Annotated in this window: 229 protein-coding genes, 6 tRNA genes, 1 other RNA gene, 3 pseudogenes, 2 riboswitches and 1 other annotated feature (1 of these 242 cut by a window edge); of the genes and pseudogenes, 55 read left to right on the plus strand and 184 right to left on the minus strand. The window is 55.4% G+C overall.

Annotation, left to right across the window (positions count from 1 at the left end; all coding sequences use genetic code 11):
• Window positions 1-160 precede the first annotated feature (160 nt).
• The 5 genes from C7445_RS06205 to C7445_RS06225 form a co-directional block, all read right to left on the minus strand.
• Window positions 161-1,147 (minus strand): 3D domain-containing protein, encoded by a 987-nt coding sequence (locus C7445_RS06205; protein ID WP_134159229.1) that lies wholly within the window; start codon window positions 1,145-1,147, stop codon window positions 161-163.
• 265 nt (window positions 1,148-1,412) lie between these two features.
• Window positions 1,413-2,804 (minus strand): UDP-N-acetylmuramate--L-alanine ligase, encoded by a 1,392-nt coding sequence (gene murC, locus C7445_RS06210; RefSeq protein ID WP_134159230.1) that lies wholly within the window; start codon window positions 2,802-2,804, stop codon window positions 1,413-1,415.
• A 14-nt stretch (window positions 2,805-2,818) separates the two neighbouring features.
• A complete protein-coding gene (locus tag C7445_RS06215; protein ID WP_243835004.1) occupies window positions 2,819-4,135 on the minus strand; it encodes a bifunctional folylpolyglutamate synthase/dihydrofolate synthase in 1,317 nt (438 codons plus the stop codon).
• A 19-nt stretch (window positions 4,136-4,154) separates the two neighbouring features.
• On the minus strand, window positions 4,155-6,809 hold the full coding sequence (locus C7445_RS06220; RefSeq protein WP_134159234.1) for a valine--tRNA ligase: 2,655 nt from the start codon (window positions 6,807-6,809) through the stop codon (window positions 4,155-4,157).
• A gap of 287 nt (window positions 6,810-7,096) precedes the next feature.
• Complete coding sequence (locus C7445_RS06225; protein ID WP_208320853.1) at window positions 7,097-7,630, minus strand: hypothetical protein; 534 nt, start codon at window positions 7,628-7,630, stop codon at window positions 7,097-7,099.
• Between the two features lie 141 nt (window positions 7,631-7,771).
• Here C7445_RS06225 and C7445_RS14550 point away from each other — a divergent pair, with 141 nt between their 5' ends.
• Entirely contained in the window at window positions 7,772-7,933 is a 162-nt protein-coding gene (locus C7445_RS14550) for a hypothetical protein (RefSeq protein ID WP_166669028.1), read from the plus strand.
• 90 nt (window positions 7,934-8,023) lie between these two features.
• Here the strand turns inward: C7445_RS14550 and C7445_RS06230 are convergent, their stop codons facing one another.
• The 20 genes from C7445_RS06230 to C7445_RS06325 form a co-directional block, all read right to left on the minus strand.
• Complete coding sequence (locus C7445_RS06230) at window positions 8,024-9,541, minus strand: LysM peptidoglycan-binding domain-containing protein (RefSeq protein WP_134159236.1); 1,518 nt, start codon at window positions 9,539-9,541, stop codon at window positions 8,024-8,026.
• Between the two features lie 133 nt (window positions 9,542-9,674).
• Complete coding sequence (gene hemL, locus C7445_RS06235) at window positions 9,675-10,976, minus strand: glutamate-1-semialdehyde 2,1-aminomutase (protein WP_134159237.1); 1,302 nt, start codon at window positions 10,974-10,976, stop codon at window positions 9,675-9,677.
• A gap of 13 nt (window positions 10,977-10,989) precedes the next feature.
• On the minus strand, window positions 10,990-11,970 hold the full coding sequence (gene hemB / locus C7445_RS06240) for a porphobilinogen synthase (protein WP_134159238.1): 981 nt from the start codon (window positions 11,968-11,970) through the stop codon (window positions 10,990-10,992).
• Between the two features lie 11 nt (window positions 11,971-11,981).
• Complete coding sequence (locus C7445_RS06245) at window positions 11,982-12,719, minus strand: uroporphyrinogen-III synthase (RefSeq protein WP_134159239.1); 738 nt, start codon at window positions 12,717-12,719, stop codon at window positions 11,982-11,984.
• The gene (gene hemC, locus C7445_RS06250) at window positions 12,709-13,656 is read right to left on the minus strand and encodes a hydroxymethylbilane synthase (protein WP_134159240.1); all 948 of its coding nucleotides are present in this window, start codon (window positions 13,654-13,656) and stop codon (window positions 12,709-12,711) included. The genes C7445_RS06245 and hemC overlap by 11 nt, the downstream gene beginning before the upstream one ends.
• A 22-nt stretch (window positions 13,657-13,678) precedes the next feature.
• Window positions 13,679-14,491, minus strand: a complete 813-nt coding sequence (gene ccsA, locus C7445_RS06255; RefSeq protein ID WP_243835005.1) for a cytochrome c biogenesis protein CcsA — start codon at window positions 14,489-14,491, stop codon at window positions 13,679-13,681.
• A 6-nt stretch (window positions 14,492-14,497) separates the two neighbouring features.
• A complete protein-coding gene (hemA, locus tag C7445_RS06260) occupies window positions 14,498-15,871 on the minus strand; it encodes a glutamyl-tRNA reductase (RefSeq protein WP_134159432.1) in 1,374 nt (457 codons plus the stop codon).
• Window positions 15,872-16,006: 135 nt separating this feature from the next.
• Entirely contained in the window at window positions 16,007-16,600 is a 594-nt protein-coding gene (gene yihA, locus C7445_RS06265) for a ribosome biogenesis GTP-binding protein YihA/YsxC (protein WP_134159241.1), read from the minus strand.
• The gene (lon, locus tag C7445_RS06270) at window positions 16,597-19,032 is read right to left on the minus strand and encodes an endopeptidase La (protein ID WP_134159242.1); all 2,436 of its coding nucleotides are present in this window, start codon (window positions 19,030-19,032) and stop codon (window positions 16,597-16,599) included. Before lon ends, yihA begins: the two co-directional genes overlap by 4 nt.
• 84 nt (window positions 19,033-19,116) lie before the next feature.
• Window positions 19,117-20,805 (minus strand): ATP-dependent protease LonB, encoded by a 1,689-nt coding sequence (gene lonB / locus C7445_RS06275; RefSeq protein ID WP_134159243.1) that lies wholly within the window; start codon window positions 20,803-20,805, stop codon window positions 19,117-19,119.
• A gap of 120 nt (window positions 20,806-20,925) precedes the next feature.
• Window positions 20,926-22,200, minus strand: a complete 1,275-nt coding sequence (gene clpX, locus C7445_RS06280; RefSeq protein WP_134159244.1) for an ATP-dependent protease ATP-binding subunit ClpX — start codon at window positions 22,198-22,200, stop codon at window positions 20,926-20,928.
• Window positions 22,201-22,275: 75 nt separating this feature from the next.
• Window positions 22,276-22,857 carry an ATP-dependent Clp endopeptidase proteolytic subunit ClpP gene (gene clpP / locus C7445_RS06285; RefSeq protein ID WP_134159245.1) on the minus strand — a complete coding sequence of 194 codons (582 nt, stop codon included), beginning with the start codon at window positions 22,855-22,857 and terminating at the stop codon, window positions 22,276-22,278.
• Window positions 22,858-22,962: 105 nt separating this feature from the next.
• Window positions 22,963-24,255 (minus strand): trigger factor, encoded by a 1,293-nt coding sequence (gene tig / locus C7445_RS06290; RefSeq protein WP_134159246.1) that lies wholly within the window; start codon window positions 24,253-24,255, stop codon window positions 22,963-22,965.
• Window positions 24,256-24,429: 174 nt separating this feature from the next.
• A tRNA-Arg gene (locus tag C7445_RS06295) sits at window positions 24,430-24,506 on the minus strand.
• Between the two features lies 1 nt (window position 24,507).
• Window positions 24,508-24,581 (minus strand) — tRNA-Gly (locus C7445_RS06300).
• 14 nt (window positions 24,582-24,595) lie between these two features.
• Window positions 24,596-25,198 (minus strand): non-canonical purine NTP pyrophosphatase, encoded by a 603-nt coding sequence (locus tag C7445_RS06305; RefSeq protein ID WP_243835006.1) that lies wholly within the window; start codon window positions 25,196-25,198, stop codon window positions 24,596-24,598.
• Window positions 25,199-25,214: 16 nt separating this feature from the next.
• Entirely contained in the window at window positions 25,215-26,060 is an 846-nt protein-coding gene (gene murI / locus C7445_RS06310) for a glutamate racemase (RefSeq protein WP_166669030.1), read from the minus strand.
• 80 nt (window positions 26,061-26,140) lie between these two features.
• A complete protein-coding gene (locus C7445_RS06315) occupies window positions 26,141-26,575 on the minus strand; it encodes a MarR family winged helix-turn-helix transcriptional regulator (protein WP_243835007.1) in 435 nt (144 codons plus the stop codon).
• 143 nt (window positions 26,576-26,718) lie between these two features.
• Window positions 26,719-26,946, minus strand: coding sequence for a helix-turn-helix domain-containing protein (locus C7445_RS06320; RefSeq protein WP_006446718.1), 228 nt, complete (start codon window positions 26,944-26,946; stop codon window positions 26,719-26,721).
• Between the two features lie 136 nt (window positions 26,947-27,082).
• A complete protein-coding gene (locus C7445_RS06325; protein ID WP_166669031.1) occupies window positions 27,083-28,261 on the minus strand; it encodes a MalY/PatB family protein in 1,179 nt (392 codons plus the stop codon).
• A gap of 247 nt (window positions 28,262-28,508) precedes the next feature.
• Between C7445_RS06325 and C7445_RS06330 the strand changes: the two genes are divergently transcribed.
• The 4 genes from C7445_RS06330 (at window position 28,509) to C7445_RS06345 (ending at window position 32,148) form a co-directional block, all read left to right on the plus strand.
• Entirely contained in the window at window positions 28,509-29,342 is an 834-nt protein-coding gene (locus C7445_RS06330) for a sulfurtransferase (protein ID WP_134159250.1), read from the plus strand.
• A complete protein-coding gene (locus C7445_RS06335) occupies window positions 29,332-29,727 on the plus strand; it encodes a hypothetical protein (protein ID WP_134159251.1) in 396 nt (131 codons plus the stop codon). The genes C7445_RS06330 and C7445_RS06335 overlap by 11 nt, the downstream gene beginning before the upstream one ends.
• Window positions 29,728-29,839: 112 nt before the next feature.
• A complete protein-coding gene (locus tag C7445_RS06340; RefSeq protein ID WP_134159252.1) occupies window positions 29,840-30,571 on the plus strand; it encodes a GntR family transcriptional regulator in 732 nt (243 codons plus the stop codon).
• Window positions 30,572-30,720: 149 nt separating this feature from the next.
• Window positions 30,721-32,148, plus strand: a complete 1,428-nt coding sequence (locus C7445_RS06345; protein ID WP_134159253.1) for an MFS transporter — start codon at window positions 30,721-30,723, stop codon at window positions 32,146-32,148.
• Here the strand turns inward: C7445_RS06345 and trhO are convergent.
• From trhO to gltX, 11 genes are all read right to left on the minus strand, one after another.
• The gene (gene trhO, locus C7445_RS06350; protein ID WP_134159254.1) at window positions 32,111-33,046 is read right to left on the minus strand and encodes an oxygen-dependent tRNA uridine(34) hydroxylase TrhO; all 936 of its coding nucleotides are present in this window, start codon (window positions 33,044-33,046) and stop codon (window positions 32,111-32,113) included. The genes C7445_RS06345 and trhO overlap by 38 nt on opposite strands.
• Window positions 33,047-33,135: 89 nt before the next feature.
• The gene (locus C7445_RS06355; RefSeq protein WP_134159255.1) at window positions 33,136-33,600 is read right to left on the minus strand and encodes a hypothetical protein; all 465 of its coding nucleotides are present in this window, start codon (window positions 33,598-33,600) and stop codon (window positions 33,136-33,138) included.
• Window positions 33,601-33,677: 77 nt separating this feature from the next.
• Entirely contained in the window at window positions 33,678-34,451 is a 774-nt protein-coding gene (sdhB, locus tag C7445_RS06360; RefSeq protein WP_134159256.1) for a succinate dehydrogenase iron-sulfur subunit, read from the minus strand.
• On the minus strand, window positions 34,448-36,208 hold the full coding sequence (gene sdhA / locus C7445_RS06365) for a succinate dehydrogenase flavoprotein subunit (protein ID WP_134159257.1): 1,761 nt from the start codon (window positions 36,206-36,208) through the stop codon (window positions 34,448-34,450). Before sdhA ends, sdhB begins: the two co-directional genes overlap by 4 nt.
• A gap of 53 nt (window positions 36,209-36,261) precedes the next feature.
• Window positions 36,262-36,888, minus strand: a complete 627-nt coding sequence (locus C7445_RS06370) for a succinate dehydrogenase cytochrome b558 subunit (protein ID WP_134159258.1) — start codon at window positions 36,886-36,888, stop codon at window positions 36,262-36,264.
• A gap of 176 nt (window positions 36,889-37,064) precedes the next feature.
• Entirely contained in the window at window positions 37,065-38,897 is a 1,833-nt protein-coding gene (gene uvrC / locus C7445_RS06375; RefSeq protein ID WP_134159259.1) for an excinuclease ABC subunit UvrC, read from the minus strand.
• Window positions 38,898-38,910: 13 nt separating this feature from the next.
• The gene (locus tag C7445_RS06380) at window positions 38,911-40,443 is read right to left on the minus strand and encodes a hypothetical protein (RefSeq protein WP_134159260.1); all 1,533 of its coding nucleotides are present in this window, start codon (window positions 40,441-40,443) and stop codon (window positions 38,911-38,913) included.
• A gap of 152 nt (window positions 40,444-40,595) precedes the next feature.
• Window positions 40,596-40,671, minus strand: a tRNA-Lys gene (locus C7445_RS06385).
• 9 nt (window positions 40,672-40,680) lie between these two features.
• A tRNA-Glu gene (locus tag C7445_RS06390) sits at window positions 40,681-40,753 on the minus strand.
• A gap of 1 nt (window position 40,754) precedes the next feature.
• Window positions 40,755-40,828 (minus strand) — tRNA-Gln (locus C7445_RS06395).
• 137 nt (window positions 40,829-40,965) lie between these two features.
• Window positions 40,966-42,453, minus strand: a complete 1,488-nt coding sequence (gene gltX, locus C7445_RS06400) for a glutamate--tRNA ligase (protein WP_134159261.1) — start codon at window positions 42,451-42,453, stop codon at window positions 40,966-40,968.
• A gap of 61 nt (window positions 42,454-42,514) precedes the next feature.
• Here gltX and C7445_RS06405 point away from each other — a divergent pair, with 61 nt between their 5' ends.
• Complete coding sequence (locus C7445_RS06405; protein ID WP_134159262.1) at window positions 42,515-42,844, plus strand: hypothetical protein; 330 nt, start codon at window positions 42,515-42,517, stop codon at window positions 42,842-42,844.
• Window positions 42,845-43,057: 213 nt separating this feature from the next.
• Here the strand turns inward: C7445_RS06405 and hisC are convergent, their stop codons facing one another.
• The 3 genes from hisC to cax all read right to left on the minus strand — a co-directional run bounded on the left by hisC (window position 43,058) and on the right by cax (window position 45,956).
• Complete coding sequence (gene hisC / locus C7445_RS06410) at window positions 43,058-44,155, minus strand: histidinol-phosphate transaminase (protein ID WP_134159263.1); 1,098 nt, start codon at window positions 44,153-44,155, stop codon at window positions 43,058-43,060.
• A 70-nt stretch (window positions 44,156-44,225) separates the two neighbouring features.
• Entirely contained in the window at window positions 44,226-44,882 is a 657-nt protein-coding gene (locus C7445_RS06415) for a DUF502 domain-containing protein (protein WP_134159264.1), read from the minus strand.
• A gap of 12 nt (window positions 44,883-44,894) precedes the next feature.
• Entirely contained in the window at window positions 44,895-45,956 is a 1,062-nt protein-coding gene (cax, locus tag C7445_RS06420) for a calcium/proton exchanger (protein WP_134159265.1), read from the minus strand.
• 130 nt (window positions 45,957-46,086) lie between these two features.
• Here cax and C7445_RS06425 point away from each other — a divergent pair, with 130 nt between their 5' ends.
• Window positions 46,087-46,455: a hypothetical protein gene (locus tag C7445_RS06425; protein ID WP_134159266.1), complete on the plus strand. Its 369-nt coding sequence runs from the start codon at window positions 46,087-46,089 to the stop codon at window positions 46,453-46,455.
• A 5-nt stretch (window positions 46,456-46,460) separates the two neighbouring features.
• On the opposite strand, the gene C7445_RS06430 is transcribed toward C7445_RS06425, so the two are convergent.
• On the minus strand, window positions 46,461-46,685 hold the full coding sequence (locus C7445_RS06430) for a hypothetical protein (RefSeq protein WP_134159267.1): 225 nt from the start codon (window positions 46,683-46,685) through the stop codon (window positions 46,461-46,463).
• On the minus strand, window positions 46,682-47,581 hold the full coding sequence (locus tag C7445_RS06435; RefSeq protein WP_243835008.1) for a DUF72 domain-containing protein: 900 nt from the start codon (window positions 47,579-47,581) through the stop codon (window positions 46,682-46,684). The genes C7445_RS06430 and C7445_RS06435 overlap by 4 nt, the downstream gene beginning before the upstream one ends.
• 96 nt (window positions 47,582-47,677) lie before the next feature.
• Here C7445_RS06435 and C7445_RS06440 point away from each other — a divergent pair, with 96 nt between their 5' ends.
• Together C7445_RS06440 and C7445_RS06445 are read left to right on the plus strand one after the other, a co-directional pair.
• Window positions 47,678-47,872: a hypothetical protein gene (locus tag C7445_RS06440; protein ID WP_243835009.1), complete on the plus strand. Its 195-nt coding sequence runs from the start codon at window positions 47,678-47,680 to the stop codon at window positions 47,870-47,872.
• Between the two features lie 72 nt (window positions 47,873-47,944).
• Window positions 47,945-49,006 (plus strand): LCP family protein, encoded by a 1,062-nt coding sequence (locus C7445_RS06445; RefSeq protein ID WP_243835010.1) that lies wholly within the window; start codon window positions 47,945-47,947, stop codon window positions 49,004-49,006.
• 26 nt (window positions 49,007-49,032) lie between these two features.
• On the opposite strand, the gene C7445_RS06450 is transcribed toward C7445_RS06445, so the two are convergent.
• The 9 genes from C7445_RS06450 to cls all read right to left on the minus strand — a co-directional run bounded on the left by C7445_RS06450 (window position 49,033) and on the right by cls (window position 55,728).
• The gene (locus C7445_RS06450; RefSeq protein ID WP_134159271.1) at window positions 49,033-50,184 is read right to left on the minus strand and encodes a glycosyltransferase; all 1,152 of its coding nucleotides are present in this window, start codon (window positions 50,182-50,184) and stop codon (window positions 49,033-49,035) included.
• Window positions 50,185-50,238: 54 nt separating this feature from the next.
• Entirely contained in the window at window positions 50,239-50,478 is a 240-nt protein-coding gene (locus tag C7445_RS06455; RefSeq protein WP_134159272.1) for a hypothetical protein, read from the minus strand.
• Window positions 50,479-50,511: 33 nt separating this feature from the next.
• Entirely contained in the window at window positions 50,512-51,393 is an 882-nt protein-coding gene (locus C7445_RS06460; protein WP_134159273.1) for an NAD(P)-dependent oxidoreductase, read from the minus strand.
• Window positions 51,390-51,869 (minus strand): MarR family winged helix-turn-helix transcriptional regulator, encoded by a 480-nt coding sequence (locus tag C7445_RS06465; protein WP_243835011.1) that lies wholly within the window; start codon window positions 51,867-51,869, stop codon window positions 51,390-51,392. Before C7445_RS06465 ends, C7445_RS06460 begins: the two co-directional genes overlap by 4 nt.
• Window positions 51,870-51,940: 71 nt before the next feature.
• Window positions 51,941-52,624: a TVP38/TMEM64 family protein gene (locus tag C7445_RS06470; RefSeq protein ID WP_134159275.1), complete on the minus strand. Its 684-nt coding sequence runs from the start codon at window positions 52,622-52,624 to the stop codon at window positions 51,941-51,943.
• 124 nt (window positions 52,625-52,748) lie between these two features.
• Window positions 52,749-52,949 carry a hypothetical protein gene (locus C7445_RS06475; RefSeq protein WP_208320854.1) on the minus strand — a complete coding sequence of 67 codons (201 nt, stop codon included), beginning with the start codon at window positions 52,947-52,949 and terminating at the stop codon, window positions 52,749-52,751.
• Between the two features lie 84 nt (window positions 52,950-53,033).
• Entirely contained in the window at window positions 53,034-53,555 is a 522-nt protein-coding gene (locus tag C7445_RS06480; RefSeq protein ID WP_134159277.1) for a GNAT family N-acetyltransferase, read from the minus strand.
• Window positions 53,555-54,235 carry a ribose-5-phosphate isomerase RpiA gene (rpiA, locus tag C7445_RS06485; protein ID WP_134159278.1) on the minus strand — a complete coding sequence of 227 codons (681 nt, stop codon included), beginning with the start codon at window positions 54,233-54,235 and terminating at the stop codon, window positions 53,555-53,557. Before rpiA ends, C7445_RS06480 begins: the two co-directional genes overlap by 1 nt.
• Window positions 54,236-54,276: 41 nt before the next feature.
• Window positions 54,277-55,728, minus strand: a complete 1,452-nt coding sequence (cls, locus tag C7445_RS06490) for a cardiolipin synthase (protein ID WP_134159279.1) — start codon at window positions 55,726-55,728, stop codon at window positions 54,277-54,279.
• A 274-nt stretch (window positions 55,729-56,002) separates the two neighbouring features.
• On the opposite strand from cls, the gene C7445_RS06495 reads away from it, so the two are divergent.
• Entirely contained in the window at window positions 56,003-56,329 is a 327-nt protein-coding gene (locus C7445_RS06495) for a DMT family transporter (protein WP_134159280.1), read from the plus strand.
• Here C7445_RS06495 and C7445_RS06500 read toward each other — a convergent pair whose 3' ends face one another.
• The 6 genes from C7445_RS06500 to C7445_RS06525 form a co-directional block, all read right to left on the minus strand.
• On the minus strand, window positions 56,330-57,301 hold the full coding sequence (locus C7445_RS06500; RefSeq protein WP_134159281.1) for a cation diffusion facilitator family transporter: 972 nt from the start codon (window positions 57,299-57,301) through the stop codon (window positions 56,330-56,332).
• Window positions 57,302-57,607: 306 nt separating this feature from the next.
• Window positions 57,608-58,447 (minus strand): SPL family radical SAM protein, encoded by an 840-nt coding sequence (locus C7445_RS06505; RefSeq protein ID WP_134159282.1) that lies wholly within the window; start codon window positions 58,445-58,447, stop codon window positions 57,608-57,610.
• Between the two features lie 182 nt (window positions 58,448-58,629).
• On the minus strand, window positions 58,630-61,833 hold the full coding sequence (locus tag C7445_RS06510) for an adenosylcobalamin-dependent ribonucleoside-diphosphate reductase (protein ID WP_134159283.1): 3,204 nt from the start codon (window positions 61,831-61,833) through the stop codon (window positions 58,630-58,632).
• A gap of 25 nt (window positions 61,834-61,858) precedes the next feature.
• A complete protein-coding gene (gene nrdR / locus C7445_RS06515; RefSeq protein WP_134159284.1) occupies window positions 61,859-62,332 on the minus strand; it encodes a transcriptional regulator NrdR in 474 nt (157 codons plus the stop codon).
• 150 nt (window positions 62,333-62,482) lie between these two features.
• Window positions 62,483-63,346, minus strand: coding sequence for an HAD-IIA family hydrolase (locus C7445_RS06520; RefSeq protein ID WP_134159285.1), 864 nt, complete (start codon window positions 63,344-63,346; stop codon window positions 62,483-62,485).
• 61 nt (window positions 63,347-63,407) lie between these two features.
• Window positions 63,408-63,872, minus strand: a complete 465-nt coding sequence (locus C7445_RS06525; RefSeq protein ID WP_134159286.1) for a hypothetical protein — start codon at window positions 63,870-63,872, stop codon at window positions 63,408-63,410.
• A 323-nt stretch (window positions 63,873-64,195) separates the two neighbouring features.
• Here C7445_RS06525 and C7445_RS06530 point away from each other — a divergent pair, with 323 nt between their 5' ends.
• The 3 genes from C7445_RS06530 to C7445_RS06540 are packed head-to-tail and all read left to right on the plus strand — an operon-like array spanning window position 64,196 to window position 66,775.
• Window positions 64,196-65,449 (plus strand): glycosyltransferase family 39 protein, encoded by a 1,254-nt coding sequence (locus tag C7445_RS06530; RefSeq protein WP_243835012.1) that lies wholly within the window; start codon window positions 64,196-64,198, stop codon window positions 65,447-65,449.
• A gap of 23 nt (window positions 65,450-65,472) precedes the next feature.
• Complete coding sequence (locus tag C7445_RS06535; RefSeq protein WP_134159287.1) at window positions 65,473-66,390, plus strand: glycosyltransferase family 2 protein; 918 nt, start codon at window positions 65,473-65,475, stop codon at window positions 66,388-66,390.
• Complete coding sequence (locus C7445_RS06540; RefSeq protein ID WP_134159288.1) at window positions 66,374-66,775, plus strand: DMT family transporter; 402 nt, start codon at window positions 66,374-66,376, stop codon at window positions 66,773-66,775. The genes C7445_RS06535 and C7445_RS06540 overlap by 17 nt, the downstream gene beginning before the upstream one ends.
• Window positions 66,776-66,801: 26 nt before the next feature.
• On the opposite strand, the gene dapF is transcribed toward C7445_RS06540, so the two are convergent.
• A complete protein-coding gene (dapF, locus tag C7445_RS06545) occupies window positions 66,802-67,638 on the minus strand; it encodes a diaminopimelate epimerase (protein ID WP_134159289.1) in 837 nt (278 codons plus the stop codon).
• 111 nt (window positions 67,639-67,749) lie between these two features.
• Here dapF and C7445_RS06550 point away from each other — a divergent pair.
• Window positions 67,750-67,836: transfer RNA gene (locus C7445_RS06550), tRNA-Leu, on the plus strand.
• 64 nt (window positions 67,837-67,900) lie between these two features.
• Here the strand turns inward: C7445_RS06550 and C7445_RS06555 are convergent.
• A complete protein-coding gene (locus C7445_RS06555) occupies window positions 67,901-68,299 on the minus strand; it encodes a DoxX family protein (RefSeq protein ID WP_134159435.1) in 399 nt (132 codons plus the stop codon).
• 255 nt (window positions 68,300-68,554) lie between these two features.
• Here C7445_RS06555 and C7445_RS06560 point away from each other — a divergent pair, with 255 nt between their 5' ends.
• Entirely contained in the window at window positions 68,555-68,962 is a 408-nt protein-coding gene (locus C7445_RS06560; RefSeq protein ID WP_243835013.1) for a hypothetical protein, read from the plus strand.
• Between the two features lie 52 nt (window positions 68,963-69,014).
• Here the strand turns inward: C7445_RS06560 and C7445_RS06565 are convergent, their stop codons facing one another.
• From C7445_RS06565 to C7445_RS06590, 6 genes are all read right to left on the minus strand, one after another.
• On the minus strand, window positions 69,015-70,382 hold the full coding sequence (locus C7445_RS06565) for a GH1 family beta-glucosidase (RefSeq protein ID WP_134159291.1): 1,368 nt from the start codon (window positions 70,380-70,382) through the stop codon (window positions 69,015-69,017).
• Between the two features lie 17 nt (window positions 70,383-70,399).
• Window positions 70,400-71,377 carry an ABC transporter ATP-binding protein gene (locus C7445_RS06570; RefSeq protein ID WP_134159292.1) on the minus strand — a complete coding sequence of 326 codons (978 nt, stop codon included), beginning with the start codon at window positions 71,375-71,377 and terminating at the stop codon, window positions 70,400-70,402.
• Window positions 71,370-72,362 (minus strand): ABC transporter ATP-binding protein, encoded by a 993-nt coding sequence (locus tag C7445_RS06575; RefSeq protein WP_134159293.1) that lies wholly within the window; start codon window positions 72,360-72,362, stop codon window positions 71,370-71,372. The genes C7445_RS06570 and C7445_RS06575 overlap by 8 nt, the downstream gene beginning before the upstream one ends.
• Window positions 72,331-73,332: an ABC transporter permease gene (locus tag C7445_RS06580; protein WP_134159294.1), complete on the minus strand. Its 1,002-nt coding sequence runs from the start codon at window positions 73,330-73,332 to the stop codon at window positions 72,331-72,333. Before C7445_RS06580 ends, C7445_RS06575 begins: the two co-directional genes overlap by 32 nt.
• Window positions 73,329-74,318 (minus strand): ABC transporter permease, encoded by a 990-nt coding sequence (locus C7445_RS06585; protein WP_134159295.1) that lies wholly within the window; start codon window positions 74,316-74,318, stop codon window positions 73,329-73,331. Before C7445_RS06585 ends, C7445_RS06580 begins: the two co-directional genes overlap by 4 nt.
• A 108-nt stretch (window positions 74,319-74,426) precedes the next feature.
• Window positions 74,427-76,154 carry an ABC transporter substrate-binding protein gene (locus tag C7445_RS06590; RefSeq protein ID WP_134159296.1) on the minus strand — a complete coding sequence of 576 codons (1,728 nt, stop codon included), beginning with the start codon at window positions 76,152-76,154 and terminating at the stop codon, window positions 74,427-74,429.
• 509 nt (window positions 76,155-76,663) lie between these two features.
• Here C7445_RS06590 and C7445_RS06595 point away from each other — a divergent pair.
• Window positions 76,664-79,207, plus strand: a complete 2,544-nt coding sequence (locus tag C7445_RS06595) for a beta-mannosidase (protein ID WP_134159297.1) — start codon at window positions 76,664-76,666, stop codon at window positions 79,205-79,207.
• Between the two features lie 53 nt (window positions 79,208-79,260).
• On the opposite strand, the gene C7445_RS06600 is transcribed toward C7445_RS06595, so the two are convergent.
• The 8 genes from C7445_RS06600 to C7445_RS06635 all read right to left on the minus strand — a co-directional run bounded on the left by C7445_RS06600 (window position 79,261) and on the right by C7445_RS06635 (window position 86,467).
• Complete coding sequence (locus tag C7445_RS06600) at window positions 79,261-79,710, minus strand: hypothetical protein (protein WP_134159298.1); 450 nt, start codon at window positions 79,708-79,710, stop codon at window positions 79,261-79,263.
• An 80-nt stretch (window positions 79,711-79,790) separates the two neighbouring features.
• Complete coding sequence (locus tag C7445_RS06605; protein ID WP_006446774.1) at window positions 79,791-80,027, minus strand: indolepyruvate ferredoxin oxidoreductase subunit alpha; 237 nt, start codon at window positions 80,025-80,027, stop codon at window positions 79,791-79,793.
• A gap of 213 nt (window positions 80,028-80,240) precedes the next feature.
• A complete protein-coding gene (locus C7445_RS06610) occupies window positions 80,241-81,296 on the minus strand; it encodes an ABC transporter ATP-binding protein (RefSeq protein WP_134159299.1) in 1,056 nt (351 codons plus the stop codon).
• Window positions 81,286-82,098: an ABC transporter permease subunit gene (locus tag C7445_RS06615; protein ID WP_134159300.1), complete on the minus strand. Its 813-nt coding sequence runs from the start codon at window positions 82,096-82,098 to the stop codon at window positions 81,286-81,288. The genes C7445_RS06610 and C7445_RS06615 overlap by 11 nt, the downstream gene beginning before the upstream one ends.
• Window positions 82,091-82,933 (minus strand): ABC transporter permease, encoded by an 843-nt coding sequence (locus C7445_RS06620; RefSeq protein ID WP_134159301.1) that lies wholly within the window; start codon window positions 82,931-82,933, stop codon window positions 82,091-82,093. Before C7445_RS06620 ends, C7445_RS06615 begins: the two co-directional genes overlap by 8 nt.
• Window positions 82,933-84,003: a sulfate ABC transporter substrate-binding protein gene (locus tag C7445_RS06625; protein WP_134159302.1), complete on the minus strand. Its 1,071-nt coding sequence runs from the start codon at window positions 84,001-84,003 to the stop codon at window positions 82,933-82,935. Before C7445_RS06625 ends, C7445_RS06620 begins: the two co-directional genes overlap by 1 nt.
• Window positions 84,004-84,443: 440 nt before the next feature.
• Window positions 84,444-85,499: an LLM class flavin-dependent oxidoreductase gene (locus C7445_RS06630; protein ID WP_134159303.1), complete on the minus strand. Its 1,056-nt coding sequence runs from the start codon at window positions 85,497-85,499 to the stop codon at window positions 84,444-84,446.
• Window positions 85,496-86,467, minus strand: coding sequence for an ATP-grasp domain-containing protein (locus C7445_RS06635; RefSeq protein WP_134159304.1), 972 nt, complete (start codon window positions 86,465-86,467; stop codon window positions 85,496-85,498). The genes C7445_RS06630 and C7445_RS06635 overlap by 4 nt, the downstream gene beginning before the upstream one ends.
• A gap of 419 nt (window positions 86,468-86,886) precedes the next feature.
• On the opposite strand from C7445_RS06635, the gene pstB reads away from it, so the two are divergent.
• The 3 genes from pstB to C7445_RS14555 all read left to right on the plus strand — a co-directional run bounded on the left by pstB (window position 86,887) and on the right by C7445_RS14555 (window position 88,624).
• Window positions 86,887-87,639, plus strand: coding sequence for a phosphate ABC transporter ATP-binding protein PstB (pstB, locus tag C7445_RS06640; RefSeq protein WP_134159305.1), 753 nt, complete (start codon window positions 86,887-86,889; stop codon window positions 87,637-87,639).
• A 19-nt stretch (window positions 87,640-87,658) separates the two neighbouring features.
• Entirely contained in the window at window positions 87,659-88,321 is a 663-nt protein-coding gene (phoU, locus tag C7445_RS06645; RefSeq protein ID WP_134159306.1) for a phosphate signaling complex protein PhoU, read from the plus strand.
• 162 nt (window positions 88,322-88,483) lie between these two features.
• Entirely contained in the window at window positions 88,484-88,624 is a 141-nt protein-coding gene (locus C7445_RS14555) for a hypothetical protein (protein WP_166669026.1), read from the plus strand.
• A 112-nt stretch (window positions 88,625-88,736) separates the two neighbouring features.
• Here C7445_RS14555 and C7445_RS06650 read toward each other — a convergent pair whose 3' ends face one another.
• Complete coding sequence (locus C7445_RS06650; protein ID WP_243835014.1) at window positions 88,737-89,597, minus strand: C40 family peptidase; 861 nt, start codon at window positions 89,595-89,597, stop codon at window positions 88,737-88,739.
• Between the two features lie 220 nt (window positions 89,598-89,817).
• Between C7445_RS06650 and C7445_RS06655 the strand changes: the two genes are divergently transcribed.
• A complete protein-coding gene (locus C7445_RS06655; RefSeq protein ID WP_134159307.1) occupies window positions 89,818-90,303 on the plus strand; it encodes a flavin reductase family protein in 486 nt (161 codons plus the stop codon).
• Window positions 90,304-90,332: 29 nt separating this feature from the next.
• Here the strand turns inward: C7445_RS06655 and C7445_RS06660 are convergent, their stop codons facing one another.
• From C7445_RS06660 to pstS, 7 genes are all read right to left on the minus strand, one after another.
• A complete protein-coding gene (locus C7445_RS06660; protein WP_134159308.1) occupies window positions 90,333-91,436 on the minus strand; it encodes an MGDG synthase family glycosyltransferase in 1,104 nt (367 codons plus the stop codon).
• The gene (locus C7445_RS06665; RefSeq protein WP_134159309.1) at window positions 91,433-92,062 is read right to left on the minus strand and encodes a YkoP family protein; all 630 of its coding nucleotides are present in this window, start codon (window positions 92,060-92,062) and stop codon (window positions 91,433-91,435) included. The genes C7445_RS06660 and C7445_RS06665 overlap by 4 nt, the downstream gene beginning before the upstream one ends.
• Before the next feature lie 12 nt (window positions 92,063-92,074).
• Window positions 92,075-92,776 (minus strand): polysaccharide deacetylase family protein, encoded by a 702-nt coding sequence (locus tag C7445_RS06670; protein ID WP_134159310.1) that lies wholly within the window; start codon window positions 92,774-92,776, stop codon window positions 92,075-92,077.
• 13 nt (window positions 92,777-92,789) lie between these two features.
• A complete protein-coding gene (locus tag C7445_RS06675) occupies window positions 92,790-93,962 on the minus strand; it encodes an MGDG synthase family glycosyltransferase (protein WP_134159311.1) in 1,173 nt (390 codons plus the stop codon).
• 186 nt (window positions 93,963-94,148) lie between these two features.
• Window positions 94,149-95,003: a phosphate ABC transporter permease PstA gene (gene pstA / locus C7445_RS06680; RefSeq protein ID WP_134159312.1), complete on the minus strand. Its 855-nt coding sequence runs from the start codon at window positions 95,001-95,003 to the stop codon at window positions 94,149-94,151.
• Complete coding sequence (gene pstC, locus C7445_RS06685) at window positions 95,000-96,004, minus strand: phosphate ABC transporter permease subunit PstC (protein ID WP_134159313.1); 1,005 nt, start codon at window positions 96,002-96,004, stop codon at window positions 95,000-95,002. Before pstC ends, pstA begins: the two co-directional genes overlap by 4 nt.
• A gap of 24 nt (window positions 96,005-96,028) precedes the next feature.
• Window positions 96,029-97,171, minus strand: a complete 1,143-nt coding sequence (gene pstS, locus C7445_RS06690; RefSeq protein ID WP_134159314.1) for a phosphate ABC transporter substrate-binding protein PstS — start codon at window positions 97,169-97,171, stop codon at window positions 96,029-96,031.
• A 264-nt stretch (window positions 97,172-97,435) separates the two neighbouring features.
• Here pstS and C7445_RS14775 point away from each other — a divergent pair.
• The 4 genes and pseudogenes from C7445_RS14775 (at window position 97,436) to C7445_RS14825 (ending at window position 101,064) form a co-directional block, all read left to right on the plus strand.
• Window positions 97,436-98,634 (plus strand): annotated as a pseudogene (locus C7445_RS14775) (transposase).
• Window positions 98,635-99,485: 851 nt separating this feature from the next.
• Window positions 99,486-99,983 carry a hypothetical protein gene (locus C7445_RS06700; protein ID WP_134159315.1) on the plus strand — a complete coding sequence of 166 codons (498 nt, stop codon included), beginning with the start codon at window positions 99,486-99,488 and terminating at the stop codon, window positions 99,981-99,983.
• Between the two features lie 139 nt (window positions 99,984-100,122).
• Window positions 100,123-100,827, plus strand: coding sequence for a UvrD-helicase domain-containing protein (locus C7445_RS06705; protein WP_243835015.1), 705 nt, complete (start codon window positions 100,123-100,125; stop codon window positions 100,825-100,827).
• A gap of 33 nt (window positions 100,828-100,860) precedes the next feature.
• On the plus strand, window positions 100,861-101,064 hold the full coding sequence (locus tag C7445_RS14825; protein WP_243835016.1) for a hypothetical protein: 204 nt from the start codon (window positions 100,861-100,863) through the stop codon (window positions 101,062-101,064).
• Here the strand turns inward: C7445_RS14825 and C7445_RS06710 are convergent, their stop codons facing one another.
• From C7445_RS06710 to menB, 6 genes are read right to left on the minus strand one after another with little or no spacing between them, the layout of a single operon-like run.
• Window positions 101,065-102,312 (minus strand): cation:proton antiporter, encoded by a 1,248-nt coding sequence (locus tag C7445_RS06710; RefSeq protein ID WP_166669032.1) that lies wholly within the window; start codon window positions 102,310-102,312, stop codon window positions 101,065-101,067. It lies immediately after the preceding gene.
• Between the two features lie 29 nt (window positions 102,313-102,341).
• Window positions 102,342-103,151, minus strand: coding sequence for a 2-succinyl-6-hydroxy-2,4-cyclohexadiene-1-carboxylate synthase (menH, locus tag C7445_RS06715; RefSeq protein WP_134159317.1), 810 nt, complete (start codon window positions 103,149-103,151; stop codon window positions 102,342-102,344).
• Window positions 103,148-104,845, minus strand: a complete 1,698-nt coding sequence (gene menD / locus C7445_RS06720; RefSeq protein WP_243835035.1) for a 2-succinyl-5-enolpyruvyl-6-hydroxy-3-cyclohexene-1-carboxylic-acid synthase — start codon at window positions 104,843-104,845, stop codon at window positions 103,148-103,150. The genes menH and menD overlap by 4 nt, the downstream gene beginning before the upstream one ends.
• A 2-nt stretch (window positions 104,846-104,847) precedes the next feature.
• The gene (locus C7445_RS06725; RefSeq protein ID WP_134159319.1) at window positions 104,848-106,239 is read right to left on the minus strand and encodes an isochorismate synthase; all 1,392 of its coding nucleotides are present in this window, start codon (window positions 106,237-106,239) and stop codon (window positions 104,848-104,850) included.
• Window positions 106,218-107,744 carry an o-succinylbenzoate--CoA ligase gene (gene menE, locus C7445_RS06730; RefSeq protein ID WP_243835017.1) on the minus strand — a complete coding sequence of 509 codons (1,527 nt, stop codon included), beginning with the start codon at window positions 107,742-107,744 and terminating at the stop codon, window positions 106,218-106,220. The genes C7445_RS06725 and menE overlap by 22 nt, the downstream gene beginning before the upstream one ends.
• Before the next feature lie 40 nt (window positions 107,745-107,784).
• The gene (gene menB, locus C7445_RS06735) at window positions 107,785-108,603 is read right to left on the minus strand and encodes a 1,4-dihydroxy-2-naphthoyl-CoA synthase (protein WP_134159321.1); all 819 of its coding nucleotides are present in this window, start codon (window positions 108,601-108,603) and stop codon (window positions 107,785-107,787) included.
• 235 nt (window positions 108,604-108,838) lie between these two features.
• Here menB and C7445_RS06740 point away from each other — a divergent pair, with 235 nt between their 5' ends.
• On the plus strand, window positions 108,839-109,741 hold the full coding sequence (locus C7445_RS06740) for a 1,4-dihydroxy-2-naphthoate polyprenyltransferase (protein WP_134159322.1): 903 nt from the start codon (window positions 108,839-108,841) through the stop codon (window positions 109,739-109,741).
• An 81-nt stretch (window positions 109,742-109,822) separates the two neighbouring features.
• Here C7445_RS06740 and fdhD read toward each other — a convergent pair whose 3' ends face one another.
• The 8 genes and pseudogenes from fdhD to C7445_RS14570 all read right to left on the minus strand — a co-directional run bounded on the left by fdhD (window position 109,823) and on the right by C7445_RS14570 (window position 119,383).
• Window positions 109,823-110,644, minus strand: coding sequence for a formate dehydrogenase accessory sulfurtransferase FdhD (fdhD, locus tag C7445_RS06745; protein ID WP_424922990.1), 822 nt, complete (start codon window positions 110,642-110,644; stop codon window positions 109,823-109,825).
• Window positions 110,641-111,156, minus strand: coding sequence for a helical membrane plugin domain-containing protein (locus C7445_RS06750; protein WP_134159323.1), 516 nt, complete (start codon window positions 111,154-111,156; stop codon window positions 110,641-110,643). The genes fdhD and C7445_RS06750 overlap by 4 nt, the downstream gene beginning before the upstream one ends.
• Window positions 111,157-111,162: 6 nt before the next feature.
• Window positions 111,163-114,141, minus strand: coding sequence for a formate dehydrogenase subunit alpha (gene fdhF / locus C7445_RS06755; protein ID WP_208320856.1), 2,979 nt, complete (start codon window positions 114,139-114,141; stop codon window positions 111,163-111,165).
• Between the two features lie 58 nt (window positions 114,142-114,199).
• Window positions 114,200-116,086, minus strand: a complete 1,887-nt coding sequence (locus C7445_RS06760; RefSeq protein WP_243835018.1) for a thioredoxin domain-containing protein — start codon at window positions 116,084-116,086, stop codon at window positions 114,200-114,202.
• A gap of 59 nt (window positions 116,087-116,145) precedes the next feature.
• Window positions 116,146-116,310 (minus strand): annotated as a pseudogene (locus C7445_RS06765) (DUF255 domain-containing protein); the annotation flags it as partial.
• Window positions 116,311-116,564: 254 nt separating this feature from the next.
• The gene (gene nagA, locus C7445_RS06770; protein ID WP_243835019.1) at window positions 116,565-117,749 is read right to left on the minus strand and encodes an N-acetylglucosamine-6-phosphate deacetylase; all 1,185 of its coding nucleotides are present in this window, start codon (window positions 117,747-117,749) and stop codon (window positions 116,565-116,567) included.
• Window positions 117,750-117,922: 173 nt separating this feature from the next.
• Window positions 117,923-118,264 carry a hypothetical protein gene (locus C7445_RS06775; RefSeq protein ID WP_134159327.1) on the minus strand — a complete coding sequence of 114 codons (342 nt, stop codon included), beginning with the start codon at window positions 118,262-118,264 and terminating at the stop codon, window positions 117,923-117,925.
• Window positions 118,265-119,236: 972 nt separating this feature from the next.
• Window positions 119,237-119,383: a hypothetical protein gene (locus C7445_RS14570; RefSeq protein ID WP_166669033.1), complete on the minus strand. Its 147-nt coding sequence runs from the start codon at window positions 119,381-119,383 to the stop codon at window positions 119,237-119,239.
• A gap of 31 nt (window positions 119,384-119,414) precedes the next feature.
• Here C7445_RS14570 and C7445_RS06780 point away from each other — a divergent pair, with 31 nt between their 5' ends.
• On the plus strand, window positions 119,415-120,098 hold the full coding sequence (locus tag C7445_RS06780; protein WP_134159328.1) for an SGNH/GDSL hydrolase family protein: 684 nt from the start codon (window positions 119,415-119,417) through the stop codon (window positions 120,096-120,098).
• Window positions 120,099-120,146: 48 nt separating this feature from the next.
• On the plus strand, window positions 120,147-120,884 hold the full coding sequence (locus tag C7445_RS06785; protein WP_166669034.1) for an SGNH/GDSL hydrolase family protein: 738 nt from the start codon (window positions 120,147-120,149) through the stop codon (window positions 120,882-120,884).
• Window positions 120,885-121,238: 354 nt separating this feature from the next.
• On the opposite strand, the gene C7445_RS06790 is transcribed toward C7445_RS06785, so the two are convergent.
• From C7445_RS06790 to C7445_RS06800, 3 genes are all read right to left on the minus strand, one after another.
• A complete protein-coding gene (locus C7445_RS06790; RefSeq protein WP_134159330.1) occupies window positions 121,239-121,577 on the minus strand; it encodes a hypothetical protein in 339 nt (112 codons plus the stop codon).
• A gap of 715 nt (window positions 121,578-122,292) precedes the next feature.
• Window positions 122,293-123,786 carry a malate dehydrogenase (quinone) gene (gene mqo / locus C7445_RS06795; RefSeq protein WP_424922991.1) on the minus strand — a complete coding sequence of 498 codons (1,494 nt, stop codon included), beginning with the start codon at window positions 123,784-123,786 and terminating at the stop codon, window positions 122,293-122,295.
• Window positions 123,787-123,986: 200 nt separating this feature from the next.
• The gene (locus tag C7445_RS06800) at window positions 123,987-124,934 is read right to left on the minus strand and encodes a DMT family transporter (RefSeq protein WP_243835020.1); all 948 of its coding nucleotides are present in this window, start codon (window positions 124,932-124,934) and stop codon (window positions 123,987-123,989) included.
• Between the two features lie 131 nt (window positions 124,935-125,065).
• Between C7445_RS06800 and C7445_RS06805 the strand changes: the two genes are divergently transcribed.
• On the plus strand, window positions 125,066-125,500 hold the full coding sequence (locus C7445_RS06805) for a hemerythrin domain-containing protein (protein ID WP_134159332.1): 435 nt from the start codon (window positions 125,066-125,068) through the stop codon (window positions 125,498-125,500).
• A gap of 11 nt (window positions 125,501-125,511) precedes the next feature.
• Here C7445_RS06805 and C7445_RS06810 read toward each other — a convergent pair whose 3' ends face one another.
• Together C7445_RS06810 and map are read right to left on the minus strand one after the other, a co-directional pair.
• Entirely contained in the window at window positions 125,512-126,321 is an 810-nt protein-coding gene (locus C7445_RS06810; RefSeq protein ID WP_166669035.1) for a Nif3-like dinuclear metal center hexameric protein, read from the minus strand.
• Window positions 126,322-126,595: 274 nt separating this feature from the next.
• Entirely contained in the window at window positions 126,596-127,801 is a 1,206-nt protein-coding gene (map, locus tag C7445_RS06815) for a type I methionyl aminopeptidase (RefSeq protein WP_166669036.1), read from the minus strand.
• A 141-nt stretch (window positions 127,802-127,942) separates the two neighbouring features.
• Between map and def the strand changes: the two genes are divergently transcribed.
• The 5 genes from def to thiE all read left to right on the plus strand — a co-directional run bounded on the left by def (window position 127,943) and on the right by thiE (window position 132,084).
• Window positions 127,943-128,704 carry a peptide deformylase gene (def, locus tag C7445_RS06820; RefSeq protein WP_134159335.1) on the plus strand — a complete coding sequence of 254 codons (762 nt, stop codon included), beginning with the start codon at window positions 127,943-127,945 and terminating at the stop codon, window positions 128,702-128,704.
• Between the two features lie 66 nt (window positions 128,705-128,770).
• A riboswitch (TPP riboswitch) is annotated at window positions 128,771-128,870 on the plus strand.
• A gap of 65 nt (window positions 128,871-128,935) precedes the next feature.
• Window positions 128,936-129,655: a thiaminase II gene (gene tenA, locus C7445_RS06825; protein ID WP_134159336.1), complete on the plus strand. Its 720-nt coding sequence runs from the start codon at window positions 128,936-128,938 to the stop codon at window positions 129,653-129,655.
• A complete protein-coding gene (thiD, locus tag C7445_RS06830) occupies window positions 129,648-130,553 on the plus strand; it encodes a bifunctional hydroxymethylpyrimidine kinase/phosphomethylpyrimidine kinase (RefSeq protein ID WP_134159440.1) in 906 nt (301 codons plus the stop codon). The genes tenA and thiD overlap by 8 nt, the downstream gene beginning before the upstream one ends.
• Window positions 130,554-130,606: 53 nt before the next feature.
• On the plus strand, window positions 130,607-131,413 hold the full coding sequence (thiM, locus tag C7445_RS06835) for a hydroxyethylthiazole kinase (RefSeq protein ID WP_134159337.1): 807 nt from the start codon (window positions 130,607-130,609) through the stop codon (window positions 131,411-131,413).
• Between the two features lie 11 nt (window positions 131,414-131,424).
• Window positions 131,425-132,084, plus strand: a complete 660-nt coding sequence (thiE, locus tag C7445_RS06840) for a thiamine phosphate synthase (protein ID WP_134159338.1) — start codon at window positions 131,425-131,427, stop codon at window positions 132,082-132,084.
• A 165-nt stretch (window positions 132,085-132,249) separates the two neighbouring features.
• On the opposite strand, the gene C7445_RS06845 is transcribed toward thiE, so the two are convergent.
• Both C7445_RS06845 and C7445_RS06850 read right to left on the minus strand, forming a co-directional pair.
• On the minus strand, window positions 132,250-133,869 hold the full coding sequence (locus C7445_RS06845; RefSeq protein ID WP_134159339.1) for an MDR family MFS transporter: 1,620 nt from the start codon (window positions 133,867-133,869) through the stop codon (window positions 132,250-132,252).
• Between the two features lie 3 nt (window positions 133,870-133,872).
• Window positions 133,873-134,349: a MarR family winged helix-turn-helix transcriptional regulator gene (locus tag C7445_RS06850; protein ID WP_134159340.1), complete on the minus strand. Its 477-nt coding sequence runs from the start codon at window positions 134,347-134,349 to the stop codon at window positions 133,873-133,875.
• A gap of 211 nt (window positions 134,350-134,560) precedes the next feature.
• Here C7445_RS06850 and C7445_RS06855 point away from each other — a divergent pair, with 211 nt between their 5' ends.
• Complete coding sequence (locus C7445_RS06855) at window positions 134,561-135,241, plus strand: TIGR00266 family protein (protein WP_134159341.1); 681 nt, start codon at window positions 134,561-134,563, stop codon at window positions 135,239-135,241.
• A complete protein-coding gene (locus C7445_RS06860) occupies window positions 135,241-135,885 on the plus strand; it encodes a histidine phosphatase family protein (RefSeq protein WP_134159342.1) in 645 nt (214 codons plus the stop codon). Before C7445_RS06855 ends, C7445_RS06860 begins: the two co-directional genes overlap by 1 nt.
• Before the next feature lie 14 nt (window positions 135,886-135,899).
• Here C7445_RS06860 and cobS read toward each other — a convergent pair whose 3' ends face one another.
• From cobS to cobT, 8 genes and pseudogenes are all read right to left on the minus strand, one after another.
• Window positions 135,900-136,685: an adenosylcobinamide-GDP ribazoletransferase gene (gene cobS, locus C7445_RS06865; RefSeq protein WP_166669037.1), complete on the minus strand. Its 786-nt coding sequence runs from the start codon at window positions 136,683-136,685 to the stop codon at window positions 135,900-135,902.
• 14 nt (window positions 136,686-136,699) lie between these two features.
• Window positions 136,700-137,248, minus strand: coding sequence for a bifunctional adenosylcobinamide kinase/adenosylcobinamide-phosphate guanylyltransferase (cobU, locus tag C7445_RS06870; protein ID WP_134159344.1), 549 nt, complete (start codon window positions 137,246-137,248; stop codon window positions 136,700-136,702).
• Window positions 137,245-138,039, minus strand: a complete 795-nt coding sequence (locus C7445_RS06875; protein WP_243835021.1) for an ABC transporter ATP-binding protein — start codon at window positions 138,037-138,039, stop codon at window positions 137,245-137,247. The genes cobU and C7445_RS06875 overlap by 4 nt, the downstream gene beginning before the upstream one ends.
• A gap of 5 nt (window positions 138,040-138,044) precedes the next feature.
• On the minus strand, window positions 138,045-139,058 hold the full coding sequence (locus C7445_RS06880) for a FecCD family ABC transporter permease (protein WP_134159345.1): 1,014 nt from the start codon (window positions 139,056-139,058) through the stop codon (window positions 138,045-138,047).
• Window positions 139,055-140,038 carry an ABC transporter substrate-binding protein gene (locus C7445_RS06885; RefSeq protein WP_134159346.1) on the minus strand — a complete coding sequence of 328 codons (984 nt, stop codon included), beginning with the start codon at window positions 140,036-140,038 and terminating at the stop codon, window positions 139,055-139,057. The genes C7445_RS06880 and C7445_RS06885 overlap by 4 nt, the downstream gene beginning before the upstream one ends.
• 127 nt (window positions 140,039-140,165) lie before the next feature.
• Window positions 140,166-140,360, minus strand: a riboswitch (cobalamin riboswitch).
• A 32-nt stretch (window positions 140,361-140,392) separates the two neighbouring features.
• Window positions 140,393-140,995 (minus strand): cob(I)yrinic acid a,c-diamide adenosyltransferase, encoded by a 603-nt coding sequence (locus C7445_RS06890; protein WP_134159347.1) that lies wholly within the window; start codon window positions 140,993-140,995, stop codon window positions 140,393-140,395.
• On the minus strand, window positions 140,992-141,660 hold the full coding sequence (gene bluB, locus C7445_RS14970; RefSeq protein WP_243835036.1) for a 5,6-dimethylbenzimidazole synthase: 669 nt from the start codon (window positions 141,658-141,660) through the stop codon (window positions 140,992-140,994). The genes C7445_RS06890 and bluB overlap by 4 nt, the downstream gene beginning before the upstream one ends.
• Window positions 141,661-141,750: 90 nt before the next feature.
• A pseudogene (gene cobT, locus C7445_RS14975) lies at window positions 141,751-142,836 on the minus strand (nicotinate-nucleotide--dimethylbenzimidazole phosphoribosyltransferase); the annotation flags it as partial.
• A gap of 161 nt (window positions 142,837-142,997) precedes the next feature.
• Between cobT and C7445_RS06900 the strand changes: the two are divergent.
• The 4 genes from C7445_RS06900 to C7445_RS06915 all read left to right on the plus strand — a co-directional run bounded on the left by C7445_RS06900 (window position 142,998) and on the right by C7445_RS06915 (window position 145,427).
• Window positions 142,998-143,351, plus strand: a complete 354-nt coding sequence (locus tag C7445_RS06900) for a winged helix-turn-helix transcriptional regulator (protein WP_134159348.1) — start codon at window positions 142,998-143,000, stop codon at window positions 143,349-143,351.
• Window positions 143,352-143,482: 131 nt separating this feature from the next.
• Window positions 143,483-143,950 (plus strand): 6-carboxytetrahydropterin synthase QueD, encoded by a 468-nt coding sequence (gene queD, locus C7445_RS06905; protein ID WP_134159349.1) that lies wholly within the window; start codon window positions 143,483-143,485, stop codon window positions 143,948-143,950.
• Window positions 143,947-144,723, plus strand: a complete 777-nt coding sequence (locus C7445_RS06910; RefSeq protein WP_134159350.1) for a 7-carboxy-7-deazaguanine synthase QueE — start codon at window positions 143,947-143,949, stop codon at window positions 144,721-144,723. The genes queD and C7445_RS06910 overlap by 4 nt, the downstream gene beginning before the upstream one ends.
• A gap of 23 nt (window positions 144,724-144,746) precedes the next feature.
• Window positions 144,747-145,427 carry a haloacid dehalogenase type II gene (locus C7445_RS06915; RefSeq protein WP_166669038.1) on the plus strand — a complete coding sequence of 227 codons (681 nt, stop codon included), beginning with the start codon at window positions 144,747-144,749 and terminating at the stop codon, window positions 145,425-145,427.
• 53 nt (window positions 145,428-145,480) lie between these two features.
• Here C7445_RS06915 and C7445_RS06920 read toward each other — a convergent pair whose 3' ends face one another.
• Window positions 145,481-145,678 (minus strand): alpha/beta-type small acid-soluble spore protein, encoded by a 198-nt coding sequence (locus tag C7445_RS06920; RefSeq protein WP_040288328.1) that lies wholly within the window; start codon window positions 145,676-145,678, stop codon window positions 145,481-145,483.
• Window positions 145,679-145,872: 194 nt separating this feature from the next.
• Between C7445_RS06920 and C7445_RS06925 the strand changes: the two genes are divergently transcribed.
• On the plus strand, window positions 145,873-147,342 hold the full coding sequence (locus C7445_RS06925; protein ID WP_134159352.1) for a Ppx/GppA phosphatase family protein: 1,470 nt from the start codon (window positions 145,873-145,875) through the stop codon (window positions 147,340-147,342).
• Window positions 147,343-147,420: 78 nt separating this feature from the next.
• Here C7445_RS06925 and lgt read toward each other — a convergent pair whose 3' ends face one another.
• The 4 genes from lgt to metA all read right to left on the minus strand — a co-directional run bounded on the left by lgt (window position 147,421) and on the right by metA (window position 150,000).
• Window positions 147,421-148,230: a prolipoprotein diacylglyceryl transferase gene (lgt, locus tag C7445_RS06930; protein ID WP_134159353.1), complete on the minus strand. Its 810-nt coding sequence runs from the start codon at window positions 148,228-148,230 to the stop codon at window positions 147,421-147,423.
• A gap of 77 nt (window positions 148,231-148,307) precedes the next feature.
• Complete coding sequence (locus C7445_RS06935) at window positions 148,308-148,607, minus strand: aspartyl-phosphate phosphatase Spo0E family protein (RefSeq protein WP_134159354.1); 300 nt, start codon at window positions 148,605-148,607, stop codon at window positions 148,308-148,310.
• 155 nt (window positions 148,608-148,762) lie between these two features.
• Window positions 148,763-149,017: a hypothetical protein gene (locus tag C7445_RS06940; RefSeq protein ID WP_134159355.1), complete on the minus strand. Its 255-nt coding sequence runs from the start codon at window positions 149,015-149,017 to the stop codon at window positions 148,763-148,765.
• A 47-nt stretch (window positions 149,018-149,064) separates the two neighbouring features.
• The gene (metA, locus tag C7445_RS06945) at window positions 149,065-150,000 is read right to left on the minus strand and encodes a homoserine O-acetyltransferase MetA (protein WP_134159356.1); all 936 of its coding nucleotides are present in this window, start codon (window positions 149,998-150,000) and stop codon (window positions 149,065-149,067) included.
• 197 nt (window positions 150,001-150,197) lie between these two features.
• Here metA and C7445_RS06950 point away from each other — a divergent pair, with 197 nt between their 5' ends.
• Together C7445_RS06950 and C7445_RS06955 are read left to right on the plus strand one after the other, a co-directional pair.
• Window positions 150,198-150,851, plus strand: a complete 654-nt coding sequence (locus tag C7445_RS06950; protein WP_134159357.1) for a four-helix bundle copper-binding protein — start codon at window positions 150,198-150,200, stop codon at window positions 150,849-150,851.
• A 112-nt stretch (window positions 150,852-150,963) separates the two neighbouring features.
• Complete coding sequence (locus C7445_RS06955; protein ID WP_134159358.1) at window positions 150,964-151,377, plus strand: hypothetical protein; 414 nt, start codon at window positions 150,964-150,966, stop codon at window positions 151,375-151,377.
• Here C7445_RS06955 and C7445_RS06960 read toward each other — a convergent pair.
• The 6 genes from C7445_RS06960 to C7445_RS06985 all read right to left on the minus strand — a co-directional run bounded on the left by C7445_RS06960 (window position 151,352) and on the right by C7445_RS06985 (window position 156,156).
• Window positions 151,352-152,146 carry an ABC transporter permease gene (locus C7445_RS06960; protein ID WP_134159359.1) on the minus strand — a complete coding sequence of 265 codons (795 nt, stop codon included), beginning with the start codon at window positions 152,144-152,146 and terminating at the stop codon, window positions 151,352-151,354. The genes C7445_RS06955 and C7445_RS06960 overlap by 26 nt on opposite strands.
• Window positions 152,143-153,072, minus strand: coding sequence for an ABC transporter ATP-binding protein (locus tag C7445_RS06965; protein ID WP_134159360.1), 930 nt, complete (start codon window positions 153,070-153,072; stop codon window positions 152,143-152,145). Before C7445_RS06965 ends, C7445_RS06960 begins: the two co-directional genes overlap by 4 nt.
• A 138-nt stretch (window positions 153,073-153,210) precedes the next feature.
• Window positions 153,211-154,263: an inorganic phosphate transporter gene (locus C7445_RS06970; RefSeq protein ID WP_134159361.1), complete on the minus strand. Its 1,053-nt coding sequence runs from the start codon at window positions 154,261-154,263 to the stop codon at window positions 153,211-153,213.
• A gap of 174 nt (window positions 154,264-154,437) precedes the next feature.
• A complete protein-coding gene (gene panD, locus C7445_RS06975) occupies window positions 154,438-154,830 on the minus strand; it encodes an aspartate 1-decarboxylase (protein WP_134159362.1) in 393 nt (130 codons plus the stop codon).
• 81 nt (window positions 154,831-154,911) lie between these two features.
• Entirely contained in the window at window positions 154,912-155,805 is an 894-nt protein-coding gene (locus C7445_RS06980; RefSeq protein ID WP_134159363.1) for an SGNH/GDSL hydrolase family protein, read from the minus strand.
• A gap of 132 nt (window positions 155,806-155,937) precedes the next feature.
• Complete coding sequence (locus tag C7445_RS06985; protein WP_134159364.1) at window positions 155,938-156,156, minus strand: heavy-metal-associated domain-containing protein; 219 nt, start codon at window positions 156,154-156,156, stop codon at window positions 155,938-155,940.
• Window positions 156,157-156,310: 154 nt separating this feature from the next.
• Here C7445_RS06985 and C7445_RS06990 point away from each other — a divergent pair, with 154 nt between their 5' ends.
• From C7445_RS06990 to C7445_RS07000, 3 genes are read left to right on the plus strand one after another with little or no spacing between them, the layout of a single operon-like run.
• Complete coding sequence (locus C7445_RS06990) at window positions 156,311-157,954, plus strand: spore germination protein (protein ID WP_134159365.1); 1,644 nt, start codon at window positions 156,311-156,313, stop codon at window positions 157,952-157,954.
• Window positions 157,951-159,084 (plus strand): Ger(x)C family spore germination protein, encoded by a 1,134-nt coding sequence (locus tag C7445_RS06995; protein WP_134159366.1) that lies wholly within the window; start codon window positions 157,951-157,953, stop codon window positions 159,082-159,084. The genes C7445_RS06990 and C7445_RS06995 overlap by 4 nt, the downstream gene beginning before the upstream one ends.
• Window positions 159,085-159,099: 15 nt before the next feature.
• Complete coding sequence (locus C7445_RS07000; protein ID WP_134159367.1) at window positions 159,100-160,272, plus strand: GerAB/ArcD/ProY family transporter; 1,173 nt, start codon at window positions 159,100-159,102, stop codon at window positions 160,270-160,272.
• A gap of 6 nt (window positions 160,273-160,278) precedes the next feature.
• Here C7445_RS07000 and C7445_RS07005 read toward each other — a convergent pair whose 3' ends face one another.
• The 3 genes from C7445_RS07005 to glpX form a co-directional block, all read right to left on the minus strand.
• A complete protein-coding gene (locus tag C7445_RS07005; RefSeq protein WP_208320857.1) occupies window positions 160,279-161,148 on the minus strand; it encodes an aldo/keto reductase in 870 nt (289 codons plus the stop codon).
• Window positions 161,149-161,569: 421 nt separating this feature from the next.
• Window positions 161,570-161,743: a hypothetical protein gene (locus C7445_RS14575; protein ID WP_166669040.1), complete on the minus strand. Its 174-nt coding sequence runs from the start codon at window positions 161,741-161,743 to the stop codon at window positions 161,570-161,572.
• A gap of 154 nt (window positions 161,744-161,897) precedes the next feature.
• Window positions 161,898-162,863, minus strand: coding sequence for a class II fructose-bisphosphatase (gene glpX, locus C7445_RS07010; protein WP_134159368.1), 966 nt, complete (start codon window positions 162,861-162,863; stop codon window positions 161,898-161,900).
• A 186-nt stretch (window positions 162,864-163,049) separates the two neighbouring features.
• On the opposite strand from glpX, the gene C7445_RS07015 reads away from it, so the two are divergent.
• Window positions 163,050-163,364 (plus strand): cytochrome C oxidase subunit IV family protein, encoded by a 315-nt coding sequence (locus C7445_RS07015; RefSeq protein WP_134159369.1) that lies wholly within the window; start codon window positions 163,050-163,052, stop codon window positions 163,362-163,364.
• A gap of 17 nt (window positions 163,365-163,381) precedes the next feature.
• Entirely contained in the window at window positions 163,382-163,807 is a 426-nt protein-coding gene (locus C7445_RS07020) for a DUF1284 domain-containing protein (RefSeq protein WP_134159370.1), read from the plus strand.
• Window positions 163,808-163,829: 22 nt separating this feature from the next.
• On the opposite strand, the gene C7445_RS07025 is transcribed toward C7445_RS07020, so the two are convergent.
• The 4 genes from C7445_RS07025 to C7445_RS07040 all read right to left on the minus strand — a co-directional run bounded on the left by C7445_RS07025 (window position 163,830) and on the right by C7445_RS07040 (window position 169,120).
• Complete coding sequence (locus tag C7445_RS07025; protein ID WP_134159371.1) at window positions 163,830-165,728, minus strand: PAS domain S-box protein; 1,899 nt, start codon at window positions 165,726-165,728, stop codon at window positions 163,830-163,832.
• Between the two features lie 173 nt (window positions 165,729-165,901).
• Window positions 165,902-166,924: an NADH:flavin oxidoreductase/NADH oxidase gene (locus tag C7445_RS07030; RefSeq protein ID WP_134159372.1), complete on the minus strand. Its 1,023-nt coding sequence runs from the start codon at window positions 166,922-166,924 to the stop codon at window positions 165,902-165,904.
• Between the two features lie 160 nt (window positions 166,925-167,084).
• Window positions 167,085-168,449, minus strand: a complete 1,365-nt coding sequence (locus C7445_RS07035) for a sensor histidine kinase (protein WP_134159373.1) — start codon at window positions 168,447-168,449, stop codon at window positions 167,085-167,087.
• Window positions 168,446-169,120, minus strand: coding sequence for a response regulator transcription factor (locus C7445_RS07040; RefSeq protein ID WP_134159374.1), 675 nt, complete (start codon window positions 169,118-169,120; stop codon window positions 168,446-168,448). Before C7445_RS07040 ends, C7445_RS07035 begins: the two co-directional genes overlap by 4 nt.
• Before the next feature lie 246 nt (window positions 169,121-169,366).
• Between C7445_RS07040 and C7445_RS07045 the strand changes: the two genes are divergently transcribed.
• Window positions 169,367-169,816, plus strand: a complete 450-nt coding sequence (locus C7445_RS07045) for a DUF2231 domain-containing protein (RefSeq protein WP_243835023.1) — start codon at window positions 169,367-169,369, stop codon at window positions 169,814-169,816.
• Window positions 169,817-170,024: 208 nt separating this feature from the next.
• Here the strand turns inward: C7445_RS07045 and rnpB are convergent.
• From rnpB to rpsU, 17 genes are all read right to left on the minus strand, one after another.
• An RNA gene (gene rnpB, locus C7445_RS07050) (RNase P RNA component class A) lies at window positions 170,025-170,430 on the minus strand.
• 70 nt (window positions 170,431-170,500) lie between these two features.
• Window positions 170,501-171,610, minus strand: coding sequence for a Nif3-like dinuclear metal center hexameric protein (locus tag C7445_RS07055; protein ID WP_134159375.1), 1,110 nt, complete (start codon window positions 171,608-171,610; stop codon window positions 170,501-170,503).
• Complete coding sequence (locus tag C7445_RS07060) at window positions 171,610-172,374, minus strand: tRNA (adenine(22)-N(1))-methyltransferase (RefSeq protein WP_134159376.1); 765 nt, start codon at window positions 172,372-172,374, stop codon at window positions 171,610-171,612. Before C7445_RS07060 ends, C7445_RS07055 begins: the two co-directional genes overlap by 1 nt.
• A 31-nt stretch (window positions 172,375-172,405) precedes the next feature.
• Window positions 172,406-173,008: a YdcF family protein gene (locus tag C7445_RS07065; protein ID WP_243835024.1), complete on the minus strand. Its 603-nt coding sequence runs from the start codon at window positions 173,006-173,008 to the stop codon at window positions 172,406-172,408.
• A 160-nt stretch (window positions 173,009-173,168) separates the two neighbouring features.
• Window positions 173,169-174,284, minus strand: a complete 1,116-nt coding sequence (gene rpoD / locus C7445_RS07070) for an RNA polymerase sigma factor RpoD (RefSeq protein ID WP_134159378.1) — start codon at window positions 174,282-174,284, stop codon at window positions 173,169-173,171.
• A 26-nt stretch (window positions 174,285-174,310) separates the two neighbouring features.
• Window positions 174,311-176,119, minus strand: a complete 1,809-nt coding sequence (gene dnaG, locus C7445_RS07075; protein WP_243835025.1) for a DNA primase — start codon at window positions 176,117-176,119, stop codon at window positions 174,311-174,313.
• A gap of 306 nt (window positions 176,120-176,425) precedes the next feature.
• Window positions 176,426-177,193: a DNA repair protein RecO gene (recO, locus tag C7445_RS07080; RefSeq protein ID WP_243835026.1), complete on the minus strand. Its 768-nt coding sequence runs from the start codon at window positions 177,191-177,193 to the stop codon at window positions 176,426-176,428.
• Window positions 177,194-177,219: 26 nt separating this feature from the next.
• Window positions 177,220-177,375, minus strand: coding sequence for a YqzL family protein (locus C7445_RS07085; RefSeq protein ID WP_134159380.1), 156 nt, complete (start codon window positions 177,373-177,375; stop codon window positions 177,220-177,222).
• A 92-nt stretch (window positions 177,376-177,467) separates the two neighbouring features.
• Window positions 177,468-178,361, minus strand: a complete 894-nt coding sequence (era, locus tag C7445_RS07090; RefSeq protein WP_134159381.1) for a GTPase Era — start codon at window positions 178,359-178,361, stop codon at window positions 177,468-177,470.
• A complete protein-coding gene (locus C7445_RS07095) occupies window positions 178,351-178,893 on the minus strand; it encodes a diacylglycerol kinase (RefSeq protein WP_166669046.1) in 543 nt (180 codons plus the stop codon). The genes era and C7445_RS07095 overlap by 11 nt, the downstream gene beginning before the upstream one ends.
• Window positions 178,894-178,913: 20 nt before the next feature.
• Window positions 178,914-179,396, minus strand: coding sequence for an rRNA maturation RNase YbeY (gene ybeY, locus C7445_RS07100; protein ID WP_134159383.1), 483 nt, complete (start codon window positions 179,394-179,396; stop codon window positions 178,914-178,916).
• Window positions 179,393-181,516 carry an HD family phosphohydrolase gene (locus tag C7445_RS07105; RefSeq protein ID WP_134159384.1) on the minus strand — a complete coding sequence of 708 codons (2,124 nt, stop codon included), beginning with the start codon at window positions 181,514-181,516 and terminating at the stop codon, window positions 179,393-179,395. Before C7445_RS07105 ends, ybeY begins: the two co-directional genes overlap by 4 nt.
• Window positions 181,517-181,577: 61 nt before the next feature.
• Window positions 181,578-182,549: a PhoH family protein gene (locus C7445_RS07110; RefSeq protein ID WP_134159385.1), complete on the minus strand. Its 972-nt coding sequence runs from the start codon at window positions 182,547-182,549 to the stop codon at window positions 181,578-181,580.
• Between the two features lie 20 nt (window positions 182,550-182,569).
• The gene (locus C7445_RS07115; RefSeq protein WP_134159386.1) at window positions 182,570-183,790 is read right to left on the minus strand and encodes a sporulation protein YqfD; all 1,221 of its coding nucleotides are present in this window, start codon (window positions 183,788-183,790) and stop codon (window positions 182,570-182,572) included.
• Entirely contained in the window at window positions 183,787-184,083 is a 297-nt protein-coding gene (locus tag C7445_RS07120; protein WP_208320858.1) for a YabP/YqfC family sporulation protein, read from the minus strand. Before C7445_RS07120 ends, C7445_RS07115 begins: the two co-directional genes overlap by 4 nt.
• A gap of 182 nt (window positions 184,084-184,265) precedes the next feature.
• On the minus strand, window positions 184,266-184,709 hold the full coding sequence (locus tag C7445_RS07125) for a GatB/YqeY domain-containing protein (RefSeq protein WP_134159388.1): 444 nt from the start codon (window positions 184,707-184,709) through the stop codon (window positions 184,266-184,268).
• A 27-nt stretch (window positions 184,710-184,736) separates the two neighbouring features.
• Window positions 184,737-184,916, minus strand: coding sequence for a 30S ribosomal protein S21 (rpsU, locus tag C7445_RS07130; protein WP_134159389.1), 180 nt, complete (start codon window positions 184,914-184,916; stop codon window positions 184,737-184,739).
• Between the two features lie 127 nt (window positions 184,917-185,043).
• Between rpsU and C7445_RS07135 the strand changes: the two genes are divergently transcribed.
• Window positions 185,044-185,970, plus strand: coding sequence for a Na/Pi cotransporter family protein (locus C7445_RS07135; RefSeq protein ID WP_134159390.1), 927 nt, complete (start codon window positions 185,044-185,046; stop codon window positions 185,968-185,970).
• Window positions 185,971-185,972: 2 nt separating this feature from the next.
• Here C7445_RS07135 and deoC read toward each other — a convergent pair whose 3' ends face one another.
• From deoC to C7445_RS07195, 12 genes are all read right to left on the minus strand, one after another.
• Complete coding sequence (gene deoC, locus C7445_RS07140; protein WP_134159391.1) at window positions 185,973-187,250, minus strand: deoxyribose-phosphate aldolase; 1,278 nt, start codon at window positions 187,248-187,250, stop codon at window positions 185,973-185,975.
• Window positions 187,247-188,674, minus strand: a complete 1,428-nt coding sequence (gene mtaB / locus C7445_RS07145) for a tRNA (N(6)-L-threonylcarbamoyladenosine(37)-C(2))-methylthiotransferase MtaB (RefSeq protein WP_134159392.1) — start codon at window positions 188,672-188,674, stop codon at window positions 187,247-187,249. The genes deoC and mtaB overlap by 4 nt, the downstream gene beginning before the upstream one ends.
• Window positions 188,675-188,678: 4 nt before the next feature.
• Window positions 188,679-189,425 (minus strand): RsmE family RNA methyltransferase, encoded by a 747-nt coding sequence (locus tag C7445_RS07150; RefSeq protein WP_134159393.1) that lies wholly within the window; start codon window positions 189,423-189,425, stop codon window positions 188,679-188,681.
• Window positions 189,425-190,375, minus strand: coding sequence for a 50S ribosomal protein L11 methyltransferase (gene prmA / locus C7445_RS07155; RefSeq protein ID WP_134159394.1), 951 nt, complete (start codon window positions 190,373-190,375; stop codon window positions 189,425-189,427). The genes C7445_RS07150 and prmA overlap by 1 nt, the downstream gene beginning before the upstream one ends.
• Window positions 190,376-190,386: 11 nt before the next feature.
• Window positions 190,387-191,526, minus strand: a complete 1,140-nt coding sequence (dnaJ, locus tag C7445_RS07160) for a molecular chaperone DnaJ (protein ID WP_134159395.1) — start codon at window positions 191,524-191,526, stop codon at window positions 190,387-190,389.
• Window positions 191,527-191,647: 121 nt separating this feature from the next.
• Window positions 191,648-193,495 carry a molecular chaperone DnaK gene (dnaK, locus tag C7445_RS07165; protein WP_134159396.1) on the minus strand — a complete coding sequence of 616 codons (1,848 nt, stop codon included), beginning with the start codon at window positions 193,493-193,495 and terminating at the stop codon, window positions 191,648-191,650.
• Between the two features lie 55 nt (window positions 193,496-193,550).
• Entirely contained in the window at window positions 193,551-194,168 is a 618-nt protein-coding gene (gene grpE, locus C7445_RS07170) for a nucleotide exchange factor GrpE (RefSeq protein ID WP_134159397.1), read from the minus strand.
• 30 nt (window positions 194,169-194,198) lie between these two features.
• The gene (gene hrcA, locus C7445_RS07175) at window positions 194,199-195,233 is read right to left on the minus strand and encodes a heat-inducible transcriptional repressor HrcA (protein WP_134159446.1); all 1,035 of its coding nucleotides are present in this window, start codon (window positions 195,231-195,233) and stop codon (window positions 194,199-194,201) included.
• 81 nt (window positions 195,234-195,314) lie between these two features.
• On the minus strand, window positions 195,315-196,493 hold the full coding sequence (gene hemW / locus C7445_RS07180; protein WP_134159398.1) for a radical SAM family heme chaperone HemW: 1,179 nt from the start codon (window positions 196,491-196,493) through the stop codon (window positions 195,315-195,317).
• 5 nt (window positions 196,494-196,498) lie between these two features.
• The gene (lepA, locus tag C7445_RS07185) at window positions 196,499-198,307 is read right to left on the minus strand and encodes a translation elongation factor 4 (protein ID WP_134159399.1); all 1,809 of its coding nucleotides are present in this window, start codon (window positions 198,305-198,307) and stop codon (window positions 196,499-196,501) included.
• 181 nt (window positions 198,308-198,488) lie between these two features.
• Window positions 198,489-199,139, minus strand: coding sequence for a cation diffusion facilitator family transporter (locus C7445_RS07190; protein ID WP_134159400.1), 651 nt, complete (start codon window positions 199,137-199,139; stop codon window positions 198,489-198,491).
• Window positions 199,140-199,158: 19 nt separating this feature from the next.
• Entirely contained in the window at window positions 199,159-199,581 is a 423-nt protein-coding gene (locus C7445_RS07195) for a hypothetical protein (RefSeq protein WP_134159401.1), read from the minus strand.
• Between the two features lie 184 nt (window positions 199,582-199,765).
• On the opposite strand from C7445_RS07195, the gene C7445_RS07200 reads away from it, so the two are divergent.
• A complete protein-coding gene (locus C7445_RS07200; protein ID WP_166669041.1) occupies window positions 199,766-200,500 on the plus strand; it encodes a lytic transglycosylase domain-containing protein in 735 nt (244 codons plus the stop codon).
• Between the two features lie 38 nt (window positions 200,501-200,538).
• Here the strand turns inward: C7445_RS07200 and gpr are convergent, their stop codons facing one another.
• Window positions 200,539-201,579, minus strand: a complete 1,041-nt coding sequence (gene gpr, locus C7445_RS07205) for a GPR endopeptidase (protein WP_134159402.1) — start codon at window positions 201,577-201,579, stop codon at window positions 200,539-200,541.
• 96 nt (window positions 201,580-201,675) lie between these two features.
• On the opposite strand from gpr, the gene rpsT reads away from it, so the two are divergent.
• Window positions 201,676-201,948 carry a 30S ribosomal protein S20 gene (gene rpsT, locus C7445_RS07210; protein WP_134159403.1) on the plus strand — a complete coding sequence of 91 codons (273 nt, stop codon included), beginning with the start codon at window positions 201,676-201,678 and terminating at the stop codon, window positions 201,946-201,948.
• Between the two features lie 30 nt (window positions 201,949-201,978).
• On the opposite strand, the gene C7445_RS07215 is transcribed toward rpsT, so the two are convergent.
• The 5 genes from C7445_RS07215 to C7445_RS07235 form a co-directional block, all read right to left on the minus strand.
• Window positions 201,979-202,284: a small, acid-soluble spore protein, alpha/beta type gene (locus C7445_RS07215; RefSeq protein WP_134159404.1), complete on the minus strand. Its 306-nt coding sequence runs from the start codon at window positions 202,282-202,284 to the stop codon at window positions 201,979-201,981.
• Between the two features lie 18 nt (window positions 202,285-202,302).
• Complete coding sequence (holA, locus tag C7445_RS07220; RefSeq protein ID WP_134159405.1) at window positions 202,303-203,322, minus strand: DNA polymerase III subunit delta; 1,020 nt, start codon at window positions 203,320-203,322, stop codon at window positions 202,303-202,305.
• Between the two features lie 95 nt (window positions 203,323-203,417).
• Window positions 203,418-204,599 carry an NAD(P)/FAD-dependent oxidoreductase gene (locus C7445_RS07225; protein ID WP_243835027.1) on the minus strand — a complete coding sequence of 394 codons (1,182 nt, stop codon included), beginning with the start codon at window positions 204,597-204,599 and terminating at the stop codon, window positions 203,418-203,420.
• A gap of 96 nt (window positions 204,600-204,695) precedes the next feature.
• Window positions 204,696-206,153: a ComEC/Rec2 family competence protein gene (locus C7445_RS07230; RefSeq protein ID WP_166669042.1), complete on the minus strand. Its 1,458-nt coding sequence runs from the start codon at window positions 206,151-206,153 to the stop codon at window positions 204,696-204,698.
• A gap of 131 nt (window positions 206,154-206,284) precedes the next feature.
• Window positions 206,285-206,986, minus strand: coding sequence for a ComEA family DNA-binding protein (locus tag C7445_RS07235; protein WP_243835028.1), 702 nt, complete (start codon window positions 206,984-206,986; stop codon window positions 206,285-206,287).
• Between the two features lie 295 nt (window positions 206,987-207,281).
• On the opposite strand from C7445_RS07235, the gene mntR reads away from it, so the two are divergent.
• A complete protein-coding gene (mntR, locus tag C7445_RS07240; protein WP_208320861.1) occupies window positions 207,282-207,689 on the plus strand; it encodes a transcriptional regulator MntR in 408 nt (135 codons plus the stop codon).
• A 13-nt stretch (window positions 207,690-207,702) separates the two neighbouring features.
• Here the strand turns inward: mntR and C7445_RS07245 are convergent, their stop codons facing one another.
• The 15 genes from C7445_RS07245 to C7445_RS07315 form a co-directional block, all read right to left on the minus strand.
• Complete coding sequence (locus C7445_RS07245) at window positions 207,703-208,437, minus strand: class I SAM-dependent DNA methyltransferase (protein ID WP_134159409.1); 735 nt, start codon at window positions 208,435-208,437, stop codon at window positions 207,703-207,705.
• Between the two features lie 5 nt (window positions 208,438-208,442).
• A complete protein-coding gene (gene rsfS / locus C7445_RS07250; RefSeq protein ID WP_134159410.1) occupies window positions 208,443-208,802 on the minus strand; it encodes a ribosome silencing factor in 360 nt (119 codons plus the stop codon).
• A 32-nt stretch (window positions 208,803-208,834) separates the two neighbouring features.
• Window positions 208,835-209,410 carry a bis(5'-nucleosyl)-tetraphosphatase (symmetrical) YqeK gene (gene yqeK / locus C7445_RS07255; protein WP_243835029.1) on the minus strand — a complete coding sequence of 192 codons (576 nt, stop codon included), beginning with the start codon at window positions 209,408-209,410 and terminating at the stop codon, window positions 208,835-208,837.
• Window positions 209,391-210,089 (minus strand): nicotinate (nicotinamide) nucleotide adenylyltransferase, encoded by a 699-nt coding sequence (gene nadD / locus C7445_RS07260; protein ID WP_134159411.1) that lies wholly within the window; start codon window positions 210,087-210,089, stop codon window positions 209,391-209,393. The genes yqeK and nadD overlap by 20 nt, the downstream gene beginning before the upstream one ends.
• A complete protein-coding gene (locus tag C7445_RS07265; protein ID WP_134159412.1) occupies window positions 210,086-210,931 on the minus strand; it encodes a shikimate dehydrogenase family protein in 846 nt (281 codons plus the stop codon). The genes nadD and C7445_RS07265 overlap by 4 nt, the downstream gene beginning before the upstream one ends.
• Complete coding sequence (gene yqeH / locus C7445_RS07270) at window positions 210,928-212,130, minus strand: ribosome biogenesis GTPase YqeH (protein WP_134159413.1); 1,203 nt, start codon at window positions 212,128-212,130, stop codon at window positions 210,928-210,930. The genes C7445_RS07265 and yqeH overlap by 4 nt, the downstream gene beginning before the upstream one ends.
• Entirely contained in the window at window positions 212,120-212,650 is a 531-nt protein-coding gene (locus tag C7445_RS07275; RefSeq protein ID WP_243835030.1) for a YqeG family HAD IIIA-type phosphatase, read from the minus strand. Before C7445_RS07275 ends, yqeH begins: the two co-directional genes overlap by 11 nt.
• A gap of 168 nt (window positions 212,651-212,818) precedes the next feature.
• Entirely contained in the window at window positions 212,819-213,538 is a 720-nt protein-coding gene (sigK, locus tag C7445_RS07280; protein WP_134159450.1) for an RNA polymerase sporulation sigma factor SigK, read from the minus strand.
• 99 nt (window positions 213,539-213,637) lie between these two features.
• Window positions 213,638-214,837, minus strand: coding sequence for a sensor histidine kinase (locus C7445_RS07285; protein ID WP_166669043.1), 1,200 nt, complete (start codon window positions 214,835-214,837; stop codon window positions 213,638-213,640).
• Window positions 214,834-216,318, minus strand: coding sequence for a penicillin-binding transpeptidase domain-containing protein (locus C7445_RS07290; protein ID WP_134159415.1), 1,485 nt, complete (start codon window positions 216,316-216,318; stop codon window positions 214,834-214,836). The genes C7445_RS07285 and C7445_RS07290 overlap by 4 nt, the downstream gene beginning before the upstream one ends.
• Before the next feature lie 101 nt (window positions 216,319-216,419).
• Window positions 216,420-217,502 carry an endolytic transglycosylase MltG gene (gene mltG / locus C7445_RS07295; RefSeq protein WP_134159416.1) on the minus strand — a complete coding sequence of 361 codons (1,083 nt, stop codon included), beginning with the start codon at window positions 217,500-217,502 and terminating at the stop codon, window positions 216,420-216,422.
• 34 nt (window positions 217,503-217,536) lie between these two features.
• The gene (gene ruvX, locus C7445_RS07300) at window positions 217,537-217,965 is read right to left on the minus strand and encodes a Holliday junction resolvase RuvX (RefSeq protein ID WP_243835031.1); all 429 of its coding nucleotides are present in this window, start codon (window positions 217,963-217,965) and stop codon (window positions 217,537-217,539) included.
• The gene (locus tag C7445_RS07305; protein WP_424922992.1) at window positions 217,928-218,206 is read right to left on the minus strand and encodes an IreB family regulatory phosphoprotein; all 279 of its coding nucleotides are present in this window, start codon (window positions 218,204-218,206) and stop codon (window positions 217,928-217,930) included. Before C7445_RS07305 ends, ruvX begins: the two co-directional genes overlap by 38 nt.
• Window positions 218,207-218,265: 59 nt before the next feature.
• Window positions 218,266-220,905, minus strand: a complete 2,640-nt coding sequence (gene alaS, locus C7445_RS07310; RefSeq protein ID WP_134159417.1) for an alanine--tRNA ligase — start codon at window positions 220,903-220,905, stop codon at window positions 218,266-218,268.
• Between the two features lie 72 nt (window positions 220,906-220,977).
• Window positions 220,978-221,190 (minus strand) — a binding site (T-box leader).
• Between the two features lie 38 nt (window positions 221,191-221,228).
• The gene (locus C7445_RS07315) at window positions 221,229-222,296 is read right to left on the minus strand and encodes an AI-2E family transporter (protein ID WP_243835032.1); all 1,068 of its coding nucleotides are present in this window, start codon (window positions 222,294-222,296) and stop codon (window positions 221,229-221,231) included.
• A 168-nt stretch (window positions 222,297-222,464) separates the two neighbouring features.
• On the opposite strand from C7445_RS07315, the gene crcB (C7445_RS07320) reads away from it, so the two are divergent.
• Together crcB (C7445_RS07320) and crcB (C7445_RS07325) are read left to right on the plus strand one after the other, a co-directional pair.
• Complete coding sequence (crcB, locus tag C7445_RS07320; protein WP_424922993.1) at window positions 222,465-222,848, plus strand: fluoride efflux transporter CrcB; 384 nt, start codon at window positions 222,465-222,467, stop codon at window positions 222,846-222,848.
• Between the two features lie 21 nt (window positions 222,849-222,869).
• Window positions 222,870-223,253 carry a fluoride efflux transporter CrcB gene (gene crcB, locus C7445_RS07325; RefSeq protein WP_243835038.1) on the plus strand — a complete coding sequence of 128 codons (384 nt, stop codon included), beginning with the start codon at window positions 222,870-222,872 and terminating at the stop codon, window positions 223,251-223,253.
• 52 nt (window positions 223,254-223,305) lie between these two features.
• On the opposite strand, the gene C7445_RS07330 is transcribed toward crcB (C7445_RS07325), so the two are convergent.
• From C7445_RS07330 to C7445_RS07360, 7 genes are all read right to left on the minus strand, one after another.
• Entirely contained in the window at window positions 223,306-223,494 is a 189-nt protein-coding gene (locus tag C7445_RS07330; RefSeq protein WP_134159420.1) for a hypothetical protein, read from the minus strand.
• Between the two features lie 229 nt (window positions 223,495-223,723).
• On the minus strand, window positions 223,724-224,869 hold the full coding sequence (locus C7445_RS07335; RefSeq protein ID WP_134159421.1) for a cysteine desulfurase family protein: 1,146 nt from the start codon (window positions 224,867-224,869) through the stop codon (window positions 223,724-223,726).
• 34 nt (window positions 224,870-224,903) lie between these two features.
• Window positions 224,904-225,314 carry a cysteine metabolism transcriptional regulator CymR gene (cymR, locus tag C7445_RS07340; protein WP_134159422.1) on the minus strand — a complete coding sequence of 137 codons (411 nt, stop codon included), beginning with the start codon at window positions 225,312-225,314 and terminating at the stop codon, window positions 224,904-224,906.
• Complete coding sequence (locus C7445_RS07345) at window positions 225,311-226,591, minus strand: replication-associated recombination protein A (RefSeq protein WP_134159423.1); 1,281 nt, start codon at window positions 226,589-226,591, stop codon at window positions 225,311-225,313. Before C7445_RS07345 ends, cymR begins: the two co-directional genes overlap by 4 nt.
• Before the next feature lie 131 nt (window positions 226,592-226,722).
• Window positions 226,723-228,528: an aspartate--tRNA ligase gene (gene aspS, locus C7445_RS07350; RefSeq protein ID WP_424922994.1), complete on the minus strand. Its 1,806-nt coding sequence runs from the start codon at window positions 228,526-228,528 to the stop codon at window positions 226,723-226,725.
• Window positions 228,522-229,787 (minus strand): histidine--tRNA ligase, encoded by a 1,266-nt coding sequence (gene hisS, locus C7445_RS07355; RefSeq protein WP_134159424.1) that lies wholly within the window; start codon window positions 229,785-229,787, stop codon window positions 228,522-228,524. The genes aspS and hisS overlap by 7 nt, the downstream gene beginning before the upstream one ends.
• A 337-nt stretch (window positions 229,788-230,124) precedes the next feature.
• Window positions 230,125-230,304, minus strand: coding sequence for a hypothetical protein (locus C7445_RS07360; protein WP_134159425.1), 180 nt, complete (start codon window positions 230,302-230,304; stop codon window positions 230,125-230,127).
• A 122-nt stretch (window positions 230,305-230,426) separates the two neighbouring features.
• Here C7445_RS07360 and C7445_RS07365 point away from each other — a divergent pair, with 122 nt between their 5' ends.
• Window positions 230,427-230,686, plus strand: the 5' end (the start) of a protein-coding gene (locus C7445_RS07365; protein ID WP_134159426.1) for a glutamate-1-semialdehyde 2,1-aminomutase. 1,051 nt of this gene lie beyond the right edge of the window; only the first 260 of its 1,311 coding nucleotides appear in the window; its start codon is at window positions 230,427-230,429; its stop codon lies beyond the right edge, outside the window.

The raw sequence follows: 230,686 nt of genomic DNA on the forward strand, positions 1-230,686 counted from the left end.
TCGCGGTGGACACCCTTGCTCTTGGCTAACGGTAGGTATGTCGCCAACCCCCGTTCGGGACTTGCACCCTGGAGAGACCGCCCATGCCGGGCGTATTAAAACAAATGAGGGCGCAACGCGCCCTCATTTCACCTAACCCTTTACCCTATCGCCTCTGTGGTCACTGTTCGAGGTAGATGGTGATGGTGCGAGCACCCCACGCATCTGCCTGCGCATTGCTTGCCATGCAAATGTCGATGTGGTCACCGACGATTGCGCTGCCCGTGTCTGCTGCGACCACTGTGCCAATACCCGGGATATAGACGCGACTGCCAAGTGGAATGACACTTGGATCGACCGCGATGACCCCTGGCTCAGCTGGCACGCCCGTGGCCGTCAAACCACCTGCCGCATAAGCGGTGGCAAGCACGGTCAAACTTCCCCGGATAAGTCCCGGATCCGGATTGGCAGAACGCGTGGCCAAAACGGGATGATGCACAAGTTGCATCGTCCCCACTTCGACCACTTCGTCCACGGGATTTCGGACGACGCGCTTCACGACGTGCTGTGAAATCTTGTGCCCGTCGCGATAGACGCTTGTTGTCTGTATTTCCAGCAACCCTTTCACACCGTGCGTCACGTATTCCTTGTGCCCCACTTCCAAATCGGATGCATTGCGACGTATGGTCTGAAATGGTATTTCCTGCGTCTGCGTCGTCGTCTTACTGACAATATTGTGAATCTCAACCGTTTCTCCGCTCGTCACACGCTCGCTCGTCGCCAGATTCATATGATCCGACGGCTTGAGTGTGATGCCCTCAGTTTTGAGAAGCTCACCAACCGTATGGGCGAACGTCCATGTGTGTTCAACCTTGCCTTCGTAATCAATCGTGACTGGCTTCGGACTGACGATCTCGACGATTTCCCCGTTTACAACGGAACTGTCGAGCGCCGGGCGAACGCGATCGCGATCGCTTACGTGGACATCGTGCTTTTGCAAAAATTCGGCAATGGTTCCTATGCCAAATCCACGCAATGTCCTGCGCTGCCCGTTGTCTTTCACCGTGATGGTTTTGTAAGTGCTTGCGACCGCAGTCCCGGCACCGCCAAGGACGACGACAGCCGCAGCGACCGCTGCCAACACGGCCTTCGACTTAGGTAGACGCACTCCCTCACCTCTTTCCGTGTCTTACGAGAGAAAAAAGGCGAATAGGGGATCAGGCTGGGCTCAGTATAGCCATACCACCAATCAATTGCAAACCACCTTTTGTCAACCTTCATTCCCTCGTAGATGCTGGAGCTATTTTATAAAGAATCCTATGACACTTACTGGCGAACGATGTCGGGCAAATGCGGAGCTGCTAAAAAGATTCCGACAAAAAACGAGACAGCCGCTCCACCTTCTGCAGAGCGACTGTCTCGCAAGATCTCGTTTATACCAAAGCGCGTTGCTGAGCAAAGGGTGCATCTTCCGCCAAGCGCTTCGCAACTTTCCATATATCCCCTGCACCCATCGTCAAAACCAAATCTCCCGGCTGAATTCGCTGTTGCAGGTAGCTGACGATGTCGTCCTGGGAACCGATGTAGCTTGTGTTAGGATTACTTTGAAGCGCAATTTCCCGAGCGAGAGCGGCCGCAGTCACACCCTCGATTTGCCTTTCACCTGCAGGCGAATAAATTTCCGAGATGATGACTTCGTCGGCCTCCGCAAACGACTTGGCGAATGCGTCAAATAAAAAGTAGGTTCGTGTATAGCGCTGCGGCTGAAACACCGCAATAATGCGTCGTCCCGTCGCTTTTGCGGCTGCGATGGTCGCTCGAATTTCCGTGGGATGGTGGGCATAATCGTCGATGATGAGAACGTCGTTTTTCTCCGAAATCACTTGAAAACGGCGCTTTGCACCATGGAACTCGACGAGTGCAACAGCAATTTGCTCAAATGTCAACGACGCCTCCAGTCCCACGACAATCGCAGCCAACGCATTTGCCACGTTATGACGCCCTGGCAGCGAAAGTAGAAGGCGCCCTACGAACTCGCCGCGAACGTAGACATCAGACGCCGACGAGCGGTCAAAGAGCTGGATGTTGCGAGCTTGCACGTCGGCATCGTCCGCGAAACCATACGTAATCACTCGCGACTTGGCAAACTTACGCAATTCGCGCAAATGTTCGTCGTCGGCTGATAACACAGCAAGACCGGTTTCAGGAATTTGGCTGATAAATGTCTGATAAGCCCGTTTTAGGTTCTCAAAATCGCCACCATAGTGCTCCAAGTGATCCGCTTCGACGTTCGTCACCACCGCAATAGCTGGTCGATAGTGTAAAAACGAACCGTCCGACTCGTCAGCTTCAGCCACGACGAAGCGTCCACCGCCAGCCTTGGCGTTGTCACCCATATTCGACACCACGCCACCCACAACAAAGGTAGGATCTAAATGATTCCGTTCCATGACATACGCGATCATCGATGTCGTAGTCGTCTTGCCGTGCGCCCCCGTGACAGCCACACCCACGCGATCCGCCATCAAACGAGCCAGCATCTCGCTGCGGTGAATCACGGGTATGTTGCGCGCCTTGGCTTCCTGTATCTCAACGTTATCCGCCTGAACGGCCGTGCTGTGAACGACAATGTCGGCACCTGCCACCTGCTCTCGAGCATGGCCATAATAGACCTGCGCACCGCGAGCAACCAGCTTATCCGTCAATTCTTGCCGCGACACGTCAGAGCCGGACACCTCGTACCCCAAATCAAGCATGACGCGGGCAATCGCACTCATTCCATAGCCGCCAATACCAACAAAATGCACGTGTTCCGAACCGCGCACGCGCCTCACCGTCCTCACATCCAATAGTCCAACCCGAGCGTGGTTATAGTCTTCCTCGCCGCTTCCGCCATATGCAAATTTCCCCAAATTGCAATCGGCAAGGAATCAGTTTGAAGCGCCTTTCGCACAGCCGCATCGATTTCCGGTTCGACAGTCAACCTCAGTTCAGGGCGCAGCTTTCGCATTTCTTCGGCAATCACGTGCGGCTCTGCACCGCGTGGGTGATCTGGCTTGCAGACAATGACCTGTGCAGCGAGCGGAAGCACGTGCGGCAACATCTGCCGAACATCTTTGTCCGCAAAAACGCCCACAACCATGTTCCACCCACAGGGTGCAAGTGACCGACCGAACTTGGTTAAGCTTTTCGAAAGCTGCAAAGCTGCGTCAGGGTTGTGTGCGCCGTCGATGACGATTGGCCGATGTCCGTCGCGAAACACCTCAAAGCGCAAAGGCCAGCGAACCGAAGCAAGGGAATCCAACGCTTTGTGCCACTTGTTTTCCGCGATCCTACCTTCGCCCAGCTCGTACATCGCCAAGGCCACGCCGGCATTTTGAGCCTGATGTTCGCCAAAAAGGCCCAGCTTGACGCCGGCTGCATCCCGAAACAGACCTCGATAAGTTCCCAACTGCCCTGAACCTTGTGTCCCCGTGGTCGCGAACACAGCATCGCAGCCGATCCGAATGAGAGGCGCTCTTTGGCTTTTGGCCACCCGCTCTATGACACGGTACGCGTCATCGACCGCCGCGGTCACCACCGGTATGCCCGGCTTGATAATACCCGCCTTATCACTCGCAATATCGACGATGGTTGGGCCAAGGATCTCCACGTGATCATATGTCACATTGGTGATGGCCGTGACCACCGGTTGGACAACATTTGTTGCGTCGTAGCGACCACCAAGCCCTGTTTCCCAGACAACCGCCTCGACGCCAGCGTCGCGAAAATAAAGCAGCGAAATGATGGTCAATATCTCAAACTCAGTTAACGGATCCTGCATCTGAGATTCCGTGGCAGATCGGACCCGTGTCGCATATTCAGCAAGTGCGCCTTCGGAAATGGGCTCGCCATCGATTGACATACGCCCATTGAAGCCACCAAGGCCAGGCGACGTATACAGGCCCGTCCGCCGTCCGGACGCCGTCAACAGAGTGGCCAACATTTGGCACACGGAACCTTTGCCGTTTGTGCCCGCAACGTGATAAAAACGCAGATTTCGCTCCGGATTTCCCAAATTCGACAACGCATGTCGGACCCGCTCCAGTCCCGGCTTGATGCCGAAACGGCGGAGCGAGCCAATCCACGCGCAGGCTTCTGCAATATTCAACAGCACAAACCTCTTTTCAATCCGTTCATTCGGCCAACGATTCTATCCGCTCGCGCACAGCCGCTAACTTCGCAGCATAATCCGCCAGCTTCTCACGCTCGGCTGCAACGACATCAGCAGGAGCTTTTGCAACAAACCCAGCGTTGGCCAACTTTTTCTCAAGCCGCTCGACTTCCCCAACCAGCCGTTTCTCCTCTTTCCCCAGCCGTTCGCGCTCCGCATCCATATCAATTAGACCGACGAGCGGAATATGGATGCGCGCTCCGGTGACCACCTGTGTGGCAGACTGCCGAGGAGCCGTGCCTCCCACCATAATGTCCAGGTGATCTGCATGGCAAAAACGTTGAATCATGTCACGAACTTGTTCAAATAGCTTCTTATCGCCGTCTGTATCGCATTGAATTTGCATGGATACCGACTGGCTTGGCGCCAATTGCAATTCGGCGCGAACATTGCGCACCGCGCGAATCGCATCCATCACCAGATTCATCTTGCGCACCGCGTCCGCATTCTGCCAATCCGAAATCGCTTCTGGCCACTGCGCTGCGACAAGTGCACTAGAGGTGTTCGGCAGTGCTTGCCAAATCTCCTCTGTCACAAATGGGATATACGGGTGCAAGAGCGTTAAAAGCCGTGTCAAAACGGTATACAAAACGCTTTGCACGCTTTGCTTGCGCTCCTCATCCTCACCATACAGCCCGATTTTGGCAAACTCGATGTACCAATCGCAAAAATCATCCCATGCGAAATCGTACATGGCACGTGCAGCCTCACCAAAATCGTACGCACTCAGGTGGTCGCTGACCGCCGCGATCGTCGCCTGTAGACGATCCAGAATCCATTGATCCGCCAAATCCAAATCGTCTGCATGCAGCGGCTGCGGTACAAAATCTTCGCCGAGGTTCATGAGGACGAAACGCGACGCATTCCAAATCTTATTGATAAAGTTGCGCGCACCCTCGACCTTCTCCCACACAAACCGCTGGTCATTGCCTGGCGACGTGTTGGTCGCGAGGGTGAAGCGAAGAGCATCCGCGCCATATTTTTCGATCACGTCCATTGGATCGACACCATTGCCTTTGCTTTTGGACATCTTCTGTCCCTTGGCATCGCGCACCAAACCATGCAACACGACAGTTTGAAACGGCATTTTACCTGTAAAGTGCACACCCATAAACACCATGCGGGCGACCCAGAAGAACAGGATGTCATAGCCTGTCACGAGGGTGCTGGTAGGATAGAACCGCTCCAGATCGGGCGTCCCTGCTGGCCAGCCCATCGTCGAAAACGGCCAGAGTGCCGACGAAAACCACGTATCGAGCACGTCCTCGTCCTGACGGACATTCGCCGATCCGCATGTCGCACAGTGCGTCACATCGTCACGTGACACCGTGATGGCCTCACACTCGTCACAGTACCAGGCCGGAATGCGATGCCCCCACCAAAGTTGACGAGAAATACACCAATCCCGGACATTTTCCAGCCACTGCTCAAAGACACGCCCGAAACGGCTTGGCACAAACGACAACTCGCCAGCACGCGCTCGCTCCAACGCGGGTTGCGCAAGGGCCTCCATTTTCACAAACCATTGGTCGGACAAAAACGGTTCGACAACCGTTCCGCAGCGTTCACAATGGCCAACCGCGTGATCGTGCTCTTCGCGCTGAACAAGGAATCCTTGTTCAGCCAAGGCATCCGCAACCGCGACCCGTGCGTCTTCACGCGACATTCCTTGAAATGCGCCTGCCAGTTCAGTCAAGTTACCATCGCTGTCGATACATTGCAACATGGGTAAACCGTGCCGCGATCCGACTTCAAAGTCGTTCGGATCGTGTGCCGGTGTAATTTTCAGGCATCCCGTTCCGAACTCGGGATCGACATATTCGTCGGCGATCACGGGGATCGTCCGATCCGAGAGCGGCAACCGCAACTCTTTGCCGATGTATGCCCGATACCGTTCGTCCGCGGGATGAACGGCGACCGCAACGTCGGCAAACATCGTCTCCGGACGCGTTGTCGCAATGATCAGTGCACCGCTGCCATCCGCAAGTGGATAACGCACGTGAAACAGCGTGCCCTTCTCGTCCTCATGTTCGACCTCGATGTCTGACAGTGCTGTCGAACAGCGTGGGCACCAGTTAATGATGCGCTTGCCGCGGTAAATCAGACCTTCCTCGTAGAGCGTGACGAACACCTCACGCACCGCTTTTGACAGGCCGGGATCCATCGTGAACCGCTCACGTGACCAGTCGCAGGAGGCTCCCAAGGCTCGGATTTGCTGTGTGATGGTCCCACCATACTGTTGTTTCCACGCCCAAACGCGCCTCACAAAATCCTCACGGCCGAGATCGTGACGGGTCTTTCCTTCCTCCTGCTTAAGCGACTGTTCAACACGAGCCTGGGTGGCAATGCCGGCGTGATCGGTGCCAGGTACCCAGAGAGCGGAATATCCAGCGAGGCGCCTATAGCGAATCGCGATATCCTGCAAGGTCGAATCGAGCGCGTGCCCCAGATGCAGCACACCGGTCACATTCGGCGGCGGCATGACGATGGAATACGCGCCTTTGCCGATATCTGCCCGGGGTTGAAAGTATCCGCCGTTCTCCCACATCTCATAGATGCGCTTCTCGACCGACTGCGGATCGTAAACGGTCGATAGCGATTTCGCAGATGCACCCATATACAGACTCCTCCTCTAGCGAAAAAGCCCTCCGTCCTTCAGGACGGAGGGCTCCGCGATACCACCTGAATTCCCTGCAGGCAAACACCAGCCAGAGGGCTCTCAAACATCGCTAACGGGATGAACCGGAATCGGCTCCAGGACGACCTTCAGACGACCGGAAGGGGCGCGGTTTCAGCTCGTTCCCGCCCTCTCTGGACAACCGGTGGCGCCTTACTCCTTCCCTTCACTGCCGCTCATCATATCGAAAGTTTCGTATGTATCGTACGAAAATCCGGTCAAAGTTGTCAAGATTTTGGCCGTTTGCCACGACCTCGACGCTTTTTTACGCGGTGTACGCGCACGCGTGGAAGCTCGTCCACTTCGCGTTCTTGGGAGCGCTTGGCAGCCCTCTCCGCCTCGGCCTTGGCGCGGCGGCGATCAGACATTTCCGTGCTCCAGGCATATACGAACGCGAACAAAACGCCAATGGCCAGAATGACCACGTTTTGAACGATTAGACTCGTCGTCTCATGGTGTTTGACGATGTACATCGTATCAGAGCGTCCCAACGTCAACTGAAACACGACGTCGATGAGATAACTCACGATGGCAACCGCCACTGCATTCCAACGGCGCATGACCTTGGCTCGCTGGACGACGACAAGCACAGCCACAAACATACCCAGTTCGCCGCTTGCAACGAACGAGTAGCGACCTTTTGAAACGTAGAATGCAATGCATTCCAAGACGGCGATGGCGACGACCAGCAAGGCGTCAAATCGCCAATACCATCCGCGCCAAATGCCTTTTTGCATCCCAACTGCATGCGTCGTATCCAATGAAGAACCTCCAAACTGCTGACGGCAAATCTTCGATTCCTTATATCTTATCAAATCAGACAACCGCTTGACAGGACAAATACATCCTTCACCTGTGCGCATATACATGTAGAGGACTGTCGAGTAAGGAGGGTTGGCAACATGGGCTTTTTTAATGGTCTGCTTCGGTTCGTCAAACTGATCTTGGCGCTCGCCATCTTCCTCCTATTTTTGCGTGCCATTCTCTGGCCGAGTGCACTCGATCTGCTCATCCTCATGATGCTGTTCATCGTCTTCGTCGCGATGTTCATTGGCGGGCCGTAGCATTTCATTTTCGCGATGCACAAACGGGAACCGCGTCTGTGTGGCACGATTCCCGCATGTGTGTTGTGGTGATGGTTATCACTAATCAGCTTAAAACGAAACGATTTTCGGCAGCGTAAACGGCTGACTTGGCACCGCGAGTGCCATGCCCGGCAGCACAGGGCCATTCAGCCAGGGGTTTGCCCGCTGCAACTCGCTTGGCAAGCAGCCAGAGCGATCCGCCACCGCCTCTAATGTCTCATCCTCCATGACAATGACATAGCGCAGCGTATAGCGGCTCTCAGGCCCGTTGAAATCGACGAACGACCACAGGCCGTGATCGCCAATGGAAACGAGCGTCTTTTCACTGCGCTCTAGGGAAGTGTCTTCCACCCCATCGCCATCGCTGTCAGCGCCCACTGCATCCGATGGAACAGCCGCAGAAATCGTCACCTTGAGTGCCGTGCTTTCCTCCGCCACTTCTGACCGCGCGGCTTCCACAGGCAATGAAACCGAGGGCGCGGTATCGTGGACGACAGTCTGGTCAAGGTCGACTTGGTGTTCAAACTCGAACGAGGCAACCGGTTCCGCACGATCCCGCCCAGTCTCTTGGGGCCCCGGCGACTCGGCAACGGACGGCTCGTTCACGGTCTCGACGGGTTGCACAAAGAACCTGTCGAACTCACTCAGTTGCTTGCGGGCGGTCTCATCCCCGCGCGAGGTAGTCTCATCCTCTTCCTGGGATCTGTCCGCCCAGCCATGGCCAGCTCGTGCAGCAGAGACGTCTTCGACAGCCTGTTCCCGCACAAAGCGTTCCTCATTCGCATCGTCATCGGCGGGTGCTTGTCGAAAGTCACCTGCTCCGACCAACGCCAACGGATTGACTGCGTCATCGCTCACGTTCGTCTGTGCGGTTGATGGTGACTCGTGCCATGCAGCCGGTTGAGAACCAGCTGGATCCGCAAGCGCCGCAAACGTTTCCTGTGCGCGCTCTGTTTCGCCATCGATGGCTGCCGATGCCACCCCCGTATCCGCATCGCTGGCCCCTTGCCCGTCAACCTCCTGCAAGACGTCTTCCACCACATTGACTGCCTGCACGGAATCCGCATCGCCCGCGTTGCCATCGCCATATTCCGTCGCCGCCTCCACTGCCTCGACGGTCACGTCCAGCTCTTCGTCTTGGCGATCTCGCTGCCCCAGTTCGCCCTCTTCCTGTCCTCCGCAACGAAAATGATAGCCTTGTTCGCCAGACAGTCCGTGTATCTCCAAGTGACCCATCGCATGGAGCCAATGATCCGCCGCCACGGTTAGCGCAAATCCGCTCAAGCGGCTTTTGACGTTGACGAGGCCAGGCGTCTGGGCAGCGATCGGCACTCGCAAAACAAACGGAAGGCGCTGGTGCACGTGTACGACCTCGGCGTCTGCGTTCACAGTAGCCGCCTCCTTGCGTACATAGCCAGCGAAGACAATGGCACCTTCGAGTTGATACATATCCTGATCCCGATCAAACGCCACCACTTCCGTGGCGACCGTGGCATCTTCGACCGTATCCCCGGCGGCGACCGCCTCCACATATACTTCCTGGTCGACCGGGAGGCGAATGAGCGGTTCACGCCCTCCTTCAGACATTCAAGCCCCTCCTCAAACGGCAAGATTCCACAACCAATGTATGTACTCGTCTAGCGACATATGTCGAACTCAGAGAGACATACCTTGGTTTGCTCTACCGTTTGCTGAGGGGCTTCCCATACTTGTTGTCTGCTTATCCGCGCCCGAGCCCAGCCATCACGCGCTCCATCGCCAAAAGCGTCTGTTCGATCTCGCTTTCACTGTGTACGCAGGACATAAATCCCGACTCCAACTGCGCTGGAGCAAATGCCACACCTTCCGCGAGCATGCCGTGAAAAAAGCGGGCGTATAACGGTTGATCAGATTCGCTGGCTGTCGCGAAATCGACGACCGGCCCGTCGTGGAAAAACAGACCGAACATGCCGCCAATCGCGTCGCCCGTCGTGGGAATGCCATACTTTCTGCCGAGATCGCAGAATGTATCCACGAGGCGCCTGCCGTACGTCTCCATCTGCTCATATATACCGCGCTTGGCAGCCTCTTCGAGCATGCGCAACGAGGTAAGACCAGCCGCCATCGCGAGCGGGTTGCCGGAGAGCGTACCGCCTTGATACACGGGCCCTTCGGGCGCAATCATCTGCATCAAATCGCGGCGACCGCCATAGGCGCCAACAGGCAGCCCCGCACCAATGACTTTGCCGAACGTCGTGAGGTCGGCTTTGACGCCAAACCGTTCCTGCGCACCACCGAGGCCGAGTCGAAAACCCGTGATGACCTCGTCAAAAATGAGCAACGCGCCTTGCTCCTTGGTGATGCTCCGAACCGCTTCCAGGTAGCCTGGAAGCGGGCGCACACACCCCATGTTGCCCGCCACCGGTTCAACGATGACGGCTGCGATTTCCGCTCCCCGCTCTGCAAACAGCCCACGCATGGCCGCCTCGTCATTATACGGCACCGTCAGCGTCCGCTCGGCTGTCGACTGCGGCACCCCGGGCGAGTCCGGCAAGCCGAGAGCGGCCACACCAGACCCAGCCTTCACGAGAAACGAGTCTGCGTGCCCATGGTAACAACCGACGCACTTAACAATATATTGGCGACCCGTAGCAGCGCGGGCAAGCCGGATGGCACTCATCGTCGCCTCCGTACCGCTGTTGACCATGCGCACTTTTTCGACAGATGGCACGAGGCGGCAAATCGTCTCCGCCATCTCCGTCTCCAACTCGGTCGGAACGCCGAAGCTTGTCCCCTTTGCCGCCGTTTCCGCGACAGCCCGTACGATTTCAGGGTGGGCATGCCCCCAGATGAGCGGACCCCAGGACATCAGATAATCGATATAGCGGTTGCCGTCGATGTCGAACAAATATGGTCCTTCACCGTACGCAGCAAAGTACGGCGTTCCGCCAACAGCGCGAAAAGCCCGCACCGGTGAATTGACGCCCCCCACAAGCACCTGCTGCGCTCGTGCGTACGCCGTTTTTGACGCTTCACCTGCCATCGTTCTGCCTCCCTCAACCCCGCTCCTCGCGCAGCCATTGCAACACGTCAGGCGCGTGGTAGGTCAAAATGATATCTGCTCCGGCCCGTTTAAACGACGTCATCATCTCCAAGACGATTTCCCGCTCGTCGATCCAGCCGTTTGCCGCGGCAGACTTGACCATGCTGTACTCCGCACTCACATTGTAAGTCGCGATGGGCAGCGCAAAGGCTTCTCGCAGTCGGGCCGTGACATCGAGATACGACAAGGCCGGTTTCACCATCAACATGTCCGCGCCTTCCGCGATATCCGCCTGCGCCTCGCGCAACGCCTCGCGCGCGTTGGCCGGGTCCATTTGATACGTCTTGCGATCCCCGAATGCAGGCGCTGAATCAGCCGCTTCGCGAAACGGGCCGTAGAAGGCAGATGCGTATTTGACCGCATAGGACAGGATTGGCACGTCCTCATAACCCGCCTCGTCGAGGGTCTCACGAATGCGAGCGACTCGCCCGTCCATCATGTCGGACGGAGCGACGACATCCGCGCCTGCCTGCGCGTGCGATAGCGCGGTTTTGGCGATCAATTCGAGCGACGGATCGTTGACAATTTTCCCATCGTGCACGACCCCGCAATGGCCAAGTGGATTATATTCGCAAAGACAGACGTCCGTCATGACAATCAAATCCGGATTTTCGGCTTTCGCAGCGCGGATAGCCTCTTGCACGACACCCTCCTTTGCGTACGCGGAGGACGACAGTTCGTCTTTGGCAAGCGGAATGCCAAACAAGATGATCGACTTTAGCCCAAGCTCGGATAAGCGAACGATCTCGCGACGAAATGCATCCAAACCGAATCGGTCGACACCAGGCATCGACGAAATCGGGGATCGGTCAGCAAGACCTTCCTCGACGAACATCGGATATACGAGATCGTCGGCATATACGCGGTGCTCCCGCACCAAATCGCGCAGCCAAGTCGTGCGCCGCAGTCTGCGATGCCGTTGAAACGTTGCCACAACCACCACTCCTATTCCTGTGTTGACAGTGCACTTTCGATCGCCACCAACATGTCCGTGCGCGTCGGCCGTCTGGGTATCGCGAATGCGTCTATACCTTGTGCCACGAGCCTGTCTAAGGTCGTCTGACCAAAAGGAACAACGCGGATGCCCGGCTGCTTCACCCACCAACGCAAAGACTCGAACGAGCAAAACACATCGACCGCTGAAGGAGAAAAGACAGCCAGTACCGCGCGCCGATGCTGCAAAAACGCCTCAGGCTGGACGACTGCCGGGACCGTGTCGTAGACGATCCACTCGATCACTTCATGGCCGCGTTGGCGCAACTGTTTGGGTAATTCCCGCCGCGCCTGCCGACCGCGGACAAAGACGAAACGCCCCGGTCTGTGCGCATACTCCTGTGCGACGCGGACAGCGAGCGAGCGCCCGTCGCGCACGTCGGGAAACGTCTTGACCGAAAAACCGAATCTGCGAAACGCCTCTGCCGTCGCTTCGCCAACGCAATAACAGATGGGCGGGCGGATTGCAGACAAGTCCTTCCCCGCTGCAGCAATGGCCCGCGCCGCCGCAGCCGACGTGCACAGCCACGCGTCAACCGGCGCCCATGTCGCGTCCTCCATACGTAGCAACGGAACTGTCTCAATGAGAGGGATATGCAGGCAGCGGTGCCCGCGCATTGCGAGTTCACGAACGAACGCTTGGCCATTTGCACCTGACTGCGTCACGATGATCACCTGTTCAGGGAGCATCTGTTCGGCCTTCTTCAAGTGCCATTTGGATCCAACGATCCGCCCCTTGCGCCAAAAGATCGTCTGCCAACTTCGTGCCTAACGCGTCAGGATCGACGCCGTCCGCCTCAAGTCTCAATAACTCGCTGCCATCCGGGTGCGCGACGACGCCCGTCAAGTGAATCATCTGGCGGGTTCCTTCCCCGGTCACGGTGGCGTAACCGGCTATGGGTACTTGACAACCGCCTTGCAATCGCCGTAAAAATGCTCGCTCTGCCGCAACTGCCATAGAGGTCGGCGGGTGCGACCAGCGATTGAGTACCGCCACCATCGCTTCGTCGTCTTCCCGGCACTCGACCGCAAGGACCCCTTGTCCAACCGCTGGTACACAAACATCGACAGCCAAGTACTCGTGAATTCGCCTTCGCCATCCCATGCGATGGAGCCCTGCGGCCGCCAGTACCACTGCATCGAAATCTCCTTGTTCGGCGCGTCGCAAACGCGTGTCGATATTGCCGCGCAAAGGTTCAATGCGCAAGTCGGGCCGCATACGTCGCAATTGGGCCAGGCGGCGCAGACTCGACGTTCCTACACGTGCCCCCATTGGCAATTCGGATAGCCCACGTCCACTCGCTGAGACCATCACATCGCGCGCATCTTCACGCACCGGTATACCGGCAATGACCAATCCAGGGCCAAGCTCGTACGGGACATCCTTCATGCTATGTACAGCGAGATCGGCCTGGCCAATGCTAAGCGCTTCCTCAATTTCCGAAACGAACAAGCCTTTGCCGCCGATTTTCGAGAGCGTGACATCGAGAATGCGATCGCCCTTGGTGCGAATCGGTACCAACTCAAATGTCCAGTCGTCGCGCAATGAACGGAGCTCATTGACCACCCACTGCGTTTGCGTCATCGCCAATTGGCTTGTCCTTGTTGCCACGCGCACTGTTCGCATGGCTATCCGCCTCCCCGTTTTCTTACGCGACGCCAGCAGGCGTCCGGCCGCTTACCAAGAGTAAATTGAATAAGAGCGCCGCGAAACAGGCTACGTGATAAACCATCAGCCGACGATCCGCCGCCCGCCGCACCACGCGGACACACAAGTAGACCACGTACATCGCCCAACAGATCGCCGTCGCAATAAACTTCGGCCACAATAAGAGCCATCTGTGCAACACCAAGTCGCCCCAGACGCTTCCTGTCGCCATCGCCAGAAGGAGTAATCCACAACCAACAGCGCTCGCAAACAGAGCCCATGTGTCGAGGATAGCGAGCGATGGTAGTTGCAAAAACCAGCGATTGAACCGATGCTGCCGCAAGTGCCTGTCCTGAACCAAGTGCATTAAAGCGAACGCGAAGCCAAAGGCGAACGCAGCTTCACCCAAAGCAGCAAGCACGATGTGCACAATCAGCAGATTGACGGCTGGCAACCAGTGCTCTCTGGCATCCACCTGCAGTCCCCCAGCAAACAGGGCCAATCCTAAACTGACCACATTCGCAAAAAAGACGACCACGCCGATGCGGAACCGGGCATCTACCACCAGCGTCACCGTAAGCATCAGCCATGATACGAGCAGGGCCAAATCGGACTTGGAATAGTCGATCACGCTGGGCAATCTCGACAAGCGCAAAAATAGCAGCGTCGTCATGGCGACAAACGCCACAAACAGCAAGGCTACCGCGGCTCGATTGCGCATTCGATTTGGATGCACGACATCCGAGAACAGCAACGAAAGGCTTACCGCGTACGCGACGATGGCGGAATCAAAGCAAAAGCCGGGCCACCCCACGGCGGATCACCGCAATACGGGATGCAGTTGAGGCTGTCCTTGCCGCGACGCCTCGCCCAACACCCGAGATAGCACATCCATCAAGCGCACCGCGCCAGACTCCGTCGCCTCATCGTCGTTTGGTACCGCATCCAGTCCAAATAACTGTGCAAACATCGAAGCATAGGCGAGATCGCCTGAAGAAATCGACAACTCTTTCACATGTTGAATCGGTTCACGCAGCAGTTGATTGACGATGCTCATGGTGTGCTTGTGAATGATCTTGCGATCCCGCTCGGACAAATGGGGGAGTTTATGCACCAAGCTTGCCATGACCTCTCGCTCGATCGCCTCACCCTTTTGCCGCAGGGCGACAATCAGAGGAACGACCTCTTGTTCGGTCAACCAATCCGAAAAGGCACGTACGCCCGATGCCACCATCTCTTCGACGAGTGCGGCCTGTCGCTCGCGTTCCTTCACGTTCGCGTCGATCACGCCGTTCAAGTCGTCCACGTCGTACAGGTAGACGTTGGGCAACTCGGCACAGGCCGGATCGATGTCGCGGGGCACCGCGATGTCGAGCAACACAAGCGGTCGGCCGCGCCGCCCAGTCACCGTCTGACGGGCGAGATTGGCCGCGATGGTATAGCCGGGGCGCGCGGTTGCCGACACCACGATATCCACGTCCTGAAGCGCAGCTTCCATATCTTCGAGTGACAACGCCTGTGCGCCAATCTCAGACGCGAGCACAGCGGCTTTCTCAAGCGTGCGATTGGCAAGCAGCAGACGGTTTACTCCCTGGGCCGCCAAGTGCTTCGCCGCAAGTGCCCCCATCTGACCTGCGCCAATGACTAGAGCAACCTTGCCCTGCAAACCACCGACGACTTTCGATGCCAATTGCACGGCCGCATAGCTGACCGAGACCGGGTGTTGCCCAACCGTCGTCTCGCTTTGTGCCCGTTTGCCTACGTGCAAGACTTCGCGAAACATGCGATTGAACATGGCTCCGGTGTTGCCAGCCTCAAACGCAGTCTGAAACGCCTCGCGCATTTGCCCGAGAATCTGCGTTTCGCCAACGACAATTGAATCCAATCCACAGGCGACACGCATGGCATGCGCCACCGCTGCTTCGCCCTGCAGCAAGTATGTGTGCTGCGCCAATTCCTGCTTGGGTACCCCGGACGTGTTGGCCAGCAACGTGAGGATGAAATCGTGAGCCGCATGCGTGCTATTGGCCAGTGCATAAACCTCCGTTCGATTGCAGGTCGAAAGCACGACACTCTCCAGCACAGTTCGCGATCCGCCGAGCTGCGTCAATACGTGACTGTGAGCATCGCCACTTAAACTCACGCGCTCACGCAGATCGACGGGCGCAGAATGATGACTCATACCAACCACCATGATATGCACGCGTAACACCTCCCACCGTTCGACATTATAGCACGTCCCCACGCGAGCGATGGCGGCGCTTGGCGCCGCCATGTGACACGTGTATGAATTTCGCGGTGAACCAACAGCACAGGCCTAGGCACGTGCTCACTCACTGTGAATGTGGTCCATATCTGATTCCAGCAGCGCCCACAATTCGTCGAGACCCAAGCGCTTTTCCGCAGAGATCGGATAGATTTCAACCTGCGTTTGCAAGGCCTCGCGGATTTGACGAACTTGTTTTGCGACTTGCGACTTCGGAATCTTGTCCAACTTGGTTGCAACCACGGTAATGGGCACATCGAGTTCCAGTAGCCCCGCATGGACCGCGACATCGTCCCTGCTCGGCAAATGACGTATATCGACAAGTTGAAAAATCCGGACAAGCGGCTCCCGCTCAATTAAGTAGCGGTCGATCATCTTCGCAAACAATTCGCGTTCGCGCTTGCTGACCGCAGCATAACCGTATCCAGGCAAGTCGACAAACCGAAACCCATCATTGATCCGAAAGAAGTTTATTTGCCTCGTTTTACCAGGATGCGCTGACACCCTCGCCAGCGACTTACGGTTGAGCAGGCGGTTGAGCAACGTCGACTTGCCAACGTTGCTCCGCCCCAAAAACGCAAACTCCGGCAGACCATCGTCCGGCCACTGTTGCGGACGAACGGCGCTGATCTCAAATTCTGCACTGCGCACAATCACTGGTGTGCCTCGCCTCCGCCATAGCTGCCGCTCTCGCTCAGATCGGCTAGCCAAGCGTTGTGATCCAAGCCGTTTGCAGGAGCTTCAAGTGGGTTGTCGACGAGCGCGATCGCCAAAACCTCATCCATGTGCGAAACGGGTCTGAACTCCACCTGTTCTCGCACCACCGACGGTACATCCTCCAGATCCTTGACGTTCCCCTTCGGAATGACGATGGTACGAATCCCTGCCCGATGCGCAGCAAGGCTCTTCTCTTTCAGACCGCCGATGGGAAGCACACGACCGCGCAGGGTGATTTCTCCCGTCATCGCGACGTCGCGTCGCACCTTGCAGTTCGTCAGCGCGGACGCGATCGCGGTCGCCATCGTGATGCCGGCAGAAGGCCCGTCTTTGGGAATGGCCCCTTCCGGAACGTGGATATGCAAATCCACCTTCTCATGGAAATCTACCGGAATATGCAGGGCCTTGGCGCGCGATCTCACGTAGGATAGCGCCGTCTGTGCGCTTTCCTTCATCACATCGCCCAAATGACCCGTCAGGACGACTTTCCCGGAACCGGGTATCACGGAGACCTCGACCGTCAGCATATCGCCGCCCAATTCCGTCCAAGCCAGACCTGCGACGACGCCCACCTGGTCCGTTTCTTCAATCTCGCCATACTCATATCGATGCGGCCCTAAAAAGGACTGCAAAATCGCCGACGTGACCACGACCCGCTTGCTCTCGCCCGCCGCAATCATGCGCGCGACCTTGCGACAAACGGTGGCAATCGTGCGATCGAGCTGACGAACGCCGGCTTCCCTCGTGTAGTGCCGGATAAGTTCCATGAGAACGTCGTCGCCCAGTCGCATCTTATCGCCTTTGAGCGCATGACGCTCACGTTGGCGTGGCAGTAGATGGTCCCGCGCAATGTGCAATTTCTCCAACTCCGTGTAACCGGACAGCTGTATGACTTCCATTCGATCACGCAATGGAGCCGGTATTTGGTACACGTTGTTTGCCGTCGTGACAAACAGAACGTTGGACAAGTCATACGGAATTTCAATGTAGTGGTCGGAAAACGTTCCATTCTGCTCCGGATCGAGTATTTCAAGCATGGCCGCAGCGGGATCGCCGCGAAAATCGCTCGCCATTTTGTCGATCTCGTCGAGCAAAAAGACAGGGTTAACCACTTCCGCCTGGCGCATGCCTTGGATGATACGGCCTGGCATCGCGCCGATGTAGGTGCGCCGATGGCCCCGAATTTCTGCATCGTCGCGCACACCGCCAAGGGAGACGCGGACGAACGGCCGTTTGAGCGATTTCGCAATCGAACGTGCCAGCGATGTCTTACCGACACCTGGCGGACCCGCCAGACAAATGATAGGACCCGATTGCTTTTCCGTCAGGGCCTGGACGGCAATAAACTCAAGAATACGCTCTTTGACCTTCTCGAGACCAAAGTGCTCTTCGTTGAGTATTCGCTCCGCCCGCGCGATGTCCGCTTGCGTTCTGGCCTTTTCTGTCCAGGGCAAAGCCAATACCCAGTCTATGTATGTCCGAGCCACGGTCCCTTCGGCCGACGCGGTCGGTATCCGTTCGAGCCGCGAGATCTCCTTATCCACCTTGTCGTAGACGGCCGCGGGGAGCTTTTTCTTGGCAAGCTTCTCGCGCAGTTCTTCAATCTCGGCCGTCCGGCCTTCCTTATCCCCCAACTCGCGTTGGATAGCCTTCATCTGTTCGCGTAGGTAGTACTCCTTCTGCGTCTTTTCCATCTGTTTTCGCACGCGCTGATGGATCTTGCGCTCCAGCTCAAGAACTTCGCGCTCGTCGGACAAGATTTGCAACAATCGCTCCAACCGCTCGTGTATGGAAAATGACTCCAAAATGTCCTGCTTCTCCCGGACCTTAAGCGGCAGGTGCGACGCCACAGCATCGGCAAAGCGACCGGGATGATCAATATCGACCACCGACGCGTATGTCTCTTGGTCCAGTTTGCGCGACAACTTGACGTACTGTTCAAACTGCTGGGATACCGATCGCATCATCGCTTGTAATTCAGGTGTCACCTGAACCTCATCCAGTTCGTGATGAATATGGACACGAACAGAGAAGAATTCATCCTCCGTAACAAACGCAAGGATTTCTGCACGCGACAGTCCTTCGACAAGAACGCGGATCGTGCCGTTGGGCAACTTTAGCATCTGCTTGACACGAGCGAGTGTACCGACTCTGTACAAGTCGCTGGTCCTCGGCTCGTCGATTTGACCATCCTCTTGCGAAGCGAGGACGATTACGTTGTCTTCCACCATCGCTTCTTCGAGTGCGCGCACCGAACGCGGACGCCCGACATCAAAGTGCAGCACCATCGAAGGATAAACGAGCAACCCGCGGAGCGGCAACAACGGGTATACATCTCTGGACTGCCCGATGTCGGTATGATCTGTTGCCATGCCCCCACCTCCGATTTTCACGCTCTCCCCGCTGGAATGGCCTTATTGTACAGAAACGGATCGGGCAAGTCTAATTGGCAAGAGTCACTGTGCAGAAGGCAGCGGCTTGTTGATGGGGTTTGCCACAATATCGCCCAAAAACCGCTCCGTATCTTCTTCCAACGCACCAACCAAAGAGAGCTTTAGCACGTCTTCCAACCGCTCGACAGGAACCACTTGCACGTCCGCGATCTGGCGGAACGTCTCCTGCCAATTCGCCTTTGGAACCAGTACGACCTTCGCGCCCGCTTCGACCGCCGCCATGACTTTCGCAGGCACTCCGCCAACAGGGCGGACAGACCCCAGAATCGAGAGTTCCCCGGTCATAGCAATCGTATTCAGCACAGGCTGCTTGCGTACAGCCGAGTAAATCGCAACCGCCATCGCCACTCCGGCGCTGGGGCCGTCAACCGGCATTCCACCCGGAAAATTGACGTGAATGTGATAGTCCTCCACGCGTATGCCATACAGCCGATGCAGCGTCGTCAGCACATTTTCCAGGGAGGACTTCGCCATGCTCTTTCGCTTCATGCTCCGCTCGCGGCCGCCGATGGTCTCTTCTTCGACCAGCCCTGTGATGGTCAAACGACCGTCACCGTTGGCGGCCGGTGCTGCGGTGACTTCGATCTCCAACAAAATGCCCGACTGTGGACCGTACACCGCCAAACCATTGACCACACCAATTTGCGGTTTGTCGGCGATCTTCTTCTCAGGCCGCGGGCTCAGATGGCTGAACTGGACGACCCATTCAATGTCCTCAATCGAAATTTCGGCGCGACCTTCCATCATCGCCACACTCCCAGCCACTTGCACGAGGTTCACCGCGTCCCGCCCATTTGTCGCGTACTCTGTGATGGCCTCGGCGACGCCTTCGCCGAGCGGCATCCCAAGTTTGATGGCTGCTCCCGTGGCGACTTCGTGAATTTCTTCGCGCGACAGGCTGCGGAAGAACACCTCGACACAGCGAGATCGCAAAGCGGCTGGAAGCTCCTCCGGCGAGCGTGTCGTTGCCCCAATCAAGCGAAAATCGGCCGGCAACCCATTTTGGAAAATGTCGTGGACGTGAACCGGAATGTTGTTGTCCTCACTGCTATAGTACGCACTTTCCAAAAACACTTTCCGATCTTCCAACACCTTGAGCAGCTTGTTCATCTGAATCGGATGCAATTCCCCAATCTCGTCAATGAACAACACACCGCCATGCGCCTTCGTCACGGCGCCTTGTTTTGGCTGCGGAATGCCCGCAATACCCATGGCGCCCGCACCTTGGTAAATCGGATCGTGAACCGAACCTATCAGTGGGTCCGCAATTCCGCGCTCGTCAAAGCGCGCCGTTGTGGCATCCAATTCAATGAATTTGGCATCGGACTGAAACGGTGAACTTGGCATCCGTTTGGCTTCTTCCAGAATCACGCGCGCTGCAGCCGTTTTGCCAACCCCCGGCGGTCCGTAGATAATCACATGCTGAGGATTCGGCCCGCAGAGTGCTGCCCGCAATGCGCGTATACCATCCTTTTGTCCAATGATGTCGTCGATCGCGGCCGGTCTCGTCCGCTCGGCGAGCGGTTCAGAGAGCGAGATCGAACGCAAACGGCGAAGCTTCTCCAGTTCCTTTCGAGATTCCCGTTCAATTGCATGCTTATTGTGATTCTGCGTTTTCAATAGGTTCCAAAAGTAAATGCCGATCACGAGCGCAAAAAACACTTGAATGGCGGCAAGTATACTCGCTGTCATGACAATACCCTCCCATGCCTTGCTGCTCTTTGCAGTATTGCCCGGGAGAATTTGTGGTAAACGAAAAAACCGGAACCGCCGTCAAAACGGCTGGCTCCGGTTTGAAGATGTTGGCTGACGTTACGCAGTTTCCTCGGACTTGCGTTTGAACGGGATCGAACTTCCGTCCTTCTTGAGAACGATAGGCGCATCCTCACGCAAGGCGGCAGCCTTCGTGATGATGCACTTTTGAATATCGTCACGCGAAGGAAGCTCATACATCACATCGAGCATAATGGCTTCGATGATGGCACGAAGGCCTCGCGCACCCGTACCGCGACGAATTGCCTCTTTCGCGATGGTCTCAAGCGCGTCCTCATGGAACTCCAAGACCACGTTGTCCATATCAAGCAATTTTTGGAACTGCTTGACCAATGCGTTCTTGGGCTCGGTGAGAATTCGTTTGAGCGCCTCTTCGTCGAGCGCGTCGAGCGTCGTCACGACCGGCAGACGACCGATGAATTCAGGAATCAGCCCAAACTTGAGAAGGTCCTCAGGCAGAACGTGATGCATAATGGCCGTGTCTTTCGTCTCTTGCGCCAAATTGACACTGCCAAAACCGATCACCTTGCTACCCAAACGACGTTTGATAATGGGCTCGATACCATCGAACGCGCCACCGCAAATGAACAGAATGTTCGTCGTATCGATCTGAATGAATTCCTGATGAGGGTGCTTACGCCCACCCTGCGGCGGAACGCTGGCCACAGTGCCCTCAAGGATTTTCAATAGCGCCTGCTGTACACCTTCGCCCGATACGTCGCGCGTGATCGACGGATTTTCCGATTTGCGCGCAATCTTATCGATCTCGTCGATATAAATAATGCCGCGCTCCGCCTTCTCGATGTCGTAATCAGCCGCTTGAATCAGCTTCAACAGAATATTTTCGACGTCCTCACCGACATAGCCGGCTTCCGTCAGCGACGTCGCATCCGCAATGGCAAACGGCACGTTGAGAATGCGAGCCAGTGTCTGTGCCAAAAGGGTCTTACCACTGCCCGTAGGCCCAATCAACAGGATGTTGCTCTTTGCCAACTCGACATCATCATTCTTTTGCGATCCGGCATTAATGCGCTTGTAGTGGTTATATACCGCAACGGACAGCGAACGTTTCGCCTGCTCCTGCCCAATGACATACTGATCCAAAATCGTTTTGATTTCAGTGGGCTTCGGAACGTCCTTCAACTCAAAATCGTCTTCTTCACCCAGCTGCTCTTCGACGATTTCGTTGCACAATTCGATACATTCGTCGCAGATATAGACACCGGGTCCAGCGACCAACTTACGTACTTGCTCCTGCGTCTTGCCACAGAAGGAACACTTCAGTTGGCCCTTTTCCTCGTTAAACTTGAACATTCCTCGTTCCCTCCCCAACTCGAGGTTACCACACCCACCGTCCGAGGCAAAGCACCATCCGACGTACGCAGTCGCTTACGAGGCACCAAGCACGTCGTCAATCAGCCCGTACGCCTTTGCTTCAGCTGCCGACATGAAGTTGTCGCGATCCGTATCCCGCTCAATGACCTCAAGTGGCTGACCCGTCCGTTCGGCCAGAAGCCGATTCAGTTTGTCTTTCGTCTTGAGCATCCATTCAGCATGAATTTTAATATCGGACGCTTGACCCTGGACTCCTCCGAGTGGCTGGTGAATCATGATTTCAGCATTCGGCAATGCATAGCGTTTTCCCTTCTCGCCTGCAGCCAACAGGAAAGCGCCCATACTCGCCGCCATGCCAACGCACATCGTCGAAACTGCCGGACGAATATGCTGTATTGTATCATATATGGCCAGTCCCGCGGTGACAGAACCGCCGGGGCTGTTGATGTATAGTTGGATATCCTTTTCCGGATCATCAGCAGCCAAAAACAGCAGTTGGGCAACAATCGCGTTCGCAACGTTGTCGTCGATTGCCGTTCCAAGGAGCACGATGCGATCTTTCAACAGCCGCGAATAAATATCGTACGACCGCTCCCCACGGCTGGTTTGTTCAATGACGTACGGAATCAGACTCATACCCCGGCCTCCTTTTGCAATTCACGCCATGTGCGGGACAAGACAAGGCATCACACCTTGTCTTGTTGTCGGATCATCTTTCAGTTTTCTTCAGGCCGCCGCAAATCACACGACCTTACAATGATCAACCAACAGTTGAATGGTCTTGCGGGTCTTCAACTCACCTTGGAACGACGACAACCCTGGGTCTCGCATTTGCATCAACTGACGCACGCGGTCAAGTTCAAGCTGCGTATTGTCCGCAATCTTTTGCAACTCTGCCTCGATATCCTCGGGTGTAACCGTAACGTTCTCCGCATTTGCGATGGCCTCAAGCACCAAACCAATACGAACTGATTGATCTGCGGCCTCACGATACTGGTCCTTCAACTCATCCAAGGTCAACCCTGTAAATTCGAGATATGCGTCAAACGGGATCTGTTGCATTTGCAACTGCTGGGCAAAGTGACCGAGTTGATGTTCAATCTCGTGCTCTACCATGACGGTCGGAAGATCAATCGTCGCGTTGGCCGTAGCCTTCTTCACGACCTCATCCTCAATATATCGCTCATGCTGAACTTTTGCGCGTTCTTCGAGCGATTTGCGCAAGTCGGCCTTAAACTCGTCCACCGTCTGAAACTCGCTGATTTCCTGCACAAACTCATCGTTGAGTTCACGCAATACCCGACGCTTGATATCATGCAGCGCCACATGGAACTTTGCGAGTTTCCCTCGCAGCGATTTGACGTGATAATCCTCAGGGAAGGTGACCTCGATGTCGCGTTCCTCGCCCGGCTTCATGCCGATAAGTTGCTCTTCAAAGCCTTTAATCAAGGCGTTGCTGCCAATTTCCAACTGGAAATTCTCCGCCTCGCCACCTTCAAACTCTTCTCCATCGATGGTGCCCTTGAAGTCAATACTCACCGTATCGCCGTTCTCCACTGCGCCATCCTCGATCACTTCGATTTGGGCGTGGCTGCGTAGAATGTTCTGCAACTCTTCCTCAACAGTCTCATCCGTCACGTCGAACGACTTGTCCTCAACTTCAAGCCCTTTATACTCTCCCAATTGGACTTCCGGCTTGACCGTGACCGTAGCTTTAAAAATGAACGGCTTGCCTGTCTCCACCTGCACCACATCGACAGCAGGCTGATCCACTGGCTCGATCCCCGTCTCAACCACGGCCTCCTGATACGCTTGCGGCAACAGGATATCGACCGCATCTTGATACAGAGATTCTACGCCAAAACGAGCTTCAAACAGCTTGCGCGGCACCTTTCCCTTGCGGAAGCCAGGCACATTCACGCGCTTCACCACGCGTTTAAACGCTTCATCCAGCGCCTTCGCAAACCGCTCGCTGGCGACTTCGACCTCCAGCACACCCACATTCGCCTCGGTCTTTTCCCACTTAGCCGTCATCCATCATTTCCTCCTAACAGTCCTTGCAACCGTCGGACCGGCAGCTTTCAATGTCAATTCACAAGATCCAGGCGGAATCGTCCACCTTGCCAAATCACGGTTATCCAGACAACGCACAAATATCGTATTTGCGAATCGAGCACCCCTATCGGGATGCTCAAGCATTGGCCACCGTGGCGTCCCAGGAGGGATTCGAACCCCCGACCCACAGCTTAGAAGGCTGTTGCTCTATCCAGCTGAGCTACTGAGACATGGAGCGGGTGATGGGAATCGAACCCACGCTACCAGCTTGGAAGGCTGGAGTTCTACCATTGAACTACACCCGCACGCGTGACTCCACCTATGATAGTTTAGTCGATCCCGCTATCGATATCAAGATAGGCCGCGCGAGTTCCACCGCTTTCGCGCGATGGGAGTAGGCAGCTTTTTCTTCCATGGACATTTCTGCGAAGCGACGCACTTCGCCAACGGGTGCAAACAGCGGATCGTAGCCAAAACCACGAGCGCCGCGTGCAAAGTCGTACACCGTGCCAGTCACTCGCCCCTCGACAGCGCCAATGATACCGTCGACGTTCGCGATCGCAACCGCACATGTGAAGTACGCCTCTGCGCACGACAGGCCATTTTCATGGAGGCGCGCAATCAACTTTTCGTTGTTCGCCTCATCGTCGCCGTGCTTCCCGCTGTACCGTGCCGAGTAGATGCCCGGCTCACCATGGAGTTTTGGAACCACCAAGCCGGAATCGTCCGCGAGCACTACCGCATCCAGTTCCCGCGCGTAAAACAAAGCCTTTTCCCGTGCAATGTCGAGAAACGTCGTCGACGTCTCAGGCGCTTCTGGCAATTGAACCGGCAAAGGTAGCAGGTCAACCGGGACACCCGCCAGCAGCAGGCGAAATTCCTCGACCTTATGCGCATTCTTTGTTGCGATGAACAACTTCATGATAACCAAGCCTTCCTCATGGATTCGCCATATGCTGGATCGAGAGGACGATCGGCGCGTCGACGTGCTCCACCACCGTGGCTGCGACAGGTTCGGCAAACCAGTTGGCCAATGCCAGTTTCAAACTGGCTGGATCGCCCGACGTGAGGTATCGATATTCGGGCCTACCGGCGTCGACATGGAGAAGATGCAGTTGCGCAAGCAACCGAGCCACGTGGTCGGCCGTCGCATCCGCCGACGAGATAACCTGCACCGCGGCTCCCATCACGCGCCGAATGGCCGGCGCAAGGAGAGGGTAATGTGTACAACCGAGCACCAGACTGTCAATGCCACTGCCCGCCAAGGGTTTGAGCGACTGCTTGACGACGGCTTCTACGTGATCTCCCTCCAACTGCCCCCGTTCCACGAGCGGCACAAACAGCGGACAGGCCAACTCATGCACGGCGATGTCGGGTGCAATCGCACAGATGGCCTCTTGATAGGCATGGCTGGCAACGGTCACAGAAGTGCCAATCACGCCGATACGGCGATTGCGCGTCGTCTCAACTGCCGCAGCAGCTCCTGGTGCGATCACGCCGACGACAGGAATCGGTAGGCGTTCCTGCAGATGGCGCAGGGCGACTGCTGTGGCCGTATTGCACGCGACGACCAACAGCTTGACTCCGATCGCGAACAGGTAATCTGCAATCTCTTCCGAAAAACGAACGACTTCCTTGGGCGGACGGTCTCCATACGGACAGCGAGCGCGATCTCCAAAATAAATGACCGATTCATGCGGTAAGCGCTGCTGTATTGCTCGCATCACCGTTAAACCGCCAATCCCCGAATCGAACACACCTATGGGCAGCCGCGATGTTTCCAAAGTATGTGCACTCCTCACGCTGATCTCCGGTGTCGATATGCGCCAAGCGATACGGCCGATGATGAACCGTAGGCTGGGGCCTACTGATTAGCCATATTCGTTAGAAGCAATTCGAGTGCGTCTAAAATGGTCTTACGTGTCGAAACATCGACATGGATCAAAATGGTATGTAAATAGGCGCGACGGGCGCGTAACACGTCCTCAATAATCTGTGCACCCGGCGGCTTCAGTTGAACCCGTACAACACGTCGATCCACCAAGTCCCGCTGCCGGCACACGTAGCCCGCTCTTTCCAACCTATCGACCAAGTCGGTCGTCGTGCTATATGCCAGATACAACTTGGACGACAACTCGCCAATGGTCAGTTCACCCTCGTTGTTGAGCGCAATGAGGGCGTCAAACTGCGGCGATGTGATATCGTGTTCCCTTAACAGAACACGTCCCTTGCGACGGACAGCGGCTGCCACTAAGCGAAGCGACTTTTCAATTTCTTCAACATACTCGTTAAACTCCACCAAGCCTTGTCCACATCCCGTCCATGCTTGCGTCCTGTAAATAGTACCACTTGCCAATTTCGACGGTCAACGGACAAATCTCGACATGTGTGAGGCTGGCAAATAAGACGCTGAACACCCCTACACACGTAGGGGTGTTCGGATCAAATCACAAGCTCACCCAATCGAACCAATTCGACAACCGCTTGCGACCGGCCTTTGACGTTCAGCTTTTTCATCACATTGGAGATGTGGTTGCGAACCGTCTTCTCACTGACGAACAGCTGCCCGGCGATCTCTTTGGTCGTCTTATCTTGAACGAGAAGTTCAAACACCTCCCGTTCCCGATTTGTAAGCAGCGATTTTACGCGCGCGTCCTTGGCAGGTGCCATCCCCTTATCCCTCCTTGTCGAGTGATACAAGAGCGGGATACAGTCAAGGTATAGTATGACACCCGGCAAGCGAGCGTTCCGGGGAGTATCCGGGATGGGCATTGGCAATCGATCACGCCAAGCCGCAACCCTTACCTTAGCCCTTTCTGCGAGCGTCTACGGCCTTCGCCAGTCGATGTAGTCCTTGTTCCAGCAACGCGCGCGGACAAGCAATGTTCATGCGTTGGAAACCCTCGCCTTCCCTGCCGAACAGGTGGCCCTCATTCAACCCAAGGTGCGCCTCCTCGATGAGGAACTGATCGAGTTCCTTTGGACTTAACCCTAGCGCACGGAAATCGAGCCACACCAAATAGGTTCCTTCTGGTCTGAACATCCGCACCTCGGGGACGTTTTGTTGCAAAAACGACTCCATGACATCGAGATTTCCCGCCAGGTAACGAAGCAGTTCGTCCAACCAATTCTCGCCGTCGTTATAAGCCGCAATCATGGCTTCAACGCCAAACACATTGAGTTCCGCCATCGCAGCGCGAGCCGACGCAGATTGGTACTTGCGCCGCAAATCGTCGTCTTCCGCAATGATGTATGCCGTGTTCAGTCCTGCCAGGTTGAACGTTTTGCTCGGAGCCGCGCACGTAATGGAGCGAGCCGCAAAGACAGGATCAAGGGACGCAAACGGAATGTGCCGATGTGGCGCAAAGACGAGATCGGAATGAATTTCATCTGCCACAACCAGCACATCATGACGCATGCAGATCTCGCCGATCCGCTTCAGTTCCTCCTCTGTCCAGACGCGGCCTACCGGATTGTGCGGAGAGCACAAAAACATGACCTTGGCCTGGCGCGCCTTCTCCTCAAGGTCTGCAAAGTCGATTTCGTAGCGGCCGTTTCGTTCCACAAGCGGATTTTCGATCACGGTTCGATGCCAACTGGCGATCGTTCGCTTGAACGGATGATACACAGGCGGCTGTATCAACACGCCTTCCCCGGGCTCCGTGAAGGCCTGGACGATCACGGACAAGGCCGGTACCACGCCCGGCGCGGGGACGATCGAGGCTGGGTCAATGACCCATTGGTGCCGGCGCTTCATCCAAGACACAATGCTGTCTACATAGGATTTCGACTTCATTGTATAGCCATAAACGCCATGCTGAACGCGGTGCATCAACGCCTCTTGCACGGACGGGGGCGACGGAAAGTCCATATCGGCAACCCACATGGGCAGCACGTCCGTACGGCCAAATCTAGAATCCAACGAATCCCACTTCGAAGCTGCGGTATTCCACCGATCAATGACCTGATCAAAATTGTATGACACGCCAAATCCTCCGTTCACCCGCCTACATGGTGCGATCCATCTGCAACCGGCGGTTCATGCAACAACACATCTACTCTATCACAAGCCAGCACAGGATAAGAGCTTGCTGTCGGAAGGAATAAGTAGAAAAATGGAGAATTTCCTCTTGCGTATTGACGCGACATTCTCTAATTTTAATTTAAGGGGTCGGAAAACAAGGTTTTCGGGTTTACCACCTCTACGTTCCAACTTTCGAGGAGGTCGTACCATGGCAAAGGATGTTCTTGTCACGACAGAGTGGGTAGCTGCCCACAAAGATGATCCCAACGTGCTTCTGGTCGAAGTCGATGTCGACACGAGCGCATACGAGAGCGGCCACATTCAAGGCGCCATCGCGTGGAACTGGACGACCCAGTTGAATGACCAAGTTCGCCGCGACATTCTGAACCCACAACAGTGGGCGGAGTTGTTGAGCGACAGCGGGGCGACGCCAGACACCCTCATCGTCCTGTACGGTGACAACAACAACTGGTTTGCTGCATTCGCTTATTGGCAATTAAAACTCTTCGGTCACGAAAACGTCAAACTGATGGACGGAGGCCGCAAAAAGTGGGAGCTTGAGGGCCGCGAATTGGTAAAGGAAGTTCCATCTCGTGCGAAAACCCAATACCCAATTCCGAACCGCGACCTCGATACATCGATTCGCGCACGTCAAATCGACGTCCTGAATTCGCTGAACAAGGGCAATGTTGCCTTGGTCGACGTCCGCAGCCCACAGGAGTTTACGGGTGAAGTCATCGCACCTCCTGGCATGACGGAAACGGCTCAGCGCGGCGGTCACATCCCGGGCGCTGTAAACGTGCCGTGGGGCAAGGCTGTCAACGAAGACGGCACCTTTAAGTCTGAAGCTGAACTCAAGCAACTGTACGAATCAGTCGGGGTTACCCCAGATAAAGAGGTCATCGCATACTGCCGCATTGGCGAACGGTCTTCGCACACCTGGTTCGTCCTTCGCGAGTTACTTGGCTTCCAAAACGTCAAGAATTACGACGGTTCGTGGACAGAATGGGGCAGCATGGTAGGGGTGCCCATTGAACGATAAACACACTCTCTATCGCGCTGCTGCACTTTCGGCGGCGAAGCGCTTGCTCGAAGCGATGACATCCAAACAGAAACCAGATGTAGCGCAATTGTTTTTTGACGCCAACGTGTTAGATGCGTATCGCGGACGCGACGGCTTCCGCATCATTCGTACTGACACGTCTGGCAGGTTGAGCAAGCAAGGCGGCTGGAGCGTCGACTTTGGCATTAGCGGCGAAGACGACCGGTATATACATATCCCTGCGCAAGCTTGGGTGCACCGAATTCCGGTCGAGGAGCAAACACACTGGCTACAATATAGTCTGACATTGCCGCTCAGTGAAAATTTTGTCCGCGGCGTCATTCGCCCTGGCTGTATTGATGACGGTCCAATCCGAAATTGGTAGAGTACTCGGGGAAGCCTCTGGCTCAGGCCGCGGCTTCCTCGTTACGTATATCCGGCCGCACAAGGATCGCGGCAGTGATATCATACTCGCCCCAGAAAGGATCGAGTTTCTCATGCGCGAAAGCGTACCGCTTTATAAACAATTGAAGGCCGAGTTACTGTCGAAAATTCGCACCGGAGAATGGGAGCCTGGTCAACAACTGCCGTCGGAAGCGGAACTGGCCTCCTTGTTTGCGGTCAGCCGCACGACGGTTCGTCAAGCCGTCGGCGATTTGGTCAGTTCGGGGTTTGTCATTCGCCGCCAGGGGAAAGGTACGTATGTGGCAGAACAGGCATTTCATTCGACGGCCACCACTCTGTACGGTTTTGCGGAAGAACTGAGAGCGGCGGGATACGAGGTACATATCGTTCTCAATCGCTTAGAAGAACGAGAGTGTCCCGAGGACGTCGCCCACATCCTGCGCCAAAGTGCAGGCCGACGCATCCTCTACGTCGAACGAACGGCACACGTCGACGACCTCTGCTACTTTCGCGAAACGTCCTATATCGTACCACCTTTCCATATCGATCTCGCCAAGGTAATCAGTCAACGCTTAGCATACAATTACATTTACGGATTTTTTGAACAAAACGGCGTGCGCATCAATTCAGGCAATCAAACCATTTCAGCAGAACTTGCAGATGAAACGGACTGCACCGTCTTTCAGCTTGAACCGCCCGCTGCTGTCCTCGCCATCGAACGCATTACGCGCGACGAATCCGGCGCTGCCGTCGAGTATTCACAGGTGCGCTACCCTGCCTCTCGATATCGCCTTCACCTCAATCTCCTTCGCCACACGGACTGATTTGCCTATACAAAATACACGACCTTCGCTACAATGGTCGTGTTGAATGAAACTTGTTATGATGTCATAACAAGTTTGTATACAGCGAACATAGAATTGGCGGGCTGACCTACTCCCTTGGACCACCCGCACATGGCAGGTGACGTTGCGTGCAGTCATATGTCAAGCGTCATACCATCTGGCATCGGTTTCCCCTCAAGCTCATCGCCTCCAGCCCTCATGGCGTCTGGTTTGTGGTAGGTACCGTTTGCCTAGGCGCATTCATGGCGGCCCTTGATGCGAGCATCATCAGTATCGCCTTACCCAAGCTTGAGCAATCGTTTCGAACGACGATGGCTCAGATCGAATGGGTTAGCCTGATTTATCTACTCGCGCTGGCAGCGTGTATTGTAACTTTCGGAAAACTGTCCGATATCTTGGGCAGAAGGCCCATGTACACCTTCGGCTTTTGCGTGTTCTTGATTGGCTCTGCACTATGTGGTGCGGCGTGGAGCCTGTCGTCTCTGCTCGCTTTTCGTGTACTGCAAGGAATCGGAGCGGCCATGCTACAAGCCAACAGCGTTTCCATCATCACTGCCGCGACCGACACAAGCCGCCGCGGTCAAGCCATCGGCTTTCAAGCACTCGCGCAAGGGCTAGGCTTAAGCCTAGGTCCCCTATTGGGTGGAATTTTGACGCACTTGGGTTCTTGGCGCCTCATTTTCTATATGAACGTTCCCGTTGGGATTGTCGGCATCGTGTCGGCCATTCTTTGTCTGCCGCGCGATCGCGACGGTGAGAAACAGATCACCTTTGATTGGGCCGGCGCTATCACACTGGCTGTGATGCTGGTCGCAACCATGTACGTATTGAAGGAAGGTTTTCGGCCACATAGCTCCATGGTCGTAACGGCATGTATCGTACTGGGGATTGTCCTCTTCGGGGCTCTTTTTGTGGCGCTGGAAAGAAAACATCGCTCGCCGCTCATTTCACTTGCATACATCGAGCGTCGGCTCATTTGGCTCGGCAATCTGAGTTCCATTCTAGCCTTTAGCGTCATGTACGCGATCACGCTGTTGGTACCATACTGGTTCGTCCATATCGAACATCGCTCCTCCGCCACCGCGGGTCTTTTGCTTACCACGCTCCCCATCGGCATGGCACTCTGCACGCCATTTGCCGGACGGCTGGCGGACAGATGGTCACAACAACGTGTCGCCGCAGTCGGTATGGCGGCGGCAGGTGTCGGGTGTGTATTGCTCACGGTCTACGCGTATCGTACACCCATCTTTCTTTGTGGCCTGTTTTGCATCGGATGTGGCGTGGGGGCGTTCACACCTGCCAACAATGCCCGTGTCATGAATGCCACGCCGAAACACGACCTCGGCGTGGCTGGCGGAATCCTGAATATGTCACGCACACTCGGCATGGGGGTTGGTGTCACGATAGGCGGATTAAGCGTTGAATTGCTGACAGCGGCATTGGGTCGGCATGCCGTGGCAACGGCATACCGCGGCAGTTTCACAGTCGCCGCCGCCTTCGCTTTGGTGGCACTCATTCTCAGCCTTGTGCCAGCTCCGTCGTCAACAGATGCTTAAACAGCGGATCGACTCTGTCTTTAGCAACAGCTTTGGATTCGCACTCAGGTGTGCAGAAACCATGCCGCTCCACTTCACATCCGGAACAACACAAATGCTGACGATGGCAGTCGAGATATGCGCAGTTGATATAGCGATCGCACGGCGCGCCACAGTGACTGCAGCGCGAAATCACGCGATCCTCGTCAGTTTGATTAATCCGAACAGCTATCCGGTTATCAAACACATAGCACTTTCCATCGAACAGATGACCCTTGACTTCTGGGTCTTTGGCATATGTGACAATGCCGCCATCAAGTTGGTACACCTCATCAATGCCTTCCCGAAGGAGATAGCCCGACAGCTTTTCACAGCGAATGCCGCCCGTGCAGTAGGTCAGGACCTTCTTGCCCTTCCATTCGTCCTTGTGCTCTGCAATCCATTCGGGAAATTCGCGAAATGTACGAATGTCTGGGCGAATGGCATTGCGAAAATGCCCGATGTCATACTCGTAGTCGTTTCGCCCGTCGATCACGACCACATCTTCCTGTTGCAACATATCATGCCATTCTTTCGGCGAGAGCCGCTTCCCCGTCAATTCCCAGGGATGAATCTGATCTTCGACGCCAAAGTGAACGATCTCGCTCTTGTGTCGAACAGACAACCTCGGAAACGCGTGGCCTGGGGCTTCATCGACCTTAAATACCATGTCGGCAAAGCGCTCGTCACGGTGCATGAACTGCCGATAAGCCTGTGTTGCCCGCTTCGGCCCCGACAGCGTACCATTGATACCTTCGTGGGCGACGATCACGCGTCCACGCAGGCCCAACATTTCACACAAGTGCAATTGGTCTGCAACCAAAGCCTCTGGATCGTCGATCGGGATGAACTTGTAGAACAGCAAAATCTCGTATGACATGCAAATCCCTCCTCCACGTCATATACACGGCAAAAGCCGAGGCCCACCTCGGAACCCCGGCCAATCTTTTGAAAAACAGATCACTCGGTTTATTGCGCAGAAGATGAAGCACTTGGAGACGCACCACTGCCGAGCGATTGGTCAACTTCATTTGGGCTCATGATCAACCAGCGGCCATTGATCTTTTTCAGATACAAGACGCCACCTTGTTCACTGGAGAACTGAACTTGTGCAATGTCACCTTGCTGACCTGTGAGTGCATACGATGTCTCCGCCGGATCGAGCGAAACGTACAAATTGTACAACGAAGCGTGCCAGCCGGGCGTGTTTTGGAATGTTGGCGTCATCAGATTGCGAGCCTGTGTAAACTCCTTCAACTCGACAAAACCGATAAACCGACGCACAGTATTGACCGGCGTATTACTCGTCTGGTTATCGATGGTCGGACGCAGCAAGAAGTAGCTCCCAAAACCGAGGATCAACAGCGCCACAACCAAAGTGATAAATCCCCGTGTCTTCGCCTGTTGCCGACGCCTTTGCGCCTGAGTATTCATCGGCGAACCCCCCGCTTGAAAATCAAGGCACTGCCCTGGCCACCGACAGCAAGCCGAGGCCAGGGCAATGCTTCACATCATTTACGCAGCCAGGCGCCAAGTGCATGATACGTAACCTGTCGGTTCATGGCCGCGATCGACGTCGTGAGTGGAATACCTTTCGGACACACTTGCACACAGTTCTGGGCATTGCCACATTCGTGAATGCCGCCTTCGCCCATCAGCGCTTCGAGTCGGTCTTCTTTGTGCATCGCCCCAGTCGGGTGCATGTTGAAAAGACGCGCTTGAGAAATGGCAAACGGCCCGATGAAGGAATTTTTGTCATTCACATTGGGACACGCCTCAACACAAGCACCGCACGTGAAGCAGCGGGACAGTTCGTACGCAATCTGCTGATCCCGTTCGGACATCCGCGGTCCGGCGCCGAGATCGTACGTGCCATCGATAGGAACCCATGCTTTTATCTTCTTCAATGCATCGAACATGCGGCTTCGATCAACCACAAGATCGCGAACGACGGGAAATGTGCGCATCGGGCGGATGCGGATGGGCTGTTCGAGTTTGTCGACGAGCGCCGAACACGCTTGCCGTGGCCTGTTGTTGATGACCATGGTACACGCGCCGCAGATCTCCTCGAGACAGTTCATTTCCCAGGTGACAGGTGCCACGGGATCGCCTTGTTTATTGCGAGGATTGCGCTGAATCTCCATGAGACAGGCGATGACGTTCATACCGGGACGATATGGGACGACAAATTCTTGGGTGTACGGCTCGGATTCCGGGCTGTCCTGACGTTCAATGATCAAATGCACCGTGCGCGTGGTTTCCATCGTTTCGGCTGCCGTGCTCATTCTTTGGTCGCCTCCTTGCTGACCGCATAATTGCGTAAGCGTGGCTTAATCAGGGAGACATCGACGGCTTCATACGAAAGCTTTGGTCCATCGGGTGTAAATTCCGCAATGGTGGTCTTCAAGAAATTCTCGTCATCGCGATCCGGAAATTCCGGTTTGTAATGTGCACCCCGGCTTTCGTTTCGGTTGAGAGCACCCAGGGTAATCGCCCGCGCCATAATCAGCATGTTCTTCAGATGACGTGTAAACTGAGCCACTTGGTTCTCCCAGCGCGATCGGTCGGACATGTTGATCCGCTTGAACCGTTCCTGCAGTTCTTGAATCTTTTCATCAGTCTTTTGCAGACGCTCATTGACACGCACGACCGTCACGTTGTCATTCATCCACTTGCCCAGTTCGCGGTGAATCTGATATGGATTTTCGTCACCTTCCATACGCAGGATCCCCTCGAACTCGTCCTCATATTTCTTGCGATACGACTCAAACAACGACTCCGGCAAGCTATCTGTAGCCTTGCGAAGATTCTTCGCATAGCGAACAGCGTTCGGCCCGGCAATCATGCCGCCGTAGATGCACGACAACAAGGAGTTCGCACCCAAACGGTTGGCTCCGTGGTACTGAAAGTCCGCTTCGCCCGCCGCGAACAATCCTGGAATGTTTGTCATCTGATCGATGTCGACCCAAAGCCCACCCATCGAGTAATGTACCGCCGGGAAGATGCGCATGGGAACTTTGCGCGGATCGTCCCCTACGAACTTCTCGTAGATATCCAAAATGTTACCCAATTTCACGTTCAAGACGTCGGCAGGGATGTGCGACAAATCGAGATAGACCTGATTCTGCCCATCTACGCCAAGCCCCATCTCGACGCAGACTTTATGGATGGCTCGCGTTGCAATGTCACGAGGCACGAGATTACCGTATTCAGGGTACATCTCCTCGAGGAAATACCATGGTTTTCCGTCTTTATATGTCCAGATGCGGCCGCCCTCACCACGAGCCGATTCCGACATCAAACGGAGTTTGTCGTCTCCCGGAATGGCCGTCGGGTGAACCTGAATCATTTCCGGATTCGCGTACTTCACGCCCTGTTGATACAGTTCCGATGCCGCCGACCCGGTGTTGATCATAGAATTCGTGCTCTTGCCAAAGATGAGCCCATTACCACCGGTGCACATGACAACTGCATCGGCTTTGAAATAATGAATTTCCATGGAACGCAGATCTTGGGCACATATGCCGCGGCAAACTTGTTCGTCATCCAGTACGGCCCCGAGGAAATCCCATCCCTCGTATTTTTCGACCAAGCCAGCCACTTCGTAACGACGAACCTGCTCGTCCAGCGCGTACAGCAACTGTTGACCTGTCGAGGCGCCGGCAAACGCTGTGCGGTGGTGTTTGGTACCGCCAAAGCGGCGGAAGTCGAGCAATCCTTCCGGCGTGCGATTGAACATAACGCCCATGCGATCCATCAGGTGAATGATGGCTGGGGCCGCCTCGCACATGCCTAAGACCTGTTGTTGGTTGGCCAAAAAGTCGCCACCATAAATCGTGTCGTCAAAGTGTTCCCACGGCGAATCGCCTTCACCCTTGGTATTCACCGCGCCGTTGATACCGCCTTGTGCACACACTGAGTGCGAGCGCTTGACAGGCACCAGGGAGAACAGTTTAACCGGTACGCCGGCCTCGGCGATCTTGATGGTTGTCATCAACCCGGCCAAACCGCCGCCGACGACAATGATTGTCTGATTAGCCACGCAGAATCCCTCCCATGCTCCGTGGTTCCTGCTCGTTTCAAATCCTTACAAGCTCATGCGGAATGCGTGAACGCAATGATGGACGCCACGCCCATGCCCGCGAGCACGACAAACACAATCAACGTGACCCATGCGGTGATCCGCTGTGCCCGAGCGCCCACGGTAATGCCCCAGTGGATGCAGAACGACCAGAGACCGTTGGCAAAGTGGAACGTCGCGGCGACCACGCCAATGATCATGAACCAGAAGTAGGCCGGGTTGCTAACGAGATTGTGCACCATGTCAAAGTTTGGTGCATTCCCGGAAAACCGCGTCGTCCAAAGGTGGAAAATGATAAACACGAACGTAATGACGCCCGTCACCCGCTGAAACACGAACAGGATATTGCGGCCAAATGAAAACCGATTCGCATTGTACCCCGACACAAATGCGACGTACAGGCCGAATACCCCATGATAGGTGATTGGCAGGAAGATGAAGAAAAACTCGATGAAATGCAGTAGCGGCAGCGTCTGAATCGCGTCGACTGCGTCATTAAACGCCGCCGGACCGCGCAGTGCTGTCGCGTTTGTGAACAGGTGCTCCAACAGGAAAAGCCCAACCGGAATCACGCCGGACAACGTATGCAAACGCCGCCACAGAAATTCCCGATTTTTGTGCGCTGCTTGGGCCACCGCCACAAAGGTTCCTCCCTTCGACTCCTAGCCAGTTCTTATGTACCGGCAGCCTGATGCGGCTGCCCCTCCGGATAGGGTATAGAATTCAGATTCGCCGAGCCGATGTGATTCCAGGGAACGCATTCGGTTCTCGAACCTGCTTTGCACTTTTTAAATTGTAATGATTGGCCATCGCAGAATCAAGAAAGCGGTGCCTTAGAAGAAGAAGCTTGTCGAATGTTCTTCTGACTTCGCTCATCCAGTACCGCGCGCAACCGCATGACGATCTCGCCAGCCAATTTGTCACCAATACCCAGTCCCCGAAAATCGTCCAAATCCGCCTCGGCCATGGCTTTGAGGCTCCCAAATTTGCGCAGCAGCGCCTTTTTTCGCTCCGGACCGACGCCTGGAATGTCGTCGAGAACGGATGCAAATCCTGTCTTTCTGCGTTGCTGTCTGTGAAACTCGATGGCGAACCGATGCACCTCGTCCTGAATGCGCTCCAACAAATAAAACGCCTGACTGTGGCGATCCAATGCGACGGGACTCTCTTCATCCATAAAGAAAAGCTGGCTGGTGCGATGTCTGTCGTCTTTCGCCAAGCCACAAACTGGTACATCCAGGCCCAATTCCCCTTCGATGACAGACAGAGCGGCCGCCAGTTGCCCACGCCCACCGTCGATTACGATGAGATCCGGCAAAGGCTTGGCTTCACGCTGCAGCCGCGTGTACCGCCTGCGAATCACTTCCCGCATGGACTCGTAGTCATCGGGTCCGGAAACGGTCTTGATCTTGTACTTACGATACTCTGACTTCGCCGGCTTGCCGTCGATAAACACGACCATGGCCGCGACCGCGTCCGCACCTTGGATATTTGAGTTATCAAACGCCTCAATCCTGCGCGGCGTCGCGATCGCCAACCCGTTGCCCAACTCGATCACAGCCCCCAAGGTGCGATCCATATTCTTCTCCATCAACTGAATCTTATCTGAGAGTGCTTGGCGGGCGTTTTCACAAGCGAGATCGACAAGATCTCGTTTCGGTCCACGCTTGGGTTGAACGACTTTGGCATCGAGCACCATCTCCAGCGCTTCTGATGGTACACCGTCCGGCAGCAACACTTCCTGAGGCAAATCGGCCCGTTCATGATAGAATTGTTCGACATACGACATGAAGTCGGTCAATGGTTCGTCATAGTGCGGCATGATCGCGACGGAGCGTTCGATGACCTTGCCGCTGCGAACATAAAACACCTGAATGCTCAACAGACCTTTATCTTCCGCATAGCCGAACACATCGCGATCGACGCGATCCGTCGTCGTCATCTTTTGTTCTTCCATGACCTGTTCGATGTGCCGGATCAGATCGCGCAGTTCGGAGGCGCGTTCAAATTGCAACGCTTCCGCCGCAGCCTCCATTTTCGCGATCAAATCCCGCACAACGTCTCGATGACCACCATTCAAAAAATGCGTAATTTGTTTGGTCATCTCCTGGTACTGCGCAGCGTCGACCGGATATTCGCACGGTGCAAGACATTGCTGAATGTGATAGTACAAACACACCTGCTTCTTCAGTGTTTTACATTTGCGCAACGGATAGAGGCGATCCAACAACCTCTTCGTCGCTTGCGCGGATGTGGCGCTCGGGTAAGGGCCAAAATACTTGGCTCCATCGCGCTTGACGCGCCGTACGATTTGCAGCCTGGGATGCGGTTCGTTGGTCAACTTGATGTACGGATACGTCTTGTCGTCCCGCAGCATGATGTTGTATGGCGGGGTATGCTGTTTAATCAAGTTGCACTCGAGGACCAAGGCCTCTGCAACCGTATCTGTGACGATGTACTCAAAATCACAGATGTTCGACACCAGAGCCTGTGTCTTGCGATCATGCGACCCCGTGAAGTATGAGCGAACGCGATTGCGCAGCACCTTCGCCTTCCCGACATACAGGATTTCGCCTTTACCGCCCTTCATCAGGTACACTCCTGGGCGCTGTGGCAGCAATTCCAGTTTATCGCGGATCATTTGGTTCATGCCATCACCCCTCTCACTTGATTGCCGCAACGACCAGCTCAGGATTCGTCCTGCCTGGTTGCACCCATAATAGGTAAGACCCGCTTGTAGCAAATTGTTGCAAAGGCGTGTGCAGCTGCATAGGTTGTGCGGTGCCCGCTGTCTTGACCAACGGTGCCATCGTCAACTGCAGGCCACCGCTGGCATTCGGGGTCGTCTCGAGCCACCACAAAGAACCGGAGACACCCTGCGCCACATAGTGCGGTTGCCCGTCGATCGGCGGTCCCTGATAGCGCGTTACGCGCCCCTGGCGGTCGATACCGTACCACGTCGAACCGCTGGTTCCCGCAGCACGTTCAGGCTTACCGACGATGCCCTGAAAGACAAGCCCATCGCTCACGACACTGGGCCCCTGCATGAAACCAAATGCCGCCGGGATCTGCCGTACCTCTGTCCACGCTTGCGTCGAAGTTCGGCCCACCAGCGTGTATTCACCGATTGGCGTGCCAATCCACGCACCATCCTGATAGACGCCCGATTGTACGGCAATCTGCCCGTGTCCCACGGCGACGACAGCCGACGTCGACGGCTGTTGCGGGATCGATTTCACCAGTGCCGCGTGACCGTTCGCCAGCGAAAGCGCGTAGATCTGCTCGTCGCTCACGCCGCCAGGCGCGCGCCAGTTCGCCAGCACCACGAGCCAACCCGGAATCGCCGCAAGCGACCAGGTACTCAACTGCCATGCCGTTTCGTCGATTCCCGAGACCACTGGCGTCACAAAAGCTAAGGCATAACGGCGCCTTGCCGTCGCAAGCGAGCCCGGCGCCTTCAAGGGATAACTGCGTACGTTCATGACATCAGCCTGATTTCCATACTGTTGCATGCTGGCGAGGAACAGTGAACCGGATTCCACAGCCGCGTGCGTTAAGTCAACCTGGCCACCTTGCGGCAACGTGTACAATCCTGCCAGTTTGAGCGGGAGTGAACCAAACTTGATACCTGAAACCTCCCTTTCGTTCTGAACGGGCGTTGCCAGTTTCGCGCCGTACACCGACTGCCATTCTCCCAATCCACCGTACACGGCAAGCCCTAAGCCGACGCACGCCAATCCCGCGGCTCCGATCCGCACAAAACCAGGACCCCGATGGTGCCGCAGCGCTTCATCAAACGCGATATTCGCACGCATGACTTGCACAGCACGAACGAGCAGCGGCCGCGGAACGCCAACGGCAGCTTCCGCCACCTCAGGCAACGCGGCCGTTTCGCCCGACTCAGGCCAGTCGTCGAGATCGTGTGAATCGTCCAGCGCCTCACCGACGTCCACATGTGGCACCGCCGCCGTTTCCACTTCTTGCAAACAGCGTTCGATCACGCTGTCAGGCAACGTTTTGGCTTCCGTACGGCGAAGCGTGCGGATGGCCACGACAAAAACCTGCAAAAATGCGTCCTCCGCCTTGACGCGATCATTGTATCGGTTCCAAACCGTTTCCCAAACCCTCGCGGCAAAGCGCTCGAGCAAGCGCTCGACCAACTGCCTGCGTTCACTGCCACTTAACTGCCTTTGCACGCCGCAGCTCCTTCTTCCCGTTCCGTTGTTCCTCCTCCATGATACCGAACCCTTGCCGGAAAGGACAGGACCAGCAATCTCCAAAAAGATGTGCCACCAGCATCCACAATAAGCGCAAAAACGCGATCCCCTAACGGGGACCGCGTCATCTATGGTGGGTCATGAAGGACTCGAACCTTCAACCTGCCGATTAAGAGTCGGATGCTCTACCAATTGAGCTAATGACCCTCGACCTAATGACCCTAAGGGGATTCGAACCCCTATTACCGCCGTGAGAGGGCGGCGTCCTGAACCATTAGACGATAGGGCCATGGCTGCCGAACTAGGACTCGAACCTAGACTAACTGATCCAGAGTCAGTCGTGCTACCATTACACCATTCGGCAACAGAGCGAGCGTCAACGGTATTAACTATACTCACTGACGCCCATTCTGTCAATCGTTCCACAAAAATTTTTTGATACGGCGGCTCATGTTCCGCGTGCTCCTATGAGGCGCACATGGCGGCACTCACACCAGCGTGTTACTGGGCAGCTATCGTTCCCGCATCGATTCGGTTTGCCGCAGTCGCAAGCCGCTCACAAGTTTCCTCGCGCCCAAGCATCGCGATCACGTCAAATAGTCCCGGCCCCACGGTGACACCAGTCAACGCCAGGCGGACAGGGTGAATCAACTGCCCCGCTTTCAACCCCAGTTCATCGATGAGGGCCCGAAACGACGATTCAATCACTGGAGCGGTAAATGGAGCAACGCCTGCAAGCCGCTGGGCGACCGCCCGTAGCCTTTCTGGGGTGGCTTTATCGCTGAACTGTTTACGCACACCTTTTTCGTCATATGTCGTCACCGGCTCAAAATACGGGCGCATGCCCTCGATGAGGTCCGCGGTGCCGCGACTGCGCGTCTGCACAAACTCCACCACGGTTCGAAGCCAAGCCAACACATGCCGATCCACTTCGTCAGGTGCGACATAGCCCAGATGAACAATCTGCTTCCAGATCTGATCGATCACCACGTCTGGCGATTGTGCGCGGAAATAGTGCGCGTTTAGCCATTCGAGCTTTTTCACATCGTAGACAGCCGCGTGTTTCGCGACGCGATCAAGGCTAAACAATTCAATAGCCGTCTCTCTGTCGACGATTTCGCGGTCGTCGCCGGGCGAAAAACCGAGCAACAACAGATAGTTGACCAGAGCCTCCGGCAAGATTCCCATATCGCGATACTCGGAAACGCTCGTCGCGCCGTGGCGCTTGCTCAATTTACTGCGATCCGGCGCCAGAATCATCGGCACATGCGCAAACACCGGCGGCTCGGCCGCAAACGCTTCAAACAAGGCGACGTGCCGCGGCGTGTTGGACAGATGTTCTTCAGCCCGAATCACGTGCGTAATTTGCATGGCGAGATCGTCGACACAGGACGCGAAGTGGTACGTCGGCGAGTCGTCCGCTTTCCAGACAATAAAGTCGTCGATCTCGCTATTCTGGAAGACGACGTCGCCGCGGATGAGATCGTGCACCACCGTCTCACCCCCACCGTCGGTTCGCAGACGATACACGTGCGGATCGCCCACAGAGAGCCGTCGTGCCCGTTCTTCGGGCGACAAATTCCGGCACCGTCCACTGTATCGCGGCGGCCTCCCCTCGCGCGCGGCCTCATCGCGATCCGCCTGCAGCTGTTCAGCACTGCAGAAACACGGGTACACTTTGTCTTCGGCGATCAACTTCTGTAAATGGCTGCGATATATCTCGGTGCGCTCCGATTGGCGATACGGGGCGTACGGACCGCCACAGTCGGGGCCCTCATCCCAGTCAATGCCGAGCCACTGGAAACTGTCCAGAATCTGCCGATAGGATTCTTCCGTCGAACGCGCCCGGTCCGTATCATCGATACGAAGGACAAAAACACCCTGATTCTTCCGGGCAAACAACCAGTTAAAATACGCCGTGCGGGCACCGCCAATGTGCAACGCACCCGTGGGACTCGGCGCAAAGCGAACCCGAACCTGCTTGTCCATAGTTACCTCCTAGCGGATATACAACCCATCAAAGCGCACAATACGGCTGAGGTGACTGCGCATGGAACGACGAATCGATCGGAATGTTCGGGACGTCGACGTCAGCTCCAACTCGGGTGCCTACGATCCCGGACCACTCGACGAAGGTGCAAGCGACTACCCAACAGCCGAACTGTGGCAAGCCCAAGCAACAACATACGATCTCGCTGTGGAAGAATTCCCGGAAGGCCCATACGGTGCCGCTACCAACGAGAAACGCCTTGGCAAAACCTCGCCCTGGCTGGATGGCCAAATGGTGAGCGGCCGCTTTCGCGACAGCAATCCCATTCGTTCGGATAGGCACACCGCCCCGCATGAAAGCGATGCGGATGAAACCGTGGATCCAACGTAAAAGCCGCAACGAGGCCATTTCAATTTCATGACCCTTTTTGTGGAACTCCATCCATCAGGACCCGATTGCCAGTTCGTGCTTGGTACGGGTAACATCATGTTTGAAATCAGTGCTCTGATTGAAGACACGGCCCCCTAATCTGGTTGGTTTACCACAGGGGGCCGTTGTGATTTTACGGCTTTTTTCTCCTGCCAACAAGCGCGATGAACAGATTCAAACCTGGGCGACGACCTTCCGCAAGGCCGCGATACACACCTCATTCTCGGACTCCGTGCCGAACGATATTCGTACATACGATTCCAAACCCGCAAATCCCGCCCGTACAAGAATGGCTTGCTTGCGCAACGCTTCGAATACGCGCATGCCATCCCCGACTTGAACGAGTACAAAATTCGCCTCGCTTGGCACCACATACATACCCATCTCGCGCAAGGCCTGATACTGGCGACGACTGGCCAAAGCCAGCGCCTGGGAGCGTTTGACGTGCTCGAAGTCGGACAGTGCCGCAATGGCGCCGACTTGGGCGATACGATTGACGTTAAACGGTTCCCGAACGCGGTGCACATAGGCGAACACCTCTGGATTGCCAATCGCATAACCGACGCGAAGTCCGGCAAGACCGTACAACTTCGAGAACGTATGCAAGAAGCACACGTTTGGACGTTTCAACGCCTGCGCGTTGAACTGAAACCGCTCCGGGTCAGTTGCATAGTTGTCATAGGCCATATCGACGATGACGAAGACGTGCTCCGGCAACCGCTCCATCAACTCATCGAACTCAACCTGCTTGAGAACCGTCCCGGTTGGGTTGTTCGGTGTGCACAGATACAACAGCTTGGTTCGCTCGGTGACCGCGGCAAGCAAAGCCTCGATGTCATATGTAAAATCTGCGCGAAGCGGTGCGAGGTTGACCTTGGCCTTCATGACTTGCGCTCCAAACGTGTATTGCGAAAACGTCGGAAACGGCGTCACAATCTCGTCGCCTGCATCGAGAAACGTCTCTGACAAGAGCTTGATGATGTCGTCGGACCCATTCCCAACAAAAACTTGGTCAGGCTGCACATCATGGTGTTCAGCGATTGCAGCTTTAACCAAATCACTACCACCGTCTGGATAAAGGTGTAATTTTGGCAATTCGTGCTCCATCGCGCGAAGGGCCATTGGGGACGGTCCAAGCGTATTCTCGTTGGAATTCAGTTTGACAAGCGGACGGTCCCCCAGTTCCTTTCGCAACTGTTCATTACTGAGCCCTGGTTTGTATGGCTCAATGTCCTTCACATTCGGACGAACCTGTACATTCGGATTAAACATGGTTGGCACCTCCGGCGCTTCTACATTACGTCCATTGTAGCCCAGGGCACAGTGCTCGTCACGCGCCTTGTCACATGGGCATGGGAGGGGATTTCGGCAAGTGATCCGGCACCTGAGTGCTTTCGCCACCTTCGTGGCGCTTCGATCCGCGCGACTGTCCCAACCCGGCCGACAACGCGAATTTCCAGGCCTGCTCCGCCGTCATTCCTGCGTCGCGCACGCGAGATCGCAAAACCATCACCGTCGCCCCAGCAAACTGGAAGGCGTTAGGCAAATATACCGCAACCAAGTCCCCCGTCGGGTCAATGCTTTCTGGCAATTCCTCGGACGTAATGAATCCAAGCACCAGTGCGCGCTCATCCGGCCATTCGACCAAAACGGGAGTTTGGAACGCCTGGCGCCTGCGAAATAAATTCTCAATCAACTCCTTGGCCGTTGTATACAAGGACTTGATGACTGGGATGTGCATAAACAGCGTATCGGCCCAGGACAACAGCACGCGGCTGACATAGATGCGCGACAGCAGGCCGAGGATGAAGATCGCGACGATCACGATGGCAAAACCAAGACCCGGAATGTGCAAGTAGGCCCAAGGCACATACCAACTGACCAGGCCGTCTACCTGATTGACCACAAACACGACGACCCAAATGGCAAACACAAACGGCAAAACCGTGGCAAGTCCGATACCAAAGTGCTTTGCTGCTGCACGCAGCAGCCCCTTCATCGCAATCCCCCCTTAGACAGCTGCCGGGAGGCTGTAGAAACCGGCAGCGAGGACCAGATACGCGCCAACAGCCATGGCGCCCTCCAGCCAGTTGGATTCACCATCGAGCATCAAGACAACCACGAGCAACACGGCGGCAATCATGCTGACCAGCTCAGGCCAGCTGAACAAAAAGTTAAACGGCACACCGATGCACGCCCCGACGAAAAAGAGAACGGGTGCGATGAACATTGCCACTTGCAGCGTGCTGCCAACCGCGATTTCCACCGACAAATCCATGCGGTTTTTCCACGCCATCCAAACGGCCGAGGCGTGTTCGGCAGCATTGCCAATGATGGCGACGACGACTACACCGATGAACAACTCGCTCCAGCCTAACTGCGCCGCGATGGATCGTACCGTACCCACAAGCCAGTCGCTCTCTAGGCTGACGAGCACGGTGGTCACGGCCAACGTCAAGACGGCTGGCCAAAGCCGCTGTGGAACGCCTTCTGTTTGTTCTTGTTCGTGGCCGATATATGCGAACACTTCGCGATGCGTAAACAGACTGAAATACAAGCCAAGCAGATACACAATCAGCGATACAAGGGCGACGCCAAAGGATAACACAGACGGGACGGGATGGGCCGTGCGAGCGAACACTGTGGGCACAACAAAAGCAACCCCCACGCCCAGCATTAACATCGAGGCATTGCTGCGAGCAACTCGGACATTGAACTCTTGAATCGGATGCCGAATGCCGCCTACGAAAAAGCTTAGGCCCAGCACAAATAGAAGGTTACCGACGACAGAGCCGGTGATCGAAGCCTTCACCAAAGATGTTAATCCTTCGTGCAACGAGAAAATTCCGATAATCAGTTCAACAGCGTTGCCAAACGTCGCGGATAAGAGTCCGCCCAAACGCGCACCGGCGTGTGCGGCGATGGTTTCCGTTGCCTTCCCCATCAGTGCCGCAAGTGGGATCATGGCAACTGCCGCCGCAAAAAACTTCGGCATGTCGCCGAAACCACCCACCTGCACGACCACGCTGACCGCCACGACAATCGCAGTGACAATGGACAATACTCGGTTCAAAATCCGACACCTCATTCCAAACGACAGACGTTGTCATCAACGTAACAGATTTCCCACAGAACTGCACATGCTTCGACGGGGAAGTCTGAAAGCTGTGTTACAATACGATGGAAGAACGGGGGGATGACGGATGTATCAATTTCCGAAGATCAAAATGTTGCGCGGCGAACTCAAGCGCACAGAGATTCGCAACCAAGTGAAATATCAATTAACCACCAAAGAGTTTATTCAACAACGCGGTCGAACAACCTATCGAATCGCCCTCGAGCATATTTTGGGATTCGTCGAGTGCTCTGATTCGGAGTATGTGCGCCACGCCAAACCGGTGTACGGGACGATACCGGATCGATTCGGAAAGCCATACAAAATCGTCACCAACTTGATGTATCTGGTCACCGAGAGCGGCGTGATCGAACAGTCCCGCGTTTCCTTTTACACACGGCTTTCGCCAAACTTTGCAAGGCAATTGGAAATGCTGCTCACGGCGAACGGCATGTAGATCATTTAGTAATTTCGCCAGTCGTCGTCCTCCTGCTCCGGCGGCCTTTGCTTCTGCCGGATTCGGCGCACCACCCAGCGCGTCGCGACGACCAAGGCGCAGAGCGCGACGACCGCATACCCTCCCCACAACAGCCAAGGCACACCGAGACGTTGATGTAACCACGCCGCCAATTCGTATGCAGCAATGGCAATTGCTGCAAACATCCAGTCAGGAAACCCATAGTTCATGAAAATCCTTCACCGCCGTCTACAATGTGGTCAGGCAAAAGCGACAACTGCTCCGAATGCTCTAAGAGCGGGCGCTGACGCTTCGCACCCCCAATCAAATCAAGCCAGTCAAACGCGTTCCAAACCGCGTCATTGTTGGAATTATTGTTCATTAGCACATGAAACTCTTGAACCTTGCCGGCTAGGGAGACGACGTCGGGCACAAAAGATTCTAGTTCACTGCGACTGTACCGATAGTCAAACCGCTGTTTGGAGGACGTCAATCCAGGCTTGTCCCACATCTCCAAGTTCCTCCCATGCATGCGCAGGACCCCCAACTGTGCATGCGTCAAACGCGGTACATACGGCACCGACTTGCGACCAGCCTGAGGCTCGTCACAAATCACATGGATAGCGCCAATCGACGAAAGCCAAGCAATGGTCTTCTCAATCCGCTCGGAACTTTGAAACCAACTGCGCTCTCGAAACTCGACGGCTGCATTCATAGGTTGACAGAACGTCACCAGCCGTTCGACAATGACCCGATTCTCACGGGTCGCGCCGAACCAAGGTGGAAATTGCAACAAGATAGCCGACATCGCACCTCGCTCGAGAACTGGCCGCAGCGACTCAAGGAATGCGTATCCCATTTCCCGCCGCTCATCTCGTGACAAGCCGCGCGTGTGCAGTGTCATCGCCGCAGGGGCCTTCACATGAAAGCGAAAATCGCTATCAACCAGCCCCAACCAACGCTCCCATGTGCGAGTGGTGACCATTCCGTAAAACGTGCTGTCGATCTCGACCACCGAAAAAAACGAACCATAATACCGCAACCGCTCAGAAACGGCCAGATGACGAGGGTAGAACGAATCGTGATCGGCAAACGCACACGTTCCTGCACGTATTCGCAGCCTCACCACCCCATTCCAGCACTCGCAACTTTGACCGCTTTCCAGTCATATCGCTATAATAGTTGTGGTTATTTCGCACAGCTAACCCAGCACTGATAGGAGATGAGACACGTGGCCAGCAACCAACACGCCATCCGCTGTCCGCATTGCGATCATACCTGGTTCCGGGAAGAACGCCAAGTGGAGCTTGACTCAAGCGTCGTCATCCGGCCGGATTTACCCGTACCAGGACGTGTACTGCGCGAGCAATATCAGTACATCTGCACGAATTGCAATCAAGTTTTGCGCCACGAATAATTCCGTTATTCACCTCATTGTATAAAACACCCCATCTCCTCAAATCATAGGATAGATGTCGAGGAGATGGGAGTGGTTTTCTTGACAGATAAGCCAAAGACACCACACAAAAGAAAACTTGCCCGCACTGGACGCTACGCCGCCATCGCGTTCGGCCTCCTCGCAGCCGCGGCGACCCTCGTGCATGGCAACCGCCACATCCTAGCTCATAAATTTACAGCAACCAATGGCTCAGGTACGACAACCAATCACACACCAGCGCAACTCTGGCCTCACACCGGGACAAATCACAACGGCACAACAGGAAGACAGACGATTTTGTTCATCGGAAGCGATGAGCGTCCAAAGCAAGGCAACGGTAACTCCGATGTCTTGATGGTTGCTAGTCTCGACGATGAACATCACCGAATTGAACTACTGTCCATTCCGCGCGATACCCAGGTGGCATTCCCGGACGGCCGGTATCACAAAATCAATGATTCGCTAGCAGAAGGCGGTCCAACACTCACGTGCGGTCTCGTCGAACAGTTAATCGGCATACCTATCGATCACTATGCCATGACCGAATTTGACGGACTCGTGCGCATGGTCGACCGTATGGGCGGCATCGACATCAACGTGCCGCGAAATATGTATTATCGCACAGGCGACCAAAAACACGGCGTGATTTCATTACACAAGGGCACGCAGCACCTCAACGGCGAACAAGCCTTAGGCTTCGTCCGGTATCGGCACGATGCACTCGGAGACATTGGCCGCACCGAGCGACAACAGGCATTTCTCCTCGCCGTTAAAAACCAACTGCTGCGCCCAGAGACGATCCCGCAACTGCCTGCCATCGCCTATGACCTGCTGCGCAGCGTGGATACCGATTTGACAGCCGTCGATCTTGGCCGCCTTGTCGCGCACGCTCACACGTATCGCACATACAGCACCATCCACGCAACATTGCCCGGTTCGTTTCACGATCCGGATGCGACAAGGCCGGGCGACCTCAGCTACTGGATTGTGAATCCGAAAGAGGCTCACTATGTCGCCAAGCGATTCTTCGTCGATGGAATCGTTCCTAAAAACACCATTCAGGATCCTCGTTTGACCCGCACTTGGATGACGCCTGCAGACGCAGATGCCTGATTGCGCAAGTCCGTGAGCGGCGTGCGTCAAACGCCGCTCTTCACGCGTGTGAAGGCAGTCGGTGCCGATTCTCGCGTGACGACGATGTCTCCCCGTTCACGGTGCTCAGTTTCCCGCCATGTGACCTTATTGTTCATGACGTAGGACCATACGGTTGAAACGAGAATGCCCACCGCTTGTCCAACCGGCACAATGAAACCAATCCGCTCGCATGCGTGCATCACAAGTGTCGTAATCAAAATTCCTACCAGCGAGATCGCCACAAACAGCGGCAGTTTCACATTCCACTTGCGGCCCTCACGCGGCGAGCGCCAGGTAATTTGATCATTCCAAATGTAGTTGTTCAACATCGCGACCAACGAAGCGAGAATCGACGCCGGTGTATCCTTCATATGAAAAGCATAGAGCAGGATGGTCAGCATCAATTCGTTGACGATCACACCACTTGCCCCGATGATACAAAACAGGAAAAAGCGCCGATCGCTGGGGCTTTGCGAGACCAGGCGCACAAGGTGACGAAAGTAGTTCCATTGCTCATGCATACTCATTTTCGATTCGCCGGCGTCGCGAGCCAAAAATGCGTATGCAATTTCGTGAACCGTCCGATAGTGCCCCTTGACCAATACTTCAATCAGGATTTTCCAACCTATCGGATCGAGTTCAGCGCCTTCAACCACCTCGCGTTGTAAGCCGAAAAAGCCGCTGGTGCAGTCAGAGATGCGCCGTAAACGGTGCAGCGCCAGCTGGCCGATGACGCGCGCTGTCCATGATACCAACTTCCGAAACGGGCCCAATCCCCCATCCGATCCGCCTTCGACAAAACGACTTGGAATTACGATGTCTGTACCCTGCTTGAGTCTTTCATACATGGCAGGCAGCAACTCAGGAGGATGCTGCAAATCTGCGTCCATCACGATGAAATAGCGCCCGCGCGCCAATTTGAACCCGCGAACGACGGCACTGGCCAAACCGCGCTCACCCTCTCGATGGTGCACGTTGACGCGCTCGTCCTCCGTCACGAGTTCGGACAACACCTGCACCGTTTCATCAGAGCTGTCATCGACGAACCAGATCTCGTATGAAATGTCCGCAGACCCCATAGCTTCATGAATGCGCCGCACAATCGGACGTATGTTATCCTTTTCATTATAGGATGGGATAATAATACTAAGCTCCAATTTGACAACCCCTTCGGTCTACTCAACACCGCGAGTTCGACCATCTTCAAACCACTATGGCCACCAGTAGCCTACGTGCAGCCCCAACCAGTCCTGCTCAAGCAGCGAACCGACAGGATAATACGGTGCTAATACAGGATAACTGTTGATAAACCACTGAACCTCTTCAGATGAATCCTTGCGCAACCACCAAGGAAGCAAGCCCATTCCTTGCTCGAACCACAAAGGTTCTTCTAACACCTCGTACCAATCGTACCACGTATACGGTTGGCCCGCGCCGTCGTTTTGCGCCATGAAGGACCCTCCCACATGAGAGACTCCTATAGCTTATGCTTGATCGACGCCTCCGGTTTGTGCAGCCCGAAAGGCAACCAGCGAAGCCATATCGAGATCGCCGAACCCTGATGCAACAGCATCACGCATCACGGATGCGGCGGCAGACGCGATGGGAAGTTGTGCACCGACTGCCTCTGCTTGGCGCAATGCGAGTTGCATGTCTTTCAACAAGTGCTTTAATGCAAACTGCACGGGATAATCATCGGTGACGACAAGCTGCCGCTTTGCAGACAAGACGGGAGCCCATACAGCACTTGACGCCAACACGTCAAGCACTGTCTCACGCGCAAAACCACTTCGTTCCCCGTATGCGACCGTTTCTGCCAACATCTCCATAACGATGCCCAAAAAGGCGTTAACCAGCAACTTCATCGCCGCGCCTTGACCGATTCCCCCTAGATAAAACGACTTTCGTCCGAGGGCAGCAAGAAGCGGTTCGACCTGAGCAAAATCATCGGCCTGACCACCAGCGAGAACCACCAAGGTCGCATCCATAGCTGGTTTGACAGAACCAAGCACAGGGGCTTCAAGATATCGCAAACCAGTCCCAGTTAAGCGATCCGCCAGTTGGCGGCTTTCGTCGACCCCTATCGTGCTCATATTGACCACAAGCGTTCCTCGCTCCATGCTATCAGCTGCCCCAAAGCCGAACAACAGAGACTCCACTGCGGCCATGTCTGACACCATCACAAAGACGACATCCTGATCAGCGACCGCCTCGTGAACATCGGAAACCACCGTAACATGTTCAGGCATGTCTTGGCCTAATGACTTGACCGTTCGATTGAACGCTGTGATGGGATAACCAACACGCGCCACATTTCGCACCATGGGTACACCCATATTGCCAAGGCCCAGCCAACCAAGTTTCATTCGAATCCACCCTTTCTTCCGTGACAGGGTGCATCGCACTCATTGTCCAAAATTTCCACCATGCGTTCCAGCAAGTTCAGAAATTGCCGCGCATCATCCTCACCCAGCTTGTCCAGCAAATCACCCAACTTTTTTGACCGTTCGATGGACAACAGCCGCAATTGACGTTTTCCATCTTCCGTAAGACTCACATAGACAACGCGGCGATCCTCGTTAGATCTAACCCTCTCGACATAATTCAACCGCACCAGCTCGTCGCATACCTGCGTGATGGCCCCTGGACTCAGTCCGGCGATACGGGCAATTTCAGATGACTTTGCCTGCTGAACAAAGCTCAGGTAACGCATGACAAAGAGCTGTGTGGTCGTTAAGCCGGACTTGTTTTCCGGGAAATGGGCACGCATGCCGCGTACAAACCTTTCCACGATTGTATCCAGCTTTTGAACGATATCCAGACGCTCTGTGTTCACCGACATTCACTCCAAATCAAAGATACAGGCAGCCCGCCCACCCCAAGCATGGCAGCTGCCGTGCCCACAGATAGAAATCAGCGGGGCATTCGCTGCTCCGTGTCATGCGGCGAACGTGACGATTTCGACGCGCGTTTGCGCAACAACGTACCAAACCACGCCAGAGCGCCCAGCGGTATGCAGCCAATGATGATATAAATCCAGTTGCCGAACACCCCTGCATATACCAATGCCACGCCTAAATAATAAGGTAACATGGCGACGACCGCCGTCCATGTGTAAGACCACAATGTAATTGCCGGAATCATCCCCGCCACATAGTTGACGACGAAGGCAGGCACTGGCAGAAGGCGGGCAAGCAACAGGCCCCAGCTTCCCCATTCGCGAACCCAGAGATTGACCTGGTCAAACCGTTCGTGTGAAGCAACACGCCCAAGCATGATGCGAGTAAAATGCCGGGCAATGAAATAAATGATGACAGAACTGATGGTAGAGCCGATCCAAGCGTATGCAGTCCCATTCAAAACGCCAAATACACGCAAAAATATGATGAGCAGACCCTCTGACGGGATCGGTGTGAGACACCAAATAACCATCAAAATGATTCCGTAAATAATGCCCCAAAAACCCCACGACTGTATGAGTTCCGTAAGTCTGTGATTTCTATCTAGATACAGTACCACACCGGCCATCACAGCGCCCAAGACGATCATCGAAATGGTGCGCCAATCGGTGAGTAACTGCTTGATGAATGCCGCCACGCCCACGACTCCTCGCTCAGCTATCCACTCTTCTTTCACAGTATCAGACCGCGGGCAAACGTTCAAACGTTTCCCCTATCCCAAAAGCGTGAACTGTCGTCTTGTCGACAGTTCACGCTTCTTGTTACACAGGATCGATGGGCGACGTACGCTTGCGACCGATGCGCTCGGCATCCTCACGGGTTGGTACCAGCGTGTGATCGTTTACCGTCGTGTGGATAGCATGGTGTTCCGCGATTTCCCGATCCCGCTCCATGAGCTCGTGCTGATCGAAGTTTCGCATCGGCGGCCCTGGTTTTCGATGTGTCTGTCCTTGCACAGACATCCCTCCTTCGTGCCTTTACCCTGCCCGCCTGTGCTGAACCTATGTATATCGCGAAGGAGGGTGAAATCTCCAGATACCGCGCCTTTAGCTGTCCGTCAGGGCGGAACCCTGGTCGATCTCCCGCTCCATAACATGATATCGTAGGCCGGATTCATCAATTTGCGTGGCGACACACCGAAAACCGGCTTTCTCAAACATGCGCCGAGAGGCGTAGTTGCCCGCCAGCACTTTGTGTGCAACGAGTTTCGACCACCCTAATTCTGCCGCTAGGTGAACCAACCTCTCGATGACCATTGTGCCGATTCCCATACCACGCCATTGCGGATCGCCGATCACGATGGGCAACATGTCTTTGCACAGGGTTACATCCCCAATCATGTGCCAGTCATTGCGGCCAGTTCGCCGTTCAATGGCAAACGAATACCCTCGACTGGCCAACCACCGATACATGAGCACAATGCGGCGCTCATTGTACACCGCACAGCGCGTACCCTCAAGGCATGCCAGCAGGTCGGCATCATACCATCGACAGGCAATGGGTACATCGCGCCGCAAATCAAACGGACGGAGACGCCACGCCCCGTCCGCCAACACCAACGTATCCATCAGAAATTCGTGTCTGTGCGCGACAACGTCTGTACGCCGTCCCCGCGCCCCACGATGACGACATCGGCCATATCGATGAACAATCCTGTCTCAACAACGCCTGTCATTGCTTTGAGGACGTCCTGCAACCGCCCCGGATTAGCAACAGGTTCAAAAACGGTGTCCAGAATGTAATTGTGATTATCGGTCACAAATGGCCCTCCGTCCCGCTCGCGAAGCGTCCATTTGCCTCCTGAGTTTGCGATCCGGCGTGCCGTCGTTTCCCATGCGAACGGCACCACTTCGATCGGGATCGAAAGGCCGGCAAACGAATCATAGAGCTTTCCATCATCGACGACGATCAGCAGTTTATCAGACGCCGCAGCAACCAGTTTTTCCCGAAGCAACGCACCGCCGCCGCCCTTGATCAATTGAAAATCAGGAGTCACTGCATCCGCGCCGTCGATTGTCAGATCGAGCCGAGGACATTCTTGGAAAGTCGTCAGGGGAATCTGCAGCTCCTTGGCAAGCGCCTCCGTAGCGGCAGACGTAGGAATGCCTACGATGTTCAATCCTGCGGCAACGCGACGCCCAAGTTCCGTGATCGTATAGTAGACGGTCGATCCGGTCCCCAGTCCCACCTTCATGCCGTCCTTCACATAGTTGGCGGCTTCAACACCAGCGAGTTGCTTTTTATCCATAGCTTTCACTCCAGGTCATTTACATACATGGCGGCCACCGCTTAAAGAATCGGCGACAGCAGTCGCGCACACGATTCGGCGATACGCTCAAAGCGCGGTCGTCCATTGTACATCTTCAATGTCAATCTATCACATTTGGCGAGGTCCTGCTCAAAAATGTCGGCCAACTCCCCGGCCTTGGCGCGATCATAGAGGATCGCGTTGACTTCAAAGTTGAGTTTGAAGCTCCTGATGTCGATGTTCGCCGTTCCGACCGAGGCAATTGCGCGATCGACGACGACCGTTTTCGCATGCAAGAATCCATCACCATATAGATAGCACTTCACGCCAACCTGCAACAACTCGCCCAAATAGAAGCGCGACGCCCAGAATACCCAAATGTGATCAGCCTTTTGCGGCAGCATGACCCGCACGTCGATGCCGGAGAGCGCGGCGGTTTTGAGCGCCGTCAACAAGCTGTCGTCCGGGATGAAGTATGGCGTCTGAATGTAAATGCTCTGCTTCGCGGCATAAATCATCTTGATATATGCATTGCGAATTTGCTCCCAAGCCGTATCCGGACCGCTTGCCACCACCTGCATGCCAACGCCACCGAGGCTTGTCTGCGCTCGCCTGAAATAGCGATCCTCAAATTCGATGGGGAATCGCGAAGAGGAGTTCCAATCGAGCAGAAAGATGGATTGCAATTCGACAATGGCGCTTCCCGTGATACGCAAATGCGTATCTCGCCAGAAGCCAAACCGCTCAACGCGTCCTAAGTACTCGTCACCGACATTAAAACCACCCACATAGGCAATCTTTCCGTCGATCACCACCACTTTTCGATGATTGCGATTGTTCATCCGCAGATTGATGTACGGGATACGAGACGGAAAGAACGCCGCCACCTGTCCACCAGCCGCCTCGAGACGGTGGAAAAAGGATTTGGGTGTCCACGCACAGCCCACCGCATCATAAAGCAAGCGCACTTCCACCCCAGCCTTGGCCCGCTCTGCGAGTGCTGTCACAAGTCGCTGGCCAAGTCCATCTGGGCGAAAAATGTAGTACTCAAGATGAATGTGATCCTGGGCGCGGGCGATATCCGCCAACAAAGCTTCAAATTTATCCTTGCCGTTTGTGAACACTTGCACAGCGTTGTCTTGCGTATAGACCGCATACGCGGTTGTGAGGTTCATCGCAATTAAGTCCTGATATTGTTTCGCCGCCGGATCGTTATATTGCATGCCCCCGCCGCTGGCAAGCTGTCGCTGCTGGCGTTCAGCCAGACGGGCAACCCACGTTGCATTACGCAAACGAAAGCGAGCCAGGCGAAATCGACTGATATGCTGTCCGAACAATACATATAAAATAAAACCACCAATAGGTATAAAAAGCAGGACCATCAGCCATGCCCAGGTGACGGCGGCGTTATGACGCTCGACGAAGATGATGGCCGCGGCCGTTGCGACATCGACGACGAAAATGACGATGTACAATAAATGTAAAACCGACATGATGGCGATAACTCCAATCCTGAGTGCATCGTCTAAGAACGCCTAGCTTGTCCGTTGCACACCTGCGTGACGGAAAGATCTCGTCACGCCCGCGTGCGCCAATACGCATAAACGACTGGCGCAAGTCCGACACAAAAAGCGGCAACAGCCATCCATTTCAGGTAATCTTGTTGTATACCACGCCACATCGCGTATCGATCCTCCACGCAAATGTCTTGACACCAGCATATGCCCGGATTTGGATCAGTGGCACACTCAGAGAGGTGTAGATTGCATGCCTTATGTCTTTCTAGCCGTTGCCATTGCGAGTGAGATCTGTGCAACATCGTTGCTCAAGGTCACCGATGGTTTTACCAAGCTGTGGCCAAGCATCGGCGTCGTTCTAGGGTACGCATTGTCGTTTTATTCACTGTCACAGGCGTTGAAACATATCCCTCTCGGACCTGCATACGCGATATGGTCGGGGATCGGCACCGCCGCCACGACATTGATCGGTCTCTTCGTTTGGAAGCAGTCCCTTTCCATCGTTTCGGCAGTCGGATTGATGCTTATTGTCGCAGGCGTCATCGTCCTGCATTTGGCTCACACTTCTCACTCATGATTACTCATGATGATGATGATGTCCTTCCCCCACGTCGTTGCCCGCACATAACACATCGCTGTCGTGGGGATGATGCTGATCTTCCACTTGAATCGTCACATGTCCGATATGCAAATGCAACAGGCGGTGCTCAATTTCTCGGATCACTGATTGGCTCTCGGTGATCGTAGTCGCTCCGTCGAGCGCGATGTGACACGAAAGCGCGTTACGCCCGCTCGTAATGGTCCAAACGTGCAGGTCATGTACGTTTTGCACACCGCGAACCGACCGAATCGCGTCTGCTACTGTCGCGAGATCCACGTCCGTGGGCGTGCCCTCCATTAAAATGACAATCGTTTGGCGTGCAATCCGCCAAGCGCCGTATGCGACCAACAAGGCAATGAGTACGCTTAGCAGCGGATCGACCACATACCAGCCCGTTACGACGATGATGATACCGCCCACGATGACTGCACCTGACGCCGCGGCATCGCCCAATATGTGCAGCACGGCGCTGCGAACATTCAAATTTTCACTACCATGCATGGTCAAGCCCATCGAGAGATTGATGATCAGACCAACACCGGCACTGATGAACATCCAAATTGGCTGTACAGTCTCCGGAGTCTGAAAACGTCGATACGCTTCAGCCAGAATCCATACCGCTATCAAAATGAGCGTGATCGCATTCAAAAAAGCCGCCAATATGCCTGCGCGATGGTATCCATAGGTCATCTTTTGATTGCTCGGGCGCTCCGCTTGTTTTAGGGCATACCAAGACAGACCGATGGCGGCAATATCGGTGAGAACATGTCCTGCATCGGATAACAGTGCGAGACTGCCCGACAACCAACCGCCAATGACCTCAATGGCAAGTATCAAGGCCGTCAGGAAGAATGCAACGCGCATTTTGCCAGCCGGAGCATGGCTATGGAAGACGCCGTGATCGTGATGATGGTGATCCGCATGTGCGTCGTGCGTGTGATTGATCATGATGCGCAAACTCCTCGTCGTGTATCCATGCACCGCATACGCTTCATAGAACCGCAAGACCGATGCATTTTGTCAATCTCACCATATTCTTTCGCGTTCCACGGTGCAATACCCTTGTGAAAAACACCCTGCCTGTCACAAGCGCATGTTTTACACCCACGGGCAGAGCATGAACGGTATCGCGCGAATGGGAGAATCCAGTTAAGACATGGACAGTCGGTCACGTCTTCTGAACTTGGGACCTTATCTGATCCACATCCCTTCACGACGGTTCTCACCTCAGCGTGAGGGCCGTCATGAAAGGCCTCACCGCGGTGACGGGAAAGACTCTGTTCTTGACACCCGTATCATCGATTCAGGAAAATACCTACTGAAATACTCGGCTGCCACTCTATGTAAATCTGGTCTATACCACGTTGAAAACCCATGTTCGCGAAACATCTGTGGCATGCCCAACCTTGCGGAGCGCTTTCCTAAAGAACCATCACCGATGGTTAGCGTATCGATCCAAATGCGGTCCACAGTTCCGTGGAGCAACTTCGGCAATTCCGAGGTGAACGGCAACACCGGAGAGATCGCGGCCTGAGTGGCAATTCCAGCATCATGAAGTTGCTGCAATGCCTTGATTCGCAGTCGAACGCCTGGTGCATAGGGAGCAAAGATGCGCTTTACATCCTCCCGATCTGTCTCGATGGTCATTGATACAAGCAGGTCACACCGTTCTTTCAATTGCACGAGTAAATCGATGTCGCGGATCACAAGTGGGGCACGCGTTTGAATCTGGATGAAGTCCGGAGGAGTGTTCAACATCTCTTCCAGCAGAACCCTTGTGATACCGGCCTGACGTTCCACAGGTTGGTAAGGATCTGTAGCTGAAGACATAAAAAGGTTCACAACTCGGTTGTTACTGCGAAGACGATGCATTTCCTGGCGATACATATCGCCAGCATTGCTTTTCACATCGACCCATTTTCCCCAAGGGATTCCTTTGAACTTCTGGATCGGCATTTCTCTTACGTAACAATATGAACAGGAAAAGGCGCATCCGCTGTAGGGGTTTAATGAATGTGTAAACCCAACGTCCAAATAACCTTTCGCCTCGGTAAGAATTCGTTTCGACACGATGCGATTGAGCTCAACCTGCATACGCATTCCCCTTCCGTACGTGAACACTTGATCTGGCAAGTCCCCCTAATGAATTCCACCACGTCGATACGACGACAGGCCCCGGATGAACATCACGAGGCCTGCACTTCATATGCTCGTATCAATCGATAAACGCCATGCGTTTCTTTCTTCGTAGAGAACAACACATCAACGATGGCCAATTAACACTTGCTGTATCCACACGCCTCACATTCATAACAGCCACCTGTCCGAATCAGCGTGTGCTGATGACATTCCGGACACCAATCTTTCGCGATGGAATACGAACGCAGTTCGACGCGCTCTGATTGCGCCTGCTCTGTCGTAACCGTTTCCTGCCCACTCGCCCACTCATGATATGCGAGCTGACGCATGGGGAATGTCTCAGCATGCTCGATCAACGCTTTCGCAATCGCGTCCGGTACCGACGTGATCCGCCTATCTCCGAAGCCAACCGCATTCGATCCACCAATCCCCGAGAAGTGCTTGACCAGTTCCGCCTCGCGATGAGGATTGTTCGAGTCGCGAAGATATAGTGTGATCGCACGACCTAATGCTTCATTTGCCGCATAGACATCCGATCCGGCCTTCCCGATATTGACGAATACCTCGGTTGCGACATGTGTCTCAGGGTCGTCGTTAATCGTGATAAACGCCTTACCAAGCGGCGTTTCCTTGCGATACGTCGCGCCATACAACACATCCGGTCGCTTGCGTTTCACATAGCCGGCTACCGCAGCATGTGCAGCCTCAGGCGTCGTTTCCGACGGTTGCTGCCGACCGGGATCCGCTTTGCTCGCCTCCGCACTCTTCTCTTCATCGGTCTTCAGCGACAAAACCTGCTCCGAACGCGAACCGTCACGATAGATGGTAATACCCTTGCAACCGAGTTCGTACGCGAGATCGTACAATTTTTTTGTATCCTCGACCGTGTAGGAATTGGGTGCATTGCATGTCTTGGATATTGAGCTGTCGATCCATTTCTGTAAAGCACCCTGAACGCGTACGTGTTCTTCCGGGGTCAATTCCATCGCCGTGACGAAGTAGGCAGGCAGTTCCTTCTCGCCATGGTGCGTCCGAAAATATTCATCGACAATGGAGGCGTGCTCCTCAAACATACCAAGGCGCGAATTGCGGAAGTACGTCCAGGCGTAATAAGGCTCACATCCAGTGGAACAACCGACCATCGTGCCGGTCGTACCCGTCGGCGCAATGGTCATCGTCGTCACATTGCGCACGCCATAGCGGCGAATGGCTTCGGCAACGTGCGGACGCTCAGCGGCCATCTGCTGCATGAATCCCGACTGCAAATACAGCTCAGCATCAAACTTCGGAAATGGGCCGTTTTCTTTCGCCAGCTCAACCGACTCCAGATACGCCCACTCCGCCATCAAACCCATTACGGCATCAATCAACTTCACTGCCTCATCGGAGCCATAGCGCACACCACAGTAGAGCATCAGGTCGTGCAAGCCCATGATACCGAGTCCCACACGGCGCTCCGACATCTGGTTGGCCCGGTTCTCCTCGAATGGGTAGTACGTGGCGTCAATCACGGCGTCCTGAAAGCGAATGCCACTACGGGTCGTCTGCTCAAGTTCTTCCCAGCGGATGTGATGGAGTAAAAACTCGGTCTCGGACTCCGAAAAGTGCTTGCGTAAGCAGGAACGGACGTAATCCTCCCGCTCTTGATCCTGAAATTCTGTGCGTACTCCACTGTCTCGGAAGCCATTCGCAAAGCGAGCCAAGACGACAGCGCCCAAATTGCAAATGCCGTTTGCAGGCAGCGGCTGCTCACCACACGGGTTGGTTGCCACCAGCGGATTAAAGTACCATGAGTTGCTCATCCGATTCGCACGCCCAAGAAAGACGACGCCTGGTTCAGCCGACTTCCACGCGGATAGGCAAAGTTCATCCCACAGTTCTCGTGCCGACAGCGTTTGTGTCGCTGCAAACGGCTTTCCGTCCGCCAACCAAGTTTCAAAATCACCATCGAACGTCGGCGCCGCATCCCCTGTGACAAAGCCAATTTGCCACGGTTCGTCAGCAATCTTTGCTTGCATGAAACGCTCGGAAATGCCTACGCTGATGTTTGCGCCGGTAATCACGCCATCGACCTGTTTGGCGCGAATGAAGCGCAAGATATCAGCGTGGCGGTCATTCAGAATCAACATCAGTGCACCGCGCCGCGATCCGCCTTGCAACGTCAGCTGACAACCAACGCTCATGATTTCGCCGACGCCGACAGGCCCAAAACCATCCCCGAAGACCTGGTTGCCTTTATCGTACAACTGGCCCCACGAATATGCGCCAGAGGAGCGGCCGTTTACGCCACGTACATAACTGTAGCGCGGTCGCAGCGAGGACAAAATCACGCTCACCCGCTTGCCGTCACGCATACACTCCCACATGTCGCCAAGTGTCGATGCGATGGTACTGCGCTGATCCCCTGGATACAGAACCACGCCGACGACTTCTGGAAGCACTTTGACGTCACTTTGCAAAATTCGATCATACAGCTCACGCGCCGAGACAGTCCCCGATTCGATAACAGGATACCCGGATGCAATCCAATGTTCGATCCGCCCATCCCAAAGCTCGTCATAATTCTCGACAGAAGTGTCTGGGAACTGGAACGTCCAGTCTGCATCTTCTTCCACAGCCCTTAAAAACGCCTGACTCACGCGCACAACTTTCGTCGAATGAGGATAATCTGCCTCAAGAAAGTCGAAGACATCGCCATGCCACACATCGAGCACCAGACAGAGTTCGGACTTGCGCGAAACACTGGATACAGGCACGAGACTCCCCTGAGGCGGGATGCGCGACAAATTCATCCCCACACCACCGCTGCGAGCCTGAATCTCGAGCGTCTGTCCAAACGATTCCGCGTAATCGCGGAGCGTAGGACCAACACTTGGGATAACGAAGCAGTTGTAGCTCGTCGTCTGCATGCCTGTCCCCATAGAAGCATTGATGCGGCCGCCTGGAACGTAACGCCATCGGTTCTGCAATTGATAAAAAGCTTCTTCCCAGCGCGTTGGGTCATTTGTCACGGCAGCGGCTCCACGTGCGACACGGCGCCACATTTCCCGAGGTGTCGTTTCCAATAACACATCTACCTGATGCAACGGCAACGACTCCTGCACGCCGTCTCGCAGTTCCACCGTCACTTGACCGGCCTCGTCGTCGATGGCAACGACTCGCGCCAGTTCGTGATACGCGCGCTTCGTATCCAGTACAGCCACCACGAGCGATCCAACCGTGAGCGTGTCCTTGCGTACATCCTTCTGTAGATATCGATCCGCCAAGATTTTCTCGCCGGTGGGCCCTAAATAATCTTCTTCCGTAAACTGCAGCATAGGCGTCTCCGTTGCATTTGACATATGTATCCTCCATCCGCGCCCCCGTTTAGCGCGCCTTTCCCGATTCTCCTAAAAGTGAGAGTACTTCCTTAGCCAATGTTTCCACATCTCGAAATTCGCGATATACGCTAGCGAATCGCACATAGGCAACCCCGTCCAACTCCCGCAATGCGTCCATGACACGTTCACCGACGGCCGACGAGGGTACTTCCCGCTCATACTCCATTCGCAATGCTCGTTCGATGTCGGCGCACACCGCCTCGAGCTGCTCGACCGAGATTGGACGTTTTTCGCATGCTCGCATCAGACCTCGGTACAATTTTTCTCGCGAAAACTCCTCGCGTTCCTGATCCTTTTTAACCACCATGAGCGGCCTTTGTTCAACGCGCTCATAGGTAGTAAATCGGCGACCGCAGGCTCCGTTCACACATTCGCGACGACGCCGGATGGTACTGCCGTCCTCGCCTGGACGCGATTCGACAACACGCGTGTTCTCAGCGTCGCAGTACGGACATTTCATCCCAGTCACCACCTTAGCTCGTCCAGCCAAACACCCATATATGTGGTGTCACCAAAGAAACAATCGCATTATACACGCTACATGTGCACGTGACAAGACGTGGCAGGATCGCCATTGAACCGCTTCGGAGCGCGGTTTCACGATGATTTTTCAACCTTTTTGTCGAAAAAGATTCGCCACGGAATCTACGATCAGATCGGGCCTCGGATCGCCGGGCTTAGGTTCACCGCTGATCCCAGAGCGAACGAACACGCTGTAGATGCCCGTTTGATTGCCCGCTAGAATGTCAGTCTGCAGATTGTCACCGACGATAAAAGCTCTCTCTGCAGGCACTCCGTACCGAGATAAGGCATACTGGACAAACAAAGGGTCGGGCTTCCCAGTCACCACCACCTCGGCACTCGAGGCAGCAGCGACAAACGCCCCAATCGCTCCATTGCCGGGCATGAAGCCGTCTTCGACAGGAAGTCGCACGTCCGGGTTCGTCAATGCGAACCAGCCCACGCGATATGCGACACGGGATACCAGTGCGAGATCGGCATATGTCGCAGCCGGATCGAGACCGACCGCAGCCGCGTGTGCCGACTCCACCCAGGATTCGCGAATGTCTTTTCCGTCCGCCCGGCGAGCGTCAAATCCAGCCGTCCGCAGTGCCTCGCGCAAACCTTCTCCCCCCACATACGCGACGATCGCGCCCGGCTCAGCCACCCGTTGGGAAACGGCGTCAGCCGCTGCCTGCGCCGACGTACAGACCTCGTCGACCGACGCGGTAAAACCCATTCGATGCAACGCCGCAACCACAGACTCCGGCGTCCGCGAGGAATTGTTGGTGAAAAAGACGGGGCGAATTCCGGCATCCCGCAACCTTTCGACAAACTCCGAGGCACCGTCAATCACGTCGTTGCCACGCCACAAGGTGCCGTCGAGATCCAGAAGCGCCAGCTCAAATCGTGCGACTTCGGGCACGTCTCTCCGCAAAGCGGATGTATCGAATTGCAATGGCTGTTCGGCCATGGTGCACACGTCCTTCCGTACAAGCGTCACAAGAAGTGTACCACGCACACACGCGCACTGCTTACCCGTTCGCCCGCTCGAGGGCCGCGAATGCGCTATGAAGCCACCTCCTGCGCTCACGATGCCACAACTGCAGCGAGTGGAGCCAATCCGCTTCGACACCTGATTGCACGAGTACGGTCAGTTCATCTTGCGCGCGGACATCGGCCAAATCGGTACGGCGAATGGTCTCCATGAGCAATTGGCGCGTACGTTCCTGTTCCGTTGATGCCTCAGTGGGTATAAAGTGCAACCGTATACAATGACCGACCGCCACGATACGAAGACGGCTTGTTTCCAATTGGGTAACCACCAACGGTGATAGGACGTTGGCGCCGTACTCCTTGGCTTGAAGCTCGTCGACAAGTGCTGACATGACTTGCTCTGCATACAGTGAACGACGCAAATCGCGCAGGGATATCCCCCAAACCGGATGGATCGGTCGCCGCGACTGCCTTATCGGTACAGGCACCCCCGGTTCTGACATAGAACATCGCTCCTTCTGCGGCTAGCTCTGGCCCATCGTATGACCCCCACCCCTGTGCCGTCACCGTTCCGAAAGAACTTCACGGAATATCAAATTGACCAGAATCACGCAAACTTTTAACATGAAAGCTGGCGATTCTCGGCCCATCTCGGAAGTGCGGCGGCCATTTGCACACTACACATACGAGATCGGCGGCCGCGAACGGCCGTGTACATACCCTTTCGCGACAAAACGACATCATTAGCAACTCGTTTCGCGAAGCCACATCACCCAGTTCACGTGAGCTACTTGCAACGAGCGAATGTTGAGGAGGAATCTTGCACTTGACTCCCGCAAATCACCTTTCAAGGAAATGGCTCTGGAGCTTCGTCTTATTGGTGCTCGCAGTGCTATTTCATCTGTATTTCATCGTAAGCGCGTGGAGACAGCCAGTGATGCTATACGGCGACGCGTATTATTACGATCACTCGGCCACCGTGCTCAACGCGCTACATCTGTACTCCTACTGGAGTTGGGGCCCGGCGGCACAAGTGACGCCAGGATATCCGCTCTTCCTGGCCTTGATTTATCGATTCGCGTCCTTGTTTTCGCAGAGTCATCAGGTCGGGATGCACATGGCACAAACGGTGCAACACTTGCTCTCCGTGGTCACCGTGATACTCGTGTACAGATTGATGCGTTTTCGCCTGCCACGCTGGGCCAGCTTCATCGGGGGCCTGCTGTGGTTGCTGTACCCGCCGGTCATTTACGCGAACAACCAACTCCTGACGGAGAACCTGTACATTCCTTGTCTACTGGCGTTCACCTTTGCATTCCTCACCGCCATTCGCGATCAAACGCGCTGGCAGTTCGCCCTGGCTGGTTTTTGGCTGGCCGTGACCACATTGGTTCGCCCAAGCGTCATGCCGCTGGTCGCTGCGCCTTTGCTGTTGCTTTTCGATCGCGCGGTACGCGCATATTGGCGGCACTGGCTCGGTGAAGTTGCCGCGTATGTCGGTGTTTTCGTAATCGCCATGCTGCCTTGGTGGATACGCAACGCCGTGGTCATGCACCAATTGATCCTGACGGATCTCGACTCGGCCAATCCGTTGCTCTACGGCTCGGATCCCAATTTTGAAAAGGACACTTCGTTGAGCAGCGGATTATCTTTGGAACAGCAAAAGCAACTTGCAATCCACCGGATCGAAATCGGTTTTCATACCCACCCAATCCTGTACTTAAAATGGTATACTCTCGACAAGATTGGACTGTTATTCGGCACGCCGTGGTACAATTCGACATTGGCGAAGCATGCGGGGCTGCTTACACGCGCCACCTTTGCATACGCCCACGCGCATATACTCTGGGTCGTCATTGGGGCGGTGGGCTTGCTCATGAGTGCATGGTTGCCGTACTTGCGGTGGATTGCGGCACTGACTCTCTTTCTCATTGCCGTGCAACTGCCGTTTATCCCTATCAATCGCTACGCCTATCCGATCATGCCGTTTTTTTTCCTCGGCGTGGGTGTAGTGCTGTACGGACTGCAACAACTTTGGCTCCGCCGAGGCGGTGCTGTTCCATCGTCGCAAGGGACCTAACATAAACGGAGGAGCAAAACTCAATGCGGATTGCGGTACTCATCCCGTGTTACAACGAAGAATTGACCATCGGCAAGGTGGTCGCCGACTTTCGGCGAGAATTACCTGACGCCGAAATTTACGTGTACGACAACAATTCTCGAGATCGCACGGCTGAAATCGCGCGGACGGCGGGCGCCATCGTGCGCCGGGAAATTCGCCAGGGAAAAGGCAATGTCGTCCGCTCGATGTTTCGAGATATCGACGCAGACATCTACGTGATGATCGACGGCGATGACACCTACCCCGCCGAATTTGTGCACGACTTAATCCAACCCGTCGCTGCCGGTGAGGCGGACATGAGTATTGGGGACCGCCATTCCGATGGATCGTATTCGAGCGAAAACAAACGGCCGTTTCATAACTTTGGTAACCAATTTGTGAAGGCTTTGATCAATCGCCTGTTCCGCTCGCAATTGCGCGACATCATGACCGGATACCGCGTGTTTAACCGGCGTTTCGCCAAGACCATGCCGATTCAAAGCGAAGGTTTTGAAATCGAGACAGAGATGACGTTGCATGCACTGGACAAGCGTTTCCGGATTATCGAAATCCCGATCCGCTATCGGGATCGTCCACCGGGCAGTGAATCGAAGCTGAACACGGTGAGCGACGGCATACGCGTGCTCAAAACGGTGTTCTGGATTTTTAAAGATTATAAGCCGCTGGCCTTTTTTGGCACGGTTGCTCTGCTTCTTTTTATCGCCGGACTCGCCGTCGGCATTCCAGTCATCACGGAGTTTTTTGCGAGCGGCCGGATTGCAAAAATGCCATCTGCGATCCTGGCAGTCGGCCTGATGGTGCTCGCGACCAACTCGCTCACATGTGGGTTTATTCTGGATACCATTGTCCGAAATCACCGGGACAATTATGAGCTGTTGCAAAATGAGTTCAAAGATTGAAGACCGGCAGCAGCAGCCGACGGCGAAAGGGCGCGTTTCCATGCTATACGTCGTACTGATTCTGGCCAACGTATGTCTTTTGGTAGGAGGACAGACTCTCTGGAAGTATGGCCTCCAACATCGCGATTTAACAGATATCCGCTCCATCATCGTCGCGATGTTCTCACCTTGGGTGATTGCAGGCATTGTTCTTTATGTGGTTGCCACTGTCATCTGGATCTTTTTGCTCAACAAGTTGTCCCTCAGCCTGCTTTACCCACTTCAAAGTTTGGCATATGTACTTGCCATTCTCGTCTCGATGTTCGTTTTCCACGAACATATCCCTGCCCTGCGCTGGGTTGGTGTCGGCGTCATTCTCGCGGGCGTGGCGCTTATCGCCGTATAACGGTCGGTAAGCGCCATGCCTCACCCTCAAACGATATAATCCCCATCGCAAATGGTAACTGCCTCACCAGTCATCAAGATATGACCGTCATCTCGCAATTCGATATCGAGATCGCCCCCAAGCAGATGCACGGTGACTTGATTGCCGACCATCCCCTTGCGAGCCAAAGCAGCTACACTCGCGCAAGCACCAGTTCCGCATGCGTATGTCACGCCAGATCCGCGCTCGTAGACACGGAAGTCAATCTCAGACACCGATTTGACAGCCACAAACTCTGCATTGATCCGCTCCGGAAAATCTGGGTGCGACTCGATGCGCGGCCCTATGCGCAGAACATCATCGTCATCGACGTGATCGACCAGCGAGACAAAGTGAGGATTGCCGACACTGACAAGCGTACCCCACACGTCAACGCCGCCGATGTCCACCGGGACGTCGTCTCCATGATGCCTTCCCGTATAAGGCACAGCGGACGACCCAAACTGTGCCTGCCCCATATCAATCGTCACAGAGGGGACACGCCCATGGCAATCAATATGAACTCGTGCTTCCACCACTCCCGCTTTGGTCTCGATGGAGAAGACGCCCGTATCGACGAGACCGTGCTCGTACGCATATTTCGCCACACAACGCAGGCCATTTCCGCAAGACTCCGCTTCCGAGCCATCCGCGTTCCAAATCCGCATCCGGACATCCGCCACGTCGGAAGGTTCTATGACAATCAGTCCGTCGGAACCAACACCGCGGCGCACGTCACTCACTCGTCTTGCCAACTCCGCCAGGTGCAGTGAAGGCAGTTGTGTCTCTACCGTTGAAACATAGACATAGTTGTTGCCGAGCGCATGCATCTTGGTGAACCTCATTGGGCAACCCCCTTGGTACCAACATAGAAAAATTTTTTCGTCCGATCGAAAATATTCGTTGCAATCCGCTCAAATTCCTTGTATACTTTAATCGTTGCCTCGATGAGATGCGCGGTCGTGGCGGAATCGGCAGACGCGCTAGATTCAGGTTCTAGTGGGGGCAACCCCGTGGAGGTTCAAGTCCTCTCGACCGCACCAATGAGAAGGGATTTCGGACATCGTCCGAAGTTCCTTTTTCCATTTTTACCAACCTTCCATTTGATCACGGCAATATAAACAACACATCATTCCCCGGACCAACACAGGCCAATGCAATGACGGTTGCGATCAGCACGACATTGTACTCGAATCCACCACGGTCGGCCCAGTACCCATTGCGCCAATGAACCGTTATAATGGCGTCCAACATGACGACAATGACAAAGACGGCGGCCACCGGCAATAATACGCCGACACATAGCATTGCGCCTGCGAGCAATTCCAACGCGCCCGCTAAGATGGCCCAAATCCGGCCGCCCGGACGAAACCCCAAGCTTTCGAGCCACTGTCCTGTTCCGGAAATACCCGCACCTCCGAACCAACCAAACAATTTCTGCGTGCCGTGTCCAATGAACGTCAAGCCAATAACCAGCCGAACAATCAACAAACCGACATCCGCCAGACTTGATTCCGACATGCCCATCCCACCCTTTACCCATACACATACCTAGTTTCAGTGTTTCCGGAAGCGGACGGAAATACGCAAGCGAGCGAGCGCACAGTCCCGCATGCTTGCTCGGCGTACTGGATACGCTTGAAGATGGGAGTTGAGGCGATTCGTGTGGTAATCTTGTCCTTTTCTGCAGCATTTCTCATAACTGTCTTCGCCACGAAAACACATCCGTGTCTCACCCAATACTGCAAAAGCGTACTCTGGGTGACCGTGATCGCACTCTTGTACAATCTCGTGTGTCGAGGATATCCACTTTGGTATCATCCGCGCTGGTGGCTGATGACGGACAAATTTTCACAACTGGTGCAAATCTTTGTTCTCCTTCCCTGCACCACCCTGCTGTTTCTACGGAACATGCCGCATCGGCCGTTGGTGAAAATCATGTACGGCTTCGGCTTTCTCGCAGTATACGGACTTTACGAGGCCTTGCTGTGTCTCACCCACGAAATTGTTTATTGCCACGGCTGGTCGTTCGGCTGGTCAATGTTGCTGGATGCCTGCATGTTCTTTGTCATGTGGCTACACAACGAAAACTGGCGCATCTCCATCGGATTATCCGGACTGATTATGTCGCTTTTTCTCGCCTGGTTTCATGTACCTTGGGATACCTAAAAGGAAAAGGCCAGGGACGACAACCCACTGGCCTTGCATCGATATAGCGTTGTTATGACACCGTTCCTGGAACGGTTTCCGGCAATCCGTTCACCGCGATCACCTGGCGATACCACTTATAACTGTCCTTCGGAATGCGCTCTTGCGTGTCATAATCCACGTAAATGATACCAAAGCGCTTCGTATAGCCGAACGCCCACTCGAAGTTATCCATCAAGGACCAAAGGTAATACCCCTTCAAGTTCCCGCCTTCTGCAATGAATTTGCGAGCGGCCTCAAGATGTTGATGCACATACGAGATTCTGTCCGGATCATGCACGTTGCCATTCTCGACCACATCAGCACACGCTGCGCCATTCTCCGTAATGTAAAGCGGAAGATCTGTGTAATCCTGCCGTAGGCGGTGCAACAAATCGTACAGCGCCTCGGGATACACTTCCCACCCCATGTCCGTCACCGGATTGTCCGTTTTTAGATGTTTCACGCCCAACAGTGGATCGTTCGGTTCATCCGCAACCAAGGACCGAGTGTAGAAGTTGATGCCAAGGAAATCCATCTTCGTTGCGATGGTCTCCAGGTCTCCAGGACGAACCACATCCAAATCCCCGCAGAAGTGCTCCACGCGCTCCATAAACTCAGCCGGATACTCGCCTTTGAAGATCGGATCGAGGAACCAGCGGTTCGCAAAGCAGTCCTGACGCGCTGCCGCAGCCAAATCGGCCGGAGAGTCCGAGGCGGGATATGCAGGAGTCAGATTGAGAGTAATACCAATTTCACCCTTCAGGCCGAGCGAACGATATAATTTCACTGCTTCACCATGTGACAACAGAAGGTGATGTGCCGCACGGTATGCGCGTCGCCAGTCACGTAAACCAGGCGCGTGCTCGCCGATCCCATAGCTGAGCAGCGATGCACACCAAGGCTCGTTGTGTGTGATCCACATCGGAATTTGATCGCCCAGCTCCCGAAATGCCTTTTCAGCAAATTCCAAATAGTAATCGACAACAGCCCGGTTCGACCAGCCACCTTCGTCCTCAATCCATTGTGGTAAATCCCAATGGTAAATGGTCGCCGCAGGTGTGATCCCATGCTTGTGCAACTGCTCCAACAATCGCTTGTAAAAGTCAAACCCGTCGTTTAGGACCTTTCCTTTCGCAGGAAAAACACGCGGCCAGGCCAAGGAAAAACGGTAAGAACGGATCCCCAGCTCAGCCATGAGTTTGACGTCAGATTCATAGCGATGATAGTGATCGCAGGCGATATCCCCCGTGTGTCCATGCAACACCTTGCCGGGAGTTTTCGAAAACGTGTCCCAAATCGATGGTCCTCTGCCACCTTCTGTCGCGGCGCCTTCGATTTGGTATGAAGCGGTCGCGGCGCCCCAAATAAAATCCTCCGGAAACGTACGGTTTTGACTCATATCTCATCGTATCCCCTTTATGCAGGATGGTGGCATGCGACGGCATGACCATTCGACATCTCGCGCAGCGGTGGCTCCTCGTTTCGACATACTTCAGACACCAAAGGACAACGATTGGCGAACGGACACCCCTTGCGCCCCTCGAGCAGGTTCGGTGCACTGTTGCTGGTTTCAGGCAACGGTCCACGATGGCGCGTGCCGGGTGTCGCGGTGAGCAACAGTCTGGTGTAGGGATGTGTCGGCGCCTTAATCAATTCCGCCGATGGTGCGGTTTCCATCACCTTGCCACCGTACAAGACCATGATCCGGTTGCCGATATAGCGCGCCGACGCCAAGTCATGCGTAATATACAGAAAAGCTAGGTTTAAATCATTCCGCAAATCGTTCATCAATTTGAGAACACCAGCGCGAATCGATACGTCAAGCATCGAAATCGGTTCGTCGGCAACAATGAACTTCGGATTTACCGCCAAAGCGCGCGCGATCGCAACACGTTGGCGCTGACCCCCGGACAATTCGTGCGGGAATTTTCTACGCGTCTCAGCGACCGGCGTCAAACCGACTTTCGTCAGCAATTCGTCGATCTGCTCGCTTACGCTAACGTCCTTGTTCGTACGGTACTTACGGACGGGAAACGCCAAATGCTGCTCAATCGATCGCGTCGGGTTGAGCGAACCGAACGGATCCTGAAACACCATTTGCGCTTCCTTGCGATATTCCTTGATCTCGCGCCCGCGAATATGCGTCACGTCGCGTCCACCGACGAGAATAGAACCGTCAGCCGGCTCAATCATTCGTACCAAGGCCTTACCAATCGTCGACTTCCCGCTTCCCGATTCTCCGACCAAAGAAAGCACTTCACCGGGGCCGATTGAAAAACTGACGCGATCGACCGGCCGAATAAATTGCCCCTTACCAATCGGAAAGTGTACCACCAAGTCCTTGACTTCCAGGAGCGCCGTCCCGGTGGCAGGCGTCTTTGTGGCATTAGACATGGGAGACCAACTCCTTTTCATTGAACAGGTGGCACTCGATCAGTTTATCGCCGACAGCCAACTTTTCGGGACGTACACGGCGACAGATATCCGTCGCATATGGGCAACGAGGATGGAAAGCACAGCCTGAAGGGAGATCTTGGAGATCTGGCGGGTAGCCGCCAATTCCCTGAATCGTGACATCCTCCGCTGTCAATTCTGGAATGGCCTTTAGCAATCCTTCCGTATACGGATGATGTTTCTCCTGCAAATGCAAGAGATCGCTCGGCGTCACTTCGATAATCCGCCCTGCATACATGATCGCAACGCGTGAAGCCAACTCCGCCACGAGGCTGAAGTCGTGGCTGACAAATAAAATCGCGAATCCAACTTCCTGTTGGATTTTGCGAATTTCATCGAGAATCGAACGCTGTACCACCACATCCAAAGCCGTGGTCGGTTCGTCCATGATCACGAGCGCTGGATTGAGCGCAATGGCAATCGCGATCACGACGCGCTGGCGCATGCCACCCGAGAGTTCGTGCGGATAACTCTTGAGATGTTTGGGATCAATCCGCACAAGCTCCATAAGTTCTCGTGCCCGGGTCCTTGCCTGCTCCTTGGTCATGTCTTTGCGGTGAGACAGCAAGGCATCCAAGATTTGCGTTTCCACGGTCATGACCGGATTCAGGGCACTCATCGCACTCTGAAAGACCATAGCCATTTTACTCCATCGAAACTGTCGTAACTCTTTCTTCGAGAGTTGATAGACATCTTGGCCAAGAATCTTCACGCGCCCCTTGGTTACCACCGCATCGCCCTTGAGCAATCGCATGATGGTATATGCCATCGTCGATTTGCCAGACCCCGATTCGCCAATCAACCCGACAATCTCATTCGGGTATACCTTTAAATTGACGTCGTTGACAGCATGAACAAGCCCGCTGCCGGTGACATAGGCGACAGACAGGTCCTCAATTTCCAACACTGGTTTGTTGTCCGCCATCTGTCAAAACCCCTTTCGTCTGGCTCTTTTGCAGCTCTTTCAGCAGCCTTTGCACGTCCTTCTTCTTGCGCGAAGTGCGAAGGCGTGGATTCGTCACCTGGTCGATACCGAAGTTCATCAACGCGAAGCTTGTGCCAAGCAATGCAATTCCAAGGCCTGGCGGTACGAACCACCACCATGCGCCACTGATCATGGCTCCGTTTTGGGATGACCAGTACAGCATTGTTCCCCAGCTCGTGGAGGCTACGTTTTCAAAACCGAGATAAGCCAATCCTGATTCCGCCAGCACCGCTGCAAGACATGCGTACATCACATTCGATGCGATGACCGAGGTCATATTCGGAACAATTTCAAAGAGGATGATGCGAAATGTCGATGCACCCGACAGTCTCGCTGCCGCGATATAGTCCCGGCTTGCAATCGTCATGGCCATGGACCGCATCACACGTGCGCCCCACGCCCAACCAGTCAGTGCGATGATTAATCCGTTCATGTATGGCGTTGAATTGTTGACATACGATTCAATGATGATTAGCAACGCCAAGCCTGGCATGACCAAGAAGATGTTACAGATGGCGTTGAGAATCGAATCGGTTACACCACCTAAATAACCCGCGGTCACACCAATCAGCACGGCGATAATCGTGCTTAACACTCCGGCCCCGATGCCGACGATCAATGTCGCCCGCGTGCCCCAGATGAACTGTGAAAACACGTCCTGACCTAAACTTGTCGTACCGAAGATATGCCCCGCCGAAGGCGGTTGCAACATACTAAAATTCGTAGATGATGGATTGTAAGGCGCTATGAGCGGTGCAAATATCGCGATAACGACGAACAACCCAAAGAGAATGGCACCGACAAGCGATCTCGGGTTTTTAAAAAACGTCTGCAATGCGGAGCTTTTACGCTTCGCTTTTTGCTTTGGAGTTTTCGCGGTCGTATTGACGGCAACGCTCTGTGTGCTCACGACGTCGCACCTCTCCTTCTTACACGCGGATCCAAACGTCCGTACAGCATGTCGACAATGAAGTTAATCACGAGCGCCGTCAAGGCAATAATCAGAAACATACCTTGAATCAGCGGGTAGTCCTCGCTCGAAACCGCATTCGTCAATCCGTAACCAATACCGGGATACGAGAACACTTGTTCAATCAAGATTTGTCCGCCGATGATGGAAGACAGCGCAATTGCAATCGATGTCAATTGCGGAAGCAGCGCATTCCGCGCGGCGTAGGAAAAAATCAAGCGACGTGTCGGCACGCCTTTCGCCTCTGCGAAGACGACATAATCTTCACCGAGAGTTGTCATCATGTTGTTCCGCATGCCGATGATCCATCCACTGATGCTGCCGACGAACACGACGAATGCCGGAAGGATACTGTGGTAGATGGCACTCGTAATAAACGGAAGATTGTATCCCTGAGTCACGTCGTCACCGGAACCGTGAGCCATTGGAAACCAGTGGTGGATAAAGCCGAAAAAGTATATGCAGATGAGTCCCAGCCAAAAGCTTGGAATCGCCTGTCCAAACATCGTGACAATTGGAATGACATTATCCGCCGTGCCACCTCGACGCCAAGCAATCAGAATGCCGACCAACGTACCGACGACGACCGCGATGATGGTGACGATGCCGAGCAAGATGATGGTCCAAGGCAAACTGTTGGAAATAATGCTAACGACGGTGGTTGGGAAGTATTGGAATGAGCTCCCCCAGTGTCCTGTCAACAGATTGCCGAGATACTGAAAGTACTGCTGATACAGCGGACCGTTTGACAATCCGAGCTCCTGCTCAATCGCTTTCAAGGCAGATGGATTGATATTGCCAGCCTGTTTCGCGATCATCGCCTGCGCAGGGTTACCAGGCATCAATCTTGGTAAAATAAAGTTGAGCGTCACGGCTGCCCATAGGGATAAAATCAAGAACCCTAAGCGGTTGAGGAAGTAACGCATGGACCACACCCCTTTTTCGAAAGGCGAGAAGACTTGTTTGCGACAGTCTTCTCGCCCACCTCACGAAATTAATTCTATCCTAGACGATGCTTAAAGCGGTTTCAAACCTTAATTTACCGGCTTCAAGTGATCCATGACGATGGCTGCGGATTGATAGTTGTACGGCGACGGATCGATCCACAGATGACTTTGGGTCGAGAAACCTGTGAACTTCGAGTCGTTGTACTCGAACCAGAGTGCGCCGTCCAAGAGTGGGATGACCGGTAATTGTTCGGCAGCAACGCGCTCGACCTGATAGATATACTGCTTTTGCTGGCTAAGACTCGAGGTTGCAGCGAACCTGTTGAACACCGCGTCCAGACTTGGATTCTTGTAGCCTTCGATATTAAACGAGCCGTTCGAATCGAGCATGTCATAATAGGTCGTGTACGGAGTCGGGCCTGTGTTCGTCCACGAAATCGCGAGATCGAAGTGCGGTGTCTGACCAGCACCTGGATCAATAGAATTGTAGTAAGCCGTAAATTGATCTTGCTGGACATTCACGTTGATGCCAACCTTCTGCAATTGCTGCTTGATGAGAAGTGCATCCTCATCCCAATCGCTCCAACCAGAGACGGTCAACAGGTTGAAGGATAACTCTTGGCCGTCTTTCGCAAAGATGCCGTTCTTGTCCTTCTTGAACCCAGCGGCTTCGAGAAGCTTGACAGCTTTAGCGTCGTTTACCGTGAACGACCGATCGGCAGCAGGCAAGCTCGGATCTAGCCAGGATTTTTGCGGAGGCAGTACCAAACTGGTCGGCACAGCAGGCTGCTCGTAACCCGTCTCACCTTTCTGCGACAATGCGTTGCGGTCAATCGCCAGGCTAATCGCTTCACGCACAGGCAACTGCGCCAAGAGCGGGTTGCGCAAGTTCGGATACAACTCGACCGGGTTATTGGGCGGGAAGTAGTAGTGGTTGTACTTCGGATCCGCCGCTACGAACGTCTTCTGAATGTCCGGGATGTTGATGCCAGCGTATTGGATTTGCCCGCTTGCAAGCGCCAAGTCAGCACTTGAGTTGCTGGAGAACGCTGGATAATTCAGCGTTTTCACAGCTGGCGCCCCGCCGTAGTACTGTTCATTCGCCGTAAACTTATAGTCTTGTGACGAGAAATACGAGATTTTAAACGGTCCGGTTCCGATAGCGTTGGCATGCGTAATCTTTGCCTTCGCCGGATCGCCCAACTTGCTCCATTGATGTTGCGGAACGATATACGTCCCACCGAGTACGTATTGTTCAGCAAACGGGATATTCGGTGCTTTAAAGTTGAAAACGACGGTATAGTTGCCTTGTGCCTTGACACTTACAAGCTGTTGCCAAATGCCGTTCGTGTCCGCATCCGGATACTTTTTCAGAGCTTCAAACGTAAAGACGACATCATTCGCCGTGAACGGAACCCCGTCTGTCCACTTTGCCTTGTTCTGCAACTGAACGGTCAATGTCTTACCGCCGTTACTAAACGCGAAAGACTTGCCAAGCAAGTTGAACTGCTTTCCGGTCGTGTTGTCAAAATAGAACATAGTCTCATAGATATTGCCCAATGTTCCATCCACACTATTGGTTCCCGAGAACGGATTGAAGTTGTCTGCGAAGCTGCCCGTCACATTTGGCGCCACTGTCAAGACGGCACTGCTTGTGCTCGCAGACCCTTGCGAAGCGCTGGTTGTAACACTATTGTTTCCGCTTGTCGACGCAGAGTTCGAAGCGTTCGTCGTCGCTGTGCCGCATCCTGCAACGCCTAATGCGACAACAACTGCCGAGCCAACGATGCCAAAAATCCGTTTGTTTGACACCATAAGTCCCCCTTTAATGTTGCAACCATCTTGATTGCTGCGCTGAAGCACGGAAGAACTCGAAATCGCTTTCGGCAGGTTCCAAAAAACGAATCCGTTTTTCCCAACGGATTCTCTCTTGTCGTTAGTATCGATGAGTTCACAGCCGATTTTAATGATAGAACTTTGAACCACCCGACACAAAACGACAATTCGGAGGGTTTCTCGAAAACGGTTTCGCCAAATGCTGATGTCAATCCGTGTTCGACAATGGTTATTGTGCATCATTTGTTGCCTATTTTCAAGTGCGAATTTTGGCTGAAAGAGTAGAGAATTGTATATGGCAGACGAAATCGATTCCGAGACGAGATAGGTAGCTCCTTGGGGCGGGCGTTCGTCACGTTCCGCAGATGCGCAACTTGTCATTCCTGTTGCTGAAACGATCAGAAACAATCGGTTTCTTTCTATCTCCGTTCCGACTACTTTTGTATAATGTCGCTTGTATGTTCTAAGTCACGATTCAGGAGGCTATGATGACTTCAACGCTATATCTTCACGACAATTGGCGTTTTTCAGCCGTCGGCGAAACCGATTGGCATCGCGCGATCGTACCAGGTTGTATTCACACGGATTTGAAAGCAAACGGTCTCATTCCAGATCCGTTTTATGGAACCCATGAGGGCTCCTTGCAGTGGATTGACAAGCAAGACTGGCAATATGAAACCGTATTCGATGTCCCTCAAGACATGCTGAACAAGTCACAGATTGAAATCGTCTTTGAGGGCTTAGACACCTACGCAGATGTTTCCCTCAACGACACGCCCATTCTTGCGGCCAACAATATGTTCCGAACCTGGCGGATCGAGATAAAACGGTTGCTGCGGGCAGAAGGAAATCGTTTGCATATCCGCTTTCGGTCGCCGATTCAAGAGGATTTGCCAAAGCTCGAACGTTTAGGGTACGGCTTGCCTGCAACCAATGACCAGTCTGAACGCGGTGGTTTGGGCGGGAAGAAGTTGAGTGTATTTAGCCGAAAAGCCCCTTACCACTACGGTTGGGACTGGGGCCCACGCCTAGTGACGAGCGGTATCTGGCGCCCTATCAAACTGGAAGCGTGGACGCAGGCACGCATATCGGACGTTTATATCCACCAGTCTAGCGTTACCGTTGAGAAAGCGCAGTTAGAGGCTCATATCGAAATCCATTCTGAAGTGGAAGGCCCCGCCATCCTGCGTCTACACGGTGCCGGACGCACCATCGAGTCAACGATAACACTCGCTAAGGGCGTGCAGACGCACCGGATCGAAATCGAGATTTCGCATCCAGATCTCTGGTGGCCTCGAGGCTATGGCCAACCAAGCCTGTACACATTCCGCGCGGAAGTAGCCATTGGCGGAACGGCCATCGCCAACCGGACAGTCCGAACAGGCTTGCGCGACATACAGCTCGTGCAGACAGATGACGAAGCGGGTACGTCGTTCTACTTTCAGGTGAACGGTGTGCCTGTGTTCGCCAAAGGAGCAAATCACATTCCGAACGATAGCTTCATCACGGAAGTCGACGAAGAGCGCTATCGGCATGAGATTGTTACGGCTGCCGCCTCAAATATGAACATGCTGCGAGTGTGGGGCGGCGGCGTATACGAATGCGACGTCTTCTACGACCTGTGTGACGAATATGGAATCCTGGTCTGGCAAGACTTTATGTTCGCGTGCAGTATGTATCCTGGTGACGCAGCATTTTTGCAGAGCGTCGAGGAGGAAGCCAAGGACAACATCCGGCGCCTACGGAATCATCCGTCCATCGCCCTGTGGTGCGGTAACAACGAGATCGACACCGCTTGGGCGCAATACGATGAGCATGGCGGCTGGGGATGGAAACAGCAGTACACGCCTGAACAGAGGGCACAAATCTGGTCTGCCTATGAATCCATTTTCCACCGCATCCTGCCTGATGTTTTGGCGCAATTGGCACCTCGAGCAGCTTACTGGCCGTCCTCTCCTATGCAAGCGCTCACCGGTGACAGAAGCCAGCATGCCAAGAACGATTCCACGCGAGGCGATATCCACTACTGGGGAGTCTGGCATGCGGTGGAACCCTTTTCGAACTATAACGTGAACCTTGGCCGATTCATGAGTGAATACGGTTTCCAATCATTCCCGGAATTGCGCACGGTGCAATCGTATGCCGAGGAAAAGGACATGGAACTGGAGTCTGATGTCATGAGGTGGCACCAGCGCAGCGGCGATGGCAATCGATTGATTAAAGAGTATATGGATATCTATCTGCCAACGCCAAAGGATTTCCCTGCGTTTTTGACGATGAGTCAGATATTGCAGGCTGAGGCCATAAAAACGGCCATAGAAGCACACCGTCGCAAGAAACCGTATTGTATGGGCAGCCTATATTGGCAAATCAATGATTGCTGGCCGGTTGCATCCTGGTCGAGCATGGATTATTACGGACGTTGGAAGGCATTGCAGTACTATGCAAAACGAAGCTTTCGGGACATCGCGGTCTCTGTCGAGGAAGATGATGAGCGCATCTTCGTTCACATCATCTCGGATGGACGTGACAATCTGGAAGCTACACTTCACGTACAGCTATTTCAGTTCGACGGCCAACTGGTTCGCGAGCAAACGGCCCAACCGCACGTGGAAGCGAATCATGTATTGACCGCCTTGACGTTGAAGAAGAGCGACTGGACACATGGTTGTTCACTGCCCGAGATTGTCCTCATTGCGACACTTGAACATGAAGGTAACGCGCTCGATCAGAAATTCCATTATTTCGCCCCTGTCAATAAGCTGAGGTTGCGCAAGGCAACCATCACCGTACGACCGATGGACGCCGATGAAACGACATTCTTGGTTGAAACGGATGTACTCGCTAAAAGTGTGATGCTGACCGCATCCGCAGAAGGGGTCTTTTCGGACAATTATTTCGATCTCCTTCCGGGTCTTCCAAAAACGGTGCACTTTCTACAGCGGGAACAAGGACAAACTGCGTTCCATCTCGCGCAACCGGGGGCGATGACCGTGTCGTCGATGTGTGATTGGACAGAAGTGGACGCCTAATTGGCATAAAACATCTGACAAGGGTTGCCTGAATGGCAACCCTTGACCTTATCTCAAGCGTTTGGGTGGTATTTTTGCAGGGATTTTTCCAATGCATCCAACGCGGTTTGGAGCTTGCTATACGCTGATGCCGGTGCGCCTTCGCCATTGATAGCATCGGCTATCGTCACGACGGCCTCGGCTTGTTCAAACAGAATGCCATTTGGAGAACTTGGCGCACTGCTGGTGCCCAGGTCCGTGATCGTCTCAAGCTGTTGATCATAACTGACATTGCGATTTTCCGCGATGGTCTTCGAAACACCATGATAAATCGTTTCACACACCTGGTACAGATGCGGGTTGACGGGCTGTTTCTCCGCTGTCCCGATGGCCGTTTGATTCGATCCGCCATTTGATACGGTTTGATTCACTGCCACCGTGTTCGTTGGAGCGGATTGCGCTGTGCCACAGCCAGCGGTCAGCAAAAACATACAGCAAAATGGCCAAATCCAACGTTTCGGCACACGCTATCTCTCCTCACGTCTATCATCTAAACACAAAGCCGCCGATTCGCGACTGCGAATCGACGGCACCTTCCATACGCTTACTTCTTGAAGAAATCTGCATTCTTTTGGATGAAATCTTTTTCATCCTCTGGAACGAAATCTTCTTGAAAAATCGCGCTAACCGGACAAACCGGCTCGCACGCAGCGCAATCGATGCACAAATCCGGATCGATATAGTACTGATCTGGACCTTCATGGATTGCGTCAACCGGACAGGTTTCAACACAATCCGCAGCCTTCTCGCCGATGCAAGGCGAGGTGATGACAAACGGCATTCGTATAATCCTCCTTCGGAGCAAAGTCAGGATGATGTCCTATTAGAGATATACATCAAATCTATAGGAAAACTCAAACGAAATCTTTGTGGCAATTTATTACGAACCACGCATGAAGTTTTCCACGCAAATACGAAATACAGAGTCACCAAGGGATTTTAACACTTACTTCACTATGTCCAAGCATACGCCTCTCATCTGTACACGCATAGATTAGACACGACTCCCGCGTGAATGTCCGTGAGGAAACACGAAATATTTTGCCACACCAATGCGAACCCATGTTCCAGGGGCCAAACCACGGCTTTCCTGGCTCGGGACGTGAGCCTCCCACACTTCATCCTGCTTGGAACGAAGCCACAGGGCGCTGTACGCCCCTCGAAAGGCCGCTCGCACCACGTGCGCCTGGGCCTTGTCAGGTTCGACAGCTTCAAGCCGCATGTCTTTGGGTCGCACCACCACCGTGACCGGCGTACCGTCGGCGATCGTAGAATCAACAGGATAGTGAGAATCTCCGATGGCAATGGCACCATGTTGCACATGACAGTCCCACACGTTCGATTCTCCAATAAAGGATGCCACGAATAATGTTCTCGGTTGTTCGTATACCTCATATGGTGTGGATAGTTGTTCCATTTGTCCGTCATGTAAGACGAGCACACGATCCGCAATTTCCAGCGCTTCCTCCTGATCATGAGTCACAAAGAGGCTTGTCACGCCCATTTCTTCGTGAACTTGACGAACAAATTTACGAAGTTCTCTCCGTATCTGCGTGTCGATTGCCGCAAAAGGTTCGTCGAGCAGAAGTACTTGCGGTCGCGGTGCCAACGCCCGCGCCAACGCGACTCTCTGCTGTTGCCCTCCAGACAATTCGCTGGGAAATCGGTTCGTATATGACTCGAGCCTCATGAAGCGAAGAAGCTCTCGTACACGATCGTCTATGACTTCCTTAGGCAGCTTTTGCCCCTTCAACCCAAACGATATGTTGTCATAAACAGTCATGTGTTGAAACAGCGCGTAGTTTTGAAACACAAGGCCCACATGGCGCTGCTGCGGCGGCAAATCTGTCATACGCTTGCCGTCTATCCATACATCGCCGCTGGTTGGACGTTCCAGTCCGGCAATAAGACGGAGAACAGTGGTTTTCCCGCTTCCACTCGGTCCAAGCAGTCCAACCATTTCCCCGCTTCGAATTTGAAAAGACAGGTTTCGGACGGATCGGGTACCAGCCGGATACATTTTTTCAACGTCCACGAATTCAATGGCCAAGCAAATCCATCCTTCCAAGTCGTTTCAGGAGTTGTAGCACCAAAATCAGAACGAAGGATACGATAGCCAAGACAGCGGAAGCGGCATACGCAGCTTGCATCTCGTTGTTGACCGACGCTTGATAGACAAAGAGCGTGGCCGTCTCCGTGACCATCACAATGCTACCCGATACGACGAGCACGGCGCCGAACTCACCAAACGACCGTGCTATGGTCAAAGCCAATCCGTACAGCAGACTCCACTTTAACTGTGGTAGCCATATTCGCCACAGTGTCCGCCACGGCGAGGCTCCCAACACGTGCGCCGCTTGTTCTTGAGTATCACCGATTGCCCGAATGGCTGTCACCGCCTCATGCACTATGAAGGGAAACGTCACAAAGACGGTGGCAAGAACCATACCCGGAAATGCGAACGCGACTTTAACATGTACGTCTGCGAGCAACTCTCCAAGCAATGCATTCGGTCCGTATACGATGATGAGCGCAAGACCCGCAACGACTGGAGATACGGACAGAGGGAGTTCGACGATCCAGCACACAACGCGCCACCCCGGAATCGATCGCTTGGCAATCCAAAATGACACAGGAACACCTAGTCCCAGATTGATAAAAAGAGTAACTAGCGTAATTTCACCCGTCAGCCTCAGTGCAAATCGTGCTTCCTGCGAAGTGATGCTTTGCCAGAACGGGCACCATCCACTCGCAAGTGCACCCACGAGCACCGCTACAAAGGGAATACCCACGAACACAAGGAGCCACACCAAAGCAAGGGCTGATCCAGACACTCGCCAAAACCTAGACATGATTCGCCTCTCCCTCAGACCTTATCCATGCAGTAGACCTTCTTTTACCCAAAAGCATCATGAGGCGAGCTTCCATGCCGATCGCGACAGCACAGAGCAGCATCAACACGACTGCAGCCGCAGCCGCGCCGTGTTGGTCGTAGTTTTCGAGCAAACCATAGATATAAACGGCTGCTACCTCAGTGTGCATGGGTTTACTACCGGAGACGATAACCACGGAACCAAATTCGATCATCGCCCGCGTCAAGGTAAGTACAAAGGCGCTCCCCACGGCATGGCGAAGTACAGGCAGAATAATGGTCAGCCAAACGCGATGAGTTGGCGCACCAAGCACCCATGCAGCCTCCTCCTGCCGTCTATCCAGGGTCTGGATCGCTGGTTGTAGAGCACGCACAGCGTAAGGAACCGTGACAAACAATAAAGCGACCAGGATTCCGAGCCTCGTGTAGATGATGGCGATGCCATGAGAACTCAACCACTTCCCCACAGGTGAAACCGGTCCATACAAGAGAACCAGCATGAGGCCTGACACAGCTGTTGGAATAGCGAGCGGGAGATCAATGATTGCATCCAACGCGAAGGAAACTGGGGATTTCCACCTCTCCAGAGCGATGGCGATTAGAAGTCCCATCGCCGTGTTCAGACATGCCGTCAGAATGGAGAAATTCACGGTCAGTTCAAAGGCACGGATGGCAATCGGGCTTGTCACCGCTTGCGCAAATGCGCCCCACCCCCCAGCGAAGGCCTGCTCAAACACCGCTCCCAGCGGCAAGACAAAAATCAGAATGAGCGCCACAGAAACGAAGGAAAACAGAGCTGCCCGATTCAAGCGCATCAGCGATTCCCCAAAACCTGGTTCCAGATTCCATTGGAACTATATAAAGTGTTGTTTATGTTGCTCCAACCGCCCACATCCGCCACAGTAAACAAGTCGGCGGGCGTTTGGAACTGCTTCGCCGCTTGTGATTTGAGAGCCGGATTTACCGGGCGGAAGCCGTATTGCATAAACACGCGCTGTGCCTGCGGTTGTTCGAGCCAGTTGATAAACGCCTGCGCTACTTCCCGATCCCCGTGAGCATCCGCATTCTTATCGACCAGTGCAATAGGATTTTCAATCAGCATAGTCGACGACGGAAGAACTTCAGAAAAGTTTTTCAAGTCGTTGCTCTTCTCAAGAATTTCGTTCTCATAACTTACGCATGCGTCTCCCACTCCGTTGACAAACGTAGTCATGGATGCTTCACCGGACTTGTCAAGTACTTGCACATTTTTCACGACTGAGGATAACAACGCCTGAGCCTTGCCCGCAGATCCATGCCGTAATGTTGCATAGTAGATAGCATTCACGTCCCACTTCGCCCCTCCCGATGTTGCGGGATTAGGAAGATCCACGATCACGCCGGATTTTGCAAGATCAGCCCACGTTTTGATATGTTTCGGATTGCCTTTACGTACAGCAATGGCGACGACAGAGTCCGTAACGATTCCGTGAGTAGGGGTACCCTCCCAATAATGGGTAATCAATCCTGCTTTTTGAATCTTTTCGATGTCAGACTCAAGAGACAAAGCTGCAACATCTACCGGCAATCCGTTTGCGATAGCCGTGGCCTCCGCGCCGGATGCATCAAACGAGGCTTGAAAGCGCACCGTCTGCCCCGTCTTTTGTTTCCAGTATGTTTGGAACATTGGAAACAGTTTTTGTTCATAAATTTGCTGAGTGACACTATACGAGCCAAAATAAAGCGTGACCACTTTCCCACGCACATCATGTTGCGATGTGACAGAAGCGCTGGCCGTGTTCGGCGATGTCAATGAAGAGCCTGTGGTGCCGCATCCGCTGGCTAGACCAAATACGATGCCCAGCGCAATACCAACACGAGTAGATTTCCCCCATACACTGTTCATCCCGATTCGATACCCCCTGAACTGAATTCATATCAGACACCTTAATTCTCATTAATCCGATTTTATTTGTCAAATTTATGATGACAACGTGATAAGTACGATGTCATGACATCTTGTTCACGTGTGAGCGTCGAATCTTCAACATCTTGAGGATGCGCTCTGGCAAGCGGTCGGAGCACGGCGGCGAGTGCGCCACGCTCCTTTCAAGTTGCATACATCCGAAAACGGGGTATCAGGTGGCCTCGTTCTGAGTCCATCTCATGATCGTGCGCGATCGAAACCGGACCCACGCAGAAAAAAAACGCCGTCGCAATGGGCGACGGCAAAGATTTGGGGTGATTTTGCATGAAACGCCGGGATTGAGTCCCTGCTCAAAACCACTATACACGTTCTGTGTAAAAAACCTATGGCCATTTTGTAAATCTATTGTCGGGAGAAGCCTACGCCATGATCCCCTCGTTCTTTCTCAATTCGGAAACACGTGGCATCACTTGTTCCGCAAACCGCTCCATTTCCTCTAACTGCGGTGAACATTGAAGAAGCAACAGGTCCAGGCCAACCTGTTCATATTCCACGAGACGGCGGGCAATCATGTCTGGCGTGCCAATCAGCTGCGGTCGCAAACCGCGGTTTGATACCGAATAGTCGTACAGACGAATCTGCTGCTCGAGTTGTGACATTTGAACAAAGTCGTCCATACTTGCATAGGCATCGCCGGAGCGTAGCGTTGTGATCCTGTCCAATTCGGCTTGCGCTTCTTCCTCGGTGTCGCGACAAATCACATAAGCTGCCATGCCAAACGATTCGAGCGGCGGCAAGCCTTTGCGATCGCGACGTGTCTTCATGTCGGCAATTTTCTGGGCAATTTCCTCCACAGTACCCCCATGCATGACATAGGCGTCACACATCGAGGCAATCATGTCCTTCCCTGCTTCGCTTTCGCCCCCCGCATAAAGACGAGGATATGGGTGTTGCACTGGCTTCGGCTGCAAGTGTGCATTCTGAACACGATATCGCTCACCTTCGTAGGTAAACGAATCCTGCGTCCACATCCCTTTCATCACTTCGATAAACTCCCGCGTGCGAGCGTATCGATCGTCATGTTCGGTGAAAATACCTCCATACTGACGAGCTTCCTCCGCCCACCACGCGGACACGATGTTGAGGGTAAAACGTCCTTTGCTCAGTTGATCGATGTTGGCCGCCATCTTTGCGGCAACTGCTGGATTGTGGTAAGCGGGCCGAATCGCCGTCATGATCTCAAGTCTCTCGGTGACAGCCGCGATCGCGCTGGCTGTTGTCCAAGCCTCCAGACTCGGTTCCTCCGGCCCTTTAATGTCATTCAAATAGAGTTCGGCAATCAAGGTGACGTCGTAGCCTATGCGTTCAGCCTGGACAGCGACCCGCTTTGCGTAGTCAAATGTCGGCGGCATGGTCTCATCGTCGACATTGCGCAGCCATCCTCCAAAAATCGGCAACCAAAACCCATATCTCATGTCGTGGTAACCCCCTCGTTCGCCGCCGATGCGTACGCCAAGTTGTTCAGCTCTTGCTTCAAGAACGTAGCTACCGCGAGCATGCCATAAATGCCTGCCCGCACTTCCGCATCGCTGTTGTAATTGGTATTCGTGTTGATATCGTACGTATAGACGCGCCCGCTGCGGTCACGGATCGACTCAATACCAGCGACGAGAATGCCGTTGGCCGCCAGCATGCGTTCATACGACTCGATCCACTCGTGAGGGTGTCCCTCCACGATCTCAAACTTTGGCCGCATCCCGCTCTCTCCGACGGGACAGAACATATCCCCAATTTGACACGAATCCGCAGGGCACAGTTCAAATCCTTCTGATGTATCCACGCGAACGGCATACAGAAATTTGCCACCCACAAACTCGCAACGTGTGATGGTCGCATCGGGAGATTCAATATACTCCTGGATAATCCATACACCGTCTACAGGCGCGTCATACGCGCCCTTGGCGAGCATGGCTTCCAGGCTTGCCACATCGCGAAACAACTGCACACCCAGCCCTTTACCGGCGCGATTGTGTTTCACAATATACGGCCGGCCGGCGAATGCCTGTGCTGCCGCCGTCAATTGCTCTTCCCCGACGGCGATGCTGGTCCTGGGCGAAGGGATCCCGGCGCGCCAGAGCGCCATCGCCTGATGTGCTTTGCTGATTTCGATCTGCAGTGCTTGACTGCCATTGATCACACGACGTCCATGACTTTCCAACCAGGCCAGAACCGCAGTCGTATATTCAACCGCATAACGGTGATCTCGCGTGTGTGAAGACGCACTCATCCGACTATAAAACACACCTTCTGGCGGAACGCTCGACAAATCCAACTGCCCCTGTGCCAAGTCCCAAGTTTCGTACGGTACAGAAAGCTCGTCGAGGCGTCGCGTCAGATGAATCGTCCACTCTGGATTTTCATGTAAAATATATACTTTCTTCAAATAAGCGCACCTCCGCTTAGACCAATGAAGCTAGTATAGCAAAATCGTTTTCGACAAACATGTGCGATCTGGTGCCAAGAGTGCGTAAACGGAAGTACCCTCCATGCCTTCCAAACGCAGATCGATATCGTCACATTTTCGACAAAAAACGAGGCGTCATGTCCGTGTCATCAGTGCTATACATACGCTACTCTATAGTCAACGGTATGATCTTTTCAGACTATGCCCCACGCAAGAGCCACGCTGCATAAGCCGTGGCTCTTGTGTTTTTTCCTTCATCTTCTCTATGCCTACTCGTTCATTTCAGCGAAACTCAATCAAAACCTCACACGTCCTTAACATTTCCCATGTATCGTAATGACGACAGATAGAGCAAATATCGAATCACAAGGGATTGCGCCAATTGGGGAGGACTTTGCATGGGAAAATCCATGTCTGTTCGCAACTTGAACGCATGGTACGGGACACAGCACGCATTGAAAAACATCAATATCGAATTGGCGGCCAAAATGGCAACGGCGATCATAGGTCCATCGGGTTGCGGAAAATCGACGTTCATCCGATGTTTGAACCGGATGCATGAAACATCCCCATACGCCAAGGTTGAGGGAGATATCTTACTCGGTGACGACAACCTGTCCGATCTCGATGCTGTGGACGTCCGACGTGTCGTGGGCATGGTATTTCAAAAACCAAACCCATTTCCGACGATGTCCATCTTCGACAACATCGCAATTGGCTTACGCCTAGGTGGAATTCGAAAACAGGCGGAACTGCGTGAACGCGTGGAACGCTCTCTGCGCATGGCTGCTCTCTGGGACGAAGTCAAGGATCGGCTGCACAAGCCGGCGACCGCCCTTTCCGGCGGTCAACAGCAGCGTTTGTGCATCGCACGTGCACTCGCTGTCGAGCCTGATGTACTTCTGATGGACGAACCTGCGTCTGCTCTCGATCCGATATCGACCATGCGTATCGAAGAGTTGGTGGAGCAACTTAAGGCGAACTATACCGTCGTGATCGTGACGCATAACATGCAACAGGCTGCGCGCATTGCTGATCGAACCGCCTTCTTTCTCAATGGCGAGCTGATTGAATTTGGCGAGACATCCACTCTTTTTACGAAACCTCACGATAAACGAACCGAAGACTACATCACCGGTCGTTTTGGCTAATGGATAAAGGAGAATGAGGATGCAGCAGCGACAAGCGTTCGACATCGCGTTAAAAGAATTGAAATGGAAGCTTCTGCGCATGGGGGGCGACATTCAAGAGGCCATTCGGCGAGCGATTGCGGCCCTGGAAACGCAAGACACCGCGTTGGCACAGGCTGTCGTCGATGGCGATGCAAACATTAACGGCCAGGATCACGACGTAGAGGATCTGTGCATCCGCCTCATTGCGACACAACAGCCTGTCGCTGGCGATCTCCGCCGGATCGTCGCCGGAATGCGGCTCGCGATGGACCTCGAACGTATGGGCGATCTCGCTGTCGACATTGCAAAATCGGTATTGCGCATGGGTGCCGCACCATCAGCACAAGCATGGGAAGATATCAGAGCAATGGCAAAGATGGTGGATGCGATGATCGCCGAAGCCCTCAATGCATACGTCGATAGTGACGTCGAGGCTGCCAAACGGTTGGCCCAGATGGACGACGAGATCGATCACCATTACCGCCATCTGGTGGAACAACTGTTCAGCCGTTCGACTTCGACCAGCGAAAATACAACCACTCCGCAGGCCATGGCAACAGCGTTCTGTGGTCGCTATTTGGAGAGAATCGGAGATCACGTCACAAACATCGGCGAGAGCGTGATTTACATTATTTCTGGGGAACGCTCGGATTTAAACTGACCACCGGCTGGGCAGGCCAGATCCGACACGATCGGCTCGTTCGTCAGGATTCGAGAATATTGTGACATAAGCTTCACAAAACTTTTTCGAAAGCGACGGTTGAACAATCCTGTTCGGTGTTACACTGATGATATCGGATGCCTGACAGGAGGAGCGAGTGCTGTGAAGCCAGACAAGATGACCAAAGATCCGATTCAAACACTGTACCGTGTGGTTCATTACATGGAGCGAGCAGCTTTAGCTTTGTCAGTCCTGCTATTGACCGGCACAGCCGGTTACCTAACCATTCACGCTTGGGCATAGTCCTAAACTTCAATATTACCATAGCATAAGCCGCAGGGAAGTCCCTGCGGCTTAGCCTGTCATGGCGGTCTCTATCGACGACCGCACGGCCGTTTCCATACTTTACTTCATATTACATCCGCCGAGCTCCAATATAATGACCACCCCAATAGGGGTCTGTCAAACTGTCAATTTGCACCGCAGAACCTGCTGCGTTTACGAACTGATTGTTGCCAATATACACGCCATCGTGCGATGCACCGCTTCCGTATGTATCAAAGAATACGATATCTCCCGGCTGCAAGTTGGTTTGCGCCACTGGTGTGCCCGCGTCGAATTGGCCGTAACTGGTGCGAGGAAGCGAGATGCCGAAGTGAGCGAACACGTACTGAACGAATCCAGAGCAGTCAAATCCCGCTGGTGACGTACCGCCCCACGCATACGGCGCACCCAGAAGCGTCTTGGCATAGTCTGCGATGGTAAATCCGAGTGCACTTTCCGCCAGCGATAGATCCGAAGCGTCAGGTGTGCTCGAACGGCTGCTTAAAACGGAAATCTTCGTCGCAGGTTTCGAGACCGTCAAACGCTCGCCTGGATGAATCACGCTTCCACTATCCAACCCGTTCCAAGTTTCAAGACTTTGAACCGAAATGTGAAATTTTTGACTGATACCCCAAAGCGAGTCCCCCGACCGAACCGTATACGTATAGTCAGAGGGCGACTTTGCAACAGACCTTGAATTCGTTTTCAACCCACTGGCCTCACCAAAGCTGGCAGAAGACCCAATCAGTAATACTTGACCAGGGTGAATCAATTCGGAACTCAAATGGTTTGCGGATTTCAGGGCACTGACTGTCGTGTGATACTTCTGCGCGATACTGTAGAGGCTATCGCCATTGTGCACGGTGTATCGAGTGGTTTCGGCAAACACTGTTGTCAGGGTAATCCCCATCGTCGCAGCGGTCGAAAGACCCATCAGGAACGAAAAACGCACCAGGCAAAGCCCCTTTTCAATATTTTTTGTTGTTCACTAGCTTCATTATAAACTGGAATTCTTGTCGAGTTCAATCATAAGCTCGTAGATTTGGACTGACTGTGGCGATTTAGGCAAATGTGGGCGGGGTTTACTTGCATGCACGCGATTGTACGCAGCGAGTTCCATCATATACAATGATAGTGAGGACAGTATTGGAGCCAACGAAAGGGGCCTTGGCATGACCATCGATGCTGTAGATTTTCGCAAAACCTTAGCACGTTTCGCCAGTGGCGTCACTGTGATTACCATGGCGGTAGACGGTGAGATGTCTGGCATTACCGTTTCTGCTTTTTCGTCACTCTCTTTGCATCCCCCGCTGATCTTGGCGTGTATTGATAAAACGGCCAATGCCCTGCCCTTTGTCCGTAAAGCTCAAGCGTTTGCAGTGAATATCCTCGCAAGTGATCAAAGCCATCTTTCCAATCAGTTTGCGAGTAAAATGTCCGATAAGTTCCAAGGAGTGACCTATTCGATTGGGGAGCTCGGGCAACCCATTCTAGAAGGCGTTCAGGCATATGTTGTGTGCAAATTGCGCGAGGAATTGGATGGAGGGGATCACGCCATATTAATCGGCGAAGTCGAAGCTGCATCGGTTGACTCGAGCCGTCAGCCGCTGCTTTATTACAGCAGCCACTACGGCTCTTTTCATCCTTTTGAATCGTGATCGACCAATGGTTGTTTGGGCCTTCACTTCTATTGTCCGCGTTTCTCAGGTTCACCCAACGACTTCCACGCTTCGACAATGCGATACGCCGCCGTCCAGGCGGCGGCCGGTCGCCCATGTTCACGAGCATGGCTGGCCAATTGCGCAATTTTCTCATCGGACAGCATGGACAGAACTTCGTCAAGCCCTCGCAAACTGTGGACAATGACACCGGCCCCCATGCGAGCCACACGATGCGCATTCTCACGCTCTTGCCCTGGAAGCGGCCTAAAGAAGACCATCGGCACACCGCATGCCAAGCACTCCGCAATGGTAACGCCCCCGGCCTTCGCCATGACGAAGTCCGCTTGCTGCAGATACGTGGCCAATTGTTCCGTAAACCCAATGGGTACGATCCGCTCCGCGGCACACCGAGTCTTTGCAAACGAAGTGACCTGTGCAAACATCCTCCGATTCCGCCCGCACAACACATGGATGGTGTGGTTCGGGAAACGGCGTAACAGCCGATCCAACACACCCTGAAACTGTGGAAAAACGCCGCGCCCTCCCGTTACCAGGACGATGCTTCGCCGCCCACTTCGCTCCACCAAAGAACATGTCGAAAACTGTCTTCTGATGGGGATCCCAGCGATGGCTATGGTCTTGCCCTGAGTAAAACGAGCACTTTCATCGACCGCGCGCGCATCGGGCAAGATGTATAAGTCGACGCCGCGGTGAAACCAACGGCTGTGCACGGCAAAATCGGTCAAGACCACTGCTACCATAGGCCGAGTTCCCTTTGGCATCCGGGCCAGTGCGTGATCGGGAAACAGTTGAACAACGATGTCAGGTCGATGTTCTTCCAAGGCTCGCCAAGCCGCCTTGCGTGAGAAACGCGCAAGTAACGACCACAACGGATGGGTGGTCGCTAAATTGCGCGTCCAGTCGTAACTTAGACCATAAAGCCCTGGCAGATATCTGGTACTCCATTCAAACACTCGTTCGTTAAGCCAAGCCACGAAACGATTCGTAGTCCGAAACGTATCGATCATTGCGACGTCTGCCCCGAATTCGCGTGCAAACACCTCGCTAAGCGCCTTGCCAACCTGAACGTGACCGTCGCCAAACGAGCCATAGAACAATACACACTTCATGATTCCAACGGCACGGCCTGCTCGTTGTCACCGGCCAGTTCGGCTGTCTTTGCGTGCGCTCCTACAGTCCCTGCGCCAAACATCTCGATGATCTTCGCTTTGGACGCGACGACCAACTTCGGTTGCAAGACCTCGTGGTGCGTCTCGATGATATGGTTTGCGTCAGGGTTTAACATTTTTAAGACGTTCGTCAAGTGCCATGTGGTCAACGACTTCGCAATGCCGTTCGGCAGCGGATAGGTGTGAAAACCGAATCGCTCGATCCCGCGGTGAATCATCGTGACGCCGTACAGTACCTGGGCATCGGCAAACCTCTCGCGCTGTACCGCGCGGGCCAGTGCAGGCATGGAGACGCGCGCCTGGCGAAGCAATTGCACCATCGCACGAACGACGTTCCCATCCTCCCGCAACGCTCGTTCCACCATGTCGTTGTTGACATGAAGTTCGACGACGCGATCGCCCGGATTTACGCGAATGCCATCAACTTCAAAGCCACGCCCAAGGTACCTGCGTTTGGCAACAAAGAAAAGGTGCTCCGTCCCCGGCTCTAGGTCTTCCAGCCGAAACGCACGATGAAACAGCGACTCCCACACATCAAACACCGCTCGCAGCGCCCGACTCGGCATAGCTCTCCCTCCCTACACACATTCCGAGGCAAGCACGAAATTGTACCCGCGCTCGCGGACCGCTTGGACGATCTCGGGAATCGCCGCAATCACCTGCAGCGGGGCCCCTCGCTCTGCGCCGTACGACCAATCGCTGTCGTGCAACACGATGACCGCGCGGTCCGATAATTTTTCACTCACCCTTCGCACCAACTCCCTTGGTTCTGTACGCCGCCAATCGCCAACCATCACGGACCACAACAACATATGCATTTCGAAGCGCGGCAGAAGGAGCAGTGTCGCCAAATTACACGCGCCCCAGGTCGGTCGATAGACGTTCGCCAACACACCAAACCGCTCTTGCAAAGCGCGACTTGCGCCAACGCATTGGCGATACGTCAGCATCGGGTGCAAAAAAGGTACGAACAGGTGCCGCTCCCCGTGAACCTGCACCTCATGCCCTTCCGCCTTCATCCGTTCGACGATTTCAGGATATTTCAGCGCGTGTTCGACAATCACAAAAAACGTCGCTTGGACGCCACAAGCTTTCAGCACATCGAGCAATCGCGGCGTATACTCGGGATGCGGCCCGTCGTCAAACGTCAATGCCACGTTGCCTGGCCTGTTCGCGTAACGCCGACTGCTCAAATGAAGTATGCGCGTCCAAAGTACAGGCACCCCGCAGTACACAACGAGGAGGAAGAATACAATGAGACCCACCAGCCACCCAATCACAAGCGGTCTCCCCTCACGTTGGCAGCAGTTCCGGCGGGTACGCGGCTGTCACCGCAGTCGATGTTTGCCGACGCGTCGCAAACAGCATGATCTTGTCGGCGATCCGCTCCGCCGCTCCGCAGGTCGGCATATGCGCCGATGCCATGCGCATCCGTTCCAAGATTTCAGGGTGCTCCTTGACCTCCATCAAAAACTCCTGAGCCTCGCGCGCAGTGCGAACACAGACTGCGACACCCGCCTGTTCCGCGAAACGCGCGTTCGCCTCTTCCTGGCCCGGTATCGGCCTGAACAATAACATCGGCAAGCGCATCGTGATCGCCTCCGTCAAGGTCAGCCCACCAGGCTTCGAGACGATCAAATCAGCCGCGGCCATCAAGCGGTCGATCTCGCTCGTAAAGCCGTAGACGTGCACGCGATCGCTCGCCAAAGCGGAGAAACGTTTCTCCATGCGGCGGTTCTGCCCGCAGATGATGATGTATTGCATCCCTGATTCCGGAATAAAGGATTCCCAGAGCGGCGGATCGGCCAGGATGCCACTGCCGCCTCCCATCAGAAGCACGATTGGCAGATCTTCACGAAATCCCATCTCGCGCACCAATTGGGATCGCTGCGCCAACAACCGCAACACGTTGTCGGCTTGAAACTTGCGGCGCAAAGGAATGCCCACGACGTCAATCGCGCTGTCGGGAACGCCGTACGATACGAGATCCCGCTTCACTTCGTCTGTGGCGACAAAGAAGTGATCTGCGTGATCGTGATACCATTGGCGATGTGCCGTGTAATCCGTGACAATAGCAATATTGGGTATGTCGATTTGCTCGGTGCGGCGCAATTCACCGACGACTCCCATCGGCGTTGGAAACGTGCTGGCTATCGCGTCCGGTTGGTAGTACTGGATATACTCCTGCATCCGCTCAATGCCCAGATGATTCACGTAACGCTGCAAGGCCGAGTCAGGATCGATCCGAGACATCGACTTGTAGAACAAGCCGTACAAACTCGGCGCCTTTTGCACGCCTTGAATCAAACTGAACTTGGCGAACGAACGCAACGCCGGATTCAACAGGCTGACATAATCGACCACTTCGACCTGTGCGTCTCTTTCTTTCAATGCCTCCTGCACGGCGTACGCAGCCTGGTTGTGCCCGGAACCAAAGGACGCGGTCATCAGCAAAACGCGACGCATTGGTCTCGCCCCCTCAAGTCTTCCACATCTCTTATTCTAAACTTGATATTTCTTGCGGACAACTCAAATCCCCGACACAAGCTGAATGGCAAGACGCAGATAAAGGAAAAAGCGGAGAGCGTTCATTCAGCTTCTCTCCGCTTATCCTATTCAGTTGACAACCCCTCTAGCCAACCCATTTCCTGTTTAATGCCGTCCTTGCAAGCGATTCGTCGTACGCCAAACCAAACCACGGACCAACAACTGGATGATCAGGATGACGACGAGCAAGACAAAAGCCGCCGCGTAAGCGAGATTGCGCGCCGCTTGATACGGCTGATCCAGGTAGGTGTAGGCTACGTATGTCAGGTAGCCGACCTGGGCGTGAGTAAGTTGCAGGCTAGGATTGTTGGCATTCCACCCAGCTGTATATAACAGCGGTGCGGTCTCTCCCAAACCAATGGCGATGGCAAGCAACAGCCCCGTGGCGATGCCGCCTGCGGCCGGGCGCCAGATGGCTTTCGCAATCGCCTGCGACCGTGTCATTCCCAAGGCCCATGCTGCCTCGCGCTGCAAATGGGGGACCTGTTGCAGGCTGGTGTCCGTCGTGCGCAAAATGTAAGGCAACATGATGAGCGTCAGCGCAATGCCGCCGGCAAGTGCAGAGAAGCCCCAGTGAAACTGCAAGACCAGCAAAAGATATCCAAAGTAGCCGATCACGATGGATGGCACGCCGGACAGCACTTCTGCCAAGAAACGAATCGCTGCCGCCATGCGCCGCCCCGCAAATTCCGATGTGTACACCCCACCGAGGATGCCTAACGGCGCCGCGAAAACGACCGCGATCAAAACCAGTTCAAATGTTCCCAATAGTGCGTTCTCCAATCCGCCTGCCACACCTTGGGTCGGCGTGAACAGCATCCCGAAATGAAACGAACGCACTCCGTGCCAAACGACGGAAACCAACAAATCAAATAGGCCGAATAGGACCAATGCCGCAGCCAGCCAGGCAACGGACCAGCCCAGATACGACAACGCACTGCGCCGGCGCCTTCTTTTCATGATGCAACACCTGCCTTTTTCCGGCCTAGGCGCGGGCGAACCAACCAGCGCGCGAGTAAGTTGGTCGCCAAAGTGATGACAAGAAGCACCAAGGCGAGTTCGGACAACGCATGTACGGCCATGCCCGACGCATCGGTCTGTGCACTATCCAGCTGGTCCGCAATGAACGCGGCCATCGTCGAAATTGGGCTGTATAGGTTACTCGGAAGGATGTTCATTGCATTCCCACTGACCATGAGTACCGCCATCGTCTCCCCCATCGCTCTTCCCCAGCCAAGCGCGATCGCGCCAATCAAACCGTCCCGCACATACGGCAACGAAATGTAGCGTACCACCTCCCAAGTCGTCATGCCGACGCCAAGCCCGCCTTCCCGCGCAAGCAAGGGTACCTGCAACAGCAAATCGCGCGCGGTTGCGGTGATGATGGGCACAATCATCATGGCGAGAACGATCCCGCTTGCAAGCAGGCCATAGCCACTGCCCACCTGTCCGCCGAAGAACGGAATGAAACCAAGTACCGATTTCAGAAATGGAGCAAGGCTGGCACTCACCCACGGCACCAACACGAGAATGCCCCAAAGCCCAATGACCACGCTCGGAATGCCTGCCAGCAATTCGACGAGAATGCTCAATATCCAGGCGATCGCGCCGCGGACGCGGTAGGCCAGAATAACGGCGGTCAAGATGGAAATCGGGACGGCGATGACGAGCGCGATCGCGGAAGATAAAAGCGTCCCGACGATGAACACGAGCCCCCCATAGGAAGCCCCGACAGGAGCGGTCACGCCATTTTTCTTGACCATGGCGCCGTACAAATTACCCAGGTCCCAGCGCGTGTGCGTGACGAACTGCCAGCCCATGAAGTGCATGACAGGCAATGATTGATACAGGACTATGCCAGCAATCAGCAGCAAAAAGACGGCGGGGCTGCTGGCGCAAAAACCAGCAACCACCCGAAAGACATGGTCGGCCGCTTTGGCCGTGCGAGAAACGTTACGCATGTATTGTGCCCCCACACTCCGCCATCAGCCTGTGATCTGTGCAATCTGCGCCTGACTCTTCGTGAAGATATTGGCCGGAAGCGGAAGGAAATGGACAGGTGTTAGAAATGTTGCTGCATTGCCTTTCGCCGGATCGATGGCCCACTTGAGAAACCCCTGCAGTGCATGCGCCGTGCTTGCCGATGGCTGCGTCTTTTTCACAATCAAGTACTCAAAGTTGATAATCGGATAGGAATCGGCCCCTGGTTCGTCGATCAACGATACGCGCTCGTCGCTCGGCACCTGTTTCACGGCTGCAGCTGCGGCCTGAATGTTGCTGGTCGTCGGCAACACGTACTGCCCAGCCCGGTTTTGCAGCGCAGCGTAAGCAAGCCCCGCTTGTACAGCCTTGTCCAACCAGCTGATACCGACATAACCAACGCTATACTTGGTCTTGGAAAGGGCGGCCACAACACCGTCATTGCCCTTCGCGCCGATCGCAGTCGCCAACCCCGGCCAAGAAATGGACGTACCATACCCGTACTGCTGGCTCCAATTTGCGCTGGCGTGGCTAAGATACTGGGTAAACAAGAACGTGTCACCGGAGCCGTCTGAACGATAGACAGGCTTTATCAACTGATGTGGCAGCGACACGCCTGGATTCAAAGCGCGAATGTTCTTGTCGTCCCAATACGTCACTTTACCTTCATAGATTTGGGCGAGCACAGCACCGTTGAGGTGGATATGGCCTTTTACACCAGGAAGGTTGTACATCACCTGTTGGGCGGAAATCGCTACCGGAATGTTCAACATACCAGGCGTTTGTGCCATTTGCGCGTCCGCCATATACGCATCCGACGCGCCGATATCGACCGTCCCGGCCGTCGCGTCAGAAATCCCGGTTCCACTCCCAGTGGAAGCAGCGGTTATCTGTACGGATGGCTGCACCTTGTGATAGGCTGGAATCCACTCGGTATTGAACAGGGGATACAACAACGAGGAACCTGTTTCCGAAAGAGAGACGGTTGCTGTCGTCTTGGCGGCAGATTGATTGGCTGCCGTGTTCTCTACGGACTTTGTAGTTATATTCGAGGAGTTATTGGTCGCAGTGGTGCCACAACCAGAAACGGCAATCCATGCGCTGAACACTGCGGCACCTGCGAACCATTTTGTATGATGCAATTTCACAGAGGTCGTCCTCCCTTAAGCCAATTGTGTTAATTAGCATGGCCAACGCTTGAAAGGATAACAGCGCTCTGTGAAATTGCGGTGGGATGTTCGTTAAGGTATTGTGAAATTCGACACATTCCGCCTTTACAAACTATGAGCCTTTTGCAGAATCACGAGCCCTTGTGCGGCAAGGGTTTTTCGAGCACAAAGAAGGACTTCACCCCAACTTGAGAGAAAGAAAATGGTATCCACTAAACCATTTCTACGGGGGCGAAGTCCAATGTGTACATTCGACAAACATGGCTCTTTTCCTTTGACGAATGGATGGAAATTGACCCTTCGGAGCGGCGTGAGCGTTTTTTCTCCGCGCTCGATCTGAGCCAGTATGCGGCGAAGTTGAGAAGTTTGACACCCCAAGGGGCCAAGCCCATCTCTCGCGAAGCCATCTTGCACGCATTTCTCGCGGCACCTCTTGAAGGGATCTCGACCCTTACGCAGCTTCACCGACGTTTGGAGAGTGATTTGCGCTTTCGTTACCAGTGCGGCTTCTCCCTTCACGAATCGGTTCCGTCCGTCTCGACTCTAAGCCGCGTCTTTCAGGCCATCGTCGACAAAGGGGTTGCGGAGACACGATTTGCCGAGTTGGTTCGTCAATGCCGTGACGAAGGGCTCATCGAGGGCGAGCACGTCGCCATCGACAGCACGGCGATCCATGCGTATGAGCAGAAACACCCACGCTCAGGTGTCCAGCCCTCCAATCGGGCCAACTGGGGCGCGAAGTTCGATGCCTTTGGCAACAGGCTGGCGTGGTTTGGCTACAAGGTCCATTTAGCCGTCGATGCGAAAAGTGAACTTCCTATGGCGCTCACGGTGACGCCAGCGAACGTCTACGATGGAGAGATGGCCATTCCACTCATGGAAGAGCTTCATCACCACGACTGGCGGATTCGCTTCGTGTTGATGGATGCAGGATACGACCAGACGAAAAACTATGAAGCCGCTCGAGCATTGGGCGCTCAGGCTATCATCCCGATGAATCGCCGGAATGAGAAAGAGCCGCCGGAAGGGATGGATTTCGACGGCACGCCCCGCTGCACGATGGGGTACCGAATGACGTATTGGGGCGCAGAGGGCGACTAGCTCAAGTTTCGCTGTCCGCACGCGACAGGCCAGGTCGATTGCCCGCTTGGCATGGCTGCCTGTTCCGCGTCGAATTACGGTATGGTCGTGAAGAAGCGCCTCGACGAGGACGTCCGTCGATACGCGAATCCGCATCGCGGTTCTCGCACATGGAAGAGCTTTACGATGAACGGACCGCTGTAGAGCGCTGTTTTGCACGGCTGGAAGAGTGGATGACGCTTGACGGCGTGCATGTGCGGGGTATCGAGAAAGTCACCGTACATGCGTACATCCACGCGATTGTGCTCTTGGCATCTGCTCTGGCGATGCACCGGACGAATCGCATCGAGCAAGTGGCTTAACCTGATGATTCGAATGAACACCACCGAAGGGGCGTGATCTATCCACACAACAGAAAAGGATTTTTATGGCATGTGTTATCTTTCACGAGAAGTGTGCGTCGTTTTCGCTCGCGATGGAATCAGTCATTCTGCAAAAGGCTCATATATAAATTATCAATATCAACAATATACGCTAAACACTGAAGCAGGTATGCAATATCATTCAGGTTCAGGAACTGAACCTCTAACAACTGTTTCTGGACCAGGCGGAGTAGCGAAATTAAATGTGCTCGAGACGGCTAAAGAACTGAATTGGTCCGTAACTCCCGCTGACATGCTCACCCCTTGGACGTTCAGTGGGGACATTACTGTCTACGTGCTTGATCCGCAAACCCGTGAATATGTATACGACGATACAATTCCCGTTAGCGGAAGTGGCGAGCCAGGTGGTTCGACAGGAGATAATGTAAGTATTGCACAATTTCCGACTGGGCTAGAGTACTCTGCGGTCTTGAATGGCACCGCAACGGACATATTCGGAGACACAGATGTAGTGCTCCCTGGATGTCAAGCAAAGTGGTACTTTAGTAGTTAAATATTATTGGTAAAGCATGTTGGGCATTTAGCTTTTCGGATGATCTCTTTGAAGAACAAAAGTGTTGATGTCGATACCCACTGTATTGGTAGATCGTAGATGTTGGGAGGAATCTCTTGTAACAGCTAAATAGTATGGGTTAGTTCGCAAAAATGCGGACTAACCCTGAAATATAAATGGAACATCTTATAGCTTGATTTATTAATACTGTCACTTTGCTTTTATGGTAACAATAGTTATTTATAATCAAATATTACATTTCAAGGAGTTGATTAATGTGCAATCTACTACAATAATTATTACATTCCCCGCGAGTTTGAATTTCATTATCTATACATGGAATATTTATTATAAAATGAATAATGAAATGTTGAAAAAGGGTTTTCAATTACCTGATGATGAATGTTTTAATCGTTTTAAAAGTATATGGGAAGATCATTTAGTAAAAATTAATAATATGGGTATTTCCAATCTAGATGGCTTATGTATGGCTAGACCAGAAGAACAATTGCGGTCTTTATTCCCTCCAACATACGCGGGTGAGCAAGAATTCTATCGATCGTGGATCTTTTTTGAATCGTGGTGGAGATTTGCTCGTCTAGCTTATGACTATGCGGTCCAACCCTTTTTGAATACGCTTCATAAGCGCTATGGGGTGTCTGATACAGAACGTTACATACTGATTACTTACAACACCCTACCAGTTGGGTTTTGTAACCAATACGATAGGGCTATCGTTTTACCATTCGAAAATCTATTCTCACGAAATGCCTAATCTACGCTTCGTGTATACCATTAAATCGGAAAAAAGGATAGTAATTCTTCTAACTCCCACTGTCGTAACCACGTCGCAAACCTAGCGCACTTTCTCACCCCTCACGCGTTACCCTTTCCCCAGAGGAGGCGCGTGAGGCATGGAGGCACGGTGCATCGAAATTCGCTGTGGCAACGCTTTTCATCGCCTGTCGTATGAGGATTTGTGCTCGTCCGACGTTCAATCTCTGCTCGACGAATGTTACGCACTCGGAGTCGAAGTGCTTTGTCTCTGCAACCCCGACCGTCCAGTCCCCATGCACCTGCGCCGCGTCCGCATCCGCCCTCCGACGTACACCCTCGTGACCAATCCCTATGGGATTCATCACCCTGACTGTCCGCGGTTTCGCCAATCACGTCATCCAAGCGCGTATCAGAAAACGTGCGACCCACGAGCCGTCGAAACTACACCAAATCGCACCGAAGAATGGCTTCCGCATAGGAGGATCTTTGTGCCCACCTTAGATCAGCTGAACGACGCACAACGAGAGGCGGCGACACACAAAGACGGTCCTTGCATGGTCGTCGCCGCGGCCGGATCCGGAAAGACCGCCATGCTCATTGCCCGCATCAAGTACCTGATCGACCAGGGCGTCGATCCCCGGCGCATTCTGGCCTGCACGTTTACGCGCAAGGCCGCTCAGGAGATGACGGAACGCCTACTGACCGCAACCGGGGACATGGGCAAGGACGTCACGATTGGAACGATCCACTCGGTCGCCTACCGCATGGTTGCGCCAAAGATGGGCGATGGATGGAGAGTCGTGTCCGAGCCATCGTGGATGATTGAGCGCGTGCTGGAGTAGCCGAGCGATTTTAACCAACACGGCGTCGGTCCGGTGATGAAGCCGGGCGAAGCTATCAATGCGGTGTTCAAAGCAAAGGCCGACGCGCTCATGCCCGAACAAATGTCCGAACCGCTGGCCAAGGTGTATTCGGCTTACGAGGCATTCAAAACGGCGCTTAAGCAGATGGACTTTGAAGACATGATCCTACACGCGATTCGCCTGTTTCGGTCGGACGTTGAATTTGCTAAGCGCTGACTATAAAAACTCTTCGTCGGCCTGCGTTTCGCGCTCTAAACCTAGAAGTCCGGCGATCCAGCCTGTCGACGTCGCCTGCAGTAAAATCGTCGACAGGATCGCAAGAAACGTGACCGCCATAAGGTCGCGCGCGTGCGGTACGCCAGCGGCGGCGGCAGATGTCGCCAAAGCGGCCGGAATGACGCCCGTCTCGCGCACCCACATCATCAAGGTGAGTTCGCGCGTCGACCACTTCGCAAAGCGATCGATCGGCACGCATGCGAGCACCGTGAGCGGTCTCGCCACGAACATCAGTGCCGCCGCCACGGCGAGACCAGATCCAAAATCGCGCCCCAATGCCGAGAATTGCACCTCTGCACCAAGCAATGTAAAAATGAGCATGCGCAATACCGCCGTCGGCAATGCAACATATCCCAATTCAACGAATTGCGCCTGCGATCGCGACATGCCAAAGGCACCCGGGCTGCCGAACACCGCTCCAGCCGCGAACGCGCTCATCAAACCGCTGCCGCCCAGATCTGCAGCAAAAGCATAACCGCCAAGGGCGATGGCGACAGCCACGACGCTCGTGTGCAACCTAAGCCACGTTGGCCCGTTCTCCGACGTCAGCCAAGTGCCAAGCAAGCCAAAAGCAATCCCGACACCCAGGCCAATGCCGGCTTCTCGACCGAACATCGCGAACGCAGACGTCAAATTGAGAGATTGATGCGCCTTCACAGATGCGAGGACTACTGTAAATAAGACCGATGCCGTGGCATCGTTCACCGCACTCTCGGCTTCGAGTGCCTGCTGCAAGCGCCGGCGAATCGGGGTGCGTGCAAAGACAGGTATGAGTGTCGCTGGATCCGTCGACGCGATGATGGAACCCAATAGCAGACACCAAAGAAATGGCAAGTGAAAAAGCCACGCCGCGGCCAAGGCGACGACCATGGCCGTGATCAAGACGCCCAAGGTCGCCAACAGACCAATGGTCAATGCAGCCCGGCGCAGAAGGGTCAGATTCATCTGACATCCGCCCTCAAAGAGCAAGAGCGCTGCCCCAGTATAAACAGCAAACTGGCTCGCCCCCGATCCGCCTGCCACACGCAACACGTGCAGACACGCAGGCCCCAGTACAATGCCAAGAACGACAAATGCCGCCACATCGGGAATTCGCGGGCGTTCCGTGAGTCGGCTGATGATAGCCCCGAAGAAAACCACAAGGGCAAGAATCAGCATCGCGTCCTGCCAACGGGTGAGTTCGAGCACAACCCTCCCCCTTTCGCGCATTCTGACAGCTACAAGTGACTTTCGACCGTGGCGGCAAACGCGCTTGCTTGCTCCAGGTGCGGCGTGTGTCCCGCTTCTTCAATCACGACATGCCGAGCAACTTTCATGCGCCCAGCCATCCTGCGATTGATCTCGGTAAACTTGGTGTCGAGTGCCCCTGTGACAAGCAGCGTCGGCATCGCCAACTCCCCGAGCCTGTCCCAGTTCGATGGCTGTGCGCCAGTGCCAATTCCGCGCAAACTTTGCGCATAGCCGAACGCTGTACCCTGCTCGCGAATCTCCCGCTGCCGCATTCGCACGGGTTCGGGCAAGATGTCGTGTGTCGCGAAAAGAGGTATCTTCTCCCAGCGATCAAGAAACGCAGGGAGCCCCATCTCTTCAATGTCAGCGGCCAGCCTTTCGTCTGCTGCCCTGCGCTCAGCCTGTTCCGCCGCGGTCGCAAGCCCCGGAGACGAACTCTCGAGAACCAGCCGACGTACGCACTCCGGATACCGAACGGCAAACGAGAGGGCAATTCTTCCGCCCATCGAGTACCCCAACACATGTGCCCGCTGAAAACCGAAAGTGGCAAGCAGAGTTGCGAGATCGGCCAGTTGTTCATCCATCCGATAGCGTTCAACACGTGTAGGTGCCGCCGTCCGCCCGTGCCCCAACAAATCGGGGGCCAACACGGTCCAGCGCTGCGCCCAACTCGCCAAAAACGGTGCAAAAACGTCCCCGTTGCCTGTAAAACCGTGCAATAGCAGCAAGCATTCCCCGCCGTCACCAGCATGCAAAACGGAGTACGCCACACCGCGAACCTGTACGGTCGTTCTCATCGCGCCATCTCCCGCTCGAGTTCGCGCCGCAGGTCTGCAAAAAGGCGCTTGTAGACCTGTGTACTCGCTTCGTTGGCAAAAGTGACCTGGATGACGGTCAATTCGCCGCGGGCAATGCCATCGCGCACGGCTTGTCTGAGCATCTCTGCGCCCTCGACCTCGACATAGCGGCCGCCAAACGCCTCGATAACGGGCTGGAACATGATTCCATGCGGTGTCGTGAAATGGTGCAAGGCGTCAGGGCGCGACGCTTGCGATAAATGCTGAAAAATGCCGCCGCCGTCGTTGTGAATCAGCACGATGACCAGCGGCACGCCAAATCGCTTCGCCGCAAGCAATCCGTTCGTGTCGTGATAAAACGACACATCGCCGATACACAGCACCGTGGGCGCACCGGAACCCAGAGCCTCGCCAAACGCTGTCGATGTGAGTCCATCGATCCCGCTGGCACCGCGATTGCCGTCGATCGCGACACCCGACCGCGGCCGCGCCAAAGCGTCGGCGTCGCGGATCGGCCGACTGTTGCCGAGAAACAATCGCTCCCCGCGATGAAGCGACTCGACGGTCGCACGCACCGCCGTACCTTCAAACCAGTTCACAGCGCAAAAGCGTTCGATGAATCGCCGCGCCGCATCGTCCGCACGGCGCCAGGCCGCCGTATAAGCCCTTGCAGACGTCGTCAGCGCGGCGTCCAAATGCGTTACACCACATTCCACTCCGCCCACGACCACGTCGTTGGCGACACCGAGAGCATCGCGATAGAGAGGCGTGTCGTCACATACAAACACCCGCGCATGGCTCTTGGCCAGCCACGATGCCAGCGCCTTGGATGTCGGTTCGGCGCCAAAGCGCAACACGAAGTCCGGAGGCGCGATCATTTCCGGTGCGGCCTGCAAAATGGCATCGTAATGGCACACAGCCTGGGAAGAGCCTGTGCCCGGAGAAATGATGTCTGCCAAAATGGGGAGACCCGTACGATCCGCCAACGAAAAAACTGCCTCAACCAGATGCGCGTCGCGCTCCGGCCCAAGCACCACAAGCGGACGTTCTGCTTGTGCTAGCGCTTCGTGCAGCCGATGGAACGTGTCGCTGGCGTGCATTCTCGACCCGCCCACGTGAATGGTGGCCGGATCGATGGTCAAAAGTTCGTGCACCTCGGCGCGGCGCGGCGGAATGAGCGGCTCTGGAAACGGGTAGTTCAAATGCACCGGCCCGGCCGGACTCGCGGCCGCAAAGGCGGCACCGCGTATAGCCATCGCCTGTGCGTGCCGCGCGCACGCCGCCGTGCCATCGGGAATCGGCAGTTCGTAAAACCATTTGACGTGATCGGCAAACATCCCCATCTGTCGAATCGCTTGATTGGCCCCCACTTCGCGCAGTTGTGGCGGGCGATCTGCCGTGATCGCAACAAGTGGCACGCGCGACATGAAGGCCTCGACGATGGCTGGGTAGTAATTGGCAGCCGCCGTCCCCGACGTGCAGACGATGGCGACTGGCCGCCCTCCGCCTTTTGCCAAACCAAGGGCGAAAAACGCCGCAGAACGCTCATCAAGGTGGGACAGCAGTTCGATCTGCGGGTGTTCCGCACATGCCAGCAGCAACGGCGTGTTCCGGGAACCGGGTGAAGCGACCACCTGCCGCACCCCCGCTGCCGCGAGCCCGTCGACAAACGCGTGCACTGGCCATAAGGTCATATTCACGTTGCGTCCTCCTCACGGCAATCCCCTAAAGCTGTTCGCATGGGTGCGAGCTTCCACTCACTTTCCTCCCACTCCGTTGAGGCGTCCGATCCGGCGACGATACCACATCCTGCGAACATGCACGCATTTGGGTAATGGATGAATGCCGATCGCAGCGAAACGTTGATCTGTCCATTGCCATCGCCGTCCATCCAGCCGAATCCCCCGGTATAAAACCCACGCGGCCAACCTTCATGCGCCTTGATGAACGAAATGGCGGCTGCATCCGGCACGCCAGCCACGGCAGGTGTCGGGTGCAGGCAGATGGCCGCATCGAGCAAACTGCAGCCTTCTCGTAAACGCCCTTCCACTTTCGTGTAAAGGTGTTGCACGTTGGTCAACTGGCGGATACCAGGCTCTTGAGGCCACGTGAGTTGCTCGGCGACGCTTTCTAACCGATTCGTCACCGAATGCACGACGGCCTCGTGTTCGGCGCGGTTTTTCGCACTGGTTTGCAACTGCAGGCGCAAGTTTTGGTCTTCTTCAGGATCGCGTCCACGGCGGGCCGAGCCAGCCAAACAGTCGACCGACAAGGTCCCCGCTTGTACACGAACCAACTCCTCTGGGCTGGCCGCCAGCATCCATCTGTCCTGCCAATGCATCGCGAAGATGTGACTGTCGCGGTACGTTCCCATCAGTTGCTGTAATGCTTCCGACAGCGACCGGTTGACCGACGCGAAGGCCCGACGCGCCAAGACGACTTTGCGCAGTTTCCCCGCTGCGATTTCGCGCAGCGCCCGTCCAACCTTGTCGGACCAAGTGGCTCTGTCTTCGGCCTCCGCAAACAACGGGTGATCGGCCGAAGCCTGCCCGCTCGCCGCCGCGTGAGCATCGAGAAGATCCGCGACATCCGCCCGCACATCGCGCTCGTCCGTACCGGGCGAAGCGATGTACAGCACTTCCAACGAATCCTCGTCCAGGCGTTTTCGCAACGTCAGTTTTGGCACAAACCAAATAGCTTTTGGCCACGCAGACCAAATCCCAAACGACGGCTCCGTGAAGTCAAACGCAAATGCACCATAGCAGCGGACACCCCGTGGAAGCGCCAGTTCAGACAACCGTGTCCGGCAGCGTTCAAGCGCATCCTCGTTAGACTCCAAAATCTGCTTAAAAACGCCGATGCCCAGCGTCTCACATTCGCTGTTGTGTGGCAAGGAGTAGACAGCAGGCTCCAGTGTGTGCCAGTTTGTGAGCGACGCGAGGTATCCACTAAACTTGACCGTCGTATAGATACAACGAACCCCCGGTTCGTTCGTGAGCGGTGCCCCTGTGTAAGCCTTCGCGATCGCGTCGACGAGATGTTCCCATACAGTCTCTTGAGCCGAGGTCAGCATCGCGTTTTCACCCACTCTCTCAACTCCCGTCTCAACAGTTTGCCCGATGCGTTACGCGGCAGCGATGGAACGGAATAAAATGCCTGTGGAATCTTGTAGTGCGCCAATGCTTCGCGCAACTGGGTTCGCCAACGGGCCTCTGTCTCGTCGGTCAATAGCCCCTGATCCCGTAACACGACGAATGCGACAGGAACCTGCCCCCACACCGTGTCTGTTTTGGCCACTACGCCCGCGTCGAGAACGCCGTCCAGCCGCAACAAGGCGGATTCCACCTCCGCCGGATACACGTTTTCACCGCCCGAGACAATCAGGTCTGTGCGCCTGTCGAGCACATACAAAAAACCGTCTTCGTCAAAAGCGCCAATGTCACCGGTGTGCAACCAACCGTCCCGGAAGGCATCCTCCGTAGCTTCGGGCCGATTGAAATAACCGGTAATGACGGTGGGACTTTGCACAAGGATTTCGCCCTCGACATGCGGCGCAGACGTTGGGCCGTCAGCACTGTAGATGGCTAGGCGCACATTGGCGAGCGGCTTGCCGGAACTCCCCACCTTCGCCAAGGCATCCTCTGCCATCAGTGTGGCGACTTGCGTATTGGATTCAGTGAGGCCATAGCTTTGGTTGATGGGGATGCGCAAGCCCAACGCCCGCTCCAAAAGCGGCTTTGGCGCCGGCCCACCGCCAAGGAGAACGGCACGCAATGTGTCAGGATACGGCTCGTTGCGCTTCTCCAACAGCCTTTGCAGCATCGCGGGCACGAGCGAAGCCAGCGTAATCCGCTCGTGGGCCAGGGCCCTGTCGACACGCTCAACATCAAAACCGTTATGCGCGACAACGGTCGTGCCATAGATAAGGCTGCGCATCAGCACGCCCATACCGCCGACGTGAAAGAGCGGCATCGGCACCAACCAACGCTCATCGAGCCGTAGACCGAGTTGCAGGACAGAGCCCATGGCGCTCCACCAGTGATTTTGATAGGTAATGATGGCGCCCTTCGGCCTGCCCGTCGTTCCGCTCGTGTAGACAATGCAATGGGGCGCGGTCAGGTCGATGTCCGATTTAAACACGCCGCGCGATCCGCCCCTGGCATCCCACCGCAGCTTGGAAGACTCGATGACGCCCGCTGGAAAATCGTAAATCTGGTTTACTTCGTCTGCCAGGGACTTCGTATGGGCATCGCAGATCAGCAACTGCGCGTCGCAGTCCTTTACCTGATACGCAAGTTCAGCGGCGGACAAACGCCAATTGAGGGGAACCAGGATGGCCCCCAACTGAATCAGTGCGTGCAACGCGATGACGTGCGCAAAGCTGTCTTTCAAAAGGATTGCGGCGCGCTGCCCTTCGCGTAGACCCTGATCATAAAGCGATGCCGCGCAAGATAACGCGGCATACAGTAGTTCTTCATAAGTTAGAGCGCCCGTCGTCGCTTCGATAGCCCGCTGCCGCGGACGCCGAACGGCCTGAGCCTGCAGCCAATCGGGCAAACGACGAACCGGTTCTTGTGAGCATACTTCTGTCATCTTGCATTCCACCCCCGCACGGAAAATGGTTGTGGAACAATCAGGGCAACCTTCCGAACTTCCCGAAATCTGGTTTGCGCTTCTCAAGAAACGCGTTCTTGCCTTCTTTCGCTTCATCCGTCATGTAGAACAACATGGTCGCGTCGCCTGCAAGTTGTTGCAAACCAGCGGCCCCATCGGTATCCGCGTTAAACGCCGCCTTGAGCAAGCGAATGGCAATCGGACTTTTTTCGAGGATTTCCTTCGCCCATTGAATACTTTCTTCTTCAAGCCGATCAAGCGGAACGACCGCGTTGACCAGCCCCATTTGCAAGGCTTCCTGGGCATTGTATTGACGGCAAAGGAACCAAATTTCCTTCGCTTTCTTCTGACCGACCAAGCGCGAGAGCAAGGCCATGCCGTAACCCGCATCAAAGCTGCCAACCTTCGGTCCGGTTTGTCCAAATACGGCGTTCTCGGCCGCTATCGTCAAGTCACAGCACACGTGCAGGACATGCCCGCCGCCAATCGCATAACCGGCAACGGCGGCAATCACTGGCTTTGGCAATTGACGAATGAGCCGCTGCAAATCGAGCACATTGAGACGAGGGATCTGGTCGCCGCCGACGTAGCCGCCATGCCCGCGAACGCGTTGGTCGCCGCCGGAGCAGAAGGCGAGATCGCCCTGACCGCGCAAAATGACGACACCGGTCGACGCGTCGTCGCGAATATGCTGAAATGCTTCAATCATCTCGGCCACCGTCTCCGGGCGAAACGCGTTGCGCACTTCCGGCCGATTGATGGTTACACGGGCAATGCCCTCCGCACGTTCGTAAATGATGTCGGTATATTCCTTCACTCGCTCCCACTGCATGGTCATATTTCGGAAGGCCTCCTGATTCCGAGTCAGATGTCGAATGTTCGCGAGAACATTATAGAACTTGTCCAATAGAGAAGCAAAAAGACAGCGCCGCAGAACCCGCGGCAATAAACAGATTTGCCGGTCTCGCGTGCACATGCTAGGATAACGAATGGATTCCTAGAACGTATAGAATTCCGTTTGAATACAGCCATGTGTCATGTACACGGCTTAGGAAACGAGGTGCTTAGCAAGCATGAATTCGAGCCGGATCGGCGTCTGGTGGCGGGTTCTGCGCCCGTTTACGTTGACCGCGAGCATCGTGCCCGTACTCGTCGGAGCAGGTATTGCGATACCGTTTTATCATTTCCACGTTTGGCGATTTCTTGCTATGTTTTTGGCATCCATTTTAATCCAATCAGGCACCAATATGTTCAATGAGTATTACGATTTTAAGCGAGGTCTTGACGACGAGCGCATGGTTGGCATCGCCGGCACCATCGTGCGTGACGGTGTGAAACCGACAACCGTACTGCGACTGGGCTTTATTTTTATGGCTGTCGCGCTGATACTCGGTATCTACCTGTGCGCGACGACGAGCTGGTGGCTTGCCCTGGTTGGCATTGTTTCCATGGGCATCGGCTACGTATACTCAGGCGGACCTTGGCCGCTCGCATATACACCGTTTGGTGAACTCGCGGCCGCAACAGCAATGGGGCCAGTCATCGTCCTCATCTCCTTTTATCTGCAAAGCGATACGGTCACCTGGCGGGCGGCGCTCTTGTCGATTCCAATTGGCCTTTTAATCGGCGCCATTCTGTTCGCCAACAACATGCGCGATATGGCGCAGGACGCGGAAGGTGGACGCCGCACGGTTGTCATCCTGCTCGGCCGCGAGCGAGGGCGGATCTTATTCGCGAGCGTCTTTGCTGCAGCATACCTCGTGATTGTCATGTTGGTCGTCTTTCACCTGCTCACACCGTGGGCACTTGCTGTTTTCGCCACGATTCCGACAGCAGTATACGTCGTTCGCCTGTATTACCAACATACGGAGCCCGCGAAGCTGCACGCCGCCGTCAAAGGTACGTCCAACCTGCTCTTTCGCTTTGGCGTACTGATGTTTTGCGCAATGTTGGTGTCATTGGTGCATGTCGGTTGACCGACAAATTTTTCGTCTCCAATTGAAAAGCGCCGTCGCCAAGTAGAAACCTTCTGCGACGGCGCTTTTTCCGCATTGCTGTCAGTCTGGCAGGGCGCCTTCTATGCGCCACGGGTGTGAATAGACGTTAAATGTCCGCCCACGGACAAAGCCGATGGCGGTAATGCCCAGTTCATCCGCCATGTCGATGGCGAGCGCGGTTGGAGCCGACCTTGCGATCACGACGCCGACACCAATTTTGGACACCTTGAGCAGCACCTCAGACGAGATACGTCCGCTAAACGCAATCAAGGTACCTTGCAAAGAGATTCCATGTTGCAAACAGTATCCATAGATTTTATCGAGTGCGTTGTGCCTGCCGATGTCGGTGCGTGCCAGCAAAAGCTTTTGCGGCGTACACAAGGCCGCCATGTGAACGCCGCCAGTTTCCTGAAACAGTACCGCCTCCCTGTCGAGTTCGTCGATCGCGGCAAACACTTCAGCAGGGCTCAAGGTCACGGTATCCTCGACGCGCTTGGCCGTGACCGCATCGTTGTGAAAATAAAAACTCTGCCGACCCTTCCCACAGCATGACGCAATATAGCGTTTATTGTAAAAAGCCTGGTTGAACGTGATGGCACTTTTCGTACGCACCCGAGCCGTTCCCAGAAAACGGCTCAGCTGCAATGACTCAACTTGATCGACCGATTGAATAATCCCCTCGGACGCCAGAAAGCCATACACTAAATCTTCCATATAGGACGGCGTACAGACGATGGTTGCAAGTTCGTGATCGTTGACATAGATGGTCAACGCGTACTCCGTTGCAATCTCATCGTCCGTTTGCACCCACGCTCCATCGCGGTAGCGGGCGACTGGGCGCCGCATCTTCTCGGACATCGCGATCCGCGGTTGTCCACTCACACCTCCGGCCCCCTGTCCTCACCGCGCGCAGCCGTTGCGGATGGCGAATCGGCCAACCCCCGACCCATTCCTTTGAGAAATGCCAACCCAACCGACAAAGCCCTACCGACATCGGGATCGCGCAGGGCCTTTAGGGCGTCGTACACTCCCATCCGCGCGTTCATAGGTACCTCGGTTGCCTCTTTAAAACCGGTTGAAGCTGCCTCGAACAGCCTTGCCATCGCCTCGGGCGGAATGGACGCCAAAAACTGCAGCGCACCAATCCCATTTTTCAATCCACCAGTGATTTCCGGACGCGAGACCAAATGAAGCACAACTCGTAACACGTCGTCCCCTTGCTCCAGCAAGGCGCGCAGCAGCGGCAGGAGTCCGCGTTCTTCACACGCCTGCAACAAAGCCAGGCCGTCGATCACGCCAGCAGCGTGATCGACCAGTGCTTGTTCGATTTTTTGCTTCGCCAACGCAGCCTCGTCGACAGGCTGGCGAATAATGGATGTTATCGCGTCTGCCACGAACGATTACCCCCTATCCGGCCGATGCCGTGCTTGTTCGACCGGCACATACTCGGGCCTGGCCCATTTTTTCTCCACCTGGACACCAGGTTGTGGATTCGGGTGGCCGAGTCGATAATTATACGGCGTGAGCGGACTGGTTCCGCTGTCGCGCAGTACCTCCATGCGAACGCGCAACTCTTTATACGCCGGTGTATGCGTTGTCGCATCCGACTCGCTGCTGGTCAGAATATTGATGGCTTCTTCGTCGTTCGATGTGTTCATCGGCAGGTACAACTGATTGCCATGCACCCTGTCCGTCACGACGACCGGGAGCTTCAACTGCCCAAATGGCGACGTCAACCGCACCAAAGCCCCTGTTTCGATGCCGCGCTCTTTCGCCAACGCTGGTGAGACCTCCAAGTACGTGGTCGGAATCTTCTCCTTGATGCCTGCGACGCGGTAGGTCAGATTGCCCTCGTGGAAATGCTCCAGCATCCGCCCGTTGTTGAGGTGCAAATCATATTCCGGCGCGAATGCCGTCGGTTCGATCCACTTGGCCGGCACCAGTTTCGCGCGTCCGTTCGGGAACGGAAATCCATTCGTGTACAGAAGCGGAGAGTCGGTGCCATCCTCGGCAACTGGCCACTGCAGGCTGCGATAACCTTCAAGCCGTTCATACGTGACACCCTTCATCAATTCGGCCAGGGACGCCATCTCGTGAAGAATCTCACGCGGATGCTGATAATTCCAGTCGGCACCAAGTCGACGTGCCAACTCCTGCAGGATGATCCAATCGGGCTTGGACTCACCAAGGGGTTCCAATACTTGATACAAGCGCTGAATTCTTCGCTCGGTATTGGTAAACGTCCCTTCTTTCTCGAGGCTGGGCGACGCGGGTAGAACGACATCGGCAAACTCCGCAGTCTTGCTGAAGAACACGTCCATGACCACGAAGAAGTCCAGTTTGGTGAATGCGTCTCGCACATAGTGGGAGTTGGAATCGACGAGCGCCATCTCCTCACCTTGCAAGACCATGGCTCGCAACTTGCCCTCGTGAATCGCGTCGACCATTTCATGGTTGTCCAGACCCTTCGTCGTTGGTAGTTCAACACCCCAGGCCTGTTCGTACTTGGCGCGCACACCCGGATCGTCCACACGCTCGTATCCAGGCAGGTATACCGGGTTGCAGCCCATATCGCCCGCACCCTGAACATTGTTGTGGCCGCGCAACGGATATGCGCCTGTCCCCGGCCGCGCCATGTTGCCTGTCACCAGCAGCAAATTGCAAATCGCCGTGCTCGTCTCACTTCCGCCCAGATGTTGGGTAACGCCCATCGCCCAGCAGATACAGACCGACTTTGCTTCGTGAATCATCGTCGCCAACTCTACAATCGTCGCTTGCGGCACACCGGTAATCCGCTCGCCATATTCCAGTGTATACTGCGCAATGGAATTGACAAATTCGGTGTAGCCATCGACATGCTGATCGATGAAAGCTTGATCCTGCCAACCTTGATCGATGATGTACTTCGTCACCGCCGACAAAAGCACGAGATCCGTTCCCGGTTCGGGGCGGACAAACATATCCGCCTTCTCGGCCATGCCATTATGGCGCAGATCGATAACGATATGCTTCTGGCCGTACTTTTTCTTCGCGCGGCGCAAGCGTGTTGACAGGACAGGATGGGACTCCGCGGGATTAGCACCAATGATCATGACGAGATCGGCCATCGCAAGATCGTGCACAGATCCCGTATCGCCGCCGTAGCCGACGGTGCGGCGCAACCCTTCGGTCGCCGGCGATTGACAATAGCGCGAGCAGTTATCGACGTTGTTGGTATGCATCACCCCGCGCGCCAACTTTTGAATCAGATAGTTCTCCTCGTTGGTGCACTTTGAGGAAGAAATGAACGCGATGGCGTCGTCCCCATGCTTGAGCCGGATCTCCGTCAAGCGCTTCGCGACCAAGTCAAGCGCCTCGTCCCAGGTTGCCTCATAAAACGCGTCGCCTCGGCGGATGAGCGGTTTGGTCAAACGGTCCGGGCTGTTGACGAAGTCCCAGCCAAACTTGCCCTTGATGCATGTCGAAATTTGATTCGTCGGCGCTTCCATCTGCGGCTCAATCTTCAGAATTTCTCGATCCTTCGTCCATACGTCAAACGAGCAGCCGACACCGCAATAGGTACAAACCGTTTTCGTACGTTGGATGCGCGATTTGCGCATCGCACTTTCCATCTCCGAAATGGAGAATATTGCCCGATAACCAGGCTCAACGGCCTTCGTGAGATCGATCATCGTCTGTAAAGGTTCTGGCTCAATGCCGGTGAGGAATCCGGCCTTGCCTATCATGTTTTTCTCCATCAGGGCGTTACAAGGACACACCGTCACGCAATGGCCGCAGGAGACACAAGAGGATTCGTTAATCGGCACATCATGATCCCAAATGACGCGCGGAATCTCGCGATCCCACGCGATTGACAAAACCTCGCTGACCTGCAAGTTTTGACACGCCTCGACGCAGCGGCCGCAGAGAATGCACTGATTCGGATCGTAACGATAAAACGGATTCGAAAGATCCTCGTCATACGGCTTTGGTCGGAACGGATACGACTGGTGATCAATGTCCATCGCCATCGTCGTGTTGTGCACGGTGCAATTGCCATTGTTGTTGTCGCAGACTGTGCAATACAGGTCATGATTTTTCAAGATGCGATCCATCGCCTCTTTACGCGCAAAACGCGCGGCCACCGACTTGGTCCGAACCTCCATGCCATCTTCCACAGGGGTCGCACAAGCCCGTACGATTTTACCTCCGACATCGACCATGCACGTGTCGCACGTTTGAATCGGCCCCAAGGCAGGGTGATAGCAAATATGCGGCACATCGACGCCATTCTCAAGAAGCGCTTGCAATATCGTTTCGTGATCCCCCGCAGACAGCAAGCTACCATCGACCACAAACGTCTTTTGAACATTGGTGCTCAAGTGATCCACCCCCAACATGCCATTCATCCGCCAAGATTGTGCATCTCGATTCAGTATGACCTAAACGCCCCCCACTTCATGTCAGGTGCGGAGGATGAGAAACAAGATTGACAATGGTTGCAGCGACATCCTCCTGCGGGCGTTCACAGTGAAAGTTGCGGCACACGTAAATCAGTGGTTTGTCCTCGGCAGGTGGATATGAGGTTTGTTCGGTCGGCCGCACATCCGGCGTCAACAGCACTGCCTCAGGCAAAAACTCAGGGTGAAACGTCGCCATCAGTGTTTGTACGTCCTCTTCTCCCTGCGCTGCTGACCACACGACCTCTGTCGAGCCGACATCGCGCAACATGGCGGCTGTGACGAGCCACACATGATCCACCGGCGCTTCCATCAACCAGGCGCCAAACGCCCGCAAAAGACGATCTAGGCGATCCGCGTACGCGACATCGCCGACGAGAGCGTACAGACGCAACAAATTGTGCGCCGAAACGCTGTTGGCCGAAGGCGTTGCGCCGTCGTAAACGGCCTTTGGATGGGCGATAAGCCGTTCCGCATCGCGGCCATACAAGTAGTAACCGCCATCGTCGGCATCCCAAAACAGCGTGTCGAGTATTGATTGCCAATGTTGTGCTCGACGCAAATAGAACGGATCGAGGGTCGCCTCATACAAATCGAGATACGCCGCGATGAGGTAAGCGTGATCGTCCGCATAAGCGAAGACGTTTGCATCGCCGTCGCGATAACGGGCGAGCAAGCGGCCGTCTGGTTTGCGGACAAGCAGTCTCTCCAGCGCCTGAGCCGCCCGAACCGCCAAGCCAAGCCAGTGCTCGTCTGCAAAGACCGCGCCAGCCTTGGCAAGCCCCGAAATCGCCAAAGCATTCCATGCAGTCAAAACCTTGTCGTCAAGACCCGGGTGCTCGCGATGCTCTCGCCATTCATACAACCTGCGATTCGCATCATCGAGCCGTCGCCACAACTCGTGCACAGACATATTGCGAGCGGCCGCAAAGGCAGCAATATCGCGATCGACATAATTGGGAACGCTATATCCCTCGAAGTTACCTTCCTCTGTGATGTCGTAGAAAGCACAATACAAATCGCCGTCCTCGTCGCCAAGCGCGGCCATAACGTCCTCAGGCCGCCACACGTAAAAACGCCCCTCTTGCCCTTCGGAATCGGCGTCCAGTGCGCTGTAGAACGCCCCTTCGGGCGATGTCAATGCGCGCTCGATGAAACCAATGATGTGCTCCACAAAGCGACGGTATTTTGCCTCCTTTGTGACCTGGTACGCTTCGGTGTACGCGGCAACAGCCAAGGCGTTGTCGTACAGCATCTTCTCGAAGTGCGGCACGCGCCAGAAGGCGTCGGTACTATAACGGGCGATCCCGCCGCCAACGTGATCCGCGATGCCGCCTTTCATGATGGCATCCAGCGTATGCAAAGCCATCTCTTGCGCCGCTGGATCGGAAGCAAAGCGACTGTAGCGCAGCAAAAACATGATCTGGTGAAGCGCCGGGAACTTGGGCGCGTCAGTGAAACCGCCGTAAGCAGTGTCAAAGCGATCGCGGAGCGAGCTTGCCGCCTGGCGCGCCGCCTGTTTGCCGTCGATCTCGCCCGGCATGGCGGCGAATATGGGTTGCATGCGCGAAACCAACTGTGCGCTCGCCGAAACAAGCTTGTCCCGCTGCGTATTCCATCTCTCGTGCATGGCGTGCAAGATTTCGAGCAATCCCGGTCGTCCGTAGCGAGCGTTTTTAGGAAAATACGTCCCTGCAAAGAAGGGATGGCCGTCGGGAGTCATAATCACCGTCAGCGGCCAACCGCCTTCACCAGTGACCGCTTGGCAGTAGGTCATGTAGATGTGATCAATGTCCGGTCGTTCCTCGCGATCGACCTTAATCGAAACATAGTGCTGATTCAAATACTGAGCCACCTGTTCGTCTTCGAACGACTCGTGTGCCATGACATGACACCAGTGACAAGTCGGCATAGGAAACTCCATATCGTAGCCCCGCAGGGCTACGAATAGCCGATGGAGAGAAATACAGCCTTCGATTCACGTGCGGCTTTCTGGAACGCCTCGGGTCCCCACGGGAACCAGTCGACAGGGTTGTGCGCGTGTTGGAGCAGGTATGGGGATTTTTCGTGAATCAAGCGGTTTGGCTTGCAATGCTCTTGTGTCGTCATGATTGCGCCCCTTTCGAGGAAAATGTATCCTCACTGTTATTGTACCCCTGACGAAAGGCGCTACACAAAGAAACGCCTTGCCCGTATGTCGGCAGGACGCTTCTTTGTGTGCAAAACATCATTTTGCCATTTACCTCGCTACACCGCAGATACAGGATCACCAAGCGTATGCTGTAGTATGTCGCTTTTGCTGAGAAGGAGAAACCCGGCGTGCATGTGGAAAAACAGGCTCTATGACACTTCCCCACCAGAGCTTATCTGGCAAACACTTGCCGGCCTGCGATCCATGTGGCAACGACATGTAATCCTTCGTCCATGACAACTAAATCTGCATACTTCCCTAAGGCAATGGATCCTCGTGTATTCGCGAGACCAAGTTCTCTGGCCGGTACCGTAGATGCCATGTACGCGGCATCTCGAACATGGATTCCCACCCTACTGACCATGTTGCGGATCGCACCGTCCATGGTCAGCGTGCTACCTGCCAAATGGTTGCCTTCCTTGAGCACGGCCACTCCATTTTTGACGATCACGTCTAATTGACCAAGCTGATAGTCGCCATCAGGCTTCCCTGCTGCTGCCATGGCATCGGTAATTAGCACCACATTGTCCCGGCCTTTGAGACGATATGCCAAGTTCATCACCTCTGGGGCGACATGATGTCCATCAGCGATAAGTTCGCATACAACATCACCAGATAGCAACATCGCCCCTACCGTTCCACCCTCACGATGGTGAAGCCCCCGCATTGCGTTAAAGAGGTGAGTGGCATGGCGGGCACCCGCAGAGATGGCAGCACGCGTTTGTTGGAACGTCGCGTCTGTGTGGCCAACGGAAGCGATGATGCCATGTGTACTCAACCAGCGAATGGCGTTCAAGGCACCTTCTTGCTCCGGAGCGATGGTAACCTTTTTCACGAAACGCTCAGCAACGCTCGTCAACCGCTCGAGTATGTCCATCGATGGCGGAATGATATATTTCGGATTTTGTGCACCGCAGCGCTTTGGAGATATAAACGGTCCTTCCAAGTGAACTCCTAGTATCTGTGCACCATCGTGAACACGGCCGGCGGCGCGCTTCGCGGCTTGAATCGCACGTTCAACGTCAGCGGTCTCTGCTGTCAGTGTTGTCGGAAGCCAACCCGTCGTCCCGTGCCTTGCGTGAAAACGGCTGATAGCTTCCAGCGAACGGACTGTACCATCCATCACTTCATAGCCATCCCCGCCATGGATATGAAGATCGATAAACCCTGGCAAAATCCATTGACCATGTGCATCCAACACCGTGATCGGACGGGTGGCCAGTGTTCGTGGGAAAGCATCGTCATATCCGATTTCACGAATCACGCCATGTTCAGCCAGGATATATCCGCTTTCGATCACGGAATCCTCAAGCACCAACCTTCCATTGCGAATGACAAATGCGCTTGTCCGGTCCACGTGCATCGCCTACTTTGCATTCGAGTATGAAGCGTGTACGATCTTTCGTACGAACCCAGTGTTGCAGACGCACAGAATGATTTCAAAAGTTATGTACTGATTACGTTAGGGAGTGCACGTCGGGAAGAGAAGGGGCACGATGGCCCCGTGTCGACTTGCATGCCGGGCACGCTTTACCACCATAACCCCCAGAGAACATAGATAATCAAAAATGATGCAGCCCAACGGCCCCATCCCCAACCCCAGCCGCCATAACCTGCACCGTATCCGCCACGGCCGTAGGCGGGATAGCCGCCTGCACCATAACCACCCCAGGCCAACGCAACATCCAAACGCTTGAGCTCATCTGAATCAAGCGTTTCACTCGCCAGTTGCGGCGGAATATACTTTCTCGGCGATAAAATGATTGCCTGATCCTTTGTCACGCGCTCAATGATTCCCTCGTGATAGCCATAGGGTGTCGTAAAGCGTACATATTGTCCAACGTGGTGTAAACACTCTGTTCTCGAACACATGCAGATTCCCCCTGTGCCGCAACACGGATTTTGAAAATCCCACCATTCGTCCGGCGTCCATTAGTAAACTGGCGTTGTCGTGCAGGTTGTCGTGTAGTTACGGCACGAACAACATAAATAGGACAAAGATAATGAGAAATACCACTGCCCAACGCGTGTAACCGCCCAGCGCCCCACCGTCGTACATTTGCTTCCCCTCCTGGCGTGCCCATTGTAAAAGCCGGATCGAATCTGAGCGAGTGATTGAGCGTAGCACAAGTCGTTAACGTGGGCCTATCCAACCTGGCCCACTCCACAAATGGCCTGCCCAATGAGCTTCGGAAGAGTGCAAAATCCTCCTTCCCCTTTCCCAGCATGATGTACAAGTATGAACACATTGGATCGTTTGCAGCGGTGTTTGCCGCCTGGGCACTCGCACATCTCCTCAAGGATCGCATCGTACAATCTTTGCCTTCGAATTTTGACGTTCTATCTGCACATCTATCCGACGCTCGGTTTGAAAGGGGATCATACACTACTCTGAGGTCCTGGAGGTGATGATGTTGAACATTGGAATGCTGTTTCGATGGGGCTCTGTCATCATGAATATGGTGCAAGACCCAAATATCCATTTGTTAGCTCGAGGCGCATGGACCGGGATACGCAAACTCCGGGGATCTGTGGATCCGGCAGTGCCGCCCAGAGCAATGAGCGGAACACCCAATACGTCTGGAACACAAGGACTTCCATATGGTCTGGGTAACCCCCCGATCTCCGATCGAATGTCCAACTGGGGTAGTTCCGGCGGAGCCATCATAGGTCCAAAAAGCCCTATTGAAACAAGGCCAAACGAAGCCGACATCGGACGGATGCTTCAAGATCCAAGGGTGCAACGTTTCCTACGCGAAAATCCTCAGATGCGTCGCGTGATCGAGGAAACCTACAAACGGCCAAAGAAAGGGCAACGAGAAGGCAAATTGATGCCGAAGTTGTTCAGCAAACCGCGGCGAGCGGAATCGCCTGACGAGCGGTTAGATGGACAATTCCCTTTCCCGTGGATGCAACACACACCAACGCTTCCGGGAAACAGACGACGGCAAGCCGACTCACCGCTACGAGGTCGTAGGCTGTAATTTCCAACTGGAAATCCTTCTGGTAAGGGGGGTGCGGCATGAGACGAAACCTCTACATCGCATTAGGGGACTCCATCACCGCCGGATATGGTGCCAACCATCCTCATGCGACCTTTGTCTATCAGGTCTCGCGATTTGCACGCGAAAAGGGTATTGCCGACCGCACCATGATCGTGGCCCAAAATGGATGGACGAGCAAGGATATCTGGCGGGCCGTCAACCTCATGGGCGACCTGATCTGGAAACAAACAAATGTCGTCACGCTGATGGCAGGTGGAAATGACTTACGACGGCTTTTGCGACGGTTGTATCTTCCTGTATCGGGTCCAATCATCACGCCAGGCCTGATTGAGCATGTTCGTGCACAATTCGCCCATCACATGAACTTGTTATGCCATTTTATCCAACTGCGGAATGTACCCTATGTAACTGTCGCGACAGTGTACAATCCTGTACCGCACGTTCCAATCGCAGCCGACGCTTTCCAGAAGCTCAATACCACCATACGACACCTGGCCAATCACTACGGGTTTACAGTCAGCGATGTGTTCACGGAATTTCAAAACCAGGAATCCCAATTGATTGAAGGTTATCGAAATGGGGTGTTCGAGGACCTCATTTCTCCGTTTCGCCGCCCCATTCACCCAAATCGGGCAGGACATGCGCGAATTGCCAATACCATAACAAAATCTTTGCGTAGTTTGGTTCCGCCTGCGGGATAACACTCTGCGTGCCACTGGCGCTGTTACATAGACAAGGGGATGAACTCTATGACAAGAAACATCTATCTGGCGATTGGAGACGGCATCACGGCCGGGCAAGGAGCCAGTCACCCGAATCTCGGATTCGTCCAGCATGTAAGCAAATATCTACAAGATCAATCACTCACACAGCGCACTGTAATGATTGCCTTTCCAGGTCTTACAGCCAAAAGATTATTTCAAGTCGTATCGACACTCAGGCCCAATCTTTGGGACGACGTGAATGCCATCACGATTTGTTTTGGGAGCGCAGACCTGCTTCGCCTTCTACGCCCAGCGGTTCGCCGTATGAATACGCATGCTCGGCCACCGCGGAGCATATTGAAGTTGGCAGACGAATTTGGTTATCATACCGATCAGCTATTCCGGTTAATCCGCGAGAAAGATGTACCCTACGCGTTTGTCACGACCTTGTATAACCCCCTGCCTGCGTTTGCATCGGCCGGTGATCTGGTCGAAGGAATGAACAACATCATTTGCGATTGCGCTGACTACTATAAACTCCCTGTGGTCGACCTGGAAAAGGGATTTGCAAACAACGAGGCTTTTCTCATTGACGGGTATCGCACGGGTAGCGCCTTGGACTTGATGAATCCTTTACGCAAGCCAGTTCTGCCGAACAACGCAGGGCACAAGCTAATTGCGCATCTGATCACCCAGAAAATTCATCTCCGACTGACCAGGAGACCAAATCGAAAGGCCGGACTCAGTCGCCCCCGGAAACTCCGCAGGCGTGGAACCATGTAATTTCGAAGACGGGCTCAAGCCGAAGATGGTTCCAATCGCCATCTGTTCCATTCCAGGTTACATAGGACTATGGACCCTTCATATGGCACATGAAATGCTTTACCGTGACATGCGCCACTCCGATTTGCGCCACGTTTGTCCAGGCATTTTGCCTCTGTTGATGACTTGAAAAGCGGATTGGCTACACGGCGTCTACCACACCATGTAGCCATTCGACGAGATTCCGTTATCCGTTTTCGGGTTTCTCCACCACACGACGTGATCGAACGTGAACCAAGCCAGGATGTGAAGGGTAACGAGCCTAGACTCAAGATGCCAAATGCTGCGGCAAGCTGAAATCGGGGCATTGCATCGTTACCACCACCAGCCGGCCAACCCCCACAAAACATAAATGATAAGGAAGGAAACCGCCCAGCGGCCCCAACCCCAACCCCAGCCGCCATAGCCGGCGCCCCAACCGCCGTATCCGGCTCCTGGCGCCCCGCCCCACTGAGCCAGGGCGAGATCCAGCCTTTGTAACTCATCGTCACTGACGTTGGCACTGGCGAATTCCGTGGGGATATATTTGCGTGGCGACAGAATGACGGCCGAATCATGGGTCACTCGTTCGACGAACCCGACATGATAGCCATATTTTGTCCGAAACCCAACCATCTTCCCCACATACCGCTCACAATCCGCTTTCGTACACACGTCTATACCTCCTTCGCTCTCAGCTTGTTTCACAAATGGCTCAGTCGACGATCGCGAAGCCACTCATCAGTACACCGGTGTTGTGGTGCAAGTCGTAACATAGTTTGGAACAAGGAGGAAGAACAAGACGAAGATAATGAGAAACACAACTGCCCATCTCGTATATCCACCAAATGCACCGTACATGTGTCACACCCCTTTCACTTGCGACATGCTTTACGTTACGTACTTTCACCTGTTCGACGCGATTGGCAACTGTCTGAACAAGCATGCCTATTTTCGTTGAAATCCCTGGTAGTCAAAATAACCGTCACACCGTGGATACCTTGATTCTGAAGCCGCCGATTCGCCGATACCCGCGTCCTGTCGAACGGGCGCATCGCGTGTTCTACCGAGTCTTGTGATGAAAGGCTACGCCATCTTTACGTCAGTTTTTACCGTGAGGCCCGGGAGACGTGTCATGGCCCAAAGATGGAAGGGGCGCTGGTCAACTCGTGAGGAATTCGACGCAACTCGGCATGTTCCAAATGGCTGACGATCGTGGATAACTTGTGACCCTGGCACTCCCAGCTTTCGTACAAAAAACAGCTCTGCTGAGACATGTCCCAACAGAGCTGCTATCAACATCTGCATTCCATAAACAATGTTCTGGACGGTTCTGGACGGTTTCGCCGTCCAACGGCAGTAGATGCAATACACGTAGAGGCCAAAGGCATCACGCTTGTACGCTTCCATGGGCTGAGGCGAGCCCCAAAGCCTCTGCAGTCATGGCTTGAATGGAACGCATCAAATCTGAATTTTGATTCAATGCTTCGCCATAAGACGGAATCATCTCTCGAATTTTCGGTTCCCAGTCGGGAAGCTTATCCGGGAAACACTTCCGGATGACGTCCATCATGATGGAAACGACGACAGAAGCTCCAGGAGATGCCCCAAGCAGCGCTGCGACCGAACCATCGGATGCACTGACAACTTCCGTACCAAACTGCAGAGTGCCTCGTGGATTGCTCTGGATGACCTGTACGCGCTGCCCTGCTACAATTAGACTCCAGTCCTCGTTCTGAGCGGTGGGTACAAACTCGCGCAACTCATTCATGCGTTGATTTTTTGTCAACATCAATTGCTTGATCAAATACCATGTGAGCCCGGCATTTTTTAGGCCTGCGGCAAGGAGTGTGGCAATGTTATGCGGCTTGACAGACTTCAGCAAGTCCAACATCGAACCGGTTTTCAAGAACTTCGGTGAGAATCCGGCAAACGGACCAAACAGCAAATATTCACGGTTGTTGATCACCCGCGTATCCAAATGCGGAACCGACATTGGCGGCGCACCTACCGGCGCCTTCCCATAGACCTTGGCATGGTGCAACTTCACGACCTCTGGGTTTTCACAGACCATGAAGAGTCCGCTAACCGGGAATCCCCCGATCCCCTTGCCCTCGAGAATTCCGGACTTTTGCAACAAATGCAGACTCCATCCACCCGCGCCAATAAACACAAAGCGCGCACTATGTTGTTCGATCGCGCCCGTTTTGGTGTCCCGTACGTCCAAAGTCCAGTAGCCATCGCTCGTTCGGCGCAAATTTTGAACCTGCTTGTTACACCGAATATTCACTCCGTTATTCTCTAAATGAGAGAACAACAAACGCGTCAAAGCTCCAAAATTCACATCTGTACCGGACCCAATCCAAGTGGCCGCAATCGGTTTATCCGCGCGCCGATCTTTCATCATGAGCGGAATCCATTCAGACAGTTGCTGTGGATCGTCAGAGTACTCCATACCCTGGAACAGCGGATGTTCTGACAACAAGGAAAACCGCTTTCGTAGAAAAGCGACGTTTGCATCCCCTTGGACAAAGCTCATATGCGGAACGGGTACAATAAAATCGCGTGGATTTTCAATAATGCCCTGCCGGACTAAGTAGGACCAAAACTGTCTGGAGACTAGAAACTGTTCGTTGACGTGTATCGCCTTGCTGATATCAATCGAGCCATCGGGACGCTCCACGGTATAATTGAGCTCACACAGGGCAGAGTGACCCGTACCTGCGTTGTTCCATTCATTTGAACTCTCCACAGCGATTTGATCCAGACGCTCAAAAACGCTGATACTCCAATCAGGAGCCAGTTGTTGCAATAGCGTTCCTAACGTTGCACTCATAATTCCGGCGCCGATTAACACGACATCCGTTCTGTTTTGTACTTCCATCCGGGTCCCCATCCTTAAATCAAAAACCTTTATTTAGGAGATTGACGCAACGAAGTTACATTCAAACCTGGAAATTCACATTGAAATCATAAAAACGGGCTGTCGATGATTCATCAATATTCGACAACCCCTATAGTATAAATCATAACAAACCAATTGGCTAACGAGCTGACATTTTTCGCATGTCAAACGAATGGAAATCACTTGCGCGATCGCGACAGAATGGTCACGGTCAAGAGAACGCAAAAGCCGCCACAAATTGCAATCGGACCCATGCGAACATGGAGAACGGCCAGAGCCAATATCGCCGCCGCAAGCGGTTCGCCGCAAGCGAGCAAACTCGCTTCAGCGGGCTCAATATATTGGAGGCTTGCCATGTACAGATAAAACGCGAGCAACGTGCCGAACAGGACGACAAAAGCAACCAACCCCCATGCCCCGAGCGGCAAATTCGGCATTGTCCGGCCGCGAACCGTCATCATGCTCATGATGATGCCACCCACAAGCATTCCCCAGCCTGTCGTTGTCGCTGCACCAAATTGCGCAAGGAGTCGCCGCGGATACATCGAGTAAAACGTGACCGCAAATGCGGAAGCGAGACCCCAAATTACCGCAAGAGGCGCTATCGACAAACGCATGACATGCCCGTCCGTGACGAGAAGCGCCGACCCAACGAGTGCCAATATCAAGCACATGAATTGCGTGCGTGAAGGCAACCGGCGACTCCGAATGGCACTATAGGCGACGATGACCAGCGGACTTAGATACTGCAGGATGGTCGCGGTTGCTGCATTGCCGTAACCGATAGCCGAAAAGTACGTGTACTGCACACCCAATAGACCAATGAGGCCAAACACCAACATGCCAACAGCGGTTCTCAAATTCCGCCAGGGCGCAAGCACGCTCAGCCGCCCTGTCCGCACGCCAACGATTGTAACAAGGAGCAGTCCGGACACAGTCATGCGCACAGCGACAAGCCAACCCGGTGCAATGCCGAAACGCTGAAAGAGAACCTGGGCGGCGGTTCCGGAAACACCCCACAGGACCGCGCCGAGCAGAGCGAGCAATAAACCCTTCAAGCGCCTGACTCTGTTTGCATTGGAAGCCGCCTCTGGTTGTAACGATGTCTGAGTTGTCAACTCGGACAACAGAATCCCCCCGGTTTCGCCCGTCCTAAGAACGCGACAACCTTTTATAGCCGAACATGATCGGGCTTTGTGTTACACTCATTTTCACAGACCTGTGCGTCACCACTTGCCAAGAAAGGGGCTCACAAGTTATGCCGACGAAACGGCATCCTTCCCTGCAGCCGCTCTCGCGCCATCACCACCATGCACTTGTCTTGGCGTTGCACCTGATCAAGCAGGAGCGCTCCAACGACGAGCTGCGCACAGAGCTTCAACATTTTTGGCAAAATGGAGGTCAGGAGCATTTCCGTGAAGAAGAGGAAGTGCTTTTACCGGCCTACGCGAAGCACGCCGCACTGGACAGACCTGAGATCGTGCAGCTACTCCTTGAACACGTTCAGGTGCGCAGCTTAATCAGTCAAATTTGTGAAGATCAGCGTGCTGACAAGATGCAACAACTGGGTCGGCTGTTACAAAGTCACGTTCGGAATGAAGAACAAGTGGTCTTTCCTTTGATTGAGTCCGCCCTGCCTGAAGCGGAACTGGCGCGACTGGCGCCGTATTTTGCCGAACATTACACGCAGTGATGTATCCGCGACTACAGAAAGTGAAATACCGGCTGCAGCGGGATGAAACGCACGGGGATTGGAGCCAGCAAGGCACGAAGGTTGTCTGCAATCAGCTCCATCCCGGCTTCCTCGCTTTGCTGATGACCGACCACAATCATCGCTTTCGCGTAGCCCATCGCCGCGGCATCGCGCACGTACTCCACTGTCTCCCACTCCGGTCCCTCGCCTACGATGACGACGTCGAGACCAGCCTCGCGCAAATAAGGGATGGCAGTCGATCCGCCCCCGCGATATCCAGGCAATAAGCCAGCACGACGACATGTCAATTGCGGATCACCGACCACACGGACCCATGCAAGCTGGAAGGCCATCTTGACCTGAAGTGCAAGGTGCCCCAGTGTGATGGATGGTAGTTGCACAATGGGAGCATCGAAAGAAGCTGTATGGGAACCGACAATCAAGTCAGTCCATCCGAGCTTTTTGGCAAGCCCTTGTACGATGCAATCGGGGCGTGTTCGATGGGGACGATCATGCAGCCTATATACAGCCACGTTGTTTTGCACGATATATTCTAACTTTTTGCGGGCAACTGGATCTTCGTGCAGAGTGCCGCAATTGCCCATGTGCTGATAAAACAATCCTTCATGCGAGATGATGAGGTTGCAGCCCTCGGCCACCGCATCTCGCAGCGCTTCATACGAAGCGACGAACGTCATGGCTACGCCGCGTATCGAGTCGTCCATGTTGCCAAAGAGAAGTGTATCCACCGTTTCTACTTCGCCGTTTGGCCACGGCAGCAGCGTTTCTAGGTTTTGCACAACATCTCGTACAGTCGTCATGATGATCCCCAACTTCAGCTTACATGAATCTAGCTTGGCAAGGAATACCCTATTACAGCAAACACGAGCCACCTGCCACCCGATTGCCGCGGCTTGGTGCCTCTCTGTTGAAATCAAAAAGCACCCGACCGGATTGCCGGGTGCCATGATGGCGGTGTTACAACCGCCTTCCGGCCAACCTTCATATGATCACAGGCGGCTGTGCGCGATGCATCGCCACCTATATTATTTGTGGAAGACCTTCCAAACGAACTTCATAGGCATCCATTTGGCGTCACAGGGTCTTTTTCAGCAACAAGGTGTTGGCCTGCGGCCGGCCCGCCTCCACGAATCCAAGTCGTTGGTAAAAGCGTTGCGCGCGTTCGTTGTTGGTTTGTACACACAACTGCAACATCGTGCAGCGAAGCCGTCTGGCTTCCGCTTCAAGCCATGTCATAATCGCTCGGCCCATGTGTTTGCCCTGTTGATCCCGCCGCAGGACGATGATATGCAAGTGCAAGTGGCTGCCCTGCCGCTCATACGAGACAAATCCCTGTAGACGTCCGTCTTGATCCTGTACCGCCAACGAGATCGATCCTCCTGCACACAAATCTTGGGGATTGACACGGCGCCCCCACGCCTCGAGCAGAATGGGATCCATCTCAGCTGCCACGAGTCGGACAAGTTCACGCTTATCGACCTTTCCGGCTGGAACGAGTACAACTTCTCCCAGGCGAATAACCTGCGGCCTCTGCGCGGATCGCGTGATCACTTCTGCCGCGCCATCGTGCACGATCACGGTATCCTCGACGTGTACGCTCAAATCGCCATACATCGTTACGTCCGCCCAGCCGTTCTCCGCCCGCCGGGCATGGCGGCTGATCTGCGCGATGACCGGTTCAATTGCCAAGACCATCCCTTCGCGCAAGCGAGGCCCGAAGCCTGGCGGGCCAAAATTAGGCAGCCACGGTTCCTCGTGCAAACTTCTTCCCGTGCCATGCCCCACAGCCTGCCGAATCACGCGCATGCCGGAACGCTTTACGATCACGCCGATCGCATGCGAAATATCCGAACATCTGCCGCCGGCCACAGCATGTTCGATCCCCGCCGCTAACGCCGTTTCCGCGACCTCAATCAGGTGAAGAGTCTCCTCTGTACCGTCCCCTACGACGTACGATCGCGCGGCGTCAGTCATCCAGCCATCGACAGCGACGGCGATGTCCACCTTGACGAGGTCGCCCGCCTTGAGTCGATATGATCCCGGTACACAATGTCCAATCTCACTGTTGACCGACACGCAAATCTCGCCCGGAAAGCCGTTCACACCCTTGATGGCCGATCTCGCCCCGCATTGGCGCATCGCCGCGATGGCAATTTCCTGCAATTCGCCAGTCGTCACACCGGATCGCATGGCCTCGGCCACAGCGCCATGCACTCCGCCATTGGCCCGCCCGCAAGCGCGCAACGCATCCAACTCACCGCCTGTTCGCACCTCAATCATGTCGGCACGCTCCCCTCTTAGCATCGATACGCGTACCGCTACATACGCGCAACAGGCTGTTGGCATGGGTGGTCGCTTGGTCAAACGTCACGCCAGCTGCATCTTATAGAGATCGATAAATGACAGGATGGAGGAACCGATGTGCCCATACAGCCTATTTTGCAAGGGGATATCCCAGAACTGCGTCAGATCTCACAGCCCGTGACGCAATTTGACAACCAGCTTGCCGAGCTTGTCGCAGATCTCATGGATACACTGGAAGCCCACCGCGGTCTTGGACTGTCCGCCCCCCAAATCGGCCGTCTGCAAAACGTCTTTGTCGCGGATACAGGCGATGGCGTGCAGGTATTTGTCAATCCCACGCTGCACGAGCCGTGTGGATCCGCAAAAGCGTACGAATCATGCCTCAGTTTCCCCGATCACGCCTTGTGCATCGAACGCCCCACACGCGTGATGGTACGAGCGCAGGACATCCATGGTACGCCGTTTGAAGTGGAAGCCACCGGTCTCTTAGCGCGCGTCGTCTGCCACGAGTACGATCACCTGCAAGGCGTCTTGTTCATCGACTATCTGAGCGAGGAAGAACTCTTCGAACAGCTTCTGACAAACGCCTACGTTGTGGACGATGACGAGACAGCGACTCCGCCCCAGCCGCCGACCGATACCGACGCTGTGGCCGGCGCGATCGCGGAGGAGAGCCGGCAAGAGCGACAAATGGTGGTCGACATGCTCGCGGAAGTCTCTTGGAAATTGGTGCTTACCATCGACATGTTGCGGGAAGATGCAACGGGTTGGACGGACGGCGTCAACTGGCGCATGCTGAACAAGGCCAGTCAGGCGCTGGAAGCGACAGTCGATCTGCTGTCGGAACGCCTTTCGACAGATGGAAGGCTGCAGGAGTAATCTTGGGATACACGGGATCGGGACACGCGCGTCTCGTTATGCTATCATGACAATGGAAGACAATTTGGATGCCACTAGGGGAGCGCTTGCTGAGACGGAGGATGGCTCCGGACCCTTAGCACCTGATCTGGGTAATACCAGCGTAGGAAAGTGGCTCGGCTCACGCTGCGGATCGATCCGCCGACTGGGCCGTTTCCCCCTTGTTGGCCTCGAACTATAGGAGGCTGGAACATGCGCTTTTCCACGGAACTCTACGAAGCATCGCGACCAATCTTTGCGGCCACCCTCGCACACCCTTTCCTGCAGGGCATCGCGCAAGGCGAACTGCCCCGCGACGCGCTCGTCCGCTACGTACAGCAGGATGAACTTTACTTGACCACGTACTGCCGCGTATACGCCAAGGCTCTCGCCTGTGCCGATACGGACGAACACATGCGCGATTTTTACGATCGCGTTGGACTGCTCTTGGAAGGCGAACATGAGGCTCATGAAAACCTTTTGCAGGTTGCGGCGGTACGCCCCGATGAACGCGGCGCCATGGTGGAAAAACTCCCCACCCTGCACCATTACGAAAGTCATCTGCTCGCCGTCGCCGCGACATCCGATTTCGGCGCTATCATCGCGGCCATCCTTCCTTGCCACTGGCTGTATGTCGATCTCGCTCGCCGCATTGTCGACGAGGTACAACCCACCGCAGACCATCCGTTTTCTGCGTGGCTATCGTTTTACGCGAGCGACGACATGAAGGACAGTTTGGACCGGTTGCTGGTCATGGTGGATAAGCGAGCCGCCCTGGCCAATACCGAAGCGAGGGCGTTCATGCGCGCAGCTTACATGGAAAGCTGTTACTTGGAATACCGCTTCTTTGATATGGCCTACCGCGGCGAGTCATGGTTGCCTCAAACGACCGCGAACGGTGCGCTTGCAGGCGGACGTGATCGCCATGTTTAAAACGGCTGCTGGCCATATTGCGCGCATGCTGACCATCGCCGGCTCGGATTCCGGGGGCGGCGCCGGCATTCAGGCAGACTTGAAAACGGCACACCAATTCTCCGTGTATGGCATGTCCGCCATCACGGCCATCACGGCACAAAACACGGTCGGCGTACAGGGCGTCTTCCCGCTTTCGCCAGAGGCCATCCTGCAACAACTGACATCGATTGCGGACGATCTCGGCTTTGACGCTATCAAAACCGGCATGTTGGGCGACGCCGCAGCGATACATACCATTGCGTCGTTCCTTACGGAGCGGGCCACGTGCCCGATTGTCGTCGATCCTGTGATGGTTGCCAAAGGCGGTACACCACTGCTCGATCCGGCCGATGTGAAGGCCGTGATCGAGCGATTGTTGCCTTTGGCGACCATCGTCACCCCGAACGCCCCTGAAGCAACGGCCTTGACGGGCATCGATGTGCAATCGCTCGCCGACTGCAAAGTCGCGGCGATACGCATAGCACAACTTGGCCCACAGATGATAGTGGTCAAGGGTGGTCACATCGCGACGGACATCAGAGAACACGAGCTTGCTGTCGACGTGGTGTACGCAAATGGCACATTTACGTACTTTGCCGCGCCACGACTGCAAACGGCAAAGACACATGGCACAGGATGCACGTTTTCATCCGCCATCGCGTCCTGTCTAGCGCGCGGTATGGAACCTTTGGCAGCCATCGCCGCAGCGAAGACGTTTATTCACCGGGCAATCGCCCAAGCCAGCACATGGGACGTGGGCCGCGGACACGGGCCAACGGATCATTCCGCGCAACCGGTCTTCACGGCACATTTCAGGCCGGGTGCGTTCTATCTGTTCGATGGCGACCGTTGGCTGGAAGAGAATCGTATCGTATAACTTAGACTCTTAACTGGGACTATCGAAGTCCGCTAGGGAGGATGGTATTGGACATGAGCATCGGTTCTTGGCTGACACGCGTGCGCGATCAGCGCCCGCTTGTCCACAACATCACCAATCTCGTCGTCACAAACGTGGCGGCCAACACACTGCTTGCACTCGGCGCTTCACCCGTCATGGCATACGCCCACGAAGAGGTCGCGGATATGGCAAGCATCGCCAAGTCGCTCGCGCTGAACCTTGGCACGCTCGATCCCGAGATCGTCGTCGCCATGCGCTTGGCCAGCACGGCCGCCAATCGCACCGGCGTCCCGATTGTACTCGATCCGGTTGGTGCTGGAGCAACCCCTTATCGCACGCGAGCTGCACAAGAAATCATCGACGGCCATCAGCTTGCCATTTTGCGCGGCAACGCGTCGGAAATCGGGATTCTTACTGGCGCCGGTGGCTCAGTCGTCGGTGTCGATGCGGGCCAAGCGAGCGAGCATCTGATTGACGCGATGCGTGCCTTTGCGACTGAGCACCGTACCGTCGTCGTCGCCACTGGGCCGCGCGACCTTGTGACGGATGGACAGGCAGTGTGGGAATTGGCCAACGGTCATCCACATCTCGCCGCCATCACCGGCTCTGGCTGCTCCTTGACCGCGGTCATCGGCGCATTCGTCGGGACCGTCGACACCTGCGATCCACACCTCTACGCAGAAGCCGCCATCGCGGCCGTAACATGCTTCAACGTCGCGGCTGAGCGGGCGGCTGCGCACGCAGCCGGCCCAGGCAGCTTCCAGGTCGCACTGCTGGACGCCCTATACCACATCACACCTGAGCAAATCGACGAAGCAGCCCGGGTGCGCACCCTGTAAGGAGGATGGCGATGATAAGCGAAAGACCAGCCGACTGGAAGGCGAAACTGGCCGTGTACGCGATCACGGACGATCGTGAGGACACGACGAGCCTGCTCGCCGCCGTCGAAGCTGTACTCGCTGGCGGTGCAACGGCGATTCAATTGCGCCGCAAACGCGAGGATGGCGGTCCGATGTTGGCCCTTGGTTTGGAAATTCGGCGTATGACCCGCGAAGCCGGAGCGCTGTATATCGTGAACGATCGCGTCGACATTGCGCTACTCACGGAAGCCGATGGCATTCACGTCGGGCAGACCGACATTCCCTGCACGCGTGTGCGAGAACTGGCGCCGGAGAAGTTGATTGGGGTATCGGCGCGCACCATTGCCGAAGCGATCGCGGCCGAACGAGACGGCGCAGACTATTTGGGGGTCGGCGCCGTATTCCCGACCGCGACAAAGGCGGACGCTGTGCACAGCGGGATCGACACGCTGCGTGCGATTGCCGCCACCAGTTCCATTCCCATTGTGGCCATCGGCGGAATCGATGTGGCACGGGCGCCTCAGGTATTGGCGGCTGGAGCAGATGGACTCGCGGTCGTCTCGGCCATGATGTCGGCTCCCTCGCCGCGCCAAGCCGCGGAAGCGTTCGCGTCCCTCTACCGGGATTTCGACAACGCGCGCCCACACTGAAGAACATCTTCCATCTCCATCCTCGTTCGCCGAAACGATATGCAAATGCAAAAAGGCGGCTGTCCGGATGGCATATCCGCCCACCATCCGAACAACTGCCTGCTCGTTTGCGTTGGAGATCCTTCTCCGATCCCCAACCTGTATCCTTGCAGAAAATACAAAGGATTACGACACGCTTTCCTCACTCGCAGGATTTGATTCGAAGTATTCCCTGCCCTTCAGCTTCACTTCTGGCAAGAAGAACGTGCCGAGGAAACTCAGGATGGCAAAAACCAAGCCAACCTCAAACAAGTGTTGAATGCCAAATGTCAACGATGCTTTGACTGCATCCATCAACTGTGCGTACATGTGATGTCCGGCAGGACCAAATTTGTTAAATTCCCGAGCGATGGCGTCCTGTGCCTGCGCCGTCAGCAGCGACTGCGGATTGAGGCCGGCCAGTTTACTTTTGAACGCCGCCAGCGAAGCTGGTAAAGATTCACTCAATTTGTGACTGAACGCTTTGCTCAGAATCGAACCAAAGATAGGTGATGCGATGACGCCAGCAAGCGAACTCACAAACTGCTGGGTCGAGTTGACCGTGCCCATCATCTTATACGGGAAGGCGTTTTGTACCGCCATGTTCATCAACGGCATCAGCGATCCAATGCCAAGGCCAATCACGACCATGTTGACCATGACCGTCCCCCACGTCGTATGCAGGTTCATCTGATTGAGCAATATCGATCCGACGACAATCACGGCGCCGCTCAGCCAGGCAAGATACCGATAGCGCCCGGTCTTCGACATGACTTGCCCAGACACCATGCTACCGACGATAAAGCCACCCATCATCGGAGTCATGACCCAACCGCTGTTCTGCGCGTTCAGCCCAATGACACCTTGGACGTAGATGGGCAGGAACATCAAGCTGCCAAACATGGTCATGCCGACGAGCATTCCAAGAATAAGCGACGTGCTGAAAATCCGGTTCTTGAAGAGAGATGGTGCGAGCAGCGGATCGGCAGCCTTGCGTTCCCATAGTACAAACAAGACCAATACGGCCGCGCCGCCAAGGAGCAGTGCTAAGGTCGGCGCCGATCCCCAGGCGTACTTCGTACCAGCCCACGTGAATCCAAGCAGCATAGGAATCAACCCGATGGTCAAAACTGTGGCTCCGATCCAGTCGACCTTCACGCGCGCCTCCGAGCGAACCCTTGGCAACGCGACGATCACGCCGATGATGGCGAGTACGGCAAACGGCAGGTTGATATAGAACACCCAACGCCACGACAGGCTGTCTGTGATCCAGCCGCCAAGCGCCGGTCCGACAATGCTCGAGATGCCAAACACAGCCATCATGACGCCCATCCATTTTGCGCGTTCCTGCGGCGAGAAAATGTCGCCGACCGTCGCGCGTGGCATGCTCATCATCGCGCCTGCGCCAATGCCTTGAAACGCCCGCGCCCACACCAGTTCTGTCATCGTGTGCGCCATGCCGGACACCGCGGAACCGACGCCAAACATGATAAGCCCAAACAAATAGAACGGCTTGCGCCCGAAGACGTCGGATAGCTTTCCGTAAATGGGCACCGTGATCGAGGACGTGATCATATACGCTGTGAAAACCCACGAATACAAGCTAAAACCCTTTAAATCGCCAATAATGGTGGGCATAGCGGTCGATACGACGGTCTGATCCATCGATGAAAAGAACATGGTCAAAAGTACCGTGGCAAACGCCCACCATTTGCGTTGTCCCGTAATTTGATTTGTCGTCTGCACAGCAGCAGCTGTCTGCGACATGCATTAGGCCCCCTCTACCGATTCCTGAATCATACGCTCGACATCGACCTGCGCAGCGATTTCCGCAAGCGACTCCAGTGTGCGAATACATGCTGATAACTCGTTCACATCCAATTGTTCCAAACAGCGGCGAAACAGGTTCCGCCACACGCGTTCAACCTGTTGTAACTTCTTCTCGCCCTGCCCCGTCAGTTCGATCACGACGACGCGCCGATCCTCTTGGTCTCGTAAGCGAGTCACAAGTCCATGGTTCTCCAGGCGATCCAGCATGACAGTAATCGCGCTTGGCGTGACTTCCATCTTCTCAGCCAATCGAGACACTTTGCAGCGGCCTTCTTGCTGAATGACGTGCAAGGTGAAAAATTGGCCCGCGGTCAATCCGACATGCATACGATTGACCAGATGTGGCCCAAAATGCTGTGCCAAAACCGATAATGACCGATCAAACCTTTCCGTCAATAGGTCGATATCCTCTGCCATGAATGAAGTCCTCCACATCCTTTTACGAAATACATGTTCAACACTTAAAATGTTTATATCAATTAACATTTATACTATATAAACACGTGTCGTGCACGTCAAGCCGGAATATTAGATTGATTAAACATTTACGATAAAAAATGACGGCCATACAGCTCGTCTCCATGGTAAGATGCGGATACAGAAGCGCGAATCGGATGGAGGCGATGGCATGGAGTATCGAATTCACGGCACGACAATGCAAACATTGGAGGTTCATTTACGCGCGGGCGAATCTGTATTCTCGGAGGCAGGCTGTCTACTCAGCATGACACCAGGCACGCATATGGAAACGAAATCGCCGGGTGGAATTGGCGGCATGTTTCGGCGAGCGTTTAGCGGAAACAGTTTATTTCTCAACTATTTTCGGGCGGCGCGGGAAGAATCCGTCGTACAGTTCACAACCCGTATGCCAGGACACATCCTTCCGCTCTCCTTGCGCAACTACGGCCGCGTGATCGCACAAAGACACGCGTTTTTATGCGCGGAAGAACAGATCGACTTCGGTATCGAAGCGACATTGAATATTGGGCGCTTCCTTGGCGGCAACGGGCTCGTGTTCACGTACCTCGATGGCGATGGAACCAGCTTTTTATCCATCGATGGCGAGGTCATTGAGCGCGATCTCGCTCGCGGCGAGAGCCTGCTCGTCCATCCAGGTCACATCGCCGCTTTCACGTCGTCCATCGACTATCGGGTGCAGGTGATGCAGGGCGTCAGCAACATGCTGTTCGGCGGTGATGGCGTATTCCTCGTGCAATTGACCGGGCCTGGACGAGTCTGGATGCACTCGCTTACCATACACAATCTCGTTCACATCATTCAGGAATATTGGGATACAGGGAGAAATTGATGGCGAAGGAACCTCAGGCGACCCGCGTCATCCTCGTCAGGCATGCACCGACCGCGGAAAACGCCCGACACATCCTCATCGGCCGCACAGATCCGCCCTTGTCGACACACGGGCGGAAACTGGCGCGCCGAGTGGCAAAGGCGCTGGCAGGTGCGCCGATTGTGGCGATTTGTTCAAGCCCGCGATTGCGCGCGCAGCAGACAGCCAGCGCAATCGCCAGGCGGCTTGCAGTACACGAAGTGTTAACTGACGAGCGCTTCGCCGAAATCGATCTCGGGGTTGTCGACGGGATGCCTGTCTGGGAGGCATACGAGCGGTATCAACCTTGGTTTGAAGCGTCGTTTATCGAGGACGAACGAGACTTCGCGTTCCCCGGCGGCGAAACTTGGAGCCATGCCGCGGATCGGTTTTTGCGGGGATTGACGGAAGCGGCCATGAACTATGCCACGCAAACGATATGCGTCGTCACGCATGGAGCCGTGCTGGGGCTGTTTCACGCGTGTCTTTGCAGGCTTCCCTTCGCTCGTTTTCGCTCGTATCAACCGCATCACGCGAGCATCTCGGAGCTCGTGCTGCGAGCGACCGACGGCACATGGGAAATCGTGCGTTGGAATGACACACACCACCTCAGTGATCCTTCATAAGGCAGGCATTCGGTTTACATCGCGTCGAACCTGGCGAAGACGACTCCATGATGGTGCATCGCCAAGGCTAGGAGCCCGATGCACCATTCGCCGCTCTCGACCAGTGCGCCGTAGACGTCGCCTGTGGCGCCGCCAAAGCGTCGCTTGGCAAAACGAATCGAATACGTTGCGATGACCGCTTGCGCACCCATACACGCAAGACCAGGAAGCCACCGGCAAACCACCAGCGTTACAGTCATGCTGCATAGGGTGACGAGTGCCACGCCCCGGACGCAAATCCGCCGTGCAAAGAGAGCGCCTAGCCCGCTCGGCCTCGCCGCAGGCATGACAACGATAGCCCAAAGCAGCGCGGCCCGACTCCATACTGGCGCCAGCCACAAGACTAACCAATTCGATCCGCCTAGCCCATAGGCCGCAATCCACTTTCCCACCAACAACAGGATAGCCGCAATCGCTCCCATCGCGCCGACACGGCTGTCCTTCATCACCGCGAGGGCCGCATCGCCGCGCGTTCGACTCCCCAGCGCATCCGCGACGTCCATGAAACCATCGACGTGCAGAAAACCGGTGAGCAGGCCTGGCAACACCACCGCGAAAAAACTTGCAAGCAAGGGCCCGCCAAGCCACAGTCCGATGCGATCCGCCAACCACGCCGCGCCGCCGACAACACCACCCACAACCGGCAACCAATACGCAGACCTGGCCAACTCTTCGGGTGCAGGAGGACGCTTCAACACAGGTGAAGGCAAGACAGTAAAAAACGTCCAGGCTAACGCAAAAGCTCTCCACAACGCCTGCAAAAAGACGTCCCCCTTCAATGCACCATGATCGCGCCGGGCAACGCCTTGAGATTCACCGCAATTCCGCTGGTGACGAGAAACACTTGGTCCGCAGAGCGTGCAAACGTTTGATTCATCCAGCCAAGCCAATCGCGATATAACCGCGTCTCTGGATCGGCAGGTACAATCCCAAGGCCGATTTCATTCGTCACAACGATACAGGTGGCACGGGATGAGGCCAAAGCGTCAACCAAGGTCTTCAGCTTGTCCCAAAAACCTGATTCGTCTACCCTAGATGCAAACACCCAATTCGCGAGCAACAGCGAAAGACAGTCGATGAGATAGACATCGGCCTGTTCGGCGCGTACGACAGCAGCGGGATCGAACGGCTCTTCGACAGTCTGCCATTGCGCATCGCGCGATAGACGATGGCGATGAATTCGCTCCTTCATTTCGTCGTCCAGCGCCTGCGCCGTTGCCACAAAACAAACCACCGCCCCAGCATCGGCGTACTGGGCAGCCAGCATCTCAGCAAATCGGCTCTTTCCACTGCGAGCGCCGCCGGTAATCAAGATTAAGCTCATGACTCCTCCCTTTCCTCTGCATTCGTACTCAGGCACCCCAAAACGCTCAGGCGCGGGTCTCCCGTGAACGGATCGGCAAAGCGGCGCGCGTCGATTTGAAATACACGCTGCATCAGTTGCGTGTGAAACACTTTATCCAGTGGGCCTGATGCCGCAATGGCTCCCTGATCAAGGACGATACAAGTATCGCAATAGCGCATCGCAAACTCCAGGTGATGAATCGCGAGGACGATGAGCCGCCCAGCCGCGGCGAGGTCGCGCAGCCGCGATAGGATATCCATTTGGTAAAACACGTCGAGATTGGCGATTGGCTCATCGAGCAGAAAAATGGGAGAAGCTTGTGCCAAGCAACGGGCAATGCCCGCACGCTGGCGTTCTCCCCCCGAAATCTGCGCGAGCGGCGCATCGAGCAAACGATCGAGACCCATCTGGGCGACGGCTGCCATGACGGCGTCTCGGCGAGACGTGCCCTGGGCCCATGCGGATTCCCGACTGTATCTCCCCATTTCCACGAATTCACGCACGGTAAATGGGATGTCATCGCTGATCAACTGTGGTAAATATGCGATTTGCTGAGCGCGCCAGCGCGGCGGCTGACGGGTGATGGGCATGTCTGCCACAACAACTTGACCGGACGTCGGCGCGATAAGGCCGGCCATGAGACGGAGCAATGTCGATTTTCCAGCCCCATTTGGTCCGATCACGCCGACGACCTGACCCAATTCAAGCGCAAAAGACATCGGTTGTAATACCGGTAGGTAAGCGGCAGACTCCAGACGCATACCCGCCATCGCGCTCATCTCCTTTGCCAATTGCGCCCATGCTGAAATAGTAGAAAGAGAAAGAACGGTGCACCGAGACACGATGTGACAATGCCCACGTTCAACTCAACCGGGGCGACCACCGTGCGCGCAACGAGATCGGAAAGCGCGAGTAAAGTGGCACCGCAAAGCGCACAAGCCGGAATCAAGTGGCGGTGGCGCGGACCGACGAGATAGCGGAGAACGTGAGGAACGATGAGGCCAACAAAGGAAATGACGCCTGTCGTACTGACCGACACGCCGACGATAAGCGCGCACAGGCCAAGCGCTATCTGCTTCACCCGCTGCACGGCAACACCCACGCCTTCGGCATGTTCTTCGCCAGTCACCATAATGTCGAGGGCCCACGCCAGAGAAAGAAATACGGGCAGCACAACGCCGTCGACGATGGCGAGCATGCACGTTTCACGCCAATTGCTACCGTCCAGTCCACCAAATAGCCAGAACATCATCTGCTCCATGGTTTGAAGAGGCGACATGTCGAGGATGGCTGTAATGATGGCGCTGCACAACGAACCAACGGCCACGCCAGCGAGAAGCAACGCATACAGATTCGTCCGACGTCCGAAGGTGGAAAGGCGATAAATGAGGACGACGACCAGCAATCCGCAGACGAACGAACCGACAGGCGTCACCCACAGCCACTTGCTCGACCAGCCCAAGGCAATCGTAAGCACCGCGCCAAGCGCGCCGCCGCTCGATACGCCGATCACGCCCGGATCAGACATCGGGTTCTTGAAAATGGCCTGCAGGACGCAACCCGCCACGGCCAAGGCAGCTCCCACGAGGAGCGCAACCAGCAACCGCGGCCAACGAATGGCGCCGACGACGATCGCGTCGAGCGACCGATGGCCGCTCGCGTACGCGATCGTGTCACTGGGGATGTGCCAAAACGGAATATAGACGGGGCCAATCCCAATTTCGAGCGCGACGGCGACACACAGGGCGACTCCTAACAGCGCGAACGCAAGCCGCCGCCGACGCTTCATGAAAGCACCTGAACAGCCGGAACGTGAGCGTTCGGATGGATCACCTTAGCCACGTCATAGACGCCTTTGACGACATATTGCGAAACCGATGACAAATCGGCGCTGTCGATGGCATAGAGATGGTGTTCACGCACAGCCGCAACCGACTGCAAAGCCGGATCGGACGCCAGTTTTTTGAGGAAAGCCGCATCGTCGCTTGAATCGATGATCACGCTCGGATTGAGTTTGACGATTTCCTCATCGGTGATTTTGGCCCAACCGTTTAAACCCGCAGCGGCATTCGTCCCGCCCGCCATGCGAATGATGTCGTTGACCGTCGTACCCTGACCGGCGGCATAGCCATACGAACTATAATCGAGCACCGTTGGACGGCCGTACGCTGCCACGGCGTGTTCGATGTTGGCGATGTTGTGATTCATATTGTTCACGATGGCCTTCGCCTTTTGTGGCTCACCCACCAACTTGCCGATGACAGCGATATTGTGTTCAATCATGGCCACGGAGGTGAAATCATTGAACTCGTAGACCGGAACGCCGGCACTGCGGATTTGGCTCACAACTTTTTGGGGAGCGTACGAGGCCATGAGAACCAAGTCCGGGTTCACGGCGAGCGCTTGCTCGGCATCCTCCCCGCTCCACTGGTGAATGCCCTTGACGAGCGAGGTGACGTCCGAATATGTGGCATCACTCGAGAGATTGGTCACGAGCGAGATGCGAGATTTCGGCACAAGCGATACCAAAATCTCATCTGTGCCCTCGGTGCCGGATACGATGTGCATCGGCTCTTTTTGGATGGTGACCTTGGTGCCGGTGTCGTCGGTCAGCGTGATCGGAAAGGCGGCCGTGCTAGATGCAGCCTCCGTGTGGGACGGCGCATTTTGAGTGGCACCCGATCCACCTGTTGCCGCACCACAGCCAGTGAGTGCCGCCACGACAGCCAATGCTGCCGACCAAACGGCGATATTTGTCCTTTGTTTCATAAAAAATGGACCCCCATTCATCTGGAGCGTCCCTTACGAGAAAGTTTGCAGCAAAACACTGCGATTGTCCGTCGTGCACACTTGTCGTTGAAAGCGTGCATGTCAAAACAAACCTTTCCTCGAAGGTTGGCTCGTAAACCGCTGGGCAGGTCTCCTGGCTCACAGGTTCATGCTACATCCTTCCCACCGAACGGCAGTGGATTGCAGCATGTGCCTCATGCGAGGCTTCTATCCTGTTCACAGTGGCGGGACCGCATCGGATTTGCACCGATTTCCCTATTCTCTTCGCGACGCGCGAAGCACCTAGCGGCTGATTCAGTTCGCCTTTCATCCTAGACAGCGACGGTCCTCCTGTCAATCCTCTTGTGGACGGTCACGACGCGCACGCGGATCGCGAAACACGGGCGGACTGTTCGCATAGTCGACATCCTGTACTTGCATACGAGCATTGACAGCGCGGGCAAGGACAAACAGCAAATCGGACAGTCGATTCAAATAGCGCATGACCGCGCCCGGCACCTGTTCCATCTCCGCCAAACGCACCGCCTGGCGCTCAGCCCGGCGCACCACCGTACAGGCGACGTGCAGCGTAGCCGCGGGTTGCGAACCCTGACGGAGCACAAATTTGTCCAACTTCTCGGCCTCCGCTTGATAGGTGTCGATGTAGGGTTCCAATTGTGCTGCAGCATTCTCTGGCGTGCGCGGCACATATGATTTCGCCGATTCAGGTGCCGCCAAGTCGGCACCGACATCCCACAAGCGCTGCTGAATCGTCAGCAAAAGTTCGCGGATATCCGCAAACTGCACCTCGTCCAGTTGGCTCGACGCCAAGCCTAGAAAGGCACCAGCCTCATCCACCGTGCCGTACGCTTCGACGCGCACATCGCTTTTGCGCCTGCGTTCACCGCCGATGAGCGCCGTCGTACCAAGATCGCCGCCGCGAGTGTACAATCTCATTTCAGTTCCTCCTTCCATGTCCGTGCCCAACCGTCGAGAAAGATAATTTGGCCGATGTCGATGCGCTCTCTCCAGCCGACCCTCTGCAGGATTGGCTCGTCCGCAAAGTGCGGTGTATAGCCGAGCGATAGCAGGGCGACGGGATCCACATGTGCGGGAATGCCCAAAATCGCGCGCACGTCGTCCTTTTCATACATCGATACCCATCCCATGCCAATGCCTTCGGCACGCGCGGCCAGCCACATGTTCTCGATTGCGCAGGCTGTCGACATCAAATCGGTTTCCGGAATCGTATTGCGCCCGAGAACCACCGGACCACCGCGCGTCGAATCGTTCGTAACACAAATGGTCCACGGCGCCTCGCGCAGCCCTTCTACTTTGAGCCGCAGATAGTAATCTCTTCGCTCATCCGGAAACTTCTCACCCGCTCGCACACGTTCCCGTTCAACGGCTTCGGCGATCCGTTCGAGCACCTGCCGATCGCGAATCGCGATGAAGTTCCAGGGCTGCATATAGCCGACAGACGGCCCTTGGTGGCCGGCTTCCAAAATGCGCCGCACCACCGCCGCAGGCACAGGATCGGGCAAAAACACGCGCACGTCGCGCCTTGTCGCGATCGCCTTGTACACCGCCCTGCGTTCCGCATCGTCAAAGTCTAGAGCGATCGGCGGCGTCACGCGCGTGGCGTCGGCATCGTCAGGAACGATAGCAGGTTCGCCGTCAGGCAGCGTGTCGGCAAACGGATTCGAGACACGAGCGTCGGCAAACGTGGCCGTTTCCGCCATGATTTCACATCCCGCTTTGATAAGCGGCCAAGCCATCATGGCTCCCGTTCCTTCGCCGACGCGCAACCCCATGTCGAGCACAGGCGTCTTACCAAGCGCGGACAAAATTCGGCCGTGCGCTGGCTCAGGAGAACGATGCCCGGCGATGAGATACGCAGTCGTCCCCGGCCGCAACCGCGCTGCCCAGAGCGCACATACGCCTGCCAGCAAACCGTCGAGCAAAATGGCCACTCCCGATGCGCTGGCTTGCAGCATAGCCCCCGCCATCGCAGCCAGCTCAAAGCCGCCTAGTTGGGCCATGCCGGCCAACCAGTAGGCGTCACTGCCCGGTGCGTAAGCCATCTCGGCGCGGCGCCAAAGCGCACACGCTCGCTCCACCGCGTCGCGCTTGCTCGCGACCGCCTCATCGGCGATACCCGTACCTGGACCGACCACGTCGCGCGCGTCGAGATGGAGCAACCATGCGGCAAGCGCGCTGGCCGCCGTCGTGTTGCCAATCCCCATCTCGCCGAGAATGAGCAAATCCATCCCGTCTTCTTCGATGGCCCGTGCAACAGCCTGCATACCCACCGCCAGCGCTTGCCCGCACTGCTCCTTGGTCATGGCCGGACCCGACGTAAAGTCTGCCGTACCCAGTCCCACCTTCTCAACACGCACGCGCGGGTGACGCGGCTTGCGCAAGACCCCGACGTCGTAGACGTCGAGTGCAACCCCCATGTTGCGCGCCATAACCGAAGATACGCTGGTACCCATCGCGATGTTGACCACCATCTCTTCGGTCACATGCTGGCCGTAGCGCGAGATGGAGCGGTTCGATGCGACACCGTGATCGGCCGCGAATATGACAAATCGCGGCCTGTGCACGGATGGAATCGCTCGGCCCTGGATGGCAGCGAGATCGCATAAAATGGGCTCGAGCAGACCGAGGCTTCCGACCGGCTTGGTCAATTGATTCAGCCGATCCTGCGCTCTGGCGTACGCCCTTTGGTCGACCGGGCGTGGATCAGGAATTGGCAATGAGCCGTCCACCGCTGTCATCTCCTTCGTCGTGCGCATTTCACTTGTCTCAGATGTAACAGAACTGGCCGCAATCTGCAATGGATGGAGGGTTTCGCCACAAACGGTCGAATATTCTGGCGGCAGCAAAGAAAAGTTACTCACCTTCAGTAGGAGACGTTGAAGGGAATGTGGTACAATAACGCTAGGAGATGATCGTCATGGGCAACCATGAGCAGATATGCCCGCGCTTCGAGTCGGCTTTCGCCCTCTTGGGCAAGCGCTGGACGGGGCTCATCATACGGGTTCTTTTACAGGGTCCGAAACGATTTAAAGATATTTCGGAAATGATTCCAAACATGAGCGACCGAATGCTGGCAGAAAGGTTCAAGGAGCTTGAGAAAGCCGGCATTCTGATTCGGCACGTGTACCCGGAAACACCCGTTCGCATTGAGTACGAATTGACGCCAAAGGGCAAGGCGCTCCGTCCGGTGATGGATGCTGTCCAACAGTGGGGCGACGAATGGGTGACCCCTGAGGAATGTCAAGAACTCGCATCGAAATTGAGTCGCTGAGATCAATACAGCGATGGAAGGCTGTCATCCAACGGGTTGCCTTGGAGGCAGCCTCATTTATGTGTATAGGAAAGGTTCGCCCCTGGGTTCACAGCGGGATGTTCACACTCGGTAGCAAGGAGTGAGAGACGATGGCCGAATACGCGATACCGGGCCGATTGCAGGTTCTCGGCGTCGATATAGAGAAATCCGAACTCCCCTATCATCGAAAGCGTGTCGCCGTCACGAAAGAATTCACATTCGATGCGGCACACCACCTACATGCGTACGACGGCAAGTGTACCAATTTGCATGGCCACACGTATCGCCTGGTTGTCACCGTAAGTGGCTTTGTGAATGATATTGGCATCGTGATCGACTTCGGCGAGTTGAAACAGATGTACCGCGATGTCATCGAACGAAAACTCGATCATCAATATCTGAACGACGTGTTGCCAAAGATGAACACGACTGCTGAAAACATGGTGGTGTGGATCTGGGAACAACTTGAGGCAGCCTTGGCTCAATATGATACCAATCACGCGCTTCGCCTGGAGCAGGTCGATCTGTATGAGACGCCGACGAGTAAAGCGACGGTCAAACGGGAGTGGATGGTATGACCGGACGCCCCGCAGCTACAAGCTCTCGGCGAACCGTCGATTGGTTGGCGCAATATGAGCAAGCCCGCAAGGGAGATTGGCGATCCCTGCGCTTGCCGATGGTCGAGATTTTCGAAACGGTGGAGGGGGAAGGCACGCGCGCCGGCTATCCCACCGTATTTGTGCGCGTGTTTCACTGCAACCTGCGTTGTACCTGGTGCGACACACCGTACAGCTACGCCCCTGCCCAACCGGAATTCGAGGCGACGATTGGCGAGATCGCCAGTCGAGTGAATGAGTTGGGCTGGCATCACGTCTGCCTGACTGGCGGTGAACCACTCATTCACCGCCACAAATCGCAATTGCTCGTTGACGCGATTGCGCGACTGCCCCAGGTCCAAGATGTGCACGTCGAGACCAACGGCGCGATCGACGTACGGCCGTTTGCGGCACTGCGCCATCAATCTCGCGAATTGACTGCGAAGCTGCGGTTTATCGTCGACTACAAGCTCCCGTCCAGCGGCGAGCAAGCGCAAATGGTACACGAACACCTTGCGGTTCTGTCGGAACAGGATGAACTGAAATTTGTGATCGCGGACGATCACGACTTTGACACGGCGATCGCCATATTGAAATCGTATCCGACGAAGGCGCAGGTCTTGTTCAGTCCTGTCTGGGAGTCCATGCCGCCTCACGAGCTGGTGGAACGAATGCTCAAGAACCGGCTCGCGCAGGTCAAGCTGAATCTGCAGATACACAAAGTCATTTGGGATCCGAATCAGCGCGGTGTTTAACTCGTCGGTCGGGGGGATATGTTGTGGCGGTTGTCGTATTTGATGCCTATGGAACTCTGTTTGATCTGAATGGCTTGGCCGACATCGCGCGCCCATTGTTCGACAGTCAACTCGCCGCCCGTGCGTTTTGTCGGCGTTGGCGACAGCTTCACCTCGAATTCGCGTGGCAAGCGGCATTGGTCGAGCAATACCGCGATTTCGATCAACTGGCGAAGCAGGCCCTCGATGCGGCGGTTGCCGAGCACAACCTCGTACACCCACATGTAGATGTAATAGCTGCAGACTTGCTCAAATCCATGCAAACACTTCCGGTTTATCCTGACGTGAAGCCGATGCTGGAAGAATTGACGACGTACAGGTTGGCAATTTTGTCAAACGGCACGCTGCGAGCCCTGCAGGCCTCAGCCGTTGCGAATGATGTATTATTTTCATTCGACTTCATTCTGAGCGTCGATCCCGTTCGCACCTACAAACCCTCGCGCAAAGCGTACGCGCTTGCACAGTCAGCATTTGGCATCGAGAAACGAGACATTCTGTTTGTCTCCAGCAACAGTTGGGACGTCGCAGGCGCGAAAGCGTACGGATTCCGCACATGTTGGTGCAATCGAACCAAATCGCCGTACCTATCCCCCGGCCAAAGGCCAGATTATATGATCGCAACGCTCAGCGAATTGCCTGCCATCTTGAGCGAATGTATCCGATGACGGCAAAAAGGGGCCGAACCAAATGGTTCGCCCCTTTTTGCCGCTCGATTGGATTATACACGACCAGCAAGGTTTTGCTCAGCAAATGCAACGAGGCGCTTAGTAATCTCGCCGCCGACAGAGCCATTCTGGCGCGATGTCGTTTCGGCACCCAAGTTGACGCCGAACTCAGAAGCAATCTCGTACTTCATTTGCTCCAAAGCCTTCTCTGCCTGCGGAATCAACTTGCTGTTGTTATTGTTGTTAGCCATCGTCATTTACCTCCTTGTGGTGTGGTGATGATGACAGTTGTATTGTGACCGCATGGCGGAGAACTATGCTGCACTCATCATTCCACGTTATCCGATTATATCCAATCACCATAGCTCGTCCTTTGGATCGACTTACGGTGACAATACACGTATGATGGTGCTTGACCGAATGACATACGGAAGAGGATGAATTTATGGAGCGAAACGAGCGGCTCGGTATTCTCGATCTCGGTTCCAACTCGTGCCGAATGTCGCTATTTGACACATTTCAAGACTCGACATATCGACCTGTTTACGAAGTCAAACAAAATGTACGACTTGCCGAAGGACTTGCGGAACATGGTGGTTTGACCAACGCAAGCCTGTTACGAGCTATGTATTGTCTGAAACGATTTGTCCATATTGGCCAATTGTACGGTGTCAATCGTTGGATTGCCGTTGCCACGGCTGCGGTTCGTCAAGCGAACAACCGCGAGGATGTACTCTCGCTGCTGGAACGCGAAACTGGTGTTACATTTCGCGTCTTGACAGGGGACGAGGAGGCCCGTTACGGATACCTCGGCGTGATCAACACGGTCGCATTGAACCATGCCTTGGTATTCGACATTGGCGGTGCAAGCAGCGAACTGTGCCTAGTCTTGAACCGCCAACTCTTGAACGCCATCAGTATCCCCTTTGGCGCACTCAATCTGCGGGAAATGTATGGTACGCTTGGCGAGGAGAAAGCTGTCGAGCGAGCTTATGCAACCGTAGCACAGGCCTTATCTGACGTTCCGTGGTTAGCACAGGCGTATTCCTTGCCACTTATCGGCCTCGGTGGAACCGCTCGCGCCATTGCCAAGCTTCATATGGGGGATGCAGGAACTGAATGGACACGCCTGCACGGCTATTCATTCCCTGCCGCCTACACCGCATCGAAACTCCGCGAGTTGCAGGGCATGAGCGTGAGCAAACGTCGAAAAATCAAAGGCATTGCCAAACATCGAGCGGAGATCATCACATCTGGTATGGCCGTGCTGCAAGCCATCATCGATCAGGTGCATCCCGCCATTGTCTATATCAGTCGCAACGGCATTCGCGAAGGGCTTCTTTTCGACGCATTGCTGGGTCAAACGGGAACGCCAGTCGTCAGCTCTGTGCTGGCATACAGCGTGAGCAACTTCCAGCGGCAGTTTGAAGTGGATCGGAACGTCGCCGCCATTGTCACGACCGCGGCGCTTCGTCTGTTCGATGCAATGCAGTCTGATTCGGACCTGGGTCAAGAAGACCGGATCATCTTGTGGACGGCCGCACAGATAGAAGGTGCTGGTACCTATGTCCATCCGGAAAACGCGGCGAATCACGCCGCTTACCTAGTACAATCGACATACTTGTACGGCTTGTCAAACGAACAATGGGCGCGAGTTGGACATGTGGTGAGTGGAAAAACTGGCGATCCGCGCTGCTCGAAACTCTCCGTATTGTTGCGACTTGCGCGCTGGCTCACGTTGGAACTCGGCGTCCCGCTCACCGATATCGGGTGGATCACGCAGCGGCGCGAACTGACGATCGCGGGCGGTGCTGACCTTCAAGCCATTGTGCCAGATACTGCAGACGGCAAAGTCGTCGAAGATGCGCAGCGGCTGCTTGGGATTACGCTTCACTTTTCGGAAACCACTCCCTAAATCATAAACGAACAAAACGGCCCAGGTCGGACGAAAACTCTCCGCAAGCCTGGGCCATGATAAACTCCCACATACCGCTTATGATTCACCTTGCACACCCAACGGGGTTTTGCGCTTTTCCTTCAGGAAGATCCATATGCCAAGCACCAAACCGACAAGAACGGTCGCCAACGCAGTCCACTGTGCCGCGTCCCAGCCAAAGACGCCTCGCGGTGAGTCGCCTCGAAGCATCTCGAGGAAAAATCGGCATATGTTATACACGACCAAGTAATACACGAACGGAAATCCGAGCGGCCAACCCTTTTTGCGCTGCAAAACGACAAAGAGAAGGGCCAAAAGCACAATATCAACCTGCCCCTCCCAAAGAACCGCCGGCCAGAGGGGTTGGTGACCATATTCTTCATAGGCCAACGTACCAGGCGGAAAGAGTACGCCAAAACCCTGGTGGGTCGGCGCACCAAATGCGCTTCCGTTCATGAAGTCTGCATCACGGCCAATGCTTTGGCCTAACAAGATCCCTGGCGTCGCAATATCGGCAAAATGCAAGAAGCTTTGCTTCTTTCGCCACAAGTAGATGATGGACGCCGCCAGTGCACCGGCGATGCCGCCTTGAATGGACAGGCCGCCGTGCCACACCTGAAGAATCTGACCCGGATGGGACGCATAATAGCCAAAGTCAAAGAAAAAGACTTGCCAAAACCGCGCCCCCACGACACCGCCGACGAGACACAGCGGTGCAAGCGCCCACCAGTGCTCGGAATCCCCTGGGTTTCCCCGAACCTTGGCTAAGTACAGCGTGATGCCGAGGCCGAGTAAAAACGCCAGTGCAAAAATCGTGCTGTAAGAACGAACTGGAAAAGCGCCAATGTGAAACCAATACGAATGCACACTTGCCACATCCTTTGTTCGAGTTAGTCACTCGTACCAATTTCCGTAGCCAGCGTACATGGATTCGCACCGCCGCGTCAACTCATGGTCGTGCGACTCGTAAACTGGACGACGTGAAACCTTTTGCGGTATTTGAGGGGATGTGTACGTTTTTCGATATACGTGTGTTCCCCAGAGACGCGAGGAACAAATCCATCGTCACTCGCGGCGCCTCCAGGCTGCTGCGAATTGCGCATGGCCGCCACCAAATGAAGGTCCAGCAACTGACTGATGCGAATGACCCGCTCGTCTAACAGATTACCCGTTTCCTCCGCGGTCTCAATCATCTTCTTGCGCAGATATTCAACCAAATCTGTGGTGTTGCCCGCGCAGGCCATCGAATTCCCCCCACCCAAGTGACACAAACCAACGTTCAACATTATACGACGTTTTGTCGTGTGAGGGGAAAAATAGTTGGAACAAAACCATGACAAGATTGTCGAACAAGGTCGATTCGAAAGGGATTTCGTAAGATTGCACACAAATCGCCCGGTCAGCCGCGAACGAGCCGGACAATGGCGGCGACAATCGCGCTGGCAACCATCGGATCGATATATTGTGACAGCAAATCGCGTCGCAAAAAACGATGTTGAAGCAGATATTTACGGACTGTCGACAACAGCCCAAAGGCGAGGACAAAACACCCCAGCACACAAGCGATTTTCACAGAATCGCCCACTACGCGCGCGATCCCCCATGTGGCTGCGGAGCATAGCAATGCCGTCACCACGCGAATCAACCAGACCATGACGACACACCACTCCTTCCAAATGAGATGATCGCGCGAATGGAGGTTTACGGCTTCGCTACTCGCTTTCGAATGCGGCCGCTCAAGTCGTACGGCGTCTCCTGGTATACGCAGTAATTCAGCCAATTCGCAAACAGGAGATTGGCGTGACCACGCCATCGGTTCAGCGGCTCACGCTGCGGATCGTCCCCAGGATAATAATTGTATGGCACATCGATTTCCAATCCTCGCTCAACGTCGCGCTGATACTCCTCCGCAAGCGTCAAAGCGTCATACTCCGGATGTCCCGTGACGAAAATTTGGCGGGCATCGGGCGTGGCGATCAGAAATGCCCCAGCGCGGGCCGACTCGGCGAGAATATCGAGCCCTTTGACACGGCGAATGTCGTCTGATCGGACTTCCGTATGGCGCGAATGCGGCGCAAGGAATACGTCATCAAACCCTCGCGTCAAGTTACATCGAACGTTGACCACGTGCTCGAAAACGCCGAATGTCTTGCGCTCCAGCGCGTGTTTGGGAAGTCCATAATGCCTGTACAGCCCTGCCTGTGCAGCCCAGCAAATATGAAGGGTTGAGGTCACCGCACCCTTGGTCCAATCGAGAATATCGCAGAGCTCCGGCCAATAGGTCACTTCTTCGAACGGCAGGTGCTCGACGGGCGCTCCCGTGATGATCATTCCGTCATACGCCTGCTGTTCCACTTCATCAAACGTCTGATAAAACGCCTCCAGATGTTCTGCGGGCGTATTTTTTGCAACATGGGACCGCATGCGCAACAACGTGACTTCCACTTGCAGCGGAGAGTTGCCGAGCAAACGCAAAAGCTGCGTCTCGGTCACCTCTTTGCGCGGCATGAGGTTCAAGATCACAATTTTTAACGGGCGAATGTCCTGCGTATACGCTCGTTCTTCGCCCATCACAAAAATATGTTCAGACTGCAAAACTTCTTTCGCAGGTAAATGATCAGGTATCTTAATGGGCACGTCGACGCCACCTCTCATCTGGGCTTGCCTTGCCGACTCGCAGAGTGACAGCAGAATCGGACAAATTCCGCAATGAAATCAGTTTAGCACAAATCGCCCTGGCTCACCGTGCGCCCAAAACGATCGGGACATTCGCACAGGATCATAGGTCAATGCATTCTATGGTGATGACTTTGCAATTAGGAGGATGTGTACGCGTGGCGAATGAATTTCCGTGGATGTTTGACGCAGAGCAGGGACGCAGCGAATCTCCGTCGCATGCTGCAAAACATGAGAGTTATGCGAATTTGGAACCATCCTCTTCATCCACTTCCGATTCAACGACGCCCATTGCTCCGGTGCCACCGTTTTCGTACGAAGATCCCGACAGTTCACCTATGGATGTCGTCTTTCACGCATCGCAGGTCCCTCCCGCCGCCTCGATCCCGATGGGCTTGGAAGTACCGGGTGGACAATATAAAGTTGTGGAAGAAAAGGTCGAAATCGAGGAAATTTGGTTCAAGCCGCATCCGCATCATCAGTGCTTGAACATCTGCGAGTATGTGAAGGACTGTATGTTACATTGTGAGCGCACCTTGCACATGCTCATGTGCCAACCGGACGCACCCCTACGGCGGCGGCAATTGGCCTTATTGCAAGACATGATCGACGTGTCGCTGATGACCACACGCGTGATCGCCCGCAAGAGTCCACTGATGAAATCTGCATTGCTCTACTGCGCGAAGGTATGTCGCATCTGCGCAGATGAATGCGCGAGCTATGCGGACCCCATCTCGGTGTCTGCGAAACAATGCTGCCTGCGCTGTGCCGACGCCTGCGAAAAGTTTATATCCGGCTACACGTGGATGTAAACGGATGATGGGTTTGCGCGACGCGGTTCGGCCATTGACAAGAGGCCCGCACCCCTTCTTCGACATGCACAGAAGCACGTCCGCATAGGTTGTACAGAGGGGGTGCTCGCCGGTGCTCATCGCCATGGTGGTGCCGATCGCGCTGATTGAATCGTGGCTCATCTGGAAACGGATTGGCGTAAGCGCCAACGTGGACGCCGGCGTGTCGCACGACGTCGCAAACAGCGTTTTGATGCGGTTGACGTTCGCCACACAACTGATTGTCGAACTGTTGATGCACAATAAGACCGTGGGCGGGATCGCAGCCTGCGTGGCAGGCGTCAGCGCCGGCCTGTTGACGATGCGATCCGCCCACCTCGAGGCGTTTTCCGAGCTTGCGATGAACGTGTTCATGGGAGTGTCGATGGGGATTTTCCTGATTGGATCCCTTCCGCGTCACATCACCGTTTTGCTGATTACGCCTGTGCTCGGTTCAAGCGTATTCACGTGGTTGCACGTCGTCAGGCGGAAACGTCTCGCTTCGTGAAGGACAACCAGGATACTGCGAGAAAAACGGCATAGTACACGGTGAGAACCGCAATGGAAAACGATAAGGTCATGTTCGGCAATGGCGGCACGTCGGACTCAAAGTATGGTGCAAGGTTCCAGTTTGCGAACAGGACAAATTTGTCCCATGCGTAGCTGCGCAAGACCTCGGTGATGACGGGGCCAAAGAGCACCAAAAACACAGAGAGTGCAATCGCCACCACCGAGCTGCGAAATAGCGTGGAAATCATAAAGGCTAACGTCGCTGTCAGCAACAGCGGGATGGCCAGATACGCATAGGTGCGCACACTTTCCGCCCAAGTCGAGATGGACACCACATGTGCGCCATGCGGAAGCGAAAACGGCGCACTGGCACCCGAAAAACCAAACACAAAGCCGCCGACAAGCCACGACATGAAAGCTGTGAACAGGAGAAGCGTAAAGCTGAATGAAAGAACGGACAAATATTTACTCAGGAGTATCTTCCACCGACGGTGTGGCCGAATCAGCAGCAGTTTGACGGTGCCGGCAGCAAATTCACCTCCGACGATATCGCCAGCCACGATCGATGCAAAGACGATGACGAGATAGACCGCTCGCGACATGCTGTCCAAAAACATCCAAACTGTCTCCTTGGCATGGAATTGAACAGCCGTGTGATGTTTCAAAGCGACCCCCAATAGCGAAATGGCAACCATCGCGGCATAAAATATCCAAGTCCTTGCCCGCCGATAGATTTTCACGTGTTCATTGCGGAGAAGCCCCATCATGCTTTGCCTGCACCGCCCGTCATCTCTAAGAATCGATCCTCGAGCGTCTGTGTGGCGACGCGGACTTCGAAGATCGGTATGTCCGATTGCACAAGCAACTTGTGAACCCGTGGAATGGCCTCATGCGGCAGTTTTACCTCAATGCCGCCATCGACAATAGCGATCTCTGCCATGCCTTCCACCCGACCAAGCAGCGCCGCCTTCGCCTCTTCTTGGCACTTGGTTTCGACAAAGACGCTCACCAGTCCGTCTGTTCCTGCGGCGATCATCTTATCGATCCGCTCGACACTGACGAGTCTCCCCTGCTGGATGACAGCGACGCGATCACACATCAACTCCATCTCGCCAAGTAGGTGACTCGATACAACGACAGCCACACCTTCCTCGCGCGCCAGGCGCCGCAGATGATCGCGCAATTCGCGGATACCTGCCGGATCCAAGCCGTTGGTGGGCTCGTCCAAAATCAACACCGACGGTCGATGCAAAAGCGCCTGTGCGAGGCCGAGCCGCTGGCGCATGCCTAAAGAATATTGGCGAACTTTATCGTGAATGCGTTCAGACAAACCGACAAACTCGACGACCTCATCGATCCGCCTTGTCTCAATCCCTGGCGTCATCCGTGCAAACTGTTGCAAATTCTGATATCCAGACAAGTACTTGTACATCTCGGGATTTTCGACAATCGCACCCACCTGCCGGATGGCCTGTCCATAGTCACGCACAATGTCGTGGCCCGCAATCTCGACCGTTCCCGCACTCATGCGGACGAGGCCGACCATCATGCGAATCGTGGTCGTCTTACCCGCACCGTTCGGGCCAAGTAAACCAAATACCTCGCCCGAAGGGACATCCAACGTCAGGTTGTCGACGATCGCCTTTTGGCCAATTCGCTTCGTCAGCCCCCGCAATGCGATTGCGCTTGGCATGCAGCCCCTCCTCAAACCAATATATCCATGGTATCAGTTTACGTTCATAGGAAAACTCCACAACGCCTATTGTGATCCGATAGAGGTGGATCTTGTCAATAGTCAAATTAGACAACAGGCTGTCCAGCCAGGTCCACCTTACTCTTCTTCGACTTTTACCCGTCGCGATCGCGGACGCATACTCCAGTAGAGAAAAGCCACAACGACCGATGCGACGGCGATAAACAAAGCGGTATATTGGTTGCGAACCAAGATATCAACAAGCAAATGACTGACGAGCAATGACGTCACCGGCGACACGATCCAAGTCTTGAGTATGTGCGTCACTACACCTTGCCGCCAGATGTCCGATCCGACATGGGATTGCCCCACCCCGAAAATGGCCATCGTCGTCGCCTGTGTCTGCGGCACAGGTAAACCGAAAAGCGACGCTATCAGGACCAAAGTCGCACTCGTGAATGAAACCACAATTCCTTGCATCAGCGACAATTTTGTAATCTTTTTGGCGTTTGTATCTAAGACTTTGCTGCCAAGTGTCAAGGCGCCAAGAGAAACAAAGAGAGCGCCCCAGTATAAACCGGCATGCACCGTGAGGATCCCGGACGCCACCATCGGTCCGACCGCGTTGGCGACGTTGTTCATACCGGCTGAAAACGCCTCATAACACCCTGCCAAAACCAATAACGAAATCAAGATTGGAACCACACCTTTTGCTTTTCGCAACAGGCGGGGCTCGACGTGACGAACCAAGCTCCCTAAACCGAGCGCGATACACATTGCAAGAAACGGCATGACGAGCCATACGGCGATGATGAACAAAAGATGTACGTAATGCACATGCCCCATCGCGAGACCCGCGCCCACGACCGCACCGACCGTTACCTCACTGGTTGACAACGGCACACCAAACAGATTGGATCCAAATAGGGTCAGACAAGCCGCTCCCAGAATGATCACGGTGATCTCGACCGTGATGACATGCGACGGAACGATGCCACTGCCGATGGTCTTGACGACGTTTCCCCCGCCAATCACTGCACCGAGAAACGCTGCCACTGCGACCAACAGAAGGGCGACCCACTTTTTGCGCACCGCACCAGCGCCATATGCTGCCCCCATCGAAGCCGCTGTACCGCTTGCGCCGATGTTGGCGGCGAAAAATAGCGCAACCAGCCATGCTGCAATAATCATATACATCCCTCTTGTCGTACCTTAACGGCACCCAATTCATCACAAGTCCCAAATAAAAACGCATTAAACCAAATAGAAAAGTCGGATTTAGAGCAGTGTAGCACACCGAAGTTTCGGTTGCAATGACCTTGTCCCATGTTCTTCCGCCGCAGCGCCAGGCGCTGCGGCAGCCGGTCAAGGCCCATCCATCCAACCGTCAAAAGGCCTGCTCGTCACAACGGACGTAACCTCGTTGTGATCGCCAACAAACACCACACTTGCCGTAAAGTCGTCCCACTCGCTGTCGTCGATCCAGGCTAGCGAGAGGACGATGACGTGATCACCCGGCTGAAAATGGCGAGCTGGTGGACCATTGAGACAGACAACACCACTGTTCTCCTGGCCTTCAATGGCGTAGGTTTGCCAAATGACACCGTTCTCCACGCTCGTGATTTGTACCACTTCGTAAGGTCGAATGCGAGCGGCTCGCATCAAAGCTGGATCGAGTGTGATGCTTCCCATGTAGTTGAGATCTGCCTGCGTCACCCGAACACGGTGAAGCTTGCCCTTACACACCTTCCGCAGCACGCGAATCGCCTCCTCCCCGCGTCCGCAGACGCGGTGTTCGATTCAGCATATTGTTCGTGTGCTTGGTCATATGTTTCGGTGTTACACGTTGCCCCCTGTAACCGCATTCGTGCCGTAACTTTGGCCAGTCGATTCCCCAGAACCCGGGCTTTGCCACTCAATTGATCCCGTGCCGAATGTCGCGATGAAGTCGTCAAAGAGAAGTTCCCCGGCCAACTCGTGTCCGGCCTCGTTTGGATGCCAACTATCGCCGTAGTACGATTGCCAGGTCTGGCCGTGTGCGGCCATGTATACAGACATATCGTGATTTAAATCGATAAAATAGATATTTGGATTGTCAAACGAGCTTGCCTGCGCCTGTTCCGTAGCGATGTAATTCTCCACTTCAGCGTGATTGTACGTAGCGGTCGCCTTTGTCACCGGCGATGTGACGAATATCACCACAGCGTTTGCCGCAAGTGCTTCCTGAATCTCGTTGTGAATGGCTTGATTAAAGGACGCCATCGGCGTCTTGTCGTACACATCATTGAGCAGTCCCCAGGAAATGACGACGATCTGAGGTTTATCCTCGGCCAGCCAAGTCGCGTATTTGCCGCTCTTGTCCAATCCTACCGGCGATCCGCCCACGACCGTGCGATCGTCATATTCATATTGCGTGTCGGTCGAATTGGAGAGCGCCTGAAACGCCCGCCGCAAATAGCTGTCATTGTTCGGATCCTTCCACCCGTGTGCCATCGAGCCACCGACCACCATCACTTTTTCAGTGGTCAGTTGGCTGGACAATTGCCCTGCAGGCGTCGCAGCCATGACGTTGTCGGAGCGGCTTTGCAGCGTTCCCATACACCACCCACCAACCATCAGCATGGCGCCGCACATGACCAGCCCCGCACCGCGCCCGATACGACGCCAAACCTTACTTTGCTTGCCCGCATCCTTCCGCTTTGGCTCCTCCTCACGCTCCGTCACCGCTGTCATCCTTTCGAACTCTGCCAGGTGGAAAAGGTCAAGGATGGCCTTTCATCTAGCTTGCTTGATCAAATCTCCCTTCGCTATGTATATCAAAAATTCCTTGAAGCGAATTCGAAAAATGCATCTATTCGCACCGCTTTAATGAACCGTTCCGTGCGCGTCACAATTGACCTCATCGATCACCCTCCGAATCACCGCGTCGTCGACTGTATCGTCGTCGTACGTGATCACAGCAATTTCGTCAGATAAATCGACATCCAAGTTGCGTACACCCGCAATAGCGTGCAAGGCCACCGAAACCCGATTGGCGCAAAGCGGACATGTTACGGATTGCAGCGTGATCGTTGAAATGGCCACGGTAACAACACTCCTTCCGAGAATGTGTGGATAGCATCCCCGTGTGCCTGTCTGCGTTATGCCTGAAGGCAACGATACGAATACCATAAACGCGCATATCCTTCCAGGATCATACACATGCTAGGTACGCACCTATGAATAAGGGTGGTATCACATGGGATGGTTCAAACAACTGACAGAACGCTGGTCATTCACCAATCCTGTTCACGGCCGCTATGCGCCACACATACCGAACTTCAGGGACTTTCCTGACTATACAGGTAAACTCGATCAGACACTGGAATACCTTGCTCAGACACTCGGCGTAAGCGACGACTACATCGTCCGCATGATTGAGGTGCAAGGCGTTTCTGGAGCGTTGATCTTCTATTCGAGTATTTGCGACAAGCGTGCGGTGGAAGACACGCTGCGCTCCATTCATTCGCATCGGTTTCCCCGACGCATGCCCAAAAATTTGTCCCAATATCTGATTGAACGCGTATTGGTGGGTTCAGACGCCATTTTTATGGTCAACATGTTCGAGCTGCGCGAAGCCGTGGCTGCCGGCAAGCTGGTCTTGCTATTTGACCAACATAAGCCCGCGGTGGTCATCAGCGCAAAGGCGGTGGAGCACCGCACACCGGAACAGCCCACTGTGGAAAGCGCATCTCGCGGATCGCAGGTTGCCTTTGTCGAAAATATCGACATCAATCTGGGGATGATCCGGCAGTTGCTCAGCACTGATACCTTGGTCATCAAGCGCTGGACAATTGGCGTTCGATCGCATCACGTGGTGGCCATGGCGTTTATTCGGGACGTCGCCAACCCTGTATTGGTCGATACCGTGATGAAACGCCTGGAAACGATTCATATCGACCACATCAGCAACTCGGCCGCCATCGAACAGCGGATCAGTGATCACCCTTGGTCCCTTTTCAACCTGACGCGCGTGACAACCCGCGTAGATAGCGTCTGCCGCGAGTTGAACCAAGGAAAGATTGTCATCATTGTCGATGGCGATCCCACTGTGCTCCTTGCACCCACAACCTTTCAGGACTTCTTTCAAACAGAAGAAGATTATGTGCATTCCTGGTGGGAAGGAACATTTATTCGTTGGCTGCGCATCATCGCGTTTGCCCTCGCCGTGTGGCTTCCGGCCCTATATATCTCATTTGCCGATTTCAGCCCGGAATTGCTGCCAAAGACGATGGCTTTACAAATTGCGCAATCGCGGCAGGGTGTGCCGTTTCCCGCTGTCATGGAAGTTATCATCATGCAGACGGTCGTCGAGATTTTGCGCGAGGCCACTCTCCGCATGCCTAAACAAATGGGTCAAACCATCAGTATTGTCGGTGGTCTTGTCGTCGGTCAGGCGTCTGTGGAGGCGGGCATCGTCAGCAACATTCTGATCATTGTCGTCGCACTGACTGCAGTCAGCATCTTTGTGAGTCCGAGTTACGAATTCACCGTCATGATTCGCCTTGGCGGCTGGATCATGATCCTGGCAGCAACGCTCCTTGGATTTTACGGCGTCGTCCTCGTTACGCTCTGGGCTTTGTATGAAATTTGCAACCTAAAATCGTTTGGTGTGCCGTACGTGGATCCTTTAGGTGGCGATTACGTCAAAGACGCGTTTGTCGACGGCTTGATTCGCCTGCCGATCACGGTCATGGACAAGCGTACCAAGCACTTGCATCCGTTCGATGCGACCGGCGACACCGACATGGTAGTGCCTGTGCCCCATCCGCAACTCGAGAAGTGGCCGCCGCCGCCCACCACTCCCAAGCGCCGGCGAAGGTGGTGGCGACGCCAGCCATGAAGAGGCTTTGGCTTATGATGTTCCTCGTCCTTCTCTGCGTTACGGGATGCGGCGATTACCAAAAGATTAATGAACGCTCGCAAATTATTGGTGTCGGTGTCGATGCCGTGCCAGGGCGAAACGACGTTCTCGCGTTTACCCTGCAGATACCGAACTTGGAAAAACCGACGTCGCAAAGCATGAATCTTGGCACGAGTGGCAGACAGGGCGGTGAATCCCAGCCGTATAAAAACTTTTATGTCGAGGCGACTTCGCTGCAGTCCGCACTGGCCAGAGCGCAGACGACCTATGATAAGTCGTTTTTTCTTGGCAACATGGAAACCATCGTCTTTCAGTCGCAGTTGAGTGAACAAGCCGTCATGCGCGTCACAGAGCAGATGATGAGAGACGAGTCACTCGACAAGTTAGCCGTCGTTGTTGCGTCACCATCATCGGCACGCTCGGTCTTGGAGGCCAACACGAGTTCTCCTCCGGCCACCTATATCGAGTCGATGTGGACGCGTTCCATTCCGCAACGCGGCTTCACGGCACCAACGCGCCTTTGGGAGTTTTGGCGAGACGCCGAGTTGATAGGCCGCGAACCGCATATGCCGCTGGTCGAAACCCTGGACGACGGCGTTAAGGTGGGAGGTACGCTGGCGTTTCAAGGATACCGGCCCGTATGGGCGCTCAGTCCCGATGATACCGTGTTCTATAATCTGCTTGCTCACGATATCCATGCCTTGGCCTTGAACATCCCGGACGGTGACAAATCATTTGATATCAAGAATACGTCCAGCCGCTCGAGTTTTTACGTGACAGACGATCACGGTATGCTGACCCTACACGATTCGATCCAGGTCAATGCGGATCTCGCGTCGTCCGAGGGGCTTGGGCAACGACCAACCACAAACGCCGAAAGTGAACGATACGAAGACGTCATTGAGTCTTACGTCAGAGAGAACGCGCTCAACGTACTGAAACGACTACAAGAGAACCAAACAGATATCGTCGGATTTGGTTTTTGGTACATGATCAAACATCCAAAAGCGGCTATGCTCGTGCGGGATCAGTGGAGCGACATGTTCCGCCATGCCCGCCTCGATGTACAAGTTCATTGCACCATCTCCCGCGAGGGCAACCTCATATGACAGGAGGGGAAATACTTGACCAAGGCAACCATTTCTAAGTACCAGACCATCGCACTGTCTTCTTCGAGTTACCTGCCTGTCATGTTCTGGTTTTATCCGAGTGTCGCCGTACACTACGCGTTTCTCGATGCGCAATGGGCCGTCTTGGCGGTCGTGCTGATCGGGGTTTGGGTCAATTGGATGCATGGCAAATTCAATGACCGCTTTCCCAACATGACAGGGGCGGATCCAGCGGTCCTACTGTTCGGAAAGCCCTTGGGCAAGTTGATTGTCATTGTCTATATGCCCGTGTATATCCTGTTTGTCTCGCTAAGTTTATATTTTGCCATTAGTTTGATGAAATACTTTTTCCCGCACACACCTCGTTACATTCTCGGCGCGGCGATGACACTCGTCAGTTGGCGCGGAGCTTGGTGCGGAATCGAAGCGCTCGGCCGCACCGCCGCCATCGTCCACCCGTTGACGTTTGCGGGCATTATTGCTGCGTTTACGGCCATCTTGTTTCAAGCCAAGCATCCCATGCTCCCGCTTGCCATAGCAAGCCCCAAAGCCACTGCCATCGCGACCTATCACCTGCTGCCGCTCTATCTCGGCGTGGATCTCATTCTCATTCTCAGCCCATACTACGCGCATAAAAACAAGGTCAGCGCGTGGTACCCGGTATACGGCTCCATTGCGAGCGGTATAATCGTGCTCCTCGTGTTCTTTTCCATTGTGATGAACCTTGGCTGGTCCCCTGTGGAACGGCTGGCATATCCCGTCCAAGTGGTGATTCAACTCATTCGTCTGCGTGGATTTTTGGTCGAGCGCCTGGGAATTGTGATCATCATTCTGTCAGTCGCCTTCACGACACTGTTTATCAGTAACCACATCTGGGGCATCTCCACGACCATCGCCCGCATCTTTGGCCAGTCGGATCACCAATTTAAACCGTACACCTTGTTTGTCGCACCGTGCGTGTATACGCTGAGCCTAATCGTACAGTCGACGGTGGAAGCGCGCAGTCTGGTCTACAACATTCTGACTCCTGTGACTTGGCTGCTGATTGTCATCATCCCGACCGCCAAGCTCGTGACATCCTATGTACGAAACATTCGTACCGATGATCGAGAAGAAGGTCCCAGACAAATCAAGCAGCCAAATCAGACATACCGTCGAACGCAGCGACGAACTAGGGGGAAGGCGTAACGTGTATCACTTGGCCAAGGCCAGCAACGTTTGAAAATCGGCTTCGCTAAGCTCGATACTCACAGCCGCCATATTCTCTTCCAAATGTGCGACCGACGATGTACCCGGAATGGGAAGCATCACAGGCGAACGCTTTAACAACCAAGCTAAAGCCAGTTGCGACGGCTTGGCATGCAGCCGTTTGGATATTTCGTCGAGTGGGCCGCCCGCCTTTGCCAGCTGGCCAGTCGCCAGTGGAAACCAGGGAATGAACGCAATCTGATGCGCCTCACAGTACTGTAAGACTGGCTCGGCATCGCGCTTTACGAGATTATACAGATTCTGCACCGACACAATGTCGACAATTTTGCTGGCTGCCTCAATCTGCTCGACAGTCACTTCGCTCAGACCGATGTGGCGAATCTTCCCCTCATCCTGCAGGAGCTTTAATTCGCCGATTTGTTCCTCCAACGGAACCTTTGGGTCAATCCGATGCAGCTGCAACAGATCGATCCGCTCAACGCCTAAATGGCGCAGACTTAAATGGACCTGCTGCCGAAGATACTCGGGACGGCCGACCGGCCGCCAATCGTCCGGGCCGGATCTGGTAAGCCCCGCCTTCGTCGCGATCACAAGGTTTTCTGGATATGGGTGCAGTGCCTTTCGAATCAACAATTCGGAGACAAATGGTCCGTACGCATCAGCCGTATCGATAAACGTGACATCAAGCTCCAGCGCGCGGCGCAGGACGCGTACAGCTTCATCCGGATCCCGAGGGTCCCCCCAAACCCCAGGTCCCGTCAGTTGCATGGCCCCGTAACCGAGGCGATTGACAGTCAAATCGCCGCCGATGGCAAACGTCCCAGAACGTTTCGCGGACATCGTTTCGTTGGTCAAATGTATCCCTCCATGTTTCTTACAAATGTTTAGTGCTCCAAACTTAGTTTAACCTTTCCACATGCAAACACCAAAATTCCTATTGCCGACCTCTCCCTTGCAATCTTTGTTCCGATTGCGCCCGTGCGACTCGTTACTCAACGCTGAATGTGGATGACCTAGAGCAAATGGGAGACTGACAGGACGAACTTGGACGACGAAGGTGTGATTGCATGCGCGCTCACATGTTCAACGGAAGGAATCGGGAAGAAGGGAAAACGCCGTTTTGGCCATACTCGTCTTGAAAACTACGAAGATCACCGGAGGGCGTTGCCCATACGCGAGGGTGAAGACATCTTATCGGGGAAACCACTCGGCCCTGTTGTCAGGGGCAACGATGCCACAAATGATGGAACAAGCATGACACCGTGCCCCTCACCTGTTAGGCTCGTTGGAACAATTGAACTTGCACGAGAAACGAATCGGGCATTTCCTGTTTGGCAAACGCCTCGGCTTCTTTTGCGCTGCCAAGGGGAGGGGTGAGAAGGACCTTCGGCTTCTTCGCAAACACTTCGTACATCGTTTTATACGCGAACACTTTGTATACGTTCATCATCCAACATTCGCCTCCTGAACTTCTGCTTACATGTATAGTGTATCCTGGAGGCGATCCGCGCTCAATCGGCAAAACGTCGATTGTATGCGCTAGCATCAGAATATTGTACGAAACGTTTGGCTAACGAAAACGGTTGCCCTAACATACGGTACACTCAGTCGTTCCACCCGACTTTGCGATCCAGGTTATGAATAGCGTCGACAAAACGGACTGTACCCGTTTTGGCGCGCATGACAATCGACTGCGTGCGAGCACGGCCATTCGCAAGAAACCGAACACCATGCAACAGCGATCCGTCTGTCACACCCGTTGCCGAAAAAATGGCGTCATCGCCAGCAACCATATCTTCCAACATGAAAACGTGATCCGGGTCCGTGACTCCCATGTCGATACAGCGTTGACGCTGCTCATCGTTTTCAGGAAGTAAGCGGCCCTGCATCTCTCCACCAAGACATTTCAGCGCACACGCGGCAAGAACACCTTCCGGCGCGCCGCCGGAACCCAGCAAGATATCCACACCACTTTCCGGAAACGCCGTCTGGATGGCAGCTGCCACATCACCGCTTGGGATGAGTTTGATCCGCGCGCCGGCCGCCCGCACTTGTTCAATCAACTCCGCATGGCGAGGCCTGTCCAGAATGACGGCAACCACCTGGGAAACAGGTTTACGATTGGCCTTTGCAACGGCCTCCAGATTCTCTCGCACGGTCTGTTCCATATGTACACAGCCTTTGGCACTTGGACCGACGACAAGCTTGTCCATATACATATCCGGCGCATGAAGCAAGTTTCCACGCGGTGCAATTGCGACGACGGTCATCGCGTCCGTCTGGCCACTGGCGACGACGTCCGTCCCTTCCAGTGGATCGACGGCGACGTCGACGATGGGTGGCACACCGGTACCCAACCGCTCACCGATGTACAACATGGGGGCCTCATCCATCTCCCCTTCGCCAATGACGACGGTTCCGTCCATCGAAACAGTGTCGAACATCCTTCGCATGGCTTCCGTTGCCGCTTTGTCCGCCTCCATCTTGTTGCCGCGCCCCATCCAGCGCGCGCTCTTGAGCGCGGCCAATTCAGTCACGCGAACGATTTCCATCGCCAATTCGCGTTCCATCTCACATCCACCTCTTTCCTATCAACACCCCAAGTATCATCCTCCCTCTGACCAACTATGCGAACAATTGACGAATCTGTTCGTCTTTATCTTGCAATCGCATGGTCAGTGTAGTGAAATTGACGGTAGTTGTATGGCCGCCCACAGTTGACGATCCGCCGTTTTCTTTCGCAAGGAGGCTTGACGATGCAACCGACCGACAAGGATTCATCGCTGCCATTCCCTTGGCGCTATGTTTCAGCCTTTCTCATTTGCGTTGCCCTGACTGGACTTGCCATTCTGATCGCAAATGAACTTCACATGCCCCATGCGATAACCGTCGTGATCATCCTTGGCATGGCGCTCGTGCAAGTTATTCTCCAACTCACACTGCTGTTGCACGCCAGTTTCAAAGACGAGCGCTGGGTGCGTTTGGCGGCGCTGATTGGCGGCACGTTTATTGCTATCGTCGTCGTCAGCTTTACCTATTTGGTGATGACATTTCAAAGCGGCGTTTCGTGACCAGAAGGAGGATTTGCATGATTCGACTGCGCGGCCACCACTTACTATGTCTGCTTGGGTATCGGGGTATGGGCTACTCGGAGGAATATGTTCGCAACATGACGCAAATCTACGAGACCTTGCGTACGACGCCGGAGACACGCGTGCGATTGGTCGCCGGTCCAGACGATTTGTGCGCACGATTCCCTGCCGACAAGCCATACCACTGTCAGAACGCTGGTGTCCACAGGCGGGATGCTGCCGTATTGGCACGCCTGGGACTCAAGCCGAATGGTTGGGCCACTTGGTCTGAAATCCAGAAGCGCGTCGCTCAGCGGGTACAGCCTCAGGACATTCACGCACTGTGCAAAACGTGCTCCTGGCGCACATATGGCGTTTGCGAAGAAGGCGTGGCACTGGTGCAGTCGAGCCGTCCTTTGCCCCCTGCACCACAGGTCGATTGAAACTTCACGTGGCGTCCGAGGTTCAGATTCGTTCTTCGTCTGTCGCCGTCATGTTGCGATGCAAGGCAATCGGAAGCTCAATCGTCACGGTCGTCCCCTGTCCAATGGTGCTCTGTACAGACATACGGCCGCCATGTTCCGCGACAATTCGTTGACTGACCATCATACCCAGTCCCGTTCCTTGTTCCTTCGTCGTGAAAAACGGCTCTCCGATATGTTGTAACTTCTCAGGCGAAATGCCAATGCCCTCGTCGACGAAGTCGATTCGTACGTAATCACCGCTTCGCGTCGCCAGTACGCGCAAGGTTCCCCCGCCGTCCATCGCTTCAATGCCATTGCGGACGATGTTGATAAACACCTGCTTCAATTGATTTGGTTCACAAGTAATCTGAGGCAAATCTTCACGAAAAGACGTCTCGATCACGACGTTGTGGATAATCGCCTGCGGGCTCATGAACGCCACAATTTCTTGCAACAACAAGTCGACATCTTCCATTGAGTAATGGACTTGCTGCGGCTTGGCCAGCATGAGCAACTCGCCTAAAATCAGCTCCATGCGGCCGACCTCGCCTTTCATGATTTCCAGATATCGTTTGTTATTTCCTTTTGCTTTACGATGCATCAGATCGATGAACCCTTTCAGGGCCGTGAGCGGATTGCGAATTTCATGGGCGATGCCGGCCGCCAGCTGACCGACGGCAGCCAACTTTTCCGAGCGCTCCAACAGTTCCCGCGAAGTCTCCAGCGCCAACTCCTGTTCTTTGCGAGCCGTAATATCTTGGGCAACACCAAAAAAGCGGATAGGCCTGCCATCCGCGTCCATGTCGGTTTGGCCGAGTGCCGATATACAGCGGACTTCGCCGCGCCCCGTACGAATCCGAAACTCGATTTCGTACAATTGCCCCTGTAACGACTCCTGCACCGCATGATCGACCGCCTGACGATCTTCATCGACAACCGTTTGTAAAAAAGCCTCGTACGTTCCGGAAAATGTGTTCGGATCCATACCCCAAATGGCAAACATCTCATCAGACCACATGAGATGATCATGCTCGACATCGAGTTCCCAGTAGCCAGAGCGGGCCAGTTGATGCGCCTGCTTCAAATTGTCACGGCTGCGTTGCAATGCATGCTCTTGTGCCAGTTTGTCCGTGATATCCCGAAACGTCATCACGGCTCCGACAATCTCATCGCCTTCGTTGATGGGCGTGATCGAGTATTCAACAGGGATGTATGTGTTGTCGCTTCGGCAAAACCGCGCTCGTGATGCCGTGATCACCTGGCCTGTTACGAGGGTACAAGCAAACAGAGACTGGCTATGCACGTCCTGACCCAGAACCGCAGTGACAGAAGCAAATGGTTTGCCAATCATCTCTTCAGTGGTACGCCCCAGGATCTTTGCCGCGGCTGGATTGGCGAAAATAATGTGCTCTTTTGGATCGATCCCGACAATCCCCTCGCTGGCCGCATTCAAAATCCACTCGTACTTCCGCTTCAGCGCCGCCAGTTGTTCGGCCGCAAGCCGTTCATCCGTCACATCACGGCCAATGCCAATAACGCCCACGGCCCGCCCCCGAGCATTGCGTTGTATACGCAAGGTCACCTCAAACCAGCGATAGTCGCCTCGCCTGTGGAGAATGCGCAGGGTGACACGTTCGTTGTCCGTCCCTTGCTCCATTGCCTGTATGGCTTCGACCCACACATGTCGATCTTCTGGGTGTAAGAAAGGTTCAATCGTTTGCCCCAAGAGTTCCTCAGACGAGTACCCTACAATATGGTAAACAGACGGCGACACGTACTCGCAGATGCCGCCTGGCGTACAATATGTAATGACGTCTTGCGAATTATGTGAAATGATATCAAATAGCTGCTTGATCCGCCGCGCCCGGCTGCGCGGAGAATCCGCCGGCCCTTCCGTCATGGCAACCACCTGCGTTCCGCAAACGAACCGGTGTTGACAAAAGAGCCGAATAGGCCATCGAGTGCCCTTCGGCTCACCTTTTGTAACAAGCCAGTTCAATGTTCTCTATCTCAACCTAGTCTACTTGATGTATCATACGTGGCGGAACGCAGTTTCGCAATGACCAGTGACTGTCAAAATGCCCGGGCATACTGCTTCGGCACATTCAGCTCGACACCCAGCGCCTGCGCTGCGTGAATGGGCCAATATGGATCGCGCAGCAGGCCGCGACCGATGGCGACGAGATCGGCATCTCCGCTTGCGACGACAGACTCGGCCAGCGCGTACTCATCGAGCATACCGACCGCAATCACTGGCACGCCAAGCGCTTCCTTGATTTGACGTGCGAACGGCACCTGATAACCGGGGTAATTACCTGGTTTACGCTTGCCTGGCCTGCCTTCCCCACCCGAGCTGACGTGCACAACGTCGACCCCGGCCTCTCGGTAGCGGCGACAAAGCTCGATGGCGTGATCGATCCCATAGCCTCCGTCGACATATTCGACGGCCGAGACGCGAATCAGCAACGGCATGTCGCTGGGCATTTCGCTTTTCACTGCCTGTATGACCTCGACGCCAAAACGAGCAAGATCCTGTCCATATTCATCGGAACGGCGATTGGTTACGGGCGATTGGAACTGGTGAATCAGGTAACCGTGCGCACCGTGCAACTCGATGGTGTCAAACCCTGCGGCCACAGCCCTCTTTGCCGCTTGGCCAAACCGCTCGACCATACGCTTGACCTCGTCTGTCGACAATTCGCGAGGCAACTTGTACTGCGGCCCCTCAAAGGCGATTGCAGACGGCGCCACAGGCGTTGCGGCATCTTCCGCCTTGCGTCCGGCATGCGCGATTTGCACGCCAATTTTCGCGCCATAGCCATGGCACGCGTCCACAATTCGCGCAAACGGCGCAATGTGGTCATCCGACCAAAGCCCAAGATCAAAGTCGCTGATCCGGCCATCCGGCTCGACGTCTGTCATCTCGATGATGACCAAACCGGCTCCGCCAATGGCGCGGCTCGTATAATGCGTATAATGCCAGTCGTTCGGCTTACCGTCTTTTGCCGTCACTGAGTACTGACACATCGGCGCCATGACGATCCGGTTTTTTAACGCTAGACTTCCCACTGTGAACGGCGTAAACAGGTGTGCCATGGTTCAACGCTCCCCATCTCCAAAAGTACGACCCACGCGGGCAATTCACCCTCATGGTGCCCCAAACCAAGCCTGGGCATCTGCTTTCGTCTATTTACTTACTACGATTTTTATAGCACATTCGCCGTCCCCATGCAAAATCCCGGTCCAACAGTGTGTGTCAAGGTTGTGCGTGCACTCCACGAAGTGGTAACGAAACCGTCACCTGCGTGCCGACACCCCAATCTGCAGGGCTTGCGATGCTCATCTCACCGCCATGCGCTTCGACAATCCACTTTGCAATCGCGAGCCCGAGCCCGGCTCCGACCGTCGAGCGCGATGGATCAGCCTGGTAAAACCGTTCCCATACGCGCGGCAAATGTTCCGGCGCAATGCCCGATCCCGTGTCCTTTACGAGGATCAAAGCGCGATTGTGGCGTCTCAGCACAGCAATCACGATACGTCCACCTTCTGGGGTAAACGACAAGGCATTGTCGAGAACAATGGTGAACAATTGCCTTAATCGCTCTGGGTCTGCCTGCAAATGCACTGGCTCCAAACTGTCGGTCCGAAGTTGTACGCCGTGTGCTCTGGCGAGATCGGCAAAGCGCTCCTCGGCTTCCCGGGCAAGGGCGTCAAGCTGCACATCGCGCATTTGCAGCCACGCATGTCCAGAGTCTGCCCGTGCCAAGGCGAGTAAATCCGTAACCAGTTTTTGCAACCGACGCGTTTCGCGATCAAGCGCGGCCAGAGTCTCACCCATCTCTTCCACGGTCGCTGACGGATGGCGAAACATGCGCTCGACGTGGAGCTGGACGATGGAAAGAGGTGTCCGCAATTCGTGCGATGCGTTGGCGACAAACTGCTGCTGACGTGTCCAGGCGCGCGATATCGGCGCCAGTGCTCGTTGCGCCAGGAAGATACCAATGGCTGCAGCCAGACCGGCAAAGCCGATGATGCTCACTTCCATAACCCTTGCCATGTGGCGTAAAAAGGCGACGTCCATAGTACGGTTATATAACAGATAGACAGCTTTGACGGGTTTGTCTTGATACACCATGGGCGGTGTGGGATAAACCGTTTCTAAGAGAAATGGTGTGTTGTTGAGAACGACCGCTTGTAATCGGTTTGCCGCGGAGAACGTAAACAGTTGTTTGAGTCCCGTGTTCGACAGACTTCCAGCGGGCGTCTGGACAACCATGTGCTGCGAGGCTCCTTCCAGTACATACACCATGTGTTCATCGCGCGTTTCCCGCTCTTCTTCATCCAGTGTATCAGGAGGCGGAGCATGTCCCAGCACGGCATCCGACTTTGGGGCGCGGTGATCCGTCAAAACACGATCTATCCCATCGTGATCGCCGAAAAGTTGATCATTATGATGCGCGAGAATTTGCGTGGCGGCCGAGCTGACCACCTGGGCTTCCAGTGACCACAGACGCTGGGCGGTGACGCGGTCCACCACCCATGAAAACAGCACAAGAATTCCAATAAACGCAAGGGTATACAACGTAACAAGCCGCCATGCTGTTTTCCGGAACACGGTCACGACTCACTCCAGATATAGCCGACATTGCGAATCGTGCGAATGCGCTTGTCCAGATCAAACGGCTTCAACTTCTTGCGTACATAGTGAATGTACAAATCCACCGTCGACTCGTTCGTGTCCGCATCGTGTCCCCACAGGCGATAGGAGATGCGCTCGCGCGTAAGAATTTCTCCCTGATGCAGCAAAAGATATTCGAGCAATTCGAATTCCTTGTCAGTCAGGACAAGTGGCACATCCCCACATGCGGCCTCTTTCGCGGACGGATTGAGAACAAGATCTCCGCTTTTCACAGTCATGTCCGAACCAACATCGCGATTGCGTCGAAGCAGCGCCCGCAAACGAGCGAGCAATTCTTCCGTGGCAAACGGCTTTGCCAGATAGTCGTCCGCTCCTGCATTCAGGCCAACCACGCGATCATCGACATCGCCGCGCGCCGTGAGAAACAGAACGGGCACAAAAATCTGCTGCTGTCGCAGCTGTTTGACCAACTCGATCCCGTTCAGTCCAGGGAGCATAATGTCGACAATCAGCACGTCATACACGGCCGACTCTGCGAAATAGAGGCCATCTTCGCCAGTCTCCGCCACATCAACCTGGTACGACGCCTCTTCCAGGATATCCTTGACAATCGCGCGAAGACCGGAATCGTCCTCGATCAATAAGACGCGCATAGATACACTTCCTTATATTCAATCCATCCATGCCGTTGGTGTACCACAATACCCAAACAAACTTGAAAGCACATTTGGGCCGCCGGTGGCGCCGCACATAGATTCCAGAACGCCACCCATTCTACGACGATCCCGACACATGCACAAAAGTTTTTTCAAGGATACTTTGCGAAAATGGATATTGATTTGTCACGAAGTCCCTTCCTCCATCGAACTGGGCAAACAAGGAAAGGAGCATCTTTGCACGTGTTGAAGGTCATCGAACACATGCTTCCAGCTACGATACACCCAATGGTCGTTCACTTCACGATCGCCATCACCTATCTCGCAACACTCGCAGGCCTGATTGGACTCGTCCGCCGCAAGTCAGATTTTTGGCCGAAATCGTTTTTGTATCTCCTAGGTCTTGGTGTCCTGGCCACCATCGCGGCGGGCGTCGCGGGTGTGGTCAGCGAATCATACATTTCCCATATATCCCCGACGGTTGCCCCGATGTTTCATCACCACAAAGAGTACGGCGTACTCACAGGTGTCGCACTTCTTTTGGCTTTCGCGGCGCAGTGGCTGCTCGGCATGCGCAGACAACGAGTTGCCATGATCGGTTTCCTGGCCTCGCTCGCCGCGACCATATTGGTCACCCTGGCCGGACACCTAGGTGGAACACTGGTGTATCACGATGCATTTGGTATCTCGTAATCCGCTGGCCATCTGGTATACGTCAATCACCTAGTGTATTGCTCTCTATGGATTTCTCACGAACAGCGAAAATTGTTCAACTTTGTATGGGGATTTCAACTCGCGTATGCCTACTTCCGGGAAATCAAACCCAAAACAAAACCGCACCTGGACTTGTGTGAAACAGTCAGGTGCGGTTTTCTGATAAGCGAACGGTATGTATTAGGTACGAAGAAGCAAGCCTGTAAGCCGAGTTCTGTACTCCTGTGCTGCAAGCGGCACGCACGTGGCGGCCTCGCACGTTGGAGCAGCAATCATCTATCTAGGCCGACTGTTGCCAGTCGGCTCAAGCGACCAACCCGAGTGCGTGGCGGGCCACCACATCAGCACTCCTATCCGGTCTTGCTCCAGGTGGGGTTTACCTAGCCAGCCCGTCTCCGGACTGCTGGTGCGCTCTTACCGCACCGTTGCATCCTTGCCTGTGCCTGCATCAGGCCATCGGCGGTCTTCATTTCTGTGGCACTTTCCCTGAGATCGCTCTCGCCGGACGTTATCCGGCACCCTGCCCTGTGGAGCTCGGACTTTCCTCCCGTGCTGCCTTTCGGCCATGCACCGGCGATTGCCCAGCTTACTTCCTCGTTTGAAACCTTTAATAGTATACCCCGGTCTGCTTCGACTGACAACCGCATACCATAAAGTAACAAATTACAACCAACGCCACGGGTCAACACCGACGGGTACGGTCTCCACGACAACACCGTTGCCGAGTGCAGCCTGCAACTGTTTCGCGACCACCTCGCACACCGGCGCTTCCAACGCCGCATGCGGAACGTCGATCACGGCCATACCATCGTGCACTGCATCGGCCGCCTGATGATGCGAAACATCGGCCGTCACCATCACGTCCGCCCCCGCCGCCAACGCCTTGCCGATCCATCCACTGCCCGATCCGCCAAGCACTGCCGCCGTTTTGACGATCCGCCCTGGATCGCCCGCGTATCGCACGTGCGGAAGCCCAAACGCGATGCGCGCGCGATCGGCAAATTCGGCCAGCGTCTCCCGGACCGACAGTTGCCCGATACGCCCAATCCCGAAGGCCGCGCCAGGTATATCGAGGTCGTATATATCGTAGGCGACTTCTTCGTAAGGATGTACCCGTAACATCGCAGAAACCACATCGGCGAGACGATACGCTGGGACAACTGTCTCCAGCCGCACTTCGGAGACCAGCTCCAGTTTCCCAACTTCACCGACATACGGATGCGTCCCATCTCCAGGTACAAACGAACCGGTACCAGGTGCAGCAAACGTGCAGTGAGAGTAGTTCCCAATGCACCCTGCCCCTGCGTCACCGATTGTCTGTCGAACAGACTCGACACTCTCCTTGGGCGTATAGACCACCAACTTCTTAAGCGGAGTCCGATACGTGATATCAAGCGGCTGAGGATCGAGCAGTTCCAGTCTTTTTGCGATCACGTCATTGACTCCGCCCGGAGCCACATCAAGGTTGGTATGCGCTGCGAAGACAGAGATACGATGAGCCACTAACTCCGCAATGGCTCGCTGACGCGGCTGCGACCAATCGATGTGGGTAAGGGGCCGATACAATGGCGCATGGTGCGTAACCAACATATCGACACCTGCTGCAATCGCCTGTGTGACCAGTTCGGGCGTCACCTCCAAGCCTACCCACAAGCGCTCGACGACCGCATTGGGATCTCCCAGTTGGAGTCCAATTCGATCATGTTCCAACGCCAACTGCTTGGGAGCAATCCGCTCCATCTCACGCATGACATCAGCAACGCGTATGTCCATCAGGTAACTTCCTCCATCTGTGCAAGCCACAGCTCCAACATCCGTATCGAGCGATTCAGTTGAACGTGTTTCTCGCTATAATCGGACGATCCGACAGGCAATCTCGACGAGACCCAGCGCAGGCGGTCAAGGTCTGCCAAGGCGCGCTGTCGCGCGAGGGGATGGCGCGATCGGACAATCATGGGCCCGTAGGTGTACAAAAATGGACGCAATGCAGCCGGCGAAACTTCCGCCAGAAACCTCGGCAGACCAGTGGGTTCATACGCCAAATCCGGACCGTCCTTCGGCTCGGCGGCAATCACTTCATACAGCTTGTCCCCTTCGGCGACCAATGCCTCGGCCGCGATGTGGAAGCCGAGATCGTAGAATGCTGCCCGTACCAAGTGACCCGCGTTCATCGGTTGCAGGACGATGCGCCTGGCCGCTTTCGCCACGGGCTCACCCGTGCGCAGAAGCTGCGCATGGACGTGACCTCCGATGCCAGCAGATACGATCACGTCGGCCTCACCACGTTCGACAGGCGCAAGGCCATCGCCAAGGCGCAGCGAAATCTTCGTCGTCAAGCGATGCAGGGCGACGTTGGTACGAGCGCGATCGAGCGGACCGGTACGCAAATCGGTCGCAATTGCTTGTTCGGCTAGCCCATGCGCGATGGCGTAGATGGGCAAATTGGCGTGATCGGTGCCGATATCGGCCAACACCGCACAGGGTAAGGCATAGTCCGCGACTTGCTGAAGGCGCGGCGATAATCGTAGTTCGGACATACTCCACTCCAGATTCGACGATCCGCGATCGTCACGAATTCCAAAACGGCGCTTCGCGCCCCCGTAAAGTATATTGGATATGCGCGAATACCTCACGCGTCGCGGCGCGAAACTCCTGACGGGAGGATGGCGCCCCACAGCCACTCGCCTCGATGCCGAGTGTGCGCGCAACCGCCAATGCTCGCGGCAAATGGTAGTCGGACGTAATAATGACGGCCGTCCGATACTGTAGTTTTTCCATGAGGGCTTGGCTGTTCTTCAAATTTTCCCAGGTATTACTGGACCAGCGCTCCTCGTGAATCAATTGCGCAGGCACGCCGTTCATCATCAAAAACCGCTTCATCGACGACGATTCGCTCACCGTCTCGTCGTCGCCGCGACCGCCGCTGACGATGAACGCCTGGATATAACCATGCCGGTACAGGTGCAGCGCCGTACGCAACCTGGACAAAAGAGGCTTACTCGGGTGGTAGCCATCCGTATAAGCGCCTAACACAATGCCGACGTCGCTCGGTATCGGGCGCTCGCGCAACCCCTCGCGACGCAAATGGTGTGCAAACCGTTCGATGAACATCGAAGTGCCGCACAGTGCGATCACGACCGCAAACAGCGCGAGCAAGAGCCAAACGAACACATCCGTCACCCCCCTGCGAGGTGAACATGACAAAGTCTCCCTTCACCATACGCGCAGGGGTGTCACTCTAGACCGAACCGCAAGCTCGAAATGCAAAACAGGCTGTTTCCCCGTGAATCAGGAGACAAACAGCCTGTTGCCTTGCACGCGGGTTACAACCTCATTCGAGAAAATCCTTCAATCGCTTGCTGCGACTTGGATGACGCAGTTTGCGAAGAGCTTTGGCTTCAATCTGACGAATGCGCTCACGAGTGACGCCAAACACCTTGCCTACCTCTTCAAGCGTCCGCGTGCGGCCGTCATCTAAGCCGAAACGCAGGCGCAACACATTTTCCTCGCGCTCAGTCAACGTATCGAGGACGTCCTCCAATTGTTCTTTTAACAACTCATACGCAGCCGCATCTGCCGGGGCCGGTGCTTCGTCATCCGGGATAAAGTCGCCCAGATGGGAATCGTCCTCCTCGCCAATGGGCGTCTCCAAAGAGACGGGCTCCTGGGCAATCTTTTGAATTTCGCGCACCTTGTCAGGCGTCAAGTCCATCTCTGCGGCAATCTCCTCCGCAGTCGGTTCACGACCCAGTTCCTGTAAGAGTTGACGCGAAACGCGAATCAATTTATTGATGGTCTCAACCATATGCACTGGAATACGGATGGTTCGCGCCTGATCCGCAATCGCGCGCGTGATGGCCTGGCGAATCCACCACGTCGCATATGTGCTGAACTTATAACCCTTGCGATAGTCAAACTTTTCAACCGCCTTGATCAGCCCCAGGTTGCCCTCTTGAATCAAGTCCAGGAACAACATGCCACGGCCGACATAACGCTTTGCGATGCTCACGACAAGACGGAGATTGGCTTCGGCCAACCGGCGTTTTGCCTCTTCGTCGCCGGCTTCAATCCGCTTTGCCAATTCGATTTCTTCTTGGGCCGACAAAAGTGGTACCCGGCCAATTTCTTTTAGATACATGCGAACCGGATCGGAAATCTTGACACCGGGAGGCATGGAGAGATCATGCAAATCATAATCTTCTTCACCGCCGTCCTGTTGGCTCGGATCTCCATCGCGCTCATTTACGACATCGATACCTTGTTCCGCAAGTTGCTCAAAAAAATCGTCCAAAGCATCCGCGTCCTGGTCAAACTGCGCCAACCGATCCGAAATTTCTTCATATGTCAACGATCCTTGCTTTTTACCCAGTTCCACCAGTTGCTGTTTTGCAGCTTGAAGGGTCAAGCCCTGATCTTCCTCGCGGACTTCATCTTTTGCCTTCGCCATAGTTCCCCGCCTCCTTTACCCCAAGTTCACTCCGCGTGAATCGCTCGGGGCTGCTTCAGTGTTGCAATCTGGTCCTGAATCCGTTCCACTTGCAACTTTATCTCTGTGGATTTCTCTTCATCACCGCCAGCTTCCACTTCGATCCACTGTCTAAGCAGACTTCTGTGCAGCTGCTCAAGCCGGTGCAATTCCAACGCACGCAGATAATCGTCCAACAGGGCTGTGGAAAACTCCGGCACTTCGTAAAAGAACAATGACGAGGCAAAGTGAGCCAACGACTCATCCTCCAGTTGATCTACGAAGGCGGACGGCGATCCGTCCGGATTCTCCAAACGCCATGCGTACAGATTGGATAACAAGGCAGTCTGCAACGGCTCGGCCAGTTCGGTCAAGCCCTTCTCCATAAGGTACGCGGCCGCCTCAGGACTGAACAGCACCGCCTGCAACAACCTCACACTTGCCTGTTGTTCCGCGCGCGCCAGCGGCTGCGCCACCGTCTTCAAACCGCTCGCTTCTCGTCCGAAAGTACGGCGCCTAGATTGTTTCGAGAAGGTTCGCAGTTCCTCCTTCAATGTTTCGACAGAGAGGTTAAATTCCTGTGACAAATTTCGCAACTCGTACTCTTGCTCGACTGGCGTGGCCCGTTCTGCGAGAATCCGCAGCGCCTGACGGACAAACTCGGTGCGTCCAACCGCGCTCACCAGCTGCGCGCCCTGCCTGATCTCATCGAGTAAAAATTGCACGACGGACAGCGTATTTCGGCTCAACAGGCGTGCAAATGCCGCACCGCCGTGCGCACGAATGTATTCATCCGGATCCATGCCATCCGGTATCCGCAACACGAGTGGCGATATGCCGACTCCTTCCAGAATGTCGATTGCCCGCACGGTCGCCTTGCGTCCCGCCTGATCTCCATCGTATGCGATCACGACTTTGTCACAGTCCGTCTTGAGCAGATGCGCCTGCTCCTCAGTCAATGACGTCCCCAAGGTCGCCACGCCGTGTTCAATGCCCGCCTGCCGTACCGCGATGACATCCATGTAACCTTCAAGTAACAGCGCTTGCTTCTCTTTGCGGATGGCCTTTCGCGCAACGTGGTATTGAAACAACAACTGACTCTTGTGGAACAGCTCATACTCAGGCGAGTTGAGGTACTTAGGCTTCACGCCCGCATCCATGGCTCGCCCGCCAAAGGCCACAACCTGCCCCTTGCGATCCGCGATTGGGATCATGACGCGCCCACGAAAACGATCCGAGACCACCGATCCAAGCTCGATGGCCAGCCCGCATTCGACTAACTCCGATTCCGTGAAACCCTTTCGCTTCAAAAATGGAACAAGAACGTTGCCTGGCTTGGGCGAAAAACCCAATTGATACAACGCGATGGTCGTTCGTGAAATTCCTCGCGAAAGCAAGTAATTCAGGGCTTGCACACCAGCATCTGTATTCATTAGAATGTGGTTGAACACTTTTGCAGCCAGAGCATGTGCTTCGCGAAAGCGCTCCAACTTTGGATTCGATGTGATGTGCCTAACGCCAAAATTTGCGGGCAAAGCGATGCCTTGCCGCTCAGCGAGATATGCAACAGCTTCAGCAAACGGCAATCCCTCGATATCCATAATGAAGCGAAATACGGTACCACCGGCTCCGCACCCAAAACAATGATACATTTGTCGTTCCGGTGACACAGAAAATGATGGGGTACGCTCGTTGTGAAACGGACAAAGTCCTGTCAAAGAGCGGCCGTTTTTTCGCAATTGGACGTACTCACTGACCACTTCTACGATATCAACCTGTTGACGCAGCGACTCTAGGAACGAATCGGGTACGTTCACCACGGCACCCCCAATTCGGTGCGACTGGAATTCAGTACGTCGAATGTTCCTTGCCTTTCGGCTTATATACAGTTATTCTACAAAGTAAGACACTTTCCTCCTATCTGATCAAAGTTTATCGTTTCCAAGCTGGGTAAAGGCAGGACACCTCTTCACGACGCGACGAACGACCGTGTCCGTTCGCGTTCAAGACAAACCTAGTATCGACGCATTGAGACAAATTTATCCTCTTCGATGTCCCGCAATCAGTGTATGGTTTGACAAATCCACTTATGTGTGCAATGTGGCCGAATTTCACTTTTGTTATCAATCCAATCGTAAAGATCGTATGATTTGGTCCAGTACGTCTTTTGCCTTGCCATGCAGACCTGCGAACTCGCGCAATTGATGTGAGAGAATGGCGTCGAGTGAACGTCTCGTCGGTGGTGAAACTTGAATCCGCCCCAAACGTCGTACGTCCACTTCCGTAAACGCGGTCAGCAAACGCCCAGTTCGCTCCGGAACGACGAATTCTGCAGATCTGTCCACATCGCGTCGACAGGGACCACAGACGAGCCCTCCCTCGGTCATGTGATAGGCCGCTGGCGGGACGAGCGGTCCCATGCAGCGAATGCATCTCTCCCAATTTGGACTGGCGCCTAGCCAACTGCAAATTTTTGCTTCGTATACGCGTGCCAGGAGATCGGGCGGCGTCTCGTCACGCAACTCCAGTGCATCGAGCACAGCTGAGAATTGGGTAAACATTGCCTTAGGCGCATGCGGGCGCTCCGGTGTGGACACAAGAGCGAGATCGCAAAAATAGGCGGCATACGCCGCCGCTTCGATATCCTCGTGCAGCCGTCGGCGGCTCGCCGTCAGCTGCACTTGCCGAATATCCCCCATCCCGTGACCCTGATATAGGAAATAAGTTCCCTGTGCACACAAGCGCGTTCCGGCCGCCAAACGACTCTGCGGTTTGAGCGCGCCTTTGGCCATCGCCGATACGAGACCGGACGGAGTCAAGAGCGTGACGATGGCACTATGTTCCCCGTAGCGAACCGTTTTGACGACCACCGCGTCCGTGTTGTACAGCAACGTTTCTCCAACTCCCAAATCGGCTGTCAAGATGGAGGGAAATGCGACTCCTCTGCGAGCTCGACGTCGTTCGCCACACGAACGTCGTCGCCTGTGAGATCCGCCTGCTCGCAGGCGCGGTACAACAAATATGCGTCGATATCGCCTGTGAGCTCGAACATTTGCCACGTGATGTCACGCAACAGGATCGTCTCCTTTCAAGCTCTCCTGGGCTGCATTTCCGAACGCCTTTAGTTTTCCGCGCCAACGGCCTGCTATACCCTGCCGAACTGTATCACACATCCTGGTCAAAGCCGAATTGGCGCAGTAGCGCCGGGCGGTTGCGCCAATCTCGTTTGACCTTAACCCATAGCTCAAGATAAATCCGATTCCCCAACAGACCTTCGAGTTCTCGTCTGGCCATTTCACCCACGCGCTTCAACATCTGACCTTGTTTTCCAATCAAAATGCCCTTTTGACTATCCCGTTCCGTGTAGATGGTCGCATGCACATGCAGCGTATCGGACGCCCGCCGCTCCATGTGTTCAATCGCGACCATGACCGAGTGTGGCACTTCCTCGCGCGTCAACATCAGCACCTTTTCGCGGACGATCTCGCTGATGATGAAGCTCTCCGGATAATCCGTGACCATATCGTCCGGGTAGTATTTGGGACCCTCCGGCAAGCGCGCTTCGATCAACCTTGCGAGCAAATCTGTTTGTTCTTGGCGCAAGGCCGACACTGGCACATACTCATCAAATGACCGCAAAGCTTGAAAAGCCGCGATCCTCTCCAGTATCAGTCCCTTCTCGACCGCATCCGTCTTGTTGATCACAAGAAAAACCGGTGTGCGCACGCCTTCCAGCTGCTTGATGATCTCTTGTTCCGCCGGGTGCACGGCAGACGTCACGTCGACGACAAACAGGATTAAATCGACTTCGCTCAACGTCTGCAGCGCCATATCGACCATCACTTCACCGAGACGGTGATGCGGCGTGTGAACGCCAGGGGTATCGATGAAGATCATCTGCGCGGTTTCCGTAGTCAGGACGCCGCGAATCCGATTGCGCGTGGTCTGTGGCCGATTCGACATAATGGCAATCTTCTGGCCGACAAGCGCATTTAACAAAGTTGACTTACCGACATTGGGACGCCCTACGATCGCGACAAATCCCGATTTAAACGCCATGTTCATCCCCCTTTCGCCTGCGTTTGATCACAGCTTGCTGACGATGCGGCCAACAGCGAAACGTCCACACTACAATTAAGCCGGCGGCAGCCATGCCGGCACCCACAGGATGGCGCCCGGTGAACAACCAAAAATGCCACGGCCAGAGGCTCACCACCAACCAAACCGCCAACGCGATGGCGCCGATCGACACGCACGTCACAGCTCCAGACGCGACGTCTTTCGCCACTCCCGCCACGACATGATGCCGCCACTGTGATGCAATGTCGACAGCCAGTTCAATTGCCGTGTTGAACAACTCGGCGGCAAACACGCACATGGCGACAAACATCGTCAAAGCGACATCGCGCAAGGGCGGCCGCAGCACGAGTTCGACTGCGCACAGCAGGGTGAATAGCCAAACGTCGCGTTTGACGTTCTGTTCGGTGTGAAACGCGTATACTACACCCTGCAAACTATACACGACAGCCCGCGCAAACGGCTGTGCCACTTGCAAGTCCGAGTCGTGGCGGTTCACTTCGCCCTCGTGCATGTCGATCGCCCCAATCTTTGTCAACCGCGCGACAAACCGATGGTCTGCAGGATTTCCTCCTGCAGCCCAAACATTTCGCGTTCATCTTCCGGATCAGCGTGATCGTAGCCATTGAGGTGAAGAAAGCCATGCACCAACAGGAACGCCATCTCGCGTTCCAAAGAGTGGCCGTACGATTCGGCCTGCGCTTTAGCCGTGTCGATACTGACGACGATGTCGCCGAGCACGGGCAACTCGCCCTCGGGCAGCGGCGTTTCTTCGCCTTCGAGCATCGCAAACGAAAGTACGTCGGTCGGCCTGTCCACCTGTCGGTACGTTCTGTTGAGCTCATGAATAACTTCATCGTCAACGAACAACACCGATACCTCGCCCATGATACCAAGGCGATCCGCGGCCGCCGTCAAAACCCGTTCCACGAACGACTGCGGATCCTTTCCGGCATCCGACCAAGGCCAATCGACCTCGCATTCGACGCCGATGGCGAGTTGATGTTCCGCCGTCATTTGGCCACTTCCTTCCGCAGTTTATCGATATCCGGATATTCAATCCGAGAGTGGTAGATGCCTTTGAGCGTCTTCATGAAGGCGCCGACCATCGCGTCGAGATCCTGCAGTGTCAAGTCGCACTCGTCCAACTGCCCATCCTGCAGGCGATCCCGTATGATTTTGCGGATGACGCCCTCCACCCGGTTCGGCGTAGGACGCGCCATGCTGCGCACTGCCGCTTCCACAGCGTCGCAAATCATAATGATGGCGCACTCACGCGTCTTGGGCTTGGGACCGGGATAGCGAAAATCGTCCACCTTGACGGTACCGTTCTTATCTTGCTCTTTCGCCTTGTTATAAAAGTACCACAAAATGGTCGTCCCGTGATGAGTGGCACAAATGTCCTGAATAGGTTTCGGTAGGCCTGCCTGTTTGAGCATCTCAAGACCGTCGCTGACGTGCGACGTAATGATCAAATGGCTCAAACTTGGCGCCACTTTTTCATGCGGATTGTCTTTCGTCATCTGGTTTTCGACGAAAAACATCGGCCGCTTTGTTTTACCGACGTCATGGTAGTAAGCACCGACCCGGCAAAGCAGCGGATCCGCCCCGACCAATTCAGCAGCCGCCTCGGCTAAATTGCCAACGATCAAACTGTGGTGGTAGGTTCCAGGCGCTTCCAGCAATACCTTGCGCAACAGTGGATGATTCGGGTTGGACAACTCAAGCAATCGAATGGGAGTCAACAACCCAAATGCCGATTCGAAGAACGGCAGAATGCCCATCGCCAGGATCGCCGCAAAAATGCCATTGAGGGCGGCGAGGCCCACGTGCAGCGACAGCGAGTGTAAATCGGTACTTCGGTTGGCCTGCAACAAATACAGTGCAAGCACAGAGCCGATATTCATCAACGACACGAAAAAGCCTGCCCGCATAAACGTCCCGCGACTCGTCACGCGAGCCACGCTGTACGCGCCGACAAGCGAACCGACAAATCCATAGAAGACAAAGTCGTAGTTAAAATTCAGGGCTGCGCCCAACAAAAACGAGAAATAGAAGGATGCCACCACCGCCAGAGACGAATCCATCATGACGGTAATCAGCATCGCACCTAAAGAGATGGGCAATAAATAGGCAATCGAATTCGGGCCGCCGGCCGCGATGATCCATTTCGTCACCGAAATCAAAATCGACATCAGAACAAAAACCAAGCCGAGGATGCCAAGCAGTAAATTATCAACCCTCCGCCGCGGCGCCCGCCTTTCGATGTAGGCGGCGAGCATGCCCACGGACAGCGCGACAAACAGCGCGAATCCAACCGCGATACCGACACTGGGATACGAAGAATACAGCCCGACATCTCGCAATTTGCTGATGACGTCTTGCGTGACGATACCGTTTTTTGCAACGATGATATCACCCGCGTGAATCAATACGGGTTGCACAGACAGGGCTGCCTGTTGCCTGGCCGCCGCGGTCGCCTGCGCCTGATAGATCATGTTAGGCTTGAGAACACTGACTGCAACATTTTGCACAATCAGCGCGTCGTCGTGATCAAGGCCCAGATTGAGATTCAATATCTGTCGGTCGACCAGCAGCGTTGCCTGCTGCATCGACTCTTGATAAAACGGCGCGTCGAGGATTTCCTCGACAACCCGTTCCGTGTCCCGCTCCAGAACCGTCATCTCTGCCGGCGTATGCGTGAGTAAACGCACTAACGTCGCCTGGCTCACTCCAGCTGGGGCAGCGTTGCGCAATTGTTTGAGCTTGTCCGCGTCGGAGAGCGACGAGTCCGATACGGCCTGCATCGCCGCTGCAAATAGAATATCGACACGGTTGACCGCCTGCGTCAAAACTGCGGGAGATTGCGCATACTGCTTGGGAACTTTGCTCTCCGCCGCTTCCTTCTCAGCTTCCGTTGCCGCCGTATCCACGGTCGTCGTCGGCGAGACGATGGTTGTTGGACTCGTCTGTCCGACGGTGAAATGGTATCGAGGCGGCAAAATGCTGCCGACGAGAATCGCAAACATGGCGAGACCGAGTCCGATGTATATCCATGTGCGGATCCGGTGGTTCTGCCGGAACTTTTCATCGTCGAGAAACTGGCGAATGGCCTGTCCCCATCCTGAAAAGACCATACCATGTGCTCCTTAGATGTGAACTATCGCGGCAGGTTGCTGCCGCCGGGTACACGGCGGCTCAGCTATTCGCGCTCTGGAGGGCGGCGTACGCATCGATGATCTTTTGTACAAGATGATGACGTACGACGTCGCTTGCCGAAAACGTGTGAAACGCGATGCCTGAAATACCTGTCAGCACTTGCTGGGCATGCAATAACCCCGACTGCTTGCCGACAGGTAAGTCGACCTGCGTGACGTCCCCTGTAATCACCATCTTCGAATGAAAGCCCAGCCGCGTCAAGAACATCTTCATCTGCTCGACGGTTGTGTTCTGTGCCTCATCGAGAATGACATAACTGTCTTCCAGTGTCCGTCCGCGCATGTAGGCGAGCGGGGCGATCTCGATATTGCCGCGCTCCAGCGCACGCTGCACCTGTTCCATACCGTAAATGTCGTACAGTGCATCATAGAGCGGGCGCAGGTACGGATCGACCTTTTCCTGCAGGTCTCCTGGAAGAAAGCCCAGTTTTTCGCCCGCTTCGACAGCCGGACGAGTGAGAACAATGCGTTTTACTTCCCCTCGTTTAAGCGCCATGACAGCCATGGCCACCGCCAGGTACGTCTTACCCGTCCCCGCGGGGCCCACGCCAAAGACGATGTCGTTCTTCTGGATGGCATCGATGTAGCGGCGTTGACCCAAGGTCTTGACGCGAATGGCCTTGCCTTTGAATGTGACACCAATCTCCGTGGTATACACGTCGACAACACTGTCCAGTTCATCGGCGTTTGCCATTTGAATGATATATCGATAATCTGCTTCACCCAGCTGCATACCGTGGCGCACAAGCGTCGTCACTGTACTGCAAATCGCCTGCAAGCGCGCAACTTCATCGTCCGCACCCGCAAACGCAACCTCCGTTCCACGCGCGATAACCTTCGCCGAAGACGCCTGACTGAGCAGGTGGATGAGCAGGTCGTTCGGCCCGAGTACTTTTACCGCCTCTTCATTCGTCGCAAATACCCACTTCTTCGTCGCTGTCTGCTCGGTCAACCGTCAACCAACCCCCGTCTTCAGCCTTGCGTTTGCGATGTGTTGTTGCCCGCTTCCGGCGCTGGCGCAGGAATCGGCGCCGGCGCACCAATGTCCTGTTCGACCCGTGTCAATATGGTCTCGTATAGAGTACCACGCTCGACTCGTTCGTGTAAAACGGACTGCCCCAAGACGTGGCTGTCGCCGCCAGCTTGCGTCGCCACGTCGCGTTCCGCTGTGAGAAGCGCCTGTCGCTTCGCAGCTGCCACCGACTGAACGACTGCCGATGGCGATGCCTCATACAGCGTTGCGCGCTGCCACTGTATCGGTAACACAAACTGCCCGATGTGCCACTCCGTTCCCTCGTCACGCTCGTAAACGGCCGTGAACTGAGGTTCTTTAAAGCCCCACACGCGCAAGCGCAAGGAGCCTACGCACAGATAGTCGCGGGTCGTGGTTTCCCCCGTCAACCCCTGCTGGATCATCGTGAGCGGAATCGTGACGTTCGATGTATACCAAACTTCACCCAACACTTTCCCGGACGCTGGCACATTGGGCTCGCCTTCGGCCAGAACGCCTGAAATCAGCACTTGGCCTGGACGCACAAATTGGTTGGGCTTGACGATGGGCCGGCCACGCGTAGCCTGCACGTTAAGAATGACGGCCGGACGCGTGGCGACGACGTTGTGTGGCTCTTCCGCAGCGGCCCGCGAGCCTGCGATCTTCGGAATCGCGCGGATTGTCGTGACCGACCCAGTTGTTTGCACGCCGATCCAAACAAAGTTGCTTGCGTGCTTGAGCATTTCTTCGGCAAGGACAGCGGGTTCGGCGAGGCGCGATCGCCATTGCCCCACATATACTCCAGCGTCGTGCGCGGCGGATCGCAATTCGGCCACACCATCCTCATCCGCAGCCCCTTGGATATCGATCCGCCAAATGACAGACGACATGGCGTACATCGCACAGACAAAGACCATGGCGCCAAGCGCGAACGCCTTGCGCCGCCATAGCCGCCGACGCCAGAAAGGTGCACCGTGGCGGGCCTCAATGCGAAACTTGACGCGGTGCTGTCGGCAAACCTGGTACACGGTCGGAAAAGCGCGCAAGCTCACCGTGACGACGGCGTGATCGCGCCGGACCCGCACGTCGCGTAACGTGATCCCGCGCCGCTGCAGGTCTGCGATACAGCGGCTGATCTCAACGCCGCGCAACGCGAGTGTCAGCGAGCCGTACCAAACCCACTGAATCGGCGTCTCGCTCATAAACTCGCGCCCCCTTGCGACTGATACTCAATCTGGGCGACGCGCCCCGTAACATGAATCTCGTGCTCTGTGACTAACGTCACCTCAAATGCCTGACCGCGCACCCACAGCGTTTGACCGCCGAGATCGACCGCGATGCACGAATCGCCCACTTCGATCAGCCCATCCGCACCTTCGACGATTACCTGCGATCCGCCGATGCATGTGACGCGCGGCACGTTCAGCAGCGCGTCGGCAGGCAGGTTCAGCACCTCACTGGCGCGCTTGCGAATCCGCGTCTTCCATCCTGGCATGGCCAACTCCTCCCCTTGCATGACTATGCTCGTCTTGGGTCGGCTAACACCTGGATGTGCGAGCTTCGTCCACCACTGGACGCCAACGAAAAAAAACAATCGCCCGAACGGCAGATACCCGCCATTCGAGCGATCTCTCACGTCTGTTTCATTTTTGTACAGGCAAACAACCGAGTGTCCGATCACGCGAGCAAACTCTGAACCACCTGTTGCACAAGCCGACCATCGGCGCGGCCCCGTACCATCGGCATCAGTTCAGCCATCACTTTGCCCATGTCGGACTTGGACGATGCGCCCACGCGCTCGACGACCTCTGACGCCAATGCGCGCAACTCATCTTCGCTGAAAGGCTCTGGCAGATACGATTCGAGAATAGCTATCTCCTCTTCCGCCGTCTCAGCCAAATCCGTTCGATTCGCATCCTGGAACGCCTGGAGGGAATCTTTGCGCTGCTTAACCTCCTTCTGAATGACGCCAACGACGTCATCGTCGGAGAGCGGATGCCCGAGTTCGATCTCCCGGTTCTTCACCGCGGACTTGACCATACGAATGACGGAAAGCCGCACCTTTTGCTTCTCTTTCATGGCCTGCTTCAAATCGTCATTGAGACGATCAAGTAACCCCATGGAACGTCCTCCTGGCCATCCGAATGATCAGAAGCTGCGGCGCTTTTTGCGAGCAGCCTCGGCCTTTTTCTTGCGTGCGACGCTCGGCTTCTCGTAGTGAGCGCGCTTGCGCGCTTCAGCCAAGACGCCGTCGCGAGCCGTCGCCTTCTTAAAGCGGCGCAGGGCGCTGTCGAGCGACTCGTTCTTGCGCAGACGAATTTCAGACATCGAATTCCCTCCCTCCAGCGATGCATCAGACAATCGTAATTATAGTACAGCGAAAAAAAGCTCGTCAAACGAAAGCATGGCCCCACTCGTGTCCGCATACGGTTGTCCTAGAACAGGAGAGATAGCCATGTGGACTCATACTATCGCGACGATACTCTCCATCGTCGCCTTTCTGGGTGGACTGCGCGTCATGCGCAGCGGCCTGACGGGCCTTGCTCAAGGCGCCCTGACAAAATGGCTGCAGCGGCTTGTGGCGACGCCCTCGCGGGGCATCATCACGGGCGCCGTCGCCACGGCGATACTGCAAAGCAGCGCGGCCCTGACCGCGATCGCCGTCGGCCTCGTCGCCGCCGGCAGCATTACATTCCCGAGCGGCCTCGCCGTCGTCCTTGGCGCCAACGTCGGATCGACCATCACGCCGCAATTGCTAAATCTCAATCTTTGGGGCATCGTATTGCCTGCACTCATCGCCGGTATCATCCTGGCATGCACGCGCAAACCGAAGCTCCTACGCCTCGGTGAGGGCCTCGTCGGCTTCGCCTGCATCTTCATTTCACTGCAGGCGTTAAAAACATCCCTGGCGCCCCTGGCGGCGAGCGCCTGGTTTCATGCCGCACTGCTCCACGCCGGCACCCGGCCGCTGTTGGCCCTTGCCATCGGATGCGGCCTGAGCGCCATGGTTCAGTCTTCGACCGCGACCACGCTCATCGCCATGGCCCTTGCCGGTGACGGGCTGATCCCCGTCACCGGCGGCATCGCGATCGCGCTTGGCGCCAATATCGGCACGTGCTTGACATCTATCATCGCCGCCATCGGCACCATTCGCCCGGCACAACAGGTCGCCTTGGCCCACGTGCTACTCAACGTGTTTGGTGTCCTCGCGTTTGTCCCATTGCTGCAACCGTTCACGCACCTAATGACGATGACCGCCAAAGATCCTGCACAAGAGATCGCCAATGCAAATACGGCATTCAACCTGTTGTGCACGCTCATCGTCTGGCCGTTCACGCGCCAGTTTGCGGCGCTCGTCGAAAGGCTGTTGCCTGCGGACTGAAGTTACGGCAACAATTTCCCCGCTGCGGACGTGCCGAGCCGATCTGCCCCGAAGCGCAACAACAACTTCGCCGCTTCGGGGGTGCGAATGCCGGCAGAAGCCTTCACACCGGCCCGGCCTCCGACCGCCATCGTCATCGCCGCGACATCTGCGACCAAAGCGCCACCCGCGTGAAACCCTGTCGATGTCTTGACGAAGTCCACACCCGCCGCGACAGCGACCATAGCGCCTTTGATGACCGCGTCGATGGGAAGCGCGCTCGTCTCGAGAATGACCTTGACGACCGGAGGCGCCGCGAACTGGCGCGCCGTGTCAACCACGGCGCGAACTGCCTCATACCAAGTCGCGAGATCCCCCTCGACAAGCGCCCCAACAGGTCCAACCATGTCGATCTCGACAGCACCGCTCGCCACCGCGTCAGCCACCTCAAAGCGCAGGGCGCCTTGGGTCGATGTGCCGTGCGGAAAACCGATCACCGTGCACACGCGCACCGCCTCATGGCCGATGAACCGCTTTGCCAGCGCCACATGGCGTGGGGAGACACACACGGTTGGCCATTTGCGGCGGATCGCTTCCGCGCACAGATTTTGCACGTCGATCTCGCTGGCCTCCGGACGCAACAACGTGCTTTCGATGGCAGTTCGCACAGCTTCACCGTCAGGCTCTGGGCGAGGCAGAGAAACCTCGCCGGCGGGGAACCCTTGCACTTGCGGCAACGTATGCCGCAATTCGTCGCGGCAGGCCGCCACAAGTTGGGCAAGCGTTGGTCGCGCCTTGGCAAACACCGCATCCACGTCGGACATCGGTGCGGCGAGCGGCAGCTTTCGGAACTTCTCCTCAAAGCCGCCATCTCGCCAGTGCAACACCGCCTCGGCCTTGGCAAAGGCGAAACTCCAATTGGCATATCCGCGTTCGTCGTGACGCGTCTTTGCCTCATCCCATGGCAAGAAGTAAGCGGCATTCACTTCTTCAACTTGGTGCACGGGCGAGTCGTCGCCCTCGGCCTCTAGCAGGTAGAGGCGAACCTGTTTGCGCACCGGGCTGCCATTGCGCTCAATCCGGTACTCAATCCGCCCAATATCGCCAATGATGCGCGCTCGCACGCCAGTCTCCTCGAAGATTTCACGAACCGCTGCCTCTTCCCACGTCTCACCAGGCTCCAGATGGCCTTTCGGAAAGGCAACCTTGCCGTACGCATCGTCAATCATCAATACCTCGCGGCCTTGCCTTCCCTGCCGAACGACCAATCCGCCTGCAGCCCGCTCGATCCGCTCGCTCACGATGTCAACCTCCCGTTTACACTCGCCGTTGTGGCATGATGCTCGTCGTCCGCAGACGTCAGTTGCTCGACGAAGTGCCCTTGTTGCACACCCGAGCCCGTTTCCGCGACGCGCACACGAATCAGTTCGCCCACCAGCGATTCGAGGGGCATGCCCTCTGGTGCGCGAAACGCCACGCGCAGGTAGTTCCCGGCATAGCCGACGAGCATGCGCCCTTTCTCCGGATGTGCCGCAAACGCCCGCCGCGTCTCTTCGTCTGCCGAAATCACCGGAGACTCTGCGATGACGTCGAGATGGCGCCCGACAAACCGACTTGCATACGCCTCTGCGAGGCGCTCGGACAGTTCGATCATGCGTGTCACGCGGCCGTGTTTCACGTCTTCCGCAACCTGATCGCCAAACTTTGCCGCCGCTGTCCCCCGCCGCTGTGAATATGGAAAGACGTGGATCTGTGAGAAGCACTGCTCCTCGACGAAGGCGTAAGTGTTCTCGAAGTCGTCGTCGGTCTCGCCCGGAAATCCAACGATGACGTCGCTGGTGATGGCGAGATCGGGTAATGCTCTGCGCAGTTGTTCGAGCTTTGCCGCATATTCGGCGACAGTATAATGGCGGTGCATGCGGCGCAGCACAGCGTCGCTGCCAGCTTGCAACGGAATATGCAAATGATTCACCACTTTTTGCGAGCGGCCAAGCACATCGATGACGTGATCGTCGATCTCGCTCGCCTCAATCGAACTGATACGAATGCGAAACGGCAGTTCGATACGCTCCAAGTCGGCCAGCAGATCTGCCAACCTGTACCCTTCAAAGTCCGTGCCGTAACCACCCGTATGAATTCCGGTTAAGACGATTTCGCGATATCCTGCCTGCGCCAGCTTGGTCGCCTGTGCGATGACGTTTTCCGGCTTGCGGCTGCGAATCAGGCCGCGTGCCCGCGGGATGATACAAAACGTACAAAAATTGTTGCAACCGTCCTGGATTTTCAGATTTGCACGCGAGCGCTCTTCAAAATACGGGACGTCCAGTTCCTCAAAGGCGTCCGCCTTCATGATGTTGCCGACACTCTGGTACGGATGCTGTTCCCTTTGCACGCGCTCGACGTGATCGACAATTTTGGACTTCTGGTCATTGCCAATAACCAAATCGACCCCCGCGATCCGGGCCACTTCATCTGGCGCCACCTGCGCGTAACAGCCGGTGACGACGACCACCGCATCGGGATTGGTCCGTACCGCGCGGCGAATCACCTGGCGGCTTTTCTTGTCGCCCGTATGTGTGACCGTGCACGTATTGACCACATACACGTCCGCCTTTTCCTCAAAGGGCACCTGTTCATAGCCGCGGTGCTTAAACACCTGCCAGATGCCTTCTGTATCGTAAAAATTCACTTTGCATCCGAGTGTGTGAAACGCGACCGTTGGCATTTGATCAACCTCCCATGTCGCCAAAATGCATCAAAGCCGCCGCGAGTGCGGCCATACCCGCCGTTTCCGTACGCAGAATGCGCCGTCCCAACGTCACCGCACAAGCTCCCGGCAAACGCATAAACGCATCCCGCTCGGCGTCGGCCCAGCCGCCCTCCGGCCCAACCAACAGTGCTCTGGCGCCGTCGGTAGCAACCATCTGCAGTGCGGAACGCAACCCCTGCGCTTGCTCCATCTCATCGAGCAGCAAGGTTTGGGTGACGCCCTTACCTTGTAGCAAGCGAGCGAGATCGGACAATGATTTGACGTACGTCAAATCCGGTACACAATCGCGCTGGGCCTGCATCGCCGCCTCGCGAATGATTTTCCGCCAGCGCTCGAGCTTTGCCTCCACCTTGCCGTCAATGCGCGCTACAGACCGCTCTGCTTGGTAAACAACAAAAGAGATGGCGCCGATCTCTGTGCACTTCTGCAGGATCGACTCCATCTTATCTCCCTTGGCCATGCCTTGCACCAACACAAACTGCGCGGCAGGCTCTGACGCAAGATGACGACCGTGTAAGGAAACGACCACGTCCGCCTGCTCCACAGCCGCGATTTCCCCGAGCCATGGTCCGTCGTCCATCGCGACGACCAGCCTCTCTCCGGGACGCACGCGCAAAACTCGGGCAAAATGGCGGCCATCGTCGCCGCCGATGCGCAGCATCATTCCCGTTTCACCCTGTCCCTCGACAAAGATGCGCGGCAACATTATAACTTCACCGCCAAAAGCGCCACCCAATCGTCGCGCTGATACCGTCTCTCAACGGCGAAGCCCGAGTTTTGCAGAGCGGCTTCCACGGCAGGCGCCTGTGTGTCAATGTAGCCGGACGTCAAAAAGCGCCCACCGGCTTGCATGCGCGAAGCCACTTGCGGCACCAGCAAAATCACGATGTCGCGCAAGATGTTCGCGATCGCGATATCAAACTCCGCCCCTTCGGCAAAACCTGCGAGCAAGTTGCCCTCCGCCACGTGGATGCGATCCGACAGGTCATTACGGGCAACGTTTTCGCGAGCTGCCCGCACCGCGACCGGATCGATATCGATAGCCGTGACACTGTCCGCGCCAAGCCGCGCGGCGGCGATGGCAAGCACACCCGTTCCTGTACCTACGTCAAGCACCTTGGCACCCGGAGTGACAATGTCAGCCAGGGCACCCGTGCACATTTGCGTCGTCTGGTGCGTGCCTGTGCCAAACGCCATGCCAGGCTCGATGACGATCCGCTCGCGGCGAGCGAGATCGCCCGTCAATTGATCGACATGCCATACCGGCACGATGACCAGTGATTCGCCGACTGGGATGGGTGCGTAATGCTCCTTCCAGGCGTTGAGCCAGACGCTGTCGTCGATTGCGTCGATGCGAATGTCGATAGGTCCGTCTCCCACGTGTACACCTGCGGCGGCAACGCGATCAATCACACCCTGGATGCGCTCGCGCAGTGCAGCCGGATCGTACGCCTCGGGAAAGTAGACCGCCACCGCGACATCAGGTGTGGGCACGATCATCTCGTCAAACCACTCGCCATATTCGGGGTGAGGCTGCTCGTGTTCGCCAATGCCTTCGAGTTGAACGCCTTGAACGTCCGGAAAATCCTGAAGTAATGCAGCTATCGCGTCAGACGCCTCGTGCGCCACTCGAAACTGCACGTGCCACCAGTGCATGCCAAGCCTCCTCACGCGTTTCCGAGAAACGCGTCTTTCATCCGTTCCATAAATGATCTCGCCTGTTCGTGCGTTTGCACGCCAAGTTCTTTGCCGAGCTCACGAAAGAGTTCTTTCTGCCGATCCGTCAAATTCGTGGGCGTCATGACCTGCACGCGCACGTGTTGATCGCCGCGGGCGACCGGTGAACCGAGCTTGGGAATGCCTTTGCCGCGCAACCGGAACGAGGTTCCCGACTGCGTGCCTTCGGGAATTCGCAGCTTGACGGAGCCGTCGAGCGTCGGCACGTCGATCTCGTCGCCGAGCGCGGCCTGCACAAACGACAGCGGGACATCCAGGTAGATGTTGGTACCTTCACGCTCGAACAATTCATGCGGCCGCACATGCATCACAATGAACAAGTCTCCGGGCTGCCCGCCACTTGGGCTCGACTCGCCGGCACCCGGCATCCTGAGGCGAGTGCCATTGTCCACGCCAGGAGGCACCTTGACCTGAACCGTGCGGCGCACGCGCCGCCGACCTTGCCCGCGGCAATCCGGACACGGATCGTCGATCATCTGGCCGCGGCCGTGACAAGCCTGACACACCCGGCGGTTAACCATGCGGCCGAACGGCGTGTTCGTAACCGTCTGTTGTTCGCCTGTGCCATGGCATACAGAACACGTCTTAGGATGCGTTCCTGGGCGCGCCCCGCTGCCGCCGCAGGTCGAACACGTCTCCGTGCGGGGAATCTGAATCTCTTTCTCCGCGCCAAACGCAGCCTCTTCAAATTCAATTTCCAAATCATATTCGAGGTCCTGTCCGCGCTGCGGCCCGCGTGGCCGTCCGCCCGCGCCGCCGAAAAACATATCGAAAATGTCCCCGAACCCGCCGAAGTCGAAGTCGCCGAAGCCTGCACCCGGCCCACCTGCGCCGCCAAAGCCCTGCGTCGGATCCTGGTGGCCGAATTGATCATAGCGAGCGCGCTTCGCGGAATCAGAGAGGACGTCATACGCTTCCGCGATCTCCGCAAACTTCTGCTGGGCGTTTGGATCGTCCTTATTGACGTCTGGGTGATACTGTCGCGCCAGCTTTCGATACGCCTTCTTGATTTCATCTTGCGTGGCGGACCGGCTGACACCGAGAACTTCATAATAATCTCGCTTGCTCACCGGTATCCCTCCAAAGCAGAGTTCCTTTGTTCATCTTACAACGACGGCAGGGCGTCGTCACCCTGCCATCAGACACATATATCAACGATAGCCGTCAAACGTCAAGCCGTGCTGATCCGACTTACTTCTGATCCTTATCGACTTCTGTGAAGTCAGCGTCGACTACGTGATCGGACCCGTTCTGCGCGCCAGCTTCGGCGTTCGCTTCGGTTGCCGCACCGCCTTGTGCCGACTGAGCAGCCTGTTCATAAAGTTTTGTCGAGAGTTTGTGCAGAACCTCGGTCAACGCCTGTGACTTCTGCTTGATGGCCTCTGCATCGGTACCCTCAAGCGCGGCGCGCAACTCCTTCTGCTTTTCCTCCGCCTCGCTCTTCAGGGCCGCATCCGCCTTGTCGCCGAGGTCTTTCAATGCCTTGTCGGTTTGATAAAGCAGTTGGTCCGCTTGGTTGCGAATCTCGACCTGTTCACGGCGCTTCTTATCCTCTTCGGCATGCATTTGCGCCTCTTTCATCATGCGGTCGACTTCTTCCTTGGACAGGCCGCTGGACGCCGTGATGGTGATCCGCTGCGACTTACCGGTACCCAGGTCTTTTGCCGAGACGTTGACGATGCCGTTGGCGTCGATATCGAACGTCACCTCAATTTGCGGCACGCCGCGCGGTGCCGGCGGGATGTCACTGAGCGTGAAGCGCCCCAGCGTCTTGTTGTCGGCAGCCATCTCACGCTCGCCCTGCAACACGTGAATCTCGACAGACGTTTGGTTGTCAGCAGCCGTCGAGAAGATCTGGCTCTTCGAAGTCGGGATCGTCGTATTGCGATCGATCAGTCGCGTAAAGACACCGCCCATCGTCTCGATACCGAGTGACAACGGGGTGACGTCGAGCAACACAATGTCTTTCACTTCGCCCGTCAACACACCTGCTTGAATCGCTGCCCCAACGGCGACGACTTCATCCGGATTGACGCCTTTAGACGGTTCCTTGCCAATCAACTTCTTAATAGCCTCTTGTACAGCCGGAATGCGGGTCGATCCGCCGACCAAAATGACCTTGTCAATATCGTTGGCCGTCAGCCCGGCGTCGGACAGGGCTTGGCGAGTTGGACCCAGCGTCGCTTCGATCAAATCGGCGGAGAGCTCCTCAAACTTCGCCCGCGTCAGATTGACCTCGAGGTGTTTGGGCCCCGTTGCGTCAGCCGAGATGAATGGCAGCGATATGGTCGTCGTCAAGGTCGACGACAATTCCTTTTTCGCTTTTTCCGCCGCATCCTTGAGACGCTGCATCGCCATTTTGTCGTTGCTGAGATCGATGCCTGTATCCTTGCGGAACGTGTCAATTAAGTACTGCATGATCCGATTGTCAAAGTCGTCGCCGCCGAGGTGGTTGTTGCCGCTGGTCGCCTTGACCTCGAACACGCCATCGCCCAGTTCCAGAATGGAGACGTCGAACGTACCGCCACCGAGGTCGAAGACGAGAATGGTCTGGTCGTCTTCCTTGTCGACGCCATACGCCAGCGCGGCGGCTGTGGGCTCATTGACGATGCGAAGCACTTCCAACCCGGCAATACGTCCCGCATCCTTGGTCGCTTGGCGCTGACTATCGCTGAAGTAGGCGGGAACCGTGATCACCGCCTGGCTGACCGTCTCGCCAAGATAGGCTTCCGCGTCCGCCTTCAACTTCTGCAAGATCATCGCCGAAATTTCCGGCGGCGTGTACGATTTGTCGTCGATTTGTACTTTATGGCTTGTACCCATGTGCCGCTTGATTGAAATGATGGTTCGATCCGGATTCGTAATCGCCTGACGTTTCGCGACATCGCCGACCAAGCGCTCGCCATCGCGGCTAAAAGCGACAACTGACGGCGTCGTGCGGTTGCCTTCCGCGTTCGGGATGACGACCGGTTCGCCGCCTTCCATCACCGCTACACAAGAGTTCGTTGTACCCAGATCGATGCCAATGACTTTTGCCATCGGTTATCCTCCTCCATCGTGTCACACAGACGTTGTTTCGGTGAGCCAATACATGTTAGACGCTGACCTTGACCATCGCAGGCCGCAGCACTTTGCCGTGAATCGTGTACCCTGTTTGCAAAACCTGCAGCACGACACCTGGCTCTGTACCCGCGACCGATTCCTGCATAACCGCCTCGTGCAGAACCGGATCGAACGCGGCGCCTTCCGCCGCCATCGCCTCGACGCCGTATTGCGCAAGCAGTTGCTGCAACTGCCGATGGACCATTTCAATACCGGTTTTCAGTTGCGGCTCGTCCACCTGATCGAGCGCGGCCATCGCGCGATCAAAATTGTCGATGACCGGCAGCAAATCGCCAAGCAGCTTCTTGGTCGCAAATTGCGTCAATTCCTCGCGCTCTTGGCGCGTGCGGCGTCGAAAGTTATCAAAGTCCGCGCGCGTGCGCAAGAGCTGCTGTGTCAATTCTTCAATCTGCGCATCCCTTGGATCAGCCGTGCTGTCGGCCGCCTCATCGCCGTCAAAGGAAATGTCCTCTTCGGCGAGTTCCAAAGTGTCAACCTCGGCAGCACCTGCGGTGGCTTCCCTCTGTTGTTCATGTACAGTCGTTTGTGCGTCGTCTGCCATTCGTTCCGCATCTGGTTGTTTCGTCGAATCTCCCGTCACCTGGAACATCCTTTCTTCGAGTATCCCGCCGACGCGGCATCAGTTGCCTGTGCTCCAACGCGTCAAAAACTCGGTCAACGCCGCCGACGTATATTGAAGGATTTGCATGATGCGGTTGTAGTCCATGCGCGTGGGCCCTAACACACCAATATGGCCCACGGGGTGTCCGTACAAACTATACGTCGTCGTCATGACGGTGCAGTCCTGCAATGCACCCACACTGTTCTCCGCGCCAATGCGCACGGTGAGTCCACGTTCGTCCTTCGGAAACCAGGTCGTTACGGCGCCGCCTTGCTCCAAGAGACTGAGAATCGACTGCGCCTTTTCGACATCGTGAAACTCGGGCTGGCTGAGGACGTTTGCCGTGCCTCCGATGTACACCGTCTCTTCCCGATCCGTCACCTGGCAGACCTCGCTGAGAACCGCCAACGCGTCTTCAAACCGTTCCACCGTTCTCGCCAACTCTTCGGCCAGCTCCGCATACAGGTTGCTGCGCAGTTTCGAAATGGGCACGCCGACCAGTTTATCGTTCAGAACGTTCACGATAGCCTCGACGTCTTCGACGCGAATGTCCTCCGAAAAGTGGACATGCACGTTCTCCACATGGCCGGTGTCCGTCACAAGAATGGCGACCGCGCGACCCGGGCCGATGGGGATGAGTTCAATTTTGCGCACCTTTTCGGTATACATATTGGGCCCCAGCACAATCGCGGTCTGCTTCGTCAGCGAAGATAAGACGGTCGATATCTCGCGCACGACCTGTTCCACTTCGTCAATCCGCTTCGTAAAAAAGTCCTTGAGATAGATCCCAGCGTCGCGATCGACTTGACTCTGGCGCAATAGGTTATCGACGTAGAACCGATAGCCTTTTTGCGACGGAATGCGGCCCGATGAGGTGTGCGGCTGCGTCAGGTAGCCCATCTCCTCCAAGTCCGCCATCTCGTTTCGAATCGTCGCTGGGCTGAATTGAATATCCTCGTGTTTGGCGAGCGCCCGCGAGCCGACAGGTTCGGCCATACGCACGTAATCCTCAATCACCGCAGACAAAATCAACTGTTGGCGGGGCGTTAACATCATTCTCGCCTCCTTGTTAGCACTCCAACTCCGCGAGTGCTAAACTGCTCTCCTTGACAATAGCAACGCCAACGCCCGTTGTCAATCGACTGCAACGGCTCCGATGCACTTCTCGAAAATGGCGTTGGCAACTGGCCAATAGGCCTCGGGAATCCGATACGCGCCTTCGACTTCGACGACCAAACCTTGCGTGATCAGGCCATTCCACACCTCTCCGAAAGCTTCCTCGAGAGACATACCGAAGCGCTCCCGAAAGCCAAGCGCCGATACGCCTTCCGCCAGCCGAAGCCCGAGCATCACCTGATCTTCCATGCGCTCAGGAACCGAGATGGCGGTCTCCCCCGCAAAGGGGCGCCTACCTGTCGCGATCGCGTGAAGGTAATCCCGGATCTTGCGCAGATTTTCATGCCGGACGCCCCGCACGTAGCCATGTGCCCCCGCACCCGCCGCGAGATAGGCCTGATTCCGCCAGTACACGAGATTGTGACGGGCTTCTCCACCAGGTTTTGCAAAGTTGCTGATCTCATAATGACGAAAGCCATGCTGCGTCAGGGTTTGGCGAACGAGATCGTACATATCCGCCTCCTCGTCCTCACCCGGCAATGGGAGCTGGTCAAGCGCCTGCCACTTGGCGAACGGCGTTCCCGGCTCCACCTTGAGCCAATAAGCGGATACGTGATCGACCGGCAAAGCCAATACGCGCATGAGACTGTCTTCGACATCTTCCATGGTCTGTTCCGGCAAGCCAAACATCAAATCGACGTTGATGTGGCGAAAGCCTGCGGCGAACGCTGCATCGATCGCGGCGAAGATGGCGTCGCTGTCGTGAGCGCGGCCGATGGCCATCAGCAGGTGATCGCGAAACGTCTGTGCGCCAAAGGAGATGCGGTTGACACCGTACTCGCGCAATACGCGCAACTTGTCTGGCGTAATGGAGTCGGGGTTGGCCTCGAACGTCACTTCGGCGCCGGCGTCCAATGAAAAATGCGCATGCAGCGATTGCAGCATGCGCGCCAGCAGCGGATCAGCCAAGAGCGTCGGCGTTCCGCCGCCAAAAAACACCGTTTGCAAGGGGGGGACGCCTGCATGAGCAACCATCTCCCACTCTCGAGCCAGGCCCTCCACATACTCTTCCATCACGCGCTCAGGTGCCACATACGTATTGAAATCGCAGTAAAAACACCGACTCTTGCAAAACGGGATGTGTACGTACAAAGACCTGGGCAAAGCCCCGGCCTCCCGATCTACCCAATCGGCCATCGTGATCACTCCATTTTTAAGACGGCCATAAACGCTTCCTGAGGGACCTCGACACTGCCGACCTGTTTCATTCTCTTTTTACCTTCTTTCTGCTTTTCGAGCAGCTTGCGTTTGCGCGAAATGTCACCGCCATAGCACTTGGCCAAGACATTCTTCCGCATGGCGCGGATCGTCTCGCGGGCGATCACGCGATTGCCGATGGCCGCCTGAATCGGCACCTCGAACATCTGTCGCGGGATGAGTTCCTTCAACTTCTCACACAGCACGCGTCCGCGATCGTACGCCTTGTCCCGATGCACGATGAAAGACAGGGCATCCACCACTTCGCCATTGAGCAGGATGTCCATCTTAACCAGCTTGGACTCGCGGTAGCCAACCAACTCATAGTCGAACGACGCGTAACCCTTGGTCGAGGATTTGAGCCGATCAAAAAAGTCATAGACGATTTCCGAGAGCGGGAGATCGTATACGATGGTCGTCCGCGTCTCGTCGAGGTACTGCATATCGTGGAATTGTCCGCGCTTCTCTTGGCACAGTTCCATCACACTGCCGACATAGTCCTTTGGCACAAAGATCGAAGCCCGAACGTATGGTTCCTCAATGCGCTCGATCCGGTCCGGATTCGGCATTTCACTCGGATTGTCGACTGTCTGCATGGTGCCATCCGTGCGATATACGTGATAGACAACGCTTGGCGCCGTCGTGATCAAGGTCAACCCATATTCGCGCTCGAGCCGCTCCTGCACGATCTCCATGTGCAACATGCCCAGAAAGCCACAACGAAAGCCGAATCCCAGAGCACTTGATGTCTCTGGCTCATAACTGAGTGCCGCGTCGTTGAGTTCCAACTTTTCCAACGCCTCACGCAGATCCTGATAATCGGCGGAATCGACCGGATACAGTCCACAAAACACCATCGGGTTCGTCTTGCGATACCCCGGCAGCGGCTCAGGGGTCGGATGGTCAGCATCCGTCACCGTATCCCCGACGCGCGTGTCGCGGACGTTCTTGATGCTCGCCGCCAAATACCCGACATCGCCAGCAGACAACTCGTCGACAGGGGTCATCCGCGGCTTGAACACACCGACCTCATCCACTTCAAATTCCTTGCCCGTCGCCATCATACGCACGCGCATGCCTTTCTTCACCGTGCCGTTAAACACGCGCATGTACACGATCACGCCGCGATACGCGTCATAGTGTGAATCGAAGATGAGCGCCTGCAGCGGCGCAGCCGGATCGCCCTGTGGCGCCGGGATCTTGGCCACTACCTGCTCGAGAATGTCCTCGATGCCGATGCCCGCCTTGGCAGACGCCAAGACCGCTTCGCTCGCATCCAAACCGATCACATCCTCGATTTCTGCACGCACGCGTTCGGGTTCGGCGCTCGGCAGGTCGATCTTATTGATGACCGGCAGAATTTCGAGATCGTTATCCAACGCCAGGTAGACGTTTGCCAAGGTCTGCGCCTCGATGCCCTGCGCCGCATCGACCACGAGCAGGGCACCTTCGCACGCGGCCAGCGATCTTGACACCTCGTACGTGAAATCGACGTGACCAGGCGTGTCGATCAAGTTCAATTCGTACTCGTTGCCGTCTTTCGCACGGTACGCCAGGCGTACCGCTTGCAGCTTGATGGTGATGCCGCGTTCGCGCTCCAAATCCATTTGATCGAGCAATTGGTCCTGCATCTCCCGCTCGCTGACCGCCCCGGTCAGTTGCAGGATCCTATCGGCAAGCGTCGACTTGCCGTGGTCAATATGTGCGATGATGGAAAAGTTGCGAATACGCGATTGCCGATCCGCCGTAGACACCGTTCATCCTCCTCTCTGACGGAACCATGGGGCCGCCAGAGCTGTCTTCAACTCTATCCAATCTGCAAGGACGTGGTCCGCGCAAGCAGGTCACGTTCCGTTTTTGACACAAATAAACCGCGCCTAATGCGCGGCTTGCCCTAGATTATAGCACTCGGGTGATGTGCCCGCCACATTCGGATCAGTGGTTGTGGTGGGCGTGCGTATGCCCTTCTCCCGAGGTAAACGACGCGAATGCCTCAAAACCCTCGTGTAACACGAAGTATAGGATACCGGTCGCCGCCAGAGCGTCCACCCACCACCAATGAAACACGTCATTCAACGCCAGACCGGCGAGCAGCGTCCACGACATATAAGCACACGTAAACGAGCACATCGCATCGCCAACCAGCGATGGACTGTCGAGTTCACGCCCATACCGCAATTTCTGCACAGCCAACCAAGGCGTAACGACACTGCTTGCGGCGGCAACGGCCAACCCTAATATCGACAGTTCCGGCCCCTCGCGCAGGCGTAGAGCCTGTCCGGACTTCACCGCAATATAACCTGCCAACACAAACAGGCAGACAGCGATAAAGCCACTCGTCCAACGCTCGACCGCGTGCTTGGCACTCATTTGCACACCCGACTGGATTTCAATGAACAGGCGCGCAACCAGCAACATGCCACTCACCAGTTCAACCGCGCTATCTACGCTGAACGCCGATAGCGATAGGCTGCCTACGCGATATGCCGCAATCGCCGAAAGAATGGACTCGGTCATAATCCAACCGACTGACAGCAACTCGAGCTCAAGTGCGCCCCGCAGGCGCTTTTCGCGCATCGACTCCATGATGCCCTCCACACTTTGCTCAGTTTGTATTTAGGAACAACGTATTGAGCACACCTTTGAGCATCGAGCCAAAGACGTGTGTAATCCGCTCGCCAACATATACGCCGCCGGTGTCCATAGCCGCCGCCAGGGCGCTGTTGGAAGCGTCTTGCGGATCCGGTGCCGTCGCATTCGACTCTGCCGTTGCGGGCGCATTGGTAAAATTGTTGTATTCCAAGACGGGCGGTTGATACGTCGTCACGCCTTCGGGCGCCACACTATTGGCCGTCTCTGGAGCCTGTGCGACGGGCGCAACGGAGACGGTGCTTGTACCAAGATGGGACATGACCGTCGAAACGATGGTAAACGCCATACCACTGGCGCCGAGCAAAAGCGACACAAAGATGACGACTGCGGCGATTTGTTTGCATCTTCTCTGCGCGTGCTGCCATGAAAAGTTCATCTGCGCATACATCCCTTTCCTTCTCGCTTCTATCCTCAGCCTATGCCCAAATGCAGAGAATTATCACCGTTCACAAAAAATCGGTAGACAGGTAGGTTTGCAAGCAGGAAACCTTGTAGCAAGAACGAATTGCTCAAGATAGGGTTGGTCCAACCGACCTTTGCCATCAGTGAGGGATTTTTGCATGGACAATTCGATTTCGCAGAATAGCAAGCTTATTTCGGTCAACGGGGCTTACGGGCCATCGAACTCCGGTACGGCAAACACGAGTGCGGCAACCGCGGCGTTTGCGCTTTTGCTCGAGGCCGAGTGGATGGAACTCCTATCGAACGAAGCGTTACCCGACGTCAATCCGACCGCAAGTGGAGATTCCATCTTCGGCGCGGATACAATGTTTCCGGCGGACAGCAGCGTCTTGCTCTCGGCACTGCCAAACTACACTGGGACAGTAATGGGCAATCTAGAAACAGCCGACGCTGTTGAAGCACCGGCTGATAGCCAGATCGCTCCACCCAGCGCCACCAACAGTAGTGGCGACGTCTCATCGCTCGTCGAACAAGCAGCCAATGCCTACGGCGTGCCCGCAGCACTTGTGCAAGCCGTGATCGCACAGGAATCCGGCGGCAACGCGAATGCCGTCTCAGACGCTGGAGCCATCGGTTTGATGCAGCTGATGCCGGCGACAGCCGCCGCGCTCGGCGTGAACAATCCGTACGATCCCGCGCAGAACATCGATGGCGGCACGCGTTATTTGGCGCAATTGATGCAAGAGTTTGGAGGCAGCGTACCGCTTGCGCTCGCCGCCTATAATGCGGGGCCAAACGCCGTGAAGGCCTATGGCGGGATCCCGCCATATCCAGAGACACAACAATATGTACAAAGCATACTCGCGAAAAGCGGTTTGACTCAGTCCACGTAAGCGAAAAGGGCCGCCCAACCAGATGGGCGGCCAATTGGTCAATGTGTTACAAGATCCGCATCTTCAAAGGTCATCGCGGGATGCAATGCCACGTTCAATCCTTTTGCGACAATGTACGCCACATTTTCCATAAAGTCATCGACCTCTTTAGGCGTGACCACCAAGTTGTTTTCCACAGGCTCAAGCACTTCTTTCACCAAATGCCACTTCTCCACCGACGACAATTGATCAAACAAGGCCGTTGCCGCATTTCCAGGCACCTGCTCACGCAATTGGTTGAGCACGAGTTCAATCGCGTCTCCGGCAATGGTAGCTGCTTCAACGACCGTTGGCACGCCGATGGCAATCACCGGGATGCCAAGCGTTTCCTTGTCGAGCGCGCGACGGTTGTTGCCCACGCCTGCACCCGGCTGAATACCAGCGTCAGAAAGCTGGATCGTCGCATTTACCCGGGAAAGGGAGCGCGATGCCAAGGCGTCGACCGCAATCACAGCGTCGGGCTGCACCCGTTCGACGATGCCGCGTACGATCTCGCTTGTCTCGATACCCGTAAGACCAAGCACGCCTGGCGACACGGCGGCGATGGAACGATATCCCTTACCGTCGCCAAGCACATGCGGCATGTACTCGAATAAGTGGCGCGTGACAAATAATTTATTGACCACCATCGGCCCCAAAGCGTCAGCGGTAACATGCTCGTTGCCAAGTCCGATCACCAAAATGGTGCTGGACGGCGGGAGGTTAATCAATTGTTTGAGTTCATCCGCCAGGACCCTTGTCACGCGCTCTTGCAAATCGAGATCGCGGTGACGCAAACCTGGCACCTCGAGTGTGATATACGTCCCCTTGCGTTTTCCAAGCCGGCGCTGGGCCGCTTGTGTGCGTACGCGCACGCGCGTGACGACAATGCCCTCATGCTCTTCGCGAACCTCTTCAACGCCATTTACCGCACCTTGCCGGGATGCGAGTTCGTGCGCTTCCATGGCCAAATCCGTCCGAGGGCTTGCGTGGGCAACCGACAGGTGGCGTTCTTTGAGCGGGACTCGCCGCCATCGCTTCGATTCGATCCGCCTCTCCATCGACTTACCTCCCATCTGTTGCGACAATGACCAGTCTGTGTTACACTCTCTGTCGTCTGCATGATGACGGCTCTGTGCACTGGAGGTGAACCATCGATGCCGAACATCAAATCCGCGAAAAAACGGGTTTTGGTTGCCAAGCGCCAAACGCTTCGCAATACATCCTTGAAGTCTGCTCTACGCACGAGCATCCGCAAGTTTGAATCGGCCTATTCGACGCAAGACGTCGAACAGGCACAGGAAACGTTGCGTGCTGCCATTCGCGCGTTGGACAAGGCGGTTACCAAAGGCATATTGCACAAAAACGCCGCTGCGCGTAAAAAGTCGCGTTTGACCAAGCGTTTGAACGCATTGGCCAACAACGGCTGATCAAACAAAATAAGGCCTGGTGGCCGGCAATCAGCGACTCGGTGGAGTCGCTTTTTGTGTTTGTAACAGCCTTTCCACATGACCATGAGCCAATTCCTGGCGGGCCAGCGCGACCAATTTCGAAACCATAGGACCGCCCAAATGCCCACCAATCGTTCCCGCTTGCGCTGCGGTCAAGGCGCCATGATCACCACCTTCCTGATAGGGAACATGCAGTTTGTCGGCAATCAGTTTCGCGGCCGAAGGCTTTTCCGGCACCGTGTACGGTACAACGTGCAGTTGCCCGTCCTTGCCGATGGTACGAACCGAGGCGCCTCCGTCCATGTTCTGCTCCATACACGCACCCCCTTTGGGTTACTGTACCCGGGGTGAACTTCTCGTAATCGCGGCTAACGACGCTTCCATGAGGATGCATTCCAACGCCTGCTGCGGGTCTCTGCGCCCGCGCTTGACGTCGTACTCACTGTCGGCAATCCGCCGCGCCAACATTTCCAAGTCGCGCAAAGTGAAGCGTTGCGCTTGTTTCGCCGCTACTCGCATGGCAAACGGGTGAACACCCGCCCGTTTCGCGAGTTGATCCAACGACACACGACCGTCAGCAGAAGACTTGGCAAGCCCCATCATGCGAATCTGTCTCGCCAGAAGTGCCATTAATGCCAGCGGATCATAACCTTGCCGAGCCAGTCCCTGCAGATTCGTCAATGCGGCAGCAATTTGACCCTGTGCCACGCGATCGATCCAATCGAAGACGCTGTCCTCCACGCTCCTGACCACAAGTTGTTCGACATCTGTCCGCTCGATCCGCCTGCCCAAGGCATATACCGAGAGCTTCTCCAGCTCATTCAACGCATGCGTCATGGCCCCAACGCGCCGCCAAAGCTCATGTATCGCTTCGTCAGTTGCCTCTATGCCGCGTTCTTTGGCAAAGCTTTTGAGATGGCGCAAGGCATCCGCTTCCTTGGGCGTCGCGCATTGCACCACGACGTGTCGCTTTGCTGTCTTCGTGATACGTTTGCGCTCATCCAGCTTGTCCGCTGCCGTCGAAAGCACCAGTACGCGCCCAGGTGCAGGATTTTCCAGGTATGCTTCGAGCGCTTCTAGGTCCGATCCGGATTTGCCCTGACTGGTGAGCGCTGTGCAATTGCGCACGTGGACCAAAGCTTGGTCCGAAAAGAATGACAACGTATCCAATTCCAAGCGCGCCTGTTCGAACCCATCCTCTTCGTAATCGAATCTGGCTACGCTGGTGAATCCACCGCTGCGTGCAGCGCGATCGCAAAACAAATCCACCAGGCCAATCTCGCTTCCGTACAGCACGTAGACGGAAGCCAAGCGGTTTGCATTCAACTCTTCCATCGCCTGAAAAACATCCAAACGCAAAACGCCTCCCCGCAACCAGTATACAACCTGGCCCAGGGAGACGCATGTTGAAATCGGCAGTGCCGAACGTTGGCTTTTGCCCAGAGGAATTAGAGCTTCATCACGTACTTGCTGCGATTGCCGGCCAGGCGCATACCGCCAAGTTCCCAAAGGTACTTTGCCTTGCTACCTTCCTTCGCCAGTGCGCCCATGACCCCTTTGATAGGTACGCCCATAAAGCTGCCGACACCCACTTCTGCCCCAAGCGAGCAGAGTGTGCCCCAATCGCGTGGATGGAACGGCTCCATCGGGCGACGACGCTCGCGCAAAAGGATGTTTTTCGCAGCCAGTGCGCCCATTTGTTCAGCGTTCTGCGCAGTCGGCGGATATGGCCGACCATTCGCATCTTCAGCCCATGCACTGTCACCGGCGATGAAAATGACTTCATCGTCGACCGACTGCATGAATTCGTTGACTTTCGCACGACCACGGCGATCCACCGTAAAGCCGGACTCGGACAACAATGGGTTCGCACGAACGCCGCCCGTCCAAATGATGGTACCCGCTTCGACCGTTTCGCCGCCATCTAAGTGGATGACGCCCTCGGTCACTTCGTTAATTTTGGTGTTCGTGCGCAGTTTACCGCCCTTTTTGGTATACGTCTCAACGACGAATGGACGCAGATGCTCTGCGACCATCGGAAGAATGGTCGGCATAGCCTCGATGCACTGCAGGTCGACCTTTTCCCATGGAATGTTGAGCGACTTGCACAGCTTCGGTAGATAGTCGAGCAACTCACCCATCAACTCGATTCCCGTCAAACCGGCGCCGCCGAGAGCGATGCGCAGATGGCGCTCATCGCCGTCCTGCGTATAAAGGTGGAACTGGTTGTCGATGTGCTTGCGGATTTCGACTGCCGAATCGAGATTGGTGATGCTTAGGCTGTACTCTTTCAATCCCTTGATGCCAAAGTACTCGGAAACCCAACCCAAGCTGTAGATCAAATAGTCGTACGAAATGTCCCCCGTTGACGTCTTGACAACTCGATTCGCCTTGTCAATGCCCGTCACTTCTGCAACAACCAATTCCGAGGTGTCTTTGCGCAGAACTTCCTTGATGGGGATGGCGTACTTTTCACCAGCATCACGACCGCCAGCTGCCTCGTGCAGGAGGATGGTGAGGTAGTGATAGTCGTGGTTGTTGACGATGGTAAACGGGATACCTTCCCGATCCAGATGAGCGGCGGCCATCATTCCTGCATAGCCCGCGCCGACAATTACGATTTTGCTCATGCTCGTCCTCTCCAGTTCCAGTGTGCTTGAATTCTGTTGCCCGATTGTCCGATCCGGCACATGACAAGACCGAACATCTTCCAACGCAAAATCATATCATATCGTTTGTCGATTTACACGGCTCTCTATGCGCAATCTGCGATTCACGATGTGGGGCAAGTGCAGGCGCCTGCACCCTGCCATCGCGATCACGTAGGCCAAGGCAGCCGGAAAAGGTAATGCGGGCATGTGAACGAGACTCCATTTCCAATGGGCGATGGCCTGCACCACCGTTGTGACAAACGATACGACATCTGTATCCAGACAGCCGCATGCATGAGCGAGATCGAACAAGACAGAATGCTGTACAAATGGACCGGCGCACAACGAGAGGGCCGCCCAAATCACGGTCAGTGGCAGTAACAAACTGGCGACAGGTTCCAACACCGTCGTCGCGATTGCACTGTACGGTGTCCATTGGCCGAACATCCACCACACGATGGGCAACAGATACGCGTCCACAACCACGCTGGTCGCAATGGAGTGGAACAAGATGAGCAACAGCCGTTTGAGCACGCCAGGGCATGACCGCCACTGCCACTTGTAGTTGGGATCTTGCGTCCGGGTGTGCGGCGTCTCGATCAAGTCTGCGGCTTCGCACACGGCGAAGGTCGCAAACATGGACAGCAAGGTGCTCGGCTCCGCCATGTCTGCAGGCAGGGATACCGCGAACAACAGACAAGACGCTGTCAGCGTGACGCCCCCGCCGACCGACCTTCCCAGCCAGTTTGCCAAGATGCCGTACGATGCGGCAAAGGCTGCGCGGACAATGGACAGTGCACCACCGCACAGCGCGACGAAAATCCAAATCACAGCAAGTGCATACACGCATCGTCCTGTTTTTTGCCAGCGACCTGCCCCGCCCACCGCGAATCGCCATGGAACCAGTGCCAGGCGAAGTGCAAACGCGACATTGGCGCCACTTGCAGCGAGTAGATGAGCCACTCCCGCCGCCAAAAACGCAGATTGCGTGGCATTTGCGATGGGTGCTGACCGTCCGATGACGATGGAAGCGGCCAACGCTGCATTCGCGTCCTGCGCAGTGGAAACCGTCTGCTGCATCGCCGCGAGCGCTGCGTTGCTCGCGTTCGTAAACCAGCCTTGCCCCGTTTGCAGGGGATACGCCTTGCCTTGAAACAGCCAAAGTGGAGCGAGCACGTCGAGCGCACTCTTGTTCTTCGCAGTCGACACAACATAGATGCCCTCGACCCGCACCGACTGGCCCGCCTGCCAAACTGTAGAGCTCGGAACCAGCGCAAGTATGTGAAAACGACAAGGATGTTGCGGAACTCCTTCCTTCGTTACCTCTAGCAACAATTCCGTGTCCCTTGGTTTCTGGGTGACGCTTTGGATCACGCCTGCGACCATGGTATATTCACCTGGCTGAGCCGCGGGACGGCCGGGACAGATGCGAGCGTATAGCAGACCATAGCCGGAAGCGGCCAACGCCACCGCGGACGTACACAGCACAAACCTCCAGTTGCCCACCTGGCGTCGACGCCATAGAAGAAACAACCCAAATGCCCCTCCAACACCGGCGGAGCAACTTGCGACCAACATGACCTGCAGGCAGGTGGTGCAACGATACGACAACCATTCCACCATCATCCACAACCATGCAACGCTACATGCAGCTACAGATCGCTTCAAGGGCCGCTCACGGCTCCACCCACTGGCGATCCACCGCCAAAGCTCACCAGGTTCCTCCATTTCGCCAAGGTTTTCGGGCCGATCCCGCGTACCTGTCCAAGGCTCTGCAAATCGGCAAAGGGACCGTGCGCCGTGCGGTAGGCAATGATCTCTGACGCACGCTTTGCCCCGACGCCAGGCAGTGTTTCTAAAGTCGCTGCATCGGCGGTATTGACGTCAATTCGCATGGACGTTGACGAAGGCAATGCCCCAGACCCTTGTTGTTGGGAGAGAGATGGGCCTTGTCCTGATCCATTTGTTGTTGCACTGGACAGGACATCGATTTCTTCACCATCCCACAGCAACGCGGCCTCATTCACCGTCGCCGCGTCCGCAGCATGAAGAAAGCCCCCCGCCGCGCGGATAGCATCGCCAACTCGCGCTGTCGACAAAACCTGGACGACCCCAGGATGACGTACATCGCCGTGGACATCGACCTCGATCGTGCCGGGCTCTTCATCACCCGCACCAATTGCCGCGTTGTCAACGCCTCCGCGGGCTGTTGCGGATGTCCCATACATTTGTGTGCCAGGGCTCGACGCTGTGTCCGAGTTCGTGCCGTGTCCAAAGAAGACACCGACGCCTGCAGCGACCAGCGCGACCATCACCACAGCGACAAGCCGCCACCACCTGCCCACCGGCCGCAAACGAACATCCATGCCCCCCTCCTCACCATGTATGTTTGTGTGGTGTAGCGGCTCCGGCTCGACGAGCCAGAGATGGCGATGTTGCATATCCATCCCTCCGTAAAATCATTTCTTACATGGATGGATCATCATTCTCGCCGGAGGTTTCATTCGCCTGTTGCCGGGACACTAGATTCCTTCAAACTTTGAAGAACAGAGCGAATGCATGCGAATATGCTGGCGTAGGAAACCATTTGCCGGAGTTTCGATTTGTCGTGTAGAATCATGGGTGACCGCATTGGAGGTATCCTGTTTGCTTACACCCAGCATGGAAGACTATTTGGAGAAAATCTATGAACTGATCCTCGAAAAAGGGTACGCACGCGTGTCCGACATTGCGAACTCCCTTGCCGTACAGCCCAGCTCCGTAACCAAGATGTTACAGAAACTGGATGAGAATAAGTACGTCAGCTATGAAAAATACAGGGGCATTGTGCTAACCGCCCGTGGCCATAAGATGGGACGACTCATGAAGGAACGGCATGCGATGTTGGCCGAGTTTCTGCGCATGCTCGGCGTTGCAGAGGAGACTTTGCAGAAGGACGTCGAAGGCATCGAACACCACGTCAGTCCCAAGACACTTGAATCTCTTCAAGCACTCGTTATCTTTTTCCAGGAAAATCCTGACGCGCTGGCCGCATTTCTCGCGTTTCAGGCGGGCGGCGATAAGTCCTGACACATCATCATCTCTATGGCCGGGCCGCCACGCACACGATTCTATCCGCGTCCTCCACAGATTGTCTTCCGAAATCCCCCGCTGTCTCAATCAGCTTCAACCCGGCTGCGGCCAGGGCCTCTTGCACCTGCGAAAGGGGAAAGTAACGTTGGCGATGACGCTCTTCGATCCGCCGGTACAATGGTTCACCGACAGCCTCGCGCACGCGGGCAAACGCCACAACTTCGTGCAATATCCACTCGCCTTGCACGTCCGTTTCGTGGAGCAGAGCGACATCGTCATCAACTTGGTGCCAGTATCCATGTTGCAGAACATGTAGCCTAGCCGGGCCGATCACATCAAACGCAAAGACGCCGCCTCTGCGCAATGCATTGGCAACCGCATGAAACGCTCGGCGCAAGTCTTCTTCGCAAGTCAAATAGTTCAACACATCGCACGAAGCGACGGCGAGATCGACTGGACGGGGAAGCCGCAAGTCGCGGATATCCTGCGTCAACCAGACAATGCGCGCTCCTGCGGCCATCGCCCGCTCCTGAGCAATACTCAGCATGGCTTCAGATTGATCGATCCCGATGCACCACCGGGCTTGACGGCCCAATTCGACCGTTAAAACACCGGTTCCGCAGCCGATATCCGCGATGTCGATGCTGTGCAGAGAATACCTGTCTTCTAAAAACGCCTGCCACTCTGCGTAAGGCGCATCCGCCATGAGCGCGTCATAGACATCTGCAAACGCGTCGTACAGCACAGCGATCAACCGTTCGACGTTTCGAGCGGCAGTACTTCTGCATCGCCCCAAAGCCGTTCAATGTGATAAAACTCGCGCTCTTCCGGCCGAAACACATGCACAACCACATCCCCAAAATCGAGCAGGACCCACCGCGCTTCCTCCAGGCCCTCGACCCCTTTACAAGCGACGCCAAGTTCGCCTAAATCGTCGCGAATGGCACGCGTCACCGCTTCCACCTGAGGCCGCGACGTCGCCGAGCAAATGACGAAATAGTCGGCCATTGGTGTCAGGGCCTGCACGTTCATAACGAGAACGTCAGTCGCCTTTTTGTCCTGTGCCGCCGTCGCTGCGCGACGGGCGACTTGCTCGATTGTCTGCTGCATGCACATGCCTCCTCAAGCATTGACCATCATGTTTACGCTCCCCGCTCGAGAAGCGAATTGCGTGCCGCTACCGCCAGTAAACCGAGAGGGCGGCCGGTGGCAATCAAGTAAGTCATCGTGTTGTCGAGGCTTGCGCGCGCCGCATTTGCCAGTCCGGCTTCCAGCGCCGCGCGCACGGTCTCAACGCCTGGGTACGAGCGATTCGGTTCGACGGCATCTGCGACGAACAGCACGAGATCGAGATCTGTCATGTCTGGTCTGCCTGTCGTGTGGTACCGTACCGCATCGAGAATCTCTTCATCATCAATTTGATACGTTTGCTTTCCAATATGCGCAGCAACCGGTCCGTGTAACAGCAAAGGTACGGTGAGCCATTCGTCGGGCAGCGACATGGCGTGCTCTTTCACATAGCGCAGCAACCGCTCTTTCGACCATTCGCGCGCAAAGTCATGTAGCCAGGCCGCTATCTCGGCTTTGCTTGGTGAAACGCCGAAGCGATTGGCCAAATCCCGCGCAGTTTGCACAACGCCTTCAACGTGGCGAAAACGAACGTCAGACAGTTGTCTTCGCAAATCCTGCAGCAAACGCTCAAGCTTGATTTCCGCCATCCTTCGCCACTCCATTCGATCCCCGCCACCAAACACCGAGCACGCGCTCAGGAACCAATTCACACGTATCTTGCCCATGATCCAAGCGCTGGCGCAACCATGTCGACGATACGTCTAACAAAGGCATTTCGATCACGCCAACCTGCAAGCTTGGCAACGCGCCTCGTACCGCCGCGACGGTCTCTGCGACCGGATATCCTGCGCGCGCCGCTACGACAATCGGAATCAGGCTGCACAGTTCCGTTGCCCCGTTCCATGTCGGCAGGTGGGCCAGACTGTCGGCACCCAGCAAAAACATAAAGTCGACGTCCGGGTACCATTGTTTACACGCCTTCACCGTATCGATCGTGTAAGATGGCCGCGGCAGTCTCGCTTCCAGCGGCATGGTGCGCAAGTGCGGCCTGCCACGCAGCAAGGCCGAAACCATGGCGACGCGCCAAGCAAACGTGTCATCCGCAATGTCCGCTTTGTGCGGTGGACTCGGAGCAGGTAGAAACCAAACTTCGTCGACACCCGTTTGCTCATATGCCAGTTGGGCCATTGTCAGATGTCCCACATGCGGCGGATCGAACGTACCGCCAAAGAGCAACACCCTCTTGGCCGACGTCGCAGGCAGGGGGTCCGCTTGCGAACCATGAAAGTCGCTTTCAGTATACCACACCCCGTTTTCACGGTTCATGGAGCCGCCCGCTCCTTATTCAGAGTGCCATACACCGCATCCGCCATCACCTGTGCCGGAGCCTTTCGCGAAAGCCACCATTCATATGCATCGACACCCTGCCAGAGTAACATGGAAGCGCCGTCGACGACCGTCGCCCCCGCTGCCTTCGCCATCTTCAGAAACGCAGTCTCGAGCGGCCGATAAACGATATCCTGAACCAGTTGCCCGGGTCTGAACACCTCAGGATCGTCAATCGGAGACGCATCGGCGTTGGGCCACATGCCAAGCGGCGTACACTGAATCACGGCATGGGCATCGCCCACCGCCTGATGCCGATCCGCCCACGGCACATGGCGCAAGTGCAACCGGTTGCCGAATTGCTTGTCCAACTGCAAAACCGCTTCTGCACGCCGCGCGGCAATTCCGACGTCTGCACTGGGACGATGGATGGAAAGTGAGGCGAGAATGGCCTGCACACTGCCGCCAGCGCCAAGAATGACGACGCGTAAGGGCTCTGCCGGCATCGCGTGTTCGACGGATCGCCACCAACCACTGACGTCCGTATTGTGGCCGATCGCGCCGGAGCCGGTGAAACGGACGACGTTGACTGCTTGCACAAGTTCCGCCTCTCGCGTACGCTCAGAGACCCAGGCAAAAGCTCCAAGTTTGTGCGGAATCGTCACATTCACACCGACGGCACCAAGCGCTTTTAGGCCGCGCAACGCGTCATCCAAGTCTTCAGATTCGACGCGAAAGGGCACGTAGATCGCGTCGATGCCATCGGCCGCAAAGGCCGCATTCATCATAGCGGGCGATAAGGAATGGGCAACGGGGTTACCCAATACCCCGAACAGTTTCATCGTTCCTCTCCCCTTTGTACGCCCGTTTCCACACGCCGTGACAAATCACCCACGAGGCGCGGCCGCAAGCTCGGCCGAAGCCAATCCGGTAACGTCAACACGCCGTCAAACAAGCGTCCAGACAGTGCAATCCAGCCAAGCCCCGGGATCACGATGTCGCTGCCCCGACCTGAGATGGCTAGGCTACCTCGCACCACCTGTTCGCCGCGGCGGACGCGCTGCAGCCGAATGCTGCTGCGAACCGCGAAATCCGGGCGGCAAGTGGAGCATGGAACGTGCAGGATATCGTCCTGATGTCGTTCCCAAATCTCGTCGGCTCGAGAGAGCTTGGTACGATGAACCGGTAAGTCGTTCGCAACATACAGGACGACCGGCTGCCTTTCTCCCCGGGTGAAATCCAACCGCGCGATCCCCCCCAAAAACAGGGACTGCTCAGGATTCAGCTGATACACGCGCGGCCGCAAGCGGCTTTGCGGCACGACGACGCGTAAGCAGTCGGCACAGAGCCGCTCGATTGCGCGCGCTTCGTGAATGAGCCCTGGCGTATCGTATAATTCGATTCTCCCGTACCGACCTGCGATTTCGAGCCTTGACAGAGCCAACGTCGTCCCCGGGCGACGCGACACCGTATATGGCGCCTTTTTGTCGCTCAGCCTGCTGGCGATGGCATTGAGCAGGGTCGATTTGCCCGTATTCGCCATCCCGACCACATACACCGGCCGCTCCGTCTCCCACTCGACGAGCTGGAGCACCTGCTCCATCCCAATCTGTTTTTCAGCGCTGACGAACAACACATCGCTCACCGGCACGCGAGTGCGCTCCACCTGTTCACGAATCCACTCCGCAAGACGCGTGTACTGCACGCGTTCTGGCAGCAGATCGACCTTATTGACAACGACCACAACTTCGCTCGTCAATACAAAACGGGCGAGGTTGGGGACGAGACTCCCAGCGAGATCGAACACGTCAACCACATAGAGAACGAGACCCGGTCGATCGAAAATCTGGGATACCTGCGCCTGATACGTCGATTCATCGACGGTCACCGGCAAAAATTCGCCATAGTGACGGATCCGAAAGCACCGCTTGCACAGCGCATCCGGCTTTCCGATGGCACTTGCAGGCACGTAACCAGGCTTGTCCTCGTCGCTGCTTTGCAGGGGCGCACCACATCCAAGGCAAATCGCTTCATCGACCATCTTTCGACCTCCCGTCGCTTACCATATGTGGCCGCTTAAGTCCACGGCCGTAGAGCATCATCAAGGCAACGCGCTCGGCCATGCGCACTACTTTCGTACCCCACCACTCTTGCGGATCCAGCGGCAGGACTAAAATAGTGTACATACCAAGCCGATTGGCTCCTTGTATATCGGTAAATAACTGATCCCCAACCATCACGGCCGCATCGGCTGGGAGTTGAAACCGCTCCAAAGCAGCGCGAAAACCTGCCGATTTCGGCTTTCTCGCGCCAGCCACGGCAGGCAACCCCGAGGCCCGGGCAAAAGCCTCGACCCGCGCCTCGCCGTTGTTCGAGACAATGCAGACATGAAAGCCCCTGGCATGCGCCATCTGCAACCAATCTGCGAGCTCCTCTGGCACCTGCGGATGGTTCCAGGGTACCAACGTATTGTCGAGATCGGTCAAAATGAGACGCTTTCCACGATTCCAAAGGCCATCCAAGTCGATTTCGTAAATGGAACGCACGTACTCGTCCGGCATCAGCCGAGACAAAACTCCCACATTTCTCACCCAATTCCAAGGCCGTTCACTTATGACGGTAAGACATGATAGCATAGCCGCCGTAAAAAGCATAGTTTGCAAAACAGCCAAACCGTCTACTTGGGTTCTCTGGGCCCGTATAGACAGCTTGGCTGCAAACGCACTCGTTTACACGGGTGAATCGGGCTGCGAGGCCTTGGCATTGCGCATGTTTTCGTACAACTTGCCAAGTGCGCGATGTTCGATACGCGATACGTAACTGCGAGAGATCCCTAATTCTTTTGCGATTTCCCGTTGTGTGCGCTCTTCACCGTCAGGAAGGCCGAAGCGCTTGCACAAAACCTCTCGCTCACGCGCGGGCAGCATCGGCAGACATTCGTACATCTTTTGCCTCTCCCATGACAGGTCGACAGTGTCGATGACTTCGTCGGGATCGGAACCCAATAAGTCGGCCAACGTCATCTCGTTACCGTCCTTGTCGGTGCCGATGGGATCCGACAACAACGCGTCGCGGCGGTGTTTTTTTGTGCTTCGCAAATACATCAGGATCTCGTTCTCGATACAACGCGCAGCATAAGTCGCCAACTTCGTACCTTTGTCGGCACTGTAACTTTCCACAGCCTTGATGAGCCCGATGGTGCCAATCGATATGAGGTCTTCCTGGTCTTCACCCGATGTTTCGTACTTTTTAGCCAAGTGTGCGACCAAGCGCAGGTTGTGTTCGATGAGCAAGTTACGAGCAGTTGTGTCGCCCTGTGCATGGCGGGCAATGGCGTCCCGCTCCTCGTCGGCGGACAAAGGCTGTGGAAACGCGCCATTTTTTACATAGGAGACAAAGAGGGAAACATCTTTGAGCACGAGCGCGAGCAGCGTCAAAATTCCAGACAGAACGCCCACCTCCTGTCGACCGTTGTCGAGTGTGACGCTGCTAACTGTATGCGGGCTGGACAGAATTTCTGCTACAGCACGATATGAATGCGCACTACATCACTGCGCGGCCATCGGCAGAACAACCGTCGCGTGCATGCCGTGATCGCCCGCCACAGCCAATGTCAAACTCCCGCCGAGCGACAGGCAGCGCTCCCGTATCGAACGTATGCCAAATCCCTCCTGAAGGCTGGACACATCGGTCAACACGCCATCATCCGTAACCTCGAGTGTGACGATGCCGCTGTCGTGGGACAAGCGCACGTCGATCCGGCGTGCTTGCGCATGTTGGGCCGCATTGGTCAACAATTCTTGCAAGGCGCGGTAGAGTGTCGCAGTGATACTTGGCGGCAGTTCGTCAATGGCGGACGGTATGTCCAGTGTGCATGCAATCTGAAACGACCGTTCAAAACGCGCCACCAAGGTTCGCAGCAATCCAGCATCCACGGTGTCTTCCCCGGCCATCGAAGCATCTATGGCACTGACCGTGCTCCTGAGTTCCGAAAGTGCCTGACGAGCAGCCGCTAGCGCCTCATCGCACAGCTTTGCCGCATCCTCGAACCTGTCCCCGCAGGCGGCCGTGCGCATCGCCTCCAATTGCGCGATCAGCGACGTCAATCGGTATCCGGTACCGTCATGCATGTCCCGCACTACCCGCAACCGCTCGATAACTTCCGCTTGGCGTACCGCTGTTTCCGTCTCCCTCGCCAACACGGCGTACGCGTTGACAAGATGCTCGTGCTCGCGGCGCCGTAGCGCTCCGGCGCGCACGCCAAAGAAAAGCACGACAAGTCCAAACCCTTCGACAGCCGCCGAAATCGGCGACATGCCGCTCGTCAGCACAACAATCAGGCTCACCAAGGCGTATAACACCGTCAACAGCGGATCGATCACGTCCATCATCGAGGCGAGCCAGCCTAAAAGCGGCCATAGAGCGTCTGTCGCATGATGTAATGGTTGGTCTCCAAACACCACCAACGCCGCAGCAAGTGCCAGCGCCACGCCTGTCACCCAGGGGGCCCACCGGCGGCGGCGCCGATCGGCCAAGCCGAGAATCATCGCGCATTGTCCGAAAATCAGGACATCGTATAAAATGCGCAGGACCAGCGAACCGTGTGCAAGCGGCAAGTAGACAATGAGCATCACGATTGCGCCAACCAGCCGCCGGATCCAAAACCCGATGTCGCGACCGCCCCATCGCCGCGACTTCTCTGCAACCATTATCTCTCGTACACGCGAAAATCCGAACCGTGGTTTCATGACTTCATCATAGCAGAAGCTGGTTGTGCCAACCATGCCTTGGCGATTGTCAATAGATCGCGGTGCGCCTGCCCACTCGGCTCGTCCGCCACCGCGATAGCAAATGCTGACGAAGGGCAGCCTCCCACGATGCGATAGCCGACCACCCAGGCATTGACGCGACCGCCTGCCAGTTCGGCGGTGCCACTCTTCGCCGCGATCGAATACGTGTGCAACGCGTACAGCGTTCCCCGCGGATCGTGCACCGCACGCCACATGGCTTGTCCGATCACGGCCGCCGTATAGCGGCCGCAGGCTCGTTCCGCGGGCGGTACGGCCATTGGCAGCCAGCGCCCGCCTGTACGCCACCCGAGCACGAGCCGCGCAGGTCTATACTCGCCGCCAGAGGCCAGGGTTGCCGCCAACACTGCACCAGCGAGTGGCGTCATGCGCACGTCCTCCTGGCCAATTGCGGTATTGGCCAAAAGCCCAGCATCATCGCCACTGCGACGAAACACGATGCCACGCTGCGCCTCGGGAATGGTGGCTTGTCCGGCGAAAACAGGTGCCAGACCTGTGGACGGCAGCCCGAACCGATGAGCGGATTTCTCTATTGCTGTGCGGCCCAGGCGAACGCCCAGCTCGGCAAAGGTCACATCGCATGACTGGGCGATGGCGTCCGCGATCGAAAGCTCCCCATGCACACGCCAGCAGCGCATGGCGACGTGCGGAAGATGAACGACGCCATCACACATAAACCGCTCCTTCGACCATGTGACATGCGTGTCGAGAGCCGCCGCCGCAATCACCAGTTTGAAGACGGAGCCCGGCGCGATCGCCGTGAGAGCATCACTTTCAACGCCGTGCGCCGCGGAGGCCACGACCAAAGCATCTCGATGACGCAAGTCGATCTCGACAATGCTCGCATGCCGCATCCCGCGATCGCGCAGGATTTCCTCCGCCCGCGTTTGCAGACGGGAATCGATGGTCGTCACAATATCGGCACCGCGCCTCGGCAATAAGCCGTACCCACCCAGGGAGCCAAATGCAGGCTGCGTGCGGCCGTCCGCCATGGCCAACTGGCCAACGAGCGCCGGGCGGCGAGATCGCAGAACGGGATCCAAGGCCTGTTCGAGCCCGCCGCGTCCCACCTCCGGTACGACCAACTGTGGGTCAGGCCAGACGTCTGGCTTCCCGACACGGCCTACCAGTTCTGGCGCCAAGCCGACGCCACGCTGTACCGACTCATTTGCCGGCGACCACGGGGTGCCATCGCGAAACCGAATCTGGCCGCGACCATCCGCCACCATCTCCGTGCGAAAGTGTTCCAAGTCGATTCGCCAACGCTGCCCGCGGATGTTCGACTCGACGCCACTGCCCAACCGCAAACACGCCATCACCGCAACCAACTTCGCAGAAAGGCCCAGGATGGCCACCAGCCATATCCCGTGAATGAACAAAAGCCGGCGTTTGGTCGCCGGCATATCGCTCCATCTCTGCATAACATCGCCTCACGCGTGAAGGACGCTAAAGGAAACCTCCACCGATTGGTTTTACCATATCCAGCAGGAGCATGCGTTATGTGATCATTTCTCTGGAAACATTACGAGTGTGCGCGCTTCACATTCTGCTCAGCCAACATTTCATTGTGCAATTGCTGCGCATAGGTCTGTGCAAAATAGTGTTCACCGCTGCCATCTTCCTTCGCAACATAATACAGATACTGCGTGTGCGCGGGATGCAGCACAGCCTCAATGCTGGCCAGGCCAGGACTGCAAATCGGCCCGGGCGGCAAGCCAGCCACCAAATACGTGTTATACGCATTTTTCGCGTCCAAAATATCCGCATCGGTCACCACCGCGAGATGATGCCCGATCGCGTAGTCAACCGTCGCGTCGATTTGCAATCGCATGTGCAACTTCAGTCGATTGTCGATCACGCTCGCAATCAGCGGTCTCTCCTGCGCGACCTCGGCCTCGTTTTCGATGAGCGACGCTTCCGTGACCACCTGGTTCAAGGACAACCCGCTTGCCTGCATCAACTTGAGGTTTGCAGGTGTGAGCACACGTGACGCGAAGTCGTTTAACATTTCGTTGACGATGTCCTTCGGATTTTCACCGCGAAGGAACTGATAGGTATCTGGAAACAAGTAACCTTCGAGCCGATAGCGGACCTGCTTGCGGCCATCGAGTCTCTGCAGAAACGGTTGCGTAAAGTCGTTGCTCTGCACCGCCCGTAAAAACGATTGTGCAGAGCAGACGCCGTCTCTCTGAAGCGTTGCCGCAATGTCGGCAATGTCGTAGCCCTCCGGGATGGTGACATCCACCGCCGCGGAAACGACGTCGCCACCCGACAGCTTAGCGAACATCTGCGGAACGCCCATGTCCGGGGACAGCGCGTATGTCCCTGCTTGAATGGCGAGGGCGCCGTGTAAGCGCCCATACAGTGAAAACGCCGCTGCGCTGCGCACCAACCCACGTGCGGCCAAATCCCTGCCCACAGCTCCGACGCTTTCCCCTCGATTCACCACGACTTTCATAAGAGACGTGCGCTCCGACACCGGAGCCAAACTCGTGCGATACCAGCCCACGACCATGCAGACCACAAGTACAACCAACATCACGAGCGCCAGAGCGATTCGACGCAATCGCTTGTCCAACCGACTCTGGCGCGCCTCTTTTGCCATCGTTTCACCTTCCGTCTAACCGGAGCGAAATCCCTTAGCGGTGTGCGTCCAGATAGTGCTGCAATAGAATCGTCGCCGCCACCGCGTCAATCACATTGCGCCGACGCTTCCGGCGCACATCTCCTTCCAACAAAGCACGCTCAGCACTGACGGTTGTCAGCCGCTCATCAAAGAGTTCCACCGGTACGTTCAGCCGTGCGCCCAACTGCATGGCGAATGCTGCGGCTCGCTGTGACTTTTCGCCTGCTTCCCCTTTCATCGTGATGGGGTTGCCCACGATAATCCGTTCCACGCCATGCTGCGCGACCAGCCCTGTGATGACATCGACAACCTGCTCATCCGTCTCGCGCTGAATGACGGTCAGCGCCGACGCGATAAGCCCTGTCGGATCCGACAGGGCTATCCCGACGCGCCGCTCGCCATAGTCAACGGCCAGCGTCCGCATCGCCGTGAAGTGCGGCATAGGCCCGCACCAGTTCTTCAATCAAGTCGTCTCGTTCGATCCGCCGAATCGTGTTGCGCGCATCCAAGTGGCTTGTGATGTATGCGGGATCTCCGGAAATCAGGTAGCCGGCAATCTGGTAAATCGGATTATAGCCCTTTTCCTTCAAAGCGCGATACGCCACCTGAAAAGCGTGACGCGCCTCGGCGTTTTCCGATTTCGTCTCAAACCGCATCGTGCTGTCAAAATCCTGGTTTGTCAAAGCCCGCACCTCGCTCGAGCGTCAGCCGACGCAAGAATAGCTTCGTCCCTTAGTTCGGCTCAGACCGCCCGATCTCCTGCGACGGCCTCCACAATTTCCGCAACTTTTTCGATCGCAGCACCTAATTTTTCGGGATCGCGTCCGCCCGCTTGCGCCATATCCGGGCGGCCACCACCACCCCCGCCGGCAATGGACGCAACCTGTTTGACGATTTGCCCGGCATGGAAGCCCTTCTCCTGAAGGTCCTTGGAAACCGAAGCCACAAATTGAACTTTCTCATTGTGCACGGAACCGAGGACAACCATGTATGTTTCGCGGCCGACGCGCAACTCGTCAACCAGTTGGCGCAAGCCTTCCATATCGACATCCTTGATGGCCGCCCGAATCACCGGCACACCGGAAATCATCTCTTGCCGCTTTGCCAGTTCGGCGACCCGGCCGTGGTTGAGACGAGCCTTCGCTGATTCCAGTTCTCTTTCGAGCACTCGCGCCTCTTCGAGCACGCGGCTGACGCGATCGACCACCGTCGTCGGGGTCGCTTTCACGATTTGGGCGATCTCACGCAACTCGGCGTCGCGTTCCCTTGCCACAGCATAGGCGTGCCGGCCTGTCACCGCTTCGATGCGCCGCGTTCCACTGCCGATGCCGGTCTCCGATACGATGAGGAACTGGCCAATCAATCCCGTTCGCTCGACGTGACAGCCGCCGCACAACTCGATGCTCTCGCCGGCTTGCACGACGCGCACGCGCTTGCCGTATTTCTCGCCGAAAAGCGCCATCGCGCCGAGCGACTTGGCATCGTCGATATCCATTTCGCGAATGACGACATGGTGATCGCGCCAGATCGCATCATTGACATGCGCCTCGACCTTGGCCAGTTCCTCGTCCGTGAGGGGCCCAAAGTGGGAAAAGTCAAAGCGCAGCCGCTCTGGTTCGACGAGCGATCCAGCCTGTGCGACGTGCGTGCCCAGAATCTCTCGCAAAGCTTTGTGCAACAGGTGTGTCGCCGTGTGATTCTTCACCGTGTCGCGACGCAACTCTGCATCGACATGGGCGCGCACGGCGTCTCCCTGATGCAACGACCCGTCGATGACACGAATGGTCATCACGTTCTGCCCGTGCGGCGCCTTACGCACATCGACGACTTGTGCCCGCCCACTCGCGCTGACGATCTCGCCGCGATCCGCGACTTGTCCGCCGCTTTCGGCGTAAAATGGCGTCACGTCGAGAACGACCTGCGCCTCGCTGCCGACGCTCACCCCATCGACGCGCTCGCCATCTTGAACAAGCGCGACGATCTCCGCGTCGACGGTCAACTCCTCGTAGCCCACAAATTTCGATGGCTGATCGATACTCTCAAGTGCGCCGCGCTGACTCTGCATACCTTCCGCCACCTGACGCGCCTGGCGCGCACGCGTCCGCTGCGCCTCCAGTTGCGCGTCAAAACCTTCGCGATCGACCGTAAAGCCCGACTCCTTGGCGATTTCAATCGTCAAATCGATCGGAAACCCATATGTGTCATACAGGCGAAATGCGTCAGCCCCGGCGATCACCGTCTCATGTTTGGCGCTGAGTTCTGCCATCAACTCGGACAGCAAAGCCTCGCCCCCGCTAAGCGTTTCGTGGAAACGCTCTTCTTCTGTGCGCACGACACGCTCAATCAGGCTTCGCTTCTCGCGAATCTCGGGGTAATCTTCGCCCATGATCTGATCGACGACCGCGACGAGTTGATACATGAACGGCTTCTCAATACCGAGACGTCGACCGCTGCGAACCGCACGGCGGAGCAAGCGGCGGATGATGTAGCTGCGGCCTTCGTTGCCTGGCAACACGCCGTCGCCGATGGCAAACGTCACCGTGCGCAGGTGATCCGCGACAATTTTGAAGTGGATATCGTCCTCGTCTGACTCACCGTAGCGCCGACCCGCAATCTCGCCTGTACGATCGATGATGGGGCGGAACAGATCGGTTTCGAAGTTGTTCGCGACGCCTTGTAAAAGGGAGGCGAGGCGTTCCAGGCCAGAGCCGGTATCGATGTTCCGCTTGGGAAGTGGCGTGTACTCTCCGTCCGCACCCTTGTTGAACTGTGTAAACACCAAGTTCCAGATTTCCAAGAAGCGATCGCAGTCGCAACCGGGCTTACAATCCGCTGCTCCGCAACCGAACGCGGCACCGCGATCGTAAAAGATTTCCGAACACGGACCGCACGGCCCCTCGCCGATTTCCCAAAAGTTATCCTCCGCGCCACGATAGATGCGATTTTCCGGCAGACCAACCTGGCGGTGCCAGATGTCAAAGGCTTCGTCGTCTTCGACGTGAATGGTCACCGAAATGCGCTCAGGTTCCATCTCGAGCACCTGCGTAAGAAACTCCCATGCCCAGGTGATGGCCTCTTTCTTGAAGTAATCACCAAACGAAAAGTTTCCAAGCATCTCAAAGAAGGTCTGGTGGCGAGCCGTATGCCCCACTTCTTCGATATCGTTGGTGCGGATGCACTTTTGTGCGTCGACAATGCGCGGAATCTCGGGGATTTCGCGACCATCGAAATAAGGTTTCAGCGGCGCCATGCCCGCATTGATCCACAAAAGTGTCGGATCGTCGTGCGGCACAAGGCTGAAACTTGGCAGCACCTGATGCCCACGCGCTGCGAAAAACGATTGAAATGCGCGGCGAATCTGTTGTCCAGTCAGCGATTTCATAGAGAACACGTCCTCCCTCGACTTTCTCGTTTGTAGCAGAAAATTGAGAAGATCGCAAAAAGCCCCCGTCCCCTCAGGGACGGGAGCTGTTTTTCACCCGCGGTACCACCCTGGTTACAAGCTGAGAGCTTGTCCCTCTTCGCGGTAACGGGCGTACCCGGCATGCGTTTGTCAGCATGCGCTTGGAAGTAGCTTCGGCCGGCCACACGGGGCGGCTCGCACCTGATGCCCGCCCTCTCTGAACGAGTGGAACTTCGACGTACTCAGCTTCCGCATCGCTTTGTCGATTTTTGATTCTATCGGTCGCGTGCGCTGCTGTCAATTCACTTGGGTATGCGGGATCGCCGTTCATCCGCAAAACTTGACCAAACAACCTTGAGCACGGCCAGTGTGGGCACCGCGAGGATGAGTCCGACCACCCCGGCGAGTTCGCCGCCTATCAAGAGAGCTGCGACGATGGCCATCGGGTGCAATTTTAACGTTCTTCCCATAATTTGCGGCGAAATTAGGTTACCTTCACATTGCTGAACCGCAATGTTGACGATCACGACCTTGATCAAAAGCGCAGGGCTGACTGTCAGTGCGATGATGACGGCCGGTGCGATGCCGATAATTGGACCAAGGTACGGGATGATGTCAGCGATAGCCAAAAACAGCGCGAGCAAGAGCGCGTACGGCATACCGATAATCAAATAGCCGATGAACGCCAGAATGCCTATCGCCAACATCACAAGAAACTGGCCGCGGATGTATCCGCCAAGGGTCTGGTCGACGCCGTGAAGAATGATACGCACGCGGCGCTTGTAGCGAACGGGGGCCAAACCGACCATGGCCCGGCCGATGGCCTTGGCGTCCTTCAACATGTAAAACACGAGAAAGGGAACGATGAACGCCATGAAAATGGCGTTGATGGTGCTGCTGATGAACGAGAAGATACCCGTGGGCGCTGTTTCAAAGCGATGTTCAAGTTGCTGCAGAGCATTTTCGAGCCCCACGCGAACAGCGTTCGGAAGGTATTGCTTACGGCTGTTCACCATGTCCATCCAATGGCTGATTTGCGCCGTGATCGCAGGCAAACTGCTGACAAGCTGCGATATCTGACGCGAAATGACGGGCACGGCGTTGAGTACCGCAACCACCACCAAAATGGCGAAGGTGAAATAAATACAGAGAATCGCGGCGCTGCGCGGTACACGCCGACGATGCAGCAATTCGACGATTGGCTGGAGGATATAGCTGATGATAAGAGCCGCGAGAAATGGATAAAAGACCGTACTGATGACGGCCCAGATGTCCATAAAAAATCCCCGTAACAGGCCAAATAAATAGATGCACAAAAGCGTCGCCGCGACCGACAGGGCGACACGAAAATAGCGGCTGGTCGGCAACACCGAGCACCTCCGGGGATTGATCTGGCCATGTCTCACAAACCTGTGGACAAGGGCTTTACACAGTATATGCAACTGGGCGTTCCATCATTTGCTATATCACTCATTTGTTTCGAGATTCTATGAGGCTTGTGTATACTGAGGACAAGTTTACTGAGGATGGTGAGGTCGTTGCCGTATTTGGCCGTCGCCGCTGGGGGATTTGTCGGTGCCATATTGCGCTACATCATCAGCGAATGGGTAGGAACTTCCCACGGCTTCAACGTTGCCACGCTCCTTATCAACTGGGCGGGTTGCCTGGCGCTCGGATGGTTAAATACGATGACCAGTGAGCGGTTGCCCATCCACCCAAACATCAGGCTTGGCCTGGGCACAGGCCTCATCGGAGCATTCACGACGTTTTCCACGTTTACGGTCGATGCGTGGAAACTCTATCAGGTCGGGCAGGTTGGCCTTGCATATCTCTACATACTGCTATCTGTCGGCGGCGGTTTGATGTTCAGCTATGCAGGATATCGAATGGCGGACGGCATGTTTCGCACCCGCGCTCGCTAGGAGGATCGCGACTTGACATATATGACCATGCTATGGGTCGGCATCGGCGGCATAGTGGGAGCCCTGCTGCGCTACCAGGTCTCGCGCGTCATCAACGCTCGGACAAGCTCGCCATTTCCTTGGGCGACCCTCGCCATCAATCTGAGCGGCTCGTGGCTTCTGGGATGGCTGACAAGTCACATTCACAAAGTCGTACCTACCTTCCACAACATCCCGATGCTGTTGCTGGGAGTTGGGTTGTGCGGCGCCTATACGACGTTTTCCACCTTTTCATACGAAGCGATTAGCCTATTTCGCGCTCGTCAAGAGATCCTGTCCCTCACCTATGTGGCGATATCCTGCCTAGGTGGGTTGGCGTTATCGGCCATGGGCTTGTACGGATTGCCACACAGCCACCCATCGTGAAAAAGGACGGCCTCCACGCCGCCCTTTTTGTATCTACCTATACGCAATCGGCTCAAGCGCCGGTTCCAAATTCCAATGCGTTAGACGAATGCTCGACTACGATCAGCGAACCGTCCTCGGCCACCTCGTAGACGCGGACTTCATCACCAGACACGTTAAACTCCGCGAAGCAACTCCAGCAATAGTACTGATTTGCACCAATTTTACCGATATCCCGGCTTGTGCAACTCGGACACCGCATTCCTAGGTCCCCCCTTCTCGCAAATGGAAGGCGCACCTCGGCTACGCCATCGTTCTCGTTGGATATCATTCCTCAATTGATCAATAGCTTTCCCATGATGGATATTTACAAAACCAAATTTCCAATTGCGAAATATATACCGAACGAGATTCCTGGTCAATCGTACGCCTATGGTGGTACGTTTGCAATGCAGAAATTGGTTAACCGAGCCCTAGCGGCTTACAAAATGTCACGAAATTGTGAAACGTGAACGAATCAATTGGACGCAGTCCTTTACGACACGAGCGGCCTGTTCCACTTCTTCCATGGTATTTTGCCAACTGAAACTGAAACGGACCGCTTCGCGGACATGTTCGTCCAATCGGCACGCCTGAATGACATGACTTGGTTCCAAACTCCCCGCGGTACAGGCCGATCCCGCAGATGCCATGACGCCTTCAAGGTCAAGACGCATCAGTAAAACATCGTTCCGCACCCCAGCAAAGGCCACATTCAAAATCGACGGCGCAGCGTCCGGCGGACTTAACCGATGCACGCCAGGCTCATCTGCCAAGGACGCCCAGAATGCATCGCGCAAAGCAGCCAGGTGTGCGACGTGATCGGCAAATCGATCGCGCAGGGCGTCAACGGCCGCCGCAAACCCAATCGCACCAGCGACGTTCTCCGTCCCCCCGCGCCGCTTCAACTCCTGGTTGCCCCCATAGAGAATCGGTTGCCATGGCGTATGCTTGCGTACGTACAACAAGCCAATCCCCTTGGGACCATGAATTTTGTGTGCCGAAAACGTCGCCATGTCGAGATCGGACCGCGCCAATCCAATGCGTTGCACGGGTAAGGCTTGTACCATGTCGCTGTGAACGATGATTTGTGCATCGCGCCGCTTGACCAAACGAGCGATCTCGTCAACAGGCTCGACGGTGCCCAGCTCGTTGTTGACGGCCATTACCGTTACCAAGGCAGTGTCCGGTTGGAGAGCATGCACGACGTCCGCCGGATCGACAAAACCGCGCCGATCCACCGGAACCAGCGTTACCTTCGCGCCTAGCGATTCAAGAAAGGACAACGCATGCAATACCGCGTGATGCTCAACCGCGCTTGCGACAATGTGCTTGCGGTCTTGCTGCCTCGCCAAATAAGCACCGACGAGCGCAGCGTTGTCCGCTTCCGTACCACCGCTCGTGAAAATCAGATCACGCGGATCGCAATCGAGCCATTCGGCTATCGTGCGGCGAGCTCGTTCGACGGCTTGCCGGGCTTGTCTGCCGGCCTCATGGGTGCTCGATGGGTTGCCATAGATGGACGCAAGAAACGGTTCCATCGCCTTGCGAACAGCTTCCGCGATCGGAGTCGTCGCTGCATTGTCAAGATAAATCACGCGATCTCCTCCTTACAAGCAGACAGGCCATCCATCAAATGTAAAACATGTATCCGTGCTCTGACTGCCCGCGCATATCAACCAGATCTTGCAACGTTAAGGAATCCAACACCTCGTGAATGGCTTCTCGCAGACGCGTCCAGAGCACATCGAGTCCATCGTCGATATCTTCATCGACGATGGTAATCGGCCCCTCCAGGGCAAAGATGATATCCTTGACCACGATGTCGCGCGGATTGCGTGCGAGGACGTATCCGCCGTAGGCGCCTCGGATACTGCGGACAAAGCCGCCATTGCGCAGTGGAGCAATCAGTTGTTCCAAGTAATGTTCGGATAAATTCTGTCTTTCCGCAACCGACTTCAGTGAAATGGGTGCATCGGTCGACTGCTTTGCGAGATCGACCAGCAGCATGAGGCCATAGCGACCTTTTGTCGATATCTTCACGACTCGCCGTCTCCCTCCCGATAATACATGCGCGGTTCCACGCCAACGGGCCAATAATTTTGCTCCACGTGGTGACCGGGATAATCATGGGGATACAAATACCCAACACCATGCCCCAGCTTCTGTGCCCCGCTGTATCCTGTTCCCCGCAAGTGCGGCGGTACGACAAGTGGCATCCCCGCCTTGACGTCCGCAAGGGCTTCATTGATGGCCTTGTACGCGGCGTTCGATTTGGGCGCCGTCGCCAGATACGTCGTCACCTGCGCCAAGATAATCCGCGCCTCTGGCATACCGATGGCCATGGCGGCCTGCCAGCCGCTCACCGCCAAGGTCAGGGCATAAGGATCGGCATTGCCGATATCCTCTGCAGCCAAAATCATCAAGCGGCGGGCGATGAATGCCGGATCCTCTCCGCCCGCCAGCATTTTTGCCAGCCACAAGACAGCGGCATCCGGATCTGAACCGCGAACCGACTTGATGAAAGCAGAGATCGTATCGTAGTGCTCATCTCCCGATTTATCGTAACGCACGCCGCCAGCCGACTGCAGGGCGTGCTCGACCTGTTCGAGACCGACATGCGTCTGTCCATCTTCGCCGATAGGCGCCGCAAACACCGCCAGTTCAAGCAGGTTTAGGGCCCGCCGGGCATCGCCGCCCGCCTGTAGACATATCGCTCGGCGCGCGTCGGCAGCAAGCTCCACGTGCATGCGGCCGAGTCCGCGATCGTGATCGCGACAGGCGCGATCCAGCAAAACCCCAATTTCCTCGACCGTGAGCGGTTCCAGGTGAAACACGTGCGATCGCGACACCAAGGCAGAGTTCACTTCAAAGTATGGATTCTCTGTCGTCGCCCCAACCAAAATCAACAAACCAGCTTCGACGTGTGGCAACAGTGCGTCTTGCTGGCTCTTATTAAAACGATGAATTTCATCGAGAAACAGCACCGTGCGCCGAGCGTACAACTCTCGCTGCTCTTTCGCCGTATCCACCGCCTTGCGAATGTCCGCAACCCCCGCCGTCACGGCGTTCAACTGCACAAAGCTGGCCTTCGTCTGGTGGGCAATGACCTGTGCCAATGTCGTCTTGCCTGTCCCTGGCGGGCCAAACAGAATGATGGATTGCATCCGATCCTGCTCGATCATCCGGCGCAAGAGTCCCCGCGGACCCACGATGTGCGAGTGGCCGACCACTTCGTCGAGCGAACTTGGCCGCATGCGATACGCAAGCGGCGCGGCATCGGCGCGATCCCGCTCGGACGCCATCGCGAACAGATCCATGGCATCGCCTCTCCTCTGGCGTAACCCAATCAATTCCTAGTCATCCACTCAGCTTTATACGATTATACAACGCAATGTCGCTTCCGTAAAATAGAAGGAGCAGGGCCGTCTGCCCTGCCCACTCCGTCTCCTTACCCGTGATGGCGCACACGCAAATGCAGCACTTTCAGTTGCTCTTCAGACACTTCCCCCGGTGCGTCCATCATCAGATCTGTACCGCTCGCCGTTTTCGGAAACGCAATGACGTCGCGCAGCGACTTGGCCCCCGCCAGCAGCATGATGATACGATCCAAGCCAAAGGCAATGCCGCCGTGCGGAGGCGTGCCGTACTCAAATGCGTTCAATAGGAAGCCAAACTTGTCGTACGCTTCCTCCTTCGTGAAGCCAAGCGCCGCAAACATCTGCTCTTGAATCTCCCGGCGGTAAATGCGCATCGAGCCGCCGCCGATCTCGAAGCCGTTGAGCACCATATCGTACGCCTGCGCCCTCACCTTGCCAGGATCTGTGCTCAGGAGCGGAATGTCTTCTTCGCGGGGCATTGTAAACGGATGGTGCTCGGCAACCCAGCGCTTCTCATCCTCGTCGTAGGACAGGAGCGGAAAATCGGTAATCCACAAAAATTTGTACACGTTCGGATCGGCAAGGCCAAGCGCCTGGCCGAAATGACCGCGCAACGCGCCAAGTGCAGGCAAAACCTGTTTGCGCGATCCAGCCCCAATCAGGATCAGGTCGCCAGGCTTTGCCTTGGCACAGTCCGCGATGGCCTGGAACTGCTCGTCTGTGAAAAATTTGCCGATGGACGAACGAAAACTTCCATCCTCGAGGACAGCGATGTACGCGAGGCCACCGAGTCCGTAGCCCTTCACAAAGTCGACGAGATCGTCCGTTTGCTTGCGGCTATACCCCGCACAGCCAGGCGCAACCAAGGCCTTGATGACCCCACCCTTGGCCAAGACGTCGGCAAACACCCGAAAGTCCGTTCCCGCAAGGACATCGGCGAGATCGACAAACGCCATGTCGAAACGCAAGTCTGGCTTATCCGATCCATACTTGTCCATCGCCTCGGCATAGGGAAGGCGCTGGAACGGCCGTGGCACTTCGACGCCAGCGACATCGCGCAGAACGTTCGCGACCATCTCCTCCATCATGTCTTGCAAAGCCGCCTGGGGCAAAAACGAGGTCTCAATGTCGAGCTGTGTAAATTCCGGCTGCCGGTCCGCCCGCAAGTCTTCGTCCCGAAAACAGCGTGCAATTTGGTAGTAACGTTCGAACCCCGACACCATCAGCAATTGCTTAAAAATTTGAGGCGATTGCGGCAGCGCGTAGAATTCGCCCGGCTGCAAGCGGCTGGGCACCAGGTAATCGCGTGCGCCTTCAGGTGTGCTCTTGGTCAAAATGGGCGTCTCGATCTCGAGAAAACCGTGATCGTCCAAGTACTGGCGAAACGCGCGGATGATGCGATGGCGTATCATCAGGATGTTTTGCATCTCTGGGCGCCGCAAATCTAGGTAACGGTGGCGCAAACGAACGGTCTCGTCGACCTCGACGCCATCCTGGATATAGAATGGTGGGTTTTTCGCCGTATTCTCGGTCACGATGTCACTGACCACGACTTCGATTTCACCGGTCGCAATTTTCGGATTGATGGTCTCCGCATCTCGCTTTTCCACCGTGCCCGATACGGCGATCACGAATTCGTTGCGCAGCTTGTCGGCCGCTTCCATCGCATGCTCCGGCGTACCGCGACCGCGATCGAACACGAGTTGAACAATTCCGGAGCGATCGCGCAAATCGACAAAGACGACGCTGCCAAAATCGCGCCGACGCTGAACCCAACCAGCCAGCACGACCGTTGTCCCCGTTGTCGCTGCCAGGGTGTCCTTCACCCAATGACTGCGTGTCAAACGATGTATCCCATGCTGCTCCACAATCACCACTCACTTCCTGCTTGTTCAATAGCATCTGCCAGTTCTGCAAACGGAATTTCGCGCTGCGCGCCTGTGGCGAGCTGTTTGACCGTCGCCTTTCCAGACGCCAGCTCGCTTTCACCAATGACGATGACGAATCGCGCTTGCAGCCGATCCGCCAGTTTAAACTGCGACTTTAAGCTGCGCCCCTGATAGTCGCGATCGGCTCGCAGCCCCAAGCGCCGCAACGACGTAAGCACAGCCATGGCCGTGTGTTCGGCGACCTGGTCGGCGACCGCCACAAACGCATCAAGCTCAACCGTGCGGCCAATTTGCACGTTTTGCGCTGCCAACACCGCGATCGCGCGTTCGATACCGCCGGCAAAGCCGATGCCAGGTGTCGACGGCCCGCCCAACTCCTCAACCAAGCCGTTGTAACGACCGCCCCCGGCGATGGTGGAGAATCCAGGTGTCGTGATCTCCCATGCCGTACGCGTGTAATAGTCGAGTCCGCGGACGAGGCTTTTTTCGATCTTGTACGGTACATCCATTGCCTCCAAATAGCCCTGTACCTGCTCAAAATGATCCTTGCACTCGCCGCAAAGGACGTCGACGATATAAGGGACGTTTGCCTCCCGCAAGACAGCCTGACACGACTCGTTCTTACAGTCGAACAAGCGCAACGGATTCTTTTCCAACCGTACCTGGCAATCACGGCACAACTCGTCGCGATGCGGCAATAGCCGTTCAATCATCTGCGCCCTGTGCACCGGCCGGCACACGCTGCACCCCACTGAATTCAGCTCGACGTTCAATTGTTTGAGACCAAGCCGTTGTAATACGGAGAGACTGAGCGCGATAACCTCGGCATCGACGGCTGGCAATTCCGACCCAAGCACTTCCGCGCCGTATTGATGAAACTGCCGAAGCCGCCCTTTCTGCGGTTTCTCATAGCGAAACATCGGGCCGATATAGTACAGCTTCGCCAATGCGCCGGTGCCGTACAGCTTGTTCTCGACAAACGCCCGCACTGCACCCGCTGTGCCCTCTGGCCGCAAAGTGACACTGCGATTGCCGCGATCGAGGAACGTATACATTTCTTTCGATACGATGTCCGTGGTTTCACCGACGCCGCGCTCAAACAACTCTGTGTGTTCAAAGATGGGGGTCCGGATTTCGCCGTAATTGGCCCTGTCCAGTACATCGCGTACCGCGCTTTCAAGCGCCTGCCAGACTTCCACTTCTCCTGGCAGGAGATCGACGGTGCCGCGGGGACGTTGGATCTCCATGAGGCATTCTCCTTTTCAAAGTACATCTGCGATGATGCCGTGAGTTGTGGCCGCGGAATGAAAAAACGCCCTTTCGTCGATGCCGGTAGATACCGGCAGGGACGAAAGAGCGCTTCCGCGGTGCCACCCTGCTTGAACGAGACGTTCCACCTCAACGGCATAACGCGCCGACGACGCGCGGCTACAAAAAGCAGCTCGCGTTTTCAGAAGCCGTCTTTCCAAACGCAGGCTGGAGTCGCTTGCAGCCGCGGCGCACTCTCTCTGGAACAGCCCAAACCGCCTGTACTCTGCTTCCTCATCAAATCGATATGTTGGTTGCTATACTGAATCGTGCAGATTATACGGAATGGTGGACATGTGTGTCAAGCGCGCCGCGCGCGGGCACGCTGAGTCCGCGCTGCACAGCGATACCCATGGCCAGTTCGGCTAAAAGGAGCCGATGATCATAACGAACGTCGCCGCCATGTGTCAACACATGCGAAACCGCCTTTGCCTCCGCCGAAACTGATCTACGCAACCCCTTACCCCTCCTCCGTTTTCCTTACCGTTTCCACACGACGTGTGTGTCATGCAAAGGAAGCCACTGTTGACCACCTGCGTCTGGCAGTGGAACAATAAAGGCTCAAGGAGTGGTGAGAGATGGTTCTTGATCGCACACAATCCAAACTGTGGTTTGAACGTGCGCAAGCGGTGATACTCGGCGGTGTCAACAGCCCATCGCGATCGTATAAATCGGTCGGCGGTGGTACCCCAACGGTCATGGTGCGTGGACAAGGATCACGCATGTATGACGTCGACGGGAACGAATATATCGATTATCTTGCAGCCTATGGCCCGTCGATTCTCGGCCACGCCCATCCCGCCATCACGGAGGCGATTGCGCAGGCGGCGGCCGATGG

Origin of the sequence: Alicyclobacillus sacchari, from assembly GCF_004366795.1 — a bacterium.
Lineage (GTDB): Bacteria > Bacillota > Bacilli > Alicyclobacillales > Alicyclobacillaceae > Alicyclobacillus > Alicyclobacillus sacchari.

What these genes read in the sequence shown, in the direction of transcription:
- C7445_RS06220 (WP_134159234.1), bottom strand. Translation starts at nt 6,809, where the DNA reads ATGGGTGCATCTGCGAAATCGCTATCGACCGTTTACGATCCGCAGTCG.
- C7445_RS14550 (WP_166669028.1), top strand. Translation starts at nt 7,772, where the DNA reads ATGGGCTTTTTTAATGGTCTGCTTCGGTTCGTCAAACTGATCTTGGCG.
- C7445_RS06230 (WP_134159236.1), bottom strand. Translation starts at nt 9,541, where the DNA reads ATGTCTGAAGGAGGGCGTGAACCGCTCATTCGCCTCCCGGTCGACCAG.
- hemL (WP_134159237.1), bottom strand. Translation starts at nt 10,976, where the DNA reads ATGGCAGGTGAAGCGTCAAAAACGGCGTACGCACGAGCGCAGCAGGTG.
- C7445_RS06245 (WP_134159239.1), bottom strand. Translation starts at nt 12,719, where the DNA reads ATGCTCCCTGAACAGGTGATCATCGTGACGCAGTCAGGTGCAAATGGC.
- hemC (WP_134159240.1), bottom strand. Translation starts at nt 13,656, where the DNA reads ATGCGAACAGTGCGCGTGGCAACAAGGACAAGCCAATTGGCGATGACG.
- hemA (WP_134159432.1), bottom strand. Translation starts at nt 15,871, where the DNA reads ATGGTGGTTGGTATGAGTCATCATTCTGCGCCCGTCGATCTGCGTGAG.
- lon (WP_134159242.1), bottom strand. Translation starts at nt 19,032, where the DNA reads ATGGCAACAGATCATACCGACATCGGGCAGTCCAGAGATGTATACCCG.
- lonB (WP_134159243.1), bottom strand. Translation starts at nt 20,805, where the DNA reads ATGACAGCGAGTATACTTGCCGCCATTCAAGTGTTTTTTGCGCTCGTG.
- clpX (WP_134159244.1), bottom strand. Translation starts at nt 22,200, where the DNA reads ATGTTCAAGTTTAACGAGGAAAAGGGCCAACTGAAGTGTTCCTTCTGT.
- clpP (WP_134159245.1), bottom strand. Translation starts at nt 22,857, where the DNA reads ATGAGTCTGATTCCGTACGTCATTGAACAAACCAGCCGTGGGGAGCGG.
- tig (WP_134159246.1), bottom strand. Translation starts at nt 24,255, where the DNA reads ATGACGGCTAAGTGGGAAAAGACCGAGGCGAATGTGGGTGTGCTGGAG.
- C7445_RS06305 (WP_243835006.1), bottom strand. Translation starts at nt 25,198, where the DNA reads ATGAAGTTGTTCATCGCAACAAAGAATGCGCATAAGGTCGAGGAATTT.
- C7445_RS06320 (WP_006446718.1), bottom strand. Translation starts at nt 26,946, where the DNA reads ATGGCACCTGCCAAGGACGCGCGCGTAAAATCGCTGCTTACAAATCGG.
- C7445_RS06330 (WP_134159250.1), top strand. Translation starts at nt 28,509, where the DNA reads ATGGCAAAGGATGTTCTTGTCACGACAGAGTGGGTAGCTGCCCACAAA.
- C7445_RS06340 (WP_134159252.1), top strand. Translation starts at nt 29,840, where the DNA reads ATGCGCGAAAGCGTACCGCTTTATAAACAATTGAAGGCCGAGTTACTG.
- trhO (WP_134159254.1), bottom strand. Translation starts at nt 33,046, where the DNA reads ATGTCATACGAGATTTTGCTGTTCTACAAGTTCATCCCGATCGACGAT.
- C7445_RS06355 (WP_134159255.1), bottom strand. Translation starts at nt 33,600, where the DNA reads ATGAATACTCAGGCGCAAAGGCGTCGGCAACAGGCGAAGACACGGGGA.
- sdhB (WP_134159256.1), bottom strand. Translation starts at nt 34,451, where the DNA reads ATGAGCACGGCAGCCGAAACGATGGAAACCACGCGCACGGTGCATTTG.
- uvrC (WP_134159259.1), bottom strand. Translation starts at nt 38,897, where the DNA reads ATGAACCAAATGATCCGCGATAAACTGGAATTGCTGCCACAGCGCCCA.
- gltX (WP_134159261.1), bottom strand. Translation starts at nt 42,453, where the DNA reads ATGGACAAGCAGGTTCGGGTTCGCTTTGCGCCGAGTCCCACGGGTGCG.
- C7445_RS06405 (WP_134159262.1), top strand. Translation starts at nt 42,515, where the DNA reads ATGGAACGACGAATCGATCGGAATGTTCGGGACGTCGACGTCAGCTCC.
- hisC (WP_134159263.1), bottom strand. Translation starts at nt 44,155, where the DNA reads ATGTTTAATCCGAATGTACAGGTTCGTCCGAATGTGAAGGACATTGAG.
- C7445_RS06415 (WP_134159264.1), bottom strand. Translation starts at nt 44,882, where the DNA reads ATGAAGGGGCTGCTGCGTGCAGCAGCAAAGCACTTTGGTATCGGACTT.
- C7445_RS06425 (WP_134159266.1), top strand. Translation starts at nt 46,087, where the DNA reads ATGTATCAATTTCCGAAGATCAAAATGTTGCGCGGCGAACTCAAGCGC.
- C7445_RS06430 (WP_134159267.1), bottom strand. Translation starts at nt 46,685, where the DNA reads ATGAACTATGGGTTTCCTGACTGGATGTTTGCAGCAATTGCCATTGCT.
- C7445_RS06440 (WP_243835009.1), top strand. Translation starts at nt 47,678, where the DNA reads ATGAGACACGTGGCCAGCAACCAACACGCCATCCGCTGTCCGCATTGC.
- C7445_RS06455 (WP_134159272.1), bottom strand. Translation starts at nt 50,478, where the DNA reads ATGGCGCAAAACGACGGCGCGGGCCAACCGTATACGTGGTACGATTGG.
- C7445_RS06460 (WP_134159273.1), bottom strand. Translation starts at nt 51,393, where the DNA reads ATGAAACTTGGTTGGCTGGGCCTTGGCAATATGGGTGTACCCATGGTG.
- C7445_RS06465 (WP_243835011.1), bottom strand. Translation starts at nt 51,869, where the DNA reads ATGTCGGTGAACACAGAGCGTCTGGATATCGTTCAAAAGCTGGATACA.
- C7445_RS06475 (WP_208320854.1), bottom strand. Translation starts at nt 52,949, where the DNA reads ATGTCTGTGCAAGGACAGACACATCGAAAACCAGGGCCGCCGATGCGA.
- C7445_RS06480 (WP_134159277.1), bottom strand. Translation starts at nt 53,555, where the DNA reads ATGGATACGTTGGTGTTGGCGGACGGGGCGTGGCGTCTCCGTCCGTTT.
- rpiA (WP_134159278.1), bottom strand. Translation starts at nt 54,235, where the DNA reads ATGGATAAAAAGCAACTCGCTGGTGTTGAAGCCGCCAACTATGTGAAG.
- cls (WP_134159279.1), bottom strand. Translation starts at nt 55,728, where the DNA reads ATGTCGGTTTTACATTTATTGTACATCGTCATTTTCGTCGTCGATGTC.
- C7445_RS06495 (WP_134159280.1), top strand. Translation starts at nt 56,003, where the DNA reads ATGCCTTATGTCTTTCTAGCCGTTGCCATTGCGAGTGAGATCTGTGCA.
- C7445_RS06500 (WP_134159281.1), bottom strand. Translation starts at nt 57,301, where the DNA reads ATGATCAATCACACGCACGACGCACATGCGGATCACCATCATCACGAT.
- C7445_RS06505 (WP_134159282.1), bottom strand. Translation starts at nt 58,447, where the DNA reads ATGCAGGTTGAGCTCAATCGCATCGTGTCGAAACGAATTCTTACCGAG.
- C7445_RS06510 (WP_134159283.1), bottom strand. Translation starts at nt 61,833, where the DNA reads ATGTCAAATGCAACGGAGACGCCTATGCTGCAGTTTACGGAAGAAGAT.
- nrdR (WP_134159284.1), bottom strand. Translation starts at nt 62,332, where the DNA reads ATGAAATGTCCGTACTGCGACGCTGAGAACACGCGTGTTGTCGAATCG.
- C7445_RS06520 (WP_134159285.1), bottom strand. Translation starts at nt 63,346, where the DNA reads ATGGCCGAACAGCCATTGCAATTCGATACATCCGCTTTGCGGAGAGAC.
- C7445_RS06525 (WP_134159286.1), bottom strand. Translation starts at nt 63,872, where the DNA reads ATGTCAGAACCGGGGGTGCCTGTACCGATAAGGCAGTCGCGGCGACCG.
- C7445_RS06535 (WP_134159287.1), top strand. Translation starts at nt 65,473, where the DNA reads ATGCGGATTGCGGTACTCATCCCGTGTTACAACGAAGAATTGACCATC.
- C7445_RS06540 (WP_134159288.1), top strand. Translation starts at nt 66,374, where the DNA reads ATGAGTTCAAAGATTGAAGACCGGCAGCAGCAGCCGACGGCGAAAGGG.
- dapF (WP_134159289.1), bottom strand. Translation starts at nt 67,638, where the DNA reads ATGAGGTTCACCAAGATGCATGCGCTCGGCAACAACTATGTCTATGTT.
- C7445_RS06565 (WP_134159291.1), bottom strand. Translation starts at nt 70,382, where the DNA reads ATGAGTCAAAACCGTACGTTTCCGGAGGATTTTATTTGGGGCGCCGCG.
- C7445_RS06570 (WP_134159292.1), bottom strand. Translation starts at nt 71,377, where the DNA reads ATGTCTAATGCCACAAAGACGCCTGCCACCGGGACGGCGCTCCTGGAA.
- C7445_RS06575 (WP_134159293.1), bottom strand. Translation starts at nt 72,362, where the DNA reads ATGGCGGACAACAAACCAGTGTTGGAAATTGAGGACCTGTCTGTCGCC.
- C7445_RS06585 (WP_134159295.1), bottom strand. Translation starts at nt 74,318, where the DNA reads ATGCGTTACTTCCTCAACCGCTTAGGGTTCTTGATTTTATCCCTATGG.
- C7445_RS06590 (WP_134159296.1), bottom strand. Translation starts at nt 76,154, where the DNA reads ATGGTGTCAAACAAACGGATTTTTGGCATCGTTGGCTCGGCAGTTGTT.
- C7445_RS06595 (WP_134159297.1), top strand. Translation starts at nt 76,664, where the DNA reads ATGACTTCAACGCTATATCTTCACGACAATTGGCGTTTTTCAGCCGTC.
- C7445_RS06605 (WP_006446774.1), bottom strand. Translation starts at nt 80,027, where the DNA reads ATGCCGTTTGTCATCACCTCGCCTTGCATCGGCGAGAAGGCTGCGGAT.
- C7445_RS06615 (WP_134159300.1), bottom strand. Translation starts at nt 82,098, where the DNA reads ATGTCTAGGTTTTGGCGAGTGTCTGGATCAGCCCTTGCTTTGGTGTGG.
- C7445_RS06620 (WP_134159301.1), bottom strand. Translation starts at nt 82,933, where the DNA reads ATGCGCTTGAATCGGGCAGCTCTGTTTTCCTTCGTTTCTGTGGCGCTC.
- C7445_RS06625 (WP_134159302.1), bottom strand. Translation starts at nt 84,003, where the DNA reads ATGAACAGTGTATGGGGGAAATCTACTCGTGTTGGTATTGCGCTGGGC.
- C7445_RS06630 (WP_134159303.1), bottom strand. Translation starts at nt 85,499, where the DNA reads ATGAGATATGGGTTTTGGTTGCCGATTTTTGGAGGATGGCTGCGCAAT.
- pstB (WP_134159305.1), top strand. Translation starts at nt 86,887, where the DNA reads ATGGGAAAATCCATGTCTGTTCGCAACTTGAACGCATGGTACGGGACA.
- phoU (WP_134159306.1), top strand. Translation starts at nt 87,659, where the DNA reads ATGCAGCAGCGACAAGCGTTCGACATCGCGTTAAAAGAATTGAAATGG.
- C7445_RS06655 (WP_134159307.1), top strand. Translation starts at nt 89,818, where the DNA reads ATGACCATCGATGCTGTAGATTTTCGCAAAACCTTAGCACGTTTCGCC.
- C7445_RS06660 (WP_134159308.1), bottom strand. Translation starts at nt 91,436, where the DNA reads ATGAAGTGTGTATTGTTCTATGGCTCGTTTGGCGACGGTCACGTTCAG.
- C7445_RS06665 (WP_134159309.1), bottom strand. Translation starts at nt 92,062, where the DNA reads ATGCCGAGTCGGGCGCTGCGAGCGGTGTTTGATGTGTGGGAGTCGCTG.
- C7445_RS06675 (WP_134159311.1), bottom strand. Translation starts at nt 93,962, where the DNA reads ATGCGTCGCGTTTTGCTGATGACCGCGTCCTTTGGTTCCGGGCACAAC.
- pstA (WP_134159312.1), bottom strand. Translation starts at nt 95,003, where the DNA reads ATGAAAAGAAGGCGCCGGCGCAGTGCGTTGTCGTATCTGGGCTGGTCC.
- pstC (WP_134159313.1), bottom strand. Translation starts at nt 96,004, where the DNA reads ATGCGTAACGTTTCTCGCACGGCCAAAGCGGCCGACCATGTCTTTCGG.
- C7445_RS06705 (WP_243835015.1), top strand. Translation starts at nt 100,123, where the DNA reads ATGGAGGCACGGTGCATCGAAATTCGCTGTGGCAACGCTTTTCATCGC.
- menH (WP_134159317.1), bottom strand. Translation starts at nt 103,151, where the DNA reads ATGAGAACGACCGTACAGGTTCGCGGTGTGGCGTACTCCGTTTTGCAT.
- menD (WP_243835035.1), bottom strand. Translation starts at nt 104,845, where the DNA reads ATGACCTTATGGCCAGTGCACGCGTTTGTCGACGGGCTCGCGGCAGCG.
- menE (WP_243835017.1), bottom strand. Translation starts at nt 107,744, where the DNA reads ATGACAGAAGTATGCTCACAAGAACCGGTTCGTCGTTTGCCCGATTGG.
- menB (WP_134159321.1), bottom strand. Translation starts at nt 108,603, where the DNA reads ATGACCATGCAGTGGGAGCGAGTGAAGGAATATACCGACATCATTTAC.
- C7445_RS06740 (WP_134159322.1), top strand. Translation starts at nt 108,839, where the DNA reads ATGAATTCGAGCCGGATCGGCGTCTGGTGGCGGGTTCTGCGCCCGTTT.
- fdhF (WP_208320856.1), bottom strand. Translation starts at nt 114,141, where the DNA reads ATGTTGGGGGTGGATCACTTGAGCACCAATGTTCAAAAGACGTTTGTG.
- C7445_RS06760 (WP_243835018.1), bottom strand. Translation starts at nt 116,086, where the DNA reads ATGGCACACGAGTCGTTCGAAGACGAACAGGTGGCTCAGTATTTGAAT.
- C7445_RS06775 (WP_134159327.1), bottom strand. Translation starts at nt 118,264, where the DNA reads ATGTGTTCGAGAACAGAGTGTTTACACCACGTTGGACAATATGTACGC.
- C7445_RS06780 (WP_134159328.1), top strand. Translation starts at nt 119,415, where the DNA reads ATGAGACGAAACCTCTACATCGCATTAGGGGACTCCATCACCGCCGGA.
- C7445_RS06785 (WP_166669034.1), top strand. Translation starts at nt 120,147, where the DNA reads ATGACAAGAAACATCTATCTGGCGATTGGAGACGGCATCACGGCCGGG.
- mqo (WP_424922991.1), bottom strand. Translation starts at nt 123,786, where the DNA reads ATGGAAGTACAAAACAGAACGGATGTCGTGTTAATCGGCGCCGGAATT.
- C7445_RS06805 (WP_134159332.1), top strand. Translation starts at nt 125,066, where the DNA reads ATGCCGACGAAACGGCATCCTTCCCTGCAGCCGCTCTCGCGCCATCAC.
- C7445_RS06810 (WP_166669035.1), bottom strand. Translation starts at nt 126,321, where the DNA reads ATGACGACTGTACGAGATGTTGTGCAAAACCTAGAAACGCTGCTGCCG.
- map (WP_166669036.1), bottom strand. Translation starts at nt 127,801, where the DNA reads ATGATTGAGGTGCGAACAGGCGGTGAGTTGGATGCGTTGCGCGCTTGC.
- tenA (WP_134159336.1), top strand. Translation starts at nt 128,936, where the DNA reads ATGCGCTTTTCCACGGAACTCTACGAAGCATCGCGACCAATCTTTGCG.
- thiD (WP_134159440.1), top strand. Translation starts at nt 129,648, where the DNA reads ATGTTTAAAACGGCTGCTGGCCATATTGCGCGCATGCTGACCATCGCC.
- thiM (WP_134159337.1), top strand. Translation starts at nt 130,607, where the DNA reads ATGAGCATCGGTTCTTGGCTGACACGCGTGCGCGATCAGCGCCCGCTT.
- thiE (WP_134159338.1), top strand. Translation starts at nt 131,425, where the DNA reads ATGATAAGCGAAAGACCAGCCGACTGGAAGGCGAAACTGGCCGTGTAC.
- C7445_RS06845 (WP_134159339.1), bottom strand. Translation starts at nt 133,869, where the DNA reads ATGTCGCAGACAGCTGCTGCTGTGCAGACGACAAATCAAATTACGGGA.
- C7445_RS06850 (WP_134159340.1), bottom strand. Translation starts at nt 134,349, where the DNA reads ATGGCAGAGGATATCGACCTATTGACGGAAAGGTTTGATCGGTCATTA.
- C7445_RS06855 (WP_134159341.1), top strand. Translation starts at nt 134,561, where the DNA reads ATGGAGTATCGAATTCACGGCACGACAATGCAAACATTGGAGGTTCAT.
- C7445_RS06860 (WP_134159342.1), top strand. Translation starts at nt 135,241, where the DNA reads ATGGCGAAGGAACCTCAGGCGACCCGCGTCATCCTCGTCAGGCATGCA.
- cobU (WP_134159344.1), bottom strand. Translation starts at nt 137,248, where the DNA reads ATGAGCTTAATCTTGATTACCGGCGGCGCTCGCAGTGGAAAGAGCCGA.
- C7445_RS06875 (WP_243835021.1), bottom strand. Translation starts at nt 138,039, where the DNA reads ATGGCGGGTATGCGTCTGGAGTCTGCCGCTTACCTACCGGTATTACAA.
- C7445_RS06880 (WP_134159345.1), bottom strand. Translation starts at nt 139,058, where the DNA reads ATGAAGCGTCGGCGGCGGCTTGCGTTCGCGCTGTTAGGAGTCGCCCTG.
- C7445_RS06885 (WP_134159346.1), bottom strand. Translation starts at nt 140,038, where the DNA reads ATGAAACAAAGGACAAATATCGCCGTTTGGTCGGCAGCATTGGCTGTC.
- C7445_RS06890 (WP_134159347.1), bottom strand. Translation starts at nt 140,995, where the DNA reads ATGAGATTGTACACTCGCGGCGGCGATCTTGGTACGACGGCGCTCATC.
- C7445_RS06900 (WP_134159348.1), top strand. Translation starts at nt 142,998, where the DNA reads ATGGGCAACCATGAGCAGATATGCCCGCGCTTCGAGTCGGCTTTCGCC.
- queD (WP_134159349.1), top strand. Translation starts at nt 143,483, where the DNA reads ATGGCCGAATACGCGATACCGGGCCGATTGCAGGTTCTCGGCGTCGAT.
- C7445_RS06910 (WP_134159350.1), top strand. Translation starts at nt 143,947, where the DNA reads ATGACCGGACGCCCCGCAGCTACAAGCTCTCGGCGAACCGTCGATTGG.
- C7445_RS06920 (WP_040288328.1), bottom strand. Translation starts at nt 145,678, where the DNA reads ATGGCTAACAACAATAACAACAGCAAGTTGATTCCGCAGGCAGAGAAG.
- C7445_RS06925 (WP_134159352.1), top strand. Translation starts at nt 145,873, where the DNA reads ATGGAGCGAAACGAGCGGCTCGGTATTCTCGATCTCGGTTCCAACTCG.
- C7445_RS06935 (WP_134159354.1), bottom strand. Translation starts at nt 148,607, where the DNA reads ATGGCCTGCGCGGGCAACACCACAGATTTGGTTGAATATCTGCGCAAG.
- C7445_RS06940 (WP_134159355.1), bottom strand. Translation starts at nt 149,017, where the DNA reads ATGGTCTGGTTGATTCGCGTGGTGACGGCATTGCTATGCTCCGCAGCC.
- C7445_RS06960 (WP_134159359.1), bottom strand. Translation starts at nt 152,146, where the DNA reads ATGATGGGGCTTCTCCGCAATGAACACGTGAAAATCTATCGGCGGGCA.
- C7445_RS06965 (WP_134159360.1), bottom strand. Translation starts at nt 153,072, where the DNA reads ATGCCAAGCGCAATCGCATTGCGGGGGCTGACGAAGCGAATTGGCCAA.
- C7445_RS06970 (WP_134159361.1), bottom strand. Translation starts at nt 154,263, where the DNA reads ATGATTATTGCAGCATGGCTGGTTGCGCTATTTTTCGCCGCCAACATC.
- C7445_RS06980 (WP_134159363.1), bottom strand. Translation starts at nt 155,805, where the DNA reads ATGACAGCGGTGACGGAGCGTGAGGAGGAGCCAAAGCGGAAGGATGCG.
- C7445_RS06990 (WP_134159365.1), top strand. Translation starts at nt 156,311, where the DNA reads ATGGGATGGTTCAAACAACTGACAGAACGCTGGTCATTCACCAATCCT.
- C7445_RS06995 (WP_134159366.1), top strand. Translation starts at nt 157,951, where the DNA reads ATGAAGAGGCTTTGGCTTATGATGTTCCTCGTCCTTCTCTGCGTTACG.
- C7445_RS14575 (WP_166669040.1), bottom strand. Translation starts at nt 161,743, where the DNA reads ATGATGAACGTATACAAAGTGTTCGCGTATAAAACGATGTACGAAGTG.
- glpX (WP_134159368.1), bottom strand. Translation starts at nt 162,863, where the DNA reads ATGGAACGCGAATTGGCGATGGAAATCGTTCGCGTGACTGAATTGGCC.
- C7445_RS07015 (WP_134159369.1), top strand. Translation starts at nt 163,050, where the DNA reads ATGCAACCGACCGACAAGGATTCATCGCTGCCATTCCCTTGGCGCTAT.
- C7445_RS07020 (WP_134159370.1), top strand. Translation starts at nt 163,382, where the DNA reads ATGATTCGACTGCGCGGCCACCACTTACTATGTCTGCTTGGGTATCGG.
- C7445_RS07025 (WP_134159371.1), bottom strand. Translation starts at nt 165,728, where the DNA reads ATGACGGAAGGGCCGGCGGATTCTCCGCGCAGCCGGGCGCGGCGGATC.
- C7445_RS07030 (WP_134159372.1), bottom strand. Translation starts at nt 166,924, where the DNA reads ATGGCACACCTGTTTACGCCGTTCACAGTGGGAAGTCTAGCGTTAAAA.
- C7445_RS07040 (WP_134159374.1), bottom strand. Translation starts at nt 169,120, where the DNA reads ATGCGCGTCTTATTGATCGAGGACGATTCCGGTCTTCGCGCGATTGTC.
- C7445_RS07055 (WP_134159375.1), bottom strand. Translation starts at nt 171,610, where the DNA reads ATGGACATACGCGTTGCTGATGTCATGCGTGAGATGGAGCGGATTGCT.
- C7445_RS07060 (WP_134159376.1), bottom strand. Translation starts at nt 172,374, where the DNA reads ATGTCCGAACTACGATTATCGCCGCGCCTTCAGCAAGTCGCGGACTAT.
- rpoD (WP_134159378.1), bottom strand. Translation starts at nt 174,284, where the DNA reads ATGGCGAAGGCAAAAGATGAAGTCCGCGAGGAAGATCAGGGCTTGACC.
- era (WP_134159381.1), bottom strand. Translation starts at nt 178,361, where the DNA reads ATGGCGTTTAAATCGGGATTTGTCGCGATCGTAGGGCGTCCCAATGTC.
- C7445_RS07095 (WP_166669046.1), bottom strand. Translation starts at nt 178,893, where the DNA reads ATGCACGAGGGCGAAGTGAACCGCCACGACTCGGACTTGCAAGTGGCA.
- ybeY (WP_134159383.1), bottom strand. Translation starts at nt 179,396, where the DNA reads ATGACGGCGGAACATCAACTCGCCATCGGCGTCGAATGCGAGGTCGAT.
- C7445_RS07105 (WP_134159384.1), bottom strand. Translation starts at nt 181,516, where the DNA reads ATGGTCTTTTCAGGATGGGGACAGGCCATTCGCCAGTTTCTCGACGAT.
- C7445_RS07115 (WP_134159386.1), bottom strand. Translation starts at nt 183,790, where the DNA reads ATGAGCGAGACGCCGATTCAGTGGGTTTGGTACGGCTCGCTGACACTC.
- C7445_RS07120 (WP_208320858.1), bottom strand. Translation starts at nt 184,083, where the DNA reads ATGCCAGGATGGAAGACGCGGATTCGCAAGCGCGCCAGTGAGGTGCTG.
- C7445_RS07125 (WP_134159388.1), bottom strand. Translation starts at nt 184,709, where the DNA reads ATGGGGTTACTTGATCGTCTCAATGACGATTTGAAGCAGGCCATGAAA.
- rpsU (WP_134159389.1), bottom strand. Translation starts at nt 184,916, where the DNA reads ATGTCTGAAATTCGTCTGCGCAAGAACGAGTCGCTCGACAGCGCCCTG.
- C7445_RS07135 (WP_134159390.1), top strand. Translation starts at nt 185,044, where the DNA reads ATGTGGACTCATACTATCGCGACGATACTCTCCATCGTCGCCTTTCTG.
- mtaB (WP_134159392.1), bottom strand. Translation starts at nt 188,674, where the DNA reads ATGCCAACGGTCGCGTTTCACACACTCGGATGCAAAGTGAATTTTTAC.
- C7445_RS07150 (WP_134159393.1), bottom strand. Translation starts at nt 189,425, where the DNA reads ATGTTGCCGCGCATCTTTGTCGAGGGACAGGGTGAAACGGGAATGATG.
- prmA (WP_134159394.1), bottom strand. Translation starts at nt 190,375, where the DNA reads ATGCACTGGTGGCACGTGCAGTTTCGAGTGGCGCACGAGGCGTCTGAC.
- dnaK (WP_134159396.1), bottom strand. Translation starts at nt 193,495, where the DNA reads ATGGCAAAAGTCATTGGCATCGATCTGGGTACAACGAACTCTTGTGTA.
- grpE (WP_134159397.1), bottom strand. Translation starts at nt 194,168, where the DNA reads ATGTTCCAGGTGACGGGAGATTCGACGAAACAACCAGATGCGGAACGA.
- hrcA (WP_134159446.1), bottom strand. Translation starts at nt 195,233, where the DNA reads ATGTTAACGCCCCGCCAACAGTTGATTTTGTCTGCGGTGATTGAGGAT.
- hemW (WP_134159398.1), bottom strand. Translation starts at nt 196,493, where the DNA reads ATGGCCGATTGGGTAGATCGGGAGGCCGGGGCTTTGCCCAGGTCTTTG.
- C7445_RS07190 (WP_134159400.1), bottom strand. Translation starts at nt 199,139, where the DNA reads ATGGAGTCGATGCGCGAAAAGCGCCTGCGGGGCGCACTTGAGCTCGAG.
- C7445_RS07195 (WP_134159401.1), bottom strand. Translation starts at nt 199,581, where the DNA reads ATGAACTTTTCATGGCAGCACGCGCAGAGAAGATGCAAACAAATCGCC.
- C7445_RS07200 (WP_166669041.1), top strand. Translation starts at nt 199,766, where the DNA reads ATGGACAATTCGATTTCGCAGAATAGCAAGCTTATTTCGGTCAACGGG.
- gpr (WP_134159402.1), bottom strand. Translation starts at nt 201,579, where the DNA reads ATGGAGAGGCGGATCGAATCGAAGCGATGGCGGCGAGTCCCGCTCAAA.
- rpsT (WP_134159403.1), top strand. Translation starts at nt 201,676, where the DNA reads ATGCCGAACATCAAATCCGCGAAAAAACGGGTTTTGGTTGCCAAGCGC.
- C7445_RS07215 (WP_134159404.1), bottom strand. Translation starts at nt 202,284, where the DNA reads ATGGAGCAGAACATGGACGGAGGCGCCTCGGTTCGTACCATCGGCAAG.
- C7445_RS07225 (WP_243835027.1), bottom strand. Translation starts at nt 204,599, where the DNA reads ATGAGCAAAATCGTAATTGTCGGCGCGGGCTATGCAGGAATGATGGCC.
- C7445_RS07235 (WP_243835028.1), bottom strand. Translation starts at nt 206,986, where the DNA reads ATGGATGTTCGTTTGCGGCCGGTGGGCAGGTGGTGGCGGCTTGTCGCT.
- mntR (WP_208320861.1), top strand. Translation starts at nt 207,282, where the DNA reads ATGGAAGACTATTTGGAGAAAATCTATGAACTGATCCTCGAAAAAGGG.
- rsfS (WP_134159410.1), bottom strand. Translation starts at nt 208,802, where the DNA reads ATGCAGCAGACAATCGAGCAAGTCGCCCGTCGCGCAGCGACGGCGGCA.
- yqeK (WP_243835029.1), bottom strand. Translation starts at nt 209,410, where the DNA reads ATGGCGGAAATCAAGCTTGAGCGTTTGCTGCAGGATTTGCGAAGACAA.
- nadD (WP_134159411.1), bottom strand. Translation starts at nt 210,089, where the DNA reads ATGAACCGTGAAAACGGGGTGTGGTATACTGAAAGCGACTTTCATGGT.
- C7445_RS07265 (WP_134159412.1), bottom strand. Translation starts at nt 210,931, where the DNA reads ATGAAACTGTTCGGGGTATTGGGTAACCCCGTTGCCCATTCCTTATCG.
- yqeH (WP_134159413.1), bottom strand. Translation starts at nt 212,130, where the DNA reads ATGGTCGATGAAGCGATTTGCCTTGGATGTGGTGCGCCCCTGCAAAGC.
- C7445_RS07275 (WP_243835030.1), bottom strand. Translation starts at nt 212,650, where the DNA reads ATGCCGGACGAGTACGTGCGTTCCATTTACGAAATCGACTTGGATGGC.
- C7445_RS07285 (WP_166669043.1), bottom strand. Translation starts at nt 214,837, where the DNA reads ATGAAACCACGGTTCGGATTTTCGCGTGTACGAGAGATAATGGTTGCA.
- C7445_RS07290 (WP_134159415.1), bottom strand. Translation starts at nt 216,318, where the DNA reads ATGCAGAGATGGAGCGATATGCCGGCGACCAAACGCCGGCTTTTGTTC.
- mltG (WP_134159416.1), bottom strand. Translation starts at nt 217,502, where the DNA reads ATGGCAAAAGAGGCGCGCCAGAGTCGGTTGGACAAGCGATTGCGTCGA.
- ruvX (WP_243835031.1), bottom strand. Translation starts at nt 217,965, where the DNA reads ATGCCGCACTTCACGGCGATGCGGACGCTGGCCGTTGACTATGGCGAG.
- alaS (WP_134159417.1), bottom strand. Translation starts at nt 220,905, where the DNA reads ATGAAATCGCTGACTGGACAACAGATTCGCCGCGCATTTCAATCGTTT.
- crcB (WP_243835038.1), top strand. Translation starts at nt 222,870, where the DNA reads ATGACCATGCTATGGGTCGGCATCGGCGGCATAGTGGGAGCCCTGCTG.
- C7445_RS07330 (WP_134159420.1), bottom strand. Translation starts at nt 223,494, where the DNA reads ATGCGGTGTCCGAGTTGCACAAGCCGGGATATCGGTAAAATTGGTGCA.
- C7445_RS07345 (WP_134159423.1), bottom strand. Translation starts at nt 226,591, where the DNA reads ATGGATCTGTTCGCGATGGCGTCCGAGCGGGATCGCGCCGATGCCGCG.
- hisS (WP_134159424.1), bottom strand. Translation starts at nt 229,787, where the DNA reads ATGGAGATCCAACGTCCCCGCGGCACCGTCGATCTCCTGCCAGGAGAA.